The following is a 225,554-nucleotide window of genomic DNA, read 5'->3' as shown; positions in this document are numbered from 1 at the left end:
GTGAGGGGTGCTGGCCCGAGGGGTTATCCCCTCGCGCGTCGGCTGTGAGGGGTGCTGGCCCGAGGGGTTATCCCCTCGCGCGTCGGCTGTGAGGGGTGCTGGCCCGAGGGGTTATCCCCTCGCGCGTCGGCTGTGAGGGGGTGCTGGACACGGTGGGCATCTGACTCTGGCGACTCGGTCGGAGGTGATGCGTCTGCAGGTCGACAGGTAGTGCACCCGCGGGACGCCGTACGCACCGCTCGAGTCACGCTCGACCGCACTACCCCGGGGCACGACACCTGCTGTCGAGCTGCAGGCCCCGTCACCCTGAGGGGTGACGGGGCCTGAAGGACGGACTGGACTACAGCGGGTCGATGTCGGTGAGGCTTTCCGGAGTCAGCTCGAGCCAGCGAGTGATGCCGATCTCGCGGAGGAACGGTACGTCGTGACTCGCGATGATCAGCGCGCCGTTGTACGAGGCGAGCGCGTCCTTCAATTGGGCGACGCTGGCCAGGTCGAGGTTGTTGGTGGGCTCGTCCAGCATCAGCAACTGCGGTGGAGGCTCGGCCAGCAGCAGCGCCGCGAGCGTTGCCCGGAAGCGTTCACCACCGGACAGCGTGTGCACCAGCTGATCCGCGGCCCGCCCACGGAACAGGAACCGCGCCAGCCGCGCCCGCCGCTCCTGGTTCTCCGTGCTCGGCGCGAGCAGCGCCAGGTTGTCGACCACCGACAGGTCGTCCCGCAGCAGGTCGAGCCGCTGTGGCAGGTACCGGAACGGCACCAGCGGCGACTCCCCCGTCACGATCGACTGCAGCAGCGTCGTCTTGCCGGCGCCGTTCGGCCCGGTCAGCGCGATCCGCTCGGGACCCCTGATCTCCAGGTCGACGTGTGCCCCGGTCCGCAGTTCGTGATCCTCCAGCCGCAGCACCACACGACCGGCGGGTACGGCGGTCTTCGGCAGGTCGACCCGGATGGCATCGTCGTCGTGGACCTTCTCCTCCGCGTCGGCCAGCGCCTCCTGTGCCGACTCGAGCCGCTCCGACTGCATCCCGAGGTGCTTACCGGCCGACACCTGCGCCGACCGCTTCAGCCCGCCCGCGATGATCTTCGGGATCCCGCCCTGCTCGAACGCCCGCTGCCCGCGGGCCCGGCGCTGGTCCATCTTCATCCGCGCCTCGACCAGGTCCCGCTTCTGCTTGCGGACGTCCGCCTCCGCCGACCGCAGCATCCGCTCGGCCGCCTCCTGCTCGACCGCGACGGCCTCCTCGTACGCCGTCAGGTTGCCGCCGTACCAGGTGACCTCGCCCTTGCGCAGGTCCCCGATCTGGTCGACCCGATCGAGCAACTCCCGGTCGTGCGACACGATCAGCAACGCGCCACGGAACTGGTCGACGGCGTCGTACAGGTGCCGTCGCGCCCGCAGGTCGAGGTTGTTGGTCGGCTCGTCGAGCAGCAGTACGTCGGGACGCCGCAGCAGCTCGGCCGCGAGTCCGAGCAGGATCGTCTCGCCGCCGGACAGTTCACCGACGTTGCGGTCGAGACCGATCGCGCCCAGACCGAGTTTGCCGAGCAGGGCCTCGGCGCGTTCGTCGACGTCCCAGTCGTCGCCGACGATGCCGAAGTTCTCCTCGGAGGCGTCACCCGACTCGATCGCGACAACGGCCCGGCGTACCGCGTCGATGCCGAGGGCCTGGTCGACCCGCAGCGTGGTGTCGAGGGTCAGGTCCTGCGGCAGGTACCCGAGCTCGCCACTGACCCGGATCGCCCCGCGCTGCGGAGCGAGCCGGCCGGCGATCAGCTTGAGCAGCGTGGACTTACCCGCGCCGTTGCGGCCGACCAGGCCGGAACGCACCGGGCCGGCGACGAACGTCAGGCCGTCGAACAGCACCTCGCCGTCGGGCCAGGCGAAGAAGAGATCGGTACAGGACAGGGAAAAGCTCATGAGTTGTCACTCCAACTGAGGTCTCGGACGAGACCGCGCACCGCAACGGTGGCGATCGATCGATGAAGGCGAGAGCCTCAGTTCGACAACTCGAACCCCTGACGCCGGGAATGTGACAGCGCAAGCTTACGGACCCCGCAGAGCCTGATCAACCGTTTTCCGATCGTTTGCGCCGGGCAACGACCACCAGATCGACCAGAGCCACGACGGCACACAGCCCGAAGACGATCACCCATCCGGTGGGCAAGTCGTACCCGACCGCGAGCGCCGTACTCACGGCGAACAACACCACCCCGAACGCGGACAGCACGATTCGCAGCGTCAGCGCACTACGCGGCGGAGGCGGTTCGTACATACCTCCTCTGTACTCCCAGGAGGTGGGTCTAGGAAGCCTTGCGGAGCCAGGTCTCGACGCCGGCGATGTGAGCGGTCATCCAGGCGCGGGCCGCCTCGGCGTCGCCGCTCTCGATCGCGTCCAGGATCGCGGCGTGCTCGGCGAGGGTGCGCTCGACGGCCCCGGCCTGGGTGACGCCGCGCCAGATCCGGGCCCGTTGGGTCGCCCCGGAGACACCGTCGAGCAGCGAGCAGACGACCTGGTTACCGGTCGCCTCGGCGATGCCGCGATGGAACCGCAGGTCGTTCGCGACCAGTTCCTCGACCGAGGCGTCCGGCGCCAGGTCGCTGGTCAGCAGCCGCAGCTCGGTGACCCGTTCCCGGGTGATCCGCGTCGCCGCCAGCGCCGCGACGCCGGGCTCGAGCAGCCGCCGTACCTCGAAGAACTGCAGGACCGAGTCGTCGCGGTGCAGGTCGACCATGAAGCTCAGCGCGTCCAGCAGGTGCCCCGAGTCGAGGCTGGTGACGTACGTACCGTCGCCGTGCCGGACGTCGAGCACGTTCACCAGCGTGAGCGCCTTGACCGCTTCCCGCAGCGAGTTCCGCGACAGTCCCAGCCGGGCGGCGAGGTCTGCCTCCTTCGGCAGCCGATCCCCCGGCCCCAGTTCCCCCGAGGTGATCATCTCCTTGATCTTGACGATCGCCTCATCCGTCAGTGCCATCTCGTCAGTATGCCCGCCGAACGGACCGTGGACGCGGTGCTCGGTGTACCGGGACCGATGAAGGCCAATCATGCCCGAGTGGACTGATTTGTAGCGTGACGTTGACCACACACTTGTTCGATGGTGATCGTCACAAGGAGCGAGCGCGCAGCTGCATACAGTGCACATCCACGCTCACCGGGGCCCTCCGTGAGGACCAGCTGAGAACGCCGGAAGTCCACCACAGTAAGGCGTCCCGTAGCCGTGGCCGCCGCTGTCTCGTTGATCCGGCGGTGAGAGCCGGGCCTGTGGGCTGAAACACCTTTGTGGGCAGTGTTTCAGGCGCCGGCGGATCCGGCCGCCGGGGCCCGACCACTCGACACACTGGTCCGATGGTCCCGAGCTGTGGAAGTGGTCCGCGTGCTATTAGCCTTTGCTTGGGACACCACCCATAACATCAGGATTAGCACCCGCGGTACCGGACCGAAATCGGAAGAGGCGAACTGCCCAGTGGCCACCGAGCCATCAGACACAAATCCCCTAGCAGCCTTCGGTGCGAACGAATGGCTGGTCGACGAGCTGTACGAGAAGTACCTGCAGGACCCGAAGTCGGTGGATCCCGCGTGGTTGGACTTCTTCAAGACGTACAAGCCAGGTGACGCGACGCCGGTGAACACCACCCCGGCCGACGCTCCCCGGCCGGACGCGGTGTCCGACAACAAGACGCCCGAGGCGCCGAGCCGCGGTACGACGCCGTCCGCGCCCGCCGCGAGCGCTCCCGCCGCGGCCCAGGCCGCGCAGGCCCAGGCCTCCACGCCGGCTCCCGCGAAGGCCGCCGTACCCGCCACGCAGGCTCCCGCCGCGAAGGCGGCCGCTCCGACCGGAGGAACGGTGAACCAGCCGCCCAGCGCCCAGCCCAAGCCCGCGCCGGCAGCGGCCGCGGACGCCGAGCGGCAGATCCTCCGCGGCGCCCCGGCCCGGACCGCTCAGAACATGGAGACCAGCCTCACGGTCCCCACGGCGACGAGCGTCCGCGCGGTCCCGGTGAAGCTGCTGATCGACAACCGGATCGTCATCAACAACCACCTGAAGCGCGCCCGTGGCGGCAAGGTGTCCTTCACCCACCTGATCGGCTGGGCGCTGGTCAAGGCACTGAAGACGCTGCCGGACATGAACGCGTCGTACGACGAGACCGACGGCAAGCCGACCCTGGTCCACCCGGCGCACATCAACCTCGGCCTGGCCATCGACATGCAGAAGCCGGACGGCACCCGGCAGCTGCTGGTGCCGTCCATCAAGAGCGCCGAGGAGATGACCTTCGCCGACTTCTGGATGGCCTACGAGGACATCGTCCGCCGGGCCCGCGACAACAAGCTCGCGCTGCCGGACTTCCAGGGCACCACGATCAGCCTCACCAACCCGGGCACGATCGGCACCCAGCACTCGGTGCCGCGGCTGATGACCGGCCAGGGCTGCATCATCGGCGTCGGCGCGATGGACTACCCGCCGGAGTACCAGGGTGCGGCCGAGGAGACGATGGCCAAGCTCGCGGTCAGCAAGGTGATGACGCTGACCTCGACGTACGACCACCGGATCATCCAGGGCGCCCAGTCGGGCGAGTTCCTGCGCCGGATCCACCAGCTGCTGCTCGGCCAGGAGGGTTTCTACGACGAGATCTTCCAGAGCCTGCGGATCCCCTACGAGCCGATCCGCTGGGCCGCCGACCTCCCGCACAGCCACGAGGAGGACATCAGCAAGCAGGCCCGGATCCTGGAGCTGATCCACGCCTTCCGGGTGCGCGGCCACATCATGGCCGACACCGACCCGCTGGAGTACAAGCAGCGCAGTCACCCGGACCTGGACGTCGCCACCCACGGCCTGACGCTGTGGGACCTGGACCGCGAGTTCGCCACCGGGTCGTTCGGCGGCAGCGACCGGCGGTTCATGAAGCTCCGCGAGATCCTCGGCATCCTGCGCGACTCGTACTGCCGGACCACCGGTATCGAGTACATGCACATCCAGGACCCCGAGCAGCGCAAGTGGATCCAGGAGCGGGTCGAGCGCCCGCACACCAAGCCGCCCCGCGAGGAGCAGCTGCGGATCCTGGCCAAGCTGAACGAGGCCGAGGCCTTCGAGACCTTCCTGCAGACCAAGTACGTCGGTCAGCGCCGGTTCTCGCTGGAGGGCGCGGAGACCACCATCCCGCTGCTCGACGAGCTCTGCGAGGAGGCGGCCGGCGCCGGTCTCGACGAGGTCGCGATCGGGATGGCGCACCGCGGCCGGCTGAACGTGCTGGCGAACATCGTCGGCAAGTCCTACGGCCAGATCTTCCGCGAGTTCGAGGGCAACATCGACCCGCGGACCGTACAGGGCTCCGGTGACGTCAAGTACCACCTGGGCGCCGAGGGCGAGTTCGTCTCCGAGTTCGGCGACAAGATCAAGGTCTCGGTGGCGGCGAACCCGTCGCACCTGGAGACCGTCGACCCGGTGCTCGAGGGCATCGTCCGCGCCAAGCAGGACATCCTGGACCGCGGCGCCGCCTTCCCGGTGCTGCCGGTGCTGGTGCACGGTGACGCGGCGTTCGCCGGCCAGGGCGTGGTCGCGGAGACGCTGAACCTGTCCCAGCTGCGCGGCTACCGCACCGGCGGCACGATCCACGTGATCGTGAACAACCAGGTCGGCTTCACCACCTCGCCGGCCTCGTCCCGCTCGTCGATGTACTCCACCGACGTCGCGCGGATGGTGCAGGCGCCGATCTTCCACGTGAACGGCGACGACCCCGAGGCGTGCATCCGGGTCGCGGACCTGGCCTTCGAGTACCGCCAGGCGTTCAACAAGGACGTCGTCATCGACCTGGTCTGCTACCGCCGCCGCGGTCACAACGAGGGCGACGACCCGTCATTCACCCAGCCGCTGATGTACGACCTGATCGAGCAGAAGCGGTCGGTCCGCAAGCTCTACACCGAGGCCCTGATCGGTCGTGGCGACATCACGATCGAAGAGGCCGAGCAGGCCATGCAGGACTTCCAGCAGCGCCTCGAGCGGGTGTTCGCGGAGGTCCGGGAGGCGAAGAACGAGCCCGACACCCCGCCGCCGTACGTCACGGCTCCGGAGTACCCGAACAAGCCCGAGGGGCCGGACGCGACCGCGATCAGCCGCGAGGCACTGAAGAAGATCGCCGACGCGTACACCACGCTGCCGGAGGGCTTCACCGTGCACCCGAAGGTGCAGCCGCAGCTGCAGCGCCGGGCGCACGCGATCACCGAGGGCCCGCTGGACTGGGCCAGCGCGGAGATCACCGCGTTCGGCTCGCTGCTGCTCGACGGGCGGCCGGTCCGCCTCGCCGGCCAGGACAGCCGCCGCGGCACGTTCGTCCAGCGGTTCGCCGCGGTCATCGACCGGGTGAACGGCCAGGACTACGTCCCGCTGCAGCACCTCGACGAGGAGAACCAGGGCAACTTCTACGTCTACGACTCGCTGCTCAGCGAGTACGCCGCACTCGGCTTCGAGTACGGGTACTCCGTGGCGCGGCCGGAGGCGCTGACCCTGTGGGAGGCGCAGTTCGGCGACTTCGTGAACGGCGCCCAGTCGGTCATCGACGAGTACATCTCGTCCGGTGAGGCGAAGTGGGGCCAGAAGTCCGGTGTCGTGCTGCTGCTGCCGCACGGCTACGAGGGTCAGGGCCCGGACCACACCTCGGCCCGGATCGAGCGGTTCCTGCAGCTCTGCGCCGAGGACGCGATGACCGTCGCGCAGCCGTCGACGCCGGCGTCGTACTTCCACCTGCTGCGCCGCCACACGCTCGGCGAGGAGCACGTCCCGATGATCGTCTTCACGCCGAAGCAGCTGCTGCGGCGCAAGGAGGCGGTGTCGCAGCCGGAGGAGCTGACCCACGGCACCTTCCGGCCGGTCATCAACGACCCGGAGGCCGAGGCGAACCCGGGCGCCGTCGAGCGGGTGATCCTGGCTTCCGGCCGGATCGTGTACGACCTGCTCGCGGAGCGGAAGAAGGTCGAGCCGGACAAGATCAGCACCGCGATCCTCCGGGTCGAGCAGCTCTACCCGCTGCCCGCCGACGAGATCGTCGCCGAGCTGGCGAAGTACCCGAACGCGACCGAGATCCGGTGGGTCCAGGACGAGCCCGCGAACCAGGGCCCGTGGCCGTTCATGGCACTGAACCTGACCGAGCACCTGGGCGGCAAGCCGTTCTACCGGGTGTCCCGGCCCGCCATGTCCGCCCCGGCGGTCGGCTCGCACGGTGTCCACGGCACCGAGCAGGCGACGCTGCTGAAGCAGGCGTTCAGCTGACGTGTACTTCACCGACCGCGGGATCGAGGAGCTCGAGAAGCGACGCGGCGAGGAGGAAGTCTCCCTCGCCTTCGTCGCCGACCGGCTCCGCGAGTTCGTCGACCTGAACCCGGAGTTCGAGACGCCCATCGAGCGCTTCGCCACCTGGCTCGCCCGCCTGGACGACGAGGACGACTAGGCCGATACGCACTAGCCTGGGTGAATGCCCTTCGCCGATCAGCCCGTACGACGGGTTGCCGCGGCGGAGGGCATTCGTCTGTCCGGACACTGGCCACACACGATTCCCGCCGTCCGCCAACTCCTGACCGACGGGCTGGATCTCGACCCGGGCGTGACGTTCCTGGTCGGTGAGAACGGCGCCGGGAAGTCCACGCTGGTCGAGGCGATCGCCGTCGCCTTCGGCCTGTCCCCCGAAGGCGGCTCCACCGGCGCCCGGCTCACCACCCGCGCCACCGAGTCCTCCCTGGCCGACGACCTGCAACTGACCCGCGGGGTCGGCGGCAAGCGCTCCGGCTTCTTCCTCCGCGCCGAAACCATGCACGGCTTCTACACCTATCTGGAGCAGAACCCTCGCCCTTCCGGCCCTGCGGACGCGGCCTTCCACGAGATGAGCCACGGCGAGAGCTTCCTCACCCTCATCAGCGACCGCTTCACCCGCCGGGGCTTCTACTGCCTCGACGAACCCGAGTCAGCCCTCTCCTTCTCCAGCAGCCTCGCCGTGGTCGGCGTGATGAACCAACTCGCCGAATCCGGCTCCCAGGTCCTCTGCGCCACCCACTCCCCCGTGATCGCAGCCCTCCCCGGCGCCACCATCCTCGAGGTCGGCGACTGGGGAATCCGGCGCACCACCTGGGACAACCTGGAACTCGTCCAGAACTGGAAGGCCTACCTGCAGGCACCCGAGCGCTACCTGCGCCACGTGCTCTAGTCGGTGTGCGGCGGTCTGGTACGTCGTGGCGGGTCCGGGGCCAGGGAGCCGTCGGGGGCGATGTGTTCGAAGATCTGGTCGACGAGGTTGAGGACGTGGGGGTCGTCGACGGTGTAGATGTGGCGGCGGCCCTCGCGGCGGGCGGTGATGATGCCGGCGAGCCGGAGCTTGCCGAGGTGCTGGCTCGCGGTCGCGATACTCACGCCGACACGGTCCGCCAGGGTGCCGACGTCGTACTCCCCCTGCGCGGCCAGCGACACCAGGTGCAGCCGGACCGGAGCGGAGAGCATGGCGAAGGTGCCCGCGGCGGATTCGAGCTGCGCCTTCGTCGGTTCAGGGTTGGTCATCGCGCAGTCATTGTGACCGGTGGACCGGCCTCCGGACAGCGCGCCGGGCCGTGGTGACCACGGTCTCACACTTTCGCAATTGCGAAAGTATCAAAACGGTGACAGGCTGGAACCATGTTCCGAGCGCTCCGCCCCGTCGTACTGCTGCTCCTGGTGGCGATCCCCGCGGTCGTCCTCCGGTTGACCGGCACCCACCCCCCGGCGCTGGCGTCGATCCTGATCTTCGGCCTCGCCGTGGTCGCCGCGTCGTTCGTGCTGGCGTGGGCGGCGGAGGCCGCGGAGATGGACATCTCGGGTGGTCTGGCGATCGCGCTGCTGGCGGTCATCGCCGTCCTGCCGGAGTACGCGGTCGACCTGTACTTCGCGCACACCGCGGGCTCGAATCCCGACTACGTCCAGTACGCCGCCGCGAACATGACCGGCTCGAACCGGCTGCTCCTCGGCCTCGGCTGGTCCAGCGTCGTCCTGATCAGCCTGTACGTCGCCTCGCGGCGCAGCGGGCGTTCGGTGAAGTCCCTGGTGCTCGAGTCCGGGTACCGGCGCGAGCTCGGCTTCCTCGCGGTCGCCGGCGTGGTCGCGTTCGTGATCCCGGTCACCGGCCAGATCCACCTGGTGCTGGGCATCCTGCTGCTCGCGTTCTTCGCGTTCTACCTGTACCGGGCCGCCACGTCGGAGCACGACGAGGAGCCCGATCTGATCGGGCCCGCGGCAACCATCGGCGGACTGCCGAAGGTCGCCCGCCGGATCACCGTGACCGCCATGTTCCTGGTCTCGGCCGGTGTCATCCTGGCGGCCGCGGAGCCATTCGCGGACTCCCTCGTCGCCGGCGGCCGGTCGCTCGGAATCGATCAGTTCCTGCTCGTGCAGTGGCTGGCGCCGCTGGCGTCCGAGGCGCCGGAGTTCATCGTCGCGATCCTGTTCGCCTGGCGGGGCAAGGGCGCGGCCGCGCTCGGCCTGCTGATCTCCGCCAAGGTGAACCAGTGGACCCTGCTGATCGGCAGCCTGCCGATCGCGTACGGGATCGGTGGCGGCGGCGCCGCGCTGCACCTGGACGGGCGGCAGGTCGAGGAGTTCCTGCTGACCGCCACCCAGACGCTGCTGGGGATCGCGATCCTGCTGAACCTGCGCTTCCCCCGCTGGGCGGCGTGGACGCTGCTGGGGCTGTTCGCGGTGCAGTTCGCGGTGCCGGGCCAGACCGGGCGCTACGTGATCAGCGTGATCTACCTGGCGTTGGCGATCGGCGCGGCAATCCACAACCGCAAGCAGCTGATCCCCACACTCACGGCCCCGTTCCGGCGTACCCCACAACCCACCACCGCAGCACGCGAAGACGACCTCATCAAGCTCTAACCACCCCCACTCCCCGCACCCCCGCTGCGCCCACTCCCCCGCCGGCAAGTTCACCAGCACCTCGGCCTCGACGGCTCCCTCCACCCCACCGCACCCCGACCGCCACACCCGCAGCCGCGTCAATCGGCCGGACGAGCCGCTGACGCCGCGCGGACGACGCCGCCGGCGAGGAGCAGACGAGGCGCCGGCGGTTGCGGCGTGATCGACGCGTTTGAGGGGCCGACCCCTGAACTGGTGGGCTCGCACACTGCATGCGGGGCGCTAACCCACCGTTTGAGGGGTCAGCCCCTCAAACGGGCCCGGGGCGGCGGGTGCCGTAGCGGACGCGCCGACGGGGCGGGTGCCGTCGTGGGCGCGCCGGGCGGGCTGGGGCGCGGGCTGTGGGTGGGGTCAGCTGGCTTGCTGTTCCTCGATGACGGGGCGGGTACGGCGTTCCTGCGGGCCGGGGCGGCCGCGGCGGCGGCCGGAGAGGAACTTCTCCCCTGCCGCGGTCCCGGTGAACTTCGTCCGCCGGGCCCACTCCCGGCACTCGTCGATCACCGGGCAGGAGGTCAGGCACACGGCCTGAGCCTTCCGCTGTTCCCACTGGCTCGCCGTCTCGTCGTACGACGGCGCGTGTCCGACACACGCGGCCTTCGTCATCCAGCGGTCGGCCGGGTCAACGATCACCGTCAAAGTAGGCCTCATGGGCTCTGCGCTCCTCATCGATCGGGCGGATCGGTGAGTACAGCGTGCCTCGGCCCCGTTGCCTCAGTGCGACACCAATGTTTCAGCCATGAAACGTCACTGCGGACGGGTGTCACATCGGTGCCGGTGACACCAGCGTGGGCACTAGCTGCGAACGAGCCGGATCTCCCAGAGGCCGAAGTACGGGTCGTGCTTGCGGACGCCGTCCGGCGCGAACCCGTGGCGACGGTAGAACGCCAGCGCCCGCTCGTTGTCCTCGAAGACCCAGAGGAACGCCGGCTGCTTGCCGACGGCAACGTCGAACAGGCGGGTCCCCAGGCCGGTCTTCCAGAACGTCTGCCGGGTGTAGATCGCCTCGAGCTCGAATGGGACCGGCGAGTCCTCGTCCCGTCCCGGTCCGGTGCCGATGAACCCGGCGACGCGCTCCTCGACGGGTGCCGCCGGGTCCGGGTTCAGCGCGATCCAGCGTTGCCGGCCGTCCGCGAGGTTGGTCCGCCAACGATGGATCCGGCGTTCGATGTCGGACGTCCGCTCGACCAGCAGATCCGTCGGCACCAGACCGGCGTACGCCTCTCGCCAGCACAACAAGTGACACCACGCCCCGGCCTCGGCGTCCTCGACGGTGGCCGGCCTGATCTCTGGTTGCACTCAGACAGTAAAGACGATCTTGCCGAAGACGTCGCCTGCGTTCATCTTCTCGAAACCGGTCCGGGCGTCGGCGAGGGGCAGGACCGAGTCGATGTGCGGGGAGATGCCGGCGTTCGCCATGAACTGCACCAGTTCGGCGAGCTCGTTGCGGGTGCCCATCGTGGAGCCCTGGACGCGGAGCTGCAGGAAGAAGATCCGGTTCAGTTCGGCGGACTTCGGCGCCTGGCCGCTGGTCGCGCCGGAGATCACCAGCGTGCCGCCCTGCTTGAGCGACTTCAGCGAGTGCGACCACGTTGCCTGGCCGACCGTCTCCATCACGGCGTCGACCCGCTCCGGCAGCCGTGCGCCGGACTCGAACGCGTCGTGCGCGCCGATCTCCAGCGCCTTCGCGCGCTTGGCCTCGTCGCGGCTGGTCGCCCACACGCGGATGCCCGCGGCCCGTGCGAGCGTGATCAGCGCGGTCGCCACGCCACCACCGGCGCCTTGCACGAGCACGGTGTCGCCCGGCTTCAGCCCCGACTGCGTGAACAGCATCCGGTACGCCGTCAACCACGCCGTCGGCAAGCACGCAGCCTGCTCGAACGACATCCCAGCCGGCTTCGGTACGACGTTCCGCGCCGGCACCGCCACCTTCTGCGCCAGCGTGCCCTGGTACCGCTCGCTGAGCAGCGAGCGCTTCGGGTCGAGCGTCTCGTCGCCCTTCCACGCCGGGTCCGAGATCACGGCGTGTACGACGACCTCGTTCCCGTCCGGGTCGACGCCGGCCGCGTCACACCCGAGGATCATCGGCAGACTCTGCTCCGCCAGCCCGACGCCCTTCAACGACCACAGGTCGTGATGGTTGAGCGCAGTCGCCCGTACGTCGATCGTCACCCATCCCTCAGGCACGGCCGGTTCCGGCCGCTCCCCCACCTCGAGCGCGGCGATCGGGTTCTCGGCGTCGAACTTGGCAGCATAGGCAGCAAGCATGCAAGCCACCTTAGGCCCCACACCCCGACCCATCAGTAACCGAGATCACCGCGCGCCCCGCCGCCCGCCGTGTCAGGGGCGCGCGTCAGCCGGAGCGGGCGCGCGGCTCAGGCGCCACCGGACCGGGCAAGGCCGGAGCGCCCGCCCGCGCGGGACGAAGCTGGAGCGCCGCAGGGCGGGACGAGGCTCAGGCGCCCGCTGGGCGGGACGAGGCTCAGGCGTCGGCCGGGCGGGACGAGGCTCAGGCGCCCGCTGGGCGGCGGGCGCGTGACCAGAGGTCGTACAGCTCTCTCGCGTGGTCCGGGTGGGCGGCGAGGATGCCGCCGGACTCGGGCCAGACGGTTTCGGCGCCGCTGTCGTCGAGGAGGACGCCGCCGGCTTCACGGACCACGAGCGCGGCGGCGAGGTGGTCGATCGGGCTGAAGCGCTCGATCACCGCACCGACCCCGCGCCCCGCAGCAGGCCCAGCAAGAGTCAGGGTCCCGGACCCCATCACCCGCAGCGTGCAGTACCGGTCGCGGAGCCCGTCCATGAAGACGTCCATCCCGGGCCACGCCGAGTGGTTGAGCAGCTCGGTGCTGACGATCTTCCCCGCCAACCCATTGCCCGCCGAAGCCCTGCCCGCCGAAGCACTGCCCGCCGAAACACTGGTCGCCGGCGCCGCGGACGCGGGCGCGGTTGTCGTGCGGCCTTCCAAGCCCGTGCCGGCGGCGCTTGCGCGGAGGTTGAGGTGGTGGTCGCCCAGTTGGGCGCCTTGGCCGGCGGCGGCGGAGAAGACCTGGTTGCGCCAGACGTCGCCGACGACGGCGACGAGCGGCTCGCGATCGATGGCCAGCGCCAGCGAGAACGCCGTCCACGGCACGCCGTTCGCCAGGTTCGCGGTGCCGTCGACGGGGTCGACGTACCAGCAGGGGACGCCCGGTTCCGCCGTACCGCCGAGTTCCTCGCCGACCACGAGATGGCCGGGCAGCCGCTCGGCGATGACCTTGCGGACCTGCTCCTCGACGGCGACGTCGACAGCCGTCACATGATCCGCGGCATTCGCCTTGGTCCGGACGTCACCGAGATCGGCAGTCCGGGTGAACGCCCCCGCCCACTCCGCGAGCTCCCGCGCGACGGCGATCGCCGTCCGCAGCTCGTCACCGGTCAGCCTCGCGGGCCGGGGCGCCCGTTCCCAGGCTTCCGGCCCTTCCGCGACCACCTTCTGGAACACCCTCAGCCGGTTGGTCGTGACCGCATCAACGCCGAGCGCCAGGGCCCAGCGCATCGCGTCCTCGTCGTCGACCGTCCAGCACGTGACGGCGAGCCCGGCCTGATGGACAGCATCCACGAGCTCCCGGCTCAGGACGACATACTCCGAGTTCACGACCGCGGGCCGCAGACTCGCGAGCACGTCAGCAGGTGGTACGTCGCGGCGGTTCCACGGGAGCCAGATACTCGCCTCCGGGTCGAGACGCCGGACGGTCGTCATCGCGTCGAGGTCGCCGCACCAGGCGACCTGCGTGTCAGATCCCAGCACGGCCTGAACCGCGGCTTCGGCCACCGCCGGCGTCTCGACGTCGATCACGAGCGTCGACGGCGTTCCGGCCATGACGCTCAGGACGTCCGCGAGCAGCGGGACACGCTCCTCGCCTGCGCCAAGCGATGCGACCTCGGCCCAATCGACCGCGGCGACCTGCCGATCAAGCCCCCACAGCCGCTCGAGCGTGGCATCGTGCAGCAGTACGACGCGCCCGTCCCGAGTCACCCGTACGTCGATCTCGACGAAGTCGGCGCCCGCGTCGACGGCGGAACGCACCGCCGCGAGAGTGTTCTCGCGGTACCGCTCGACGTCGCCGCGGTGTGCGGTCGCCCGCGTGGTCCGGACCGGAGCTGTGCTCACGCCTGTCCTCCCTGACGAACGAGCCGCCCGTCCTCGAACTCCAGCCACTTCGCGATCCGCGCCGACCCCTGCGCACCAACGGCAGGCGGGGCCCCCGTCACGTACGACCGAAGTTCAACATCCGCACGCCGCAAGTGGAGCTCCGCGAAATGCCCCCGCGGAACGACCCGCTGCACACTCGCGGCCACGCCGCCCGCGTGTGGGTCCGGCGAGAAGACGACATCCTCAGGCCGAATCCCGATCACGCCCTCGCCGGCCACCACCCGGCCGTCCTCGATCAGGCCCTCGAGCCGGTTGAGGCTGCCGATGAACGTCGCCACGAACTCCGTGGCCGGGGCGCTGTACAGCTCGGCCGGCGTACTGAACTGCTCGATCTTGCCGTTGTTCATCACCGCGATCCGGTCCGAGACCGACATCGCCTCTTCCTGGTCGTGCGTCACGATCACGGTGGTGATCCCCAGCCGCTGCTGGATCTCGCGGATGTCCTCGCGGACCTTGACCCGCAGCTTGGCGTCGAGGTTGCTCAGCGGCTCGTCGAGCAGCAGCAGTTCCGGCTCCTGGACGAGCGCCCGAGCCAGCGCCGTACGTTGCTGCTCGCCGCCGGAGATGCGGGCCGGCCGGGAGTCCTTGTGGTGCATCAGGTTGACCAGTTCGAGCGCGGCGTCGACGCGTTCGGCGATCTCCGCCTTCGGCCGCTTGCGCAGCTTCAGCGGGAAGCCGACGTTCTTCGCCACCGTCATGTGCGGCCAGAGCGCGTAGTTCTGGAACACCATCGCACTCGGTCGCTGCTCGGGTCCGAGGTGCACGACCTCGCGGCCGCCGACCTTGATCGAGCCCGCGTCCGGGGTCAGGAAGCCCGCGATCATCCGCAGCGTCGTGGTCTTGCCGCAGCCGGAGGGGCCGAGCAGCGAGACCAGCTCGCCCGGGTGCACCACCATGTCGAGGCTCTCGATGATGGTGCGCCCGCCGAGCGCCTTGTGCAGGCCCCCGATGTCGAGGCCGCCCCCGGCGCGCTCGGCGCCGGAGCCGGCGGTCCGGGACTCGGTCGTATCGGTCGTCATGGTGCCCCTACTTGATCTGGAAGCCCTCGGCGAGGTGGCCGCCGACGATGTGCTTGTGCGCGGCCAGCAGCAGCGCGACGGACGGGATGGCGAGCAGGATCGAGAACACCGCAGCCACCTGGGTCGGGTAGTTGAGCACCAGGCTGTACATCTGGGTCGGCATCGTCATGTAGTCCGGTGCGCCGACCAGGTACGTACCCTGCGCCTCGTCGAAGGACGCGAGGAAGCTCATGATCGCGGCCACCAGGATGCCCGGCAGCGCCATCGGCAGCGTCACGCTGAAGAACGTCCGCAGCTTGGAGGCCCCGGCGTCCCGCGCCGCCTCCTCGAGACTGCGCGGTACGGCGGCGAACGCGGCCGCCGGGATCCACGTCATGAACACGACGGTGCCGAGCACGTGGACGACGAGGATGCCGAGGATCGTGTTCATCAGGTTGAGCGCGTAGAACAAGGCGGCGAGCGAGACGAACAGCCCCATCTTCGGGAACGCGTTGGCCGCGAACACCGAGATCAGGAAGAACCGCCGTCCCGGGAACTCGAAGCGCGCGAAGGCATAGGCCGCGGGCAGGCAGATCACCGCCGAGACCAGCACGGTGATCGGCGCGAAGAACAACGAGTTCTGTACGGCGACGCCGAGCGCCCGCTCGCTGAAGACGACGCTCCACCACCGCAACGTCCAGCCGTCCGGAAGCAGGTGTGGGTAGGTCCAGCTCGCGGCGAAGGCACGAACGGCCAGCCACGCGAGCGGCCCGATGATGAACAGCGCCAGTACGGCGGCGAACACGACCGTCAGCGCCCGCGAGACTGCCTTGGCCATCAGACCGCCCCGCTTTCCTTGGCGGACCGGAAGTTGGCCCACACGTACACCGCCGCGATCCCGGACGCGATCGCGAACACGATGAACGCGATCACCACGGCCTGCTGCGGCTGGTTGAACGAGGAGAAGTAGTTCGACATGTCGACCCCGAGCATGTTCGGCGAGTTCGGGCCGGTGAAGTACGGCACGGTGAACGAGCCGAGGACCCCGATCGCGGTGAACGTCGTCGCGATGATGATCGGTACGCCGGCCATCGGGACCACGATGCTCACCACCACCCGCCAGAAGGACGCACCGGCGTCCCGGGCGGCGTCGATCATTGCCTGCGGAACCGCCTGCAGGCCCGAGGCGACCAGCAGCGTCGCGAACGGCAGCGATGTCCACACCGAGCCGATGACGACCGTCGCCAGCGTGTACGACCACACCGGGAACCCGAGCCCGAACTGGGCCGCCACGCTGCGCAGGAAGCCGTTCGCGGAGTAGAAGCCGAGGATCGCCCAGGACGCGATGACGACAGGGATGAACAGCGGCACCACCGCGAGCGTGGAGAGCACCTTGCCGAGCAGCCCCGGCGAGAACTTGAGGTACAGCCCGATCCCGACCGCCAGGGCGATCACGAGCGTCGTACTGAGCAGCGTGACGAGCACCGTGACGACCAGGTCCCCGAGGAACCGGGCGTTGGTGAACATCTCGGCGTACGCCGCGAACGTCGGGACGACGCCGTGCGCGCTGTGCACGTTCTGGCCGATCAGCGCGACGGTGCGGTTGAGGCCGCCGGTGAAGCCGAGGCTGAAGCCGAACGCGAGCACCACCGGAAATCCGATGAACAGCGCGATCAGCACGATCGGCGGCAGCGCCATCAGGAACCCACGGGCCCGACCGGCCCGCGCGCGAACGGAGGCGGCGGGCCGGACGACCGCGGGTCGGCTTTCGGCCTCCGCTGTCACGTGCCCAGAACCTTCTGGTCCCAGCTACCCGCCGCACTCATTTGCCTGGCACCTTCTGGTCCCAGCTACACGCCACCGCCGTCATTTGCCTGGCACCTTCTGGTCCCGGCTACACGCCACCGCCGTCATTTGCCTGGCACCTTCTGGTCCCAGCTACACGCCACCGCCGTCATTTGCCTGACACCTTCTGGTCCCAGCTACCCGCCATCGCCGTCATTTGCCTGGCACCTTCTGGTCCCACAGGTTGTTGAGGTCCTTGGTCATCGAGTCGAAGTAGCCCTTGCGCAGGTTGTTCGTGTCGGCGTTCGCGAACTTGCTCTGCAGCTCCTGCGGCAGCTTGTCCAGCGAGATGGCCGGATAGCCCGAGATGTCCTTGACGATCAGGGCCTGCTGCTCGGGCTGCAGCACGAAGTTCGCGACCTTGAGGGCCGCGTCCTTGCTCGGGCTGCTGGCCGGTACGCCGAGATACGCCGCGCCACCGGTGAACGACGGGCCGGAGATCTGCGTGGCCTTCACCGTCGACGGAACCGCACCGTTGGCGACGGCGGTCGTGAACATGTCGGACCACACCGGAGCCATCGAGATCTGCCCGCTCGCCAGCAGGTCCAGCACCTGCTGGTTGCCGTTCGGGTAGACGCCCTTCTGGTACACGTACGGGTTCAGGCCGTGCAGCGTCGCGAAACCCTGGTCCCAGGTGGACTCGAGGCTCTTGTCGTAGCCGACCGTCATCTTCTGCCGCGCGTCGGCGGGCACGTACTTGTCGAGCACCGTCGCCACGAACGATCCACCGGAACCGCCGGACTTCGGCGAGTTGTAGGTGAACTTGCCCGGGTTCGCCTTGATCCAGGCGAGCAGCTCGTCGAGGGTCTTCGGCGGGGCCGGGACGGTCTTGGTGTCGTACGCGAGCAGTACCGAGGAGCCGCGGTACGGAATTCCGCCGGTTCCGCCGGCCTTCACGACATCGGCCGGGATGTCGGCCAGCGGGGCGACCTTCGCCGCGTCGACCGGTTCGAGGAAGTTCGCGGCCGACGCCTTCGGCACGAAGCCGCCGTCGACCAGGTCGAAGCCCGGGTCCTTCTTCTGGGCGACCGACGCGGACAGTTTCGCCATCGTCTGGGCGTCGTGCTCACCGTGCAGGTCGAGGGTGATCTGCACCTTGTAGCCGGGGTTGGCCTTCTCGAACGCCGGACCGAGGTCGTCGGTCCAGAGCTTCTGGATGTTCGTGTCGCCGCTGATGAAGACCCTGACCGTCTTCACATCGCCGGCGCCGCCGCCCTTCGCGGCCGTGCTGCTCTGCGGCGCGCACCCACTCAGCGCGAGGGCCGCGGCGGTGACTGCCGCGACCGCCGCGACTGCGGTCCTGAGCTTCATGGACGCCTCCCACCATCAGTCCGGGTGTGGAATGCCCGGCGGGCAAAACCACGCCAATGGTGGCTGCGGCAGTTTGTTAAGTCAATAGCTTTCCAGGAAGCGTTTGATAACTGGTGGAAAACAACCAAAGACCAGAAGAAGTTGCTCTCAGCAACGCATTGGCTCAGGCCGGGCGGGCGACGCCGTCCGCCTCGGCCGCCGCGGCGACGGCGGTCGCGACGGCCGGGGCGACGCGCTCGTCGAACGGGGACGGGATGATGTAGTCCGGCCGGAGGTCCGGCGCCGCGATCAGGCTCGCGAGGGCGTCGGCGGCGGCGAGCTTCATACCCTCGGTGATCCGGGACGCGTTCGCGTCGAACGCGCCGCGGAAGATGCCGGGGAACGCCAGCACGTTGTTGATCTGGTTCGGGAAGTCCGAGCGTCCGGTCGCGACCACCGCGGCGTGCCGGTGCGCGATGTCCGGGTGTACTTCGGGGTTCGGGTTCGCCAGCGCGAAGATCATCGCGTCGTCGGCCATCTGCGCCACGGCCTCCTCGGGCACCGTGCCGCCGGAGACGCCGAGGAACAGGTCCGCGCCCGCGAGCGCGTCGACCAGCCGGCCCGACCGGCCGCCGGTGTTGGTGTCACGGGCCAGCGACAGCTTCACCGGGTTCAGGTCCGGACGGTCCTCGTGCAGTACACCCTTGCTGTCGACAACCGCCAGGTCGCCGACACCGGCCTGCAGCAGGATCCGGGCACACGCGACCCCCGCCGCACCGGCGCCGGAGATCACCACGCGGATGTTCTCGATCGATTTCCCGGTCACCCGGAGCGCGTTCCGCAGCGCGGCCAGTACGACGACCGCCGTACCGTGCTGGTCGTCGTGGAAGACCGGGATGTCGAGCCGCTCCTTGAGCCGGCGCTCGATCTCGAAGCAGCGCGGCGCGGAGATGTCCTCCAGGTTGATGCCGCCGAACGTCGGTGCCATCCGCGCGACCGTCTCGACGAACTCGTCCACGTCGGTGCAGTCCAGCGCGATCGGCACCGAGTCGACGCCGCCGAACTCCTTGAACAGCAGCGCCTTGCCCTCCATCACCGGCAGCGACGCGGCCGGGCCGATGTCGCCGAGGCCGAGGACCGCGGTGCCGTCGGTGACGACCGCGACCACGTTCGACTTCCAGGTGTAGCGCCGGACCAGCGCCGGGTCCTCGGCGATCGCGGTGCAGACCCGGGCGACGCCGGGCGTGTACGCCTTGGACAGGTCGTCGGCATCGGTGACGTGGATCGAGGACGTGACCTCGATCTTGCCGCCGCGATGCAGCTCGAAGACGGCATCACCGGCGTACTGATCGGTGGCGGGAACGGCGGGCGAGAACGGCTCGGCAACCATGGGGGACCCTTCGGAAGGCATGCGGAAGTCAGGCGGAATGGAGAGTGGGCGTTCGATGAGGGTGCGTCGAACGGCGCCGTTGCCAGGGGGTCACCCGTCGCCCACGAGTAAACCACAGCGGCGACTGGTCTGCTGTGAGGGGTCCCACAGGAACCCGGGTGTGCCAGGATTCTCGGAATCCCAACCCCTGTCGAGGAGAACTCGCGATGAACATCGTCCCCACTCTCCGCACGACGCGCGTACGGGCGGCCTTCGCAGCGGCCGCCGTACTCGCGCTGACGCTGTCCGCCTGTGGTGGTGGATCGGACGGCGGTGGTTCCGACGACAAAGCCAAGGCGGCCGGCATCACGCTGGTGAAGCCCGGCAAGCTGACCATCTGCACCCACCTGCCGTACAAGCCCTTCCAGTACAAGGACGGCACCAAGGTCGTCGGGTTCGACGTGGATCTGCTCGACCTGGTCGCCCAGGACCTCGGCCTCGAGCAGGACGTGGTGAACATCGAGTGGTCCCAGGTCACCTCGGGTGCCGCGTTCCAGGCGAAGAAGTGCGACATGGGGATGGGCGCGATGACCATCACCCCCGAGCGCCAGGCCGCGATCAGCATCACCGCGCCGTACATGGACGCCACCCAGGTGCTGATGACCAAGAAGGACTCCGGCATCAAGACGCTGGCGGACCTGAAGGGCAAGAAGCTCGGCGCCCAGGCCGACACCACCGGCAAGAAGTACGCCGACCAGAACGCCGCCGCCAACGGGTACACGGTGATCCCGTTCAACGACCTCGCGCTGCAGGAGAACAACGTGAAGTCCGGCCGGGTGGATGCCGCGATCAACGACAACGGCGTGCTGTACCCGTATGTCAAGGACAACCCGGACATGGCCGTGGTGGCCGAGTTCAACACCGGCGAGCAGTACGGGTTCGGCGCGCTCAAGGACGGCAGCGGCCCGAAGCTGGTGGCCAAGTTCAACGACCTGCTGACCAAGGCGAAGTCGGACGGCAAGTACAACGAGATCTACAAGAAGTGGTTCGGGGTTGAGCCGAAGAAGTGAGTACCTCGACCGAGACCGAGACAGTTGAGCGGAAGGGGCTGAGCCCGCGGCAGCGGGCCCAGCGCTCCCGCTGGATCCAGTACGCGATTCTCGTCGTCCTGATCCTGGCCGCGGTGTTCAGTGCCAACTGGCACCAGATCGCCGACGTGTTCTTCCGGCCGGAGTTCATCAGGTCGACGTTCGAGAACGGCGTGCTGAAGGCGTTGCTGAAGACGCTCGAGTACACGGCCGGCGCGTTCGTCATCGGGCTGGCCGGCGGCACCCTGCTGGCACTGATGAAGCTCAGTCAGGTCGGCCCGTACCGGTGGATCGCGACGGCGTACATCGAGTTCTTCCGCGGGCTGCCGGCGATCGTGGTGTTCATCGCGTTCAGCCTGCTGCCGCTGGCGTTCCCCGGGATGACGATTCCCTGGGACCCGTACGGCGTCGTGTGGCTGGCGCTCGGGATCGTCGCGTCGGCGTACATGGCCGAGGTGATCCGGGCCGGCATCCAGGCGGTACCGCGCGGACAGGTCGAGGCGGCCCGCTCGCTCGGCATGCCGGCCGGACTGGCGATGCGGAAGATCGTGTTGCCGCAGGCGTTCCGGATCGTGCTGCCGCCGCTGACCAACGACCTGATCCTGCTGGTCAAGGACTCCTCGCTGGTGTTCATGATCGGCGTCGCCGCGGACGGCTACGAGCTCACCGGATTCGGCCGCGACCTGGCGAACACGGACTCGAACCTGACCCCGATCGTGGTCTGTGGCTTCTGCTACCTGGTGATCACCCTGCCGCTCGGCCTCCTGGCGCGCCGGCTCGAGGCCCGTACTGCGAGGACCCGCTGATGGCACTGGTAGAGATCAAGAACCTGCACAAGTCGTTCGGCAGCAACCACGTCCTGCGCGGTATCGACTTCACCGTCGAGCAGGGCGAGGTCGTCTGCGTGATCGGACCGTCCGGATCGGGCAAGTCCACGTTGCTACGGTGCGTCAACCTGCTCGAGCAACCGCAGGAGGGCCAGGTGATCGTCCGTGGCGAGGACCTCACCGATCCGGACTGCCACCTGGACTCCGCCCGGCAGCAGATCGGGATGGTCTTCCAGCAGTTCAACCTGTTCCCGCACCTGTCGGCGCTGGCGAACTGCACCGTTGCCCAGCGCACTGTCCTGAAGCGCGGAGAGGCGGACGCGACCCGGATCGCCCGCGCCAACCTGGAGCGGGTCGGGCTGAGCGACAAGATCGACGCCTACCCCGCGCAGCTGTCCGGTGGCCAGCAGCAACGGGTCGCGATCGCCCGGGCCCTGTCGATGGACCCGGCGCTGATGCTGTTCGACGAACCGACGTCGGCGCTCGACCCGGAGTTGGTCGGGGACGTCCTCACGGTGATGCGCAAGCTCGCCCTGGACGGTATGACGATGCTCGTCGTCACCCACGAGATGGCGTTCGCCCGCGAGGTCGCCGACCGGGTGGTCTTCATGGACGGCGGCGTGATCGTCGAGCAGGGCCCGCCCGCCGACGTGATCGGCAATCCCACCGAGGAACGCACCCGGACCTTCCTGCGCCGGGTGCTCGACCCGACGCACGTCGAACCGGAGTGATGCCGGACTGATTCTGGACTGATTCCAGGGGACGATCGTCACGCTGCGTGTCCGGATGGTCGACGGGACGCAGCGTGACGGCCACCAGACTACGAATAGGTCTCCATTCGCGGTTGGTCCGTGCGTTGCCCGCAGGTCGCTGTGTCAAGATGCGGACACATGGCACCGGGCCGACCGGTGCCCGGGTTTGGAGGACCTAGATGTCTGTCCTGAGTAGGACGCTGGTGCTGACCGGCGCCCTGGTTCTCGCCGCCACCGGCTGCGGTTCGAACTCTCTCGAAAGTGGTTCGTCCACCTCGCCGACGAGCGCCCCCTCCAGCGCCAAGGTGAGTGCCGATCCAGCTCTGGTGGCCGCGCTGCCGCCGAAGATCAAGTCCGCCGGCAAGATCGTCGTCGGCGTCGACGCGACGTACCGTCCGAACGAGTTCCTGCAGGGCGGCCAGACCGTCGTCGGCATGGACGTCGACCTGTTCAACGCGGTGGCGCAGAAGTTCGGCGTCACGGTCGAGTGGCAGCCGGCCACCTTCAGCACGATCATCACGGGCGTCCAGGGCGGCAAGTACGACGTCGGTGTCTCGTCGTTCACGATCAACGACCAGCGCAAGAAGCAGGTCAACATGGTCAGCTACTTCAGCGCCGGCACATTGTGGGCCGCCAAGAAGGGCAACCCCAAGGGCGTGAACCCCGACGACCCGTGTGGCAAGACCATCGGCGTGCAGACCGGTACGACGCAACAGCAGGACGACCTGCCCGTGCGTCTGAAGAAGTGCACGTCCGCAGGCAAGCCGGCGTTCAAGGAGCTGCCGCGCGACAAGCAGGACCAGGCCACCGCCGACCTGGTGTCCGGCAAGTCCGACGCGATGTTGGCCGACTCGCCCGTCGTGCTGGACGCGATCAAGCAGACCAACGGGCAACTGCAGCAGATCGGTCAGATCTACGACGCGGCGCCGTACGGCTATGTCGTCCCGAAGGCGGACACGCAGTTCGCACAGGCGATCGTCAAGGCACTGCAGGAGCTGAACGCCGACGGCAGCTACAAGTCGATCCTGCAGAAGTGGAACAACGACTCGGGCGCGATCTCCGACTTCGCCGTGAACCCGTGAGCTGAATCATGAGTACCGATGCGAAGACCCGGCCGACGGACGAACTGTCCGAGCGGCCGGGCGCGATCAACGCCGTACCTGTCCGGCATCCCGGTCGCTGGGTCGCGATCGCGATCATCGTGATCCTGGTCGGGATGCTGGTGCACCTGCTGGTCACCAACAAGGCGTTCGACTGGTCGTTCGTCTTCAAGGCGATGAACCAGCAGCCAGTGATCCGGGGCTTCCTCAAGGGCACCCTGCTGGTCACCGCGCTCTCGATGATCGTCGGTGTCGCGGGCGGCGTACTGCTGGCCGTGATGCGGCTGTCGGACAACCCGATCCTGTCCGCGGTGTCGTGGGTGTTCACCTGGTTCTTCCGGAGCATCCCGCGGTACATCCTGCTGTTCACGATGGGCACGCTGGGCATCTTGTTCCCGCAGGGCATCGACTTCGGGATCCCGTTCGACTGGAAGATCATCGACTGGCTGGGGCTGTCCGGTGACTGGCGGTTCTTCAACCTGAACGCGAACCAGGTGTTCACCGGGATCGCCGCCGGTGTGATCGGCCTGGGCCTGTCCGAGGCGGCCTACATGGCCGAGATCGCCCGGGCCGGGATCATGAGCGTCGACAAGGGCCAGGCCGAGGCGGCGGAGGCCCTCGGCATGAGCAGCGGCAAGGTGATGCGCCGGGTCGTGCTGCCGCAGGCGATGCGGGTGATCGTGCCGCCGACCGGCAACGAGACGATCGCGATGCTGAAGGACACCTCGCTGCTGCTGGCCGTGCCGGTGATCGGCGAGCTGTTCTACCAGTTGCAGTCGATCGGCAGCAACTTCTACAAGACCTTCCCGATCGCGGTCGCGGCGACGCTGTACTACCTGGCGGCGACGAGTGTGCTGATGGTCGGGCAGTACTTCCTCGAGCGGCACTTCGGCCGCGGCTTCGGGACCAAGGCCCCACGGGCCGCCCGGCCGGCCGGTGCAGGAGGCGCCTGATGCCTTTGGTCCACGCGGTGAACGTGAGCAAGTCCTTCCACCACAACGAGGTGCTGAAGGGCATCGACCTGGACGTCGAGCGCGGTCAGGTGGTGTGTCTGCTCGGGCCGTCCGGCTCCGGCAAGACGACCTTCCTGCGCTGCATCAACCAGCTCGAGACGATCGACGGCGGCCGGATCTGGGTCGACGACCAGCTGATGGGGTACGCCGACCGCAACGGGAAGCTGTACCGCCTGAAGAACAAGGAAATCGCGGCCCAGCGCCGCGAGATCGGGATGGTCTTCCAGCGGTTCAACCTGTTCCCGCACATGACTGCGATCGAGAACGTCGCGGAGGCGCCGGTCCAGGTCAAGCGTGAGGGGAAGAAACAGGCTCGGGCCCGGGCGCAGGAACTGCTCGAGCGCGTCGGGCTCGGCGACCGCTGCGCGGCGTACCCGGCGCAGCTGTCCGGTGGGCAGCAGCAGCGGGTGGCGATCGCGCGGGCGCTGGCGATGCAGCCGAAGCTGATGCTGTTCGACGAGCCGACGTCGGCGCTCGACCCGGAGCTCGTCGGTGAGGTGCTCGCGGTGATGCGGGAACTCGCCGCCGACGGCATGACGATGATCGTGGTCACCCACGAGATGGCCTTCGCCCGGGACGTCGCGGACACGGTCGTGTTCATGGACGGTGGCGTGGTCGTCGAGGCCGGCCCGCCGAAGAGCGTGATCGGCGACCCGCAGCACCAGCGCACCCGCACGTTCCTCACCCGCCTCCGTTCGGAGCACGAACACGCCTGAGTAAGGTCATGGGGCCTCCCGGTCCGGACTGAGGAGCGGAGAGAGCGCAGCGACCGGAGCGACGAGGGAAGACCGGGAGTCACAGCCCCATGACCACGCCGCGCCGAAGGCGCGGCCAAAAGTACTGTTGGATGATGTACGGCGTGGTGGTGGGCCGATACGAGGGAGATGACGTGAGCAGCACGGGACGAGCCGCGGAGGTCCGCCTGAGTATTCCGGCGGACAGTGCGTACATCGCCGTACCCCGATCCGTGGTCGGCAATCTCGCGGCTCGCAACGACTTCACCCTGGACGCGATCGACGATCTGCGGATCGCGGTCGACGAGGCGTGCGCGCTGCTGCTGCCGGAGGCGTCCGACGGCGTACTGGACTGCATCTTCGAGATCGCTCCGCCGCAGCTGACCGTGCGAGCGAGCGCGGTGGTACCGAGCGGCTGGACGCCGGACACCGACTCGTTCGGCTGGACGGTGCTGACCGCGCTGGTGGAGTCCGTCGCCGCCGAAACCGTCGACGGCCGCCTGACCATCACCGTCACGGCAACCGCCACCGCGACGGAGACCGCGTGACCGACGACACGTCCCTGGGCGAAGCCCAGGAGTCCAATCAGTTGCGGACGCGTACGGCCGAGCTGTTTCGCGGGATGGCGGCGGCGTCCGGACCGGGCGACCCGGCGTACGCCGCGGCCCGGGACGGCCTGGTGTCGCTGCACATGCCGCTGGTGGAGCACCTCGCCCGCCGGTTCCGCAACCGCGGCGAGCCGTACGACGACCTGGTCCAGGTCGCGACCATCGGACTGATCAAGGCGATCGACCGCTTCGACTCCGATCGCGGGGTCGAGTTCTCGACGTACGCGACGCCGACGATCCTCGGCGAGATCAAGCGGTACTTCCGGGACAAGGGCTGGGCCATCCGGGTGCCGCGCCGGCTGCAGGAGCTGCGGCTGTCGCTGACCGCCGCGACCGCCGAGCTGACCCAGGAGCTCGGCCGGGCACCGACGGTGGCCGAGCTGTCCGAGCGCCTCGGGCTCTCACCGGACCTGGTGATCGAGGGCCTGGAGTCCGCGAACGCGTACAACACCTTGTCCCTGGACGCTCCCGATCAGAACGAGACCGACACCACCACGGTCCTCGACGGGCTCGGTGGCGAGGACGAGGCGCTGGAGAGCGTCGAGTACCGGGAGTCGCTCAAACCGCTGCTCGCGCAGCTCGACACCCGCGAGAAGCGGATCCTGACGCTGCGGTTCTTCCGCGGCATGACGCAGTCCCAGATCGCCGAGGAGATCGGCATCTCGCAGATGCACGTTTCGCGGCTGCTCGCCCGGACGCTCACCGAGCTCCGGACGGGTCTGCTGAAGGAATAGGGCGGGAGCCGAACTCAGAGCACCGGGTGATCGTTGGACGCACCATCGGCCAGCGCGTCGGTGGACGCCTTCTGGAACACGCAGATCAGCACGACGAGGGCCAGCACCGCGAGCGCGACGGCGACGATCTTGGTCGATCCGCCCCAGAAACTGTACGAGACCAGTAACTGGATCAGCTGTGCGAAGACCGTCGGTCCACGGCTCCAGCGGGCCGCCTTCCACAGGCCGCGGGCGACGAGTCCGAGGCCGGCGCCGTACACGATGAAGAAGCCGGTGGTGGTCAGACCGAGCACCAACCGGGACCCGTGGATCGTGAAGGCTTCGGCAATTCCCAGAACGATGAGCGCGAGCCCTTCCACAGCGACCACTGCCGCGGCTAGCTTGAGCGGTCTCGGGACTGCGGCAACTGGGGAGTCGGTCGGCACTTCGCCAGCTTAGTGCCACAGGGTCCCGGGGCCTTTCGGGTACGTCCGACCTGTGCGCACCCGATGCGGTGCGCGGTCGCCCCGGCCCCACAGGGTTTTGAGGTTGTGCGTAACCAAAGAGTGGTTGGAACGGTTACCTGCAGTGAACGGGTGCTCGCAGATGGATCTCCTCGTCCGATAACCGGATAAAGAGAACCGCTGAGTGCCGGTTCGGAGTGTTAAGGAAGTGTTGTGATCTGATCGACAACTCCAGAACCCTTGTTTCACAACACTGAGATTGGGAACATGGAGTCGTTCGTGAACGCGTTCACAACACAGGCCACGAAGAGTGTTGAGATCCGCAGTTCGCACGCCAGCACCCCCGCCGTGCGAGACGAACCACGTGTAGCAGCACCGCTGATCGGGCACAGACCTACCCGTCAGCATACGTCAACTACTGAGAGAGATGGGATCCGCCATGGATTGGCGCCACCGGGCCGTATGCCTCGACGAGGACCCGGAACTGTTCTTCCCCATCGGCAACACCGGGCCCGCGATCATGCAGATCGAGGAGGCCAAGCAGGTGTGCCGACGCTGCGACGTACGCGAGCAGTGCCTCGCCTGGGCACTGGAAGCCGGCCAGGACCACGGTGTCTGGGGCGGCCTGAGCGAGGACGAGCGCCGCGCTCTGAAGCGCCGCAACGCCCGCCAGCGCATCCGTACCGCCTGAGCTAGCTAGTCCTCTCGAGGCCCCGCGGAGTGTCCGCGGGGCCTTTGTGTTTGCCCTGCTCCTCGACTACTCCTTGACAGGGATGTCGAGGGTGACTTGGGTACCGGAGCGCCCGTCGTGACGGTTGCCGAAGGCCAGGGTCCCGTCCAGCTCGCCGATCACCAGCGTGCGGACGATCGACAGCCCCAAGTTCCCGGACAGTTCGGTGTCGAAGTTCGTCGGCAACCCCTTGCCGTCGTCGATCACGTCGATGCGCAGCCGGCCCACCGACCGCTCGGCGATCAGCTCGATGGTCCCGCTGGCCTCGCCGCCGTCGCGGGTGCCGAACGCGTGCTCCACCGAGTTCTGCATCAGCTCGGTCAGCACCATCGCGAGCGGAGTCGCGACTTCGGAGTCCAGTACGCCGAACGTCCCGGTGCGCCGCGTCTCCACCGAGGTCGCGACCGTCGACACGTCCGCGACCATCGCGCTCACCCGGTCGGCCACGTCGTCGAAGTCCACGTGCTCGTCGAACGACTCCGACAGCGTCTCGTGCACGATCGCGATCGACCCGACGCGGCGGACCGCCTCGGCCAGCGCGGCCTGTCCTTCGCCGACCGTGATCCTTCGGGCCTGCATCCGGAGTAACGCGGCGACCGTCTGCAAGTTGTTCTTGACGCGATGATGAATCTCCCGGATGGTCGCCTCCTTGGTGACCAGCTCCCGTTCCCGGCTGCGCAGCTCTGTGACGTCGCGGAGCAGGATCAGTGCCCCGACGTGCGCGCCGTCCGCACGCAGCGGGATCGCCCGCAGGAACAGGGTCGCGTCGGAGTTCTCGATCTCGATCTCCTGGGCGGCCCGCCCGGTCACCACGGACGCGAGCACGTCGTCGACCTTGTGCCCGGAATGCAGCAGGTCGGCGGTGACGTCCTTCAAGCGGCTGCCGACCAGATCGGTGACCAGACCCATTCGCCGGTACGCCGACAACGCATTCGGGCTCGCGAACGTCACCATTCCGTGCCGATCGACCCGGATGCAGCCGTCGCCGACCCGCGGAGTGGTGGACAGCAGGCGTTCCCCGCCGTACGGGAAGATGCCGTCGGTGATCATCCGGGCCAGGTCGGTCGCGCTCTGCAGGTACGCGATCTCCAGCCGGGACGGTGTCCGGACGCCGAGCAGGTTGGTGTTCCGCGCGATCACCGCGATCACGCGGGAGCCTCGGCGTACCGGGATCGTCTCGACCCGGACGGGTACGTCGTCGCGCCACTCCGGGTCGCCCTCGCGGCAGATCCGGCCGCCGTCGTACGCCTGGTCCAGCAGGTGCCGGCGGCCGCGCGGGATGAAGCTGCCGACGATATCGTCCAGGTACGCCGTCGGGCCGGTCGTCGGCCGCATCTGCGCACCGGCCCAGAACCCGAGCCCCTCGGTGTCCGGGAGCCACAGGACGAGGTCGGCGAACGACAGGTCGGCCAGCATCTGCCAGTCCGAGACGAGCAGTTGCAAGCGGTCCAGGTCGGCCTGGTCGAGCGTGGTGTGGTTGCGCGCCACATCGGTCAAAGACGGCACCCTCCGATGCTACCGACGAGCTTGTACCAGCCCGTCTGCTGGTCCGCTCGACAAGTCGGTGCCCGAAGGTGTTGATTGAGCAGGGACCAGCAGGTGATGGTCCCGGACGACGTGAAAGGATGCCTCGGGTGGAGTCGACGTACTGGCAGGACGTGATGGCCGCGGACTACGCGGTACCGCACGACCGTACGCTGACCGAACTCACCGAGGAGCTCGTCCGTGGGCTCGCCAGCACCAACCCGCAGGTCCGGGACGCGCTCGCCTACCCGACGCTCGCCACCTGGCTGGAGCGCGGGGTGTACGACGACCTGCTGCCGGGCTTCGGCGACGGTCTGTGCGCCGGGCTGAACTACGGTCTCGGTGAGGACGGCACGGACACGGTCTTCCGTCGCTCGTTCACCGCGCTGACGCTCGCGGAGGTGATCCACCGCGACAACGCCGAATTCCTGGTGCACGACGAGGTGGTGATGCGCTGGGGCGACCGGCTGGCGACCTGGCTGCTGCGCGAACGCGACCTGCGCGGGTACGTCGCCGACTGCGGCTGGGCGCACGCGGTGGCGCACGGCGCGGACGCGATCGGGGCGCTGGCGAGGTCCCGGCACTGCGACGCCGGGGTGCTGCGCGCACTGCTCGACGTCCTCGCGGACCGGATCGTCAAGGACACGCCGTACCGCTGGGTGCACGAGGAACACGACCGCGTCGCGCACGCCGTGATGACGATCCTGCACCGGAACATGCTCACCAGTGACGAGCTCGAGCGTTGGCTGAAACCGATCGCGGCGACCGCCGGCCAGCAGCCGCTGATGCACGAGACGCTGCCGGAGTGGCCGTCGCCGCCGGTGTTCAACGCCCGCGGTGTCCTGCACGTCCTGCTCAGCCAGCTCGCGATCGGCGTGAAGGGCTTCCCGATCCCCGGCGACGACGAGCTCTTCGGCCGCCCGATCGAGGCCCGCGCCGACCTGCTGCTGATGCTCACCGAAGCGGTCCAGGCCTCCCAGCCGTACATCTACCGCCCGGCGACCACCACCTCCTAAGGAAGCAACGCCACTGTCGCCACGACGGCCCGGTGGTCGGTCCCCTGGACCGGGTACGTCGTGAACCGTCCCGGCTCGAACCGGCGCGAGACCACCACGTGGTCGATCTGCGTCCGCAGGACCACCGGCTGGTCGGCCGGCCAGGTGCCCTGCAGTCCGTCGCCGACGGACGGGCCGACGCTGCGGCAGTAACCGCCGAGCGCCTGCCGGAAGTCCGCGTGGTCGACGGTCGCGTTGAAGTCGCCCGCGACCACCGTCGGCGGCTCCTCCGTGCACCACTGCCGGACCTTCTGCAGATCGTGCTTCCAGGTGGTGACGGCATCCGGCAGTGGCGGGTAACCGTGGTACGCGATCAGCCGGATCGCACCGAGGTTCCCACCCGTCACGACGATGTTCCCGAACGTCGTCCCGGGCTCCGAGGCGAACGTCACGTCGCCGAGCGCCGCCGAGACCAGCACACTCGTCGCACTCGGCGCCGCCCGGCTCGGCTGTACCGTGAACCCCTTGTACTGCTGGTCCTGCAGCTGCGCCCGGATCTCCTCACGGACGTCGACCTGTGCCTCAGGCAACGAAACCAGGTCCGGCTTGCGGTCCCGGATCACCTGCGCGACGTCCGCGGCATGCGCCCCGCCGCCCAGCACGTTGGCGACCATCACGGTCAGCACCCGGGACCCGGCCGGCGCTTGACGCGCGTGCGAGAACTGGCGCGGCACGGTGAGCGCCGTACCGACCAGGGCGAGGGCGGCCAGCAGCGTGGCGGCGATCCGCCAGCCGCGGCGGACCAGCATCAGCAACGCGAGCACCAGGAGCACGACCAGGCCCTGCGGGCGGAACGCGGCGAGCTGCGTGAACGGTGTCACCTCGTCCAGACCGAACAGTTCCGGATACAGCGGCACAGCAACGAAGACGAGGAGCAGGACGGACAGCACGACGCGCCGGACGAACCATGCGCGTTCGTTATCCATGATCAATCCTGAAGGTCTGGTCGCGTGTCCGGACGAACGGTAGCGTGCTCGGTTGCGCCTGCTGTGTCCCGAGGAGGTTTGCAGTGTCCCGATTGTCCGCGGTGAGACCCGCGTACTGGATCTCCGGAGTGCTCCTGGTGGTGGCGGTCGTCGTACCCCTGCTGGTGCCGACGTACGCCAAGAAGGACCCGCACCTGTGGGGTTTCCCGTTCTTCTACTGGTACCAACTGCTCTGGGTGCTGCTTTCGGCGGTCCTGGTCAGTATCAGTTATCGCCTCGTCCGCGCCGAGGAGCGCAAGCGGCGGGCGGCCCAGGGACTCGGTGACCCCGAGAAGGAGGACGGCCGGTGAACACCAAGGTCGACTGGGTGCAGCTCACCATCGTCGTGGTGATCTTCGCCGTCGTCACCGCGATGGGCTTCCTGGCGGCACGCTGGCGGAGCGCCGGCCACCTCGACAACCTCGACGAGTGGGGTCTGGGCGGTCGCGGGTTCGGCACGTTCGTGACCTGGTTCCTGCTCGGTGGCGACCTCTACACGGCGTACACGTTCATCGCCGTACCGGCCGCGATGTACGCGACCGGGGCGATCAGCGGCTTCTTCGCGGTGCCCTACACGATCGTCGCGTACCCGATCGTGTTCGTCTTCATGGCCCGGCTGTGGTCGGTCTCGCACCGGCACGGCTACGTCACCCCGGCCGACTTCGTCGGCGGGCGGTACGGCAGCAAGCTGCTCACGCTGGCGGTGGCGGTGACGGGCATCCTGGCCCTGATGCCGTACATCGCGCTGCAGCTGGTCGGTATGCAGGCGGTCTTCGAGACCATGGGCCTGGGCGGCAACAACACACTCGCCAAGGACCTGCCGCTGCTGATCGCGTTCGCGGTGCTCGCGGCGTACACCTACTCCTCCGGGCTGCGGGCCCCGGCGATGATCGCGTTCGTCAAGGACTTCCTGATCTACGTCGTGATCCTGGTCGCGATCTTCTACCTGCCGCACGTGCTCGGCGGCTGGGACGGGATCTTCAACGCGGCGCAGGAGAAGATGGCCAAGCCGAACCCGGTCACCGGGAAGCCCACCGGTGCGTTCATCCCGGGCGAGGCCGGCTACGTGTCCTACTGGACGCTGGGTCTGGGCTCCGCGATGGCGCTGTTCATGTACCCGCACTCGGTGACCGCAGTGCTGTCGACGAAGACGCGCAACGTCGTACGGCGGAACGCGGCGATCCTGCCGGCCTACTCACTGCTGCTCGGTCTGCTCGCCCTGCTCGGCTTCATGGCGATCAAGGCGAACGTCAACGTGAAGGGCCTGGACGGCCTGGCCAACCCGCAGCTGGCGATCCCGCGGCTGTTCGACCAGGAGTTCCCGTCCTGGTTCGCCGGCATCGCGTTCGCGGCGATCGCGGTCGGCGCGCTGGTGCCCGCGGCGATCATGTCGATCGCGGCGGCCAACCTGTTCACCCGCAACATCTATCGGGCCTTCATCAAGCCCGAGGCGACACCGTCCGAAGAAGCCAAGGTCTCCAAGCTCGCGTCCCTCCTGGTGAAGGTCGGCGCGCTGGTGTTCGTGCTCGGGATGGACAAGACGATCGCGCTGAACCTGCAGCTGCTGGGTGGTATCTGGATCCTGCAGACGTTCCCCGCGATCGTGGTCGGCCTGTACACACGCTGGTTCCACCGGTACGCGCTGCTCGGCGGCTGGGCCGTCGCGATGGTGTTCGGCACCATCTCGGCGTACAACGTGGTGAACCCGGCGACCAAGAAGCACTTCGGTGGGTCGCTGGCGAACATCCCGTTCACCAACACACCGGCGTACATCGCGCTGACGGCGTTCGTGCTGAACGTGCTGGTCGTGATCGTGCTGACGTTCGTGTTCCGGGCGCTCAAGGTGCCGGACGGCCAGGACACCACGCACCCGGCGGACTACACCGCCGACCGTGGCGACCCGGGGGTCGAGGACCTGCCGGAGATCGTCGACGAGGGCGGGGCGGCGACCGCCAAGTCCTGAGTCATCGAGTGGCGGCGGTCCGGAACACCCGGGCCGCCGTCACTTTTTGCTGTTAAGTCGACACGCTGCGGGATCAGCTTGCCCGGTTTCGGGCTGCTGATTCGGCAGAATCTCACCCGTGCTGCTGGTCCTCCTCGTCATGGTGCTCGCTGCCGGGGCGGCCCTCGCGACCGGCGGCCGTTTCGCGCACCTCGCCGACAACACGCTGACCGGCGTGCACTGGCTGGCCGCGGCCGCGATCGGGCAACTGCTCGGATCGCTCTTCGGCGGGACGGCGTACCCGGTCGGGCTGATCGGATCGGCGGTCTGCATCGCGGTGTTCCTGCGGATGAACCTCCGGCATCCGGGCGTCGGTCTGCTGGCGCTGGGGTTCTTCAGCAACGCGATCGTGGTGGCGCTGAACGGCGCGATGCCCGTCTCGGTGCAGGCGCTGACGCGCGCCGGGGTCGGCGACGCGTCGGTCACCGACCCGCGGCATGAGCTCGCCGGCGCCGCGACACGGCTCCGATGGCTCGGGGACGTCGTACCTGTCGCGCTTCCCGGTCTGGGGCAGGCGGTCAGCCCTGGCGACGTCCTGATCGCTGCGGGCGCCGGGCTCCTCCTGTACGCCGGAATGGGCGCCTCGGGGCGGGTCTCGAGCACCACAGCACCCGTCTGGGACGCCCTGGAGCCTTGCGCCGGCACCCCGGCCCTCCTGTCCCTGTCCCCCAAAGCCAGCCGCGAACTCTCCAGCCCGGAGCCCTCGGAAACTCCAGGACCAGTGGCTTCAGAAGCGGAAGCCGCGGCCGACGATCCGGCGGAGTGACTCGACGACGACCGGGTCGTACTCGGCGCCGATCCCCAGCCCGATCGATTCCATCGCCTTGTCCGGCGACTGCCCCGACCCTTCCCCCACCAGCTGTTCGTAGGCGAGGGCAACGTTCACGATCCCACTCTCCACCGGGATGTCGGAGTTGTTCGCCCGCCCGTGCCGGTACGGATCGTTGGAGTGCCGAACGATCTCCGCCACATGATCCAGCACCCCCGACCGCTCGATCACCGAAGCCCCGATCTCCGCCGCCCGCTGCCGCTCCTCCCGGGTCCGCAACAACGAGGCCCCACCCGGACTGGGATCCGCCAACGCCAGTTGCCCCACCCCCGACAACAAAGCCGCGTACTCCAACGCCTCCATACGGTTCGGCGTCAGCCCCAGATCATGCCCGATCGCCACCGCCAGCTGCGCGGTTCGCAGGTTCTGTCCAGGCGTGCTGAACCCCGCGATCTCGGTACTACGCGCCATCGACCGGACCGTCGTCCGATAGGTCCGCTGCGCCGCCGCGAACCGCCGAAACGCGAACTGCGTCAGCAACAACGGCACAACCACCAGCGGCACGGCCCACAACCCGACCAGCGACGTTCCCGCGGCGAGCATCACGCCGCTCAGCCCCATCGCGATGCCGATCCGGCCCATCACCACCAGTTCGTCACGCAAGGCGGCGGGAAAGGGCACGTTCAGCTGTTCCGTCGCCTGCCCGGCGCCGACCACCGCATCCACCAGACCGGCGGCGAGAACGCCGAGGACCATGGCACCGACCAGCGGTACGCCGTGGCGCCACGTGCCGTCCCAGTCCAGGTCGCTCGGGGTCACCGCCTCGAAGACGACCGCCGCGCACCAGACCGAGATGATTCTCCGGCTGGAGACCACCAGGTCCCAACGCAGGCCCGCGATCGCGCGTGGCACGATACCGGCGAGTGTGGCCAGCCAGGTGACCGCGATGACCTGCGCGAGTTCCGGTGACTCGCTCAGCGCCGGACCACGCAGCATCACGTAGGCGAGCGCGGCACTCGTCGCGATCGGCGCCCGGTTCTTGGTGCCGTCGACCCGGAACTGCACCATCTCACCGACAGCGATCAGCAGCCCGAAGACGGCCGCGAACGCCCACTCGGTGACGCCGTGCCGGACCGTGAGCAGCAGCCCGGCGACACCGACGACCGAGCCCACGCAGAGCGCAACCGCACCGCTGCCGAGCTTTCTCGGGTCGAGGCCCTCGTCGATCTGACTCATGTGGGACCCGCTGCGGAGCCTGATGCGCCACCGCCGCTGCCGAGGCTGAGGTCGTCATGATCGATCCCGACCCGGACCGTGCCGTCCGGTGCCGGCTGCTCCTTGCGCGCGGCCCTCCAGCCGTGTGTCTTGATGACCTCGATGAAGGCGTCGACCAAGTCGGGGTCGAAGTGCGTCGTCCGGTCCTTCTCCAGGATCGCCAGGGTCTCCTCGACGCTCCGGGCCGGGCGGTAGGACCGGGTCGAGGTCAGCGAGTCGAAGGCGTCGACGATGCCGATGATGCGGGCGAAGTACGGAATGTTCGTGCCGCTGAGGCCGGCCGGGTACCCGGTTCCGTCGTACTTCTCGTGGTGATGGAGGACCGCGGACTTCACTTCCTCGAGAAAGGGAATGTTCCCGATCAACTCGACACCGCGCGCGGGGTGCAACCGGATCGCGTCCATCTCGGAGTCGTCCAGCCGCCCCGGTTTCCGGATGATGCTCGTCGGTACGCCGACCTTGCCGACGTCATGCAACAGACCGGCGTACTCCAGCGCCTGCTGGCGGTGTTCCCGCAACTTCAGGAACCGGCCGAGCATGCCGACACCGTCACTGACCCGTTCCGAATGCCCACGGGTGTACAGGTCCTTGGTCTCGATGACCTGGATGAACGCCCGCATCGCCGCCGCCTGCGCACGGCGCTCCGCCTCGTCCTGGTTGAACGCCCACCGAGCGACGATCAGCGGCACCATGATCAACAGACCGGCGACGATCTGCAGACCACCGATCCAGACCACCGCCATGAGTACCCCCAGAAGCCCGTAACCGAGCATCGGCAGTGCGGTCGATCCGACGACGTCACTGAAGAAGAACAGGACGACCTTCGCGCCGCGCTCGAGGCCGAGCACGGCGGCCATCATCACGGCGTTCGTTGCCTGGTGCAGAAGTCCGGCGACCACGACCGCGACAACGGCCTGGGGTGCATGCGTCAGGACCGCGTCACCTGTCGGCCCGTTGAGGAGGGTGAAGCCCGCGGCGCCGGCAGCAGCGGGCAGGATCCACTGCGAACTGTTGTAGACGCGCTTCATCAGGGGAACGTCGCGCGGCTGCATCAGCGAGCCGACACCAGCAACGACCACAGCGGACGCGGGACCGCAGATCACGTACACCGACATGACCACGATCGTCGCGAGGCTGGCTCCACGAGCCGGGCCGTGCGGAAAGCGAAGTGTGCTGGCGGCAAGAGCCACCACACATAGTTGAACGGTTGCCGAAACGTCGTCGACCCTGCGCAGGGCGGTCACCCAGACCACCAACGCGAGGATCGCGACAGCTGTCACCAGCAGGCGTAGCGCCGAACGGTGCAGCGTCGTCGTCATCACACGCCTTCAGATCAGAGTCACCACTCCCAGACGGCCGTGCCCATGATAAATCACCTCCGATCAGCGGCGTAGTCTTGAACTCGCCGGGAGGCGGGTCCAGGGGGGCAGACAGCGCACTGCTGACTCGTCTGAATTCTGCTCAAGCGTGTCGCGCCGAAACACTGTAAACCCAACCGTGACCCGCCGGAGAACATGAGCAATCCGGCATGGTATGAGAGACTGTGACTCTTTGCAGTTGTTTCAAGGAGGCTTAGAAATGGGCAAGACCGGCCGCAAGCGCCGCGCACGCAAGAAGAAGGGCGCAAACCACGGCAAGCGCCCGAACGCCTGAACTCAGGCGGCTACTGACAGCGAGGACCCCGGAGAAATCCGGGGTCTTTGCGATTTGGTCACAGCTTTACGCCAGACCAGCAATACGAGAGGTTCGTATTCGGAGAGTCTCCGAGCGCACACCGAATGCAATACTTTCAAACGATCGTTGGGCTACTGCGCCCGCTTCGTCTGGTCCCGGCACCTTCATCAGCGCCTCCGGGCCCTCGCTGTGGATAACGACCACCGGCATCCCGCGGATCATCCTAGAGTTGGGCCCGGACGTTTCCGGTACTGACCGAATCCAGCCGGTCGAGGAGCGAGGAGGTGGTTCACCTGTCGACGCCGAGCCTGAGCGAACTCCTTCGCACCCTGCGCACGCGTGCCGGGCTCACCCAGGCCGCCCTCGCCGAGAAGGCAGGGCTCAGCGAGCAGGCGATCAGCGTGCTCGAGCGCGGTACCCGCAGCCGGCCGCGAATGGACACCGTTCGGTCGCTCACAAAAGCGCTTGATCTCACGGTTCCGGAGGCCGAGCAATTTCTCACCGTTGCCCGCGGCAAGCGACAGAACGCGAAGGATACCGCTGGGGGAACCAATGCACAGCCCTCTGCGGAGCGGTATCCCATGCCATGGCAGCTTCCGCCCGCAGCTCCGGACTTCACCGGTCGCGGTGCGCAGATGGACGCCATACTTTCCGTTCTGCGCACTCCGGCCGGGACCGAGAGCAGTGCTGTGGGTCTCGTGGCCGTGACCGGGATGGGCGGCATCGGCAAGACCACGCTCGCCGTCCAGGCCGCGCACAGCTTGGCCTCCAGCTATCCCGACGGGCATCTCTACCTGAATCTGCGCGGGTACGGTCCGGGCGATCCGATGAGTACCGCGGACGCGCAGCGGCACCTGCTCCGGTCGCTCGGCGTCGACGTCCAGATCATTCCGGACGATGTCGCGGAATCCACCGCGCTGTTGCGATCCCAGCTCGCCGGCCGCCGGGTCTTGATAGTTCTCGACAACGCCGCTGACACCGCGCAGGTGCTGCCGCTGCTTCCGGGCCGGGCCGGTTCGGCGGCGATCGTCACCAGTCGCGGGTCGCTGGTCGATCTGGCGGGGGCTCGGCAGATTCGTCTCGATGCCCTGTCGAAGAACGAATCGCTGGAGTTGCTCACCGAGGTGATCGGCTCGGCGCGGGTGGCCGCTGAGCCTGCCGCAACCGAGGTGCTGGCAACGTTCTCGGGCCGACTGCCACTGGCGGTGCGGCTCATCGGCGGCCGGCTCGCAGCCCGGCCGACCTGGCCGATTCAGCACTTCGTGGATCTCCTGCAGGACGAGGAGAGGCGGCTCGACAGCCTCGGGTCCGACGAAACCGGCGTCCGCGCGAGCATCGCCAGCTCCGTTCGATTTCTGGAGGCCAGTGAGCGCGACCTGGACCGCCGGGCCGCGCGAGCCCTGCCCGTGCTGAGCATTCCGGACGGATCGGACCTGCTGACCGACGTCGCTGCGTCGCTGCTCGAGATTCCACTCCGGCAGGCGGATGCGATCCTGGAGCGTCTCGTCGATCTGAATCTCCTGGATTCCGTTGCCCCGGCGCGCTATCGGTTCCACGACCTGATCCGCGCGTACGGGCGGGAGACCGCCGACCAGACGATGACCCAGGACGAACGCGACCAGGTCCTTGCCCGCGGCCTCGAGTTCTACGTCGCGGCCGGTTGGGCCAGCCAGTCGCTCACGCACTCGACGAGCCCACGGCTGCCGTTGGCAACCGTCCGTGACGCCAACGTCCCGAAGTTCCGCAACCGGGAACAGGCTTTGCGCTGGCTGGACGCCGAGCAGCGGAACCTGATGGATCGCTTCCGGCAGGCCCAACGCTTGTCCCTGGCCGGGTCCAGGCTGCTCCCGGAGCTGGCGCTCGCGTTGTTCGGGTACCACGAATCGCGACGCCGGTGGCTCGAGATGCGAGAGCTCGGCGAGGGTGCGATCCAGCTCGCCGAGCAGCACGGCCTCAAGCAGGCCGCTGCCTGGCTTCAGCACGACCGGGCGATCCCGCATGCGGAGAACGGCGATGCGGCCGGCGCGGTGGAGTGGATCGTCGGAGCGCTCGCGATGTTCGGCGAGATCGGCGACCTGTTCGGCCAGGCCCGTTGCTGCTCGTCACTGGCGTACTTGCTCGGCCTGCTCGGACGGATCGACGAGGCCCTGGAGTACGGCCGCGAAGCGTTGGAGCTGAGCCGCAGGATCGGCGACGCAACGCTCGAAGGCGTATCCCTGACGGCCCTCGGAAGCCTTTACGACCGGGCCGGTGATTTCCGGCGGGCCGACGAGGCATTCGACGCCGGAATCGCCTTGGCCGAGCGCGCCGGCGATTCCCGTTCCGCCTTCAAGCGCTACCTCAACGCGGGCTTCGCCCACCTGCAGGCCGGGCGCTACCAGGAAGCCGTGGTCCTGGGCCGAAAAGGTCAGCGGATCGCCGAGCGGACCGGCGACGTGGTCTTCCGCGGCGAGAGCCACCACCTGCTGCTGGCGGCGCACGCGATCCAGGGCGACTACGACACGGCGCGTGCCCATATCGAGGCGGGGTTGCCGCTGGCGCAGGCTTCCCGGGACGCGCTTCGGGAAGGTCGGCTGTACCTCGAGCTCGCGAGAATCGATGCCGTGCGCGCCGAGCGACTCCTGGCCATCGAACACGTCACCACCGCTATTGCGCTGCTGCACAAAACATCAGGTGTTCATGAAGCCGAAGCTCAAGGTCTCCTCGAACGACTTGAACGCGGAGAGCTTCCCGGCTATGTCCTCACCCCGCACCCGATCTGATCGGATGCGTCATTCAATCCGTGGTGGTGATGGTTGTTTCTACCTGGATTTGGGTGAGGCGGAGGAGGATTTTCTGGCGGAGGGCGTCGGGGGCGTGGTCGGAGCCGCAGGAGCGGTGGACCAGTTTCTTGACGCAGCGTTCCAGGTCGTACTCGTCCAGGCAGGGGGCGCACTCTTCGAGGTGCTGCCGGATCTCGTCGGAACTGGCGTCCTCGAGTTCGTTGTCGATGAAGACGTAGACCCGCTGCAGGATCTCTCCGCAGTCGACGTCGTGGGGCTCGCCGCAGCTCACGACTCCTCCTTCTGCGCGGTCGCGTCGTCGTCCGACGGCGCCGCGTCCGTACTCTCGTCCGAGGCGGGGATCAGGCCACGGTCCCGGGCGTAGTCGCCGAGCAGGTCCCGGAGCTGGCGCCGGCCGCGGTGCAACCGCGACATGACGGTGCCGACCGGGGTGCCCATGATCTCGGCGATCTCCTTGTAGGCGAAACCCTCGACATCAGCCAGGTACACGGCCAGCCGGAAGTCCTCCGGGATGGCCTGCAGGGCGGACTTGATGTCGGAGTCCGGCAGGTGCTCCAGCGCGACCGCCTCGGCCGACTTCAGCCCGCCGGGAGTGTGCGACTCGGCGGCGGTGAGCTGCCAGTCCTCGATCTCCTCGGTGGGTGACTGCGTCGGCTGACGCTGCCGCTTGCGGTATCCGTTGATGAACGTGTTCGTCAGGATCCGGTACAGCCACGCCTTCAGGTTGGTGCCCGGCGTGAACTGGTGGAAGGAGCTGTACGCCTTCGCGAACGTGTCCTGCACCAGGTCTTCGGCGTCCGACGGATTACGGGTCATCCGCATCGCCGCGGCGTACATCTGGTCCAGGAAAGGCAGTGCTTCGCGCTCGAACCGCGCGGTGCGCTGCTCGGGTGTCTCTGTCGTGGTGGGAGTCGGCATCGTGATCGAGAATACCGGTGACTTCCCAGTACTCCGCTCCGGAGCCACTCTCGTCGCCATCATGTTCGTCACAACACGCCCGGTCGCGGGAGCATTCCCCCGGTCGGCACCGTTATCCGGACACCTCGCGGATCACCCATTCGAACACCGCTTCGATCAGCAGGTCGTACGTCTCCTGCTGGTCGAGCTCGGCCCGCTTCGGCACCTTGAAGGAGTGGTCGGCGTCCGGCACCACGGCCATCTCGGTGAGCGGCGGGAACTCCTCGGGCGTCCCGAACGGATCCCGCTCCCCCTGCACCACGAGCGTCGGCAGCCCGACACCCTGCAGCTCGCCGACCCGCGATTTCTCCGGTTTCCCCGGCGCGTGCAGCGGAAAAGCCAGCGCCAGTACGCCGGAAGCTCCCAGCCCGCCCGCCGTTCGGCAGGCCACCCGGGCGCCGGCGCTGCGGCCACCGATCACCAGCGGCGTACGCACCCGGAGCTGCCCGATGATCGAGATCCAGGCCTCGTCGAGCACCTTCGGCGCGGGCGCGAGCTTGCGGCCGGCCCGCCGCCAGGGCTGCTCGATCAGGAACACGTTGATGTCCTGCTTCGGCAACCGCGCCGCCAGCGCGGCCAGGTCACCGGACTCGATCCCGGCGCCGGCCCCATGACCGAGAGCCAGCGTCGCCACCGGCCGGCGGGCCCGGTGCGCCACGATCCGGGCCTCCCCGTGCGGCGTCCCCACAATCCGTTCGTCGGTCACCCGCCCCATCCTGTCATCACCCATCCCCCCATCCGCACCAAACCACGCTGCGCCGCCCCGCCTCTCCTCCCCACCCCCGTGTAAGCGGCCGGCGCTCAACCCTCCCGACCGTTTGAGGGGCCGACCCCTCACACGGTGGGGTGCGGAGCCGGAATTTGCGTCCGCATCCCACCACCTGAGGGGCCGACCCCTCAAACGTTCCCGCCGTGACAGGGACGAGGCAGCGCGAACGTGGAGGCGGCGCGGGGCCGGGGGCCGCGCGGGCAAGGACGGCGCGGGGCCGGGGGCCGCGCAGGGAAGGACGGCGCGGGGCCGGGGGCCGCGCGGGGAAGGACGGCGCGAAGCGGGGCCCGCGGGGTGGACTGGGCCAATCGTTGGAGGGGCCGGCTCCTCACTGCGTGGGGTGCGGAAGCGAATTTGACCTCCGCATCCCACCCGCTCAGGGGCCGGCCCCTCACTGCGTGGGGTGCGGAAGCGAATTTGACCTCCGCGCCCCACTCGCTCAGGGGCCGGCCCCTCAAACGGCGTGGGGTCGGCGCGGCGGGGGCGGGGCGGGGGCGGGGGTGGGGGTGGGGGTAGGTGAGGGGGTTAGAAGAGGGTGGTTGGGGTGTCTACCGGGTCCTCGCCGTCCGGGGGGAGCGGGTCGAGGAGGTGTGGGCCGTTGTTCTTCACCGAGCTGACGGCCTTCGACACCGCGTACGCCTCGAGGCGGCCCGGGGCGGCGGGGACCAGCAGGTCGAGGAGGTCGTCGGTGTTCGACGAGAGTGGGTCGAGCCAGGCGTCGTACCGCTCGCGCTCGACCAGGAGCGGCATCCGGTCGTGGATCCGGCCGAGGTCGTCGGTGGACGAGGTGGTGAGGATCGTGCAGGTCCACAGCCAGGCGTCGTCGGACTCGGCGTCCTCGACGGTACGGTCGCGCCAGATCTCGTACAGCCCGGCCATCGCCAGGACACTGCCGTCCGGCGGGTGGATGAAGTACGGCTGCTTGACCGGCTTGCCGTTCTTCTTCTCCTCGGCGGTGTACCACTCGTAGTACCCGTCGGCGGGCAGGATGCAGCGCCGGGTCTGGAAGGCCTTCTTGAAGGCGGGCTTCTCCGCGACGGTTTCCATCCTGGCGTTGATCAGCCGGTTGCCGATCGAGGTGTCCTTGGCCCAGGACGGCACCAGCCCCCACTTGACCGTGGTGAGCTTGCGGATCGTCGCGTCCGGTACGTCGCGATCCTTCCGCTCGACCACCGCGACGACCTGGTTGGTGGGCGCGACGTTGTAGTTCTCGCCGAGCTCCTCGACCGACTCGCGGACGTTGCCCGCCTCGATCTCGAACTCCGCGACGAGGTCGGACGGGTTCCGGCTGGAGGCATACCTACCGCACATGACGCCAGCCTAGACACCCGCACCGACAAGCAGCGGCGCACTTCCATAACCGCATCTATATAGACAGAGCTATACTTATGCCATGACCCCACGCAGTTCCGCGGTCGGCGAGGTGCTCTTCGGCCTGGCCGCCGTGGCGATCCGCAAGCGGCCGCGCACGCTGAGCCTGACCGCGACCTCGGTGCTGTCCACCCTGGAGCGGACCGGGCCGCGCCGGCTGACGGACCTGGCCGTCAGCGAGGAGGTCACCCAGCCGTCGATGACGGCGCTGGTCAAGCAACTCGCGGACCTCGGCCTCGCCGAGCGGCGCCGGGACCCCGCCGACGCCCGGGTGGTGCTGGTCGCGGTCACCGCGGCCGGGAGCCGGCAGCTGCGCGAGATCCGCAACGCCGGCGCCTCCACGCTGACCGGCCTGATCGACAAACTCGACGACCAGGACGCGGGCGCGCTCGACGCGGCGCTGCCGGCTCTCCTGCGTCTGATGGAGCTCGCGGGCGAGAGCCAGGACGAGCGCACTCCCGCACCGAAGAGGTGACCAGATGAACTACGACGCCGAAGAACGACGCGCCCGGATCTCGGCGGCGCGCGCCATCGGTACGCCGGCCATCGTCGTCGGGATCGACGGGTCGGACACCAGCTGGGACGCCTACGCCTGGGCCGCCGGCGAAGCGCTGCGCACCAACGGGCAGCTCGTCGCGGTGCACGTGATGCCGTACGCCGAGCCCGCCGCGCTCGGCGTCCCGTACGGGTACGCCGCCGCGCACAGTGCGCGGCAGGAGTTCGCCGCGGAGATCGAGGCCGAAGCGGTACGCCGGGCCGCCGAGGTCGGCGTACCGGTCAGCTTCGTCGGGGAGTACGGCGACGCGCTCGGTGCCCTCGCCGACATCGCCCGCTCGGTCGACGCGCATCTCGTCGTGGTCGGCCGCTCCGCGAAGCGCTGGCACCGCCTGACCGGTTCGCTCGGCCACCGCCTGACCTGCCGCAAGGACGCACCCGTCGTCGTGGTCGTCCCCTGATCCCCGGCCGCCGACAAAGAGCAGACAACGAGCAGACAAAGGCAAGCGGCGGCGGATCGCCCACCCCGTGTTAGGCGATCCGCCGCCGGACTGATGCGCCCGGCCGCCCCCCTGTTGGCGTCCGGACGCAGGTCTCAGGGTCTGGTCAGCTCGTCGAGCAGCCGGCCTGCCATCGCGTCACTGCCGGGCAGGCCTTCGATCCAGATCCGGGCCAGCTGGGGTACGTCGGTGTCCAGCCGCCACTGCGTGATCAGGGCTCGTACCGTCGCGACCTGCTCCGGCAGGTTCGGCTCGCGGCCGACGAGCGCCGCCGCGCGGTGTGAGCCGACGCGGCCCAGTACGTCACCGCCGCAGAAGACGATCCGCAGGCATTCCGCGACGTCGACGAGGCGGAGTTCGCGCTCGAACGGCGACGTGCCCGCGGGATTGAGCGGTTCGACAACCACCAGTGCATGGGTTTGCGGTACGGAAGTTCCACGGAACTCCGCCTCTCGGTAGAGCTCGCCGAGGCGGGACCGCAGGTGCGCCAGGCTGGACAGCCCGGTCAGCGGGTCCTCGCAGGACAGCGAGTGCAGGTAGACGAGCGAGGCCTCGGCCCAGCTGGAACTGAGTGCGCGTACCGCATCGAAAGCCGGCTCGCCCCCGGCGATCGAGCGGTACAACGCACTCAGCCCATCAAGTGCCTCCACCAGCGAGACGCCGTCCGTCGCCAGGCGACGTCCGACCTCGTCCGATGCAGGCACGACATCGGCTCCGTCCCGCAGCGCCTCGGCGATCGCGAGATAGGCGCTGTGGTCGGTGCCAGCTGTGCCGTGCGGCTCCCTCCGGCCGCGCGGTTGCTCGATTGGGTCCTGGGCGGACTCGGACGACGCTTCCGGCCGGATCCGGGCGGGCGACCCCGCCAGGTTCAGGGACTTGGCCGGACGCAGGTCGAACCGTCTGCGGATGTCCGCGAACAGCGACATGGCCCTCCTCGAATAGCCCCGTCAGTCTCCCGACCGGGCGGCCGGAAGCGTCGTACGCCGATGAGACAGAGCCGGTGACGCTTCATGACGCGGATTCGCAGAACTTTTTTTCGCGTAACTTCGGGGCTGGTGTTCTCGTCAGGAAAGCGGCACAGTTCCGCGTCAGGAAAGATGCGCTCGGCCGTCACATCTGGGAGCCTTGTCCTCGGCAACTAAGTGACGGACCGTCACTTTGCCGAACAGAGAGTTGTCACTCAGCCCACGGGGGAGATGGATGGAGACGCCGGAAGGCCTGCCGGACGGACCGAGCGACGCCGAACTGATCGCGCGGGTCCGCAACGGCGACCTGGAGGCGTACGGCGAGCTCTATGCGCGGCACCACCACGCCGCCGAGCGGATGGCCCGCCAACTGGTCCCGGCCAACGACGCCGACGACCTCGCCAGTGACGCGTTCGCGAAGGTCCTGGACGCGCTGCGGGCCGGCGGCGGTCCCGACATCTCGTTCCGCGCCTATCTCCTGACGACCGTACGGCGGGTGCACGTCGACCGGATCCGCGCCGGGAAGAAGGTGCAGTCCACCGACGACATCGCGGCGTACGAGCGGGAGCCGGAGAGCTTCGACGACCCGACCGTCACCGGCTTCGAGAGCGGTGCGGCGGCGAAGGCGTTCGCGAGTCTGCCCGAGCGCTGGCAGGCGGTGCTCTGGCACACCGAGGTCGAGGGTGAGAAGCCGGCCGCGATCGCTCCCCTGCTCGGCCTGACCGCGAACGGCGTGTCCGCGCTCGCCTACCGCGCCCGTGAGGGACTGCGGCAGGCGTACCTGCAGCAGCACCTGGCCGATGTCGCCGGCGACCGCTGCCGCTGGACGACCGAGCGCCTCGGTGCGTACGTCCGCGGCGGCCTGACCAAACGGGAGAACCGCAACGTCCGCGAGCACCTGGACGACTGCGCGAAGTGCACCGCGGTCTATCTGGAGCTCGTCGAGGTCAACAGCGCACTGCCGGCGCTGCTCGCCCCTGCCCTCCTGGGTACGGCGGGCCTCGGCTACCTGGCCGCTGCCTCGGGCGCCAAGATCGGCCTGGTCGGCTTCTTCGTCACGGGCTGGAAGAAGGTCACCGAGAACGGCACCCGGACCGCCGTCGCCGGCGGTGCCGTGGTGGTCGTCGCCATCGCCGCCGCGCTCGCCGCGATGGCGCTGACCGGCAACGACACTCCCCCGGCCGCGATCGACAAGCCGCCCGCGCAGCAGCCGACCCAGCCGCCGGCGCAGAAGCCCACGCAGCCGCCCGCCAAGCCGCCAACGGTGAAGCCCCCGGTCAAGCCGCCGGCGTCGCAGCCGACGAAGCCGCCGACGACTGCGCCCACGACTGCGCCGACCACCGCGCCGACGCAGCCGAGCGCGACGCCGACGCCGACCGCGACCACGTCGGTCCCGGCCACGCCGCCGCCGAGCAAGCCGACCCCGCCGAAGCCGACCCCGACCACACCGATCCGCTACCCCGGCATGGTGACGATCAGCATCCCGGCAGGCGGCGGTTCCCCGGCCTTTGACGGCAGCCCGACCGTCCAGACCAGGTCGGAGTCCGGCGCCGGGGTCCGGTTCGTGATCACGATCAAACCCCCGGCCGGCAACACGAACCCGGTGCAGATCACCTTCAAGTACGGCGCCGAGCTGACCTGGCCGATCACCAGCAACCCGCCCGGCTGGACCTGCAGCGAGGCGACCGCGACCTGTACGGCGTCCTCCGCAGCGAAGCCCGAGCCGATCGCGGTGACCTTCGACGCGCCGACCGGCGGCTCGGTCAGCGACCGCACCTTCATGGTCGACGCCAAGACCGGCCGCCTGTACGACTACGCCTCGCGCACCCTGGACGCCGCGCGGAGCACCGACGAGAACCTGCTGAAGATCGTCGACGGCAAGGCGGACCCGGATGTCCACCACCGGATCATCACCGTTGCCCCGCGCACCGGTCGGTCCAAGGTGACACTGAAGCTCAGCTACGGCTCGGCGCTGGAGTGGCCGATCGCGGCCAAGCCGGCCGGCTGGACGTGCTCCCGCAAGACCGCGACGTGTACGGCGGCGAACCCGGACAAGCCGGCCCAGTTGCCGGCCGACTTCGACGTACCCGACGACTCGTCGGTGGCGGCGCGGACGTTCACGGTGGCGGCGACGGCGGACCTGGTCAGCGACACCGACTCCGAGGTGCTGGCGCCGGTCCAGGACGACGAGTCGCTGCTGCAGATCCTGACGCCGACACCGCACGACGACCCGAACCCCTTCGTCTACAACCGGTTCCTGAAGGTCAACGGCGCGCAGGGCCGCAAGGTGACCTTGGACATCTCGTGGGGACGCAACCTGGTGTTCCTGCCGTCGTTCGACTTCGGCTGGACCTGTGAGCGGGCCAGCGACGTTCGGCGGGCGACCTGCTGGACGAACAGCTACAAGAAGCCGCTGAACTCGGAGTGGAATGCCTGGCCGCTCGGCAACGGGTCGAACAACGCGTTCTCCGTGCACGCCCGGGTCGGCGGGCGCCAGGACACCGACAGTGTGCAGATCCCGCCGTCGACGACGCGGCGGTGAAATGCGGTTGCCGGGTCCCCTATCCTGGTGATGTTCGCGCTGACGGAACCGAGTAGCGCCGTACACCACGTCCGAGAGAGCCGCCGGCAGCTGTGAAGGCGGCACGTGGAGCGGTGGCGAAGACACTCCCGAGCGACTGCAGTGCAAGAGGCCAGGCCCGTCGGGCCTGGTGAAGGTGTGGTGGCACCGCGAGATTCCCCTTCGCCCACACCTCCGGGGTTCGAGAAATGACCTGGAGGTGAAACAGCAATGCGCATTCTCAGCCATGAGATCCCCTCAGCAGTAGGCCAGTCCGTCACGGTGGCCGGCTGGGTGCACCGAAGACGTCGGCTCGCCGCCGTCAGTTTCCTGATCCTGCGGGACCGTTCCGGCCTGGCGCAGATCGTCGTCAAGGGCTCGCCGGAACAGCTCGACGAGCTGACCGAGGAGACCGTCGTCGAGGTGACCGGTACGGTCGCCGCGAACGCACAGGCTCCCGGTGGCGCCGAGATCGTCGACCCGGTGATCACGCCGCTGACCGAACCGGCCGCCACGCCGCCGATCGAGCTGTGGCGTCCGACCGTCGGCGCGGGGCTGCCCGTCGTCCTGGACAACGCACCGGTCGCGCTGCGGCATCCGATGGTGCGGGCCGGGTGGGAGATCGCCTCGGCCGCCATGTGCGGGTTCCGGGAGGCGCTGAGCAGTCAGGGCTTCACCGAGATCCAGACCCCGAAGATCGTCGGTACGGCGACCGAGTCCGGCGCCAACGTGTTCGCGCTGGACTACTTCGGCGAACCGGCTTATCTGGCGCAGTCGCCGCAGTTCTACAAGCAGCAGATGGTCGGCGTGTTCGAGCGGGTCTTCGAGGTCGGTCCGGTGTTCCGGGCCGAGCCGCACGACACCGTCCGGCACCTGGCCGAGTACGTGTCGCTGGACGCCGAGTTCGGGTTCGTCACGGACCATCGCGACGTGCTGGTGATGCTGCGGTCGGCGATCGCCGGGATGCTGTCGGCGGTCGGGGCACGGGCCGGCAGCGCGCTGGAACGGCTCGGCCTGGAGCTGCCGGAGATCCCGGTCGAGGTGCCCGTGCTGCACTTCAGTGAGGCGTTGAAGATCGCGGGCGCGGACCCGGACGAGCCGGACCTGGCACCCGCGGACGAACGGGCGATCGGCGAGTGGGCGCTTCGCGAGCACGGCAGCGACTTCGTCGCCGTCGAGGGCTACCCGATGGTGAAGCGGCCGTTCTACACGCATCCGCAGCCGTCGGACCCGCGCTGGTCGAACTCGTTCGACTTGCTGTTCCGCGGCATGGAGCTGGTCACCGGCGGGCAACGGTTGCACCGGTACTCCGACTATGTCGCGGCCCTCGAGGCGCGGGGCGAGTCGCCGGACGCACCGGCGTACAGCTCGTACCTGCAGGCGTTCAAGCACGGAATGCCGCCGCACGGCGGGTTCGCGATCGGCCTGGAGCGGTTCGTCGCCCGGCTGACCGGTGCGGAGAACATCCGCGAGGTCACGTTGTTCCCCCGCGACCTGCACCGCCTGACCCCCTGAGGACACTGTGACGGAGACCACCGCGTCGGTTGTCGCCGAGCTGAACGTTGCCCTGGGCACCAGCTATCGGCTCGTCCGGCAACTGACCGGTGGCCTGCAGACCACGGCGTACGAACTGACGGACGGCACCACCCGGGTGATCCTCAAGTGGAGCGAGGATCCCGGGTGGGCGCCGCGCGTCCGGCGAGCGGCCGGCCTCGTTCACCGGGCGCGCGCCGTCGGGTACCCGACACCTGCCTGGCTTGCAGTAGGTACGACGGCCTCCGGGGCGCCGTACGAGCTGCAGGAGTTCGTGACCGGCGCGCCCGCGCCTCTCGACAGGGAGCTCGCCCGGCAACTGATCGCGATCTGCGAACTGCAGCGGGACCTCGTCCCGGAAGCCGGTGTGAGCTGGTCGGGCTGGTCGCGCGGTGTCGTCTTCGAGGACTGGGACGGCGTCTGGCCCCGAGTGCGTGCGTACGGCGGTGCCACCGCAGAGCTGATGCGGCGGTTCGAGGTCCTGTGCGAGCCGTATCAAGGCGAGCAACTGCCGGAAGACGATCTGGTCCACGGTGACCTGAATGTCGGCAACCTGCTCGTCGACGACGGGCGGATCGCCGGGATCGTCGACATCGAGGCGGCCGGGTGTGGATCCCGTGCGTACGACCTGGTCACGCTGGCGATGTCAGCGGCACGGGACGGCGCCGCGACCGGCGTCGACGAGTTGTTCGTGGAGGCCGCGCTCCGAACGTGTGGCCGGGCCGCTGTCGCGGTGTGCGCGGCGGCGTCGTACGCGAGCTGCGCGGAGTTCGCGCACCAGCGCTCGACGTACTCGCTCAGCCGTGTGAACCACGGCGCCCGCCGCCTGCTAGAGCTGCTCGGCTAGCGGGGCCTGAGACAGGAAACGGTGCCCGGAGACGGGTTATTACCTGTCCCCGGGCACGGCTTCCGGTCTCAACCCACGGTGACTGGCACGGACTCGGTGGGCGCGGAGGGGTTGGCGACGTTGTCGGTGCTGATGGCGACAACCCGGTAGGCGCCGGCCGCGGGGCGCGAGCTCCAGGTCACCTGGTAGTTGGAGGCCGCACTGGTCGACGAACCGATCAGAGTCCCGTTGGCGCAGGTACCCGAGTAGCCGGCGCAGTAGTAGTACGCGACCGACTTCACGCCTGATCCGGAGTCCGAGGCCGGAGCTGTCAGCGTGCTGTTTCCGCTGACCAAGACAGTCACGGTGAAACTCGCCGACGTGACTGAGACACCGTTGGACGTTGACGCGATGAGGTTGACACCGAGCGCCGTCGAGCCGAACACCACGGAGGAGAAGGTCGCACGGCCGTTCGCGTCCGACGTCGCGGACAGGTTGATCCCACTCGGCGAGGAGGTCAGCGTGACCGGAGTGTTGGGCACGGGATTGCCGTACTGGTCCTGGACCTGCACCGTGATGGCCGGCGACAACGGGGTATTCACGAAGCCGTCGGCCGGCGCCTGGACGAACGCGAGCTTGCCGACCGCTCCTGCGGTCAGTGTGACCGCGTTGTCCGACTGCACCGCGTTCGTGTCGCTGGAGGTCGACAGCTTGAACGTGCTCGCCGGATAGGTCCCGCTCGGGGCGTTCGTGATACCGCGCAACGTGAGGGTGCCCTGGGTCTTGTTCGACAGCTTGCACCCTGCGCCCACCAGAGTGATCGTCACGACCGAGTTGCTGGTGCTCGCGGTCGCACTGCAGTTGCCGAACTCCGGCCCGAGAGTCACCGCAGGGCTCTGCGGCAGGCCGGTGAACGCGGCGTTGAAGGTGGCCGTGATCGTGCTGCCCGGGTTCAGTTGGCCGCCGGAGCCGTTGCTGGTCGTGAACTTGACGGTCCAGTCCGCGCTCGCGCCGCCCACGGCGGGCGACGGGCTGAAGCTGACGGCACTGACGCTGGTGGCGGCGGACGCCGGGCCGCCTCCGAAGAGGCCTGCGGCGAAGATGCCGACTCCGACCAGCACCGCGGCGGATGCTGCCGACAACGCACGTTTGAGATTCATCAGGAGAATCCGTTCACTTTCAGGGTGCCTGTGGTCGGCGGAGTGGCGTCGACGGTCACAGCGGTCGGCGCGCTCGGGGTGCTGAAGTTGCCGGCGGCATCGGTGGCCACGGCGACGATGCGGTAGCTGCCGTCCGTGGCGAACGGGGCCGCGGTGGTGAAGGCGAAACTGGTGGCCGTCGAGGATCCGATGGCTGTCCAGTTGGCTGCAGTGCAGGTGCCTGTTGCGCCGGTGCAGCGGTAATAGGTGACCGACGCGACGCCGGAGAGGTCGTCGGTGGCGGTGTCGGTCAAAGTGACGGCGGCGTTGCCTACGAAGGTGCCGTAGGTGAGTGATGCCGTGACGATCGGAGCAGCAGCCGTCGGTGCGGTTGCATCGTAGGTGACGGTGTTGTCGGTGGTAGTCGAGGCGGCATTGCCGGCGCCGCCGCTGTCGTGGACAGCGTTGGCCGGGATCGACACGGTGACGGCGCTGCTGCTCGCGAGACCGCTGACGGCGATGGTGTACGTCGGGCCGTTGCCGCTGACCGCGACCGTCGCGGACGCAGGTGAGACGGTGACTGCGGCGCTGGTGAAGTCGGTGACCGGCTCGCTGAAAACGGCGGTGAAGTTGAGGGGTGCTGTCCGGGCCGGGTCGGCCTGGCCGGCCGCTTGGTTGATCGTGACGGTCGGGCGGTCGTTGTACACGGTCACGTCAGCGCTCGACGCCGATGCGGTCCAACTGGCTGCGACGGCGGTGACAACGAAGCGGTACGTGCCGTCGGGGACACTGAGGCCGTTGCAGGACGTGGCGGTCGTCGTACTGCAGACAGCGGCGGTCGCACCGTCGCTGGTCCGTACGCGAGTCACGGTGTAGCCGGTGGCGCGGGCGGACGCGGTCCAGCTGACACTGGCCGTTCCAGCGCCCGCCGGTGCGGACACGGTGACCGGTGTCGGTGCGGCGAGTGTGCCGGTAGCGGCGGTTCCGGCACCGAAACCTGCGCCGGTCCAGAAGCCCCAGGCCGTGCCGGCGCCGGTCAGCGTCAGGACGACGAGTCCGAAGAGGAGCAGAGCGCGTCGAGTCATGTCAGCTCCCCTGCCCCGCGCCGGAGTACGCGAGGGTGACAGTGGCGCCCTTGCATCCGTCCTGGTTCACCGCGGTGTCGAGCATCGCGACCTGCGGTGCCGAGAAGCCCGAGACTGCGATGCTCCCGTTGGCCGGCACGGTCAGTGGATACGTTCCGGCGTACTGCGTGATGCGGTAGTCGCTCACGCCGCACGGGAGGTTGTGCGCGACGGCGTACGGCGTCCGCGTGACGGAGCTCAGGGCGACGGTCAGGTTCGTCACGGAGATCGGTTTCTTGTTCGGGTTGGTCAGCGTGAGATCGAGTGGTCGCGTGACTCCGGGCGCCAGCTGTCCGGTGAGGTTCCCGCTGATCGCGAACGCCCGGCCGCTGGTCTGGAGCACCAGAGTGACGTTCGCGTACGCCGAGCGCGTGGTGCCCGTGGTGTCTTTGCCGCCGGCCACCAGGGAGAGCGTGTAGGTGCCGTCGGTCGCACTGTCGGGTGTGGTGATCTGGACGTTCGCGGAGTTTCCATTGGCCGGGTTCGGTGTGAACGTGGCCGTTGCACCGGACGGCAGACCTCCGACGGTCGCGAACGTGACAGGTCCGGTGAGATTCGTCCGGGTCAACTGGACGGTGAACACCGCGATGCTGCCGGGTGCTTGCGTGACCGAGGCCGGTGCCGCGGTCATCGTCAACGCGCCGGAGAGCGGGGCGTTGACGGTCAGGCCGGCGTTGATGGTGTCGCTCACCTTGGTGCCGAGACCCTGCAGGGTGATGACGGCCGATCCGGTCGGTGTGGTCGCTGTGGTGCTGACGGTCAGTGTCGTGGTCGCCGTACCGCCGGACGTCAGGGTCACCGACACCGGGCTGTAGGACGCCGACGTACCGGACGGCAGCCCGGGGGCGCTGAACGTGATCGCGCCGGTGAAGCCTCCGGTGGAAGTCACGCTGACCGTGTACGTCGCCGACTGGCCGCGCGTCACCGACTGGCTGGTCGGTGACAGGCCGAGCGTGATGCCCGGCTTGGCCGGCTGGACCGCGTACGACAGGCCGGTGACGGCGAGCAGCAGGCACAGCCCGGCGACCAGGAACCTGATCATCCGGTACGGCGCTGTTCGCGTGCCTCGCATCTCCTGCTCACTCCCCCAAGACGTTGGTGCGTTCCCGGTCCGGACGGGGGTGCCCCGCCCGGACCTGGGAAACCGCGGCGACGAACTAGTTGCTGGCGTACGCGAGGTTGACCGTGGCGCCCTTGCAGGCGTCCTGGCTGGTCGCCTTGTTGTTGAACTTGATCGTCGCGCCGGTGAAGGTCTCGGTGGCGCCCGCGGCGAGGTCCTTGGCGATCGTCATGACCGGGGTGGCCAGCGTGTAGTCGGTGGCGTCGCAGGTGCCGGTCACGCCGTCGGCCTTGGTGACCGATGCGATGCTCACGGTCACGGTGTTGACGTACGCGCTGTTGGACGCGTTGTTCGTCACGGTGCCGGCGATGGTCTGCGCGGTGTCGCCCGGGAACATGTTCGTGATCGTGCTGGTCTGCGCGATCGCGAGGTTGCTCGCGCCGGCCGACGTCGTGGCGGAGCCGGCGCCGGTGCCGGTGGTGCTCCAGAAGGCGAAGGCAGTGCCGGTGCCGATGACCAGCGTGGCGGCGGTAGCGATGAGGATCTTCTTCTTGCGGTGCATGGCGGTTTCCCTTACCCCAGTGGCCCCGGTCGGGCCGTCCTCCGGAAGGTTGCCAGCAACGCTCGGGGTCCGTCTGTCGTCCGATCGGTCAGACCTTGTCGTCCGATCGGTGATAATCCTGAGCCGTGACCAACGAGATCGAGCAGTCCGTTCTGGCTGCCGTCGACAACGACCGGATCGTCGCCGACCTGCGGGACCTGGTGCGGATCCCGAGCATCGACGGGACCGCCGCCGAGAACGATGTCCAGGCATGGTGTGCGGCCCGGCTCGAGGGACTCGGGCTGGCGGTGGACCACTGGGAGCTCGACCTCCCGGCGTTGACCGCGGACCCGGAGTTCCCCGGCGCGGAGGTGGAGCGCGACGCAGCCTGGGGCTGTGTCGGCGTCCTCGGCGGTACGGCGACACCGGGGCTGATCCTCAACGGGCACGTGGATGTGGTGCCGGGTGACGCGTTCGACGCGCGGATCGAGCACGGCGTGATGTGGGGCCGCGGGACCTGCGACATGAAGGGCGGCGTCGCGGCCGTCCTCGGCGCGGTCGCGGCGATCGTTGCCGCGGGCGTCCCGTTGCGCAAGCCGCTCGCGGTGCACACGGTGATCGGCGAGGAGGACGGCGGCCTCGGGACGTTCGCGACCCTTCGCCGCGGTCATCGCGGTGAGGCGTGCCTGATCGCGGAGCCGACCGCCGGGACCGTGATCCCGGCGAACGCCGGCTCACTGACGTTCCGCCTGGAGGTGCCCGGTCTCGCGACGCACGGCTCGACGCGCAGCCGCGGCGTGAGCGCGATCGAGAAGTTCACCCACATCCAGACCGCGCTGCAGGAACTCGAGGCGGACCGCAACCGCGATCCGCACCCGCTCCTCGCCCACCTCGACCTCGCCAACCCGCTCTCCGTCGGCACCATCGCGTCCGGCGACTGGGCGAGCACCGTCCCCGACAACCTGATCGCCGAGGGCAGGTACGGCGTCCGCCTCGGTGAGCCGCTCGCGGCAGCACGAGCCGCCTTCGAGACGGCGATCGCCAACGCCTGCGCGAAGGACGACTGGCTGCGCGACCACCCGGTCGTGGTGACCTGGCCGGGTGGTGAGTTCGCGTCCGGCCTGCTCCCGGACGGCGACCCGCTGCTCGCCGACACCCTCCGAGCCGTGACCGACGCCGGCGGTACGACGCCCGCGGTGCTGGGCGCGCCGTACGGGTCGGATCTGCGCCAGTACGCCGCCGCGGACATCCCGACCGTGCAGTTCGGCCCGGGTGACGTCCGCTACGCACATGCCGCCGACGAGCACGTCGTACTCGACGACGTCCTCGCGGCGGCACGTGCCTACGCCCTGCTGGCCCTCAGGCGTTGTGCCTAGGCCGTGTCTGGCAATTCCGCGCCGTAGCGAGCAGGTGCTCGGTGCGGTGGCTCGGTGCGCGGGAGCGAAGGTCTCGATGCGGAGCATCGTGGCCTTTGCTCACGTGCAGCGAGGTGCCGTGCCGAGTGCCGCGCAGTAGGCGGGGAATTGCCAGACACGGCCTAGTCCTCCAGCGCCTGGTAGAGCGTGGTCCAGAAGTCGTTCATCAGGTGGATCGCGGACGGCACCGTCGCACCGACCTGGGTGAGCAGGACACCGGTGATCTTGTTGACCGGGTCCGCGTACGTCGACGTACCCGAGCCGCCGTCCCAGCCGAACTGACCGATCGGGGCGTAGTCGCCGCGGTACGTGCGGACCGCCATGCCGAAGCCCCAGCCGCCCTGCTGGCCCTGGCCGAACGAGATGTGCACGTTGTCGCGGGCAAGTGTCTCGCGGGCCGCCAGCTGCTCCGGCGTCAGGCTGTTGCTGGTCATCAGCTCGACGGCCGGCCGGGACAGGATCCGCTGCCGCTCGTGGACGCCGTTGTTCAGCAGCATCCGGAAGTAGGCGTGGTAGTCGTCGGCGGTGGAGTTCAAGCCGCCACCCCCACCCTGGAACGCCGGTGGGGTGCTGTGCCGGCCGCCCTCTGCCTCGTCCCAGATCTGGAACTCACCGGTCGCCGGGTCCGGCGCGTACAACGGAGGCAGCCGGTGGATCTGGTCGGCCGGCACCGAGAACCCGGTGTCCTTCATCCCGAGCGGCTCGAAGATCCGCTCCCGCAGGAACTGGTCGAACGACTGCCCGCTGACCCGGGAGACCAGCACGCCGAGCAGGTCGCTGCTGATCTGGTACTGCCAGCGCTCCCCCGGCTGGTACATCAGCGGCAGCGTGCCGAGGCGGCGCATCCACTCGTCCTGCTCCGGCATCGGCACCGGCAGGTTCGGCGTGATGCCCTGCTCGAACAGTGCGCCCATGATCGGCGTACCGATCATCGTCATGTCCATGCCGAGGCCGAACGTCGAGGTCAGGATGTCCCGGACGGTGATCGGGCGGCGGGCCGGCACGGTGTCGTCGACCGGGCTGTCGATCCGCTTCAGCACCTGCCGGTCGGCGAGCTCGGGCAGCCACTCCTCGACGGTGTCGTCCAGCCGCAGCTTGCACTCGTCGAGCAGCACCATCGCCGCCGACACCGAGACCGGCTTCGACGTCGACGCCATCCGGAAGATGGTGTCGCGCTGCATCGGCGCGCCGCCGTCGTGGCGCATGGTCCCATGCGCCTCGACGTGCGCCGCACCGTCGCCCCGGCTGACCAGCGCGACGACGCCGGGGATCTTCCCGGAGTCCACGGACCGGGCAAGTACGTCGTGCAGCCGGCTCAGCCCGGACTCGGTGAAACCGGACGGTGTGATTGCGCTGGTTGGCATGGTGATGGTTCTCCTTCTCCGGGTGGGGATGTGCGAGGTCAGAGGCTGCGGGCGACGATGTCGCCGACCGAGGTGGTCGCCTTGATGGCCAACTCGGCGCCGGCTCCGACGCTGTTCTTGAGCGAGTTGCTGATCCGGCCGGTCGCGGTGCCGGCGTCCAGCGAGGCCGAGACTCCGGCGGCCGCGCCGATCTCCACCTCTCCGGCGTCGGTGCGCAGTGTGACGTCGCCCTGCACGGCCTCGGCGATCCGGATGTCGCCCTTGCTGGTGCGGATCTGCGCCGGGCCGTTCAGCCGGGCGATGCTGACATCGCCGGCCGAGGTGGTGACCCGGGCGGTCGCGACGTCGTCGAGATCGATGTCGCCGTGCGAGCTCTCGACCGTGAAGTCGCCGAACCGGCCGACCGCCTTGAGGTCGGAGCTGGCGGTCTTCACCGTGACCTGGGAGCCGGCCGGCAGCTGGACCGTGACCGCGACGGAGCCCGTCGGCCCGAAGTACTGGTTCTTCGCGGTGACCGTGATCCGCAGGACACCGTCGGCGTACGAGACCTGCGCCTCCTCGGCGACTTTGACGTCACGGCTCTTCGCCGGGTCGGCCGGCCGCACCTCGACGGTGGTGTCGGTCCGGTCGGTGGCGACCAGCTCGATCGGGCCGGCCGGGAGGTCCAGGACTGCGGAGATCGGTGCGGGGGTGCTGAACGTCGTCATGGTGGTGCCTTTCGCTGTTTGCCGTTGTTGACGAGTACTACGATCCGAGGCCGCGCTGACACCGGGCCGCCGTCGCGCTGACACGGGTTCTGACACACGTACTGACACGGGTGCTGACACGGGGTTCAGCAGCCGAGGCGGTCGGCGATCACGGCCAGCACCCGGCCGAGATCCCGTGCCATCCGCGCCCGCAGGCCGAGCTCGGCGATGCCTGGTGCGAAGCCGGGATGGTGGGCGTCGACTCGATGCACGCGATGCGTCACCAGCGCGCCGGCAGGTGTGGCAGTCACCTCGTGTACGCCGGCGTACCAGCTCTGCACGGCCAGCGCGGTGCGGCCGACCTCGATCCGCACGGGCTCGACCTGACCGGCGAACTCGGCGCGGTAGCGGCCGGGACCGGGCCCGGCGACGACCGTCATCGCCCCGAGCCGGGCGGTCGACGCCCCCGCGAGGACCAGGAGGTTGTCGTCGCCGACCCGGCCCTCGCGGACCGCGAGCAGGAGCTCGGCGACCGCGTCGGTGGACGCCGGTACCGTCTCGTGGACCTCCCACTGGGCGGTTAGCGCGGCGAGCTCGGCGAGCAGCGACGTGTGCATACCGGAAGCCTCTTGGTCCCGGTGTCCCGGCACAATCCAGGGCGCGCCCGCCGGGACATGAGACAGGGCGCCGACCTGCGGTTTCATCGGGTTCGGCCGTGTGTCCCGGGACGGGACGGGACACCCTCAGGACGCGCGGTCGACGCCGTCCCGCGCCTGCGGAACGAGGTAGTCGAGGCCGTGCGTGCTGCTGACTTCCAAAGCTGTCCGGAAGACGCGTGCCGCACTGTCCCGGTCACCGGTGGCGAGGCACGCCTCGGCGTACGGGAGCAGGCAGCGCACCAGTCGGTGGCTCTCGCCCGCCCGCTCGAGGATCTCGACGGCCTCGGCCTGCCGGGAGGCCGCTTCCTCGGTCCGGCCGAGGTGCTGCAGCACCACCGCGACATCGGTGAGGCTAGCCGCCTCCAGGATCGCGTGACTGTTCGAACGGCTGACATCGACGGCCTGCTCGGAGAAGCCGAGCGCCGTTGGCAGGTCACCCAGCCCGAAGGCGGCCCGGCCGAGCACGTCCAGACACATCCGCTCCGTTTGCCGGTCGCCGGTCGGCCCGGTCGCGATCACGTCCGCCGCGAGCTCGCGCGCTTCGACGTACCGGCCGGCGCTCACCAAGGCCTGTGCGAGACCGCTGCGTAACCGGGCGTGGACGGCTTTCGCATCGGCGGGCAGGATCGCGGTCGCCCGTTCCAGAAGGTCGACGGCGTCGTCGGGCGCCAGCAGGTACTCACGGATCTCGCCGAGCTGCAGCAGTGCGAAGCCCTCGCTGACGGTGTCGCCCTCCGCGGCCATCAGTACCCGCGCGGCCTCCAGATCGGGGACCGCTTCGGCCAGCCGGCCCAGCCGGAGCAGCAGGGCACCCAGCAGGAACCGGTGCGAGGCGAGCACCCTGCGGTCACCGAGTCGTTCGGCACTGGGCAGGGTCGCCTCGAGCCCGCGACGCAACTCTGCCGAACCACCGCGCCGCGCGTAGGACATCGTGGCGAGCTGCCCGAGGCCTACCGCGGACGCGTCGATCCGCAGCCGTACGGCGAGCGCGAAGGTGGCCGTGACGTTGCTCTGCTCGACGTCCATCCAGTGCAGGACCCTTCCGTATTCGGACAGGTCGGGCAGTGCGGACGGCGGGTGGGACACGGTCACCGGCAGCGGGATCAGGATCTCGTTCAGCTTCTTCACGGCCAGCAGGCCGCTCAGGTAGTAGTCGCCGAGCCGGGTGATCGCCGGCACCGGGTCGGCGTCCGGATCGTCAGCGCGGGCAGCCTGCCGGAGGAGGTCGTGCATGCGGTAGCGACCCGCTGCCGGCTCCTGGACGAGGTGGACGTCCACCAGGTCCTCCAGCAGAGTCCGGGCGTTGGCGAGGGGGATCTCCGCCAGCGCGGCCGCGGCGTACGCGTCGATGTCCTCGCCCGGGACCAGACCGAGCAGCCGGAACATCCGGCGCTGTGCGGGGTCCAGCTGACGCAGTGACATCTCAAAGACGTCTGACACCGGCAACTCGCCTTCACGCAGTCGCTCGACCAGCGTGTCGAGCGTCCAGGCAGGCCGGTGCCGCAGTCGCGCCGCGGCGACCCGGATCGCAAGCGGCAGGTTCCCACAACGACGCAGTACTTCGTTGACGTCGCCAGGCCGCGTGCCGCCGACGGACCGGACGAACAACCGCGCAGCGTCTTCGGACGGGAGCACGTCCAGCGAGATCGGCAGTACGCCGTCCAGCTCGACCATCCGGCGCCGGCTCGTGATCACCACGAAGATCTGACCGGCACCGGGCAACAGGTCGCGCACGTGGGCGGCGTCCGTAGCGTTGTCGAGGACAACGATCGCCCGCCGCGTCGCCAGCTCCGACCGCCAGAGCGCTGCCCGTTCGGCGAGGCCCTCGGGGATCCGGCCGGGTGCCAGCCCCAGCGCGGTCAGCAGCACCCGGAGCGCCTCGACCGGTTCCACCCGCTCCCGGCCCGGAGTGAAACCGTGCAGGTCCAGGTACAGCTGCCCGTCCGGGAAGTCGGTGGTCAGCAGGTGTGCGGCATGCACGGCCAGCGCGGACTTCCCGACACCTGCCATACCGTCGATCGCCACCGCTGACATTGTCTGTGCGGCCGCCAGCAGGGCGTCCAGCTCAGCCTTCCGGCCGGTGAAGGCGGTGACGTCGTGCGGCAGGTCATTGCGTACCGGCGCGGCAGCCGACGGACCCGACTGCGCACCCTCCTTCGCCTGCTCCCACAACGGACGCAGTGGTCGCGGATCGCGACCAGCGGCTTTACAGAGCGCGACGATCGTCGGCCAGGGCGGAACGGCCTGACCGGAGAAGTACCGCGACAACGAGGAACTGCTGGTGTCGATGTCGCGAGCCAGATCGCGCAGGCTTCGACCGGTCAGATCGCGCAACTGCCGCAAGCGGTCAGCCAGTTCGTCCCGCACGCTCGCCCCTTCCCCAGAACCGCTGGCGATTGTAAAGGACGTTATGAAATCAGAAGCATGATGATCGACGACCGGCACCAGGCTGAAGACAGAGACCTACCAGATGAGTTGGTCCAGATGGTTATGGCCGGACAGCAGGCGGGCGATGCGGTACTGCGCCGCTTCGCGTAGGCCGGGCTGGGGGTGGTGTGCGTAGAGCGCGAGCTCCCCGTACATGTCGTAGAAGAGCAACCGTTCGCGCAGATGCTCGCGCTCGAACAACTCCGGATACGCGCCGTGCAGCCATCCGGGGACCTTCGTGAGTGTGGTCTCGTCAAGCCCTTGTTCGTCGGGTGTCGGTGGGTACTCCCGGGCCCTCGCGCACCAGCGCAGGATCGTGTCGAGCTCGACATCAGCCGGCTGGGCTACCGCCTCCGCGAAGTCGATCAGTCCGGTGACGCGTCCCTGGTCGACAATCACGTTGGATCCGTGCAGATCACCATGGACGAGGACGGGTTCGTCGGCGGCGAACAACACCAACCGCTCCTGGACCCAGTCAGTGACGTCGGTGAGCAGGCGCGAGTCGTGGCCGGGCAATCGCCGCGCATCCTCGACCAGCTGGAGCGCCACAGTCACCACAGGTGGATGAAACGCTGCCCACGGCTTCTTCCCGGCGATTGCGTGGGCCAGCCAAGGTGGCAGCAGGCCCGCCGGGACAGGTATCCGGTGCAGTGCACGCAACGCAGCGCCGAGGCTCTCGATCATTGCTTGGCGCGTGTGCGAGTCCGCCGCCGGCCACGCGTCGTACAGCGTTCGGCCGGGTAGGCGCTCGGAGACGTACCAGGGCCCGTCCGGGCCGTCGCCGTGGGCGACGTGCCGGGCGTGTGGGACCTCGCTGCCGGCGAGCAGGCTGACGACTGCAGCCTCGTGGCGATACGCGTCGCTATGCCGTTCGTCGGTATTCAGCCGTACGACGTATTCGTCGCCGACCCACGCGCGGCTGACCCAGCCTGCCTTGGGATGAAAGCGCCCGGTCGCCGGCAGACCAGCGGCCGCCAGCGTTCTCAGCAGGACCGGATCGGTAGCCGGCTCGTCGACGAAGCTGCGGGTCCGCATCAACCCATCGTCCTCGAACAGCTCGACTGACCAGCAAGGAGCCGCGCAAGCGCCGCGCGTCCGGCCGGGCCCCAGGCCGGTTTCCCGCCCGGTTTGCCGAGGTCCCCGTTGATCCCCATCGCGATCAGGAACATGGCCCGCTGCACGGCCCACCCGCGCGCTCGCCGTACCGTCGCCTCATCCACCGGGTAGCGCTCGAAGAACCGTTGCGCGCCGCCGTCCGGCAGCAGGATCCAGGCGGCCGCCAGATCGTTCGCCGGGTCGCCCGCGGACACCTCCTCGAAGTCGATGACGCCGGCCAGCGTGCCGTCGGCAACGACGACGTTGGCGGGGTGCAGGTCGCCGTGCAGCCAGACCGGCGCCCCCTCCCACGGCGGCGCCGCGACAGCGTCCTCCCAGATCGCGAGGACCTCGTCGAGCTGGTCGACATGCTCGTGGACGTCCGGGAATCCCAGGTCCGGCGGCAGCGTGCCGCGCTCGCTCACCGGAGCGTCGGCCGGCGCCTCGGTGTGCAGCGCCAGCAGGAAATCGGCCAGCAGATCGGCGGACTGCGCCGTACTGACCGGCATCCGGTCGGCGGGCTCGCCATGGACCCAGGTGGTGATCAGCCAGGTCTTCTGGAAGCGCTCCGACGGTACGCCGCGGCGCTGCGGGACCGGCACCGGCAGCGGAAGCCGGGCCGCGAGTTCAGGGACCCACCGGTGCTCCCGCTCGAGCAGCTCGACCGCCGGGTCGAAGCGCGGCATCCGGACCGCCAGGTCGTTGCCCAGCCGCCACATCTGGTTGCCCCAGCCGCCGATGACCTCCTTCAGCTCCAGCTCGGCGAGATCGGGGAACTGCTCTGCCATCAGGGTCCGCACGAGGTCCTGGTCCATGGAGCGTCAGACGCGTCACAGCAGGCCCAGGTTGGGAACAGTTTGGGAATAGGTCCAGCTAGGGGTCAGTTGCCGACAGTTATGCGTATTGATGTGTGGTCCGACGTCGTCTGCCCGTGGTGCTACATCGGGAAGCGCCGGCTCGAAGAGGCCCTGGAGGCCAGTGGTGACACCGCGGAGATCGTCTGGCACAGCTTCCAGCTCGATCCGTCGTCGACGAACGACGACCCGCGGGACCTGGCGACCCGGTTGGGCGAGAAGTACGGCCGTGGCCGCGAGTGGGGCCTGCAGGCCAACGCCCAGGTCACCGAGGTGGCGGCTGAGGTCGGCCTGGAGTACCACCTGGACCAGGCGAAGCCGGTCAACACCGTCGACGCACACCGGCTGCTGCACCTGGCCCGCGAGCTCGGCGAGGCCGGAGAGTTGCCGGCGGACACGCAGGGCCGCCTCAAGGAGCGTCTGCTCAAGGCCTACTTCACCGACGGCCTCCCGGTCGGTGACCACACCACGCTGACCGAGCTGGCGACCGAGGTCGGTCTGCCCGCCGATCGAGTACGTGAGGTCCTGAGCGGTACGGCGTACACGCAGGACGTCGAGGCGGACCAGGCGCAGGCACTGGCGTACGGCGCCAACGGCGTACCGTTCTTCGTCATCGACGAGAAGTACGGCGTCAGCGGCGCGCAGCCCGTGGAGGTCTTCGCCGAGGCACTGCGCCGGGCGAACGCGGACCGCAAGCCGGTGACCCTGATCACCGCCCCCGGCGCAACCACGGACGGTGACGCTGCCTGCGGACCGGACGGCTGCCCGATCTGATGATTTGCGTCAGCGGTGGGTACCGGACGTCGTACTGAACGTGGTGTATGAAGGAGGCATGACTGTCGTGCGCGCACTGGCCAGGCCGTTGCTGTCCGTCATTTTCGTCGTGCAGGGCGCGAACCAGATCCGTAACCCGGAGCCGCTGGTTCCCAAGGCGCAGCCGGTCACCGACCGGCTCGTCCCCGTCGTGAAGAAGGTCGCCCCGCCGCAGGTCGGCGAGCGGATCCCGGACACGACGGCCAACCTGGTCCGGCTGAACGGCGCGGCCCAGGTGGTCGGCGGTATCGCGCTGGCGACCGGCCGGGGCCGGCGTCTGGGCGCGGGTCTGCTGGCGGCTTCGCTGGTACCGACGACGCTCGCGGGCCACTCGTTCTGGCAGGAGAAGGACAAGGCGGTCCGGAAGCAGCAGCAGATCCAGTTCATGAAGAACCTGGGCATCCTCGGCGGTCTGCTGCTCGCCGCGGTCGACACCGAGGGCAAGCCGGGCGTCGCCTGGCGCGCCACCCACGGTGCGAAGGCGGCGAAGAAGGAGACCCGGCGCGGCACCAAGGCCGCGACGCGCGAGACCAAGCGCGCCGCGAAGGCCGCCCGGCGCGAGACCAAGCAGTTCGCCCGCGAGGCCAAGCAGGCCGCCCGACTCGCCAAGGCCGAACTGTCCTGAACTGACTCCTCGTTCCCGGACGGCTGAGACCTGTACCAGGCCGTCATGCCCTAGGCTCAGAGCCGAGATGACGAGCCTAGGGAGTGGTATGAGCGAGGATCAGGGCTGGCCGGCACCGCGGGTCGACGGAGCGGTCACCGGGACGGTCACGGTGCCCGGCTCGAAGTCGATCAGCAACCGCGCCCTCATCCTCGCCGCGCTCGCCGACGGCCCCTCGCAGCTGACCGGTCTGCTCGCGGCCCGCGACACCGCGCTGATGCGGTCCGCCCTGGTCTCGCTCGGCGTCGGCATCGCCGACAGCGGGACGACGGTCACGGTCACCCCCGGCTCGCTGAAGGGCCCGGCCGACGTCGACTGTGGCCTGGCCGGCACCGTGATGCGGTTCGTCCCGCCGGTCGCGGCGCTCGCCGACGGTGTGGTCGCGTTCGACGGCGACCCGTACGCGCGGGAGCGCCCGATGGGCGTCATCCTGGCCGCGCTGCGAGCGCTCGGCGTACAGATCGAGGACGGCGGCACCGGGCGGATGCCGTACACGGTGTCCGGGACCGGCGCGGTGCGGGGCGGCACGGTGACGCTGGACGCGTCCGGGTCGAGCCAGTTCGTGTCCGCGCTGCTGCTCGCCGGCGCCCGGTACGACGAGGGCGTCGACATCCGGCACGACGGGAAGCCGGTGCCCTCGCAGCCGCACCTGGACATGTCGGTCGCGATGCTGCGCGAGCGCGGCGTCCAGGTCGACGACGCGGAGCCGAACCGCTGGGTCGTTGCCCCCGGCCCCATTCGGGCACTGGACGCGGCGATCGAGCCGGACCTGTCGAACGCGGCGCCGTTCCTGGCCGCGGCCGTCATCACCGGCGGCTCCGTCACCGTGACCGGATGGCCGGCGCAGACCACGCAGCCAGGCGGTCAGCTGCCCGGGATCTTCACCCGTTTCGGCGCCGAGGTGACGCACACCGCCGAGGGACTCACGGTCCGCGGCACCGGCCGGATCGAGGGCTGCGACCTCGACCTCAGCGAGGTGGGTGAGCTGTCGCCGGTGATCGCCGCCGTCGCCGCGTTCGCCGACGGGCCGTCGTACCTGCGGGGAATCGCGCATCTGCGCTTCCACGAGACCGACCGGCTGGCCGCGCTGGAGACCGAGTTCAACGCGCTCGGTGGTGACGTGACGCAGCTCGAGGACGGTCTCGCGATCCGTCCGAAGCCCTTGCACGGCGGGCTTTTCCACACCTACGGCGACCACCGGATGGCGCACGCCGCCGCGGTCGTCGGCCTGCTCGTCGACGGCGTCGCGATCGAGAACATCGCCACCACGGCCAAGACACTGCCAGAATTCCCCGAACTCTGGACCGGGCTGAGCCGTGGGTGATGGTCCCGTGCCTACTGCGCGGCACTCGGCACGGCGCGGGACCATCACCCGCGGCTTGGCCGGCTGATGTCGCGGTACGACGAGGAGGCCAAGTTCGACCGGCCCAAGCGCCGCACCCGGCCACGGACCAAGGACCGCCCTTCGTACCACGACGCCGTCGAAGGCTTCGTGATCACCCGCGACCGCGGCCGCTACACCTGCTGGGTCGGCAGCAATGACACCGGCCGGGTCGTGACGGCGATGAAGGCCCGCCAGCTCGGCCGGAAGGGCGTGATCGTCGGCGACCGGGTCAAACTCGACGGCGACGCGAGCGGCGACGAGGGAACGCTGGCCCGGATCGTCGAGGTCGTGCCGCGGACGACGTTGCTGCTCCGCTCGGCCGATGACGACGACCCGATCGAGCGCCCCCTGGTGGCGAACGCGGACCAGCTGGTGATCGTCGTGGCGGTCGCGAACCCGGAGCCCCGTACCGGCCTCATCGACCGCTTCCTCGTCGCCGCGTACGACGCCGGCATGCGACCGCTGCTCTGCCTCACGAAGACCGACCTCGCCGACCCGGACCCACTGCTCTCGATCTACCGCCCGCTCGGCGTCGAATCGGTCGCGACCCACCAGGGCGGCGACCTCGCCGAGCTCCGCGAGCAGCTGCACGACCGGACCAGCGTCCTGGTCGGCCACTCCGGTGTCGGCAAGTCCACGCTGGTGAACGGGATCATCCCCGGCGCCGACCGCGCGACCGGCATCGTCAACGAGGTCACCGGGCGCGGGCGGCACACGTCGACGAACACCGTCGTACTGCGGCTGCCCGACGGCGGCTGGTTGATCGACACCCCGGGAATCCGCTCGTTCGGTCTGGCGCATGTCGATCCCGACAAGCTCATCCATGCGTTCCCCGACCTGGCCGATCTCGCGGAGAACTGCCCGCGTGGCTGCACCCATGCCGCCGACGCGCCGGACTGCGCGCTCGACGAGGCCGTCGCCGAGGGCCGGGCGGACGCCGACCGGGTCGCGTCGTTCCGCCGGCTGCTCGCCAGCCGAGCCAGCACCTAGTTGTGCCTGGCGGGCCGCCAGAGCTACTTCTTGGGGAGAATGTTGCCCCAGACCGCGCGGGCGCCCGCGTCGCCGGTCCGGATGGTCTGGTAGATCAGCACGACCGCCATCACCACCACGGCCGCCGTCACGACCAACTCGAGCGGACGGCTCTTGATTGCCCGCTCACCCTTTCCGCTCGTCGGCGCGCCCGGTCCGCCGAACAGCACGAACGCGAGCACCACGAGCACCGCGAACGCCAGCGCGAACCACAGCAACAGGTTCCCGCGCGAGCGGTGCACCTGGACCAGCTGCTGCAACTGGGGGATCGCCGCAACGAACGCGTCGCCGCTCTTCTTCGCCACGAACGCGCACAGCAGCGCGCCGACGCCGAGCACGAGCGCGGGCCAGCGGAGCAGCCACCGCCACTTCGGCACCACCGCGTAGACGATCGCGGTCAGCGCGCTCACCGGCAGCACCACCACCGCGAGGTGGATCACCAGCACGTGCAGCGGCAGGTCCCCGAAGCGCTCGAACATTGACGGCCTCCCGGCGGTCGTTAAGGGCGTGACAGACACTAATGGCACGTTCAACGACTGCGTTTGGTTCAATCGTCGCCGCAACCGATCCGCAACGTTTCGCCGGACAGCCGGGGCGTTCACCGGTCGTTCAGGTTAGCCTTCCGGCATGCCTTCGCACACGGATGACCTGCGGCTCGCCCACATCCTGGCCGACGACGCGGACTCGACCACGATGGACCGCTACAAGGCGCTCGACCTGCACGTGGCCACCAAGCCCGACCTCACCCCGGTGAGCGAGTCGGACAAGAAGGTCGAGGACGTGATGCGCAAGACGCTCGCCCGGGCCCGGCCGCGGGACGCGTTCGTGGGCGAGGAGGACGGCACCACCGGCTGGGGCGTGCGCCGCTGGGTGGTCGACCCGATCGACGGCACCAAGAACTACATCCGCGGCGTCCCGGTCTGGGCGACGCTGATCAGCCTGATGATCGAGGACCAGGTCGTCGTCGGCGTGGTCTCCGCTCCCGCGCTCGGCAAGCGCTGGTGGGCGTCGTACGGCGACGGCGCCTGGACCGGCCGCGCGCTGCACTCCTCGCAGCCGTGCCGGGTCAGCGACGTGAGCAAGATCGAGGACGCCTCGCTGTCGTACGCGTCGCTCAAGGGCTGGGAGAAGCTCGGCAAGAAGAACCAGTGGGCCGACCTGATGGACTCGGTCTGGCGGACCCGCGCGTACGGCGACTTCTGGTCGTACATGCTGGTCGCCGAGGGCGCGGTCGACATCGCCGCCGAACCCGAACTGAACCTCTACGACATGGCCGCGCTGGCGATCGTCGTCGAAGAGGCCGGCGGCACGTTCACCTCGGTCGACGGCACCCCGGGCCCGAACGGCCCGAACGCGGTAGCCACCAACGGCCGCCTGCACGACGAAGTACTCAAGCGCCTCGAATGATCCTGCTCTTCAGGAACTCGGCCTCGACCGGGTTGCTGGTGAACGCCAAGGCCTCCTGGTAGGCCACCCGTGCCTCCGCGCCGCGCCCACAACGCCACAGCAGCTCGCCGCGCGTCGACGCCAGATAGGGGTACGTCGCCAACGCGGGATCGTCCGGTAGTTGTTCGAGCGCGGCCTCCGGGCCGGTCACATAGCTGAGCGCGACAACGCGATTGAGCGCGATGACCGGAGACGGCCAGCGTTCGAGCAGGACGTCGTACAGGCCGAGGATCTCGGGCCAGTCGGTGTCCTCCCAGCGCGGAGCCCCGGCATGGACAGCGGCGATCGCGGCCAGCACTCCGAACCGACCGGCCGACCCGCGCAGCGCGTCCTCCACCAGGGCCAGGCCTTCGGCGATCAGCTCCTGATCCCACAGCGAACGGTCCTGGTCCTCCATCAATACCAACCGGCCGGCGTCGCCGATGCGTGCCGCCTCCCGCGACTGCGTCAGCAGCAGCAACGCGAGCAGCCCGGCCGCCTCCGCACTGTCCGGGAGGAGCAGGCGGATCATCCGCGCCAAGTCGATCCCTCGCCGGCTCAGGTCGGTCCGGGTCAGACTGTCGCCGTCGATCGCGGTGTGGCCGGCGGTGTAGACGAGATGCACCACGTCCAGGACCGCGTCGATCCGCTCGGGTAGTTCCGGCGTCCGCGGGATCCGGTAGGCGATCCCCGACCTCGAGATCTTCTGTTTCGCGCGGGTGATGCGGGCCTGCATCGTCGCGTCCTTGACCAGGAACGCCTTCGCGATCTCCGCCGACGACAACCCGCACACCAAACGCAGAGTCAAGGCGATCTGCGCCTCCTGCGCGAGCGCCGGGTGACAACACGTGAACACCAGCCGCAACCGGTCGTCGGGGAACGTCTCGTCGGTGACGTCGCCCTCCGGGATCAGCAACGGCAGCTTGCGTCGCGCGACATCGGCCCGCCGCCGGTGCTCGAGCGCCCGCCGTGTCGCCACCGTCGTCAGCCACGCACCCGGCCGCCGCGGCACGCCCTCATCCCGCCAGTGCACCAGCGCCTTCGCATACGCGTCCTGCACGCAGTCCTCGGCCAGGTCGAGATCCGCCGCGACCCGGGCGGTCGCGGCGAGCACGGCGGCCCATTCGGACACATGGGCCGCCGCCACCGCCTCGGCTACGAGATCAGCCACCGTTGACCAGCGGACGGACCTCGACACCACCCATCGGCGACGGGACCTGCTTCGCGATCGCCAGAGCCTCGTCCAGGTCAGCCGCCTCGATGATGTAGTAGCCGCCCATCACTTCCTTGGTCTCGGCGAACACGCCGTCCGTGACGACGTACCCGCCGCTGCCGTCGGAACGGATCGAGGTCGCGGTGGTGCTCCCGTCGAGCTGCCCGCCGCCACGCACCGCCGCCGCGTTGTTCTCCACGAACGCGCGGTGGTTCTTGTGGTTCTGCTCCATCACCGACGGGTCGGCCGCGTCCCACTTCGCCTCGTCGTCGTAGATCATCACCAGGTACTTGCCCACTGCGGGTCACACCCTTTCTCGTCCTGCACCGGTTCCAGCATTCACCATCCCGATGCGCGAGCAGGCTCCGAATCGACAACCACACCGCACGAGTTTCGCGACCACGTATGGTGGCCGGTATGCCCTTGACGTACCCCATCGCGGAGCAGACGCTCGACAACGGCCTCCGGGTCGTCGTCAGCTCGGACCGCGCGGTCCCGATCGTCGCCGTCAACCTCTGGTACGACGTCGGGTCGCGCCACGAGCCGGCGGGCCTGACCGGGTTCGCGCACCTCTTCGAGCACCTGATGTTCCAGGGTTCGCGCAACGTCGCCTCCGGCCAGCACTTCAGCCTGCTCGAGACCGCCGGCGCCAGTCTGAACGCGAGCACCTTCTTCGATCGCACCAACTACTTCGAGTCGCTGCCCAGCGGCGGCCTGGACCTCGCGCTCTGGCTCGAGGCGGACCGGATGGGTTACCTGCTCGACGCCGTCAACCAGGAGAACCTGGACAACCAGCGCGACGTGGTCAAGGAAGAGAAGCGGCAGAGCTACGACAACCGCCCGTACGGCGATTCGTACGAGCGGCTCGTGAAGCTCGCGTTCCCCGAGGGCCACCCGTACGCGCACATGACGATCGGCTCGATGGCCGACCTGGACGCGGCCTCGCTGGAGGACGTGCACGCGTTCTTCCGCAAGTACTACGGGCCCAACAACGCGGTCCTGACGATCGTCGGGGACGTCACCGAGGACGACGCGTTCGACGCCGCCAAGCGGTACTTCGGCCACCTGCCCGCGATCCCCACGCCGCCGCCGGCGCCGGACGGGACGATCGGGCCGATGACCGACGTCCGGCGGGACGACGTCGAGGACGACGTACCGTCCGACCTGGTGACGATGATGTTCCGGCTGCCGGTCGACGGGACGCCTGAGCTCGACGCGGCCGGGCTCGCGCTGGACATCCTCGCCGCCGGGCAGAGCGGCCGTTTGAATCGGCGGCTGGTCCGCGACGAGCAGATCGCGCAGTCGGTGTCCGGTGGCGCGCTGCCGCTGATCGGAGGGGTGTCGTTCGGGACGCTGACCGGGATCGCGTCGGACGGCGTCGACCTGCAGAAGGTCGAGGACGCGCTGCTCGAGGAGATCGAGAAGCTGGCCGAGGAGGGCGTCACCGCCGATGAGCTGGCCACCGTGCAAGCGCAGGCCGAGCGCGACTGGCTGGAGCAGCTCGCGACATGTGCCGGCCGGGCCGACGAGATCTCGCACCACGCCTTGCTGTTCGGCGACCCCGGACGGATCAACACCCGGATCGACCAGGTGCAGGCCGTGACTGTCGAGCAGGTGCAGGCCGCCGCGCGGACCTGGATCCGCGCCGCGGGCCGCGTCCAGGTGACTTACCGCCGCAAGGACCAGACGTCCTCGGGCGAGTCGGGAGAGCAGGAATGAACCAGGTTCTGACCACCCCACCGGCCGTCGGCGCGCCGCGCCCGTGGAAGTTCCCCGAGGCGGTCACCACCCGGACCAGCGTCGGTACGCCGGTGCACGTCTTCGACCGCCCGGGCCAGTACGTCGCCACTGTCCGGGTCACGATCGCGATGCCGCTGATCGCCGAGCCGCGGGAACTCGAAGGGGTCGCGACGATCATGTCGCGCACGCTCGACGAGGGCACCGAGTTGCACTCGGCCAACGACTTCGCCGCCGCGCTCGAGCGGCACGGAGCGGCGTACGGCGTGGATGTCAGCTCGGATGCCTTGCACGTGGAGATCTCGGTGCCGGTGTCACACCTCGCGCCGGCCGTCGAGCTGCTCGCCGAGGCGATCACCAAGCCGGCCTTCAACCAGGCCGACGTCGGCCGGCACGTGACGATCCGGCTCGGTGAGATCAACCAGGAGAAGGCGAACGCGGGCTACCGGGCCCGCGAGACGTTCGCGGCGTACCTGTTCGACGCGAAGACGCGGCGGTCCCGGCCGACCGCGGGCACGCCGGACACCATCCGGCCGCTGACCAACGTCGAGGTCGCCGACTTCTACCGGAACAACATCGGCCCGGAGCGCGCGGAGATCCTCTTCGCCGGCGACGCGACCGGCGTGGACGTCGCCGGGATCATCGACGCCGCCTTCGGTACCTGGACGTCGGCGGCCGGTTCGGCGCTGGAGACCCCGGAGCCGATCTACCTGACGGGCAACCGCCTCGTGCTGGTCGACCGGCCGGGCTCGGTGCAGAGCCAGCTGCTGATCGGCGGCCGCGGCCCCGACCGGCGGGACCCGGCGTGGGGCTCGGCCGCGGTCGCCAACCACGTCGTCGGAGGCACGATCACGTCCCGCGTGGATACGGTGCTGCGCGAGGAGAAGGGATACACGTACGGGACGCGGACCAGCTTCGCGGCGCCCCGCAAGGGCGGGACGTTCAGCCTCGGTGGCGCCGTACGGACCGAGGTGACCGGCGCCGCGATCGGTGACGCGTTGCGGATCCTGCGGGAGGCCCGCGACGGGCTGACCGAGCAGGAGGTCCAGGAGGCGAAGGACAGCCTGATCCGGACGGCTCCGCTGCGTTACGAGCAGGCCGACTCGGTGGCTCAGCAGGTGGGGAGCAACATCGCGAACGGCGTACCGGTGGACTTCGCCGACACGTATCTCGCGCAGATCGCCGCGACGACCGCCGCCGACGCGACCGAGGCCTACCGGCGGTACGTCGGAACCGACGGGCTGCTCGTGGTCGTCGTAGGGGAAGCGAAGGACGTGCGCCCGCAACTCGAGGGCCTCGACCTCGGGGACCTGATCGACCTGAGCTGATCAACCTGTGCTGCGCCCGAGCCGGTCGGGCGCAGCGCACCGGTCAGCTGCTGATGTAGTTGGAGAGTTGCTCCTTCTCGAACTCGAGCTCGCCGATCCGGGACTTGACCACGTCCCCGATGCTGACCAGGCCGGCGAGGTTGCCGTCGACAACGACCGGGACGTGCCGGATCCGGCGGTCCGTCATCAGTCGCATCAGGTTGTCGATCAGGTCGTCCGGTGTGCAGGTGTGCACCTCGGCCGTCATGATCGCGCTCACCCGCACGTCTCCCGCGTCCGGCGTACCGTTCCAGAGCCGGACGATGTCGCGCTCGGAGACGATCCCGGCCACCGTCGACCCGTCCGCGCTGACCACCACCGCGCCGATGTTGCGTTCGGCCAGCAGGGCGAGCAGTTCGGTGACAGTGGCTTCTGGGGAGATGGTGACGACCTGGTTGCCCTTGCCGCGCAGTACGTCGTTGATCTTCACGGAGCCTCCTGCAGATCGAAGGACCAATACCCCAAGGTAGCGGCATTCTTCCGGTCACCCCCAGTGACAACGATGGACAGCCGGTCACAGCTGCTCTCACCCGGCAGGCCGCCTCCCGGGCGTGCTGAGAGGATTCCTTTACGTACGCGTTACGCGCCAGGACGACCGCTGAAACCGCCCCGTCCTGAACTGGACAAGACCCGCCGGGACGGCGGGGCGCCCCTAGGGTTCCGCTGCCGGCCGAGTGCCGGCAGGACTGGTCCGAGAGGGGAGGCGGTGCCGCGACGGCACCGTTCCACGGCGGGACAAAAGCCCGGGAGGCCTTGAAGGCCCCGGGCTGCTCGCGCGCATTCCGGGCCGAACATCGGAGGCCGGAATGTCAGCCACTCCTGAAACACTGACCTCACCAAGCGCCGAGGACCTGGGCCGTTTCGGTTACGCCCAGCAACTCTCGCGCCGGGTCGGCAGCTACGCGTCGTTCGCCGCCGGCTTCTCGTTCGTCTCCATCCTCACCACGGTCTTCCAGCTCTTCGGCCTGGGCTTCGGCTTCGGCGGTACGGCGTTCTTCTGGACCTGGCCCGCGGTGCTGGCCGGGCAGCTGATGGTGGCGCTGTGCTTCGCCGAGCTCGCCGCGCGGTACCCGCTGTCCGGCGCGATCTACCAATGGGCCCGGCGGCTCGGCGGCGCCGTGATCGGCTGGTTCGCGGGCTGGACGATGGTGATCGCGCAGATCATCACGCTGGCCACCGCGGCGATCGCGCTGCAGGTCGTCCTGCCCGCGGTCTGGCCGGGCTTCCAGCTGGTCGGTACCGACACCGCCCTCGCGTCGAAGGACGGCGCCGCCAACGCCGTACTGCTCGGGTGCCTGCTGCTCGCCGCGACCACGCTGCTGAACGCGACCAGCGTGCGGATCACCGCGATCGTCAACTCGGTCGGGGTCACCTGCGAGCTGGTCGGCGTCGTCCTGATCGTCGTCCTGCTGACCAGTCGCGCCGAACGCGGTCCGTCCGTCGTCCTGCACACCACCAACCTGGACAGCTCCACCGGGTACGTCGTACCGCTGCTCATCTCGGCGCTGATGGCGGCGTACGTGCTGGTCGGGTTCGACAGCGCGGGCGAGTTGTCGGAGGAGACGCACAAGCCACGGGCGACGACGCCGCGGACGATCGTCCGGGCGGTCGTCGCGTCCGGGATCGGCGGTGCGTTCCTGATCGTCGCCGCACTGATGGCGGCGCCTTCGCTGACCGACGGGAACCTCGCCACCGAGGGTCTCCCCTATGTGCTGACCAGCAGGCTCGGTACGACGGCCGGCAAGTTGCTGCTGCTCGACGTTGCCCTCGCCGTCTGCGTGTGCACGCTGGCGATCCAGACCGCCGCGGCCCGGATGATCTTCTCGATGGCCCGCGACAACGTACTGCCGGCCTCGGCGCAACTGCGCAAGGTGTCCGCGCGGACCGGGACCCCGGTGGCCGCGACCGTGGTACCCGGTGTGCTGGCCGGCGTCTGCCTGGTCGTCAACGTGGGCAACGCGGGCCTGTTCCTCGGACTGGCCAGCGTCTGCATCATGCTCCTGTACGTCGCGTACCTGATGGTCACCACACCTCTGCTCGTACGGCGGCTGACCGGACACGGACTGCCTGCCGGAACGGACGAGAACGGCCGTCCGCTCTTCTCGCTCGGCCGATTCGGCCCGGCCGTCAACATCGTCGCGGTCGCCTACGGGCTCGCGATGGCGATCAATCTCGGCTGGCCCCGCGCGGAGGTGTACGACCCGGCCGGCGCCGGCTGGTACCTGCACTACCTGCCGCTGATCGTTCTCGCCGTCGTCGCGGCCGGTGGGGTCATCGCGTACGCCGGTCAGCGCTCGGCGTACCACGCGTCCATCGGACTGTCCGTCCGAACCGCCACGCCGGTCGTCGAGGCGGAAGGAGCCGGCGCATGAGCCCCTCCCACACGCATGACGTCCCGGGCGGCGCCGCGTGGTCCGCTCCGGTCCGTGCCGGCCGCACCGTCACCCTGACCGCACTCGCCGACGGCGCGAACGCGACAGTGCTGATCATCGGAGCCGACCGCCTCGACCGGCTGAACATCCCCGACACGTTGAAGTCGCAGATGTCGGCCCGCATCAAGCCTGGCATGGTGCTGATGTCAGATCGCGGTCTGGCGCTGGCCACCGTGCTCGGGTCGAGCCTGGACTGGCACGACTGCCTCACCGGGGCTGTTCAGGACCGGTTGCTGTGGCTCGAGCTCGTCAAGCACGGTCTCGGCGAGCCGGATCTGCACGGTTGCATCAACTTCTTCAGCAAGGTCGCGGTCGCCGACGACCCGCGCGCGTCCCTCGCCTTCGTCCCGGACCACGCCCACACGGGCGACACCGTCACGCTGCGAGCCGACCAGGACCTGTTGGTGTTCGTCTCGACGGCACCGCACGCACTGTCCGATCTGGCTCCCGCGGGCGTCACGGTCCAGATCGAAACACCGGATCGGACGACCGATCCCGAACTCCGCGAAGAAGCGGTCCGGGCCCTGCGACTGACCCGGGAGCTGATCGCATGATCATCACCGAAACCAGCACCGAAACCAGCACCGGACTCGACACTGTCGTGCCTGCGGGCGACGGCGCGCTGGTGACGGTCCCGGCCGGCGGGCGGCTGCGGATCGTCGACCTGCACGGCAACCAGGCCGTGGACACGCTGTTCTACGACGCGCACGACATCGCGAACCGGTACTCCGCCTTCGACACGATCCGCGAGCAACGCGCGGTCTTCCTCAGTACCGGATCGCGGTTGCTGTCGACCAGGCTCGACGAACTCGCGGTCGTCACCGACGACACCTGCGGCCGGCACGACACCGTGGGCGGCGCCTGCTCACAGGAGAGCAACGTCATCAGGTACGGCGATTTCACGCGCCACCAGCACGCCTGCCGGCAGACCTTCCTGCGCTACGGGGCAGCGGCCGGGATCGGGCAACGCGAGCTGACGCACAACGTCAACTTCTTCATGAACGTGCCGGTGACCCCGGACGGCGGGCTGACGTTCGAGGACGGCCTGTCCGCTCCGGGCAAGTACGTCGAGATCACCGCGAGCCGTGACCTGTTGGTGCTGCTCAGCAACTGCCCGCAGGTCAACAATCCCTGCAACGGCTGGAACCCGACGCCGGTCCGGCTGCTGGGCTGGTGGTGACAATGGCCGTCATCACAGTCGTTGCCCCGGGCATCCAGACGACGGTGCAGGATCTCGGCGGGCGGCCGGGCCTGTGGGATGTCGGCGTACCGCCGTCCGGAGCGGCCGACGAACTCACGTTCGCGCTGCTCACGGCCGGCGTCGGCAACCCGGACACCGCGGCCGGACTCGAATGTGTGGTCAAGGGACCGGTCCTGAGCTGCGACGAGGACCGACTGGTCTGCGTCGGCGGCGCGGCCCGGCAGGCCACCGTCGACGGCCGGCCCGTCCGGCCCGGCCTGGTGTTCCTGCTGCCGGTCGGAGCTGTGCTGGACGTCGGGCCGATCGACGGTCCGGGGATGCGTGGCTACGTGGCGATCCAGGGCGGACTCGACGTACCGCGGGTACTAGGTAGCCGATCGACGTTCGTCCTCGGTGGCTTCGGCGGTCAGGACGGCCGGCCGCTCGCGGCCGGCGACGAGATTCCGCTCGGCCGGCGCGAGAATCTGCTCGCGCCGTTGTCGGTCGAACTGCCGGCGATCACCGGCTCGTGGCGGATGCGAGTGATCCCGGGACCGCACGGAGCGCCGGAGCACCTCACCGCCGATGGTGTCGAGGCGCTCTTCGCGACCACGTGGGCCGTCGATCACCGGTCCGACCGGACCGGCGTCAGGTTGGTCGGCCCGACCCCCGGCTGGGCCCGGACCGACGGCGGCGAGGCCGGTCTGCATCCGTCGAACGTGCACGACTCGGCCTACCCGGTCGGCGGGATCATGCTGTCCGGTGACACCCCGGTGATCGTCGGCAAGGACGGCCCGTCGCTCGGCGGGTTCGTCGTCCCCGCGGTCGTCATCGAGGCTGATCGCTGGATGCTCGGGCAGCTGCGCGCCGGCGACACCGTCGACCTGGTCCCGGTGACGCCGGCGGTGGCGACCGAGGCGATCGAGCACCGCCGTCGCTGGCTGACCGACCTACGCCAGGAACCGGCTTCGGTCCCCGTTGCGATCGGTACGCCGGAACGCCCGGAGGTCCTGTACCGGGGCGGGCGCGCCGGCACCGCACCGCCGTACACGATCCGCTGTGCGGGCGAGCGGCACCTGCTGGTCGAGGCCGGCCCGGCCGAGCTCGACCTGACCGTCCGGGTCTGGATCCATCTGCTGGCACAGGCCCTGCGCGACGACCGGCCGGCCGGTGTCACGGAGATCGTCGAAGGCGTGCGGTCCCTGCTGGTCGCGATCGACTCGTCCCGGATCGCACTGACCGGGCTCGTCGAGCGGCTCGCGTTCCTGGCCGCGGGCGTGGGTGATCCCGAGACCGTGGTGCTGCCGGCCAGGGAGGTGGTGTTGCCGATCGCGTTCGACCACCCGGAGGCGCACGAGGCGATGCGCCGGTACGCGACCTCGGTGCGGCCGGACGCGCCGTGGTGCCCGGACAACGTCGAGTTCATCCGCCGCGTCAACGACCTCGGTACCCGGAACGAGGTCTTCGACATCGTCGAGGCCGCGACCTACCTGGTGGTCGGCCTCGGCGACGTCTACCTCGGTGCGCCGGTCGCGGTGCCGATCGACCCGCGGCACCGGCTGGTCACCACGAAGTACAACCCGGCCCGGACCTGGACGCCGCAGAACGCGGTCGGGATCGGCGGGATCTACCTGTGCGTGTACGGGATGGAAGGACCGGGCGGGTACCAGCTGGTCGGGCGGACGGTCCCAGTCTGGCGGCTGTCCCCCGCTGACGCGCGGCCGTGGCTGCTACGGCAGTTCGACCTGATCAGGTTCACGCCCGTGACCGCGGAGCAGCTCGCCCACGAGCGGGCCGAGATCGCCGCCGGACGGGCGGATCTGAAGACCACTCCGGCGACGTTCTCGATCGCCGACGTACGCCGGATCGAGCAGGAGGCACCTGTGGAGATTGCGACTGTGCGCGCCAGACGCCGCGCCGCGTTCGAGGCCGAGCGGGCCCGGTGGGGCGCATGAACAACGAGTGGATCACCCGGGTCGATCCGGTCGCGCCGCTACCCGGACCGCTGCACGGGCTACGGATGGCCCTCAAGGACAACATCGATCTCGCGGGCGTGCCGACGACGGCCGGCGATCCGCGGAACTCACGGCCCGCGGAGCAGAACGCCTTCGTCGTCGACCGGTTGATCGCGGCCGGCGCCGTACCGCTCGGGAAGACCAATCTGGATCAGTACGCGACCGGCCTGGTCGGCACCCGGTCGCCGTACGGGGCCTGCCATTCGGTCTTCTCCGAAGTGCACGTCTCGGGTGGATCGAGCTCGGGCAGTGCCGTCGCGGTGGCGAGTGGGCAGGTCGACTTCGCCCTTGGCACCGACACGGCCGGGAGCGGGCGGGTCCCCGCGGCGTTCAACCGGCTCGTCGGCATCAAACCGAGTCGTGGGCTGGTGTCGGCGCGCGGCGTCGTCCCGGCCTGCCGGTCGCTCGACTGCGTGACCGTGATGGCCCGGACGGTGGCGACCGCACGGGCGGCGTACGACGTGATGGTCGCGTACGACCCGGATGACGCCTGGTCGCGGTCCATGTCCTTGCAGCGTTCGGGTCGTGGCGCCGTGATCGGCGTACCGGACATGGATCTGGGGCTGGAGCCTCAGCACGAGAAGGCCTGGCAGGAGACGCTCGCCGAGGCGCATCGACTCGGTGACGTGGTCAAAGTCGACATCCGGCCGCTGCTCGAGGTTGCCGAGCTGCTGTACTCCGGGCCGTGGCTGGCCGAACGCTGGCTGGCCTTCGGGGACAAGCTCGACGACTCCCCCGCGGTCGACCCGACCGTCAGGACGATCGTGCACGGCGGGGCTGCGCTGACGGCGTCCGCCGCATTCGCCGGATTCGACCGGCTCGCGACGCTGCGGCGGGCCAGTGAGCAGCTGTGGACGCAGCTCGATGCACTGCTCCTGCCGGTGACGCCTGAGCATCCCACGCTGGCGGACGTCGCGGCGGACCCGATCGGTGTGAACAGCCGGCTCGGTCGGTTCACGAACATGGTCAACCTGCTCGACCTGTGCGCGGTCGCGTTCCCCGGAGCGGACCGGGCCGACGGGCTGCCCTTCGGCATCCAGCTCCTCGCGCCGGCCGGTCATGACCTCGAGCTCATCGACCTGGCCGCGGTCTGGCGTGGCGAATCCGTCCCACCGGCTGCCGTGGACAATACGGCGGACACCGATGTCCTACTGGCGGTTGCCGGCGCTCATCTCTCCGGTCAGCCGCTCAACCACCAGTTGGTGGCGCGTGGAGCCCGGTTCGCCTTCCCGGCCCGCACCGGACCGGCGTACCGGATGTTCCTGGTCGACGGCCCACGCCCCGGCCTCACCCGCACCTTGACCGGCGCGGACGGTCCCGGCATCGAGGTGGAGGTCTGGAGCCTGCCCGCGGCCGAGCTCGGCGGGTTCGCGGCCACCATCGCTCCGCCACTCGCGATCGGCCCGCTGGACCTGTCCGACGGCCGCCAGGTCCTCGGCTTCGTCTGCACCGCCGACGCCGCCGACCCCACCCAAGACATCACAGCCTCCGGCAGCTGGCGCACATACCTCTCCGGCCACTGACAGCCCGGCGGAGCGAGCGCACCGACCAGGACAGGGTCAGCAAACCGAGCACGAGAGTGACGACGGCCGGGCCGGCCACGAGTACGGGCTGTTCCGGCGCGTCCCCGGGGTCGGTCAGGTCGGGAGCGGTCCGGTACAGGACGAGATAGAGCGCGGCGCACCCGGCCATCACGCCTCCGGTCAGTACGCCGGAAACAGGTCCGACGCCGTCGTCCGGGATCCGTCCGCCGCGGGCCAGAGCTGCGATCGCGACGGCCGCGAGGCCGGGCCCGGCGACCAGGAGCAACGACGCGGTCTGCTCGATCCAGGCGCGTGGCTTGCCGAGGTCCGAGAGCGCACCCACCAGGTAGTACGTCAGCACGGTGCACAGCCCCACAACCACCACGACCAGGCCCTGCCGTAGCGCGGTGCGATCGAGGCGGATCCGGTCGAGCGCGAACGCCAGCAGCGCGAGCGGGATCATCAGCAACGGCCACGCCGCCAGGAGGTCCGCGGCCCACTGCAGGTTGTCCACGGCGAAGGTCGGCAGGTCGTTGAGCCACCGTCGCGTCATGGCCGAACTCTGTCAGCGCATCGGGTCGTTCAGACCCGGCCGCGCTCGGTGCCGAACCTGCCGGCGGGTAGGATCCCCGGGTTTGCTAAGGGGGCTTGGGGTGGGGTTTCGGCAGGACGTGGCCGTACTGCGGCATCGGGACGTGCGGGTGTTCCTGTCCGCGCGGTTCATCTCGATTCTCGGGTCTGCGATCGCGCCGGTGGCGTTGGTGTTCGCGGTGCTGGACGTGTCCGACTCGGCGAGTGCGGTCGGGACCGTGCTCGCGGCGCGGAGTATCCCGAACATCGTGTTCCTGCTGATCGGTGGCGTGATCGCCGACCGGCTCCCCCGGCACCTGGTGCTGGTCGTGGCGAACACGGTCAGTGGCCTCACCCAGGGCCTGGCCGCCGCGCTCGTGCTCTCCGGCCACGCGACCATCTGGCAGCTGGCGTCGATCGAAGCGGTGAACGGCATCGCCGCCGCGTTCGTGATGCCCGCCATGACCGGGATCCTGCCGGCGCTCGTGGACCGGGCCGAGCTTCCGCAGGCGAACGCGCTCGCCGGGTTCGCGCGCTCGGCCGCGATGATCGGCGGCGGCGCGGTCGCCGGTGTGATCGTCGGGCTGACCGGTCCGGGGATCGGGCTCGCGGTCGACGGGGTGACGTTCCTGATCGGCGCGGTGCTGCTGTCCCGGTTGCGGATGCCGCGGATCACCCGCGCGGCCGGCTCGGTGCTGACCGATCTGCGGGACGGCTGGAGCGAGTTCGTGTCCCGCCAGTGGGTCTGGGTGATCGTGCTGGCGTTCGCGTTGCTGAACCTGATCTACACGGCGTGCTTCCAGACCCTCGGCCCGGTGATCGCCGACCGGACGTTCGGCCGCGCCGGCTGGGGTGTGGTGAGCGCCTGCTTCGGCGCCGGTCTCGTTGCCAGCGGCATCATCATGCTGCGACTCAAACCACGCCACCCGCTGCGCACCGGGATGGTCGGCATGCTGCTCACGGTGCCGGTGATGCTGTGTCTGGCGCTGTTCCCGTACACCTGGGCGATGGCGATCGCGGCGTTCGTCCTCGGCGTCGGCTTCGACATCTTCGGGATCAGCTGGGAGACCGCGCTCGGCCAGCACGTCCCGATCGACAAGCTGTCCCGCGTGGCGTCGTACGACATGCTCGGCTCGTTCATCGCGGGGCCCGCCGGTCAGCTGACCGTCGGGTACGTCGCCGCGCTGGCCGGCGTCAAGGCGGTCGAACTGTACGGCGCCGCACTGTTCGTCCTGATCACCGTCATCACGCTCGTGGTTCCATCGGTGTGGAACCTGCGTAGGGTAGATCTGTGAGTTCTATTGTTCCGGGGCCGAAGCAGAAGCTCGAGCAGGACATCACCGCGGCGCGCGTCGGCGGCAAGGGGCTGGACGCGCGTGATCTCAGTCCGTCCGCACCCCCGCAGGAGGACCTGCAAGGGCTCGACGACTGGCCCGAGACGCTGCGGGCGACCGTCGAGGCCGAGCACGCCCGCGTGACCGCCTTGGCGAGCAACCGGCGCAAGACCGCCGACGGCATCGTCCCCGAGGAGGTCCGCGGACTCGACGGACTCCTCGACCAGGTCGCCGGCCGTCTGCACGCCGAGAAGCCGCCGCTGTTCGGCAAGCCCTCGGCGAGCCAGTCCGACGACCTGGATGATCTCGCCGAACGCCTCGGGATCCCCGACGACGCGCTGACCGTCCCCGGGCGCGGCGAACACCGTACGGCGCTCCGCACGATCAAGCAGCTCCGCTCGCAACTCAAAGAGCTCGAGACCGCCAACGACCACTCGAAGCTCACCCGCGTGGCGACCTTCGTGGTCCGCCTCGCCCTGATCACCGAGTGTGCCCCAGCGTCAACGGCGACCCTGGCGCCGATCGCCCTGGACCGCTACGCAAAGTCCCTACCGGACTACCAGTGGACCTTGACCTTCGACCAGAAACTCACCTTCTGGAAGCAAACCCACGAGAGGCTCACAACGGCGGAGTGACACGCTGGGCGAACTCCAGCAACCGGCCGTGACGCAGCAACGGCGCATCGAGATCGACCGAGTCTCCGGCCAGCCGAAAGGCGGACGGAGACACGCGGTACACGTCACGTAGCCGGTGCGACAGGTGGAACTGATCACTGAAGCCACACGACCGGGCAATCGCCACGAGCGCTAGATCGCTGCGGACCAACGCCGTCGCCGCACGCCTGAGCCTGATCAGCAGCAGGCCTCGCGAGGGACCACATCCGAACTCCTGCGAGAACACCCTCGACAGGTAACCCACCGACACACCAACAGCCGGCGCCGCGGCCCGCAGCGGAACGACGTCCGAGTGACCGGATCCCCAGCGCGTCACGACGTACTCGGCGAGAGCGTCGACGAGCGGGTTGAACGGCCGGCCGGTCGTCAGTTGCGGCCCGTTCACCATCAGGTCGAGGACCAGTCGGGCGAGGAGCGGCACCCGCTGCCGGGACGCTTCGGTGCCGGCCAGCGCGATCGCGCTCAAATGGTCGACAGTGGCCGCGAGCAGCGGTGACCCGGCCAGTGGAACGGTGAGCGGCCAGGCGAGTCGATCGGGGTGCAACTCGTCCAGGCTGAAGTGGAGATACGCATGCTTGGTCGTTGTCGTGGCCGACCAGCGGAAGCCGTCGACCATGCCGGCTTGTGCGAGGCACAGCACCCCCGGGCTCAAGGCGAACTCCTGCGGTCCCTCACCACGCAGGTCGTTGTCGATCCGCCACGTGGCCGTACCTTCGAGCAACCACACCAGTTCGTTGTCGCGAAGTTCGCGTGGACCGTACGTCGAGCCCGGCAGGTACTCCACCACGCTCACCGGAGTGACGGTCGCCAACTCGCTCGCCAGGAGGGTCACGTTCAGACATTAACGGGCCCGAACGGAGCATGGTGACCGACACCAACCGCGCGGCATGCTGTCGGCAGATCCCCGGAGCCAACGGAGGTAGCCCGATGACCATCGACGTACAGCCCGTCGAGACCCGCGCGGATTATCAGCGCGACGGCTTCGTGATTCTGCCTGATGCGCTCACGCCGGACGAGGTTCGTGCGCTCAACGACGACGCCGTACGGCTCTGTCGGGGCGAGCACGGCGCGATCGACTCCGACGTCGTCCGGACGTTCGACGGTGTGTCCGACGAGGATGTACTGCGGAGCTTCCTGTGTATCCATCAACCGCACAAGATCTCCCCGGTCGCGTTGAACGCGCTGCACCATCCGCGGATCGTCGACACCCTGACGACGGTGATCGGGCCGAACGTCAAGGCGATGCAGTCGATGCTGTTCGTGAAGAGCGAGGGACGTCCCGGACAGGCGTGGCACCAGGACGAGTACTTCATCCCCACCCGGGACCGTTCGCTGACCGGTGTGTGGATCGCGCTCGACGACGCGACGGTCGAGAACGGCTGCCTGTGGGTCCTGCCCGGGTCGCACCGGGCAGGCATCCTCTACCCGGCGCGTGAGCAGGACGACCCGCAGTTCGACTGCACCACCGAGGCGTTCGACTTCCCGTACGCCGACGCGGACGCCGTACCGGTCGAGCTGAAGGCCGGGTCCGCGCTGATCTTCAACGGGTACCTCCTGCACCGCTCGTTGCGGAACTCCGGCAAGCACGGCCTGCGTCGCGCCCTCGCCAACCACTACATGAGCGCGGAGTCCCTGCTCCCCTGGCGGCGCCCGGCCGACGACGAGCACATGGCGATCGCGGACTACCGCGATGTCGTGCTGGTCGCCGGCCGGGATCCCTATGCCTACAAGGGCCTGCAAGACCTTGCCGTTCCGCACACGCGTCCGGACAAGGACGGCGGCTGCGGACGCTGAGTCAGCCCTTGATGGCACCACCGAGCGCGAACGCGCCGCCGAGCTTGCGGCTCAGCAACAGGTACAGCAGCAGAACCGGCGTGGTGTAGATCAGCGAGTACGCCGCCAACTGTCCGTAGTTCGGCTCGCCGTACTGACCGAAGAACGTGAAGATGCTGACCGACGCCGGCAGCCGCTCCGGGGAGAGCAGCAGCATGAACGGGACGAAGAAGTTCCCCCACATGCCGATGAAGGTGAAGATCAGCACGACCGCGATCCCGGGCCACATCAATGGCAACACGATCGCCCGCAGCGCCCGCATGTTGCCGGCGCCGTCGACCCAGGCCGCCTCCTCCAGCGAGATCGGTACGCCGTCCATGAACGTCTTCGTCAGCCAGATCGCGAACGGCAGCGCACTGGTCGCCATGAACATGATCGTGCCGCCGATCGTGTCGACCAGGTTCAGCTGCACGAACAACCCGTACACCGGAACCATCACCGCGGTGATCGGCAACCCGGTGCAGAACAGCACGGTCAGCAGGAACGGCCGGTTGAACCGCGTCCGGAACCGCGACAGCGGGTACGCCGCGAGCACCGCGCACACCATCGTCAGCAGCGCGGCGCCACCGCACAAAATGATCCCGTTGAAGACGGGCCGGTACGTCGTGTCGGTGTTCAGCACCGCCTTGAAGTTCCCGAGCGTCGGATGCGTCGGAAACTCGACCCGCAATCCAGCGGTCCGATTGATCGACGCGAACAGCACCCACAACAAAGGCAGAACGAACAGGATGCCGATCGCGAGCAGCACCAGGTTCGACGCCAACTTGCTCATTCGGTCCCGGGGAATCATGCTGCCTCCGTGTTCAGGCCGCGCAGGTAGATCAGCGAGAAGATCGCGCCGATCGCCAGCATCACCAGCGCGATCGCCGTACCGTAGCCGATCTGGGAGAAGCTGAACGCCTGCTCGTACATGTACAGCGGCAACGTCTGACTCTTGGTCCCCGGGCCGCCCCGGGTCATCGCGTAGATCAGGCCGAAAACGCTCAGCGTCTGCAGCGTGATCAGCATCAGGTTGGTCATGATCGCGCGGGTGATCATCGGCACCGTCACGAACAGCAGTCGCCGCCAGCCGCCGGCGCCGTCCATCTCGGCGGACTCCTCGATCTCCTTGGGGATCTCGCTGAGCGCCGCGGAGTACACCAGCATCGAGAACGCCGTACCGCGCCAGATGTTGGCCAGCGACACCGCGATGATCGGTGCCCCGTACAACCAGTCCTGACCGGGCAGGCCGACCGCGTGCAGCATCACGTTCAGCGTGCCGTCGTCGTTGAAGAACGCGCTCAGCAGGTACGCCGCGACGACCTCGGGCAGCACCCACGCGCCGATCACCGCGGTGCCGACGAAGTTGCGCACGACCTTGGTGGACTTCCGCATCAGCAGCGCGAGCCCAAGCCCGAGGGTGTTCTGCCCGATGATCGCGGAGATCAGCGTGAACACCAGCGTCAGCCAGATCGCGTTCGTGAACGCGCCGCTGCTGAACGCCTTGCGGAAGTTCTCCAGCCCGACGAACTGCACGTTCGCCGCGCCGTTGCCGGTGAGCGCCATGTTCGTGAACGCGGCGTACACGCAGTAGATGATCGGGCCGGCCAGGAAGACCAGCATGAGTCCGATGGCCGGCGACAGCGGCAGCATCCGGACGAGTTTGGCCCCCCGCGGCCGCTTGCTGGGGCTTCCAGCAGCGGCCGCGGCGGTAGCGACAGTGGTCGTCACAGGGGAGATTCCTCCGTCAGGCCCGGTCTACTGCCCGGTGCTCTGCGTCGTCGTCTTGTCCTTGCCGCCGACGACTCCTTCGACGGCCTGGTCGTAGTTCTTCGCGGCGTCGTCCGGCGAGGACTGCTTGGTCATCACCGACTCCATCGCCGTGATGATCTCGTTGGAGACCTTCGGGTACTCCGGCAGCGCCGGCCGGTAGACCGTCACCGACACCAGGTCGGTGAAGAACTTGGTGCTCGCCGAGGAGGCCTTGTAGGCCGCGTCCGAGGCGACGTCCTTCCGGACGGCGATCTGCGCGCCGTCGGTGGCGTACTTCGCCGCGTTCTTCTGGGTCTGCAGCGTCTTGATGAAGTCCCAGGCCGCGTCCGGGTTCTTCGACTTCGCCGGGATCGCCCAGGTCCAGCCGCCCGAGAGGCTGACCTTGCCCTTGCCGCTGCCGTCCTGGGTCGGCATCGCGGTCTGGCCGAGCACCTGGCTCCACTGCGGCCACGGCTTGGCGCCGGACTTCAGCCAGTTGTTGTAGATCCAGGAGCCGTCCAGGTCGATCGCGAGCTTGCCCTGCGGCAGCAGTTCGGTGCCGACCTTGCTCCCCATGTTCGGGCTCAGCGCGTCCTTCGGCGACGGGGCCAGGCCCTCGTCGAAGACGGTCTTGACGAAGTTCAGCGAGTCCTTGAAGCCCTGGCTGCCCACGACCCACTTCTTCTGGTCGTAGTTGTACAGGGTGTCCTTGGTGCCGTAGAGCAGCATCTCGAAGCCCTGCATGGCCGAGGCCTCACCCATCGGCTTGCCCGAGTACATGTTGAACGGGATGACGCCGGGGACCTTCTGCTTGATCGTGCGCGCCGCGCTGAGCACGTCGTCCCACGACTTCGGCTGCCAGTCGGCGGGTAGGCCGGCCTTCGCGAAGATCTGGCGGTTATACCAGAGCGCCCGAGTGTCGGTGCCGTCCGGAACGCCGTACGTCTTGCCATCCTGGCCGCGCGCCGCACCCTTGGCGGTGTCCTCGAACTGGCTCCACTGGTCCCACTTGCCGACATAGTCGTCGAGCGGCTTCAGGTACCCCGCGGTGATGTCGGAGTTGATCAGGAAGGTGTCCTCGTAGACGATGTCCGGCGCCGTGTTCGGCGACCGCATCATCAGCTGGATCTTGGTGTAGTAGTCGTTCTCGCTGGCCACCACCGGAACGATCTCGACCTGGGATCCCGGGTGCGCGGCTTCGTACTCCGCCTTGACGCCGGTCAGGAACGTCTTCATGACGACGCCCGGACCCCACTGCTGGTACGCGATCTTGATGTGCGCGGGGCCGGAGCTCTGCGCACTGCCGGCGTCCGGCGTCTTGGTCGTCGAGCCCTGGCTACAGGCCGAGACCGCCAGCAGCAGCGCGCCGATGGCCGCTGCCGCCTTGAAACGTTTCCTAGTCACCATCAGGTCCACCTTCGGGCAATCGTTGTCATGCCGGTACCACGACCCAAACCCTGCGGGGTTTCCCGCGACGGTAGGAGTCCTCGACGACCGAAGTCAATGCTTGACAGACAACGTTGTCGCCGCGGTCACGCACGAACGCGGTGACCGGAACGTAACGATCCGGTCACCGCGTTGTCATAGCCTCACTTTGTCAGGCTGCGACGGCTGTGGCCTGATGGCGAGCCGGTTCGGCGCGTCCCCGGGTGCGTAGTGCGCCGAGCGCACACAGGAGCAGGCCGGCGACCAGCCAGCAGCTCAGGACGACGAGTGGTCGCGCCGCGCCCGCGCCATCGAAGAAGCTCACCGAGCGCAACGCCGTACCGGCCGCTCCCGGGGGCAGGAACTGACCGAGTGCGCTCCAGCCGTTCGGCAGCATCTCCGGTGCGCTCGTCATCCCGGACAACGGGTTGCCGAGCAGCATCATCACCGCGCCGCCGAGCGCGAGTCCCGCCGTACCGAGCAGCCACTCGAGGCCGAGCAGGGTCAGGCTGATCGCCGCGATCGACATCGCGATCACCCCCGAGTTACCGAGGTAGCTGCCCTCGAACGAGCCGAGCCAGTACTGCAGTACGGCGGCCAGCGCCAGCCCGCCCGTGACGGCGAAGGTGATCGCGCCGATCATCCGCCGCGAGCCGGACCGCACCAGTTGGGTCAGCGCACCGGCCGCGATGATCCCGCCGAGCACGAGCGGCAGCGCACCCGCGGCCAGTCCCGCACCCCGCGGATCGTCCGTGGGCAGCGGTACGACGTCGGTGACCTTCGCCGGGTTCTCGGGCGAGATCTTGGTCGCCAACTGGGTCAGGATCTGCGCGACCGCGGGCCCGCCGGCCGACGCGGTCAGCACCTCGGGCCGCGTGGCGTCGAGCACGATCGCGCCGTACGCATCCCGGTCCTTGATCCGCTGCACCGCCGCCTGCCGATCGGGTACGGCGGTGATCTCGAAGCCACCGGGCATCGCCTGCTCGAGCCCGGCCTGGACCTGTTCGACCGCGGGCGCCGGGCCGGACACCGCGAGCGGGACGTCCCGCGGCTCGGAGCGGGCGGCCGGCCAGGCGAACGCGATCAGCATCACGGTGAGGACCGCGGTCAGCAGCACGATCACGGCCACCAGCGGCGGCCGGCGACGTTCGGTCATGACATAACTCCTTAGCGCACCGAAACCGAATGTTCGTTCTTTATTCGGTTCGAGCGTGGCAAACGGCCGGTCGCCTTGTCAAGAACGGACATTCGTTTTATGTTGCGAGCGTGCCGAAGGTCACCGAGGAGCACCGCCTGGCCCGCCGCGCGCAGATCGTCGCCGCGGGGCGCGCCTGCGTGATCGAGCAGGGCTTCCACAAGACGACGATGGCCGACGTGATCCGCGAGTCCGGTCTGTCGGCCGGGGCCGTCTACGGCTACTTCAAGAGCAAGGAAGAGATCGTCGGCGCGATCGCGGAGGACGCGCTCGGCACGATCCACCAGCTCTTCGACAAGCTCCTCGCCACCGAGGAGCCACTCACCCCGCTGGCCGCGCTCGAGGCCACCATCGAGCATGTGGTCGAGATCGCCCAGGCGCCTGGCGGTGACGTCACCCGGGTCGCGGTCCAGGCCTGGGCCGAGGCGCTGCGCAACGACTCGATCCGCGACGTCGCGCGCGGCAAGTACTGCCAGCTCCGCGACCACTTCGTCGACATCGCCCGCCGCGCGCAGGCCGACGGCACGGTCGACCCGGACGTCCCGGCCGAGTACGTCGCCCAGGTGATGTTCGGGATGGTCCCCGGCTTCGTCCTGCAGCGGCTGATGATCGGCGACGTCTCCCCCGCCACCTACCGGGCCGGCCTGCGCGCGCTGCTTCGCGATTAGCCGGACTTCGACGGGGTGGACTTTCCCCCACCCCGAGCGGCGGTCCAGGACCATGGGGCGGTACGTCGCGGCTCCGTAGCGTCGGCGGCATGAAGAAGCGCTCGCAGGAACAGGTCGACGGGACCGGGTACTCGGTCGTCCTGCACGAGGTACGACGGGTCTACGGCCGCGGCGGCAACGCCGTCGCCGCCCTCAACGGGATCTCGATGAAGTTCGCCCCCGGCACGTTCACCGCGGTGATGGGTCCGTCCGGATCGGGCAAGAGCACGTTCCTGCACTGCGCGGCCGGCCTCGACCGGCCGACCTCCGGCAGCGTGCTGATCGACGGACAGCCACTGGCCGGTCTGAGCGAACGCAAGCTGACCGAGCTGCGCCGGGACCGGATCGGGTTCGTGTTCCAGTCGTTCAACCTGCTGCCCGCGTTGACGGTCTGGCAGAACGTCTGCCTGCCGCAGGAGCTCGACGGCCGGCGCCCGAACAAGGCCGCCGTACGCACCGTCCTGGAGCGCGTCGGTCTCGGCGACCGGCACAAGCACCGCCCGGGTGAGCTGTCCGGTGGTCAGCAGCAGCGCGTCGCGATCGCCCGCGCCCTGGTGGCCCGCCCCGCGGTCATCTTCGCCGACGAACCGACCGGTGCGCTCGATACCCAGACCGCGGCCGACGTCCTCGAACTCCTGCGGGAGCCGGTCCGGTCCCAGGGCCAGACGGTCGTCATGGTCACCCACGATCCGGTCGCGGCGTCGTACGCCGACCAGGTCGTCTTCCTCGCCGACGGAGTGCTGGCCGGCAGCCTGACCGCGCCGACGGCCGAGCAGGTCGCGGACCGGATGACCCACCTCGGCGCGCGGTCCAACCTGCGGGCGGTGGCCGGATGATGCGCCTCGCCGTCCGCACCTTGCGGCACCGCAAGAGCGGCTTCATCGCCACCTTCGTCGCGGTCGCCTTCGGTACGGCGATCGTGATGGCCTGTGGTGGCTTGATGGAAACCGGGATCCGGTCGAACGTCGCACCGGAACGCCTGGCCGGCACATCGTTGGTTGTCACCGGCAAGCAGTCGCACCTTCGGCCTGGCGCGGAAGACGCCACTCCGCTCCCGGAACGCGTCGGCGTTCCCGTCGACCTCCTGTCCAAGATCCGTTCCACAGAGGGCGTTTCATCCGCGGTCGGCGACTACACCTTCACTGCCGTCGGACGTGGCATCACCGAAGGACACAACTGGGCGTCGGCGGCGCTGGCGCCGTACAAACTGACGACCGGTCATGCGCCGCGCGCCGGACAGGTCGTGGTGACCAACGGGAAGGTCGGCGAACAGACCACGCTGCTGATCAACGGCGAGCCACGAACGCTGACCGTGAGCGGTGTGGCGAACGGTCCGGCCGGCCATGCGTTCTTCGCCGAGCGCGACGCGGCCCACCTCGTCAAGAACCCGTCGCGGTACGCCGACATCGGCGTACAAGTTGCCCCCGGCACTGATCTCGACGCGGTCCGGAAGCGGTTGGAGCAGGTCGACGGCAACCTCACCGTCCGCGCGGGCATCGACCGCGGACTCGCCGAGCACCCGGATGCCGAGGCGCAGCGGACCGCGCTGATCTCGATCGCCGGCTCGTTCGGCGGCATCGCGGCGATGACGATGATGTTCGTCGTCGCGTCGACCCTCGCGCTCGCCGCCCAGCACCGCGAACGCGAGTTCGCGTTGCTCCGCGGGATCGGTACGACGCCTGGTCAGGTACGGCGGATGATCCTCGGTGAGGCGCTGATGGTCGCCCTGCCCGCGGTCGCGCTCGGGTGTCTGCCGGGGATCTTCCTCGGCCGGTTCCTGTTCGACCAGCTCGGCTCGCACGGGGTCGCGTCACCGGTCGTCGAGTTCTCCCAGGGCTGGATCCCGTTCGCGGCCGGTGCGGGTGCCGCCGTGCTCGCGGCGATCGGTGCGGCGCTGATCGCGGCCCGCAAGTCGGCGAGGATCCGGCCGGTCGAGGCACTGGCCGAGGCGTCCTTGCAGCGCAAGTGGTTCGGCTGGATCCGGCTGCTGTTCGGTCTGCTGTTCCTCGGCGGTGGACTCGCGTTGCTGATCGTCACCGCGACCGTCATGACCGGCCCGCTCGCCGGCGCGACCGCTGGTCCGTCGATCCTCTGCTGGGCCATCGGTGTCGCGCTGCTCGGCCCGTTCTGGACGAAGTTGGTGCTGGCGTTCTGGCGCTGGCCGGTGCAGGCACTGACCCGGGTCAACGGCCGGCTCGCGATCCGCAACCTGTCGGCGCGGTCGGTGGCGATGTCGGCCGCGGTGATGCCGGTGATGCTGGCGGTCGGGATCTCGACCGCCAACCTGTACATGCAGACGACGCAGGTGCACGCCGCCTCCGAGGCGTTCACGCGCGACCTGCGAGCGGACGCCGTACTGGTGTCCGATGCAGGTCTGTCGCCGGAGTTGCTGTCGCAGGTTCGTTCGGTGCCTGGGGTGGCGAGCGCGTCGGCGTTCGTACGCAGCATGGCCGCGGTCGACGAGCCGCGCAACGCACCCTTCGACGAGGACGGCGCACCGGTGATCGGCGTGGACGCCCAAGGCGCGAACGGTACGGCGCCAGTTCGGTTGACCAGCGGTTCGCTCAGTGGGCTGACCGGCTCGACGGTCGCGTTGCCGGAGTACATGGCGACCAAGACCGGCCGCGGAGTCGGGTCGGACGTCACGCTGACGTTGGGCGACGGCACGCCGGTGAAGCTCCGGGTGGTCGCGACGTTCGCGGCCGAACGCGGCTACGAGACGCTCATCCTGCCCGCATCGCTGGTGGCCGCGCACACGACGGACGGTCTGACCAAGCAGATGCTGGTCCGCGCCGACCCCGGTGCCGACGTACGCGCGGGTCTGTCGAAGGTGGCTGCCGCGTATCCCGGGGTTCAGGTCGCGGACCGCAGTACCTTGGTCGCCGCGAACGCGGAAGACCTGCAGACGCAGGCGTGGGTCAACTACATGCTCGTCGGCATGCTGATCGCGTACACCGCGGTCTCGGTCGTCAACACCTTGGTGTCGACCACGCTGCGCCGCCGCCGCGAGTTCGCCCTCCAGCGTCTCACCGGCTCGACCCGCTTCCAGGTCCTCCGCATGCTCTGGACGGAAAGCACGCTGATCACCCTCACCGGCATCACCCTCGGTACGGCGGTGGCGATGGCCTGCCTGCTCCCGTTCTCCGCCAAGGTCTCCACCAGCGCGCTCCCCACCGGCCCGCTGTGGATCTACCTGGTCGTCATCGGAGCCGCCGCGCTCCTGACCTTCGGCTCAACCCTCATCCCCGCGACCACCACACTCCGCCACTCCCCCACCCAACCCACCCACACCGACTAACCCACCACCCCAACCACACCCCCGCCGCAGCCCCCACCCACTCCCTCCCGCAACCCGAAACAACAACTGGTGCCCGAACACCAGCTATTACCTATCCCCGGCGCCCATTACATGTCTCCACCCCCCGCAAACCCGCACGCGCGCTGCGGCGAACGGCAGGCACGGCGCGGACCGCACCCGAACCGGGGGGGGCAGAACAAGAACCGGTGACTGGACACCAGCTATTACCTATCCCCAGCGCCCATTACATGTCTCCACCCCCGCACACGCGACGCGGCGAACGGCGGGCACGGCGCCGACCGCACCCGAAGCGGCGGGCAGAACAAGAACCGGCGACCGGACACCAGCTATTACCTATCCCCAGCGCCCATTACATGTCTCCACCCCCGCAAACCCGCACGCGGCGGACGGAGGTACGGCGCATGCCGCCGGAGAGTTCGTGCGGGCGCTTGTCGGCGCGGGTCGCACTCGGCACCCGCCTCAGGAGGCGGGAAGCGGGAGGGTACTGCGTTCACCTGCGCCACCGAACTGCTCAGACGAGGGCGCCACACCAACGCACGCACGAACACCGAGGGCTGAGACAGGAACTGGGGACCGGGGACCTGTTATTGCCTGTCTCCACCAACCACAACGGGTCTGAACCCCCGGCGCGTGTCAAGGCGGACCACGCGTACGGCGCCGGCCGCGCTCGGCACCCGCGGCGAGGCGGGACGTGCCGCGCTCGGCACCCGCGGCGAGGCGGAACGTGCCGCGCTCGGCACCCGCGGCGGGGCGGAACGTGCTGCGCTCGCGCGCTGCCAGACCTGGGCAAGCGCGAGGCGCCACACCAACACACGCACGAACACCGGGGGCTGAGACAGGAACCGGGGACTGGAGACCTGTAATTGCCTGTCTCCACCAACCACTACGGGTCTCAAGCCCCGGCGCGTGTTACGGCGGACCACGCGTACGGCGTCGGCCGCGCTCGGCACCCGCGGCGGGGCGGCGGGGCGGGATGTGCTGCGCTCGCGCGCGCCGCGGGCCTGGGCTAGCGCGAGGCGCCACACCAATACACGCACGAAAACCGGGGGCTGAGACAGGAACTGGGGGCCGGGGGCCTGTTATTGCCTGTTTCCGGCACCCATTACATGTCTCCACACCCGCACGCCCGCACACCCCACACGCGCACACGCGCACACGCGCACACGCGCTGTGGCGGCGGTTACGGCGCGGCCGGGGCCGGGGTCCGCGGGGCCTCGGGTGGGCGGGTCAGCGGGCTGGGGTGGGTTCGGGGGTGGGTTGGAGGGCGATGGTGGTGGCTTGGACGATGGCGGCGTTGGTGCGCAGCCAGGTGGAGAGGACTACTTGGAGGTCTTCGAGGTCGCGTTCTTCGAGGATCACGCCGGGGACCGGGACGCTGGCGCCCAGCTCGGACAGGACGGGCCGGAGGTGCTGGTCGGCGAGGAGCTTGTGGCTGGGCGCGGCGGAGACCGTGACCGGTACGACGACCGCGCCGGCCAGCGCGGACGGGCGCAGTACGTCGAGGAAGCTCTTCAGAAGACCGGTGTAGCTGCCCTTGTACACCGGCGTGGCGACCACGATCACCGACGCCGACGAGACGAGGTCGACCGCGTTCTCCAGCGCTGCCCGCTCCTCGTCAGCGGCGTGGTCGCCCTGGAAGATCGCCGGTGCGAATGTCACCAGGTCGACCAGTTCGTCGATCCGGTACGGCGTACCGAGTTCGGAGGCGAGCAGTTCCGCGACGGACGCGGCCGCGGCGGCCGTCCGCGAGCCCGCGCGCGGGTTGCCGACGACCGTGACCACCGACTGCGGCCACACCGGTGGCTCCGGCACGACCTGCGATTCGAACCCGATTGACGGCATCTGACCCAACTCCTGAGGCTTCGGCAGTGATGCCTCGAGCGTAGTCAAAGTAGAGCGTGCTACTGGACTTTCTCAGTATCCGAACGTCCGTCCTCCGAGCGCCCGCCGCGCAGCTTGACGACGACGAACCACACCACGGCAGCCACCGCCCCCGCGATCACCAGCTTCTGGAACACCCCGACCGACGACTCGACCAGATGCCACCGCTCTCCGAGCTGGTAGCCGGCGACGATCAGCAACGAGTTCCACACCAGGCTCCCGACCGCGGTGAGCGGCAGGAACAGCGCGACCCGCATCCGCTCCACGCCGGCCGGCACCGAGATCAGACTGCGCACCACCGGGACCAGCCGCCCGATCAGCACCGCCTTCGGGCCGTGCCGCAGGAACCACTCCTCGGCCTTGTCGACGTCCCGCAGTTTCACCAGCGGCAGTTTCGCCGCGATCGCCCTGGTCCGATCGCGGCCGAGCACCGCGCCCACGCCGTACAGCGCGAGGGCGCCGACGACCGATCCGAGGGTGGTGAACAGGATCGCGCTGACCAGCCCGAGATCGCCGCGGGCGGCCGCGAACCCGGCCAGCGGCAGGATCACCTCGCTCGGCAGCGGCGGGAACAGGTTCTCCAGCGCGACCGCGAGACCCGCTCCGAGTGGACCCATCCGCTCCATCAACTCAATGGCCCAGCCGGCCACACCCTCGGTCGGCGGGTCGGTCGCCTGCACAGCGGTCATCATCACCTGATTCGTCGTCGTCAGCAGCCCGGTCAAAGATGCGGTTATCGGCGCAGTCGTCGGCATGGCGACGACGCTAGGTCCGCGCACACCACCCACACACTGGAGCCACCCACCGTACCGACCGGGGGAAAACCCCCGGTTGTGCGAGCCTTTCTCCCAAGCCACACGTCCCCAGGAGGGTCTATGACAGTCGAGCACGCGCCACGGACCAGCACGTACCCGTCCCGCGAGGACCTCGGCCGCGCCGCCGCGACCGCGGCCGCCGAGGCGATCCGGACGGCGATCGCGGAGACCGGACGGGCGCGCATCATGCTCGCCGCAGCCCCCAGCCAGAGCGCTACGCTGGCTGCGCTCGCGACCGCGCCGGACCTGGACTGGAGCCGGGTCGAGTGCTTCCACATGGACGAGTACGTCGGCCTCTCGCCGGAGGCATCGCAGTCGTTCCGGAACTGGTTGCACCGGAGCTTCCTCGACAAGGTGCCGCAGGCAACGTTTCACCCGCTGTCCCCGGAAGACGGACCGGACGCCTACGCGACGCTGATGGGCGACGAGCCGTTCGACCTCGTGCTGTTCGGTCTCGGCGTCAACGGCCACCTTGCGTTCAACGACCCGCCGGCCGATTTCGACGACCCGCAGGCGGCGAAGGTGGTCGCGCTGGACGAGACCAGCCGCCGTCAACAGGTCGACGAGGGCAACTTTCCCGAGCTGAGCGACGTACCCACGCATGCGGTGACCGTGACGATCCCGCGGCTCCTCAACGCCCGCGCGCTCATCGGCTCGGTCCCTGGCTCGGTCAAGCGCCAAGCCGTCTGCGACTCCCTGAACCAGCCGATCAGCCCCGACTACCCCGGTACGGCGCTCCGCACCCACCCGCACGTCCAGCTCTTCCTGGACACCGAATCGGCTCCCTAGGCAACCCCGAGGTACAACCCACCGGAGGCATCGACGACCTGCCCGGTGACCCACCGCGCCGCCGGCGAGGCGAGGAACGCGACCACGTCGGCGACGTCCTCGCCGCTGCCCAGCCGGCCGAGCGCGGTGTGTCCGGCGATCAATTCCGACAACCCGGGGGTCTCGAAGAACGCGGCGTTCGCCTCCGTCCGGGTCGCACCGGGCGCGACGGCGTTCACCGTGATCCCACGCGGCCCGAGTTCGAGCGCGAGCGTGCGCGTCATCGTCTCGAGCGCCCCCTTGGTCATCGCGAACGAGGTCTGCACCGGGTTCGCCATCCGGGTCGCAACCGACGAGATCGACACGATCCGGCCACCGTCGGACAACATCGGCAGCAGCCGCTGGATCAGGAAGTACGGCGCCCGCACGTTCACCGCCATCAGCCGGTCGAACGCTTCCTCGGTGTCCGTCGCGAGCGGACCCGCCGGTTGCGCCGCGGCGTTGTTCACCAGCACGTCCAACGCCCGCCCCTCCAGCGCGGCGTGCACCTGCCGCCGTACCTCGTCGGCATCCCCAGGTACGCCGAGCTCGGCACCGACAACGAATCCCCGGCCACCGATCCGCGCCAGCGTCTCCTCGGCCCCGGTCTTGTCCCGGTGGTAATGCACCACCACCTCCGCGCCCGCCGCGGCGAGCCGTTCCGCGACCGCCCGCCCGATGCCGCGCGAGGCACCGGTCACCAACGCCACCCTGCCATTCATGTTAGAAACTATCATGACGTTAGTATCTACCACATGAACCTGAGGGACCGCCAGCGCGCCGAGACCCGGCAGCGGATCCAGCGGCACGCGCTCCGCCTGTTCGCCGGCCGCGGGTACGACGCGACCACGGTCAACGAGGTCGCCGAGGCGGCCGGGGTCTCGGCGATGACCGTCTACCGGAACTTCCCGACCAAGGAAGACCTGGTCCTGTACGACGACTTCGACCAGCTCGCCGCGGCCACCCTCACGGAGCTCCCCGCGACCGGCTCACTCACCGACCGCATCGCCCGTACCGTCCTGGCCACTCTCGATCTGGCCGCCACGAACGACCACGACCTGCTCCTCGCGCGGCTCCAACTGATGATCTCGACGCCCGCACTGCAGGCCCGCCACCTGGACAGTCAGTTCCGCCTGCAGGAGGCGTTCGTCACCACGATCTGCGCCACCGACCGGTCTCTCGAGTACGCCGCCCGCGCCGCCGCGAGCGCCTGCCTCGGCGTGGCCCACGTCGCCCTGCTGCGCTGGGCCGGCGACAATGGCGAGCCGGATCTCGCGGAGCTCTTCCGCGAGGCGTTCGCGGCCACCTTCGGTCACGCGCTCTGACGCCACCTCCGGGCAGGCTTGAAAGCGGGGCGACCGGGTTATATTCCTGGTATGGCAACTACGTTCGAGGTGCTCGCGGAACCTCGGCGCCGGGACATCCTGGACCTGTTGCGCGCCGGGGAGCGGCCGGTCGGTGAGCTCGTCGAGGCGCTGTCGCTGAGCCAGCCCGCGGTGTCGAAACACCTGAAGGTCCTGCGTGACGCCGGCCTGGTCGAGGTGCGGCACGACGCCCAGCGCCGCTGGTACCGGCTCCGCCCCGCACCGCTCGCCGAGATCGACGCCTGGCTGGCGCCGTACCGCGACCTGTGGCGCGACCGCCTCGACGCCCTCGAGGCCCACCTCGACCAGATGGAATGATCTCGACCGGCCCGACATGAGCAGCGGCCCGGACTCGGATCCGGGCCGTGCTCGATCGGGACGCCGCGAGGTCAGGTGAGTTCAGGAACGCGCAGATGCGCGACGACGAGTTCGAACTCGCCGACGTCGAGCACCTGCGCACCGGCGTCCTTCGTGGTCGCGGCCCGCATCGACGCGGCGGCCTCACGGTTGCTGTCCATCGCCTCCTGGCTGTCGTACGTCACCGACGACACCCCGTGGCCCGAGCTCCGGTCGACGAGCAGACTGGCACTGCAGAAGCCGGCCAGGTCCTCGAGCCGCGGCAACGAGGCGACCTTGTAGACGTCGATCGCCCGGTCCATGTTCGCCGGGTCCATCTTCACCCAGGTCGCCCGGACGCAGGCGCCGGGCATCGAGCGGTGGTCACGGTGCAGGACGGCGATCTCCCACTCCCGCACGTCCGGGGTCCCGCCGCCGAGCGTCGCCGCGATCCGCTCCCGGATCGGCGCCAGCAGGTCGTCGGTGGCCCACATCGACTCCTCGGACCGCCAGGCGCTGGTGGCGATGCAGCGCCCCGACCCCCGGTCCGCGATCATCGACAGGCCGATACAGCCGTCCATGTCGACGATCATCGGCATCACTTCGTCGCGTACTTGCGCGATACCGGCATCGATCGCCGCCGGCATGGCACTGATCGTGGTGGAGCGCGCGTACACGATCCACCCCCTTACCCCTCGGGGCAGCGCCCCGCCGGCGCCGCCGGTCATCCCCCACGTTCCTCCGCGGACCGCACCCACGCAAGAGACCGCGGTCCCTCCCGCGCAGACGCGGTACGGCGGAGGTTCAGGCGTGCTCGGCGACGTCGAAGACGTTGCCCTCGGGATCGGCGAGCGTGATCCAGTGCGCTCCGTACTCGGTGTGCTCGTCCAGTCGCTTGGCGCCGAGCCCGACCAGCCGGTCGACCTCGGCCGCCCATTCGGACGCGGCCAGGTCGAGGTGCAGCCGGTTCTTGCCGTTCCGCGGCTCCGGGACCGCGATGAACATCAGCGCGGTCCCGGGCGCGTTCCGGTTCACGGACGCGAAGAATTGGTTGCCGTCAGCATCGACCTCGGTGGAGAGCACACCGGCCCAGAAGGTGGCCAGCGTGTGCGCGTCCGCGCAGTCGAACGTGACGGCCTCGAGAGAAACAGACATGGTTCAGCCTTTCAGCACTGGGATCTGCCGGATCGGCCAGCAGACCTCGATTCGGTAGGACTCCGGATCCTGCGCCTCGCCCGGACCGGCGACGTACAGCTCACGGATCGGGCCCGGCGCGACCTCGCAGTACTCCGCGACGTGGCTGCCGAGCGCAGCGTAGGTACGGTCGAAGCCGGTCATCGCGCCGGCATGGACGGCGATCGCGAAGTACCCGCCGGGGAGGTCGACGAGCTCGACGCCCGCGGCCGGCGCCTGGTCCGGCGGGACTGGCAGGAACGCCACCACCTCGCCGGCCTCCTCGGTGAAGAACTCGTCGCTGTACGTCGCACCCGACGTGGCGCGGATGTCGCCGGTGACAGCGTCGAGCTTGCCGAAGGCGTACTCGCACCACGGCCCGATACCGTCCCGCTCCACCCAGCCGCGCACCCCGTAGGCGCGGAAGGGCGGGATGAAGCGGTACTCGACCTCGACGACCGGATGGCCGGGAGTCAGCAGTTCACGCAGCGAAGTCACGACCTCGCGCGTGTGTGCGAGCTCCTGCTCCATCCGCTCCAGGTGCGCCCGCAACGTCTCCTCGCGCGCCGGTCCGTCGGACTCGACCACCGCGCGGACGTCCGCGAGCGGCATCCGCAGCTCACGCAGCCGCCGGATCAGCAACGCCGTGTCGACCTGATCCGTCCCGTACCGCCGGTATCCCGACGAGGCGTCGATCGCGACCGGCGCCAGCAGGCCGATGTCGTGGTAGTGGTGCAGCGTCTTCACCGTCAGATGTGTCAGGCGGGAGAACTCCCCCACCGTCACCGTCGCCGTCATGCGACAAGCTTCCACCCTCCGGTCACCGGAGGGTCAACTGCCGAACGCCCAGGCCATCACAATCACCGGCAAGCGGCGGGGCGCCGCGCAGACGCCCCGCCGCAGTCCGATTGTGATGGCCTGGAGAACCGCTACCCCCGGTACCGCCCGATCACCTTCGAGAAGTCCCACGGGTTCTGGGAGATGCCGGAGCAGCTGTCCGCACTGCCGCCGGTGCACGGACGGTCGCGGTTCGCCGACCAGAACGTGAAGCGAGCCAGGTGGTGCTCGGACGCGTACGACAGCATCGACTCGAAGTCCGACAGGTTGACGCGCTCACCGGCCACATCGGTGATCCCGTTCATCGACGAGATCCCGATCTTCCGGTACGCCGCGTCGTCGCTCAGCCCGTACGCGGCCTTCACCTGGTTCTTCAGCCCGTCGGCCGCCTGCCGGGTCAGCGTGCCCATGTTCGTCGACCCACCACCGAAGTCGAACGGCATGATCACCCAGCCGTCGAGATTCAGCCCCGACGCCGCGCCGCGGTTGATCAGGTCCTGCCCGTTGCCGTCCGGTCCCGAGGTCGTCGTACCGAACGTCAGGTACGTCGCGATGCCCGGGTTGTTCTGCTCGACGATCTTCAGCGCGTCGATCACCTTCTGCCGGACACCGGCCTGCGCGACCTCCTGGTCCTCGATGTCGATGTCGATCGCCTTCAGCGACAGTGCGTTGATCACCTTCTGGTACGCCGCCGCGAGCTCACTCGCCGTACCGCAGCTCTGCCCCAGCTTGTTGCCGGACCAGCCACCGATCGACACCACGACGTCGCCGCCGTTCGACCGGATCGTGTTGATCGCCTGCTGGTCGGCGCCGCCGGTCAGCGGCCGGCCGCCGTCCCACTGCGGGTTGCAGTACCCGTTGGACAGGATGAACGCCATCGTGAACCACTTCACCCCGGTCGCGTTCATCACGGTCGCCGGGTTCGGCGGGTCACCCCACCCTTCATACAGGTACGGCGCTGCCGCCATCGGTGCACCGTCCGCGGGCGGAGGTCCGTCGTCGCTCGCCGGAGCGTTCCACTTCTGGTTCGCCGCACCGGTACAGCTCCACAACTGCACCGGCGTGCTGTTGGCGGAGTTGTTGCCGGTGACATCGAGGCACTTGTTCGCCTGCGGGTTCACCAGATCCCGGCCGGACGTGTACGTCCACTTCTGCGCCGCGCTGCCGTTACACGTCCACAGTTGCACGCGCGCACCGTTCGCCACCGAACCGCCGGACACATCCAGGCACTTGCCCAGCGCACGCAGCGTCCCGTCGCTCGAGCGGGACCATTGCTGTGCACCTGACCCGTTGCAGTCGTACAGCTGTACAGCGGTCCCGTCCGCGGTTCCCGCCGCGGCGATGTCCAGGCACTTCCCGGCCAGACCGGTGATTGCACCGGTAGCTGCCTGCGCAGGAGTTGCCAGCGTCAGACCGAGGAGCAGGGCCGCACCCGCGACGAGCAGCCGCTTCACGAGACGGTCCACTTCTGGTTGGCGGCGCCGGTGCAGCTCCACAGTTGCAGCGGGGTGCTGTTCGCCGAGTTGTTGCCCGTGACATCGAGGCACTTGTTCGCCTGCGGATTCACCAGATCTCTCCCACTCGTGTAGGTCCATTGCTGGGCGGCGCTGCCATTGCACGAATAGAGCTGCACCCGGGCACCGTTCGCGACGGAGCCGGCGTTGACGTCGAGACATTTGCCCAGCGCGCGGATCGTCCCGTCGCCAGGACGGGTCCACTGCTGGGCCGTCGTACCGTTGCAGTCGTAGAGCTGGACCGCCGTACCGTCGGCTGCGCTCGCGCCTGCGACGTCCATGCACTTGCCGCCCAGGCCGGTGATCTGGCCACCGCCGCCACCGCCGCTCTGCGTTCCGCCCCAGGTGAAGGTCGCGGACGTCTTGGTCGGCAACGTGTACGTGAAGGACTGGGAGCCCCAGTTCACCCGGACCGACTGCGAGCTGCCGGTCGTGTTGAACGCGATCAGCGCCTTCGAGCCGTCCGGGTTCTTCCAGGCGACGTTCTTCACCGAGTTGTTCGCGGTCGAGTCGATCCGCAGTGCGCCCGGCTTCACGAACTTCGTCAGGTGCCCCATCGTGTAGTACTCGACGGTCTTGGTGACCTGACCGCGCTGGCTGTCGTTGCGGTGCACGGTGACGAGTCCGGTGCAGACGTTGCAGCCGGCGCCGACGTACGGCAGGTGGTTCTCGTCGAGGGCGATCCCCCACTTGACCCACGACTTGTCCCAGTTGCGGGTGTAGTCGATCAGGTTGTTCATGTCCTCGACCTGCTGGTTCGCGATCCACGTTCCGCCGGAGTGCTCGGTCATGTACGCGTTCACGCCCGGGTACTGGTTGTGCACCTGGGTCTGCAGGTTCACGTCACCGCCGTACCCGTGCCAGGCGATGCCGCCGAAGTTCGGGTCGTTGCGGAGTGCCGCATCCGCGATCGGGACCGACCCGAGGTCGTTGTAGTTGCCCCAGTTGTAGTCGAGGATCAGCACCTTCGTGGTCAGCCCGGCGGCGTGCAGCGCGGGCAGCAGGTTGTTCTTGGTGAACTCGAGCAGGCCGGAGCCGTTCCAGTTCATCGACGCGTAACCGGTGTTGTCGTTACCGCAGCAGGTCGGCTCGTTCTGCACCGAGATGTAGTCGATGTGGTTGCCCTGGGCCTCGTTCTGCTGCAGGTACTTGACGAAGTACTGCGCGTACATCGGGGCGTACTCCCACTTCAGCCAGCCGCGGTGCACGAAGTCGTTGTTGTCCTTCATCCAGGCCGGCGCGCTCCACGGCGAGCCCATCACCTTCACCGCCGGGTTGAGCTGCCGGGCCTGCTTCGTCAGTGGGACCACGTCGGCGAGGTCGTGCTGGATGCTGAAGTCGTTCAGGTCGCAGCAGGTGTCGTCGTAGGAGTAGTTGGACCGGGCCAGGTCGGACGCACCCATCGGATTCCGGATGAAGGCCAGCCCGATCCCGTTCACCGGGTCGAACAGGTCCTTCATCACCTGGTCGCGGGTCGCGGCCGAGATCACGTTGCTGCTGTTCAGCAGCCACGCGGAACTGTCGGCGAACGACGCGCCACCACCCTCGAAGGACTGGTACGTCGTGTTCTCGTTCACCGTGACGGTCTGGTCCGCCGAGCCGCCGGCCGGACCGAAGTTCACCGGCGTCTGCTGCTGCAGGCCCCGGGTGACGTTCTGGCCGGCGGAGTCGTTCGTGGTGGTCAGCCAGATGTTGACCTGTTCACCGGCGGCCTGGGCGGGTGGGGCGGTTCCGAAGCCGAGCCCGGCGGCGGCCACGCACAGCGCGGCGGCCAGAGCGGGCAGGAGTCGTTGTCCACGCATGGGGCGGTTCTCCCTTGTCGTAAAGGAGTGTGGGGCGGTTTCGTTGCCGGCGTCTGCCCGCGCCGCAACTGGTGGTCAGCACGAGGTAACCATCCGTGCACACCGCTGTCAACGCCGGGCGAGGGACTTTTTTCAGATCTTTTAATTAGTCCCCGGGTTGACGTGGGAGCGTTCTCACGGCACGCTACGGCGCACATCCACCCTCATTCAGACGCCCCCGAAATGAGGTACATCATGAAGCGTCCCCGCATGCTCGCGCTGCTCGCGATCGGTGCCGCACTCACCGGCACCGCCCTCCTCCAACCGGCGGCCACCGCGCACCAGCAGGCCGCCGCGGCCCAGACGGCAACGGTCTGGGAGGACAACTTCGACGGCCCGGCCGGCCAGGCCCCCGATCCCGCCAAGTGGCGGTACGACATCGGCGGCAACGGCTGGGGCAACGACGAACGCGAGTACTACACCGACAGCCGCAACAACTCCGCCCTGGACGGCAACGGCAACCTGGTGATCACCGCCCGGCAGGAGAACGGCGGCTACCAGTGCCACTACGGCCCCTGCCAGTACACGTCGGCACGGTTGCTCACGGCCCAGACCTTCACCCAGACGTACGGCCGGTTCGAGGCCCGCATCAAGATCCCCCGCGGCCAAGGGATCTGGCCGGCGTTCTGGATGCTCGGCGGCGGCAACTGGCCGAACGACGGCGAGATCGACATCATGGAGAACATCGGCAAGGAGCCGGCCACCGTGCACGGCACGATCCACGGTCCGGGGTACTCCGGCGCCGGCGGGATCGGTGCCGCGTACAACCACCCGAACGGCTGGTCGTTCGCCGACGACTTCCACACCTTCGCGGTGGACTGGGCCCCGGACTCGATCACCTGGTACGTCGACGGCGTGCAGTACCAGCGCCGTACGCCCGCCGACCTGAACGGCAACACCTGGGTCTTCAACCACCCGTTCTTCATGATCCTGAACCTCGCGGTCGGCGGCTACTGGCCGGGCTACCCGGACGGTACGACGCAGATGCCGCAGACGATGACCGTCGACTACGTGCGCGTCTCCACCCTCGGCAGCGCCGGAGGCGGCGGCTCACAGATCACCGGCCTGGCCGGCAAGTGCCTGGACGTCGCCGGAGCCAACGCAGCCGACGGTACGACGGTGCAGCTGTACGACTGCAACGGGACGAACGCCCAGAAGTGGACCCGCCCCGGTGACGGCACGATCCGGGCCCTGGGCAAATGTCTCGACGTGGCGAACGCCGGTATCACCGACGGCACCCGGGTCCAACTGGCGACGTGCAACGGAAACGCTGCCCAGCAATGGGTCTACAGCTCCGGCCACGACCTGGTGAACCCGAAGGCGAACAAGTGCCTCGATGTCACCGGCAACAATTCCGCCAACGCCACACCCACCCAAATCTGGACCTGCACCGGCGCCGCCAACCAGAAGTGGACCGTCTGACCCGCCCCCCACCCACTCCCGTTTGAGGGGCCGGCCCCTCAAACGGTGGGAGGCGGACCCGAACATTGCCTACGCACCCCACACTTTGAGGGGCCGGCCCCTCAAACGTGCCTGGCCGGCGGCGGAGGTCGCCGTGGGGGGCGGCGCCGGTCTGCCGGGACCTAACGAGCGGGTACGGCGCCTCCGTCGCGGAGCAAGCGCACCACCGGGAGGGTCGCGGCGCCGAGCGCCACCGCATCGCGACCCAGCTCGCACAGCACGATGGAGACCTGCGCGTACGGACGCCGGAGCGCATGCTTCCCGACCTCGACGCGCAGCTCGTCCAGATGCTTCTCGCCCAACAGCAGCCCGGCCCAGCCGCCGAGCACGATGCGCTCGGGGTTCACCAGGTTGACGAGGTTCGCGAAACCCGCGGCCAGGTAGCCGATGGTGTCGGCGACGATGGTCTTCGCGGGCTCGCTCGCCGACTCCAGCAGTTCGACGAAGGCGGCCTCCTCGTCAGCGCCGGCCTCGCCGCCGGCAGTCCGGTACCGGTCGAGGACGCCTTCCGCGCCGACGTACGCCTCCAGGCATCCGAGGGCGCCGCAGCGGCACTGGCGGCCGCCGTACGCGATCGTCATGTGACCCCACTCGCCCGCGCTGCTGCGGGCGCCGCGATAGCTGGATCCACCCGCGACCAGGGCCGATCCGACGCCCGAGCCGACCAGCGCGACGACCGCGTCGGTGGCGCCGCGACCGGCGCCGAACCACATCTCGGCCTGGCCGAGCATGTTCGCGCCGTTGTCCACGTGCACCGGAATGTCGGTGCCCTCGGCAAGCATCGCGGCGAGCGGCACGGCCTCCCAGCCGAGCGTCTGCGCGTCGACGATCGCGTTGTCCTCGACCACACCGGCGACCGCGACACCGAGCCCGAGGACCTGCGCGGGCTGGATTCCGGACGTCGCGACGACGCTCGAAAGCCCTTCCAGGACGTGCTTCACGACCTCTTCCGGGGTCGGCGAGCTGATCGGGTGGTCGGCGCGCGCGAGCACGTTCATCGCCAGGTCGAACAGTTCGACCCGGACCCGCGTCTCGCCGACCTCGGCGCCGGCGACGTACCGGAAGGTTGGTGCGACCCGCAGCAGGACGCGCGGCCGGCCGCCCTCGGACTCGACCGAGCCGGCCTCCTCGACGACGCCCTCGGTGATCAGCTCGGCGACCAGGTTGCTCACGCTGGCGGCACTGAGCGACGTCCGGACGGTCAGCTCCTGGCGGCTCAGCGGGCCGTCGCGGTAGATGCTGGTGAGGATCACCGAGCGGTTGGACCGGCGCATGTCGCGCACCGTGGTCCGGCGTACTTCCATCCCTCTACCTCACCCTGCGGCCCCGGGCAGGCCGCTCGCCCCGAGTTCATCATGCCGCCTCGCGCGGCGGAAGACTCCCCTTCCTCCAAGTCGTGAACTAAGCAACGATTCGTTACCGCTCCGTGATTGACGGTCCGTTGTGGTCTCCGCTTTGATCTACGGAACCGCTTCCGAAACCGGTTCCGTAGCGTCCGGACCCCGACCGCCCGAGGGGAGTCAGCGTGTCCATCACCATCGCCGATGTCGCGGCCCGTGCCGGCGTCAGCAAGACCACCGTGTCCCGCGTCCTCAACGGCAAGGGCGAGCTGGACCTGCGCACCGCCGAGCGCGTCCGCCAGGTGATCGAGGAGCTCGGGTACGTGCCGAGCGCCCGCGCCGTCGGCCTGGCCCGCGGCCGGACCCGGATCGTCGGGATGCTGGTCCCGTCACTCACCTGGCCCTGGATGGGCGAGGTGCTGCAGGGCGCGGTCGACGTGGTCGAGTCCGAGGGGTACGGCCTGCTGCTGTTCACCGTCAACCGCGGTGCGGAATCCATGCAGCAGTTCGCGTCCCAGGTCTCGTCGCAGTCGTTCGACGGCCTGCTGGTGATCGAGCCGGAGGGCACGCTCACCTACATCGAGCAACTCCACGCGCGCGGTCTGCCGGTGGTCCTGATCGACGACCGCGACCACCGCCCGCAGTTCCCGTCCGTTGCGACCACCAACTACGCCGGCGGCGAGTCCGCCGCCCGGCACCTGCTGGAGCTCGGCCGCCGCCGGCCACTGGTGATCACCGGCGTCGAACGCTTCGGCTGCACCCACGAACGCCTGGACGGCTTCCGCGACACCTACGCCGAGGCCGGCTTCGAGCTCGACCCGAGACTCGTGTTCGAGGGCGACTTCACCCACGAGAGCGGGCGCCTCGGCGTCCAGCACGCACTCGGCGAGCGGCTCGACTTCGACGCGGTCTTCGCGCACAACGACCTGTCCGCGGGCGGTGCCATCCAGGCCGTCCGGGAGACCGGGCGGAACGTACCGAACGACGTGTCGGTGGTCGGGTTCGACGACATCCCGTACGCCGAGCACACCGAGCCGCCGCTCACCACGGTGCATCAGCCGATGCGCCAGATGGGTCAGGCGGCCGCCCGGATGCTGATGGGGTACTTCGGCGGCACTCCACTGCCCGCAGACCCCCAGGTGCTGCCGACGACGCTGATCGTCCGCGGCTCAACCGCCCCGAAACCCACGACCCGGACCCGGCGCGCGCCGGCGCACCGGCCTCCGCAGTAGCACTCCGGTGGCGGGGCAGCTGCCCCTGTCCCGCCACCGGCGTACCCCTCTGAACGTCGAATACCGGGCGTGAGCTCTTCCCATGAGAGCGCTTTCACGTCACCATGCACTGGCCCACCGGCTCAGGGTGGGCCATCCGCCAACAGAAACACAGGAGGAACCGATGCGAGCACGACGCACAGTCGCGCTGGCCCTAGCGGGCCTGCTCGCGGCAGCCACTCTGGCTGCTTGCAGTAATGGGGACGGGAAGGCCGCCGGGAACGGCTCAGGCGGCGGCGCGACCGTTCTCAACATCGGCATGCCGAACGGACCGCAGACCGAGAACCACAACCCGTTCCTCGGCTCCTCCTCGGGCGCCTCGCTGGGCTACCGCTGGATGATCTTCGAGCCGCTGGTGATGATCAACGGGATCAAGCCGACAGACCCGGGCAAGCCCTGGCTGGCGACCGAGTGGAAGTGGGACGCCAACTTCACCAAGCTCTCGCTGACCATCCGGGACGGCGTGAAGTTCTCCGACGGCCAGCCGATGACCGCCGACGACGTCGCCTACTCGTTCCAGCTCCGCAAGGACAACGACGGGCTGAACCAGGACGCGATCCCGTACGGGACGATCACCGCGTCCGGCAACAAGGTCGACCTGACCTTCGCCCGATCGCAATTCACCAACCAGAACAAGATCCTGACCGTGTTCGTGGTGCCGAAGCACCAGTGGTCGACGATCAAGGACCCGAGCCAGGACACCCTGAAGAACCCGATCGGCACCGGCCCCTACACGGTCAAGTCGTTCACCCCGCAGACCACCACGCTGACGCTGCGCGACTCGTACTGGCAGGACCTCCCGAAGGTCAAGGAGCTGCGGTACACGTCGTACAACGACAACAACGCGCAGACCACCGCGCTGGCGAACGGCTCGTCGGAGTGGAGCTTCGTCTTCGTCCCGAACGTGAAGGCCGTCTACCAGGACAAGGACCCGAAGAACCACAAGCTCTGGTTCCCGGCGAACCTCGGCATCCACGGGCTGTGGATCAACACCACCCGCAAGCCCTTCGACAACCCGGCGCTGCGCCGCGCGATGAACCTGGTGGTCAACCGCGACGACATCTTCCAGCAGGGTGAGGCCGGGTACTTCTACCCGAAGGTCGAGTCGATGACCGGCATCCCCACGCCCGCGGGTGAGTCGTTCATCGCTCCGGAGTACAAGGACAAGAAGCACGCGGTCGATGTCGACGGCGCCAAGAAGGAGCTCTCCGACGCGGGCTTCAAGCTCGAGGGCGACGTACTGAAGGACCCGACCGGCAAGCCCGTGACGCTCACGCTCACCGACCCGGCCGGCTGGTCCGACTACCAGACCGACCTCGAGATCATCAAGGACAACCTGTCCACGATCGGGATCAAGGCGACCGTCGAGAAGGCCAACCAGGACGCCTGGTTCAAGAACATCGACACCGGCAACTTCGACGCCGCGATGCACTGGACCAACGGTGGCGCGACGCCGTTCGACATCTACCAGAACATCATGGACGGCAAGATCCTGAAGCCGGTCGGCAAGGGTGGCGTGAGCGGCAACTACGGCCGGTTCAACAGCCCGGAGGCGACCAAGGCGCTGGACCAGTACGCGAACGCCGCGGACGACGCGACCCGCACCAGCGCGCTGAACACGCTGCAGAAGATCATGGTCGAGCAGATGCCGATCATCCCCACCTCGGCGTCCAACGTCGGCGGTCTCTACAGCACCAAGAACTGGGTCGGCTGGCCCGACGAGCAGAACCAGTACGGGCCGGCGCAGCCGACCCAGCAGAACGCTCTGCAGATCATCCTCAACCTGAAGCCGGCCGGCAGCCAGTGATTCCGGGCCGCGGCGCCGGGGGCTCTCCCCGGCGCCGCGGTGCCGCGATGGGAGACACATGACGGTCACCGAGACCGAGGTTGTTCTGGAGGCCGAGGGCCTCACCAAGCACTTCCCGGTGCGCCGGGGTATCCGCGACCTGTTCAGCCGGGACCACAAGGTGGTGCACGCGGTCGACGGCGTCCGGATCACGTTGCGCCGCGGCCGGGTGACCGCGCTGGTCGGCGAGTCCGGCTCCGGCAAGTCGACGGTCGCGCGACTGCTCGCCCAGTTGTACGGGCGGACCTCCGGCGACATCCGCCTGCACGGCGAGTCCGTGACGGTGCGCGGCGGCCGGAAGTTCCGCGCGTACTGCCGCCAGGTGCAGATGATCTTCCAGGACCCGTTCGCCTCGCTGAACCCCACGCACACCGTGCGGTACCACCTGACCCGGTCGCTGCGGATCCACGGCCGGGACGGCGATCTCGAGCAGAACCTGCGCGCGTTGCTGGAGCAGGTACAGCTCACCCCGCCCGAGCGCTACCTGGACAAGTTCCCGCACGAGTTGTCCGGTGGCCAGCGGCAACGCGTCTCGATCGCCCGCGCGCTCGGCGCCGATCCCGAGGCGCTGCTCGCCGACGAGCCGGTGTCGATGCTCGACGTGTCGATCCGCCTCGGCGTACTGAACCTGCTGCGGGACCTGAAGGAGCGGCTGAACCTGGCCATCCTCTACATCACCCACGACATCGCGTCGGCCCGGTACTTCGCCGACGAGACCCTGGTGATGTACGCCGGACGCCTCGTCGAAGGCGGCGACTCCGAAACCGTCACGCAGAACCCCGCACACCCGTACACACGCCTGCTGATCGAGAGCGCGCCGGACCCCGACCGCCTCGGACAGCTCGGTGCGCCTGAGGACCAGGCCGGTGGCGAGCCGCCGAGCCTGATCGCACCGCCGAGCGGCTGCCGGTTCAACCCGCGCTGCGTGCACGCGATGCCGAAGTGCTCGACCGACCTGCCGCCGCGCTTCGACCTGCCGACTCCCGGTCACTGGGCCGCGTGCTGGCTCTACGAGGAAGGAACTGCGAAGTGAAGTTCCTCCTGCAGCGCGTGGCCTTCTATGTGTTCACCGCGTGGGCCGCGCTCACCATCAACTTCTTCATCCCCCGGTTGATCCCGGGCGACCCGGTCACCTCGCTGATGGCGAAGTACCAGGGTCAGCTGAGCACCGAGGCGATCCACTCGCTCTACGTGCTCTTCGGCCTGGACAAGAACGCGTCGGTGTGGAGTCAGTACGTCGACTACTGGGGCCAGGTGTTCCACGGCGACCTCGGGTTGTCGTTCACGTTCTTCCCGACCCCGGTGTCGGAGATCCTGAAGCAGAGCCTGCCGTGGACGATCGCGCTGGTCGGCATCACCACCTTCGCGAGCTTCATGATCGGTACGTCGCTCGGCGTGATCGCGGGCTGGCGGCGCGGCTCGCTCATGGACGGGCTGTTGCCGGTGACCACGTTCCTCTCGTCGATCCCGTACTTCTGGCTCGGCCTGCTGGCGATCACGCTGCTCGCCGGACCGGGCAGCTTCTTCCCGTCGTCCGGCGGGTACGAACCCGGCTTGGTCCCAGGCTGGGACGGGACGTTCATCGGCAGCGCGATCCAGCACAGCCTGCTGCCCGCGATCACGATCCTGATCTCGTCGGTCAGCGGCTGGATCCTCACCATGCGGAACATGATGGTGACGGTGTCCTCGGAGGACTACATCACCGTCGCGCACGCGAAGGGTCTGCCCGAGCGCCGGGTGATGGTCAGCTACGCGGCCCGCAACGCCCTGCTGCCGAACGTCTCCGGTTTCGCGCTGTCGCTCGGCTTCATCGTCGGCGGCACGCTGCTGGTGGAGATCGTCTTCTCCTACCCGGGCATCGGCTACAACCTGTTCCAGGCCGTCGGTGCCAAGGACTACCCGCTGATGCAGGGCGTCTTCCTGGTGATCACGCTGTCGGTCCTGGTGGCCAACCTGCTGGCCGACGTCGCCTACCTGCTCCTCGACCCGCGTACCCGGAAGGAGGGCTGATGACCGCCACCATCACCGCGGTGACGCCCGCGGAGACGACCGCACCGGCCAAGCGCCGCCGGTTGCGTTTCGTCGCGAACCCGAAGGCCGCGACCGGTCTGGTCGTGCTCGCGTTCTTCTGCCTGATCGCGATCATCGGCCCGTGGATCGCGCCGTACGACCCGGGCGCCCGGAGCAGCGACCTGATCCAGGCGCCGTCCGGCAAGCACTGGTTCGGTACGACGCACCTCGGGCAGGACATCTTCAGCCAGGTACTGGTCGGCACCCGCGGCGTGATGTTCGTCGGGCTGCTGGCCGGCCTGGTCGCGACCGCGCTGTCGATCCTGATCGGGGTCAGCGCGGGCTTCCTCGGCGGCGCCGCGGACGACAGCCTGTCCGCGCTCTCCAACGTCTTCCTGGTGATTCCGGCGCTCCCGCTGATCATCATCGTCGCCTCCACGATCCCGTCGGCCGGTGACCTGATGGTTGCCCTGGTCATCGGTTTGACCTCCTGGGCGTGGGGCGCGCGGGTCCTGCGGGCGCAAACGTTGTCCTTGCGCCGGCGGGACTACGTCGAGGCCGCCCGGGCGACCGGTGAGAGCACCTGGCGGCTGATCACCTTCGAGATCATGCCGAACCTGACCGCGATCATCGCCTCCGGTTTCGTCGGCACGGTGATCTTCGCGGTGATGTCCGAGATCACCCTGGCGTTCATCGGGATCTCGACGATCTCGGAGTGGAACTGGGGCACGATCCTGTTCTGGGCGCAGAGCCAGCAGGCGCTGGCGCAGGGCGCGTGGTGGTGGTTCGTTCCGGCCGGTCTGGCGATCGCCCTGCTCGGGACCGCGCTGTCACTGGTCAACTTCGGGATCGACGAGTTCGTCAGCCCACGGTTGCGGAGCAGCGGTCACACCCGGGTGAAGACAAAGGACGGCCACACCGTCCGGATGCGGGTCGGCTTCACCCCGGTGCTGTCGGCGAAAGACGTGCCCGCGACTCCCGTCGTACGCCGTCGTGAGGAGGAGGTCGCGTGAAGGAACCCGTGCTGGAGATCAAGAACTTCCACGTCGACTACGGCCTCGGGGACCAGGCGGTACAGGCGGTTCGCGACGTCACGCTGACGCTGCACCGCGGCGAGGTGCTCGGCCTGGCCGGCGAGAGCGGCAGCGGGAAGTCCACCCTCGCGTACGGCGTGACGCGGTTGCTGCCGCCGCCCGGGGTGATCAGCGGCGGGTCGGTGATCTACCACCCGCCGTCGGGCGACGCGTACGACGTGATGGCGCTGACCGACGCGGAACTGCGCGCGTTCCGCTGGGCGGAGACGTCGATCGTGTTCCAGGGCGCGATGAACTCGCTGAACCCGGTGCACAAGATCTCCACCCAGATGCTCGACGTGATCAAGGCGCACGAGCCGCAACTGTCGCCGCAGGCCCGGATCGCCAGGGCTCAGGAAATGCTGAAACTCGTCGGGATCTCCGCGGACCGGATGGACGCCTACCCGCACCAGCTGTCCGGCGGCATGCGGCAGCGGGTGATGATCGGGATGGCGCTCGTCCTCGAGCCGCAGATCGTGATCATGGACGAGCCGACCACCGCGCTGGACGTGGTGATGCAGCGGCAGATCCTCGCACAACTGGTCGAGCTCCGCGAACGGCTCGGGTTCTCGGTACTGTTCATCACCCACGACCTGTCGCTGCTGGTCGAGTTCTCCGACCGGATCGCGATCATGTACGGCGGCCGGATCGTCGAGGAGGCGCGGTCGAAGGACCTCTACACGGACTCGCTGCATCCCTACAGCGAAGGCCTGCTCAAGTCCTTCCCCGCACTCCGCGGCGAACGGCGGGAGCTGGCCGGGATTCCCGGTTCGCCACCCGATCTGCGGGGAATGCCCTCCGGTTGCTCGTTCCACCCGCGCTGCCCGCAGGCGTTCGACCGGTGCTCCACGGAGATCCCGCTGCTCGGTGTCCCGTCGGCACGCAACGACCCCGACCGATCCGTCGCGTGCTGGCTCCCCGGCCGCGTTCCCGTTGCCTAGTGTCCTGACTCGAAGGATGACCATGACCTCTGAAGACTTCCTCGCAGGCCTGCCCGCCGGATTCCGGTGGGGGGTGGCGACCTCGGCGTACCAGATCGAGGGCGCGATCGCCGAGGACGGCCGGACGCCGTCGATCTGGGACACGTTCTGCCGGGTGCCGGGCGCCATTGACAACGGTGATGTCGGTGACATCGCCTGCGACCACTATCACCGGATGCCGGCCGACGTCGCGCTGATCAAGGACCTCGGCCTGGACACCTACCGGTTCTCGGTGGCGTGGCCGCGAGTGCAGCCGCGCGGCAAGGGGCCGGTGAACCCGGCCGGGATCGGGTTCTACGACCGGCTGGTCGACGAGCTGCTTGCCCAGGGCATCGACCCGTGGGTGACCCTGTACCACTGGGACCTGCCGCAGGAGCTCGAGGACGCGGGTGGCTGGCCGGCGCGCGACACGGCGTACCGCTTCGCGGAGTACTCGATGCTGGTGTTCGACGCGCTGAAGGACCGGGTCGACACCTGGACGACGCTGAACGAGCCGTGGTGCTCGGCGATGCTCGGCTACGCGTACGGCGCGCACGCACCGGGCCGGCGCGAGTACCCGGAGGCGATCGCCGCCGTACACCACCTGCTGCTCGGGCATGGTCTCGCGACGCAGCAGATGCGCGCGGCCTCGCCCCGCAAGCTGGACATCGGCATCACGCTGAACGTCGCGACGGCGTACCCGGCCTCGGACGCCGAGCCCGACGTCGAGGCCGCCCGTCGCGCGGACGGGATGGGCCGGCGGATCTATCTCGACCCGCTCGTCCACGGGCGCTATCCCGCCGATGTCGTCGCGGATCTCGCGCGCGAGGGCGTCGATCTCCCGATCCAGGACGGCGACCTGGAGATCATCTCGGCGCCGATCGACGTGCTCGGGGTGAACTACTACTTCAGCCAGAAGTTCACCGGGTACGCCGAGGACGGCAGCACCGTCGACGCGGGCGGGCTGCCGATCAGCCGCGACGTACCGATCGGCAAGCCGCGGACCGCGATGGACTGGGAGATCGTGCCCGAGGGCTTCACCGACCTCCTGCTCAGCATCGCCCGCGACTACCCCGGTCTCCCGATGGTGATCACCGAGAACGGGTCGGCCTTCGACGACGTTCCCGACGAGACCGGCTACGTCAACGACACCGACCGAACGGCGTACTTCACCTCCCACCTCACCGCCGTAGCCAACGCCATCGCCCAGGGCGCCGACATCCGCGGCTACCTCGCCTGGTCCCTGATGGACAACTTCGAGTGGGCGTACGGCTACGTCAAGCGGTTCGGCATCATCCGCGTCGACTACGACACCCAGACGCGCACCCCCAAGGCCAGCGCCAACTACCTGAAGGACCTGGCCGCGCGGCACCGCGCGAAGTAGTCACCGTCTCTCCAGGCCATCACAATCCGCCGCTCCCCCACCCCACAGGCGGGACCACGCGCACCACCCACGATGGTGATGGCCTGGAGATCCGGCTTCGCGCCACTTGCCCGCTCCAAGGGCTATCTGTCGAGAGATCGGTCCGCGACGAGGCCGAGCAGCTGGGCTTGGGTGATTGCTCCGGCCGGAGGCTTCGGTCCGGGGTACAGGATTCGGACCGAGGCGAGGTCGCCGTCAGGTTGTTTGTAGGTGGCGCCCATGACGTACATCTCGCCGCCCTGGTACTTGCGGGCACCTTCGGCGTACTCGGCGGCGCCGCCGTTCGGGAGCTTGACCGAGGTGCAGTTCGGCATCGACAGCTGTGCGGGGCAGGTGCTGGCCAGTGGGGCCGCGTCCAGACCGATCTCGAGCGTGGCGGTCGCGGCCGACTTGGTCCACTGGTCCACGACGACGAGCTCGCCTGGTGCGTCCTCGACGTGGTCGCGCTGCAGCTTGCCACCGAGCGTCCTGGCGGCGAGGGCCTCGACCTGCGCGGGTGTCGGCGCGAAGTCTTGCAGTGCGGCCTCTTCGGCTTTCTGGGCGTTGGTGAGCGGGGGCAGCTTCAGCGCCGGATCGGTGACGAAGGCAAACAGTTGCGTGTCGGTGATCGCCACGTCCGGCACCGGGATCTCGGTGTTGTTGCGGAACACCGGATCGATCGCGACGTACGCGAACTCGCCGTCCGGTCGCAGGTAGTCGAGTTCGACCAGCTTGCCCTGCCGGCCGATAGTCGCCGGACGGCCGTTGGGCAGCGTCACCCGATGGCAGACGACCGGGTCGGCCTCGTTCGCGGAGTAGGAACCGCAGGTGTTGCCCGCACTCTGCGCCGAACGCGACAGGCCGATCAGCAGCATGCCCTCGCCCTTCTCCCCCGCGACCTTCCAGCCGACCTTGCGCATCGTGTCGTGGTGACCGATCTGCGTGCCGACCTGGAACGGTCCGGTGCTGAAATCCAGATGGTTGCCGCCGGGGTCGAAGTGCTTGGTCAGCAAGCCCTTCATCAACGTGTCGAAGCCCTGGATCTTCGCGACAGCGGCGGCGTCCTGTGCGGCCGCGGCGTCGACCGGGGTACGGCGACCCGCGGCCGGCGGCTCGCCCTGCGCGGCGTCGCGGACCGCACCGGTGACGCCGATGGTGGCGGCCGCGACGGCTCCGGCCGCGGCGAGCACGCCGGCGCCGGTCAGCAACCGGTGCCTGCGGAGGCGCCGGCGCCCACCGCTAATGTCGTCGGCCACCGGGCGCGGCAGCAGGTCGTCCTGTGCGGCGGCCGCTTCGGTGAGCCGGTCCTGCAGCACCTTCTCGTCGATCATCGGTTTCCTCCCACAGCCCGGAACTGGGCAGTCAGTAAGTCGTTGAGCCGGGCGAGGGCACGCGAGCTCTGGCTCTTCACGGTGCCGGCGCCGCAGTTGAGATCCGCGGCGGTCTCCTCGATCGTCAGACCGAGGAAGAACCGCAGGACGACCACGCGGCGCTGCCCGATCGGCAGCGTGGCGAGTGCCTCCAGAAGCGCCCGCCGGTCCTCCGGCGCCATCCCCTCGTCCGCCTGCGGGTCGAGTCCGTCGAGCCCGGCGTCCTCGCGACGCCAAGGCCGTCGGCTCTCGTCGATCCCTGAGTTCACCAGGATCCGCCGGGTATAGGCGTCGACGTTTCCGCCGCGCTGCACCCGGTGCCAGGCGACGTACAACTTCATCAGCGCCGTCTGGACGAGATCCTCGGCCTGGTGCACGTCGCCACAGAGCAGATACGCGATCCGCCGCAGCTGCGTACGCCGCTGGACGACGTACGCACTGAACTCCTCGTCCCGCGATGCTCTCGCCATTCCCCGGTCCCCTCACTCAGTCCGTCACCGATGAGTACGGAGCGCACCCCGAAACTGTTGTCACCAATTCTGATCCAGACATGAAAACTCACGGCCGCGCCGACGTTCCGCGTCGGCTCGAGTACCCCGGATGCCCTGTAGTGCCGCAAACTCGTCGCATGAGCCTTCCCGTGATCCCCGCGCCCGCGCAGACCGTCCCCGGCGACGGCATCGTCACCCGGACCGCGTCGGCCGGCATCGACGTGGGCTCCCCGGAGCTCGCCGGCGTCGCCGCCCGGTTCGTGGCGGACGTCGAGCTCGACACCGGCCTCGCACTCACCGGTGACTCCGGCATCACCGTGACGAGCGCCACGGTCTGGAGATCACGCCGGCGGGCATCCGGGTGTGGGGCCCGACACCCGAGGCGGTCCACCGCGGTCTGACCTCACTCCGGCAGCTCATCTCGACCCACCTCCAGGACGGTACGGCGGTCCTCCCGGCCACCCGGATCGCCGACGGACCGCGCTTCGCCTGGCGTGGTCTCTCGTTCGACGTGGTCCGCACGTTCCACGGCCCGGACGAGGTACGCCGGGTCATCGACATGCTGTCGCTGTACAAGCTGAACGTGCTGCATCTGCACCTGACCGACGACCAGGGCTGGCGGTTCGAAGTACCGTCGCGGCCCGCACTGACCAAGGCCGGCGCGGCCGGGGCGCTCGGGGATCGACCGGGTGGGTTCTATCCACAGGCCGAAGTGGCAGAGCTCGTGGCGTATGCGGCCGAGCGGTTCGTGACCGTCGTACCGGAGATCGACATGCCCGGGCACACGTCGGCGGTCTTCAAGGCCTACCCGGAGCTGGCGCCGGCGGAGCTGCGCACGATCGACTTCGGGAACGGGACGTCGATTCCGCTCAACGCGCTCGAGCCCGGTCGAGCGGAGACGTGGACGTTCGTCGAGGACGTGCTGGACGCCGTGGTCGCGCAGTTCCCACAGAGCGCCTACGTGCACATCGGTGGCGACGAGGCGTGGGGTATGTCGGACGAGGACCATGCCGCGTTCGTCGAGAAGGCGTCCGCGTTGGTGCGTGCCAGGGGCAAGCGGGTCGTCGGTTGGCAGGAGATCGCCCGGTCGGCGATCTCCTCCGACGACGTGGTGCAGTACTGGATCAGCATCGACATCGACTCGATGGAGCCCGGCAACGGGCCGGTCCCGCCGGAAGACCTGTTGCCGATCCTCGTCGAGCACTTCCAGAAGGCGAAGACCGACGCCCCGAAGGCGCTGGCCGCCGGAGCCCGCCTGATCTCCTCACCCACCACCTGGGTGTACTTCGACCGTCCGCACGGCGACTCCTCGTCCGACCCCGCGCAAGAAGAGGCACGCAAGCGGCTCGGCCTGGAGTTCTACGGACCGGCGACCCTGCGCGACGGGATCTCCTGGGACCCGGTCGGCAACACGCCCGGCGTTACGTCCGCCGACCAGCTGGCCGGGGTCGAGGCCGCCATCTGGTGCGAGACGATTCTCAGCTCCGACGACCTCGAACTCCTGTTGCTCCCGCGCCTCCCCGGCCTGGCCGAGAAGGCGTGGGCCCAACAGACCTCCACCGAATGGACCGAGTACGCCGGACGCCTCGGTCGGCAGTCCCGCGCGTGGCAGCGCCGTACCTGGACCTGGCTGCGATCGGTGGAGGTCGACTGGGTTTAGCTGTTCCAGCCGGAGCCCTGCGTGGTGCGGCTTCCGAGGCCGTTGGCCTTACCGGGATACGAATACATCTGGCCGGTGCTGTTGTTCACGGTGACCAGGTCCGGGATCTTGTCGCCGGTGATGTCGCCGACGCCGGCCAGCGAGCGGTACCCGTTCCAGCCGCCGGTGCCGATCTCGACGCGGGCGGTGCCGCCGGCGAAGTTCGGACCCTTGTAGAGCCAGAGCTTGCCGGTCTTCGGGTCGACGGTGACCAGGTCGGGCTTGCCGTCCCGGGACAGGTCCCCGACGGCGGCGAGCTTGGTCAGGTTGGTCCAGCCGTAGCCGATCTGCTTGCGGGTGCCGAGCCCGTTGGCGGTGCCCGGATAGGCCCAGAGCTTGCCGGTCGACTTCTCGATCGTGACCAGGTCCTGGTGCGAGTCGCCGAGGATGTTGCCGATCCCGATGATGTCGCGCATCCCGTTCCAGCCGCCGTTGCCGATCAACTTCCGGGTGGAGCCGGACGGCGTCGGGCCGGGGAACAGGTACAGCTTGCCGGTCGACTTCTCGACCGCGACCAGGTCCGCCTTGCCGTCCCCGGTCAGGTCGCCGACCGGTGCGATCTCGGTCATCGCGTTCCATCCGGTGCTCAGCTTCACCGCCGACGAACCGCCGGCGAAGCCGCCCTTGCCGTTGTTCGTGTACCGGTACAGGGTGCCGTCCTGGCGGTCTACCGCGACCAGGTCGTCCAGCCCGTCGCCGCTGAGGTCACCGGCGTTCGTCAGGTCCACGTCCGAGTGCGCCGACACGTAGGACAGCCCGTACTGCTGCATCGTCGCGTTCAGCGTCGCCGCGGACAGCGTGTGCGTACCGCCGGTCGACTTCCACGGATCCCAGACCGTCAGCGTCTTCTTGTTCAGGTCGTACCCGTAGATCATGATCGCGTGCCCGAAGTGGCCGCTCATGCCCTTGTTCCAGGGCAGCTTCTCCATCCAGACGCCGATCTTCGGGGCGCGCTTCAGGATGCCGATGTCGTGCGCGGCCCAGTTCAGCAGGTTGGTCGCGTTCCCGGTCGTGTCCGCGTCCCACACCGAGTAGCCGAGCGGGTTCACGTACCCGTTGATCACCGGCAGAGCGGTCTTGTCGTACGTCCCGGACGTGGTCGTCTTCATCTGCTTCGCGAGCGTCGTCTGGGTGACGTTGACCCCGAACGTCCCGAGGCTGACCGCACTCGACGCGGGCACGCAGTAGTAGTTGGTGCTCTGGTAGACACCCTTGATCGCGAGCTTCCCGGTCGCCGGTACCGTCGCGGTCGTCGCGGTCGTCGCGGTCGTCGCGGTCGTCGCGGCCTGCGGCTGGGCCATCGCGGTCTTGCGTTGTGCGGGCGCCTCGGCACCGGCCGGCTGCATCGTGCCGCTCGGCGTCAGCGGGGTCGCCGCCGCGATGTCCTCGGTGCTGAGGGCAACCGAACCGCTCTCCGGCGGAGTGTCCGCGCTCGTCTTGTCGTCGGCGGTCGCGACATGCACGACTCCACCCACCACGAGCCCGAGCCCCACGACCACCGCACTACCGAGCTTCAACCGCCGATGCTTCATCCAGTCCTCACTTGGTACGCCGATCAAACCAAAGAGGACCTAAGCACACCGAAGGGGGCAGAGCGAGGTCGGCAGCTCGACAGGACGTGTCGGGCAGGACGGGGCCGACCCCGTCCTGCCTACGCCTGCGCCGCGACGCAGTGGACGTATACGTACTGTCGAGCTGCCGACCTCCGTCAGCAGCTGGCGGTGTTAATTCGTAAATTATGAGCAAATTGCTTGACGGGATCGTGGCGTCACGGTCAACTGGTCCCTCGTTCGTCCCGTTGCGTGGGTCGGAACTGACTTGAGGAGGCGCGGGTGCGGCTGGCTGGGCGGGTGATCGTGGTGACCGGGGCCGCGTCGGGGATCGGCGCGGCGTGCGCCGAACGCGCGCTGACGGAGGGCGCGCAGGTCGTGCAGGTGGACATCCACCCCTGCAAGGTGCTGCCGGGCAAGGCGATCAGCGTGGTCGGTGACGTCGCGTCGCCGGACACCTGGGCCGAGGTCCGGGCTCGCGGCCGCGACGAGCTCGGGCCGGTCGACGGCCTGGTCAGCAACGCGGTCTTCGTCGACGTGAAACCGGCGCACGAGCTCGCACCACCGTCCTGGCAACGCCAGCTCGACGTCAACCTGACCGCCGCCTTCCTCGGCTTCCGGACCCTGTACGACGACCTGGTCGCGAACGCCGGCTCGGTCGTCCTCGTCTCCTCGGTGCACGCCATCGCGGGCCTGCCGGGACATCCGGCGTACGCCGCGACGAAGGGCGCACTCGTCTCACTCGGGCGTCAGCTGGCCGTCGAGTACGGTCGCTCGATCCGGGTGAACACGGTGCTGCCGGGCCCAATCGTGACGGCGATGTGGGACCGCGTCGACGCCGAGGGACGGGAACGCAGCGCCCAGGCGACGGCACTCAAGCGGCTCGGACAGCCGGACGAGGTCGCCCAGGCGGTGGCGTTCCTGCTGTCGTCCGAGGCGTCGTTCGTGACTGCCACCAGCCTGGTGGTCGACGGCGGATGGTCCGCGGTGAAGGACTCGGCGTGAAGGCGGGCAGAGTGACGGGGATGCAACGCGGCGTGACGCGAGGTCTGCACGGTCAGATCGTGGAGGAGATGGCGCAGCGCATCCTGTCCGGGCAGATCCCGGAGGGCGCGACCATCAACGTGACCGAACTGCAGGCCGACCTCGGCGTCAGCCTGACCGCGGTCCGCGAGGCGCTGAAGGTCCTGACCGCGAAGGGCCTGGTCGACGCGCGGCAGAAGCGCGGGACGTTCGTCCGTCCACGCTCGGACTGGAACCTCCTCGACGCGGACATGATCCGCTGGCACTTCCGCGACGCCGGCGCCCGGCCCGAGCTGCTCGAGGAGTTGCACGAGGTCCGCGGCATCGTCGAGCCGGCCGCCGCCCGCCTGGCCGCGATCCGCGGCGACGACGCGCACCTCGCCGCACTCGACGAGGCGCTCGCCGCGATGGCGTCGGCGAGTGACGACCTCGCGGCCGTGACCGCTGACCTCGCCTTCCACCGCGCGTTGCTCGCGGCAACGGGGAACGAGCTGCTGACCAAGATGGAAGTGATCATGGAGACCGGGCTCGTCGGCCGCGACCGCCTGGTGCACACCGTGAAGCCGTCCGCCGACCCGGTTCCGAGTCACCGGCTGGTCGTGGACGCGGTCCGCGCACACGACCCCGAAGGCGCCGAGCTCGCGATGCGGGAACTGCTGGCGAAGGCGGCCGAGGACCTGACCGAAGTACGGGGCGCGAAGGGCCGGGGGCGGCGCAAGTGAAGATCGAGAGAGTCGAGACGTTTCTCGTCCCGCCGCGCTGGTTGTTCTGCCGGATCGAGACCAGCGACGGCGTCGTCGGCTGGGGCGAACCGGTCGTCGAAGGACGCGCCGAGGTCGTCCGCGCCGCGATCGACGTCCTCGCGGAGTACCTGATCGGCCAGGATCCGTTGCAGGTCGAGCGGCACTGGCAGGTGCTGACCAAGGGCGGCTTCTACCGCGGCGGACCGGTGCTGAGCAGCGCGGTCGCCGGCCTCGACCACGCGCTCTGGGACATCGCCGGCAAGGTGTACGGCGCTCCGGTGGCAGCGCTGCTCGGTGGGCGGGTGCGCGACCGGGTGCGCGTGTACGCGTGGGTCGGGGGCGACGAACCGTCCTCGATCGGAGCGGCCGTCGCGGAACAGGTCGCGGCCGGGATGACCGCGGTGAAGATGAACGCCGGCGGGCAGATCCAGACGTCACCGTCCGTTGCCGAGCTCAACGACATCGTGACCCGGCTCGCCGCCGCTCGCGAGGTTCTGGGCGATTCACGCGACGTAGCGATCGACCTGCACGGGCGGGTCGGCGTGGCCGCGGCGCGACGGATCCTGCATGCGGTCGAGGATCTGCAGCCGATGTTCGTCGAGGAGCCGGTGCTGCCGGAGCAAATGGCACACCTGCCGGAAGTGGTGGCGACGTCGACGGTGCCGGTGGCGCTGGGCGAACGGCTCTACCACCGGTCCGATTTCCTGGCGCCGCTGAACGCCGGGGTCGCGGTCGTGCAGCCCGACGTCTCGCATGCCGGCGGGATCTCCGAGCTGCGGCGGATCGCCGTCCTCGCGGACGTGCACGGTGCGATGCTCGCGCCACACTGTCCGCTGGGCCCGATCTCGTTGGCGGCGTCGTTGCAGGTGTCGTTCGCGACGCCGAACTTCTTGATCCAGGAGCAGAGCCGCGGCATCCACTACAACCTGACGAGCGACCTCACGTCGTACGTCGTGGATCCGGCGCCGTTCACCTGGGTCGATGGTCATGCCGAATGGAATCCGCAGCCGGGCCTCGGGATCACGGTCGACGAGGACGCCGTCCGGGCGGCCGACCGGATCGGCCATGCGTGGCGCAACCCGGTGTGGACCCATCACGACGGCTCGTTCGCGGAATGGTGAGCACGGCCGGCCGCGTGGTCACGATCGACGCCGCCGACGGCGGGCGCTGGACCTCCCTGCACCTGGCCGGACGCGAGTGGCTCTGGGGTGGTCCGGGCTTGATCACCGGTTCGCGCGCCGGCCTCGCGACGTTCGTCGATGCCGGTGGTGTCGACGAGTGCTTCCCCACCATCCGCGGCGTGCCTGACCACGGCGGATTGTGGAACCAGCCGTGGGACGGTTCGGTGGTGTATGGGGATGCTGTGCTGACGCGGGCGTTCACTTCGGGCGCGGATACCGTCGCGGTCGACTACCACCTGGAAGCGCCACCCGGGTACCGCTTCGTCTGGGCGGCCCACGCACTGCTTGACTGCGCCCCCGGTGCAACCATCTCGGCTCCGCCGGGAACGGTGTGCCGCCTCTATCCCGAGGCGGCTCCTTGGTTGCCGTGGGCGTGGCCGGACGGTGCGCCCTGGGTGTCGGCGGGCTGGCCGACACCGCTCGAGCTCGGGGAGTTCGGCCCCACGGACGGATCGGCCGCCGGCGCGGTTCTCGTGGACTGTCCGACGATGTCGGTCCGGGACCGCGGCGCCGAGCTCACGCTGACCCTGAGTTGCCCGGGGCAACCAGTGTCCGCCGCCGTGTGGCGTAACCAGGGTGGCTTTCCGAGCGATGCGCCGTACCGGAGCCTCGGGGTGGAGCCGATGCTCGGGCGGGTGTTCGACCTCGCGGAGGCCGGTCCGGACGACGCCGCCGTGGTGCCGGAGAGTGGCGAACTGACCTGGCGGTTGACGGTCTCCGCCAGGCCAGTCTGATGTCACCCGAGCGGCAGATCGAGTACGGCGTTCGGCACCGCGGTGCTGTTGCTCGTGCGGATGCTGTTGAGCTCGGTCGCGGTCAGCGCTCGTTTGTAGAGGCGTACCTCGTCCAGCGAGCCGTCGAAGTGATGGGCGCCGTCGAGCCGCTGACCGACGTACATCTTGAAGGGGCGGCCGGGGCTGACCGATCCGGTGGGCGCGGTGACGCTCGCGATCTGGGTACCGTCGACCCAGATCGCGAGTGTGCCCGCCTTGCGTTGCAGCGCGACGTGGTGCCAGGTGTTGTCGTTGTAGGCCTTCGTCGTCTGGACCGACGCGGTGTTGCCCCCGGTGGTGATCAGGCCGCGGATGCGACTGTCGGCCGGTTCCGCGCGCAGCCAGAACTGCGAGAACTCGTTGATCCCGTAACCCCAGAAGATCGCCTGCGGGCCGGTGGACGCGCCGTACTTGATCCACGCCATCGCGGTGAAGTCGCCGGCGCCGACCGCGAGCGACTCGGCGTACGGCAACTGGATCGCATCGTCGACGCCGTCGAGATCCCGCGCCTGCCCGAACTTGCCGGCCACCGCGGTTGGGCCGCCGCGCAGATAACTGTTGTTGTTCAGCCCGGAGACGTCCGGCGTGGTCGTGCCGAGCGGCGCGTCCGGGTGGCCGATGTCGTTCTCGGTGAAGCGGGCGAAGCGGATCTGGTCGCGCGCGTCGACCGTGCCGCCCTCGTACAGCAGGCCGATCTCACCGGTGTCGAGGATCGTCATGTCGGAGTACCCGGACCAGTCACCGGTGATCCTGGTGCCCTCGTCGACGGTCTGCCAGGTCTTGCCCTCGTCGAAGCTCGACCGGATCGTCAGGTACCGGCGCCGATCCGGATCCGCGGGCGCGGCGAACAGCAGGCGGTTGTACTTGTCCCCCTGGTCCACCGCGCGCAACCGCTGCAGCGAGCCCTGAACGACGGGCGTTGTCAGGCCGGCGACCGTCGCGAACGGCGCCGCGAACGTCTGAGCACCGTCGTTGCTGACCGCGGCCATCCGGCTGGCACCCGACGTACCGGCGTTGTTGCGCGCACCGGCGTACACGCCGCCGTCGACCTTCTCGACGACGCTGATCTCCTGCGGAGTGGCGTCCGACCGCAGGTCCGTTGCGCCTTTGTGCCAGGTGTCGCCGTGGTCGTCGCTGTAGACGAGTTGACCGGCGTTCTGGCCGGCCCCGTTGTCGTAGTTGGTGCCGACGACCAGGCGACCGGCGTGCGCACCGCGGGTGAGTTGGATGCCGTGCACGGGCCCGGTCGCGTACCAGCCCCACGCCGGGTCGTCGATCTGGTCGCCGATGTTCTTCGCCTTGCTCCACGTCTTCCCGTCGTCCGCACTGAACTGGACGTACGGCGTGCGTGGGCGGCTCGACGTACCGGGGTCCATCGTGGTGAGCAGGACGATGCGGCCGGTCTGGTAGTCGACGATCGGGGCCGGATTGCCACGGGTGGCTACTGCGTTCGGGTCGGAGTCGGTGCCGGAGAGGACGGTTTGGGTGGCCGACCAGGTGCGGCCGTCGTCCTCGGAGCGGCGCATCACGAGATCGATCTCCTGGGAGTCCGCGCACCAGGCGCGGCGGGCTTCGGCGAAGGCGAGCAGCGTGCCCGCCTTGGTCTTCACGATCGCGGGGATGCGGTAGCAGCCGTAGCCGGCATCTCCCTTGTCGAACAGGACGGTTGTCGTGACGGCGGCTTGGGCGGACGGCGCCGGGATGGTCAGCGCAGCCAAGGACAGCGCGACCACCAGGGCTTTGAGCTCAGGCATGAGCGGATGCCTCCTGAAAGTAAACAACGGGGCGGTTGTTCACTAAGAAAGTTAGCCACAGATCAGGCGTCCACACCAGAGCTCATGGGACGTCCTATGTCTGGTCTGATCACCTAGGTTGGAGACCATGGACCTGCTTGCCGAACTCCGGAGCCGGAAACTGCTCGCGATCATCCGCGCGGATGGCGCCGACACCGCGCTCGCCTGCGTCGAGACGCTGGTCGAGGCCGGGATCACCGCGCTCGAGATCTCGCTGACCACGCCGGGCGGCGTCGAGGCGATCGCGAAGGCGCGCTCGCTGTACGACCCGCACATCCTGATCGGGGCCGGTACCGTCGTCTCCGCCGCCCAGGCCGACGAGGTCGCGGCCGCCCGCGCGGGCTTCGTCGTCACACCGGCGATCACTCGCGGCGCGCACCGCTCGATCGAGCTCGGCCTGCCGTTGCTGTGCGGCGCGCTCACCCCTACGGAGGTCGTCGCCGCCCTCGACCTGGGCGCCACCGCCGTCAAGATCTTCCCCGCCAAACTCCACGGCCCCGGCTACTTGTCCGAACTCCGCGCACCCCTGCCCGACGCCCCGCTGATCGCCGTCGGCGGCATCGATGCGGTCTCGGCGCCGCAGTACCTGGACGCCGGCGCCTTGGCCGTCGGCGTCGGGTCCCCCCTCCTCGGCGACGCCGCCACGGGAGGCAACCTCGCCGAACTGACCCTCCGAGCCCAAACCTTCCGCACCACCCTCGACGTCTGACCCGCCTGCTCACGTTTCGGAGTGCTTGATGACTGATCTGTTGACGTTCGGCGAGACGATGGTCTCGGTGCGGACCGCCCGACCGATGCGCCTCGGCGGCGACGCACACCTGTCGATCGCCGGCTCCGAGAGCAACGTCGCGATCGGCCTCGCCCGGCTCGGTCACCACGCCGCCTGGCTGAGCGCGGTCGGCAACGACGAACCCGGCCGCCTGATCCAGCGCACCCTGCGCGCCGAAGGCGTCGACACCAGCCACCTGCGGTACGCCGACGACGCGTTCACCGGTTTCATCGCGTTCGACCAGCCCTCGCACGACATCACCCGCGTCAGCTACCACCGCCGTGGCTCGGCCGCCGCCACCCTCACCGCCGACGAAACCACGGCCGCCGTCACCACGGTCCGCCCCACCCTCCTCCACGTCACCGGCATCACCCCCGCCCTTTCCGAAACCACGCGCGCCGCGACCCTGGCCGCCGTACAAACGGGTTTTGAAGCTGGTGTGCAGGTTTCGCTCGACGTGAACTTCCGCGCCCGCCTCTGGACCCGCCCCGAAGCCGCCGGCGCACTGCGCGAACTCCTGCCGTATGTCGGCACCGTGTTCGCCTCCGACGACGAACTCGACCTCCTCACCGACGCCTCCGACCCCGTCGCCGACCTCCTCGGTACCGTCGACCACGTCATCGTCACCGCCGGCAGCAAAGGCGCCTGGGCGCACTCGGCCGCGGGCACCATCCACCAGTCCGCCCTCCCCGTGACCGTCGCGGACAGCATCGGCGCCGGCGACGCGTTCGTCTCCGGCTACCTCTCCGCCACGCTCGAGGGCCTCTCCCCCGAGTCCCGCCTCGAACGCGCCACGACCTCCGGCGCGTTCTGCGTCTCGGCGTACGGCGACTGGGAATCCCTCCCCACCCGCACCGACCTCACCCTCCTCAGCCACTCCCAGGGCACCGCCCTCCGCTAACACCGCTGGCGGGTTGTGTGATCGGTCGCGTGCTGCAGCATGCCACCGATCACATAACCCGCCACTCGTGTCACCCGGGAGGCGGCTGGCTCGTCTTACTGACTGACGACTGAGGAGGCGGGTTGTGGTGGGTGCTTGGGAGGAACTTCCGGAGGTACGAAGCGTCGCCGAGCTCGAGAGTTTCGGTACTCCGGAACCGATCGTCCGCGACAAGGTGGAGTCGCGACTGAGCGACGTACACCGGGAATGGATCGGCGGCTCGCCGCTGGTGTTCGTCGCCACCTCGTCCCTCGCCGGCACCTGCGACGTGTCCCCGAAGGGCGACCCACCCGGCTTCGTGAAGGTCCTCGACTCCGGCACGCTCGCGGTCCCGGAACGGTCGGGCAACCGCCGGATGGACGGCTTCCGCAACATCCTCGAGAACCCGCAGGCCGGCCTGCTCTTCGTGATCCCCGGCCGCCCCGAGACCCTCCGCGTGAACGGCCGCGCCCGCATCGTCACCGACGGCCCGTTCTTCGGCGACATGATCGTCCGCTCCCACCGCCCGCGACTGGCACTCCTGCTGCACGTCGAGGAAACGTTCTTCCACTGCCCGAAGTCCTTCGCCCGGGCCCGCACCTGGAAACCCGAAACCTGGACCCCCAAGGCGGTCCGCCCCTACTCGGAAATAGCCCAGGCTCTCTGGCGCCGCGGCGAACCTCTCGAGTCCATCGAGGCCCGCAACCACCCCACCCTGCTGGAATCCCAGCTCTACCCCACTACCCCAGCCTGAGCCCAGGACGCCCACCGCCCCGCAGCCCCAGCCCGTAGCGGGCCCCAGCCCCGCGACCTGAGCCACGACACCCGGCCCGCCCCGCCCAAGCGCCCGCGCCAACGCCCCGTCCCCGACCTCACACGCCGAGGCAGGGTTATCCCCTGCTGTTGGGGGTTCTCCGTTGGTATACGACGCCATAACCCCCAACACGAGCCGACAACCCTCCGTAGCGCTGGCAGCGTGGGCCGGGCGGGGTGGTTTGGGGAGCGTGATGCACCGGAAACGACCAGCTGGACTCCCCAGTCCCCGCCTCGGCGGCGAACAGCGCGCGGGGTCACCTGTCCCCGGTCCGCGGGTTAAGGGGCGGTCGGCTCGGTGGGGAAGAGGATGGGGCTGAGGAGGTAGCGGCGGCGGTCGGGGGTTGCTTCGTTGGTGAGCGCCGGGAGGATGGCGGTCCGGAGGCCCTCGATCAGCTCGTGGAGTTCCGGCTCCGACAGCCAGATGCCGTGTTGGCGGTAGCCGACCAGGTCGGCGATGGGGTCGGCGCCGGGACGATCGACGTACGCCGTGAACTCGGCAAGCAGCGCCGCCATCGCGATCGCGAAAGCGCGGCGGTGATCGTCGGTCGTGAGCTGCTCGAGCTGTTCCGGCGTGATCGACGCGCGCTCGGCACGCAGGCGGAAGCGCCGCTCGACGGCACCACGCACCCGCCGCTCCTCGGCGACCTCGAGGATCCCGCCCTCCGCGAGCAGCTCGACGTGCCGGTAGAGCGTCGCCTTCGAGACGTCGGCGATCCGCTCGCCCAGCTCGCCGGTCGTCAACTCGCGGCCGCCACGCAACGCGTGCACGATCCGCAACCGGACCGGGTTCCCCAGCAGCTCCAACGGATCCATAGCGCAACAATCTCATGGCATGCTACCTTTCGCAAAGATTGAGAAAGGTAAGCCGATGACTCCCTGGACTCCCCCGCCGTACGCCGACCCGACCGCGTTCACCGAGCGGGACATCACCCTCGACGCCGCCGGCCGCACCGTCCCCGGCACGCTGACACTGCCCGCGCGGCCGACCGGCCGAGGTGTCGTGCTGCTCGCCGGCGGTGGCCCGTTCGACCGCGACGGGACCAGCGGGCCGAACAAGCCGTTGAAGGATCTCGCGTGGGGTCTCGCCACGCAGGGCGTCGCCGTACTGCGGTTCGACAAGGTGACCGCGAACCGGCCCGAGGCGATGACCGAGCCCGGGTACACGATGACGTCGGAGTACGTCCCGCACGGCATCGCCGCCGTCCGCGCTCTCGCCGAGCACGTCGACCGGGTCTTCCTCGTCGGTCACAGCATGGGCGCGAAGGTCGCGCCGAAGATCGCCGCCGCGGAGCCGCTCGTCGCCGGCCTGGTCATCATGGCCGGCGACACCCAGCCGATGCACCACGCCGCCGTCCGCGTCATGCGCTATCTCGCGGACACCGGCGCGGTCCCGCCGGAGAGCGTCGAACTCTTCCAGCGCCAGGCGGCCGCCGTCGACAGCCCCGACCTCGCACCCGAAACACCCGGGTCACCGGAGACGCCCGGGACACCTGGCCTCCCCTTCGGTCTGCCGGGATCGTTCTGGCTGGACCTTCGCGGCTACGACCCGGTCGCGACCGCGGCGAAACTCGACGTACCGATCCTTGTCCTGCAAGGCGGTCGCGACTATCAGGTGACCGTCGCCGACGACCTCCCGGCGTGGCGCGACGAGTTGCCCGACGCAACGATCACGGTGCTGGACGCGGACAACCACCAGTTCTTCGCAGGCAGCGGTCCGTCGACGATCACGGAGTACCAGGCCCCGGGGCACGTGGACCCCGAGGCCGTCTCGACCATCCTCACCTGGTTGCCCTAAGCAACTTCAGGGCAACTTCAGGGCGACCTCAGGCGAGCAGCGCCGGGTCGGACTCCAGCTCGCGCTCGGGATCGAGCGGCAGGACGATCTTGAAGACCGTGCGACCCGGCTCGGACTCGACGCGAAGGTCGCCGTGGTGCTTCTTCACCACGATCCGCCAGGAGATGTCGAGGCCGAGGCCCGTCCCCTCGCCGATCGGCTTCGTCGTGAAGAACGGCTCGAAGATCCGGCGCCGGATCTCCTCCGGGATCCCCGGTCCGGTGTCGCCGATCTCGACCACCGCATAGGCGCCGTCCCGCCGGGTCCGGAGCGTCAGGGTGCCGGAGCCGCCCATCGCGCTGACCGCGTTGTCGATGATGTTCGTCCACACCTGGTTCAGCTCGGCGGCGTATGCCGGGATCGCCGGCAGGTCGGGATCGAAGTCCTTCACCACCTCGTACCCCTGCAACTTCCCCGACATCATCACCAGCGTCGACTTCAGCAACTCCCGCAGGTCGACGGTCTGGTACGGCGCCCGGTCGATCTGCGAGTACTGCTTGGCGGCACCAACGAGTGTCGAGATCCGGGTCACCGAGTCGTCGATCTCGTTCATCAGCGACTCGGTGTCGATCGTGTACATCAACCACCGCACCGCGCCCTCGAGGTACTTCGGGCCGACCGCCGTCAGCACCTCCTCCATCCACGGCACGTCGAGACCGGCCTGGGCCAGCACCGGCGCCACGTCCCAGCTCGCCTGGACGTCGTGGTCGTCGAGCCAGTCGGTGAGCGTGTCCTCGCGATCGGACAGCTCCATCGGCGGGACGTCCTTGTCCTTGTTCTTCTCCAGGCGCTCGACCGCGTCGTCCTGCAGCGCGACGATCTGGTGCAGCTTGGTCGCGTCGAGCGTCCCGTCGGCCAGCATCGCCAGCTTCGACCGCATGCCGGAGACCCGCTGCCGCAGGGACGCCGCCGCGCGGACCGCCGCCGCGGCCGGGTTGTTCAGCTCGTGGGTCAGACCCGCGGACAACGAACCGAGGGCGAGCAGCCGCTCCCGCTCGCCCAGCGTCTCGTTGGTCCGCCGCATGCCCATCACGAAGCCCTCGATCAGGTGCACCGCCATCGGGAACCAGGTGTTCATCATCGACGCCATCGTCTCGGCGCTGATCACGAAGAACTCCGACGGCTGCGTCACCTGCATCGTCGCGGTGTACGACTTGTGGTCGTTGGCACCGAAGAACGCGTTGAACGCACCGGAGTACACACCGCGCTGGCTGGTGCGGTTGATCTCCACCAGCTCGCCGTGCGACAGCTTGCAGAGCCGGATCTCACCCGACAGCAGGACGTAGCAGCAGGACGCCTCGTCCCCCTCGTTGAACACGATCCCGTCGTGCACGGACTCGACGTACCCGGCCTCGGACAGCCAGCCCAGCTGCTCCTCGGTGAGGCTCTCGAAGAGAAACAGCGTGCGCAGCTCGTCCGGGGTCAGCCGCCGCGGCTCCACGGTCTGGTCAGTCATCAGAGCATCTCCAGGTATCGGTGCACCAGTGTCACGGCCATCGCCCCGTCGCCGACCGCCGACGCGACTCGCTTCACCGACTCGGCCCGGACGTCGCCCGCGGCGAACACGCCCGGCATGCTCGTCTCGAGGTGGTACGGCTCCCGCTCCAGCGGCCAGCCCGGCGGTCGGCCGTGCAGGTCCGGTCCGGTGAGGACGAAACCGCGCTCGTCGCGGAGCAGGTCACCGGGCAGCCAGTCCGTCCGCGGAGCCGCGCCGATGAACACGAACATCCATTCCGTGTCCACCTCGCGCTTCTCCCCGGTCTCGCTGTTCAGCAGGGTGAGGTGTTCCAGGTGCTCCGAGCCGATACAGGAAACGACCTGCGTGCAGGTGTGCACCTCGATGTTGCCGATCTCGGCGATCTGGTCGATCAGGTACGACGACATCGTCGCGGTGAGCGATGGTCCTCTGACCAGCATATGCACGCGCTCGGCATGCCTCGAGAAATAGACCGCGGCCTGACCGGCGGAGTTCGCCCCGCCGATGATGTAGACCTCCGAGCCGGCACACGCCGGGCCCTCGGTGGTCGCCGAGCCGTAGTAGATCCCGCGGCCGCACAGCTCGTCGACGCCGGGCGCCTGGAGCGTACGGTACGAGACGCCGGTCGCCAGGATCACCGAGTGCGCCGAGATCTCGCTGCCGTCGGCGAACCGCAGCCGTCGCGCGTTCCCGAGCGTCTCCAGCCCGACCACCTGCCGGGTCGTCAGCAGCTCGGCCCCGAACCGCACCGCCTGCCGGCGCGCCCGGTCCGTCAGCTGGGCCCCCGAGACACCGTCGGGGAAGCCCAGATAGTTCTCGATCCGGCTCGACTGGCCGGCCTGGCCGCCCGTCGCCAACTGCTCGACCAGGACGGTCCGCAGGCCCTCGCTGGCGCCGTACACCGCCGCGCCGAGGCCGGCCGGCCCGCCACCGACCACGACCAGGTCGTAGAAATCGTTCGCCGGCGCCGTGGTCAGGCCCACCTTGGTGGCCAGCTCGACCTCGGAGGGGGCGACCATCACCGTGGCGTCGGGGGTGATCACCACCGGCAGCGTCGCGCCGTCGACCCCGGCGGCGTCGAGGAGTCGCTTGGCCTCGTCGTCGTCGACGTTCAGCCAGCGGTACGGCACCGCGTTGCGGGCGAGGAAGTCGCGGGCCGCGAACGACGGCGCCGACCAGCGGTGCCCGATCACCCGGGTCTCGTCACCGGACGGCTCCGGGGTCGACCTCCACAGGTCGAGCATCGCGTCGACCACCGGGTACAGCTTCTCCTCCGGCGGGTTCCACGGCTTCAGCAGATAGTGGTCGAGGTCGACCACGTTGATGGCCTGGATCGCCGCGTCGGTGTCGGCGTACGCCGTCAGCAGCACGCGGCGGGCGAGCGGGAACAGGTCCATCGCGGCCTCGAGGAACTCGATACCGGACATCTGGGGCATCCGGTAGTCGGCCAGCAGCAGTGCGACGGGCTCGCCGCGGAGCTTCAGCTCCTTCAGCGCGTCGAGCGCCTGCGCCGGATTCTCCGCCCGGACGATGCGGTTCTCCTCGCCGTACCGGCGGCGGAGGTCACGGGCTATCGACCGGGAAACGCCGGGGTCGTCGTCCACGGTGAGGATCACCGCGCGGGTCGTTGACGCTGTCATGCGTCCTTCATACCAGCGAGAACGCACAAACCGGGACCGGTAATCCACAGGCCCGTGCCCGGTTCGCGAGGGGCTGATTCGCGAACCGGGCCCGAGGGGCGGCCTACGGGAGGGCGTCGAGGTACGGCGCGTGGCTGTTCCGGAACTCCCAGTTGTAGTAACGGTCCCAGTTGATCGACCACGTCATCAGCCCGCGCAGGCCCGGCGAAGTGCCGCCGCGGAGGCTGTAGCCGCCACAGTTCTGGCCCTTCGCCAAGCAGTCGAGCGCCTCGTGCACGGCTGCCGGGGCGGTGTAGCCGTTGCCTGCGCCGACTGCCGCCGGGAGCCCGAAACCGATCTGGTCGTCGCGCAGTCCCGGGAACGTCCGGTCGGTGTTCGCCACCGGGAAGCCGGCCTTCACCATGTCGGTCATCGCGATGTGGAAGTCCGCGCCGCCCATGGTGTGGTACTGGTTGTCCAGGCCCATGACAGGACCTGAGTTGTAGTCCTGGACGTGCAGGACGGTCAGGAAGTCCCGCACCGCGTGGATGACCGGCAGGTACGACCCGGTGCGGCTGTCGCCGCCGTTCGAGCCGCCGTAGAACTGGTACCCGACCTGCACGAAGAACGTCTCCGGCGCCATCGTCAGCACGAACTTGTCGCCGTACTTCTCCTTGAGGCTCTTCAGCGCCGCGATCAGGTTCACGATCACCGGTGTGGTCGGGTTGCGGAAGTCGGTGTCGCCGGAGTCCAGGTAGAGCGAGTGCCCTTCGAAGTCGATGTCGAGCCCGTCCAGCCCGTACTTGTCGATGATCGCGCTGACCGAGCTGACGAACGCGTCCCGCGCGGCGGCGGTGGTGAGCTGGACCTGCCCGTTCTGGCCGCCGATCGAGATCAGCACCTTCTTCCCGGCCGCCTGCTTCGCCTTGACCGCCGCGGTGAAGTCCGCGTCGCTCTCCACGTTCGGGCACTCACTCGCCGGGCACCGAGTGAACCGGATGTCCCCCGAGGTCACCGAGGTCGGCTCCCCGAAGGCAAGGTCGATGATGTCCCACTCGTCCGGTACGTCGGCCAGCGGCACGTACCCGGACCCGTTCGCGAAACTCGCGTGCAGGTACCCGACCAGCGCGTGCTTCGCCGGGTCCGGCGCCGCCTGGGCCGGAACCGTCGAGCTGGTGAGCAGAACCCCGAGAACCACCGCGAGCCATCGCATAGTCATTTAGTAGAGATGCTCCATAACTATCGGTCAATGCATCGGCAGGGGCGGGTATCCGACGCTGTCGGATACCCGCTGGCAGGTTTCCGCCAGCGGCAATTTGAAGCCAATCCCGTGTAGTCGGCGCGACGGATTGGCAGGCTCTTCGGCGTCCGTGCTCGGGGCGGGCGGCCGGGGCTACAGCCTCGGCCAGGACTACTGCCGTGGAGGCATCACGTGAACAGTCCCAACCTGCGCCGCCGCGCCGCATTGCTGGCGGGCGCTGCGCTGATAACCACCGCCTTGGTGGCTCCACCAGGCTCCGCGACACCGGGACCCGCTCCTGAGTCGGCCAACCGCTTCGGCTTCGCACCGGGCCGGTACGTCGTCACGCTGGCCGACAAGCCGCTCGCGACGTACCAAGGTGGCGTGACCGGGCTGAAGGCAACCAAACCGGCAGCTGGTCGCAAGGTGGACGTCAACAGCACCAGCGGGAAGGCGTACCGCGCTTACCTCAACGACAAGCACGCACAGGTCGCCGGCAAGGTCGGGGCGAAGGTAGACCACGACTACTCGACCACGCTGAACGGTTTCGCGGCCGCACTGAGCTCCCAGCAGGTCAACGAGCTCAACAAGACCCCTGGCGTCGTGTCCGTCGTACCTGACCAGCTGCACCACGCCCTGGACGACCGCAACCCGACCGACTTCCTCAAGCTGTCCGGCTCCAACGGCGTCTGGAACAAGCTCGGCGGTACGGCGTCAGCAGGCAAGGGTGTCGTCGTAGGTGTGGTCGACACCGGCATCTGGCCCGAGAGCGAGTCGCTGTCCGGCCCAAAGCTCGGCACCGAGCCGCCGACCGCCGCGGACCCGTACCGTCCCTACCTCGACGGCTCCACGACCGTCATGGAGAAGGCCGACGGCAGCACCTTCACCGGCAGCTGCCAGACCGGTCAGGACTTCACCGCCGACCTGTGCAACACCAAGCTGATCAGCGCGAAGTACTTCGGTGACGGGTGGCTGAGCATCGTTCCGCCGGAGCGGCGTGCCGACTACGTGTCGCCGCGCGACGGCGAGGGCCACGGAACCCACACGGCAACCACTGCGGCCGGGAAGGCCAACGTGGACGTCGTACTGGGCGGGCGCGACCTCGGAAAGGTCACCGGCGTCGCACCGGCCGCCAAGATCGCCGTGTACAAAGCGCTCTGGGAGGGCAAGGCCGCCAACGACTCCGGCGGTCTCACCTCCGACATCGTGTCCGCCATCGACCAGGCAGTGGCCGACGGCGTCGACGTGATCAACTACTCGGTCGGCTCGACGATCGAGTCCGCAGCCACCGACCCGATCCAGTTGGCGTTCCTGTCCGCCGCGTCCGCAGGTGTGTTCGTCTCCGCAGCCGGTGGCAACTCCGGTCCGGACGCATCGACGCTCGACAACACCTCGCCGTGGGTCACCACCGTTGGCGCCACCACAGTCGCGCCGTGGAACGGCACCGTCGTGCTGGGCAACGGCCAGAAGTACGCCGGTGTCAGTACTACTGTCTCGTCCGCGACCGGCAGCAAGCCGCTCGTCACCGGTGTCGCCGTCAAGAAGGCAGGCGTCAGCGATGCGGACGCACTGATCTGTCTGGCCAACACGCTCGACCCGGCCAAGACCGCCGGCAAGATCGTCGCCTGTGATCGCGGTATCAGTGCCCGCGTCGACAAGTCCGCCGAGGTACAGCGGGCTGGTGGCGTCGGCATGGTGCTCTTGAACCTCTTCGACCAGGACGTGGTCGGCGACTCCCACGCCGTACCGACTGTGCATCTCAACACGCCAGGTGCGTTGACGGTGCGTTCGTACGCGGCCCAGGCCGGCGCGACGGTTGAACTCGTACCGGGCAACACGACCACCAGTACGACGCCGTACCCGCAGATGGCCGACTTCTCGTCGCGTGGACCCTCGCTGTCGAGCAACGGCAACCTGCTGAAGCCTGACCTCGCTGCGCCTGGTGTGAATGTGCTGGCCGCAGTTGCGCCGCCGACCAACGGCGGACAGAACTACGCGTTCCTTTCGGGTACGTCGATGGCCGCACCGCACATCGCGGGTCTGGCGGCGCTCTACCTGTCGCTGCACCCGGACTGGTCACCGATGGCGGTCAAGTCGGCTCTGATGACGACGGCCGGCGACGTGCTGACCTCCACCGGCGCGGTCGACACCAACCCGTTCGACGCCGGCGCCGGTGAGGTGCAGCCGTCCAAGATGCTGGACCCTGGCCTCGTCTACGACTCGGGCGACACGGACTGGCTGGGCTACCTGGAAGGTACGGGCGTCAAGACAGGCACCGGCGTACCTGCGATCAACCCGAGTGACTACAACGCTCCGTCGATTTCTGTGGGACAACTGCTCGGTACGCAGACGATCACCCGCCGCGTGACCGCTGTGACTCCGGGCCTGTACCGGGCGACCGTGTCGGTGCCGGGCATGAAGGCAGTGGTGACGCCGTCGATCCTGAACTTCAGCAAGGCTGGTCAGACCAAGTCCTTCACGGTGCGGCTCACTCTCGACACCGGTGACTCCGGCGCGACGACCAACGGCTGGCTGACCTGGCAGGGCGCTGGCAAGACGGTCCGCAGCCCAATCGTCGTCGTACCGACGTCTGTGCTCGCACCGACCGCTGTGTCCGGCACTGGCGCCTCCGGCTCCACGTCGTTCACCGCTACCGTCGGCAAGGCCGGTGTGCCGATCCGCTCGTACGGCGTCGTCTCGGCACCTCTCGTACCGGGTGCGGTCCCCGCTGGTGCTGCTGACGCGGACCTGCCCGACTACCCGGTCACTGTGACCTCACAGACCAAGGCGGTGCAGTGGAACATCAAGACCGTCGACCCGGCCGGCAGCATCTGGCTGGTGCTCTACAAGGTCGTGAACGGCCAGATGCAGGCGCTGTCCTTCGTCGGTGACGGCTCCAACCAGGCGTCGGCCAGCCTGGCCGGTCCGACCCCGGGCGTGTGGGGCGTACTCGCCATCACCCTGTCCAACCCGCCGGGCGCCAGCACGACGGAGTACACGATGCAGACCAACGTCGTGACTGGCGGCGGCTCGCTCAAGGTGACGCCGTCGTCCGCACCGGGCGCCTTCAAGCCCTTCCAAGTCACCGCGTCGTGGTCCGGTCTCCCGACCGACAAGCGCTCCACCGGCTTCGTCGAGTTCCCGAACCGCGCCGGCACGGTCGTGACGATCAACTAGCGACATGAGTACGGCGGGCCCGCTACAACGGGTCCGCCGTACGTCAACGCCAGGTACTGCGATCTGCGGGGCCCCCGGGGACCGGCTCGAAGACCACATCCTCCTGCGGAACCTGCGCACCGTCCTTGTCCACGAAACCGACGTCGACAAGGCCATTGGTCCGTGTGTCGCGCCGGAGCACCGTCGGCCCGTCCGCACGCGGTACGTGCACATCACCCCACTGCTGCAAGGCCGCCAGCACGAGCTTCAGATCCTCACCCGCAGGCGTCAGGTGGTACGACGACCGCGCCCGCTCGCCTTCCTCGCGGTACTCATGCTTCTCCAGCAGACCGGCGTCGACCATCGCGTTCAACCGGTTCGTCAGGATGTTCGGCGCGATCCGGAGGTAGTCGCGGAAGTCCGCGAAGCGGGTGGTCCCGAGATGCGCCTCGCGCAGGATCAGGAAGGTCCAGCGGTCGCTGACCAGCTCGAGTGCCCGAGCGATCGAGCAGTTCGGCCGGGTCGCCGTACGCGTCGTCATCACACCTCCTCGACCTGCTTCGCCATCAGGGCACCGGCAGCGAGGACGGCGAGCAACGCCAGGCTACCGATCACGATCACGCCCAGGACCAACGCCGTACCGAGTCCCGACGCGGTCGCCACCAGCCCGAGTGCCAGGGCGATCGCTCCCTGCAGGATGTAGGCGACGAGATACACGGCAGCTACCGTGCCGCCGCGGTGGTGAGCCGGCGCGTGCGCGGTGATCAGACCGAGACCGCCCGAGAAGAGCAGGCCGTAGCTGATGCCGCCCAGCACGGTGGCGGTCATGAACAGCGGCAGCGAGTGCAGCTGCGCCGACGTCTCGAGCACCGCGAGGTCCACCAGCGTCGCGACCGCCCCGACCAGGACCAGACGGCCGGCTGCGAAACGACGTCCGGCGACCGCCGTGACCCCGATCGTGACAGACATGATCGCGAGCACCAGACCGATGACGAAGATGTTCGCGGTCCCGATCAGCTGGCGGGCGACCTGAGCGCCGAGTGCGAGGAAGACCGAGCCGAACGCATAGGCAGTCGTCACGGCGACGGCGGATGCGACGTACAGGGTCCGGATCTCCTTGGCGACGGAGATCGGACGCGGCCGCCAAGGGCCTCGGCTCTCGTCCTTCGTGTGCCGCGGGAGTCGCCAGACGAGGCCGAAGACGACCCCGACCACGGCGAGCAACACCCAGAAATCGAGGTGCAGCGGCAGCGGCGCGTACTCGATCAGGCCACCGCCGACGATCGTCGCCAGCGCGAGCCCGGCCGCCGTCGCCGCGGTCGTCACGGACGAGGCGCGGGCTGCCTTGCCGAGCGGACTGAACTCGACCACGGCGGCCGTCGCGGGCGTAAGCGCGAGGCCGACGCCGGCTCCCATCAGCGCTCGACCGGCGTACACCCACGCGACCGACGGTGCGATCGCGAAGAGCAGGACACCGGCGAGCAGTGCGCCGACGCCGTACAGCATCGCCGCCCTTCGCCCGATGTAGTCGGACAGTTGGCCGAAGACGAGGAGGAAGGCAACCAGCACGACCGGGTAGACGGCGAAGATCGCGGTGGTCGCAGTGGGGGTGAGATGCCAGGCCGAGGCATAGAGCGGGTACGTCGTTGTTGGGGCGGCGCTGGTCCAGAGGCTGATGCCCGCTACTGAAGCGGCCGTCCAGAAGCCGGCGCGCCGGCTCAGCGTGCGCGGTGACCGCGCGGTGGTCAATTCGAGAGTGCTAGTGGTCACGCCGGGTTCCTCTTCCTGAGTTGCTCGATGAAACTCAGAACACCTGAGTTGCTCGACGCAATCCAGATCGGCAAGTGATCCGGGTCACACTCAGATCCAGCGCCGCCGCGCGGCCTGAACACCCGCCTGGAATCGGGTCTGCGCGCCGAGAGCATCCATCAGCGCGCGGACCCGGCGCTGCGTCGTCCGCGGACTGATCCGGAGCCGCCGGCTGATCATGTCGTCCGTCGCCCCACCCGCCAGCAGCATCAGGATGTCGCGATCCGGCGCCCGCAACTCCGCCACCTCGCCCGTCGCCTCGAGCTCGGGCATCGGGACGGCCAACCCCCAGAACATCTCGAACGTCGCGATCAGCCCGTCCAGCAAACCGGTCGACCTGATCAGCAGATGACACTCCGCCGGCGCCCGCTTCGTCAGCGCGACCAGCGCCATGTTGTCGTCTCCCAGCACCATCTTCATCGGCATCTGCGGCAGCACCCGGCTCTCCTCACCGGCCGCCCGCAGCTCCGGCAGCACTGTCATCACCTCTTCGGACTCGAACACCTCGAACCCGTAGATCGCGCGATACGCCAACCCGTCGGCCAGCCGCTCCAACTCGAGCTTCTGCTGCGACGCCGGCGGCGCCGAGTACGGCCCCCGATCCAACGCCCGGATCTGCTCGTGACAGCTCCGCTGCATCTCCTCGTACGCCGCGAGCAACGTCGGCCCGTCCTCAACCAGCTCAACCTGCTCCCCCCGCAACACCGGCTTCCCCCGAGCGGCCAGCAACTCATCCGCCACCACCCGCAACCGAGCCACCTGAGCATCAAGCTCATCCAACGGATCAATCACCCCCGCACACTAAACCGCGTCAAGTAAGTCGAACAGCTCCATCTCAGCAGCAGCACCCCACCGCCCGATCGGGCCGTTCACGGGCCGCACCTGAGACACGGCCAGGCCTGGCCACAGCGGATGCAGAGCCCGTCGGGAGTCCCGGCGGGCAGCCAAATGGTGGGAGCTGGGGCGGTGCGGGCGCTTGCAGCGGTGCGAGTGGTCTGGGTGGTTGGGTTGCTTGGGTTCGTGCGAGCGACCGGCGTGGGGGCTTGGGTCCAGTGGAGTTGGGTGCGGGGATCGGGGGCGTGGGCGGCCAGGAGGGCTTCTACGCCGGCGTCCCAGGTCGACGTACCTGGGTGGGGGCCGCGCCAGCGGACGGTGACTGCGCCGTCGGACCACTCCACGCCTTCGGCGAGGATCGCGGTGGGAGTGGGGTGGCGCACCAGACGGAAGAGACGAGCCTGTCGCTGCAGCGTGTTCACCTCGCCAACAGTGCCCGGAACGCACTGCGGACAACAGGTGTGGGCTGTGGGCTGTAGGAACAGCCCACAGCCCACATGTCCTTGTTTTGAACGGTTTTTGTCGGCGAGGGCTTGTAGCTTGGCCGGCACGCACCACATGAGCTCGAAGCACGAACGGGGTGGTCCTGTGATCGAGACAGCAGCCTTCGGTCCCCTGCTGCGGCAGTGCCGGCAGGCAGTCGGTCTGAGCTTGCGGCAACTCGCGGCACGCGTCGGGTACGACTACAGCTACCTGTCCCAGGTGGAGCGCGGCCAGCGGCCCGGCTCTGCCGACTTGGCCCGCCTCTGCGACCGGGAGCTCGGCACCGGCGCCCAGCTGACGACCAGCTTCGAGCGAAGGCCCGCGCGCACGAGTCAGCAACAACCAGAGCCCGCCAACGGGTTGGAGACGGCCTGGCGTGGGCTTGTCGCGACAGCCGGCGAGGCGGACCGGCGTGAGTTGCTTGGTGACGTCCATGCTGTTCCGCCGACGGTGCTCCTTCCGGAGCTGGTGAGCCTGCTGCGCGCACGGAGCAACCAGACAGCCGAGTTGAGCATGCTCATCGCCGAGACTCTGACAAGACTCGGTGACACCTACACAGCAAGGCGTTGGTGGTGGGCTGCGCGAGCGGCCGCCGACGGTGCTGGCGAGACGTCGGCGCTGGTGCGTGCGAGGGAGGCGATCAGCGGTCTGGCCGAGCGACGTCCTGCGGAAGCGCTGCTCCAACTGGCTGATGACGCGGTAACGCTGGACCGGCAGAGGCCTGGTCCGGCCGGGTGCTTCCCACGCGCGGCCCGAGCCTTGGTCCTCGCCGAACTCGGGCAGACGAGCGAGATACACGCGGCGTTGCAGGAGTTGATCGGCGTCGGTGACGAGCTGCTGCAAACAGGTGCGGTCTACGAGCTGCACTGGGCAGAGGGCCGGGTCTGCGCACAGCTCGGGTACGGCGTGGCGGGCTGTGTGTTGTTGGAGCGAGCCAGAGAGCTCTGCCCGGACACCTGGATCGGTGAGCGCGCCCGACTCGACCTGACGCTTTCCGAGTGCCTGGTCGTCGCAGGTGAGGTCGCCGCGGGACTCGCCTTGGCGCTGCGCGCGCTGATCGAGTTGCCCGACGAGTGGCATGACCTCTGGGTGTACGACGCTGCGCACCGGGTCCTCCGCGTCGTACCGGATGGTCAGCTTGGAGGCACCGAGTTGCGGGCGCTGCTGGCGCACTCGGCGTACCGCAGTGGTCGGAGTGTGGGCGGTGGGTCGAGGTGGACATGAGGGCAGGGGTAGCGTGCGGTGAGTGACAGGTGAACAGCGGGGAACGGTAGTGACAGACGCGTGGGACTTCGCGGTCGAGCTGCGGAGCGACCCGGCCACTGCGGCGGCTCGTGCGGCCGTATTGGCGGAGCCGGTGTTCGGCCAGTCGTTCACGGACCACATGGTGATCGCCAACTGGTCGGCGGACCGCGGCTGGCACGACTCCAAGGTGACGGCGTACGCACCGCTCAAGCTGAGCCCGGCGGCGGCTGTCTTCCACTACTCGCAGGAGATCTTCGAGGGCCTCAAGGCGTACCGGCACCCGGACGGCTCGGTGTGGGCCTTCCGCCCCGATCGGAACGCGGCCCGGTTCACCGCGAGCGCGGAGCGGCTCGCGCTGCCTCACGTTCCGGAGGAGGAGTTCGTCGCGGCCCTGCGTGCACTGGTGACCGTCGACGAGGCTTGGGTGCCTTCAGCGAAGGACGGCGAGACCAGTCTGTATCTCCGGCCGTACATGATGGCCACCGAAGCCGCTCTGAGCGTCCGGCCGGCTCACGAGGTGCTCTTCGGCGTCATCGCCTCTCCCGCCGGCCCGTACTTCAACACCGGCCCCAAACCGGTCTCCATCTGGCTGACCACGTCGACCATCCGGGCAACCCCGGGCGGCACCGGCGCGGCCAAGTGCGGTGGCAACTACGCCGCCAGCCTGGCCGGCCTCGCCGAAGCGGTGGCGAACGGCTGTGACCAGGTCGCGTTCGTCGACGCCGTCGAGCACAAGTGGCTCGAGGAGATCGGCAGCATGAACATGTTCTTCGTGTACGCCGACGGCCGGATCGCGACCCCCGAACTGTCCGGATCGATCCTCGAGGGCGTCACCCGCGCGTCAGTGATCGAGCTCGCCGCCGACCTCGGCCACCCGGTCGAGGAGCGCCGGATCTCCGCCGACGAGTGGAAGAACGGCGTACGCGACGGGGAGATCACCGAGGTGTTCGCGTCCGGCACCGCCGCGGTCATCACCCCGATCGGCCGCGTCGCCTGGCCCGACGGCGACCTGACCATCGGCGACCACTCGGTCGACCACGGCGTCGGCCCGGTGACCGCGAAGATCCGCAGCTCGCTGCTCGACCTGCAGTACGGGCGTACTCCGGACACGCGCGGCTGGCTCACCCGCTTGGCCTGATGCCGTTTGTCCCCGGGGCCGGTTAGGTTGGCGTCATGGCCGCGTCCAAGGGGAAGTCTCCGGCGATCGAGCTCGAGGTCGGCGAGCGGACGGTCCGGATCTCGAATCCGGACCGCGTGTACTTCCCTGCCCGTGGCGAGACCAAGCTGGACCTGGTCAAGTACTACCTGTCCGTCGGGGACGGCATCGTCAACGCGCTGCGCGAGCGGCCGTGCATGCTGCACCGGTTCCCCGAAGGCGTCGCGGGCGAGAAGGTGCACCAGAAGCGGCTGCCGCACGGTGCGCCGCCGTGGATGGAGACGGTCCGGGTCAAGTTCCCGCGGTACAACCGGACCGCCGACGAGCTGTGCGTCACCGAGATCGCGCATGTCGCGTGGGCGGTTCAGATGTCGACCGTCGAGTTCCACCCGTGGAACTCGCGCCGCGCCGACACCGAGAAGCCGGACGAGTGGCGCATCGACCTCGACCCGATGCCCGACTGCCCCTTCGATCGGGTACGCCGGGTCGCGCACACGGTCCATGAAGTACTCGACGAGCTCGGCGCGGTCGGCTACCCGAAGACGTCCGGCGGCAGCGGCATCCACGTGTACGTCCGCGTGAAACCCGAGTACGGGTTCTCCGACGTACGGCGGGCCGCCCTCGCCTTCGCCCGTGAGGTGGAGCGACGCGCGCCCGATGACGTGACGACAACCTGGTGGCGCAAGGATCGTGATCCACGACTGGTCTTCGTCGACTTCAACCAGAACGCGCGCGACCACACGATCGCGGCGGCGTACTCCGTCCGCGGCAACCCCGAAGGGACCGTGTCGACCCCCATCCACTGGGACGAGATCGACGACGTGAACCCGAAGGACTTCACGATCGCCACGGTCCCCCAGCGGTACGCCGAACTCGGCGACCTGCACGCCACGATCGACGAGAACGTCTACTCCCTCGAGACGCTGATGGAGTGGGCCGAGCGCGACGAACGCGAAGGCGCCGAAGAACCACCACCGCCGGAGGAGTAGGCCGCGGACCCGCACCACTCACCAACCCTCACCGTCGCGGCTACCTCGCTTAGGATTCAGCAGTGCAGACCCTGGACTCAGCCGCCGCCTACGAGCGTGCCGTCGCGCTGGCGACACGAGGGCGGCGGCAGATCCTGGGCATCACCGGGGCGCCGGCGTCCGGAAAGTCGACGTACGCCGAGCAGCTCGCCGCGAAACTGGCCGCGGACGGACACAAGGTCGCCCTGGTCCCGATGGACGGCTATCACCTCGCACAGTCGGTTCTCGACGAGATCGGGCTCGCGGATGTGAAGGGTGCGCCACAGACCTTCGACGGCTTCGGCTTCGTCGCGTTGCTGCGCAGGGTGAAGGAGTCACCGGACGAGCAGATCTGGGCGCCGCGCTTCGACCGCAGCATCGAGGATTCGATCGCCGCGAGCATCGGCGTAGCACCCGAGGTCACGCTGGTCCTCACCGAGGGCAATTACCTGCTCCTCGACGAAGCCCCCTGGTCAGCGCTCCGCGCACTGCTCGACCAATGCTGGTACGTCGAAGTTCCCGAAGAACTGCGTCACCAGCGGCTCGAGGCCCGGCACCGCCTGTTCGGCAGGTCCCCCGAGGAAGCGCACGCGCGCACCTACGGATCCGACGAGCGCAACGCGCACCTGATCGCCGCCACCGCGTCAGCGGCCGACGCGATCATTCACCCTTGACGGACACCCGTTCGATGAACGCGGCCACGCCGTCCAGGTACAGCTGCAGGCCGAAGTCGAAGTCGGCCTCGTTGTCCTCCTCGAAGCTGCCGACCTCGTCGAACACGCCGGCCTCCACGGTGCGCGCGACGGCCGGATAGACGCGCGGGTCCGCGACCCGGCGCAGCGTCGAACCGAACCGCTGAAAGGCATCCGGATTGTCCGCGTAGCCGGCGGCGAGGTCGAACGCCATCCGGATCTCCCCCTGCACGTAGGTGATGAGCCCCATCACCACGCCGACCTTCGCCTCCTCCGGCAGGCCGGTGTCCTTCAGCACGCCGAGCGCGGAGTCGAACCAGGCGAGGTTGTTCGGTCCCGCGGGCGGTCCCGAGATCGGCACCCGGGCGTACCAGGTATGCCGGCGGATCGCCGCGATCACGCCGTCCGCCCAGAACGTCAGCCCGGTGCGCCAGTCGACTCCCTCCGGCATCGGGTCCGGGCGCTCGAGCGCGGCGTCGGACATGATCACGAGGAGCTCGTCCTTGTTTTTCACGTGCCGGTAGAGCGCCATCGTCGAGTTGCCGAGCCGCTCGGCGACCCGGGCCATCGAGACGGCCGCGAGATCCTCGGCGTCGGCGATCTCGATCGCGGCCCGGACGATGTCGTCGAGCGTCAGCGACGGCTTCGGCCCGCGCCGCGGGGTCTCCCGCAAGCGCCACATCGCCGCGACGTCGGCCGGCAACTCCTCGTTCTCCACCGGGTCAGTTTAGGGCTTGCCGAGCCCTATTGCGTACCTGCTACGCTATTTAGCGTATCTAATACGCAGTAAGGAGGGGACGATGATCGTCGAGGCGACCGGACTCCGGAAGTCGTACGGCCCGACCGACGTACTGGCCGGGGTCGACCTGAGCATCGAGGAGGGGTCGGTGCTCGCCCTGCTCGGCCCGAACGGTGCCGGCAAGACCACCACCGTGCGGGTCCTGACCACACTGACCCGACCGGACTCCGGTACGGCGAGCATCGCGGGGTACGACGTCCTTCGCGAGCCGGCCCGGGTTCGCGGGGTGATCAGCCTGACCGGGCAGTACGCCGCGGTCGACGAGAACCAGACGGGCCGGGAGAACCTGGTGATGGTCGGCCGGTTGATGCATCTCGGTCGAGGTGCCGCGCGGCGGCGTACGTCCGAGCTGCTCGAGCAGTTCGGACTCACGGCCGCGATGGATCGGCGCGTGAAGACCTACTCGGGAGGCATGCGCCGGAAGCTCGATCTGGCGATGAGCCTGATCGCCCGGCCACGCGTGATCTTCCTGGACGAGCCGACGACCGGTCTCGACCCAGCCAGTCGGTCAGCGATGTGGGACGCGATCGTCGACCTGGTCCGCGACGGCACGACGATCCTGCTCACCACGCAGTACCTGGAAGAGGCGGACCGGCTGGCTGACCGCGTGGTGCTACTCGACGAGGGGCGCATCGTTGCCAGCGGTACCGCGGACGCCCTCAAGACCCAGATCGGCGGCGAGCGGATCGAATTGCGGTTCGCTGACGAACTGCAGCTGCTCAAAGCGAGCGGCGTACTGAACGGTGTCGCGGACGGACTCGTACTGAACGTCCCGTCCGACGGTACGGCGATGCACCTGCACCACGTCCTCGACGTACTGCGGGACAACGGACTGGAGCCGGAGCGCGTGTCGTCGCACCGGCCGACGCTCGACGACGTGTTCCTCGCTCTGACCGCGTGAGAGGTTACTGATGACACACCAGGGAGTTGTCGCCGCGTGCTCGGACGCGGCGACGATGATCGACCGCAGCGTCCGGCTGGCCCGGCGCAACGTCGACACGATGTTCGCCGCGGTGCTGATGCCGCTGCTGATGATGGCGCTGTTCGTGTACGTGTTCGGCGGTGCGATCGACACGGGGACGGAGTACGTGAACTACGTCGTACCGGGGATCCTGCTGCTCACCACTGGGTACGGCGCCGCGTCGACCGCGATGGTGGTCGCGGACGACATGAACAGCGGCATGATCGACCGTCTGCGCTCACTGCCGATCCACAGCTTCGCAGTGCTGACCGGACACGTGGTTGCGAGCGTGGCGCGCAACGCCACCTCGACAGCGATCGTCATCCTCGCGTCACTGGCCATGGGGTTCCGGCCGGCCGGCGGAGTAATCGACTGGCTCGGGGTGATCGGTCTACTGCTCCTGTACGTCGTTGCGCTGTCCTGGCTCGCGGCGGGACTGGGGGTGATCGCCAGGTCGGTGGAGTCGGCCAGCACGCTCAGCTTCTTCATGCTGTTCCTGCCGTACCTCAGTAGTGCCTTCGTCCAGCCGGAGTCGATGCCTGCGTGGCTACGGCCGGTCAGCGAGCACCAGCCGATCACGCCGGTGATCGAAACCGTCCGTAGTCTGCTGCTCGGGACGCCGCTGGGAGACAACGGCCGGCTGGCGCTGGCGTGGTGTTCTGGTCTGCTCCTGTTCTCGATTCTGCTCGCGACCTCGCTGTACCGGAGACGGACGAACCGCTGAGCGGACGACGTTGTCAGACTCGCCCGAAAATGACCGGGTGTGACCCCTTGGTCGGGTTAACGTCAAAGTCCCCCCCAACGTGTGGTGGTCCCACTCCCCCCGGGACCCACACGGACAAGCGCCCCGATCATCGATCGGGGCGCCTTGTTTTCTGCGGATTGTTCTTCCTCCGGTGTCGAACCCGGGCCCTCTGGTTCGACGTACCGGTAAGAGCGACCAAGAGGAGAGGGTCAGAATGAACATCAGCACCGACACCCGGACCATGATCGTCACCATGCTGGCCGAGGGGAGCCCGGTCTGGTACGTGGCCGGCATGGTCAACATGCGAAGCCACGACGTGTACCTGATCGGCCGCGAGGCCGGTTACCCGGACAAGGCCAGCCTGCGCCGCGCCGTCTGGGCCGCCCGGAACCGCGTACCGCAAGCCGCCTGACACCTCGTCCAGGTCGCTCGCGCCGCTGTCTGCCCCGTGGAACCGGGGCGGGCAGCGGTTTTGGTTTGTCTAAGGTGCTTTCCGTGGACGATGTGCGTGTTGTGGACTACCACACTGCGGGCGAGCCGTTCCGGATCGTCACGTCGGTCGAAGTTCCGGGTTCGTCCGTGGCAGACCGGCGCGTCACGGCGCAGTCGTCCGAGGCGGTCGACGCCGTACGGCGGTTGCTCGTCAACGAGCCGCGCGGTCACGCGGACATGTACGGCGGGTTCGTCGTACCGGGTGATGACGACGGAGCCGACTTCGGGGTGGTGTTCTGGCACAAGGACGGGTACTCGACGGCGTGTGGACACGGCACGATCGCGTTGGCGACCTGGGCGGTCGAGACCGGACTGGTCCAGGTTCCGCGGGACGGCGCGAGCGATGTCGTGATCGACGTACCGTCCGGGCGGGTCGTCGCTCGGGTGAGCTGTGTCGGTGGAGTGGTGTCGAGCGTTGCCTTTCGCAACGTTCCGGCGTACGTGCTGCGCCGCGGCGTACCGGTGTCCACCGCGCGCGGTGAGGTGCTGGCGGACATCAGCTACGGCGGCGCCTTCTACGCCTCCGTCCTCGCATCGTCCCTCGGTCTGTCGTTGAACTCCGCGTGCTATGCGGACCTGATCGCGATCGGCCGGGAGATCAAGTGGGCCCTCGACCCGGTCGCCGTCCACCCGGCCGACCCCCGCCTGAGCGGTCTCTACGGCACGATCCTGTACGACGATCTCGGGGACGGACCGTCCGGTCCGCATCAGCGCAACCTCGCGGTCTTCGCCGACGGCGAGGCCGACCGCTCCCCCTGCGGCTCCGGTACGTCGGCACGCCTCGCCCTCCTGCACGACGAGGGCCGGCTGCGGCTCGATCAGGCGCTCCAGCACGACTCGATCGTCGGCACCACGTTCCTCGGCCGGGTCGTCGACGAGACACCCGCCGGCGTCATCACCGAGGTCACCGGCAGCGCCTTCCGCACGGGGACTGCGACGTTCACGCTGGATCCACGTGACAATCTGGGCACTGGCTTCACGCTCCGCTGATTCTCGTTTCGAGCCTGGAACCTGGCGGCTGTCGGGATAGCTTGGTGCCCATGATCTTCATTACCGCGAAGTTCCGTGTGAAGCCCGAGCACGCCGACGACTGGCCGTCCATCACCGCCGACTTCACCACCGCGACCCGCGCCGAACCGGGCTGCCTCTGGTTCGACTGGTCCCGATCGCTCGACGACGCGAACGAATACGTCCTGGTCGAAGCCTTCGCCGACGACGACGCCGCGACCCACCACGTCACCTCGGACCACTTCAAGGCGGCCCAGCAGCACCTGCCGCCGCACCTGGTGGAGACGCCGCGCATCGTGAACTTCAAGGTGCCCCAGGACGGCTGGTCGGAGCTCGGCGAGCTCGCGGTCAAGTAGCCCTCCCGCCGCGTAGGGTGATCAAGTCGTGACTGATTGATCACCCAGCGTGGAGGGGTCTTGCTGAGGACTGCCATCGCCGCCGCAGGCTGCGCGGCCCTCGTACTCGCCGGCGTCTCCGCCGGGGCGGTCACGGCAACGCCTCAGGCGGGCTCCCTGAGCATCCAGGTGTGGCTGAAGCCTGACTGGGACAGCGCCTCGCGATTCGCTGCCGCGGTCTCTAGGCCGGGCAGTCCCGAGTTCCACCACTACCTGGGCCCTGACGCGTACACAGCCCGCTTCGGCCCGTCCACCGCGACAGCCCAGGCCGTCTCCGACTGGCTGACGGCCGGCGGTCTCGAGGCCGAGGTCAGCGCGGGCCGTGACTACGTGGCGGCGTCCGGGCCGGCTTCGACCGTTCAATCGGTCGTCGGCGTTCAGGGCGACACGCGCCCGGCGTCGCTCGCTCAGGCCATCATGGGGGTCACGGGGCTCGGCACCTCCCACGCCTCCGCAGCGCAGACGTCACGCCCTGCGCAGCCGACTTGCTCGTCTTATTGGGCGCAACATGTGGTTCCCGTCCACCCGTCGTACCGCGGTCTGACCAGGGCCTCGCTGCCGATCTGTGGATACTCGGCCCGGCAACTGCGTGCTGCTTACGGGGCTTCGTGGGCCTTCACGGGCAAGGGCCAGACTGTTGCGCTGACCGAGAGCGCGGCGCCGACCGCGATGTTCCAGACGCTGACCGAGTACGCGAAGCGGAATCACCTTCCGGCGCCGACGCCCAGCCAGTACCGCGAGACGCAGGCCGGCGGCGACGCCAACTGCGGCCCTCGCGCGCGCAGCGCCGACCGGTACAACGACGAAGCCGAGATGGACTCCGAAGCCGTCTACGCGATGGCGCCCCATGCGGATCAGCTGATGGTCGTCGGAATCGGTTGCGACGAGGACCAAGCCCTCCTGAACGCCACGCTCTCCGTCCTCATCGGCGACGGTCACCGCCCGAGCGCCTCGATCATCTCCAACTCGTGGCAGATCCCGATCGGCGACGTCACCCCGCAGACCATCCACGCGATCACCGTCCGCGCGGCTGCGGAAGGCGTCGGCCTGTACTTCGCTTCCGGTGACACACCCGGCCTGACAACGACGGCTTCGGATCCGCTCGTGACGGCAGTCGGCGGTACGACGCTGGGCCTCGGCGCAGGGAACACCCGGGTGTTCGAGACGAGTTGGTCGAACGACACCGCGGTCCTCGAGGACGGCGAGTGGAGTGACCTGGGCGTCAGTGGCGCGGGCGGTGGGACGAGCCTGACTTATCCACAGCCCGCGTATCAGAAGGGCGTCGTACCGGCGTCGATGTCACACGTGAAGGTCGGCGGCCGGACGGCGGTGAATCGTGCGGTGCCGGACATCGCCGCCGTCGGCAATCTCAGCACCGGCATGCTGACGGGCTACACGGCCTCGGACAACACGTACCGAACGATGGTGAACGCCGGCACCAGCCTGTCCGCGCCACTCGTCGCGGCACTGGTCGCCGACGCGCAGCAGGGCCGGCGCTCGACCTTCGGTTTCATCAATCCTCTGATCTACCGCCTGCACGGCACCCCGGCGTTCCACGACATCCTCCCGGTCACCGCGACGACGCCCAAACAGAACCGCGCGACCTACACCCCCGCCAGCAACACGGACAGCGCAAGTATCGACGTCTTCGACTCCCAGAACCCCACCGACACCAACCAGATCACCGCCAAGGGCTACGACACCATCACCGGCGTAGGCACCCCCAACGGCCTCCCCTTCATCCTGGGACTACGCCTGGCCGCCGGCTGAGCCTGATGCGATGTCAGCGGCACACGCACCGGCCGTCGCTCAGAGACGCAGGAGCCCGTCGGCGAGCGACTCGCGCAATCCAGCGGGCGGCTCCTCGTAGCCCGCGTCCCACAGTGCGCCGGGAAATCCGCCGGCCGCGAACGCCGTGTTGAGATCGTCGACGAACCAGATCGCAGGCCCCACCTTCCCGTCGATTCCGGGGCCGGGAAGGTCGATGCCGTACGGCGCGTCGCCGCTGATGTTCGCCTTGTGGAGCTCGTCGGGCGCGTAGTCGAGTTGAAACGCGATGCCGGCGTCCCGGCGCACGGTGTCCGTGAGGTACGCCGCGTGCTCGGCCTCGTAGTACGAGCGCGAACCGCCCTGCTCGGCCCACTCCAGCTGCACCACCAGCGGATCCGCGAGCACGCTGGCCGGCCAGCCCGGCAAGTCCCCGACGAGCCACACGTCGCCCACCTGCCGGATCCACGCACTGACCGTCATCGGGAACGGCGCGAACGTCTCCTCCAGCCAATCAGCCAGCGCAGGCGCACCCGGCGACGGCGGAACGTGAGCGCGACACGGCGTCCCCTCGTCGTCGTTCACCTCCGCACGGAAGCCCTGCGCCTGCAGCCGCTCGACGAGCGTCTCGACGTTCCTGCGGGCACGGTCGGCGAACTCGCGCGCCACCGCCTCGGCGTCCTCGCGGTACGGGTCGTCGAAGACCCGTACGCCAAGGTCACGCAGGTCGCGCCATACGTCGTCGGGATCACCGGACACGTACCGCGCGTGAAAGCTCGCCATGCTCACCATCCTGGTAGGGACCGACCAGCGTCAGCCGCTGAACACTACGCGAAACCCTCAGCGAATGGCGCCGACTCGGCAAACCGCAGGTCAGCCCCACAGAGCAAAGCGAAGGCCCGGACCTGATGGTCCGGGCCTTCTTCCGTAGCGGGGGCAGGATTTGAACCTGCGACCTCTGGGTTATGAGCCCAGCGAGCTACCGAGCTGCTCCACCCCGCGTCGTTGTGTCTTTAGTTTAGAGGATCTGGGCCGAGCAACCAAATCGGCTCCCGGTGGGGTCAAAACCCGTGTTCGCCGGGCGCTCCGCGGCGTACCGTCCGGGTATGTCCCGACACGTCATCCGGCCGTTCGAGGAGGCGGATCTGCCGGCCGCGGCCGGTCTGCTCGCCGAGCGGCATCAGGAACACCGCAAGCGCCACCCACTGCTTCCTGCGGACTACGAGGACGACCGCCTCGCACTCGTCGAGGTGACGGCGGCCTGGGAGAGCGAGGGCGCGTCCGGAGCGGTGATGGTCGAGGGTGGCGAGCTCACGGGTTATGTCTTGGCAGCTCCCAAACCGTCCTCGGTCTGGGGTCCGAACATCTGGATCGAGGCCGCCGGTCACGCCGTCCGTGAGCCGGAACACATCCGCGACCTGTACGGCGCTGCCGCGGCCCGGTGGGTCGACGACGGCCGGACCGCGCACTACGTCCTGGTGCCCGACGATCCTGAACTGATCGACGCGTGGTTCCGCCTCGCCTTCGGCTCGCAGCACGCGCACGCGGTCCGTCCGGTCCCCGACACACCGATCCCGGCACCCCGAGATCTCGTCGTACGCCGGGCCGCGCGCGGGGACATCCCGGTACTCGCGGAGCTCGACCTCGCACTGCCTCGACATCAAGCGCTCTCACCGGTCTTCTCGGCCGGCGAGCTGCCCACTTTCGAGGAGGCGCTCGCGGACTGGGAGGAGTCGATCGACGACCAGGACTACGCGACCTTCGTTGCCGAGTACAACGGTCAGGTGATCGGGTCGTCGGTCGGGTGCTCGCTGGACAAGTCGAGTTCACACAACGGGCTTGCCAAGCCGGACAACGCCGGGTTCCTCGGGTTCGCCGCCGTACTGCCGCCGGCTCGTGGACTCGGCGCCGGCCGCGCGCTGGGCGAGGCGGTGCTGCAGTGGTCGGCCGAGACCGGCTACACGTCGGTCGTGACGGACTGGCGGGTGACGAACCTGCTGTCGTCGCGGGCCTGGCCGCGGCTCGGGTTCCGGCAGACGTTCCATCGGCTGCACCGGCTGATCGGGTACTGACGGCCCGGTTGTCCACAGGTTCGAAACCGCCTGTCCGGACGAGGGGTGATCGCTGCACCTTCTTGGACACGAAAGGCGTCTCGCAGCGGGCGAGGCGCCGCCGTACCCAGGAGGCAGCAATGTCGCGTTCAACGCTTCGTTCCCGAGTCGTGCCGTCCACCCGTCGTATCGTGATCGGGAGCGCAGTAGTCCTGGCCACCCTCGGGCTCACGACGACCGTCCCTGCCTCAGCAACCGCGTTCGCACCGTCAGCGACGTACTCCGCCGCACCTCCATCGACCGAGCAAAGGGCTGACACCTTGGACGGCTTCGTGATCGAGAACCTTCCCGACGGCATCGGCACGCCGAGCGACTTCGAGTACGAGTGGGAGGACGTGTCCTTCAGGAGCCGGGTCTGGGAGACCGGGCCCGACGACGAGGGCGCGTTCAAGGTCGACCTGACGCTGAAAACGCTGCGCGGCGAGAAACTCACCGATCTCGAAGCCGTGAAGGACTTCCTCGTCGAGTACGAGGAGAAAGAGCCGGGGTCCTGGCAGCTCACGCCGGTGAAGGTCGGAGGGTACGACGGTCTGTTCGCCGGCGACGAGGTGTTCTACTTCATCGAGCCGGGTGTGGCGGCCGAGGTGACGATCGATCACGACCGCTTCACCGACGAGGACGTGCTCGACACCGCGGCCGGGTTCCACCCGGAGAGCACCAACTGATGCCGTAGGCAACCAGCTTGGTCGGCCACAACGGGACGGGGCGGCGACGCCGACTGCTGTCGGTGTCGCCGCCCCGGGAAGCACCCTGTGGCTCAGCCTGTCGGTGAGCTCGGTGGCGTCGTGGACGGCGCCGGTGGACTCGCGGGTGTCGACGGACTGCCGGACGGTGTTGGCGTCGGCGTCGGGGTGGGTGTCACTACGGCACCTGCAGCTATCGCCTTGTCGACTGCCGTCTTCATCTCGTTGACGGCCTTCTGGTAGCCGGCGAGGTCGCCCTTCTTGAGGGCGTCCTGTGCCCGAGCATAAGCGGCCTGCGCGTCGGCCAGTGCCTGCTTGATCGTTGCGCTTGGCTGCTGCGTCGGCGGCGTCTTCGTCCCCGGCGGTTCCTCGCCGGTGTCGACGCTGGTGTTGAAGACCTTCGTCAGCGCCTCCTGCAGCGTCGAGCCGTAGGCGACACGATCACCGAAGGACACCAGGACATACCTCAGAACCGGATAACTGCCGGGCCCGCTGGTCCGCACCGAGTACACCGGCTGGACATAGAGCAGACCGCCACCCAGCGGCAACGTCAGCAGGTTGCCGTACTGCGCTCTTGCTCCGCTGTTCGGCTGGTTGATCGGAAGCAGTGCCTGTCTGATGCCTTCGTCGGTCTGGAACTTGTTGTAGACCTGCCCCGGACCAGGTATCTGCAGGTTGCCGGGTAGTCGCAGTATTCGGAACTTGCCGTAGTCCGGGGAGGTCGCCTCGGAATCCACGGCCATGAACGCAGTGAGGTTCTCGCGTTCACCGTTCGGTACGTACACCGACGTCAGCGAGAACTTCGGGTCGGTCTGACCCGGCATCCGCAACGACAGGTAGAAGGGAGGCTGGCTGATATGCGTCGACGAGTCACCACCGGACGACGACACCGCGGTCGGGTCGTCCGGAACACGCCACAGGTCGCTGTTCTGGTACCAGGTGCCCGCGTCCTGGACGTGGTACTTGGCCAGCAGGTCGCGCTGCACCTTGAACATGTCCTCGGGGTAGCGCAGGTGCGACATCAGCGCCGGGGAGATCGCCGACTTGGGCTTCACGGTGCCGGGGAAGGCCTTCATCCAGGTCTTCAGCACCGGGTCGCTCTCGTCCCAGGCGTACAGCTCGACGGAGCCGTCGTAGGCGTTGACCACGGCCTTGACAGAGTTGCGGATGTAGTTGATCTTCTCGCTCGGCTGCTGCGCGATCGTCCCGCGGCCGGTGGTGGTGTCCCGGGTGCTGACGTCCAGCGCGACCTTCTCGGAGTACGGGTAGTTGTCCGAGGTGGTGTAGCCGTCGACGATCCAGACGACCTGGCCGTCGACGATCGCCGGGTACGGGTCACCGTCGGGCGTCAGCCACGGAGCGACCTTCTCGACCCGCTCGCGGGGCGTGCGGTCGTAGAGGATCTTCGAATCGGCGTTCACCCGGCTGGACAGCAGGATGTTCGCATCGCGGAACTTGGTTGCGTAGAGCAATCGGTTGAAGAAGGATCCGACCTGGACGCCGCCCTTGCCCTCGTAGGTGTTCAGCGTCGGGTCGCCGCCGCTCTTGCCCTCCGGGGTGTCGAGTTCGACCGGCGAGGACCCCTTCGGTCCGCCGACGATCGAGTAGTCCGGCGACTGCTCACCGAAGTAGATCCGCGGCTCGTAGTCACCGAGCTGGCCGGTCGGCGGCAGGTCTTTCTCGGTCCAGACCGGCGTACCGTCCGCGGCGCGCTGGTTACCGTTCGCGGCGACGACACCGTAGCCGTGGGTGTAGACGGTGTGGTCGTTGTTCCAGTTGCGCTGACCGGCCGGCAGCCGGTCGACCTGGACCTCGCGTACGCCGATGACGGTGTCGTTGACCTTCTGACCGATCTTGTACCGGTCGACGTCGAGATCCGTCGGGAACGAGTAGAAGCCACGCACCTGCTGCAGCTGCTCGAAGGTCGGCCCGATCACCGTCGGGTCGATCAGCCGGATACCTGGGAGGACCTCGGCGTCCGCCGTCAGCTCGCTCGGCTTGGCCGTCGTGGCCGCCGTGTACTCGGTGATGTCGCTGTTCTCGAGCCCATAGGCCTGCCGCGTGGCCTGGATGTTCTTGGTGATGTACGGCCCTTCCTTCACCGGCTCGCTGGGCCGCACCCGCAACTGCTGGAGCGCGGCCGGCCAGAGTGCACCGAGAAGAATCGCCGACAGGATCAGGACAACCGTGCCGACGCCGGGGAGCAGCCAGGTCCGGCGCACCACGTTCGCGAAGAACAACAGTGCACAGAGCACCGCGATGACGGCCAGGATCTCCTTGCTCGGCAAGATCGCGTTGTCACCGGTGTAGGAGATACCCGTGAAGAGTCTTCCGTCCGAGGTCGTGAGGCCGAAGCGGTCCAGCCAGTAGCTGAACGCCTTGAGCAGGACGAGCAGACCAAGCAGGATCGAGAACTGCACCTGCGCCGCACCCGAGGCCTTCTGGCCCTTCGCGGACGGGCGGAAGCCGCCGTACAGGTAGTGAGTGATGATCGCCGCGACCAGCGAGAGCAGGACGATCGAGTAGCCGAAGCCGAGCAGGACGCGCAGCCACGGGTAGTCGAAGACGAAGAACGAGATGTCCTTGTTGAAGTGCTTGTCGGTGACGCCGAACGGGGTGCGGTTCTTCCAGGCGAGGAAGACCTTCCACTCTCCCGACGCTGCCGAGCCACCGAAGATCAGCATCAGGCCGGCGACGACGCCGACGGCGATCCGGCCGTGCTGCTGCAGCAGATCGCCGTACCTCTCGAAGCCGGGGCTCGGCGACGGGGCGAGCGCGACGCGCGGGCGGGTGCGGAACGCGACGATGATGTTCGCGACGACTGCCGCTGCCATCAGTACGCCGACGACCACGAACAGCAGCACCCGGGTCCCGAGAACGGTGCTGAAGACCGAACCGAAGTCGACGGAGCGGTACCAGAGCCGCTGGGTCCAGACGTCGGTGAAGACGCTGAAGAGGATCAGCAGGACGATCAGCGTGGCGATCGTCGGCAGCAGCGCGCGCGGACGGCCGCCCGTCCGCCGCGTTCTGCGGGGCGGCTCGTCCGGCATGTCGTAGACGCCGTCGCTCATGGTCGCTTCTCCTCGTCGTCACCCTCGACCGCAACCCCTCCGCCCGGCCGGCTGCCGGACGAAGGTTCGAATGTCAATGACAGTACTTCGCACAGCGTGGGGACCAAGTCGACACCGGTCAGCACCGCGCTGTCCTCGTCGTGGGCGCGCAGCCGGACGGCGCCGAACCGGTCACCCTCCCGGAGTACCGCGGCGACCATCCGGACCTCGTGCCGGTGCGGGTCGCTGCCGGCCAACTGGGCCAGCTCGGCATCGGATTCCACGCTGGAGAGACCGGACTCGGCCGCGGCCGGCAACACGATCCGTTCGATGGCCAGCGCGCAGCCTGCGACACCGTCGGGCCACTCGATCCGGCCGAGCGCGTCGGCCAGGTTGTCGTCCTCGAGGCCGCCGGGCAGTTCCCCCTGGGCGACCGGGGTGAGGGGCTGCGAGGCGTCCTCGGCGCCGAGCTGCGCGGCCAGGTTCGGCTCGGCGCGCAGCAGCTCGGCGGTCGGGACCAGGGCGAACAACTGCGCGGGCTGGTCCCAGCCCGCGCTGCTCACGTGCTTCTCGATCTCGACCACCGCGCGACTGAGTGCGTCAGGAGGCAGCGTGCCTACGAAATCCATGCCGGCAGATCATCCCTTCGGTTCGCCGGTACGTACGGGTGGCTCACTGGCTGCACGACGGAACAGCTCCCTTGCCGCTGGTGACCGCCTGCAACGCGCTGATCGCGTCCGTCAGCGTGCTGATCTTCACCAACTGGATGCCGTTCACATCCGCGTGCAGCGCGGCTTCACAGTTCGGCGCCGGGACCAGGAACACCGTGGCGCCGTCGTTCCGGGCGCCGGCGATCTTCTGCTGGATGCCGCCGATCGCGCCGACCTGGCCGAGCGCGTCGATCGTGCCTGTGCCGGCCACGTGCTTCCCGTTGAGGAGCGGGCCCGGCGTGAGCTTGTCGTAGATGGCGAGCGCGAAGGCCGTGCCGGCGCTCGGGCCGCCGATGTCCTGACCGAGATTGACGGTCACCTTCACCTGCGAGTCGACGCCGATCGTGATCCCGACCATCGGCCGGGTCTCCTCGCCGGGCGTCGCGGCGGTCTTCAGCTGGACGGTCTGCTCGGCAGTGCCGCGGCGGATCAGGAAGACGACGTTCTCGCCGACCTTGTGCTTACGGACGAACTCACCGACCTGCGGGACCTGGGTGACGGTCTGGCCGTCGACGGCCAGCACGATGTCGCCGGGCTTGAGCTTGCCCTGGGCCGGCGAGTTGTCGGCGACCGTCGACACCTTCGTGTGGAACGGGACCTTCGCGGCCTGCAGCGCGGCCGCGACCGCGCTGTCCTGCGAACCGGTCATCTCCGCGGTGTTCTGCTGCTCGACCTGGTCGGCGCTCTGGTCCGGCGGATAGATGATGTCGCGCGGAAACAGGTCGTGGTGCGGGTCGAGCCAGTTACGCATCGCCTGCGGGAGCGTCAACTGCCGGTCCGGGGAGGTCACCGACACGGTCGTCAGATCGAGCTGACCCGAGGTCGGGAAGGTTTCGTGGCCGGAGATCTCGATGACCGGCTTGTTCTTGGACGACCCCAGGGTGTCCTTCACGGGCCCAGGACTGAACGAGACGAACGGCACGGGGAACGCGGTCACCAGCCCGAGCGAGATGACAAGCACGACGATCGAGGTGACCAATGTGGCGGTACGACGTGTCACGAACCCTGCCCTGCGATCTCGGAGGCGGCTGCCTGGTTACCAGCCTCGGTGGAGGCCGTCCGGCCGCGGTTCTCGGTGGCGGCCGCCTGATGATTACGACGACCGAAGCCCCGGCGACGTTCCGGGGTGGCCCGCGGGCCGGGCGCCGCGAGAACGGCGTTGAACCGGCGGAACTCGTCGACCGAGGCGAAGGGGCCGCCGGACCGGCGCGGCTCGCGGCTGCGCCAGCCGCGCCACGCCGCCCAGCACATCGCCAGCAGCGTGGCGATCAGCGGGAACGCCAGCCACGCCAAAACCTTCACAGGGCCACCTTCATGGGCCCAGCGTACGGGTCAGTGAGCGCCGACCCACTCGCTGCCACCGTCGCTGAAGTGCTGGTGTTTCCAAATCGGGACCTCGGCCTTGAGATCGTCGATCAGCCGCCGGCACGCCGCGAACGCGACATCGCGGTGCGATGCGGCCACCGCGACGATCACCGCGGCGTCCCCGATCTTCAGGTCCCCGGTCCGGTGGACGGCGGCCAGCGCGGTCACATCCGGGTCGTCGCAAACACGCTGCGCAACCTTCCGCAGGTGCTCCAGCGCGTCCGGATGCGCCTCGTAGCTCAGCCGGTCGACGGGCTTGTCGTGATCGTGGTTGCGCACGCTGCCGATGAAAAGGGCAATTCCGCCCGCCGTCGGATCCGCGACAGCGGCCAGCACCTCGTCGCTGGACAGCGCGTTGTCACGAATGTCCAGCAGCCTGATCGCGTCGCTCATCGGTTCCTCATTCCGGCCGTTCCCCCGCCTTCACAGCACACACCATCCCATCTCCCACCATCCAATTCTCCCTCCCACCCTCCGTTTCCCGCACATCCCCTCCGTCCCGGCCGGGGGCGGCGCGGCATCTCGGCGTACCCGAGGGCTGCTGTGCGTGGCGTTCCGTGCACCAGGAGAGACTGTTGCCTTCCTCACCTACCTGGGTACTTCGCCGGTTCGTCGCTCTGCCTGCGGCGAACACGGGCGGTGATGCGTTCACCGATCGCGGAACTGATCGACGGAACCAGTACGTTGGAGTTGTACGCCCCACCCGCACAGGAAGGCCCTCCGATGAGCGACGAACCGGACAACCCGGACAACCCGTTCAAGGGAACGCCGTTCGAGGCCATGTTCCAGCAGTTCTCGGGTGCGGCCGGAGCGGGCGGCACCCCCGACCTGAACGCGATCTTCGCGCAGGTCCAGCAGTTGCTGAGCGGCTCCACCGACGGCAAGCCCGTCAACTGGGACCTGGCCAAGGACATTGCCCGCAAGACCGTCTCGGCCGCCGGGGACCGGTCCATGACGCCCGCCGACGGCGACCGGATCGCGGACGCGGTCCGCCTCGCTGAGCACTGGCTGGACCAGGCGACCACGCTGCCCGAGGTCTCTGCGACGTCCGCGGCCTGGAGCCGCGCGGAGTGGGTGGAGAACACGCTTCCGGTGTGGCAGACGATCGTCGACCCGGTCGCGGAGCACGTCGCCGGCGCGATGGGCAACGCCCTGCCCGCTGAGGCTCAGCAGTTCGCCGGCCCGATGGCCGGGATGCTGCGCCAGCTGGGTGGCTCGGTCTTCGGTGCCCAGGTCGGTCAGGGGCTCGGCGAGCTCGCCGGCGAGGTCGTGAGCTCCTCGGACATCGGACTCCCGCTCGGACCGACCGGCCAGGCGATCCTGCTCCCCGACAACGTGGCCAAGTTCGCCGAGGGCCTCGGGCTGGCCGACGAGGACGTCCGGCTGTACCTGGCGCTGCGCGAGGTGGCGCACCAGCGGCTCTACGCCGGGGTGCCGTGGCTGCGGCAGCACCTGCTCGCCGCGGTCGCCGACTACGCGGCCGGGATCGAGGTCGACACCGGCAAGATCGAGCGTGCGATGGCCGACATCGACCCGCAGAACCCGGAGGCCATGCAGGAGGCACTCGCGGGCGGCCTGTTCGAGCCCGAGGACTCCGAGCAGCAGAAGGCGGCGCTGGTCCGCCTCGAGACCACGCTCGCGCTCGTCGAGGGTTGGGTCGACGACGTCGTCCGCGAGGCCACGAAGGACCGGATGCCCGCCGCGGTCCAGCTCGCCGAGACGGTACGCCGCCGCCGCGCGGCCGGTGGCCCCGCCGAGCAGACGTTCGCGACGCTCGTGGGCCTTCAGCTCCGCCCGCGCCGCCTCCGCGACGCCGCCAACCTCTGGGCCGCCGTACGCGACGCCCGTGGCGTGGACGGCCGCGACAACCTCTGGTCCCACCCCGACCTGATGCCGAGCACCAGCGATCTCGACGACCCCATCGGCTTCGCCCAGCACGCCGGCGAGCTCACCAACATCGACATCACCGACTTCCTCCCCAAGGACGACGCCCCCGAAGAGCCGTCCCCCAAGGACGAAGACGGCAACAACCCAGACAAGAACAACCCAGACAGGTAGTCGTCACCACGCCAGGCGCTCTGGACCCGGGGCGAGTACCCGGTCCCAGGCGCTTGGCCCGCAGCGTGTACCCCCCATCCGAGTCTTCGGCTCGGGTTGTGGAGACTTGCGGGGTGCTTCATAGAGATGCGGTGGTGGTTCTGCAGGGGTGGCGTGCGCCTGACGCCGAACAGGAAGAGCTCCGTCAGCATTACCTGAACCACCTTGCGGCTCACCCCGACGGCATGTGGCGAAGCTGCCGCCCCGAGCACGTGACCGCGAGCGCACTGCTGGTCGACGGCGCCGGCCAGAACACTCTCCTGACGCTCCACAAGACCGTCGGCCGTTGGCTCCAGCTAGGCGGCCACTGCGAACCTGCCGACGCCACACTCGCCGGCGCCGCCCTCCGCGAAGCGACAGAAGAGTCTGGCCTAACGGATCTAACGGTCAGCGCCGAGCCACTACAACTGTCCCGCCACCTGATCGAGGCCGGCGGCTGCGCGGGCGCGTACCACCTGGACGTCCAGTTCCTGGTAACCGCGAGCACCAACACGGCGTACGTAGTCTCGGAAGAATCCCACGACCTCGCATGGTTCCCCCTGGACGCGCTCCCCGCAGGCACGGACCCCTCCGTCCAAGCCCTAGCCGTCCGCGCCCAAGAACACCTAGCAACCCGCTGACACCCTCCACCCCACCAAACTCATCACCACTCACGCACGAGGCCACCGCCCCATGAGGCGACCGCTCGCCCGACCGACCCACCTCCCCACAACAGACCACGCAGCAGTCCCCCTCACCCCAACTGCCCGCTAGTCCTCGTCCCAGCCTCCCCACGCGCCGCCATCCCCGGGCGTCAGCGCATGCCCCAAATCCCCGCCTGCGCCGCAATCCCCCCGCTTGCACTGCGTCCCACGCCGGCACCCGCCCCTCGCCACTGCGCACCTCGCCACTGCGCCCCGCAGCTGCGCAGACCCCCGTGGTGCCGAGTCTCCGCCGTGGTGCGTGTCCGCCGTGCTGGTCCCGCGTTGCCTTGCGGCCCTCCCGTTCTCACCCCGGCTTCCCCACCACGGCCGACGTACAGTCCGAATCAGCTGCCATCGTCCCCATCCGCTAACCCCACCCCCGCCCCTCACCCGACGAGGGCGGATGGCCCCGGGCGCTCGCACAGGCACCGGGGACTGCGAACAGGTCCTGGTGGGTGGGGAGAGGTTATTGCTTGTGTTTGGTAACCGGCAGGTGTTCAGAGTCCCGATTGGCGGCGGGGAGCGGGCGGGGGTGTTGGTGCAGTCCCCCGACTGCGTCACCCCGCGGTGTGGTGGTCCCCCGTGGTCCCCCGTTGCGGTGTTACACCGTGGGGTGGCCGCATCCCCCCGGGTGCGGCCGGTGCGGGGAGCTGAGGTCGGGTGCCGCCCCTGAACGGCATCGGCGATCAGCTGGGTCCCCGGATTTCCCGCTGCATGGTGAACGAGCCGGGGTGGAGAAGGTGACGGGTCAGGAGTGACGAAGAAGGGATCTTGTCGCGTTCCATCCTTCGAGGCCGGGATCCAGTCGCGCTATGTCAGCGTTCGAACGCAGACGGTGCCAACCAGGGCCGGTCGCGACCGCGTGGCGGCGGGGTTTGTGGGTCTCGAGGATGGACAGGGGTGTGTCGAAGGTCGGGGCGAGGTCGGCGATCCAGTTCGGGACGGGGTGCTTGAGGCCGATGGCGGCCAGGGAACCGTCTTCGGCGGGGGTGACGGCGATGTCGGCGTGGCTCAGGGCGCGGAAGAGCTTGCCGATGAGCAGTCCGGGCAGATCGGGTACGTCGTGCGAAACCGCGACGACCGCCGCGGCGGGACCGACGATCTCCACCGCATGCAGGATCGGCCGGTCGCTGTCGACGGCGTACGTCGGCGTTCCCGGCCAGGTCAGCGCGCTGACCTCGGCCACCGCGGACTCGTCCCCGCCGACGACCGCGACCGCTGTCTCGACGCGGTCGAGCGCGGCGAGCACCTCGTATGTGTCCTCCGCCAGCGCCAGTCGCCAAGCCTCGGGATCCCGCCCCGGCGGAGCCCACGTCCCCGTCGCCGGCACGACAACCACCACGACCCGGCGATCCTGAGCGGATGCGTCGGCGGCTGTCATGCGGGGGTGCTCACGTGGTCGTAGGTGGTGCGGGCGGCGTTGACTTGCGGCATGTGCGTTTCCGCCCAGGTCTTGATGGCAGCGATCAGCGGCACCAAGGTGCGGCCGAGTGGCGTGAGTTCGTAGTCGACGCGGACCGGTACCGACGGGGTGACCGAACGGGTCAGTAGGCCGTCGCGTTCCAAGGAGCGCAGGGTCTGCGTGAGCATTTTCTGGCTGACGCCTGCGATCCGGCGGGACAGGTCGGAGTACCGCTGTGGGCCGTCGGCGAGCGCTGCGAGGATGAGGGTGACCCACTTGTCGCTGATGCGGTCGAGGAGTTGGCGCGCGGGGCAGGTGGCCAGGAACGCGTCGTACTCGCGGGCCGCCTCATCGCGGCGCTGCGCTGCGGTGCGGGTGGGCATGGCTCTCCTCGTCGCGCGGTACGCACTCCGAAGCGCGTACTTCCCAGAAGAGAGTAGCTCTCCGAGAGTGGGTTCAAATCCAGGACAAGGAGAGAACCCCATGCGCGCAGCGGCGTACGCCGGCCGTCTGGTTCTGCTGCCTTAGGCCGGGATGCCGAGTTCCGGCGTGATCAGTCCCAACCGCATCGCGGCCATGATGGCGTTGGCACGGTTGGTCGCACCCAGCTTCTCGTACACGCGGGAGACGTAGGTCTTCGCGGTCGACAGGCTGACGAACAGCGTGGCAGCCATCGCCGGGACCGGGAGACCGGTGGCGAGCAGCGACAGCACCTCGAGCTCACGCGGGCTGAGGGCCGGACCCGTGGGTTCGATCACGGCCGGCGCCGGATCGGCGACGCGTCCGCGGCGAGCCAGTGCGCGGCCGAGACCGGTGGCGGTGAACGAGGCGGCCGCGACCGCGGCGTGCCGGATCGCCGCGAGTACCTCAGCGTTCGGAGCGGTCTTCTCGACAAAGGCGGAGACGCCGGTCTCGAGTGCTCGGAAGAGTATGTCGTCGCCGGCCTCTGCGGTGAGTACGACGATGCCCAGCTCGGCGTGCCGATCGCGGAGCTGTCGGGCCAACTGGAGACCGTCGGCGTCCGGGAGCGCCACGTCGAGGACGACGACGTCCGGCTGCGCGGAGGCGACGAGTGCCAGCGCCTCGGACGCGAGTCCGCACTCGCCGACGATGGTGATGCCGGCACCGGCGCCAACGAGTCGCGTCAGTCCGTACCTGGTCAGTGTGTGGCCGTCGACAACGACGACAGTGATCGAGTCTTCCATGACTGCCCCCAGAGAAATCCCGCCGTGACTCCCCAATCCAAGAGGTTCGAAGTCACCTTCTGTCACGATGATCGGCCGAGTCCTACAGTCCGTTACGGAATTCCCGAAGGTGCTTTCCACCGGAATAGTTGAGCGCTTGGTCATCGAGTTTCGTCGCCCGCTGCCGGTCACAGGAAAGCCGGCAGGTCCTGGCTGATCAGGCCGCGCTGCAACCCGAGCATCAGCGCCTGCGACCGATTGGTCGCGCCAAGCTTCTCGTACACCCGCGAGACGTAGGTCTTCGCGGTCGAGTGACTCACGTGCAGCGTGGCGCCGATCGCGACCACGGACACTCCCCGCCCGAGCATCTCGAGCACCTGGGCCTCTCGTGGACTCAACGGCGAGCCGCCACCGAGGGGCAAAGACCTGGGAGCCGAGACGCTCATTGATGCCCGGCGACGGGCGATGGCCGAACCCAGGCCGCTGGCGATGAACGAGCCGGCGGCCACAGCCGAGTGCCGGATCGCGACCAGGACCTCGGCAGCCGGGGCGACCTTCGGGACGAACGCCGAGACGCCGATCTCCAGGGCCCGGAACAGTACGTCGTCCTCGCCGTCGGACGTCAGCAAGACGATGCCGAGCTCCGGATGCCGGTCGCGCAGCTCCCGCGCGAGCGCCAGCCCGTCACCGTCCGGCAGCTTGCTGTCGAGTACGACGACATCGGCACGCTCGGCGGTGACAGCCGCGACCGCTTCGGCAACGAAGGCCGTTTCCCGAACGACCGACATGTCGGGCTGCGCAGACACCAGGTTGCGCAGGCCGTCGCGCGACAGCGTATGGCTGTCGACCACAACGATGTGGATGTGATTACTCATAGTCAACCTCCCCGTGACGCAGTTACCCTAGGTAACAGATAGAGAGTTCAACCAGGGACTTAGGACCCTAATCGAGCGCTCGCCGGGTCCCGTGCGCCCAGGCCGCCGGTGCTCACGACGAGGCGAGAACGGCGAGGAGGGCTCCGCCGAGCATGAAGGGGCCGAAGCTGATCGCCTCCTGCAGTGCGACCCGACGGGCCAGTACCAGCGCGACGCCGACCGTCCCCATGATCACGAAACCCAGGGCTGCCCCGGCCAGTACGGTCGGCCAGCCCAGCCAACCGAGCGCGATCCCGAGCCCGCCGGCGAGTTTGACGTCCCCGCCACCGAGCCGCCCGCGGCTCAGCACCGCCAGCGCGAAGTAGCACCCGCCGAGAACCAGACCACCGAGCAGCGCACGCGCAAGTTGCCCCGGACGACCATCGACCACGGCAGCGATGCCGAACAAGGCGATCAGCCCCGGGTACATCGGCAGCGTCAGCACATTCGGCAGCCGCTGCACGGCGATGTCGATGGCTGCCAACGCGACCCCGACAACCCCGATGAAGATGTACGGCGCCGCGTCGGGAAGCCCGCCGAATCGCCACACCAGCAGCTCCAGCACCGCCGCTGTCGTCACCTCGAGTCCGAGCGGAACGCCGTACCAGCTGCGGCATTGTGCGCACCGGATCGCGAGCCGTCCACCGACCGGTGCGGTGCACCGGAAGCACAGCGTGCGGTCGGGTTCGCCGGGCCGCACGGACAGCCGGAAAACGGTACCCCGCAGGAACAATCCGGCGGTGAAACCAACGATGCCTACGGCAACTGTCGTGGGAATGTCCATGGCGGCCAAGGTAAGGGGGGCGTCACACGGGCGGAACGGCCTGCTGGCAGGACTGTCCGATCGGTAGCGAAAGATCGGCTGTCCGGCCGACCGTGTCGTCCGAACGACCGACAAGCCGCGCTCGCTGTCGGCCGACGGTCGGGGCCGTCCGTCGATCGGGCAGCACGGTTCTGGCCGGATGACCGATGCCGGGACGGGGATCCGGGCGCGCACTGTTTCGGTACCGATCGACAGGTCGTCGTTCGGATGACCGGCGGGTCCCGCGATCCGCCACAGCAGAAGGAGTTCCCATGTCCGACAACCTGCTCACCCACGTGCAGAACGCCATCGAGCTGACCCGGCGCGACGAGCGCGGCGCGACGATGATCGAGTACGGCCTGCTGGTGGCCCTCATCTCCGTCGCGGCGATCCCGGTCCTGGTGCTGCTCGGCCCGCGCGTGCACGACATGTTCCAGGCCGTCCTCAACGCCCTGCCCTGATCGAGCCGGCGATCCGCCGAAACAACGGGGAGGACTCATGTATCCGAGACGAGGGCAGCGCGGCGGGGAAACTCACCACGGCCGAACTCGCATCCGGCTCGCGGCACGGGTACGCCGCAGGCTGCCCTCGTCGGTGCATGGGGGCAGCAGCGCGGACCGCGGCGCGACCGCCGTCGAGTTCGCGCTCCTGCTTCCCCTGCTCCTGCTGGTCGTGATGGGAATCGTCGACTTCGGCAGGATGCTCAACGCGCAGGAAAGCCTCACCCAGGCGGCCCGGGAAGGCGCCCGGCTGGTCGCACTGGGGCAGGACCCGACCGCTCGCACACAGGCGGCCGCAGGCGCCTTGAGCCCGGTCGGTGTATCGACCCTGACCACCTGTCCCAAAGGCGCCGGCGGCGACGGCAGCGTCAGAGTCACCTACAGCTTCGCTTTCACACCTGGATTCGGTTCCATCGCAAGCCTCTTCGGTGGAAACGGTCTCGGCGGCCAGGTGACCTTGACCGCGCGGGGAGTCATGCCATGCGAAACCTAGTCCCGTCGTTCATCCGGCCGATGCTGCGCATGGTCGGCCCGGACGACCGCGGAGCCGTCGGAGTCCTGGTCGGCGTCCTGTTCGCGACCGGTGTGGTGCTCGGCATGGCCGCCCTGACCGTCGACGCCGGCTCGCTGTACGTCGAACGCGCCGAACTCCAGAACGGAGCCGACGCAGGAGCACTCGCGGTCGCAAAGTCGTGCGCCTCGAGCTCAGGCTGCCTGCCGGTCAACGCGGCGACCTATGCGAACCAGAACTCCAAGGACGGCACATCGACCGTCAGCTCGGTGTGCGGGAACGCGGCAAGCGGTGGGCTGCCGAGCTGTGGGTCCGCCACTGGCAAAGGCGCCTGCCCGACCGCCAAGACGCCGAACTACGTCAACGTCAGCACGGCCACGAGAACCACCGGCGGTTCCTCGTTGCTGCCTCCGGTGTTCGCCCGCGCGCTGGCCGGGAACGGCGGCTACCAAGGTACGGCGGTCCACGCCTGCGCGCAGGCCGCGTGGGGGCCGCCCGCCCAGAGCTCCAATTCACTCGCGATGACTCTCTCGCTCTGTGCATGGACCCAGGCCACCGGCGGGATGACGCCTCCGACCTTCGGGACCGATGTCCGGATCTTCGTCCGGGACACGCCCAGCGCGCCGAAGTGTGACGGTTCGAGTCCGCCCGGCGAGTTCGGCTGGCTGGCCGACGGCGGTAGCTGCTCGGCCTCGATCGACCTCACCCAGAGCGGCTACGTCGCCGGCAGCGATCCGGGCAAGAACATCTCCAAACCGTGCCAGGACGCGCTGACGTCGTACGTCGCGAGCAAGTCCCCGATCTTCATCCCGATCTTCGACACCACGACCGGCTCGGGCAGCGGGGCGCAGTACCACCTGGTCGGTCTGGCCGCGTTCGTGCTGACCGGTTACGCGAACATGAATCCGCTCAAGGACGCCGTTCCGTCGGGAATGTCGTGTCCCAAGGGGTCGACCACGCCCTCCTGCATCTTCGGGCACTTCACGCAGGCCCTGATGCCTGTTTCGTCCACCATCGGCACCGGCCCGAGCTTCGGCCTGGCCGTGATCAAGCTTGCCGGATAGTTCCGCCAGCGGAAGAGAGAGACCAATGAAACGTCGAGTTGTGACCATCGTGCTGGCGGTGGCGCTGGCTGTGCTCGGGACGGGTGCCGTGCTGGTGTACGTCAACCGTGCCGACGCCCGCGCGGTCGCCGGTCAGCAGGCCGTCACCGTTCTGGTGGCGAGCAAGTCGATCCCGTCGGGGACGACAGCGCAGGACGCGAAAGCCCTGCTGCGTAAGGAAACGTTGCCCGCCTCGTCGGTGCCGTCGGACGCCGTCGCCGAGATCACGCCCGCGCAGCAGTCGCTCGTCACGTCGACCGATCTCAGCCCGGGCCAGCTGCTCCGCGACTCGGTGCTCGTCACCGCCGCGCAGGCAGCGGGAGGGCTGAAGATCCCGGAGGGCAAGGTGGCTGTGACGATCACGGTGTGCAGCGCGGAGTCCGTCGCCAACAACGTGCGGGCCGGGTCGGATGTCGCGGTGTTCGGCACTCTGGTGACCGGAAGCAGCGACGCCGGCGCCCAGCCGAACTGCACCGGTCAGCACAAGCAGCAGATCGGCAAGGGCATCGGCAACACCCGGGTCGTCATCCCGAAGGTGCGCGTGATCGCCATCGGCCCGTCCACCACCAACGACTCGGTCGACACCGCGACGACCAACGGAGTCGGACAGCCGTCGGCATCCGCGCAGAACGACATGACCTTGGTGACCTTCGCGGTCAACCAGGACGACGCCGAGCGGCTGATCCTGGTCACCCAGACCGGCCTGCCGTACCTGGCCCTGCTCGGCCCGTCCACACAGGTCACGCCTGACGACCACGTCGTACCGCAGTTCCCGCCGGCGAAGAAGAAGTAAGGACGAGTGCGATGACCATCTACTGCCAGCCGGCCGCGTCGCCGGGAGACCTGACCACCAGCGTCGGCGGAACCGTCCGCGTCGTCGACGACCTCGATGCCGCGCTGCGGGCGCTGGGTGAGGACCCCAGCGAAGACCTCGTCCTCGTGGGTCCGTCCACAGACCTCGGTACGGCGCTGCGCTTCACCGAACGTCTGCGGCTCGAACGACCCGCCGTCGGCGTGATCCTGATCCGCGACCAGGTCGACGTCGCGCTGCTCACCCAGGCCTTGCGGGCCGGCGTCCGTGAAGTGGTCGCGGCGGACGACCAGCCCGCATTGTCCGACGCCTGCGAGCGCTCGCGGGCCTTGTCGGGTCAACGGGTCACTGCGGAGCGCGACGAAACGAAGGGCAAGGTCGTCACCGTGTTCGCCGCGAAGGGCGGCTGCGGCAAGACGACGATCACGATCAACCTGGCCGCGGCGCTGGCGGCCGGTGGTACGCATCGCGTCTGTGTCGTCGACCTCGATCTGTCGTTCGGTGACGTGGCGATCAGTGTCCAGCTCGACCCGCTGCGCACGATCAGCGACGCGTTGCCGATGTCCGGTCATCTCGACACCACTGGTGCGGCGTCGTTGCTGACGGCGTACGGGCCGGGGTTGGACATGTTGCTCGCGCCGGTCACTCCTGGCGATGCCGAGAAGATTCCGGCCGCGCTCGTCGGCGAGCTGCTCGCGGTGCTGCGCGGCATGTACGACTTCGTGGTGGTCGACACGCCGGCCCAGTTCAGCGAGCACGTCCTGACCGCCATGGACGTGTCGGACCACCACGTGCTGCTGACCACGCCCGATACCCCGGCGTTGAAGAACCTGCGGATCGCGCTGGACATGCTCGACCTGCTGTCCTACTCGCGCGACATCCGCTCGGTGCTGGTGAACCGCTCCGACTCGAAGGTCGGGCTGTCGACGAGCGATGTCGAGCACGTGGTGCACAGTCCCGTCAGCGCTCAGGTCCCGTCGAGTCGCAACGTCCCGGTCTCGATCAACAAGGGCACGCCGATCGTGATCGCGACGCCGGCGCATCCGGTGAGCCAGGCGATCACCCGGTTCGCCCGCGAGCGGCTGCTGAACCAGCCCTTCGCCCCGAAGGCCAAGGCGTTCGCCCGGCGGGCCGAAGGGCGGCGATGATGAACCTGTCCGAACGGCTCGCCCAGCGGCAGGCCAACCCCGGCGGCAAGCTCCATGTCGTGCAGTCCGGCGCGTCGGCGGTGCCGGCCGCGTCCGACGTACCCCGTCGTGCGGCGCGGAACGCGGACCCGTTCGCCGGTGTGAAGCGCAGCGTGCACCAAGGACTCCTGGAGAGCCTTGGGCCGAAGCTGTACGACGCCCACCTCGACCAGCGTGAACTCGAGCAGCGGGTCACCCAGACGCTGCAGGCCGTCCTGCAACGGGACGACACCCCGATGACCGTCGCCGACCGGGCGCGGGTCGCGCAGGAGGTCGCCGACGAGATCCTCGGTCACGGCCCGCTCGAGCCGTACCTGCGTGATCCCGGAGTCTCCGAGATCATGGTCAACGGCCACGACCAGATCTACGTCGAGCGCGAGGGCCGGCTGGTGCCGGTCGACGCGGCGTTCAGCGACGAGAGTCATCTGCGCCGCACCATCGACAAGATCGTGTCCCGGGTCGGCCGGCGCGTCGACGACGCCAGCCCGATGGTGGACGCGCGGTTGCCCGACGGCAGCCGGGTGAATGCCGTCGTACCGCCGATCGCGCTGGACGGGTCGTTGCTGACGATCCGGAAGTTCGCCGCGGATCCGTTCACGGTCGACGACCTGGTCTCGTTCGGCACCCTGACCGGGCCGGTCGCGGACCTGTTGCGCGCCTGCGTCCGGGGCCGGCTGAACATCTTGATCGGCGGCGGCACCGGCTCGGGCAAGACGACGACGCTGAACGTGCTGTCGTCGTTCCTGCCCGACGACGAGCGGATCGTCACGATCGAGGACGCGGCCGAACTGCAGCTCCGCCAGGAGCACGTCCTGCGGCTGGAGTCCCGGCCTGCCAACGTGGAGCAACGCGGCGAGATCGCGATCCGCGAACTGGTCCGCAACTCGCTGCGCATGCGCCCCGACCGCATCATCATCGGTGAGGTCCGGGACGGCGCGGCGCTGGACATGCTGCAGGCGATGAACACCGGCCACGACGGGTCGATCACCACCGTGCACTCGAACGCGCCACGCGACTCGCTGTCCCGGCTCGAGACCATGGTGCTGATGGCCGGCGTCGACCTGCCGCAGCGCGCGATCCGGGAGCAGATGGCGGCCGCGATCGACCTCGTCGTCCACCAGTCGCGGTTGAAGGACGGGACCCGCCGGATCACCCACATCACGGAGGTCACCGGGATGGAGGGCGATGTCGTCACGCTGCAGGACCTGTTCCTGTTCGACTTCCACGCCGGCGTCGACGAGAGTGGCTGGTTCCGCGGCACGCTGCGGTCCACCGGTCTGCGTCCTGGCTTCCTCGATCGGCTCTCCGACCGGGGGATCCACCTGCCGGCGCGGATGTTCGGTGCGGAAGAGGCGGGTCGATGAGGAGCCTCCGGCGGACCGTCCTCGCGGTAGTCGTCCTGGGGCTTGCGGGCCTCGTGCCGGGGGTCGCCAGCGCGGACGACGTACCCTCGGCGCGGATCGATTCGGTCGAGGTCGGCCCGGGTACGGCGGGCTTCGTGCTCAGCACTGCCAACGTGTCCGGGAAGCTGGACGCGCAGACCGTACACGTCGTTGCCGGCCGCACCGTTCTTCCGGCACGCGTCACACCGGTCAGCAGTGCTGCGGTCAGTGCAGCGCCGCCGCGCGCGGTCATGATCACGCTGGACACGAGCGGCTCGATGGCCGGCTCGGGGATCGTCGCGGCACGTCAGGCCGCGCTGAGCTACCTGGCCGACCTGCCGAGCGACGTACAGGCCGGACTGCTCACGTTCTCGGACCGGCCGCATCTGGTCGTCGCTCCGACCACGAACCGCGCCCTGATCCGCAAGGCGCTCACCGGCGTCACAGCCTCCGGCGCCACGACCTTGTACGACGCTGTTGACGCAGCTGCCGCGGCTCTCGACTCTGCTCGGCTCGGACTGTCGGCTCAGCGCCGGCTGGTCGTGTTGTCGGACGGCGTCGACACCTCCAGCGCGGCGACGGTCTCGTCGGTGACGCGCAGGCTCGCCGCCGATCACATCACGGCGGACGTAGTGGCCTTCCGCTACGGCAAGGGTGACGCTTCGGCGGCCCGCCAGATCGCATCTGCTGCGGGCGGTCGCGTCCTGGCCGCACAGAACGCGAAAGACCTGACGGCGGCCTTCGCCGCTGTGGCGCGCAACTTCACTGCGCGCGCCAAGGTGGACGTCACCGTTCCGAACACGCTGGCGGGTCAGCGGACCACGCTCCGAGTGACTGTCGGTTCGGTCAGCGCGACGACGTCTGTTGTCTTTGCCGCGGTCACGCCACCGCCTAAGACCGCACCACCGGCACCGGTCCGTCAGACCGTCTGGTCCTGGCAACTCATCGTGCTGCTCGCGCTGGTCTTCGTCGCGGTCCTGCTGGCGGTCGTGCTGCTGCGCTGGCAGGGCGCGTTAGGCGACAACGCACGGCGGTTGGCTGAGCAGTTCAAGCACTACGGTCCTCGTCACGACGAGGAGGCGGCGAGCCCGTCCGACGGTCCCGCCGCACGTACGGCGGTCGGCATGGTCGAGCAGGTCCTGCGTGCCACCGGCGCCGAGACCGGACTGGCCAAACACCTCGACCTGGCTGACGTGAAACGCAGCGCCGCGGAGTGGACTCTCCTGACGCTGTCCGCCTGCGCGGTCCTCGCGACCGGACTGGTGCTCGTCGGCGTCGCAGCGATCGCGGCAATCCCGATCGGACTCGCTACCGGCTGGCTCGGTCAGTTCGTCTACTTGCGCATCCGCACCAGCCGTCGTCGGGCAGCGTTCGGCGAGCAACTGCCGGACGTACTCCAGCTGATCGTCGGATCTCTGCGGTCCGGATTCTCGCTGGCCCAGGCAGCCGACGCGGTCGTCCGCGACGGCACGCAGCCGGCTGCCGGCGAGTTCTCCCGGGCACTCGCCGAGACCCGGATCGGCGTCGAACTCGAGGACGGACTGAACCGCGTGGCCGCCCGGATGGAGTGTGAAGACCTCCGCTGGGTCGTGATGGCCACCAGGATCCAGCGCGAGGTCGGCGGCAACCTGGCCGAGGTACTGCGGAACACGATCGACACGATGCGCGAACGGGCCAAGATCCGCCGCCACATCCGTGCCGTCAGCGCCGAAGGGCGACTGTCCGGGTACATCATCGTCGCGCTGCCGATCGCCCTCGGCACCTGGCTGACGATCACCAAACCGCAGTACATGAGTCCGTTGTTCACCAGCCCGATCGGCGTGCTGCTGGTCGCCGGGGGCGCCGTACTCATCGTCGTGGGCGCGCTCTGGATCCGCGCCCTGATCAAGGTGGAGGCGTGAGATGTCCGCAACCGTGTTCCTGATCGGCGGCCTGGCCGCGCTGGGTCTCGCGATCGTGCTCGCGATTCTCGGCGTCACCGCGCGGCCGGCCGAGGACGGTGTCGCCAAAGCATTGGCGACCATTGACAGTCACTACACGCAGCACGCGTCGAGCCAGGCCGAGCCCACCCGGGTTCCGTTCGCGGCGCTGCCCAGCTGGCTGCGCGGCCTCGCCGAACGCTTGTCCCCTGGCGGCATGGTGACGACGCTGCAGCGCCGGCTCGACCTGGCGGGCAATCCGTCGGGCTGGACGCCGGACCGGATCCTGGCGGTGAAGGGGCTCGGCCTGTTCGTGCTCGGTGGGCTCGGGGCGCTGTACGGCGTCCGCACGATCGGCCTGGTCGTCGTCGGAGCCGCCGTCGCCGGGACCGCGGGCTTCTTCGTGCCGGACATCCTGCTGTACAACGCGGGGAGTAAGCGGCAGGCGAAGATCCAGCAGGCCCTGCCGGACGCGCTCGACATGCTCACGGTCTGCGTCGAGGCCGGCCTCGGGTTCGACGCCGCACTCGCCCAGGTCGCACGCAACACCCGCGGACCGCTGGCGGCGGAGTTCTCGCGGGTTCTGCAGGAGATCCAGATCGGCAAGTCACGCTCACTGGCGCTGCGGGCGCTGGCAGACCGGACGACGGTGCCCGAGCTCCGGTCGTTCGTGTCGGCACTCGTGCAGGCCGGCGAACTCGGCATCACCATTGCCAACGTCCTACGGGAGCAGGCGAAGGAGATGCGTCTGCGCCGTCAGCAGCGTGCCGAGGAGAAGGCTCAGAAGGTTCCGGTGAAGATCCTGTTCCCGCTGGTGTTCTGCCTGTTTCCGTCGCTGTTCATCGTCATCATCGGACCGGGCGCGATCAACATCATGCACGCGATCTTCGGCAAGTAGCGGCCGTCAGCCCAGGGCAGCGAGGAGGCGGAGGGCTACCTGGATGTCGAGGGTGCGGTCCGGGGACTGCCAGCCGTCGTCGAGGAGGGCTGTGACGCGATCCAGTCGCTGCTGGACCGTGTTGGGGTGGATGTGCAGCGAGGTGGCGGCGCGGGTGGGGCTCTGGCCGGCGGCGAAGTACGCGTGCAGGGTGCCGATCAGATCGGTACCGCGCTGCTCGTCGTAGTCGAGAACCTTGCCGAGTATGTGCTGCACGTGGGTACGCACATCGACGTCGGATGCCCCGACCAGACCGGCCACACCGAGGTCGTCAGGGGTGGCGGACTCGCTGGTGCGTCCCAGACGAAGCATCGTGGCGACCAGGCGGGCAGCCTGTCGGTGTGCCTCGACGAGCGGCTCACCCCACGTCGCAGGGCCGGTGACTGCGATGGTGACCCCAGTGCGCTTCGCCAGCTCAGACAGGTCGCGTGCTGCGGCCACCGGGGTCGTGCGAGCGAACAGGAGCACCAGATCGCCGCCGTACGGACCAGACAGCACCAGCCGGTCCTCCAGCGGAGCAGACAGGCGAGCACGTACGGCGGAGTGTTCGCCACGGCACACTGCGAGGACTAGGCGATCGTGACGGTGGTTTGGTGCGAGCAAGCGGAGTCGATCGGTCAGTGTGCGCGGATCGGCGCTCCCGCTCAGTACGTCGGCCAGAAGGTCCGCCTGCGCTCGCTGCGACTGCTCCGCGGCCTGGCGCCGGAACAGCAGGACCAGTGCGGTCACCACTGCTGCTCTTTCGACGATGCGTTGGTCCGCACCGGTCAGGTCGTCGACACCACCGATGACCAAGGCACCGAGCCGTTCGCCCTTGGCAGTCGCGGCGACGATCCAACAGTCACCAATCCGGGTCAGCCGTCCGGACTCCGACTCCTGCCAAGGCACCGCCGTATCGGGTGGACTTCCAGCCACTGCCAGTTCGTTGCCGCCGGCGTCGACCAGTACGACCCAGACATCGAGCAGCTCTGCCAACGCGGCCGCGACCGCGTCCACATCTCCACCAGACAACACGATTCCGGCGAAGCGGTCGTGCGCTGCTGCAGCGTGCTCGACACCGGCATGCGCTGCGGACAGCTGATCCAGCGCCGCCGCAGTCTCAGCCGCGGCGCGCACTTGTACCAAGGTGACCGCGGCCAGAGCGGCGAGCGACCCTAGTAGTGACACCTCGTCATGGCTGAACGGCCGCATGGTCCGATTGGACGCGAACAGTACGCCGACAAACGCGCCGTCGACGATCAACGGCGTACCGCAGATCGCGACCAGGCCCTCGTCCCCCACCGCGTGGTCGATGGTCACGGTGTGCCGGAAACGCCCGTCCGACGGGTAGTCGGCGGTCCAGTACGGCTTGTGGGTCTTCGCGACCAGACCGCCGAGTCCGGCACCCAGCGGCAGCCGGACCTGCTGGAACTCCGCCGACACCGACCCGTCCGTGGCCCGCATGTACGTGTCGCCGCGCGCGTCGTCGTACAGCGTCAGGTAGGCGACGTCGACGCCGAGCAGGCTGCGGGTCCGATGCACGATCGTGTCGAGCACGCCGCCCGGGTCGCGCGCCGAGGCGAGCTCCCGGGCGACGTCGACCAGGGTGGAGAGCTCTGCTTCGCGCTTCTTGCTGGCGTCGATGCCGGCCCGGATACGCAGGGCGAGGTCACGGGCCACCGCGTCCTCGCCCGCCGCCCGGGCCAGCTCGCTCCCGGACGCGTCCTCGGCCAGCAGCCGCAGCAGCTCCTCCATCCTGGGGATGATGCCACCTAAAGGCTGGTCAGGTCCCGCTTGTGCGTTTCGGAGTACGACGTCACCGCGACGATCGAGATGACCGCACAGACCGCCACGTAGATCGCGATGGCGTACCCGGAGTCGTACGCCTTGAGCAGTGCGACCGCGATGAACGGCGCCAGACCGCCCGCGATGATCGACGCGAGCTGGTAGCCCACCGAGACACCGGAGTACCGCACCCGCGTCCCGAACAGCTCGGTGAAGAAGGACGCCTGCGGACCGTACATCGCACCGTGCAGCACCAGTCCGACCGTCACGGCAAGTGTCGCCAGCGCGAAGTTCTTCGTGTCCACCAGGGCGACGAAGACGAACGCCCACACACCGACGCCGACCGCACCGATGAGGTACACCGGCCGCCGGCCGACCCGGTCCGACAGCGCGCCCCACAGCGGGATGGCGAAGAAGTGCACCGCGGCACCGATCAGTACGGCGTTCAGCGCGAAGGACTTCCCCATCCCGAGGTGCTCCTTCGCGTACGTCGCGATGACGATCGTGAAGATGTAGTAGCTGACGTTCTCCGCCATCCGAGCACCCATCGCGGTCAGCACCTCACGGGGATACTTCGTCAGCACCTCCATCAGCGGCAGCTTGTCCTCGGGCTGCTGCTTCGCCCGCGCCTCCTGGAACACCGGCGACTCCTCGATCCGCAACCGCACCCACAGTCCCACCAGGACCAGCACTGCGGACAGCAGGAACGGAATGCGCCAGCCCCACGAGTTGAACGCGGCATCCGACTGGAAAGCAGCCAGACCGGCCAGTACGCCGTTCGCGATCAGCTGACCCGCCGGAGCACCGGCCTGCGGCCACGACGCCCAGAAACCACGCCGCGCCGGGTCACCGTGCTCCGACACGATCAGTACGGCGCCACCCCACTCACCACCGAGCGCGAAGCCCTGGATGAGCCGCAGTACGGTGAGCAAAATCGGGGCGAGCGCACCGACCTGCGCGTACGTCGGCAGCAGGCCGATCGCGAACGTGGCGAGCCCCATCATCAGTAGCGACAACACGAGCAGCTGCTTGCGGCCGAGCCGGTCACCGAAGTGGCCGAAGACGACTCCGCCGATCGGACGGGCGAAGAAGCCCACCGCGAAGGTGGCGAAGCTCAGCAGGGTCCCGGTGAGCTGTTCGCCCTTCGGGAAGAAGAGGTCGCCGAACACCACCGACGCGGCGACCCCGTAGAGGAAGAAGTCGTACCACTCGACCGTCGTACCGACGAGACTCGCGCCCACCACCCGAACGATCGACGTACGGGTGCGGACCGGTTCTGTAGCTGTCATTGGGCGGGCTCCTGAATTAGTGGGCGGTCCAGCCGCCGTCGAGTACGAACGAGCTCCCCGTGATGGAGGCGGACGCCGGGCCGCACAGCACGGCCACGAGCTCCGCCACTTCGGCCGGTTCGATCAGTCGCTTCACAGCGACCGGCTCGAGCAGGACCTTGTCCAGCACCTCTGACTCGGACAGGCCGTGCGTGGCGGCCTGGTCCGCCAGTTGCGCCGTGACCAGCGGAGTCCGGACGTACGCCGGGTTCACGCAGTTGCTGGTCACTCCGTGCGCCGCACCCTCCAGTGCGACCACCTTGCTGAGTCCCTCGAGCCCGTGCTTCGCAGCGACGTACGCCGCCTTGAACGGACTCGCTCGGAGGCCGTGGACCGAGCTGATGTTCACCACGCGACCCCAGCCGGCGCCGTACATGTGTGGCAGTGTCTGGCGGATCAGCCGGAACGGCGCCTCCAGCATCAGCCGGAGCAGGTAGCTGAACCGCTCCGGCGGGAACTGCTCGACCGGTGCGACCTGCTGGACGCCGGCGTTGTTCACCAGGATGTCGACGTCGACGGGCAGGTCCGCCAGCGCTTCCAGGTCGGACAGGTCGGCCACCACTGTCTCGACGCCGTCCAGCGCGTCCAGACCGGCCTGGTCGAGGTCGACGGCCACGACGTGTACGCCGTCGGCTGCCAGGCGTTGAGCGCACGCGGCGCCGATACCGGACGCGGCGCCGGTGACGAGGGCTCGACGGGTCTCCATGGCCGACGACTGTAGGAATCCGGCCGAGTCGGCACTATGGGATGGGGGCACACATCCAGGCGCCCGACTGTAGTCCGGAACGCCACCTAGGCGCGGTCGTGTCTATCGAACCAGCAGATAGTCATAGATCGAACTATTGTTGAATCATGGTCGATATCGAGCAGCCGAAGAAGAAGGCCGCCGGAGTCCCCGCGGTGCTGTCGTCGTTCAAGTTCGGCTTTCGTGAGATGGGCCCGGCGCGCACCGGCAAGGTGTTCCTGAAGATGAACCAGGACGGCGGGTTCGACTGCCCGTCCTGCGCCTGGCCGGATCCCGACCACAAGCGCAAGCACGCCGCCGAGTTCTGCGAGAACGGCGCGAAGGCGGTCGCCTGGGAGGCCACCCGCAAGCGGGTGCCCCGGGCGTTCTTCGCCGAGCACTCGGTCCAGGAGATGGACCGGATCTCCGAGTTCGACCTCGGCAAGCTCGGCCGGATCACCGAACCGATGCTGCTCCGGGCCGGCGCCACGCACTACGAGCCGGTCGGCTGGGACGAGGCCTTCCAGGTCGTCGCCCGGCACCTGAAGGCCCTCGTCGACCCGAACGACGCCGTCTTCTACACCTCCGGCCGGACCAGCAACGAGGCCGCGTTCCTGTATCAGCTGTTCGTCCGCGCGTACGGCACCAACAACCTGCCGGACTGCTCGAACATGTGCCACGAGTCGTCCGGAACCGCGCTGTCGAAGGTGATCGGCAGCGGCAAGGGCGCCGTCACCCTCGAGATGCTCGAGGAGTCCGAGCTGATCGTGATCGTCGGGCAGAACCCGGGCACCAACGCGCCCCGGATGCTCAGCCACCTGGAGATCGCCAAGCGCAACGGCGGCGAGATCGTCTCGGTGAACCCGCTGCCCGAACCGGGGCTGATGAAGTTCATGAACCCGCAGCGCCCGCGCGGCTGGGTGGGGAAGGGGACCGAACTCGCCGACCAGCACCTGCAGATCCGCATCGGTGGCGACCAGGCGCTCTTCCTCGCCCTCGGCCACCTGCTGCTCGAGGCCGAGGCCGCCGCCCCCGGGACCGTCCTGGACAAGGCGTTCGTCGACTCGCACACCAGCGGGTTCGAGCTGTACGCGAAGCACAACGCCGAGCTCGACTGGGACGCGGTCGAGCTGGCCACCGGACTGCGCCGGGCCGAGATCGAGGAGCTCGCGCAGCGGTTCATCAAGTCCAAGGCGACCGTGATCTGCTGGGCGATGGGTCTGACGCAGCACCGCGAGGCGGTCGCGACGATCAGCGAGATCGTCAACGTGCTGCTCCTGCAGGGCAACATCGGCAAGCCGGGCGCCGGGCCGTGCCCCGTCCGCGGCCACTCGAACGTCCAGGGCGACCGCAGCATGGGCATCTGGGAGAAGATGCCGGACGCCTTCCTGGACCGGCTCGACCGCGAGTTCGCATTCACCGCGCCGCGTGCGCACGGCATCGACGCGGCAGCGACCGTGAAGCGGCTGCGCGACGGCGACGTCCGGGTGTTCTTCGCGATGGGCGGCAACTTCGCCATGGCGACTCCGGACACCGAGGTCGTGCATCGGGGGCTGCGCGAGTGCGACCTCACCGTGCACGTCTCGACGAAACTGAACCGGTCCCACACCGTCACCGGGCGCGAAGCACTGATCCTGCCCACACTCGGTCGCACCGATCACGACCAGACGCCCGCCGGTCCGCAGTCAGTCACGGTTGAGGACTCGCAGGGCGCCGTACACCTGTCCACCGGCAACCTGACACCGCCGGCGCCGGAGCTGAAGTCCGAGGTCGGCATCGTGTGCGCGCTGGCGCAGCACGTCGTACCCGGCATCGGGCAGATCCCGTGGGCCGACTTCGCCGACGACTACAGCCTGATCCGGCAGCGGATCGGGCGGGTGGCCGACGGGTACGAGGACTTCGAGAACCGGCTCCGGGCGAACGGCGGCGGCTTCCTGCTCGCGCACGCGGCGCGGGACAAGCGCGAGTTCCGGACGTCGGATGCGCGAGCGCAGTTCACCGCGAACGAGCTCACCTGGCTGCCGACGTCGCCTGGCCGGTTGCTGCTGCAGACGCTGCGCAGCCACGACCAGTTCAACACCACGATCTACGGCCTGCAAGACCGCTACCGCGGCATCGAAGGCACCCGCGAGGTCGTGTTCGTGAACCCTGACGATCTGGCCGAGCTCGGTCTCGAGGACGGCGGGTACGTCGACATCGTCAGCGAGTTCCAGGGTGTCGAGCGACGCGCGTCGCACTTCCGGCTGATCTCGTACCCGACGGCGCGCGGCTGCGTCGCGGCGTACTACCCGGAGACGAACGTGCTGATGTCGGCCGACGACCTGGCGAAGGGCAGCAACACGCCGGTCGCGAAGGGTCTGACGGTCAGGCTGGAGCCAGTCGCTTCCTGAACCACGGCTGCAGCAGGGCGAGTACTGCGGCGGCCGCTGCGGTCGTCAGCCACAACCCGGTCGGGCCCGTGGTCTTGAGCAGTTGAGTGACGGTGAGCGGGGCGATCGTGGTCGCGATGCCCCAGCTCAGACCGAAGACGGCGAGGTACCGGCCGCGTGCTTCGTCGGGCGCGAGGCCTGACGCCTGCGTGAGGTAGCGGGTGAGCAGGAACAGGTCGCCGAGGCTCCAGAAGATCGAGGCGCCGACGAAGAGCACCAGGTTGTGGGCGAACGCGGTGACGACCAGGCCGGCAGCGACCAGGACGTAGCCGATCGCGATCGCCCGGAAGTCGTCCAGGTGCTGCACCCGCAGCAGGCGCTGCGCGGCGATCAGGGTGACCGCGGAGATGGCGAGGATGATGCCCGTGCCGGACTTCGGGAGTCCTTGCTCGAGCAGGGTGAGCGGCAGTCCGATGATCAACTGCATGTAGATCGTCGCGAACATCGTGCCGCCGGCGAGCAGCAGGAGCAGCCGGCGATCACGCCAGACCGAGCCCGTAGTAACGGGTTCCGCTGGGCGCTCCCGGCGTACGTCGGCCGGTAGCGCGAGCGCGACCAGGACGGCGCAGGACAGACAGGTGACCGCGTCGGCGACGAACAGCCAGCGCAGGTCCCAGTGACTGATCGCAGCGGCGAGCAGGCCGGCGAGAACGCCGGCCGCGGCGAGCGCCGCGCTGTAGAGGCCGTAGGCGGCCGGGCGATCGGCGGGCTCGGTGACGTCGGCGATCATCGCCTGACTCGGCGGCTCGTAGATCTCGAAGGCCAGACCGAGCAGGATCGTGGCCGGTACGGCGGACCACAGCGCGTGACTCAGAGCGATCCAGAGTTGGGCGACCGCGCAACCGGTGAGGCCGAGGACGATCGTCAGGCGGCGGCCGAGGCGGTCGGCGAGCTGGCCGCCGAGCAGGCGGGACGGGATCGTCGCCGCGCCGAAGACCGCGAGGATCACGCCGGTCTCGGCGAGGGACGCGCCGAACTCGACCGCGAGAACCACGCCCAGGAACGGCAGCGTGAACGCGCCGATCCGGTTGACCGCGCGGGCGACGACCAGGACCCACACGGTCCGCGACACCCCGCGCCAGGGCGTGGTGACGGTGGCGGCAGCACTCACGACGTACCTCCATGACTGTCTAAGTGGCTATGATCGGTCACGCGAGCTCGAGCCTACGGAGGTATTGAGTGACTGGTCAAGTGTCTTTTGATAGTCATGCCCGCAGTGTGCTGGCCGCGTCGGTCGAGTACGTGAACCGGCTGACGGCCGGATACTCGGGCGGCGCCGCTGTTGAGGCGCCGGCCGATACGCCCGAGGCGGTGACGGAGGCGGTCGCAGAGGCGTTGACCGCGATCGGGTATCCCCCGCACTCGGTGCCGGTCGACGACGCGCGGCGGCTGGTGCGGCTGGCGGGCCGGATGCGGATCGTCTTCGAGGCCGCGAGCTCCGGCGATCTGGATGCGGCCGCGTCTGAGATCAACTCACTGCTGCTCGACACCAACGCGCGCCCGCAGCTCGACCGTGGCCGGGACCGCCCGTGGAGCCTGCACTTCCACGGGCCGGACGAGCAGCTCGCCAACGGCTGGGCCGCCGGCTGCGCGGCAGGTCTCGCGCTCGCGGTCGGTAGTGATCTAGCCGGACGCCTGGGTGTGTGCGCGGCGCCCCAGTGCGACCGGGTTTTCGTCGACGTGTCGAAGAACGGTCAGCGCCGCTTCTGCTCGCCGCAGTGCCAGAGCCGGGTCAAGGCCGCTGCGCACCGAGCCCGCCAGCAGGCGTCTACGGTCGAATGAGTTCCGGGTTGGCGGGGTCCTCGTTGATGACGACGAGCTGGGCGCGATCGGCCGGGCGGACCTGGTCGACGTACCTGCTCTCCCCCGGGATATACCTGTTGCGGTAGCGCTCTTCGGCGGCCGCGAGTGACGCCATCCACGCCTCATCACGCGCGGCGCCACGCCGCAGTACCGTCTCGAAGCTGACGTGCACGTAGATCCGCAGATCCCAGAAGTCGTCCAGCTCCGGTCGTTGCAGGAAGCAACCGTCAACGATCACGACCGCTTGTGGTGTGGCCGTTCTGATCGGCGAGTCCACTACGTTCTTGGCGTTCGGCTCCCGAATCGCTGCCGTATAACGCCGATCGCCACCCGGCCCGAGCGGCGCCAGCAGCCGTTCCCGAATCGCGTCGTTGTCGTACATCTCGAAGTAGTAGCTCTCCGGCGAATCAATCGGGTACTTCGTCCGCAACTCCGGCGCCCGCTTGAAGTAGTCCAGACCGGCCCGAATCACCTCCCGATCGGTCCGCTGACGCAGTACGCCGGCCAACTCGTCCCCGAGCGACGTCTTCCCCGCCGCCGAACACCCATCAACCCCAACCCGCACCGGATGCCCCCGCGCCACCCCCAGGATCTCCCCAGCCAACTCCCCCAGAACCACACAACGCTCACCCATAACGGTCATCCTTCACCTCCGGCAGTGTCCGTAGTGCCGCAGCCAGCAGATCAGGAAGGGGCGAAGAGCGCCCGTGTCGCGGCGGAGTAGACGTCGTCCGCTCGAGTTTGGGTTTCTTCACCAGTCGCGCGTTGGGGAGCGCTCGCATGCTTGGGCGGCAGGAACTCGACCAACGGCGGCTCGACGTACTCCAGTGGGCCTCGGAGCGCGTGCAACCTGGGAACGCAGGTGAGCGTGATCCTGCGGCCCGCCGCAACGGCGGCGTGCAGGGTCCAGGTTGCGGTCACTCGGTCGGCGATTGTGCCGCGGCGCGCGACCCCACCGATCCGCTCCCCGCCGCTTCCGCGGGCCGACATGATCTGCGCCGCCTCGAAGATCCTCTGGTCCAGCGTCAAGCGCACCCGAGACTCGGCCGGTACGACGCCCGGCCCGACCGAGCGGATCGTAACGAGCGACGGATACCACGCGTAGTAACCGTCGCCCCACGTCGCCTGGTGCCAGCCTGTACCGACCTGGGCTCCCCAGGGAAGACCCTGTGGGCTAGACCGCTCGCTCAGCACCTGCGCTGTCAGTACCCCGGTCGAGTCGCTCACCTTCACCTCCGTCGGCAACGGATCGGCGACCAGATCCAACGGGAAGCGCGTGGGCGTCGGGCCGCCCGCGTGCAGCGCGTACGTCCCAGGCGCCAAGTCGGGCAGCTCGAACTCGACCATCCGCCCGTGCACTGTCCCTCTTCCCACCGATCGGGCAGCCAACGGAATCAGTTGCCGGCCGCGCACGAGTACCGGCCGCGACGCCATGGTGTACAGACGATCGTCGTACATCAGAGCGACCCGGCTCCGCGCGCCTCCGGGACCGACGGTCAACTCGGCCCCGAGGTCAGCGGGTACCCGCGCGATCTGACCAGCCGGACCGTTGACGACCCGGACGGCGTCCGGGCCGGTCGGCGTCACACCGGTCCGCGCGTCGACCCCGGTCGGCGCCGCCGCGTGCGCTTGATTGCTGCCAGCAACAAACGTTGCAGCCACCACCGCCCCGGCCACGCTCCCCTGCAGTACTGTTCGTCGCTTCATCCGCCCCACACACCCCTCGTCATCGCGGTGGTCCTTGGAAGATCGGCAGCAGGGTCGTGTCCCAGATCCCGTACTGCAGCGAGAGAAGAACTAGCCATGCCCCGGCCGGGACGACGGCTCGGATCCACCAGGGCCAGCGATCGACCAGAAGGGCCATCGCTATCAGGGCCAGGCCGACGGCCAGTGCGGGGACGAGCAGGGCAATCGCCTGCGGCCGCTCAGGCCAGCAGGACGTAGAGATGCAGGGGGTATCCGAGCCACCGAAGGTGTACGGGCGGCTCAGGAAATATCCGAGCAGCGACCCACCGATCACGATCGCGCCGCCCAGACCTTGGACAACCGCCGCGCCAGCGCCACCCCGCGCCCGGCGCCACGAGTGCTCTCCAGCTTCCGCTCCCTCGCGACGGCGCGGCAGTCCAGTTGTCGCGACCAGCGTCGCTGCCATCCACAGGACGAGGGCGGCCCAGGTCAGGTCCAGTGCCTTCCCGGGATCGGTGCCGCCTCGTGGGTCGACGGTCGTTACGTAAAAGCTCAGGCCGGCCGTAACCCAACCGAACACAAGTAGGCCGATCACGGCGCCCATCAGCACAATCGCTTGAACCGCGAGAAACCCTCCACGGCGGTACGCCGCGCCCCGGTCCGCGCGCGAGCTTGCCCTCCCGCCGAGTTGGTCGTTGGGATCTTGCTCGTCTCCAGCCATCAACGTGCCATGCCCCTCGCTGCTCGGATCGCTCATCCCTGGGCGTCCATCATCCTCGCGAACACCTGAGCACAGGTCTGCGCCTCGGCGACGCTTGGCATCCGGTCAGCGTGGGCCATCTGCATCAGCGCCTCGGCTGTCAACGGCACGTTGTCCCATGGGCCGATCTCGAGCCCGTCACGCAACGCGCTGAAGGCGGCGACGACGTTCCCCTCGGACCCACCGAAGCGGTCCGCGTAGAACTTCGCGATGCGCTGCCCACTGGTGAGCTTCAGCAACCCGCGCAGCGTGGCCGACATCATGTCGGTGTTTCCCTGAGCAGCCCGGCAGAGGTTGTACGCGTCGGCATCCGCTAGGACGTCAGCCAAGTCGAAGCCTCCATCCGCGCCGACAACGCCGAGGCGCGCGGTCAGGTACCCCGTCAGGTCCAACGCAGGATTCTGCTGCCGGGCCGTGTCGAACGAGCCCCAGATCTGCAGCAGGTCGAGCGCCCATCCGCCGAGGTCACCGATGTTGTACTTCGCCTGATCGTTCGGAAGGCCCCAGATCGTATAGCCGCGGACAGTGGCGGCGAAGTGGGCGATGTCCCGGGTACTTACCGGTTTGGTCGGCTCGAGGACCGCGATCCCTTGTTGGGCGACGTTACGAGCCAGCGCGATGTCGCCAGTGCCCGGCGCCGGGGTGTAGACCTGCCAGGGCGGATCCCAGTACTTCGGCTGCTGTAGGTAGTTCGCAATGAAGTCAGGGACGGAAATCACGAACGGGCGCAGATCCTTGAAGACGTTGCTCGCCTCGCACAGCGCGCGCTCGGCCGCGACCTCGGCGCGGACGAGCCACTCGAAGAACGCGTCGAACCCGGTGGCGCTCGGGGAACCGTCACGTTCCACCGGCGGGGAATCGACCTGTCCGAGATCAACCGGCGTTGATTTCGAGGAGACGATGTCCTTGTCGATCCCCGGGGCGCCCGGGTACGAGCCGGCGGCCAGCTCGACGATCTGGCTGTAGTGCCAGCCGACCGGCATCGGGAAACCCATGTTGCCCGAGTACCCGGTCGACATCCCGGCGACGAACGCCGCGTCCGCGAGGTCCTTGTCGAGCATGGTGCCGCAGACGTTGCGCGTGCCGTACACGCCGACCTTGTAGTCGCCGTTGATCGTGGTGTCCATCGACGCCTTGACCCCACGGAAGTAGTCCGCGACCGGCCCGTCGATGGTTTCCCCGAGCGCATCGAAGTCGACCGAGAAGAAGACCACGCTCCCCGCCGGCAGGCCGAGCGTACGACAACGTTCGACGGCCTCGATCCCGTGCGTACGACCGTTCGCCTCGGTCATCTCCGCGGGCGAGTCGTTGAACCGCTGGTGAATCGGGAACAGCTTCAGGCCGGCCACCCGCAGCGCGTCCAGCTCCGGCGCGGTGATGAACTTCCCCGAACCGACCGTGTAGCGGCCGACGTGCGTGTACCCGGCCGCGACGGCTCCCTGAGCCTGCGCGAGGGTCAGCTGCTTGTTGGTGTCGAAACCCTTGGTCGCGATCGTCGTGTCACCGGAGGAAACCAGCAGCGCACACCAGGTGCTGTAGTTGCCGACACCGTCGACCGGGAGTTCCATGAACCCCTGGAAGTCACGCGTCAGCTGCGCGGTCTCGCCATCGAAGTTCCCACTGAACGGGCTGTCGTACCGGTTGAAACGCAGTACCGCTTGATACAACCGGACGAACCGCTTCGCGCCGTCCGTCATCCCCTCCGAGACGGTCGCCTGGGTCCGGATCCCGTCCCGCGTCCCCGGACCGAAGTTGCCGTTGGCCGTGCCGTCGGCCATGCCGATCTCGTACTGGAGCCCGAACGTCGTCGCGGTCTGCACCGCGCGCGAGTAGATCCCGTCGCACGGAACGAGCGCGAAGTCCCGGCGCCCGATGTACGTCGCATTCAGCCAGCGCTGCACATCGCGCACCTGCGTCGTACCCGGCCCGAGCTTGACGTAGGCGTCCATCGTCAGCAGCGAGGCCATCAGCTTCACGTCGACGTACGGGTCCGCGGAACCCAGGCCGAGGTCGTCGCGGACGCTGCCGACCGAGGCGCTGAGGTTCGCGAAACTGACCGCGGCGCCGGCCCACAGGCCCGGATACCCCTTGCACCACAGTGCAGCGCTGAGGATCTTCAGCAGATTCACCGACGTCGTCGCGTCGTCGATCCGCCCGATCTGCGCGATGTACGCCGCCGTCGTGGCCGGGCCGAACCCCGAGGTGACCGGCGAGATCCCCAGCTCGGCCTGCAAGCCACGCCGCAGCCCATACATCACGGACCATCCGGTGATGCCGTCTTCCTCCAGAGGAACCCACCCGGCCACGCGGCCGTACGTCGCGTTCAACCACTGCTGTGCAGCCAGTACCTGCGCATCCACGGAACATTTCCCCCAGACTTGAACCGGACTGCGAAGATCTTTTCGCACCGCGCTCACCGCAGGCAAGCAACCTGCAACAACCTGCAACCGGCTGCACAGCGGCAGAACGCCCCACCCGGTGGGTTCGGGTGGGGCGCCTGTGGTGAGTTAGCCGACTGGGGTCAGTTCGCGCTTCTCCTCCGGGGACGGCGGGAGGGTGGTGTGCTTCGGGCGGTTGGGGCGGAGCCACTTGGGGGCCCACCAGTTGGCGTCGCCGAGGAGGGTCATGACGGCGGGGAGTACGACGGCTCGGATGATCGTGGCGTCGATCAGGATCGCTACCGCGAGGCCGACTCCGAGTTGCTTCATGTCCAGGGTGCTCAAGGTGGCGAAGACCGCGAACACCCCGATCATCACCGCGGCCGCGCTGGTGACCACGCCGGCCGAGCCCGTGATGCCTTCGGCGACGGCTTGCCGGGTCGGCACACCGCGCAGTACCGCCTCGCGGATCCGGCTGACGACGAAGACGTGGTAGTCCATCGACAGACCGAACAGCACCACGAAGAGGAACAGTGGCAGCCAACTGACCACCGCGCCGTTCGAGCGGAAGTGCAGCAGCCCTTCGGCCCAGGTGTTCTGGAAGACCGCGGTGACGACGCCGTACGCCGCTCCGGCGCTCAGCAGGTTCAGCCCGATCGCGGTCACCGCGACCACCACCGACCGGAGCGTCACCATCATCACGATCAGCGTCAGCAGCAGCACGAACCCGATCACGAGCGGCAGCTTGTCCCGCGTGTGTGCCGCATAGTCGACGTCCGCGGCCACGAACCCGCCGACGGCGTACTCGACTCCCGGCACCTTGCCGACGGTCTGCGGCATCAGATCCTTGCGGAGCTTGGCCAACGAGTCGCGCGCCTGCCGGCTGCCACCCTCGTACGGCGTGGCGACCTCGAGCGTCGCGACGGTGCCGTCCTTGGAGAACCGCGGCTCCTCGAGACCGTCCGATGCGAAGAGCTTGTCGTCCTTCGTCTTCTGCATCAGGTCGGCCAGCGCAGCCTTCACCGCGGGCTGCTGGTTGGCCGGAGCCCGTACGGCGACCTCGTGGCTGGTCCCGGTGCTCGGGAACGCAGCGGTCAGCCGGTCGTACGCCTTCATCACCGACGTCGTGCGCGGCAGGTCCTCGGTGCCCGGGAACTTCAGCGTCATCCCGAGCGCCGGCGAGGCGACCGCGAGCAGCGCGGTGACGGCGACCAGCAGCGTCGCGACCGGGTGCTTCAGAGCCGGCTTCAGCACCGTCGGCCAGAACCGCGGCTGCCCCTTGCCTGCCGTCAGCCGCCAGAGCAGCGGGATCCGCGGCCGGTCCACCCAGCGCCCGAGCTTCGCCAGTACGGCGGGAAGCACGGTCAGCGAACCGACGACAGCCACCGCGACGACCAGGATCGAACCGACCGCGAAGGACGAGAACACCGCGTCACGGGCGAGGAACAGCCCGCCCATCGAGATGATCACCGCCGTACCGGAGACGACGACCGCGTGACCCGAGGTGGCCGCGGCGATCTCGACCGCGTCGACGTGACCGCGACCCTTGGCGCGTTCCTCACGTTCGCGGCGTAGGTAGAAGAGCGAGTAGTCGACGCCGACCGCCATACCGATCAGGAGGATGACGCTGTTGACCGCGTCGACCGCGGGCACGAGCTGCGACGCGGCAGCCGACAAGCCGATCGCGGCGGCGACGGCGGACAGCGCGAGCAGCACCGGCACCGAGGCGGCGATCAGCGCGCCGAACGCGATCAGCAGGATCGCCAGCGTCACCGGCAGGCTGAACATCTCGGCCCGCTTGAAGTCCTTGCCCAGGGTCTCGGTGAGCGCCTTGTCGATCGAGAGGCCACCGACCTCCTCGATCCGGAGGTCCGGGTACTGCTTCTGCGCCTGCGCGGTGGCGTCGAGCAGCGGCTGCACGCGGGCATCCTTGTCCGCGCCCTCGGCCGCGTCCTTCAGGGTGACCCGGACGATCACCGCATCCTTCTTCGGCGACGGCATGGGTTGAGCGACCTCCGCGACCCCACCGAGGCCGCGCATCCGCTGGATCACCGTGCCGGCGGCCTTCGTCGCCGCTGCCTGGTCGAGCTGCCCGGACGGTGCCGTGATCAGCACGCTCTCCACGTCCGGGTCGTCGAAGTTGCCGGACTTGACGATGTTGTCCGCCCGGGTCACCTCGCCGATGTCCCCCTCGTTCTTCGACTCCTTCGTCCCGGTCACCGAACCGAGCGCGAAACAGGCGACCACGACGACAACCCACATCGCGATCGCCCGCCACGGATGGGTGGCGCTCCAGCGCGCCGCCCGCACCGTGATCTGTCCCCTGGCCATACCGTCCCTGCCCCTCTGCGCCCCCTCGGCGCCGCACTCAGCGCTCCTGGCGTGGCGCTGGCTACGGGACAAAAGCCTGGCTGGCAGGGACAGCTCACGACCATGCAGGAGACCCCCGAGCGCACCCTGGGGGAAGCCCCACCCCACCCTTTCTCGTACGCCGTACGCACCCGGTCATCGGATGTCCCTCAGAACTCCTCGAGGTCCAGCGACGCGGCCGCGGAGACGCCCTCGAGGTACCCCTCGGCGCGCTCGGCCTTCGGGTAGCGGTGCACCAGGTCCCAGAAGGTGGCGTTGTGGGTCGGCTCGATCAGATGGGCGAGCTCGTGCACCAGGACGTAGTCCACGACCCACGCCGGCATCGACTGCAGCCGGGTCGACAACCGGATCGACCGGTCCGCCGGAGTGCAGGATCCCCACCGTCTGTTTTGGTTCGAAACCCACCTCACCGACGCAGGTTCGGGCACTTCGGGGAGATGGCGACACGCGAGTTCGTGTGCTCTGGCCAACAATTTTTCGTCCGACACGCGGGATCGGCTGCGCTGCTTCTCCAGCCGCGCCAGCATGGTCTCGACCCAGCGCGCCTCCTCGGTGGCGGACAGCCGGTCGGGCATCAGCACGACCACTCGCTCGCCGTCCCGATAGGCGCTGACTGTGCGCTTGCGGCGCTTGCTGCGACGGATGTCCACGTACGGCGGGATCGGGCGCGGTGGAGAGTCGGCCATGGCTCAAAAATGTACCCCCAGAATCCGACAAGTTTCTTCGGTGCACAGCCTGTGAATACCTGTTTCCGCAGGTCAGATGCCAGATCTTGAGCCCTCCGCCCCTTGTTGTTCACATCGTGTTCCCCCGCCCGTCCACAGTGCCCGACGGCGCGTCCCACAGGTTGCGCACAGAGTTATCCACAGGCGTGGACAACGCGGTCTTGCCACCGGCGCCACCGCCTCCTAGCGTCGTCTGCAACAGGCTCCCGGACCGCCGCCGGGGCCGCTCGGAGGGGAAGCCGAGCGGTTCCGGCGGTGGATCACCGGGAGCCTGTTCCGTACCGGCGAAAGTTTCGGTAAGGGTTTTCCTCGGGGGATTCAGGCGGCGCGCGGACCGCTAGGTGCGCTTGAGCCTGCGCCAGAAGGCCGTAGGGTGAATCCCGACTGGGCCGAACGGCCTACGGCAGGACGGTCTGCCGTTAGCATCCAACGACCGCCCGGGGCGAGACCCCCGGGCTGTAATTCAGAGCAAGGAGAGGGCCCTCATGGCAGAGACCTGGAGCGGCGAGTTCTACTGCGTCAAGTGCAAGGCCAAGCGCACCGCCGACGGCGAGGTCAAGGTCAACGACAAGGGCACGCGCATGGCGAAGGCCAAGTGCCCCGAGTGCGGTACGAACCTGAACCGGATCCTCGGCAAGGCCTGACGCACCACGTCGTAAAGGCGGTGCCCGGCACGTTGCGCGTGCCGGGCACCGCCTTTGTCATGCCCGGCCACGACCCGCTGCGACCGGCTGCGGGAATCCCGCCGGCGACACACGGCCACCCCGCGGCGGCCGGGTTTGCGTGACCGGACAGAATGGGAGGGTGTCGGACCTTCCTCGAAAGGCGCTGAGCCGGACCGCGAAACTCGCCAGCCTGCCGCTCGGCGCCGCCGGGCGTGCGACGGTCGGCCTCGGCAAGCGCATCGGTGGCGCGCCCGCGGAGGCGGTGCTGGCCGAGTTCCAGCGCCGGACCGCCGACCAGCTGTTCGCCGTTCTGGGCGAGCTCAAGGGCGGCGCGATGAAGGTCGGGCAGATGCTCAGCCTGATGGAGACCGCGATGCCGGAGGAGCTCGCGGCGCCGTACCGGGCGACCCTGACCAAGCTGCAGGACTCCGCCCCGCCGATGCCGGCCTCGACCGTGCACACGATCCTGTCCCGCGAGCTCGGGAAGCGCTGGCGGGACCGCTTCGACGAGTTCGACGACCTGCCCGCGGCGGCCGCGTCGATCGGCCAGGTGCACCGCGGCCGGCTCAAGGACGGCCGCGAGGTCGCGGTGAAACTCCAGTACCCGGGGGCCGCCGAGGCGCTCCGGTCCGACCTCCGCCAACTCGGCCGCTTCGGCCGCACGATCGGCACGCTGGTCCCCGGCCTGGACGTGAAGCCGCTGGTTGCCGAGCTCCAGGAGCGGATCGGCGAGGAGCTCGACTACGACCGCGAGGCCCAGGCCCAGCAGCAGTACGCCGACGCGTTCAAGGACCACCCGGAGTTCGTCGTCCCGCGGGTGGTGAAGCACTCCCCCACGGTGATCGTGTCCGAGTGGATCGAGGGCCGCCCGCTCTCGTCGTACATCACCGAGGGCACCAAGGAGGAGCGGGACGCGATCGGGCTGAAGTACGTCCGGTTCATGTTCAGCGGGCCGAAGTACGCCGGCCTGCTGCACTCGGACCCGCACCCGGGGAACTTCCGCGTGATGGCGGACGGACGGCTCGGCGTCGTCGACTTCGGCCTCTGCGCCCGGCTTCCTGACGGCCTGCCGCCGGCGATCGGGCGGCTGCTCCGGATCTCGCTGCGTGGTGACGGGACCGCCGTCCGGGACGGTCTCAAGGCCGAGGGCTTCATCAAGCCGCGGATGGAGATCGACCCGGACCAGCTGATGGACTACCTGGCGCCGTTCGCGGAGCCGGCCAGGGAGGAGACGTTCCAGTTCAGCCGGGCGTGGATGCGCGCGCAGGCGAACCGGACCGGCGATTTCCGCTCGCCGAACGCGTCGCTGGCCCTGCGCCTCAACCTGCCACCGTCGTACCTGCTGATCCATCGCGTGTGGATCGGCGGCATCGCCGTACTGTCACAACTCGAGGCCGAGGCACCGTTCCGGGCGGTACTCGAGGAGCTCCTCCCGGGCTTCACAGAGGACTGACTTTTCTGCGCATTAGTGCACTCAAGCCTTGACGTCTGCGCATTTACAGCCGCTTAATGTAGCGACCTTTCCTTTCCCGGAAGGACCGCCCAATGCGCCGATTCCTGGCCCTCACCCTCCCTCTCGCCCTGCTGGCGACCGCCGCTCCCAGTGCCCTGGCAGGCCCACCGCAGCCCTGGGACACCACATCGGTCGGAGCCCTGATCAAGCGTCTCGTCCCCGCTCAGGCCGACCAGGTCGAGCTCCACGCCCTACCGCCGGCCGGTGAGTCGTACGACGTCGACCGGCACGGCCGGAACGTGCGGATCTCGGCCACCACGCCGAGCGCGATGCTGGCCGGCTTCAACGCGTACCTCGAGCAGGTCGCGCGCGTCGACGTCTCCTGGAACGGCGACTCGCTCGCCCGTCTCCCGCGCATCCTGCCTACCCCGAACCACCCGCTGCACCAGGCGGCAACGGTCGCCAACCGCTTCGCGCTCAACGACACCGACGACGGCTACACCGGCGCGTACCGCACGTGGGCCGAGTGGGAGCACGAGATCGACGTCCTCGCGCTGCACGGGATCAACGAGGTCTTCGTCCCGGTCGGGGCGGAGGCCGTGTACGTCGACACGTTCCAGCAGTTCGGGTACTCCGAGAGCGAGCTGCTGAACTGGGTCCCGCAGCCAAGCCACCAACCGTGGTGGCTGCTGCAGAACATGTCCAGCTTCCCGGCCGCGATGACCGCCGGTCAGGTCCGTCAGCGCGCCGACCTGGGCCGCAAGATCATCGACAGACTTCGCGATCTCGGCATCACCCCAGTCCTCCCCGGGTACTTCGGCACCGTCCCGCCTGGCTTCGCAGCCAAGGCCCCCGGCGCGCGTACCGTCCCACAGGGCAACTGGGTGGGCTTCCAGCGACCGGACTGGCTCGACCCGACGAGCACTCCGTTCGCCGACGTGGCCAGGGCGTTCTACGCCAGCTCGGAGCGGCTGTTCGGTCGCAGTACGCACTACAAGATGGACCTGTTGCACGAGGGAGGCCAGCCCGGTCCGGTGCCGGTCGGTGCGGCCAGCAAGGCAGTCCAGGACGCACTGCAGGCTGCACGCCCCGGAGCCACTTGGGTGTTCCTCGGCTGGCAGAGCAACCCGCGACCGGACACACTGGCGGGCATCGACCGCTCACGCATCCTGATCGTCGACGGCCTCTCCGACCGGACTGACCAGAACCGCAACAAGACCTGGCCGGACTCGACGTACGCCTTTGGCTCGATCTGGAACTTCGGCGGTCACACCACGATCGGCGCGGCCACGACGACCTGGGAGGACCGCTTCTGGCGCTGGCGCTCAGAAACCGGCGGCACGCTCGACGGCATCGCGGTGATGCCCGAAGCGAGTGACAACAATCCAGCGGCCTTCGAGTACCTCACCGGTCTCGCGTGGCGCAGCGGACCGATCGAGCGGGACAGTTGGTTCAAGGACTGGTCCCAGCGGCGGTACGGCGGTTCCGACCCGGCATCCGCGACGGCGTGGGCCGCGATCGGCAAAACGGCGTACTCGCTCGCCGGGAGCAGTGAGGCGCAGGACGGTCTGTACGCCGCCACTCCGTCGCTGACCGCCGACTCCGCGGCAACGTGGTCACCCGGCTCGATGCAGTACGACGCAACGGACTTCGCAACCGCCCTACCGGCGCTGCTCTCGGTCGATCGACGGCTGCGCGGTAATGCGGCATACCGCTATGACCTGATGGACGTGACGCGGCAGGTGTTGTCGAACCGGAGTCGGACGCTGCTCCCGCGGCTCAAGGCGGCGTACGACGCCAAGGACCTGACGACGTTCGACAAGCTCAAGGCGCAGTGGCTGGACCAGATGGCGCTGCTGGAACAGGTGACGGCGACCAACCGGCAGACGATGCTCGGACCATGGCTGGCGAACGCCGGCGACCCGTCACTTCAGAAGAGCGCCCGCACCATCCTCACCATCTGGGGTACGCGGGCCGGATTCAACGCCGGTCTCAGTGACTACGCCAACCGTGAGTGGTCCGGTCTGATCAGCACGTACTACGCGCCGCGCTGGAAGGCGTACCTGGACGACCTGTCCGCAGCGTTGCGCGACAACCGGGCCCCGTCCACCTTCGACTGGTACCAGCGCGGCGCCGACTGGACCGCGTCCACGACGCCACTGCCCCAGAAGCCTGCCGGTGACATCCACCAGGTCGCACAGCAGGTCGTCAGCTACCTGACCGCACACCCCGAGCCGATCACGCTGACAGCCACCGCAACGCCGGCCAGCGTGCCGGACGGCGCCAAAACGACTGTGACGGCCAGTCTGCGCAATGTCGACCCGTTCCAGACCGCCTCCGACGTCAACGTGACGCTGACTGCTCCAGCCGACAGCGGCCTCACAGTGGAACCAGCGTCCGTCGCCGTCCCCCGACTGGCGCCTGGTGAACGCACCACCGCTTCCTTCACGGTGACAGCGACAGGATCCGCAGCACACCTGACCGCCACGCTAACTGCCCGCACTGACCAGTCGGCAGCGTCTGTCCGCGTTCTGCGCGCTGGGCCAGTGCAAGAGCCGAACCGCACACTCACGACCAACAACGCTGTATTCGCTCAGTCCGGTGACTCCTACCTCATCGAAGGCGCCGGAAACGACATGTGGGGTACGACGAAGCAGTACGGCACCATCTACCGCCAGAACGCGCTGGTGGCAGGTGGATCGCTCACCACTCGCGTAGTCACCCAGGACCGCACCGGCCCCTGGGCACGAGCCGGTCTGGTCATCAGCCCCGACCTGACCACGACCAGCAGCGCCGGACTGGCCAACGTAGCGATCACTCCGGACAACGGTTGCGTCTACTCGTGGGACTCCGACGGCAACGGCTCGCTGGACCAGTACCGCAACGTCACCGGACGGACTGCTCCACAGTGGTTGCGCCTGACGCGAGACGGCGACACCGTGACCGCAGCGTGCAGTCCGGACGGTACGACGTGGACCACGATCGCGAGCTCCGTCGTACCGGCGGGGTCCGTGCTTGATGGCGGCCTGTTCATGTCGGCTGCGAACGGCGGCGCCGGGACTCGCGGCGCCGCCGAATTCACTGGCTTCAGTTCTTCCGGCTCAGCGCGGGCACTGAGCGGAGGGTGACCGCCAGGAGAATCGCCATACCGGCGAGTGCCACGGCAGTGATACCCGCGGCCAGGTGAAGGCCTGAGGTGAAGGCGTGGCGGGCGGCGTCCAGTACGTCGCTCGGCACGCCTTGGTCGATGGCCTCGCCGAGCGAGTTGCCACCACGCCCGTCCATGTGGCCGCGGTACACCGCAGTGACCACGCTGCCGAGGACGGCGATGCCGAGCGAGTAACCGAACTCGTTGCCGGTCTGGGTCAGCGCACCGGCCGAGCCTGCCTGCTCCGGCGGGACCGAACCGATGACCAGGTTCGTGCCGAGGATGACCAGCGCGCCGGGCCCGAAGCACTCCACCGCGAACGCGACGACCAGCACCGCTGTCGACGTCGTCAGGCTGACCACGATCATCCCGGCGACCGTGAATGCGACACCGGCCGGGATCAGAATGCCTGGGCGGATCCGGCGCGCGAGCCGCGGCGCGAGCTGGAAGCCGATCGTCGACGTGATCATGCCCGGCACCAGCGCGAGCCCGGCCGCCAGCGGGGTCATCCCCTTCACCAGCTGGAAGTACTGCGCGACGAACACCATCACGCCTCCGGAGAGCATCGAGTACGCCGTCATGCTGCCGAGCGTCACGCTGAAAGTCCGCCGCGTGAACAGCCGCACGTCGACCAGCGGTTCGGCCAGGCGCAGCTGCCGCCGTACGAAGACCCACCCGAAGACGGCCCCGATCACCAGCGCTCCGATGGACTGCGCGCCGGCCCCGTGCGCCGCCAGGTGCTTGAGCCCGTGAATGGCCGGCAGAATCGCCGCCAGCGACAGGACGACACTCAGTACGTCGATCCGCCCAGCCTTCTCGTTCCGGTACTCGGGGAGCAGGAACGGCCCCACCGCCAGCAGCGCCACCATCGCCGGGACACCGATCAGGAACGCGGAACCCCACCAGAAGTGGTTCAGCAGCACGCCGCCGACGATCGGACCTACCACGGCGCCGACGGTGAAGCAGCCGCCCCAGACACCCAGCGCGGTCGCCCGCTGCCGCTCGTCCGGGAACAGCGTGGAGATCAGCGCCAGCGTGCACGGCGCGATCGCCGCACCCGCGATCCCCAGCACCGCCCGAGCCCCGATCAGCATCGCGGGGCTCACGGAGTACGCCGCCACGATCGAGGCGACCCCGAACACGGCGGCCGCGATCAGCAGCAGGCGCCGCCGGCCGAGCCGGTCACCGAGGCTGCCCATCGTGATCATCAGGCCGGCCACCATGAACCCGTACACGTCCAGGATCCAGAGCTGCTGGCTACTGGTGGCGCCGAGCGCCTCGGTGACGGCCGGAACGGCGAGCAGCATCACGAACAGGTCCAGCGACACCAGCAGCGTTGCCAGGCACAGCACGCCCAGCGCGATCCACTGCCGCCTGCCGGTCGCCACGGGGTCGGCCGCGAGGGTGAGGGTCATGATTCCGGTCCTTCCGCAGGAGTGTCTTCACCTCTGCGTCGACCGGGTCGACCCGGAATCGACATACGGTCGGAAGAAGTCCACCGACGAGATCGGCAACCTGCGGCAGCTGCACGTCCGCCCGGCGATGCGGGTACCGGATCAGTACTGAGTCACCAGTGGACCGAGTCCATCTTTCCCTCGATACTGCGCACGTTCTCCCGGGCGCAACGATCGCAGAACAGCAACTTCCGGCCGCCCTCGATCGACGTCGCCCAGGTCAGCGGAACGTCCTCCGACTCACCCTGCTGACCACACAACGCACACGCGGCAACTCCCATACGACTAGTCTGCACCGCGTGCGATGGACCGTTCACAGCGAGGGCGAAGTCTGGGGCAATCGGTGGCTGAGCGTCCGGCGGTTGGACGTCGAGCAACCCGACGGCGAGCGGTTCGACTACCACGCGGTCCGGCTCAAGGACATCGCCGCGGCGGTTGTCCTCCGCGACGAGCACGTGCTGCTGATGTGGCGGCACCGGTTCCTGACCGACACCTGGGCGTGGGAGATCCCGATGGGGATCATCGAGCCCGGTGAGACCCCGATGGCCGCAGCCGCGCGGGAACTCGAGGAGGAGACCGGGTGGCGGGCGGGTGCGCTCACCGAGTTGATCCGCTCCGAGCCGGCCGCCGGGATCATGGACTCGCGGCATTTCGTGTACTCCGCGACTGACGCCGTACGGGCCGGTGAGCCGACGGAGCGGAACGAGTCGGACCGGATCGAGTGGATCCCGTTGGCCGACGTACCCGGGATGATCGCGCGGCACGAGATCGTCAGTGGGATCACGCTGATCGGACTCCAGCAGGCACTGCTCCGAAGGCGTGGCTGAGGGGCGGCTCCCCCGGTGGGAGCCGCCCCTCAGTGATTCAGCTGGTCAGGCTGTACTACGGGTGTTTCAGACGAGGCGGGCGAGTGCGAGGCGCGCGCGTGCGCTGGCCCTCTCAGCTCGCCGGCCGGCCCGCTCGGCCTGCTTCTGCGCCTTCTCGATCTGGTGAGCGAGGCGGAAGCGCCGGTTCTGCTCTGCGTCGTTCAATTTGAAACGACAATGAGCACGGGCGAGATCTTCATTGAGTAAATGCATTTCGGTGCTCCTGTTAAAAGTCTGTGTGGTCATCGTTCGGACTCGATTCGGATGGTTGGAGGTCGTTCAGGCCGCGGTTACGGTGTCGCTCTTGCGAGGGCGTCCGCGGGGCCGCTTGCGCGGAACCACCACACCCTGGACGAACAGCTCGCCGCCCCACACTCCCCACGGCTCGGAACGCTCGAGCGCTCCGGCCAGGCACTCGGCCTTCAGCGGGCAGGTCGTGCAGAGAGACTTCGCGTACTCGACGTCCGCCGGCGATTCGGCGAAGAAGAGTTCTGGCGCGTAGGACCGACAGGGCAGGTCCTGCGACGTTGCCACCTCGGTGAAGACATCGAGGAAGCTCACGCTCATTCCGGTCACCTCCCAGTGACTTTGGTGCTGATCTCTTGTCGTCCGTGACGACTACCGGTTGGTAGTCACCAAAACTGTGCTGACAAACAAAAGGGCCGCGGGACCCTTTTCGGGTTCCGCGGCCTTGGAGGTGCCGGCGCTGACGTCTGTCAGACCGGTGGACTCCATGCTCGAGAACCCGAACCGCCGTGCTTCACATCGCCGACAGCTCCGCCCTTGAACTGGGCAGCGCCGGAAGCCATGAGCACAACGGTCGCGACGTGCAGGCGCGGCGAGGCACCCTGAATCGGGGCGCACGGCAGCGCGGCAGCGTCGCTGAACGGCTTCTTAACCGTGTTGGTGATCATTTCCAGGGCACCTCCTCTCGTTGTGGCGAAGCGGGCGGTTAGCTCGATCGCTATGGTGGTTTGAAGTTTTCGGCCAGGCTTCGACCGCAGAAAGAACAGTACGCCGCCGGGGTCGGAGCCTGCAAACTATTTATCGCCAGTTCGCCAAGTTGGCCGGAAGTTGCCGCTCCGGCGGCCGAATCTGGCTGCCGTTGCAGGATTCCGGCACGCTCCGGGGCGCCGTCCGCACGCTCCGAGATCGTTGCCTCTGTCACCTAACTGCCACGTCTGCCAGGAGCAGAACACGGCCTGTCGTCCAGGGTGCACCCGGGTTCCCGGGCCTGGCAACACATTTGCCGCCGGGGCGGGCGGCTCAGCGCGTGCAGAGGTTGAGGATGTGTTCGCCGTACTTCGCCAGTTTGGTGTGACCGATCCCCGGGATCTGCCGGAGCGCCTGGGGATCGCTCGGCCTGGTCTCGGCGATCGCGGTCAGCGTCGCGTCGGTGAGGATCACGAACGCCGGCATCCGCTCGGACTCCGCCTGCTCGGTCCGCCACTCGACCAGGGCGTCGTACAGCTTCTGGTCGATCGTGGACGGGCAGCTCTCGCAGCGGCCGAGCTTGCGCGCGCCGGGGTCGAGCAGTCCGCGCCCGCAGACCCGGCACTTCGGGATCGGCCGGCCGGACTTCGACGAGCTCGAGGACGACGGCCGCTCCCAGCCGACCGAGGACGACGGGGTCCACTCGGTCCGCGCGCTGCGGACACCGATCGGGTCCAGGAAGCGGGTCGGTCCACGCGTGCCCCGCCCGCCCGGCGAGCGAGAGGTGGACCAACTGACGAACAACTGCTGTTTGGCCCGCGTCACGCCGACATAAAACAGCCGCCGCTCTTCCTCGACCTGCGCCGGTGTCTGGGCGTAGCTGATCGGCAGGGTCCCCTCGTGGGCCCCGACGATGAAGACGCAGTCCCACTCCAGACCCTTCGCGGCGTGCAGCGTCGCCAGCGTGACACCCTCCGCCAGCGGCGCGTGCTGGATCGACGCCCGCCGGTCGAGCTCGGCCATCAGCTCCGGCAACCGGGCCTCCGGATGCTCCGACGCGAAGTCCGACGTCATCGTCACCAGCGCGCTCAGCGACTCCCACCGGTCCCGCACCGCGCCGGTCCCGGTCGGCGGCTCCGGCGACCACCCGGCCCCCGCGAGTACGCCGGTCACCGTGGTCACCAGGTCGTCGGACAGGTCCCCTGCCTTCGCCTGACCGCGCAGCAGTACGGCGGCCTGCCGGATCTCCGCCCGCTCGAAGAACCGCTCCGCCCCCTTGAGCACGGTCGGGATCTTCCGCTCGGCCAGCGCCTGCTCGAAGTTCTCCGACTGCGCGTTGGTCCGGAACAGTACGGCGATGTCCCGCAGCGCGACGCCCTCGTCCCGCAGTCGCACCACCGCCCGCGCCACCGCGTCCGCCTCCGCGACCTCATCGGAGTACTCGCGGTAGACCGGACTCGGACCGGCCTCCTTCTGCGACCGCAGGGTCACCCGGCCGGGCAGGCCGGTCGGACCGGCGGCGTCCAGGATCTTGTTCGCCACGTCGACGATCTGCGGGGTCGACCGGTAGTCACGGACCAGCTTGATCACCGTGGCTTCCGGGTGCCGGGACGCGAAGCGCACCAGGTTCTCCGGCTCGGCGCCCGCCCAGGAGTAGATGGTCTGCGCCGGGTCGCCGACCACACACACGTCCTCGCGCCCGCCGAGCCAGAGGTCCAGCAGGCTCTGCTGCAGCGGCGAGACGTCCTGGTACTCGTCCACGACGAACGTCCGGTACTGCCGGCGGATCTCCGCGGCGACTCGCTCGTCCTCCGCGAGCAGTGCGACCGCGCAGAGCAGCACGTCCTCCAGGTCGATCCGCCCGCGCTCCAGCTTGACGTCCTCGTACGCCGCGAAGATCCGGGCGATCGTGGCCGGGTCGAAGGCCGCCAGCGTGCGCCCCGACTTCGGCGCCAGCCGCGCGTAGTCGTCGGGCCGGACGTTGCTCACCTTGGCCCACTCCACCTCACCGGCCAGGTCGCGGAGCGCGGGCGTGTCCACCCGGACGCGGCAGCGCGACGCCGCCTCGGTGAGCAATGGGAACTTGCGGTCCGCGATCGGCGGCAGCTCACCGCCGTACACCTTCGGCCAGAAGAAGCGGGCCTGGCGGAGCGCGGCGGAGTGGAAGGTCCGCGCCTGCACGCCCTGGACGCCGAGCTGCGCGAGCCGTCCGCGCATCTCGCCGGCCGCCCGCTGGGTGAACGTCACCGCGAGCACCCGGACCGGGTCGAAGGTGCCGGTGCGGACGCCGTACGCGATCCGGTGGGTGATCGCCCGGGTCTTGCCGGTCCCCGCGCCCGCCATCACCGCGACCGCCCCGTGCAACGAGGTCGCGACCGCCCGCTGCTCCGGGTCGAGGGCCTCGAGGAGACTCTCGGCGGACGCCGGACGTGTGAAGTCGCTCACGGGTTGAGACATGCGGGAACAGCACCACCTGCACCATGGTTCGAATACGTCGAAGGCAACCCTAGACGGGCGGCCCGACAAAACCCCTCCCACTCCCACATAGGAGTCCGCCGATGTCGGCATTCACGATGTACTCCACGCCTTGGTGCGGCTACTGCCACCGGCTCAAGGGCCAGCTCAAGCGGGCCGGTATCGAGTTCACCGAGATCGACATCGAGCAGGTCCCGGGGGCCGCCGAGATCGTCGAGAAGATCAACAACGGCAACCAGACGGTGCCGACGGTGGTCTTCCCGGACGGCACCGCGATGACCAACCCGTCGCTGGCCCAGGTCGCGGACAAGCTCGCCGCCTGAGCCTTTCCGGAACCCGGGCGGGTCATATCGCCTGAGTTATGGACATTACGGTCATGACCGTTATACCTTGCGATGAACTACGTCGCAGGGAGTCCGCCCATGTTCTCGCGCCGTCCTGTCGGTCATGTCCTGATCACTCTCGCCGCCGTCCTCGGCCTGCTCGCGACGGGCGGGCTGCCCGCCGGCGCCGCGCCACCGGGCGGCCGGCCCGATCCCTTCCCGTCGGAGAACTGGCCGCTCGGCACCCCGACGAAACCGTTCGCACCGGCCGCCGACGCCATCAAGGACCTCGGCTCGCCGATCAGCTCGCTGACGATCATGGAAGGCGCGATCGGCCACACCCCGGACGGCCGCGACGTCGTGTACGCCGTACCGGCCGGCGAGAACGCCCGTTTGAACGTCGTCGACCTGCACTCGCGCGAACTGATCCGCACCGTGCCGCTGCCGGGCGCCGCCGGCGGCTGGGCGATCGTCGTGACGCCGAACGGCGACGTCTACCTCGGCACCTACGCGAACGCGCACCTCTACCGCTACAGCCCCGTCACCGGTGCGGTGACCGACCTGGGCCAGCCCATTCCGGGCGAGTCGCAGATCTACGGACTCACCACCGACCAGGCCGGCAATGTGTACGCCGGGACGTACCCGACCGCGCACGCGTTCAAGTACGACGCCGGCACCGGTCAGGTCACTGACTACGGCTCACTCGACCCGGTGCAGCAGTACGCCCGGTCCACGGTCTACGACCCCGACCACAACAAGCTGTTCGTCGGCGTCTCCACTCCGAACGCCAGACTGCTCCGCATCGACGTCGCCACCAAGGCCGTCGAGGACATCACTCCCCCGGGCACGACGGCGAAGGACTTCATCGACCTGGACTACGCCGGCGGCAAGGTGTTCGCGAACGCCAGCAGCCGGCTGGTGGTGGTCGACGCGGTCACCGGTGAGCAGATCAAGTACACCGACGCCACGACCGGCCAGCAGGTGATGGACTACCCGATCGCCGCGCGCGGTGTCTCCGCAGCCGGACCGGGTGGCGTCTACTTCACCAACAACACCCTGGCTCTCACTCACTACGACCTGGACACCAACACGGTCGGTCCGGTCTCACCGCCGCGCACTCTGACCCGTGGCGCCTCGATCGGATACGGCTGGGTGACCGAGAACGGCGTACCTGTTCTGTACGGTCTGGCCGGTAACTACTCCGGTGGGACGTTCCGCTACAACCCCGCGGACGGGACGCTGGCGCAGTGGAGCTCACCGTTCCAGTACGTGCCGTCGCCGCTCATGCACGAGCTGGCCGACCCCAGCACGGGCAAGGTGTTCGTCAACGTCTATCTGAACGGCACCACCGGCATCTACGACCCTGTGACCGGCAAGACCGCCACTACTACCCGGCAGGGACAGGTGGAGGGCTGGGCCTGGGACGGCAACGGCAAGATGTACGTCGGCATCTACCCGTACGGGCGTCTTTCGCTGTGGGACCCGACCGCGCCGGAGAGCCCGACCAACCCGAAGGAACTGTTCAGTTTGGTCGACAGTGACCACCAGAACAGGCCAGTCTCGGTAGTCCCCGACGGCAACCACGTGTACGTCGGCACCACACCGGCGTACGGCGAGTACGGCGGCGCGCTGACCGTGTACGACGTACCGACCGGGACTCACACGGTCTACCGCAACCTGGTGACCGACCAGACCATCGCCTCGATCCTCCCGGCCGGAGCGAATGTCTGGGCCGGCTCCAGCATCGAGGGCGGTCAAGGCACCGACCCGCGGGCCACCGAAGCGCACCTGGTCAAGGTCGACCCGGCAACGGGACAGGTGCTCACCGATGTCGTACCGGTGCCGGGTGCGGCGAGCATCAACGAGCTGACGACCGGACCGGACGGCAACATCTGGGGTCTGGCCGACGGCATCGTCTTCGCCGCCGACCCGTCGACCGGTGCGGTACTGCGTCTGCTGCCCGTCTTCAGCGGAGCCACCGGCTCACAGGACGGCGCACTGTCCTGGCGAGACGGCTACCTGTACGGCGTGACCGGCGGGCGACTGTTCGAGGTGGACAGCCTCAGCGGCCACACGACGATCCTGCACAGCCGTGGCCTCAACCGCCTCACGCAGACGCCGGACGGCACCTACTACTCGCTGCTGCGTCCGGACGGCTACGTCAACCCGACCAATCTGGCCTCGTACACCCCGCCGACAGACGGCTGCGCACAGTCGGACCTCAGGCCGACGGTCTGGACGGGCAACATCGACAGCCACGTCCAGAACCGGTTCCTGACCTACGGCTGCACACTGACCGACACCCTGCCCAGCGCCAAGGCCAACTGGCCGAGCCACGCGGCCTACATCCTCGCGGTCGACCGGAAGCTCCGGGAGCTCGAGGCGAACGGCAGTGTCCAGAAGTGGGAGGGCGTCCTCATCCGAGTCGCCGCGGCGCGCTCGGACGTGGGCAGCTAGTCACCAGCTCCCGGTGAGGCTCTCGCCGTACCAGCCTTCGATCAGGCGGCGGGAGATGGAGATCGCACCCGGGAGGGCCATCGTGCCGGCTTCGACCAGCACGCGGACGTCCTCCCGGGTGAACCACTTCGCCTCGGCGATCTCGTCCTCGTCCACCTCGATGTCGAACTCCGTCGCCTTCGCGTAGAACCCGAGCATCAGGCTCGCGGGCAGCGGCCACGGCTGGCTCCCGGCGTACTCGATCTCCGGGCCGACGATCACGCCGGTCTCCTCGAGCACCTCACGCCGTACGGCGGCCTCCAGCGACTCGCCCGGCTCCACGAACCCGGCGAGCGTGGAGTACCGCCCGGGCGGCCACGCCTCGTTACGCCCGAGCAGCGCGCGGTCCTGGTCGTCGGTGACGAGCACGATGATCGCCGGATCGCTGCGCGGGAAGTGCGACAGGCCGCACACCGGGCAGCGCCGGACGTGCCCGGCCTCGACCACTTCGGTGTGGGCGCCACAGTTCGCGCAGTGCGTGTGGACGCCGTGCCAGTTGGACAGTCCGATCACGTGCACGGCGATTCCGGCCTCGCGGTCGTCCAGTACGGCGCCGAGTTCGCGCAGGCCGCCGTACGACTCGTCGGCCTCGCCCTCGACCAGGATGCCGAACACGGCCCGCCCCTCGGCGGTCATGCCGGCCCCCGACTCACGGTCGATGCCGAGGAAGATCCGCGTCCCCTCAGGCGCCTCGGACGGCGGCACGAACCGCAGCGCGGCGCGGTCCTCGGTCACCTGGATCTGGTCGCCGATCACCGCGACCACCTGGGTGTCGGAGGAGGCCCACGCCTTCTCCAGCCAGTCGTCGTCACGGCGGCGGTCGGCGGCGCGGTCGAGGACGGACCGGGACAGGGCTAGCGAACCGGAAGCGATGGAGTAGGCCACGTGCCTCAACCTACCCCGGGGGCGTGAGAGCATCCCCGCATGAGTATTCACATCGCCGCCGAGAAGGGGCAGATCGCGCCGCGGGTGCTGTTCCCCGGCGACCCGCTGCGGGCCAAGTGGATCGCGGAGACGTACCTCGAGGACGTGATCTGCTACACCGAGGTCCGGAACATGTTCGGGTTCACCGGCACCTACAAGGGCGAGCGCATCTCCGTGCAGGGCTCCGGTATGGGCCAGCCGTCCGCGTCGATCTACGCGCACGAGCTGTTCGCGGAGTACGACGTCCAGACCCTGATCCGGGTCGGCACCTGTGGCGCGCTCACCGAGGCGATCCGGGTCCGCGACGTGATCGTGGCGATGTCCGCGAGTACCGACTCGCAGATGAACCGGCTGCGCTTCCACGGCATCGACTACGCGCCGACCGCGGACTACCAGCTGCTCCGCGCGGCTGTGGACGCGGCCGAGGCCGCCGGGCTGAACGTGCACGTCGGCCAGGTGTTCTCCGGCGACCTGTTCTACAACGACCGCCCGGACCTGGTGTCGCGGACGGCGGAGTACGGCGTCCTCGGGATCGAGATGGAGGCCGCGGCGCTGTACACGCTGGCGGCGAAGTTCGGTCGCCGGGCGCTCGGCATCATGACGGTGTCGGACCACCTGATCACCAAGGAGGAGACCAGCGCCGAGGAGCGCCAGACGACCTTCTCCGAGATGATCACCATCGCGTTGGACGCTGCGATCGAGGTGCCGGTCTGAACCGCCGGCTCGGCGCTGCCGTGCTGGTGTGCGCGACGGTCCTGACCGCCTGCTCGGGCAAGTCCGACGAGCCCAAGGCGGACAACGCATCGACCAGCACGTCCGCCACGCCGACAGGTGGCAGCAGCAGCACGCCGACAGGTCCGGAAGAGACCCTTCCGGACCTTACGGCTGCACAGGTCGTTGCGGCGTTCGCAGGTCAGAAGTACCAGTGCAGCACCGACGAGGCGTACGAGACCTGCAGCAAAGGCACCACCTCGGTGCAGGTCCTCCTCGGCAAGCAGCCACGCCCTGCGGTGCTCTCACTGCAGGCGACCGGTGTAGCGGCAGAGGCGGCCGCCGCACTGACCGAGTTCGCACCGCAGGCGCTGGAGCTGGCGCACGTCAATCCGCGCGGTCAGATCGTCGACTGGGTCAAGCAGCACGCCAGCAAGCCGTCCGGCCAGACGACGGCCGGCAACTGGACAGTCGAGTACTCGACCGAGGTCGACTCCGACCAGCCAGGCGTGATCCTGACTCTCACCGACAAGCTCTGCAAGGCCGACTGCGGAGCCGAGTAGCACCAGCGGCTACGCCGCGACCAGCTTCGGAAGCACCTGCATGATCCGGTCGGCCAGCAGGGCGGGGGTCTTCTCCGGGTTCGCGGCGTAGCCCACCACGGCCTGCTCGAACAGGCCGTCGACGAGCGCGTACGCCGTGGGCGCGTCGACCGCCGGCGTGTTGCCGGTGAGGTCGGCGTACCGGGTCAGGATCCGCCAGATCATCTCTTCGAGCAGCTTGTCGATCGCCTCGACGTCCGGGCGGAGCTGGTCCTCGAACATGCTCTGCGCGCGCAGGTCGTACCAGAGCTTGTGCATCGGGGTCTCCTCGACCAGCGTCTGGGTCATCTTGCCCAGGAAGCCCGTCGCGAGCTCGTCCCCCGAGGTGGCGGTCTCGACCACTTCGTCGTACCGTCGGGCGCACTTGGTCTTGTAGTAGCGCACGCAGTAGCTGATCAGGTCGATCTTGTCGCGGAAGTAGTAGTGCACGACTCCGTGGGTGAACTCGGAGTTGTTCGCGATCTCGCGCAGGCTGGTGCGCGCGTACCCGAGCTCGCCGAGGGTCTTCAGCGCCGACTCGGCCAGCGCGACCCGGCGGCGCTCGATCTTGTCGATGCCGGAGACGCGGGCCGGCCGCTCTTCGGCGGCGCTGGCGGACGCCATCGAGACCACCCACCCTCCTGATCGATGCGGTACTGGATTCGGTGCTGATGGATGCGTTGCGTCAGAGTACCCCGCCCCGGGCCAGGCGCGTCCCGGGTCGGGGTGTTTTCTTGACAACTGTCAAACAAACTCTTGACGACTGTCAAACAGATGGCCAGAGTGTGAAACACCCGGCGGGTCCGCTGTCAGCAAAGGAGCAACAGATGGGTTCACTCGATCTCTCCGGCCGCAAGGCCTTGGTCACCGGTGGCGCGCAGGGGCTGGGTGAGGGCATGGCCAGAGCCCTCGCGGCAGCCGGCGCGAAAGTCGTGATCAGCGACATCCAGAAGGACGCCGGCGCGGCGGTCGCCGACGCGCTCGACCAGGAGTACGGCGCCGGCAACGGCTTCGTCGCGCACGACATCACCGACGACGGCGACTGGGAGAACGCGGTCGTCGCCGCCAACGACATCCTCGGTGGCCTCGACATCCTGGTGAACAACGCGGGGGTGGAGATCACCAGCCTGCTCACCGAGGTCACCGCCGAGCAGATCCGCAAGATGCTCGAGGTGAACGTCCTCGGCACCACGCTCGGCGTCAAGTGGGGTCTGCGGACGATGCGGCCCGAGGGCCTGGCCGGTCAGGGCGGCGCGATCATCAACGTCGCCTCGGTCGCCGCCACCATCGCCTTCCCCGGCATCGCGGTGTACTCCGCGACCAAGTCCGCGGTCGACCGTCTTACCCGGGTCGCCGCGATGGAGTCCGGCAAGCTCGGGTACGGCGTCCGCGTCAACTGCATCTACCCCGGACTGGTCCCGACCGCGATGGGTGCCGGCCTGGCGAACGACGTGGCGCAACTCGGACTGTTCGAGTCGCCGGAGGCAGCGGTCGCCGCAGTGGTCGGACTGACACCGGCCGGACGGCTCGGTGAGGTCTCGGACATGGCCGACGCGGTCGTCTTCCTCGCGTCGGACGAGTCCCGGTTCATCACCGGCATCGGACTGCCTGTCGACGGCGGAATGGGGATGTGATGGCGACCAAACCGGTAGTTGTCTACGGCGCCTCCGGCTACACGGGCCGCCTGGTCTGTGAGTACCTGCGTCAGTACCACGTCCCGTTTGTGGCCGCCGGACGTGACGAGGCGAAGCTCAAGGCGTCCATGGACGCACATGTCCCTGGCATCGAGACAGCCGATTACGAGATCGCCACGGTCGACCATGACGTGGCTGCGCTGACAGATCTCTTCAAGGGCGCATCCGTCGTCCTGAACACGGTCGGGCCGTTCAGTGAGCTCGGTCCGGCAGCAGTGGAGGCCGCACTGGCCGCCGGTGCGCACTACACCGACACGACCGGTGAGCAAGACTGGCTGATGACCTGCGACGAGAAGTACGGCGCACAGTTCGCCGAGGCCAACCTGGTGCTGGCCCCGGGGATCGCGCAGATGTACACCACCAGCGAGATCGCTGCGCAGCTCTGCCTCGAGCAGCCCGGCCTCGACTCGCTCGACATCGCCGTGTTCTGGGGCGGCAGCCCGACCATCGCCTCGACCCGCACGATCCTGGTGAACGCTGCGACGTCGAAGGCGCACTTCCTGGAGAACAACCAGTACGTCGAGTTCCCCGAGCAGGGTCTGGTGCCACTGGTGGTGCCAGGGCAGCACGAGCTCGCGCTGTCCCTCCCGTGGGGCGGCATGTCGCACCCGGTCTGGTTCAAACGCGATCCGCGCGTTGCGAACTGCAAGGCGCAGGGCGGCGTGTTCAACGCCGCGCTGATGAACGGGGTCCCGCAGATCGTCGCCGCGGCGCTCGAAGCCACCAAGGACATGGCTCCGGACGACCGGAACGCAGCACTGACCGAGACCGCTCGCCAGGTGATGAACGAGATGCCGCCCCGGGAGAACCCGCGGGTCAACAAGACGCTGGACTCCGTGCACGCCTCCGGCCCACTGGGACGCGCGCACTGCGTCATCCACGGCAACAACAACTACCAGCAGACCGGTCTGATGCAGGCGTACGCGGCGTACTCGTTGCTGCAGACGCCACCCAAGCGGGTCGGATTCGCGAGCGGTTGCCAGGCGTTCGGCCACCACGAGCTGCTCGGCGTACTGCGCAGCTTCGGTCTGGTGTCCGAGCCACAGCTGACGGTTCAGCACTAGGGAGCCGGCTGTGCGACTGGTCGATTACCTCGACAAGGGAGCCTCGCTCGGCCCGGACACGGTCTGCCTGACCACGGACGGCGAGTCCCTCTCGTACGCCGAGGTTCAGCGGCTCTCGTACCGGATCGCGGGCGCGCTGGCGGCGACCGGCGTCCGGCCGGGCGGCAAGGTCGCGATCCTGTCCGCGAACGACCCGGTGGCGTTCAGCTGCGTCTTCGGGATCAGCCGGGCCGGCGCGATCTGGTGCCCGATCAACCCGCGCAACGAAGCCGCCGAGAACCGTGAGCTGCTCGACCAGTTCGACTGTGAAGTACTGATCTACCAGGCGGCGTTCGCGCCGCTGGTGGACCGCATCCGCGACGCGCTGCCGAAGGTGCACACCTTCGTCTGTCTCGACGCGGAGCCCGAGACCTCCGGCCTCACCCCCCACCCTGTTGGCCGGAGAATCGTCGGCTGGGACGCGTTCTGCGGGGGCGCGTCCCAGCCGGCCCCTGATCTGACCGATCCCGGCGACCTGGCGATGATCGTGGGGACCGGCGGGACGACCGGGCGGCCGAAGGGGGTGATGCTGACCAACGCCAACCTCGAGACGATGACCGCGCTGACCTTGATGGGGTACCCGTTCGGCGACCGGCCGGTCTATCTCGCGCTCGCGCCGTTGACCCATGCGGCCGGCGTGCTGTGCTTCCCGGTGCTCGCGTCCGGCGGCGAGATCGTGATCATGCGAGCTCCCGACGTCCACGCGTTCCTCGAGCTGATCCCCCGCCACCGGGTCACCCACACGTTCCTGCCGCCGACGCTGATCTACATGGTGCTGGCAGCGCCCGAGCTGGACTCCACGAACCTGTCGTCGCTGCGCTGCTTCTGGTACGGCGCCGCGCCGATGTCGGTCGCCCGGCTCGAGGAGGCGCTGCAGCGGATCGGCCCGGTGATGGCCCAGCTGTTCGGCCAGACCGAGGCCCCGATGATGATCTCGATGTTGCCGCCCGCCGCACACTTCGATCCCGGCGGCAACATCGCCCGGGGACGGCTGTCTTCCGCGGGACGGCCGTCCCCCCTCGTCACGGTGGCGATCATGGGCGCGGACGGCGCCTTGCTGCCGCACGGTGAACGCGGCGAGATCGTGGTCCGCGGATCGCTGGTGATGAAGGGGTACTACGAGAACGCCGAGGCCACCGCGGCGGCTTCGGCGCACGGCTGGCACCACACCGGCGACATCGGGTACCTCGACGACGAGAACTACCTCTACATCGTCGACCGGGCGAAGGACATGATCATCACCGGCGGCTTCAACGTGTACTCCACCGAGGTCGAGCAGGCCCTGATGGCACATGTCGCGGTCCAGGACTGCGCGGTGATCGGGCAGCCGGACGAGAAGTGGGGCGAGCGGGTCGTCGCCGTCGTCCAGCTCCAGCCGGGGATCGCCGTCGATCCGGGCGAGCTGATCGCGTTCGCCAAGGCCCGGATCGGCAGTGTGAAGGCACCGAAGGACGTCCTGATCTGGCCCGACCTGCCGCGCTCGAAGGTCGGCAAGGTGGTCAAGCCGGAGATCAAGGCCCGGCTAGCCGCCGGATGACGCACCCGCGGACGCCGCCACCACGATCGCCGCGGTGATCGCCGCCTGCATCTCGGTGACAGCCTTCTTCACCGCGGCGGCCGCCCAGTCGGACTCCGCGATCTCCTTCGCCCGCTGCTTCAGCGCCCGCTTGTCCACAGCATCGGTGACGACCTTCGGTACGACGTTCAGCGCGCTCAGCAGTGCGATCAGCGCACCGGTGCGCTCGTCCGGCGTCGTACCGACCTTGAGGACGCTCTCGAGCTTGGCGCGCACCTCTTCCTCGTGGCGCGCGTCCTTGGCCGGCCAACGCTTCACGGGGAAGAGTCCGAGCACCTTGCCCTGATCCGCCTCGAGCACCCCACGGTCGGCGAGCCGCGCCAGCAACTGGTCACGGAGCCGCTTCGACAGCGCACCGACCTGGTCCTTCGGCTTCTTACCCGGCTTGCTGGCGACATACGACAGCCGTTCGTCCAAAATCGGGTCTCCCGTCGGGGCGCCGTCGAGAACCTCCAGGCGGCCGCGGTCATTGATGTCGAGCTTGCGGCTCAGCGTCAGCTCGATCAGCACCGCGCCGGCCAGCGCGTAGTCCAGGCCGGGCGAGCCCGCGATCGGCTTGCCGGTCTCGTCGTCGTACAGCAGCAGCAACAGGTCCTCGGCGATCAACATGACACCAACGTAGGCAGGACCGGTGCCTGGATGCATCCACCCCGCGGGCGACCCGGAGTGTCAGCCTACGGACCCATCTCTTCGGGCCGGCAAGCCTTTAGTAAGGTAAGCCTTAGCTAACAGGATCGCCCACCTCGACAGCGGAGTCCGCCATGACCAGAGCACTGCCCGAGCCGACGTACCGGCGGCTCGTCCCCGGCCTCGGCACCCTCAGCCTGCGGCCGTTCGACGTCGCCGAGGACGTGAGCACGCTGCACAACTGGGTCACCCAGCCGTACGCGCAGTACTGGGGGCTGCTGGCCGCCTCCGTCGCCGACGTGCACGCGGAGTACCTGCGCATCGAGCGGAGTACGCACCACCACGCGTTCCTCGGCGAGCACGACGGGCGGCCGGCGTTCCTGATGGAGCGGTACGAGCCGGCGTACGACGCCGTCGGCCAGGTGTACGACGTGGCGCCGGGCGACATCGGGATGCACGTGCTGGTCGGACCGCCCGTCACACCGATCGCCGGGTTCACCGCGACCGTGTTCGAGACGATCATGGACAGCCTCTTCAGCGATCCGCTGGTCGATCGGGTCGTGGTCGAGCCCGACGTACGGAACGGGAAGATCCAGGCGCTGAACGAACGGATGGGGTTCCGCAAGCACAGCGTCGTACACCTGCCGGACAAGCAGGCCTGGCTGAGCTTCTGCACGCGCGACCAGTACGCGGACGCGCTCCGGATGAACGAGGCAGGCTGATGATCGAGCACCTGAACCCCGAGCACTTGAATCCGGAGCACCTGAATCCCGAAGCCTGGGCCGTCGTGAACCACGCGCTGGTTCGGAAGGCGCTGGCCGAGTTCACCCACGAGCGTATCCTCGAACCTGTTGCCGAGGGCGACGAGTACGTCGTCGGGCGGTACCGGTTCAGCGCGCGGCGTTATCCGTTGAACCACTGGGACATCGGCGACATCTCCCGCGCCGACGGTGGTCCGATCGACGCGCTGGAATTCATCACCGAGTTCCACGAGCAGCTCGGGATCGGGCGCGAGATGCTGCCGGTGTACCTCGAGGAGATCAGTAGCACGCTGGCGTCGGCGGCGTACAAGCTTTCGAGGCCGGATCTTACCGCGGGCGATCTGGTCACCGCGGACTTCCAGACCATCGAGGCCGCGATGACCGAGGGGCACCCGTGCTTCGTCGCCAACAACGGGCGGCTCGGGTTCGGGGTCGCCGACTATCGGGCCTTTGCACCGGAGACGGGGGCCGGAGTCGCGCTGACCTGGATCGCGACGCGGCGGGACCGGACCACCGTGGCTCACAGTTCTACGGTGGATTTCGCCGAGTTGCTCCGGGCCGAGCTCGGTGACGAGGTGCTGGAGCGCTTCGCCGCCGAGATTGTTGCCGTGGGCGCCGATCCGGCGGATTACGTCTACTTGCCCGTGCATCCGTGGCAGTGGGAGAACAAGACGTCGATCACGTTCGCGGCGGACATCGCGCAGCGGCACATCATCCTCGTCGGCTCGACGGCTGACGTGTATCAGCCGCAGCAGTCGATCCGGACGTTCTTCAACCGCTCGACGCCGTCGCGCTGCTACGTGAAGACGGCGTTGTCGGTGCTGAACATGGGGTTCATGCGCGGCCTGTCGCCGTCGTACATGGCCGCGACGCCGGCGATCAACGACTGGGTGCACTCGATCGTCGAGAACGACGTGGTGCTGAAGCGGTACGGGTTCGCGGTCCTGCGCGAGATCGCGGCGGCCGGGTATCACAATCACTATTACGAGAGCGCGACGGACAAAGCCTCGCCGTACCGGAAGATGCTCTCGGCGCTCTGGCGAGAGAGCCCGGTTCCCCATTTGGAGCACGGTGAGCGGCTGGCAACGATGGCGTCGCTGCTGCACGTCGACCGGCATGGCGATTCACTCGCTGCAGCCTTGATCCGCGCGTCCGGCCTGGCACCGGCCGACTGGCTGCGCGCGTACGTCGACGCGTACCTGATCCCGTTGCTGCACAGCTTCTACGCCTACGAGCTGGTGTACATGCCGCACGGCGAGAACCTGATCCTGGTACTGCGGGACGCCATCCCGATCCGGGTGATCATGAAGGACATCGCCGAGGAGATCGCCGTACTGAGCCCGTCGACACCGATCCCGGCGGAGGCCGAGCGGGTGCGCGCAGAGGTTCCGGACGACGAGAAGCTGTTGTCGATCTTCACCGATGTCTTCGACTGCATCTTCCGGTTCCTGTCGCCGCTGCTCGATCGCGAGGGTCTGCTGACGCCGGAGGAGTTCTGGTCGGTGGTCGCGTCGTCAATCCGCGACTATCAGTCGGCGACACCAGAGCTCGCTGAGGCGTTCGCGAAATACGACGTCTTCGCGCCGTCGTTCGCACTGTCCTGCCTGAATCGGCTGCAGTTGCGGAACAACCAGCAGATGGTCGACCTGAGCGACGTTGCCGGCTCGCTGCAGTTCGTCGGCACCCTGCAGAACCCGCTGGCCTGTGGATAACTAAACCCGCCGTCCGCGGCTTTCCGTCACGCTGGTGCGGTGACAACTCTCGAAGCCACTCGCGACGGGCGAAGATACGAGGTGATCGACGGCCGTCTACTCATCACCGGCGTCCAACCACCAGCCCATCACGCGGCCGTCGTAGCGCTGATGGTGCTCCTGAAACACGCCTGCCCACCCGACCTGATGGTCGCCGTGGGCTCGATCTCCTTCCGCCCCACACCGCACACGACCCTCCGCCCTGACCTCCTCGTCCGCCACCGCGACGCCCCCGTCACCCAGCCGCCCCTGTTAGCGGTCGAGGTCCTCTCCCCCGCCACCCGAACCACCGACGTGGTCCACAAACGAGCCCTGTTCGAGACCCACCAGATCCCTTCGTACTGGCTTCTCGACCCAGAGAACCGGGAACTCACCATCCTCGAACTCACCCCGACCGGCTACACCTGCCAAGCCGTGATTCAGGCAGAGGAGACCTTCCACACCACCAGCCCGTTCCCCATCACCCTCACCCCGGCGGCGCTGACCTAGCCGAGATTCGCTGGATTTGAGTTAAAGCGAACACATGTTCTAATATCGTCACATGACGACAGTCGCGGTGGTGTCACGATCTCCGGAAGCGCAGAGCTTCTCCGGCAACGCAGCCACGCCTGCGAATCGTCACCTCGCAGCAACGCCGCCTCAGATGCCCAACTTGGAGCCGCCTGGCGACCTCTACGATCCCGACAACGCCGACGGTCCGGCGCTGCTCTCCGAGGAGGATCTGTACGCCGTCTTTCCACCGATGTCAGCTGTCGACGATCTCGAGTGGGAGTTGTGGGCGGGTGCCGATCAGGACGAGGCGGAGCGGCTGATGCTGCGCCGCAAGGCGCCGAACTGGGCTTTCCTGCCACCAGGCGCCCGCCTCGCCGCTGCTCTTGAGCCAGTGCGCCCGCAGGAAGAATCACCGGTCGCGCTCATCGAGTTGATGAAGGCCGCCGCGCGGATGGCTGCGTGGGCGGAGTCGATCAAGGCGGCCGCGATCGCCTCGTTCTACCGGCAGCGCAAAGCTCAGGTCGCGGAGTGCCCGAGACCCGATCAGATGACGTCCACGGGAAGGCCGATTGACCCCGAACGCTCCTGGGCAGCCGAGATCGGTGCCGCGTTGCGGTTGTCGACGGACACCGCATCGCGGCACATCGACACCGCTCTGCGGCTGACCGGACCGTTGACCTCGACGCATACGGCCTTGAAGACCGGCGCGCTGACGTGGTCCAAGGCGCTGTCGATCTCGGACGCGACCCGCTCGTTGCCGGACGCATCCGCCCAGGCAGTCGAGTCTCATGTACTCCGTCGCGCCGCCTCCCAGACCCACGCGAACCTCCGCAGATCCCTGCGAACCCAGGTCGCCAAGCACGCAGCCGAAACCGAGGCCGCCGAACACACGGACGCGGTCAAGGACCGCACCTGCAAGATCGTGCCGCTCTCGGGCGGCATGGCGGGACTGTGGATCGTCCACACCGCCGACAAGATCCAGCAGATGTGGATCGCCGTACAGGCCATCGCCGATCTGGCCAAGCGAGACGAGCCATCAAAGACCCCAGACGCCCCGGACGCGCCGGCTGCCTCGGCCGCCCCGGATGCCCCGGACGCCCCGAATGCGCCGGACGCCCCAGACGCGCCGGCTGCCTCGGCTGCCTCGAATGCCTCGAATGCCTCGGATGTGTCAGTCGCTCCGCGTGCTTCAGTCCCACCGGAGGTGTCCGGCATCCCGGACAAGCGGTCCGCGGAGCAGCGGCGGGCCGACGTGGTCGCGGATCTCTTCGAGCATGTTCTGCACAACGGGCTCGACTGGCTCGGTCGTCGGCTTCCCGACCGGCATCGCCGCCGACCGCACATCGAAGTGGTCGTAGCGGCCGGCACCCTGCTCGGCCTCGACGACGACCCCGCCGAACTGACCGGATACGGCCCGATTCCGGCGGAGGTGGCGCGCCGGATAGCCGCCGACGGTACCTGGCGAAGACTGTTGACCGACCCGATGAACGGTGCGGTGCTCGAAGCGTCCACCACGCGTCATGATCCTGGCGCCCTGGTGAGCGAGACACTCCTCGCGCGCCATCCAACGTGCGCCTGGCCAGGGTGCAACCGATCCGCACGCGAGTGCGACCGAGACCACGGCACGCCTTTTGCTCGGTCCGGCCGGACCAGCCTGTCGGGGCTCGCGCCCTACTGCGAGTACCACCATGTCATCAAGGACACCCCCGAGTGGGGCTGGTCAACCACCAATCATCCCGACGGCTCCGTCACTCTCGTGTCCCCCACCGGTCACCGTTACACCACCGTCCCACCGGCACGCGGTCCGATCACCGGACAGGTGCCAACGCCACCCGACCCAACGCGGCACGACCCAACGCCACACGACCCGACGCCACGCGACGCGCCCCCACCGCCCTTCTGAACCTCCCGTCTACCCGTTCAGGATTCTCGTCAGCTGTTGTTTGTCGGGGAGGTTGTCCGGGCGGACTATGTCGCCGGTGCGGACGTAGTAGAAGCCGGCGGTGATGTGGGTGAGGGGGATGTTGAGGAGTTCCGACCAGGCGACGCGGTAGATCGCCAACTGGAGCGGATCTGCGGTTTCGCCGCGGGTGGTTTTCCAGTCGATGACGTCGTAGCCGCGGGAACCGTCCGGGCGCACCACCTGGTAGACCGCGTCGATGCGGCCGCGGATGACCCTGCCCTCGAGTGAGAGGGCGAACGGCGCCTCGATCTCGTACGGCGTGGTTTCGCCGAACGGGCCGTCGCGGAACGCATCCATCAGGTCCGTCAGGTCCGTGTCGTCGACGATGTCCTCGTCGGCCGCCCCCGGGAGATCGTCCGGATCGAGCAGCAATTGCTGACCGAAATAGCTCTCCACCCAGGCGTGGAAGCGCGTGCCGAAGCGCGCGGCCCGGTTGGGTTTGCGCGGCATCGGACGGGCAAGCTCAGCGGCGAGACCGTCGGGATCCTTCGCGAGCCGCATCACCTGCGTCGCGGACAGTGCCGCCGGCAGCGTCACGTCGTACGCCTTCCGGCTGCGACTTTCCCTTGCCTCGGACAACAAACGCTCGATCTCGGAGTCCCAGCGCGCGACCGTTGCCTGCTCGTCGAGCAGCAATGACTCCTCGGCCTCGACCGACGGGCCCTCCGTACGCGACAGTTGCACCAGCGCTGCCGAGTCCAGCCGCCGCTGGTACGACTCCATGTCGTACGGCGTCGGCCACGCCGCCTGCGTCTGCTCGGCGAGCTCCGGGTTCTCCGCGGTCAGCTCCGGTTGCTCGGCCCAGGCGATCACGCGCTCCCCGGCGTGCTTCTTCAACGTCTCGAGGTACGACGACGGGCCGCGCGGGCGCTTCTGCGTCGGGCCCCACCAATGTCCGGTCGCGACCAGCAAGTCCTTCGCGCGAGTGAAAGCGACGTACCCGAGGCGGCGTTCCTCGAGCGCGTTCATGTCCTTGCACTCGTCGGCGAAGACCTTCAGGCCTGCGTTCGACAGGTCGTGGATGTCGGGCAGCGTGTCGGCGTCGCCGCGCAGCGGCCAGGGCAGGACCTTGGCGTTCGTCGTCCACTTGTCCCGCCCGCGATCGGACGGGAACACCTTCGACACCAGCGTCGGCACGAACACGACCGGCCACTCCAGACCCTTCGACCGGTGCGTGGTGAGCAGCTTCACCGAGTCCGCCTCACTCGGTACGGCGAGGTCGAGGCCGGCGGCGTACTCCTCCTCGGCCGCAAGATACGCGAGCAGGCCGTCGAGCGACCCGTCCGACTCGGTCGAGACGAAGTTGCCCACGGCATCGAGGAACGCTGCCAGGTGATCGCGGCGGCCGGCGTCGACGTGGTCGGGGGTCGCGGTCAGCTCGACGTCCAGACCGATCGTGCTGATCACCCGGCGGACCAGATCGAGCAGCGGCTCCCCCGCATGCCCGCGCAGCTCACGAAGCTCGACCGACAGCTCCTTGAAGCGCACCAGGGCTTCCGGCGCGTATGCCGCAACTCCCGGGTCGTCGACGGCCTCGGCGAGCGAGATCACCTCGGTCGAGTCCATCCCCGCCACGGCGGCGTCCAGCGCGGCGACCAGGTCGTCGGCGGCCGGGCGCTCCCCCGCGTCGGCCAGCGCGCGGGCTCGGTTGGCGAGCAGTGCGAGGTCGCGGTGACCGATCCGGTACCGCGGGCCGGTGAGGATCCGCAGCATCGCCGCGTTCGCGGTCAGGTCGTTGACGGCCTGCAGGGTCGCGACCACGTCGACGACCTCGGGCAGCGCGAGCAGCCCACCGAGACCGACGACCTCGACCGGGACCTTCCGCGCGATCAGCGCCTCGTGGACCGCGCTGAGGTCGACGTTGGTCCGCATCAGGATGCCGATGTCCTTCCACCGGCGGTTCCGGGTCTGGTGCGCGGCGACGATCGCGTCGGCGACCCACTCGATCTCCTCCGACCGCGTCTCGAACAGGCCGACCGTGATCGCGCCCTCGGGAGCGTTCGCAGGGGCCTCGAGCGGGATCACGCCGGGGTGCTGTTCGTACAACTCCGCCGCGTGCTGGTTGGCGGCCGCGAGGATGCGGCTTCCACAGCGGCGGTTGACACTGAGCACGTACCGCTGCGCCGGAGCGCCGTCGGCCTGCGGGAAGTGTTCCGGGAACTCGTCGAGGTTCGCGACCGATGCACCGCGCCAGCCGTAGATCGCCTGGCACGGGTCGCCGACCGCGGTGACCGGATGGCCGCGACCGTCACCCGCGGCGAAGAGCGCGGTCAGCATCCGGCGCTGCGACACCGACGTGTCCTGGTACTCGTCGAGCAGCACGACCTTGTACCGCGCGCGCTCGACCGCGGCGACTTCCGGGCACTCCTCCGCGAGCCGCGCGCCGAGCGCCATCTGGTCCGCGAAGTCGACGACGCCGCGCTCCCCCTTGTACGCCTGGTACTCCTCGACGAGCTGCAGGATCTCGCCGCGCTTCAACGAGGTCTCCGCGAGCTTGCGGACCTCCACGGTCTGCTTGCGCGCCGCGGCGACCTCCTGCCGTACGGCGTCGTCGTGGTCGCGGATGTCGTCCGGGCGGAGCAGGTGGTCGGCGAGCTCACCGTCGAGCGCGAGCAGACTGTTGACGAGCGTCGGCACGTGGTGCGAGGCGAAGCGGATCGGGCCCGCGGAACGGCGTACCACTCGGCCTGCGAGCTGGAAGCGGGTCGCGTCGGCGAGCACTCGCGAGTCGGGCTCGAGACCGAGTCGGAGGCCGTGCTCGGCGATCAACGTGCCGGCGAACGCGTGGTACGTCGAGACGACGGGCTCGCCCGGCTCCTCGGGCTCCCAGTTCGGGACGTTGCTGCGCAGGTGGGCCGCGAGGATCGGGTGCTGGTCCGTCGGCAGCGTCGACCCGAGTACGCCGGCCTTCGTCAGGTCCTCGCGGATTCGCACGTCGAGCTCGTTGGCCGCCTTCTTCGTGAACGTCAGCCCGAGCACTTCCTCCGGCTTCACCTGCCCGGTGCAGATCAGCCACACCACCCGGGCAGCCATCGCGGTGGTCTTCCCGGAGCCGGCGCCCGCGACGATCACGCCAGGAGCCAACGGCGCCGTGATGGCGGCCAGCTGCTGATCGGAGAACGGGATTCCCAGCAGATCGCACAGGTCAGCAGTGGATCTCAACTGTGCAGGCATCAGACGATTTCCCGCCCCTCGGGCTGGATGGGACACAGGGCCCGCGCCTCGCAGCGGCCGCAGCCGTCGTTTCGCTGGGCGGTGATGTTCTCGCTGCGGATCATCGACTCGGCATCGTCGACCGCCTCGTCCAGCCACGTGCGGCCTTCGTCGTCCGTCTCCAGCGGCCCCTGGTGCTGCACCTTCGGGAACCCGCCGTTGTCGTCATGACGGAGCTGCACCAGCTCGGCGCCACCGGCGACCGCGTCCTCACCGAGCTTCTTCATCTGCCGCGAGGCGATCGCGCGTTGATAGATCGCGAGCTGCACGTGCCGCTCCAGCGCCGGCTTCGTCGGGATCGTCCGGCCGGTCTTCAGGTCGACCACCCGGATCGTCCCCTCGGGATCCTTCTCCACCCGGTCCATCCGGCCCTTGACCCGCACCGCGGGGTTCTCCTCGTCCGGCAGCAGTACGTCGAAGTCGACCTCGGTCCCGACCAGCGTGCGATCCGGCCGTCCCTGGTGCCACGCGACGAACCGGCGCAACGCCTGCTCGGCCTCGCCGCGCTCCCGGTCCGAGATCCAGGCGGATTCGAACTCGAGTTGCGTCCACACCTTGTCCAGCCAGCCGTTCAGCTCGTCGACCGACGGCGGCAGCGTCCCGGTCGCGACCGCGTCCGCCAACGTGTGCAGCACCATGCCGAACCCGATCGCCGACGTACTCGGGGTCTCGCCGCCGGCCCGGCGGGTCAGGAACCAGCGCAGCGGGCAGTCGACGATGGTCGTCAACGCACTCCCGGACAGCGGCACGGGCTGCTCGGGATCCGCGATGGGTTTCACGGACTCGGTCCGCTCGCGCACACCCCACCAGCGGGACGGGTCGGCTGTGGGCACGAGTGGATACTCGCGGTCGTCGACGGCATCGGCCAGCAATGCCAACCGGTCCGCCGCCGCTCGCTTCAGCGCCGGGGACGAGGCGGGATCGGCCAGCACGCAGCGCAGATCGGCCACCAGACCGGGCAGCGACAACGGCCGTCGCGGTCGCCCGGCGACCAGTTTCAAAGGAATGTCGAGCTCGGCGAGGAATCGGGACGGTTGGTCACCGTCGGCCTCGGGCGCCTGGACGGCGGTCACGATCAGCCGTTCCCGGGCCCGGGTGATCGCGACGTAGAACAACCGTCTCTCCTCGGCCAGCAACGCACCGGCCGACAACGGATCGATCAGCCCGTCCGGACCCAACCGGTCCGGCTCCAGCAACGAGCCGCGGCGCCGTAAGTCGGGCCACTGTCCTTCCTGAACCGACGCCACGACGACGAGCCGCCACTGCAGCCCTTTCGACCGGTGCGCCGTCATCAGCTGTACGCCGGCCTCGCGGTACGTCCCGTCGAAGCGGTTGTCGGCCGCGATGTCGAGCGATTCCAGCTCCGACAGGAACGCCGACACGCCCTTGAACCCGACCTGCTCCTCGGCCCGGCCCGCCGCATCGAACAACGCGCAGAGCGAATCCAGGTCCCGGTTCGCCGCGCGGGCCGGCTCGCCTCCGGAGTGCGCCTGGCCGCGCAACCGCCGTAACCACGGCGAATCCGACCACAGCGACCACATCACCTCGTCCGGCGCCGCGCCCGCGGTCACGATGTTCCTTGCCTTGAGCAACCGCTCGCCGAGCGCAGCGAACCGTGCCTCGGCCGGCGACGCCTGCTCGTCGAGCAGCAACGGGTTCATCAGCGCTTCCCGCAGCAGCTCGTCCGACGACCGCGGCAACCGTTGACCGCCTGCCGCGTCCCGGTCCCGCCGCCGCAGCACCCGGGCAAGCCGCCGCAACTGCCCCGCATCCATCGCTCCGAGCGGCGACAACGCCAACGCCCGGACCACCTCAACGGTCAACGTCTCCGGATCGGCCACCGCCCGCAACGCCAGCAACATCGGCCGTACAGCGGGCTCCCGCGACAACGGCAACTCGTCACCGGCGACGTCCACCGGGATGCCGGCCGCGGCCAGCGCCCGTCGCAGCGGCGGGATCGAGCGGCTGCCGGACCGAACCAGGACCGCCATCTCGTTCCACCCGATGCCGTCCTGGACATGCGCCCGCCGCAGCAGGTCCGCGATGTGCTCGAGTTCGGCGCCACTGGTCGAGTAGAGGTTCGCCTCGACCTTCCCGGGACCGAACACACACGAGGACGCATCGGGGTTCCGGAAGCGGTCGAACGTGTCCCGGTCCAGCGTTCCGGGGACGCCGAGGCGGTTGACCACGTTGCGTGAGACGCGTTGCAGCGTGCTGCCGAAGCGTCGCGTCGTACCCAGGGCGATCTGGGCCGCCTCGGAGCCGTCGGATGCCTTGAATTCCTCGGTGAAGCGGAGCAGGCCGCGGACGTCGGCGCCGCGGAATGTGTAGATCGACTGGTCCGGGTCGCCGACCACGACCAGGTCGCGGCCGTCGCCGGCGATCGCCTGCAGCAGTTTCGTCTGCCCTGGATCGGTGTCCTGGTACTCGTCCACGAACACCGCTTTGAACTCGGCCCGCAGCTTGTCCTGGACCGCCGGCTGCTGCGCCAGGATCACCGCGCGATGGATCAGCTCGGAGTAGTCCAGCACCTGCTCGGCATCGAGCACCTGCAGGTACTCCTCGAAGAAGTCGCCGACCGCGACCCACTCGGCCCGGTCCGCCGACCGGCCGATCGCGGACAGGTCCTCCGGGTCGAGTCCCAACTGCCGCGCCTTGCCGATCACCGCCTGCACCTCATCGGTGAACCCGCGTGTCTTCAGCGCCGGATGCAGACTGCCCGGCCAGTGCACCGCACCGACCTCACGGCTCCCGGACAACGCCTCGCTCAACCGCAGCGACTGCTCCGGCCCGGACGGCAACCGCAGTGGTACGTCGAACGCGTCCGCCGGCGTGAATCGGCGCAACAACGCGTAGCAGAAGGAATGGAAGGTCATCGACGGCATCACCCGGGTCGTCCGCCCGAGCCGGCCGGTGATGCGGTCCCGGAGCTCGGTCGCCGCCTTCCGGCCGAACGTCAGCACCAGCACCTGGTCCGGGCTCAGGCCGCGGTGGCGAACCCGGTCGACGACGGCTTCCACCAACGTCGTCGTCTTGCCCGTCCCCGGCCCGGCGAGGACCAGCAGCGGCCCGCCGGGATGGTTGACGACCGCCTGCTGATCGGTGTCCAGGACCGGTGCTTCCGCCGCTCTCCCCGTCTCCCGGACCAACCGGTACCGGGATCCCTGTCTGCCGACCATCGCATCATCCCAGCAGACTCCACCGACAAACTCCGAACGCCCACCCCGAGTACGGCCTCCGATAGCCGGAAAGCGGACGGTTCAGTCCTGCGGATCCCACCGAGAGTCACGAAGGTTCACCCGTCCGTTCGTGACCCGGACGCCGTCCGACCGGAGCCGGTGCAGTTGCTCGTCGCCGACCTCGTCAGCGGGTACGCCGGACGCGCGGATCACCCGCCACCACGGCACGCTCGCGCCGTACTCGCGCATGATCGCGCCGACCTGCCGCGGTCCGCCCTGGCCGACGTACTCGGCGATGTCCCCGTACGTCGCGACGCTGCCCTCCGGGATCGACTCCACGGCCCGCAGGACAGCCTCGATGTACTCCTCCCGATCCACGGGCCAAATCTAGGCGAGCGGCGCGAGTGCCTTCGCCAACGGCTCCAGGACCGACGGCGGCGCGTCCAGCGGGAGGTTCATCACGACCAGGTCGACACCTGCCTCGCCGTACGCCGCGGCCTCGGCGACCGCCTTGTCGAGCGGGCTGTCGGGGTCGATGCGGACGTTGACCGAGCAGGTGATCTCGTCGACGTTCCGGCCGACCTCCTCGCAGCGCTGGACCAGGAGGTCCTTGAGCGGCTTCCACTCCTGCGGGTCCGGGACGATCACGTTCCAGTGCTGGGCCCACTTGGCGACCGCGCGCAGCGTCCGTTTCGGGCCCTTGCCGCCGATCGTGATCGGCGGGTGCGGGGTCTGCACCGGCTTCGGGTTGCAGTAGGCGTCGGTGAGCTTGACGTACTTCCCGTCGTAGTTCGCGACCGGCTCGGTGAGCAGCGCGATGATCGCCTCGGTGCCCTCGTCGAAGCGGTCGAAGCGCTCCTTCAACGGATACAGCTCGATGCCGTACGCCGCGGTCTCCATCTCGTTCCACCCGGCGCCGATGCCGAGCTCGAGACGGCCACCGGAGATGATGTCCGTGGTCGCGGCCATGTTCGCGAGCACGGCGGGATGCCGGTAGATCATGCCGGTCACCTGGCAGCCGACCCGGATCCGCGACGTCGCCTGCGCGAGCGCGGCCAGGGTGGTCCAGGCCTCCAGGTTCGGGCCCTGCATGTCACCGGTCAGCGGGTAGAAGTGGTCCCAGTGCCAGGCGGATTCGAAGATCTCGAACTGGTCCGCCGCGACCCACACGTCCCGCATCTGCTGCCAGGTGGTGTGTTCCGGCCTGGTCTTGATCGCGAACCGCATCCCGCGCCTCCCTCAGGGCAAAGGTCATCGTTCCCGGGAGACAGTACTCCGGTTGGCGCTCCTCCGGCTGGCGCTCCTCCGGCTGGCGCTCCTCCGGTTGGCGCTCAGTCGAGACCGAGCCGGGCGCGGACTTCCGGACGGCGCAGCGGCGGCACTGTCTGCGGCGGTGTCCGCCGGGCCGGCATCTCTTCGAGCAACTGCTCGGTGATCCGCGCGACCTCGGTGGCGGCGCGCTCGATCGGGCCGCGCGTGGTCGCGCTCAGCGAGCCGACTCCGGTCACTTTCCGCACGTACTGCAACGCCGCCGCATAGATCTCCTCGGAGGTCGCGGACGGCTCGAGACCCCGGAGCACGGTGATGTTTCTGCACATGCCTTAGAACAGTACGCGCCGCCGGGGACAATCTACGAGGTATTGACATCCCTAATGGCGTTAGGTTTTCCTCATGATATGAGCACTGCCGCGCCGGACCGCCGTACCCGCCGTCGTCAGGAGACGATCGGAGAGATCCTCGACGTCGCCATCGAGTTGATGGCGACCGAGGGCGTCGCGGCGCTCAGCCTGTCCGCGGTGGCCCGGCGGCTCGGCATGCAGCCGCCGTCGCTGTACCAGTACTTCCCGTCGAAGATGGCGATCTACGACGCGTTGTTCCAGCGCGGCAGTGAGCTGCAGCGGGACGCTTACCGGGAGGCGCTGGCCGGCGCGACGACGGACGATCCACGCGAGCTCAGCCTGGTCGCGGCGACGGCGTTCTGTCGATGGTGCCTCGACAACCAGGTGTACACGCAGCTGATGTTCTGGCGGACGGTGCCCGGATTCGAGCCGAGCCAGGCGGCGTACGCGCCGGCGCAGGAAACGCTGCAGGACCTCCGGGAGCACCTCCAGGCCACGGCCGACGCCGGTCACCTGCGTCCGGACGCGGCGTCCGACGAGGGGGTCGCGCTGTACACGTCACTCACGGCCGGTCTGCTCTCGCAGCAGATGGCCAACGAGCCTGATGTCTCGTTCGACGACGGGCGCTTCATCCGGATGCTGCCGACCGTACTCGACATGTTCTACCAGCACTACGCACCGGCCAGGGGGAAGAAATGAGCGCAGTACTCGCGGAACAGATCGGGCGGGCCGATCGGGCAACATGCCGGATCCACCGGGACGCGGAGCTCCAGGCGTGGCACGAGGTGCTCGCGTCGATCGAGGGCGACGAGTGGAAACGCCGTACCGTCTGCGAAGAGTGGGACGTCGCGGACATCGCCGGACACCTGATCGGGCAGGCGGAGGACGTGACCCGGCCGCTCTCGTTCCCGCGGCGCTACCGGAAGGCGAAGCGGGTCTATCCCGGCGTACTGCGGATCGACGCGCACATGATGGTCCAGGCCGACGAGCACCGGGGTACGCCGCCTGCGGAACTGCGCACCACCTTCGACCAGGTGTGGGCGAAGGCGACGCGGAAGATCTCGACCGAGCCGGAGCTGATGCGGCGGATGGCGATGACCTTCAACGGGGTCCGGATGAACCTCGGCTACATCCACGACATCCTGCTGGCGCGGGACCTGTGGATGCACCGCGACGACGTCTGCCAGGCCCTCGGCCGCGGGTTCGATCCGGGGCCTCATGCGGAGGAGATCGTCGCCCAGGTGATGTACGACGTGATCGACGGGCCGTGGTGGGGCGAACGGCCCGCTGTCGAGGTGGAGCTCACCGGGGCGGGAGGTGGGACCTACCAGCTCGGGAGGGGTGCGCCGGTGGGTTGCGCCGCGGTAGATGCGGTCGGCTACCTGCGGACGCTCTCCGGACGTGACGACGCCCCGGCGGTGACGGGTGATCCCGCCGCCGCCGAGGCGGTCACGTCTTGCAGAATGCCGTTCTAGTACGAAGGCTGGCTCGGGTCGATCTGGTCGACCCAGGCAACCACGCCGCCGCCGACGTGGACCGCGTCGGAGAAGCCAGCGCCCTTGGCGATCGCGAGCACCTCGGCGGAGCGGACGCCGGACTTGCAGTGGAAGACCAGCTGCTTGTCCTGCGGCAGCTTCTCCAGCGCCACACCGGTCTGGAAGTCCGCCTTCGGGATCAGCACCGAGCCTGGGATCTTGTTGATCTCGTACTCGTTCGGCTCCCGGACGTCGATCAGGACGAAGTCCTTCTCGCCGTTGTCCTTCAGCTTGATCCACTCGCTGAGCTGCTTGACGGAGATCGTCGAGCCGGCGGCCGCGTCGGCCGCCTCCTCGGTGATCGCGCCGCAGAAGCTCTCGTAGTCGATCAGCTCGGTGACGGTCGGGTTCTCGCCGCAGATGGCGCAGTTCGGGTCCTTGCGGACCTTCAGCGAACGCCAGTTCAGGTCGAGCGCCTCGTAGATGTTCAGCCGGCCGAGCGACGGGTCGCCGATGCCGGTGAGCAGCTTGATCGCCTCGGTGACCTGCGCGGCGCCGACCGACGCGCAGAGCACGCCGAGCACGCCGCCCTCGGCGCAGGACGGAACCATGCCGGGTGGCGGCGGCTCCGGGTAGAGGCAGCGGTAGCAGGGACCGTTGTCGGCCCAGAACACGCTGACCTGGCCGTCGAAACGGAAGATCGAACCCCACACGTACGGCTTGTGGAGCAGCACCGCGGCGTCGTTCACCAGGTACCTGGTGGCGAAGTTGTCGGTGCCGTCGACGATCAGGTCGTACGGCTCGAAGATCTCGAACACGTTGTCGTTGTCCAGCCGGGTCTCGTGCAGGACGACGTTCGTGTACGGGTTGACCTCGAGGATGGACTCCTTGGCGGACTGCGCCTTGGACTTGCCCACGTCGGACTGACCGTGGATCACCTGGCGCTGCAGGTTGGACTCGTCGACGGTGTCGAACTCGACGATGCCGAGCGTGCCGACCCCGGCCGCGGCCAGGTAGAGCAGCGCCGGGCTGCCCAGACCGCCGGCGCCGATCACCAGCACCTTGGCGTTCTTCAGCCGCTTCTGTCCGGCCATCCCGACCTCGGGGATGATCAGGTGCCGCGAGTACCGGCGCACCTCGTCAATCGTCAGCTCGTCAGCCGGTTCGACCAGCGGTGGCAGTGACACGTTGTCGGCTCCTCAGGAAGACGTCGTACGGAATCTGTTGGTTTTCAACCATCCGTCCCTTCTCCATGTTCCCGCACTCTGCCAAGCACCCTCTCCGGAGTCCACATCCCGGTACCCCCGTCTCAGTCCGTATCAGTCATTGTCGGTGATGGTGGCGGTCAGGGTGGTCGGGACCTTCAGGGTGGCG

At 68.8% G+C, this 225,554-nt stretch carries 208 protein-coding genes, 1 tRNA gene and 1 riboswitch (1 of these 210 cut by a window edge); of the genes, 107 read left to right on the top strand and 102 right to left on the bottom strand.

Annotated features, from left to right (window positions below):
- Positions 1-340 precede the first annotated feature (340 nt).
- The 3 genes from ACFYRH_RS29890 to ACFYRH_RS29880 all read right to left on the bottom strand — a co-directional run bounded on the left by ACFYRH_RS29890 (position 341) and on the right by ACFYRH_RS29880 (position 2,976).
- Entirely contained in the window at positions 341-1,921 is a 1,581-nt protein-coding gene (locus ACFYRH_RS29890) for an ABC-F family ATP-binding cassette domain-containing protein (RefSeq protein ID WP_387782300.1), read from the bottom strand.
- A gap of 148 nt (positions 1,922-2,069) precedes the next feature.
- Complete coding sequence (locus tag ACFYRH_RS29885) at positions 2,070-2,276, bottom strand: DUF6343 family protein (protein ID WP_387782298.1); 207 nt, start codon at positions 2,274-2,276, stop codon at positions 2,070-2,072.
- Between the two features lie 28 nt (positions 2,277-2,304).
- The gene (locus ACFYRH_RS29880; RefSeq protein ID WP_387782296.1) at positions 2,305-2,976 is read right to left on the bottom strand and encodes a FadR/GntR family transcriptional regulator; all 672 of its coding nucleotides are present in this window, start codon (positions 2,974-2,976) and stop codon (positions 2,305-2,307) included.
- Positions 2,977-3,465: 489 nt separating this feature from the next.
- On the opposite strand from ACFYRH_RS29880, the gene ACFYRH_RS29875 reads away from it, so the two are divergent.
- From ACFYRH_RS29875 to ACFYRH_RS29865, 3 genes are read left to right on the top strand one after another with little or no spacing between them, the layout of a single operon-like run.
- Positions 3,466-7,263 (top strand): multifunctional oxoglutarate decarboxylase/oxoglutarate dehydrogenase thiamine pyrophosphate-binding subunit/dihydrolipoyllysine-residue succinyltransferase subunit, encoded by a 3,798-nt coding sequence (locus tag ACFYRH_RS29875; protein ID WP_387782294.1) that lies wholly within the window; start codon positions 3,466-3,468, stop codon positions 7,261-7,263.
- 1 nt (position 7,264) lies between these two features.
- Positions 7,265-7,441 (top strand): DUF6104 family protein, encoded by a 177-nt coding sequence (locus ACFYRH_RS29870; protein ID WP_350274116.1) that lies wholly within the window; start codon positions 7,265-7,267, stop codon positions 7,439-7,441.
- A 24-nt stretch (positions 7,442-7,465) separates the two neighbouring features.
- The gene (locus ACFYRH_RS29865) at positions 7,466-8,191 is read left to right on the top strand and encodes an AAA family ATPase (protein WP_387782292.1); all 726 of its coding nucleotides are present in this window, start codon (positions 7,466-7,468) and stop codon (positions 8,189-8,191) included.
- On the opposite strand, the gene ACFYRH_RS29860 is transcribed toward ACFYRH_RS29865, so the two are convergent.
- Entirely contained in the window at positions 8,188-8,538 is a 351-nt protein-coding gene (locus tag ACFYRH_RS29860) for an ArsR/SmtB family transcription factor (protein WP_387782290.1), read from the bottom strand. The genes ACFYRH_RS29865 and ACFYRH_RS29860 overlap by 4 nt on opposite strands.
- A 114-nt stretch (positions 8,539-8,652) precedes the next feature.
- On the opposite strand from ACFYRH_RS29860, the gene ACFYRH_RS29855 reads away from it, so the two are divergent.
- The gene (locus ACFYRH_RS29855; RefSeq protein ID WP_387782288.1) at positions 8,653-9,888 is read left to right on the top strand and encodes a sodium:proton exchanger; all 1,236 of its coding nucleotides are present in this window, start codon (positions 8,653-8,655) and stop codon (positions 9,886-9,888) included.
- Between the two features lie 390 nt (positions 9,889-10,278).
- On the opposite strand, the gene ACFYRH_RS29850 is transcribed toward ACFYRH_RS29855, so the two are convergent.
- From ACFYRH_RS29850 to ACFYRH_RS29810, 9 genes are all read right to left on the bottom strand, one after another.
- Positions 10,279-10,575 (bottom strand): WhiB family transcriptional regulator, encoded by a 297-nt coding sequence (locus ACFYRH_RS29850; RefSeq protein ID WP_387782286.1) that lies wholly within the window; start codon positions 10,573-10,575, stop codon positions 10,279-10,281.
- Positions 10,576-10,719: 144 nt separating this feature from the next.
- Positions 10,720-11,223 carry a GNAT family N-acetyltransferase gene (locus tag ACFYRH_RS29845; RefSeq protein WP_387782284.1) on the bottom strand — a complete coding sequence of 168 codons (504 nt, stop codon included), beginning with the start codon at positions 11,221-11,223 and terminating at the stop codon, positions 10,720-10,722.
- A complete protein-coding gene (locus ACFYRH_RS29840) occupies positions 11,224-12,192 on the bottom strand; it encodes a zinc-binding dehydrogenase (protein WP_387782282.1) in 969 nt (322 codons plus the stop codon). It lies immediately after the preceding gene.
- Between the two features lie 241 nt (positions 12,193-12,433).
- Positions 12,434-14,074 (bottom strand): inositol monophosphatase family protein, encoded by a 1,641-nt coding sequence (locus ACFYRH_RS29835; protein WP_387782280.1) that lies wholly within the window; start codon positions 14,072-14,074, stop codon positions 12,434-12,436.
- Positions 14,071-15,135, bottom strand: a complete 1,065-nt coding sequence (locus ACFYRH_RS29830) for an ABC transporter ATP-binding protein (protein ID WP_387782278.1) — start codon at positions 15,133-15,135, stop codon at positions 14,071-14,073. The genes ACFYRH_RS29835 and ACFYRH_RS29830 overlap by 4 nt, the downstream gene beginning before the upstream one ends.
- Positions 15,136-15,142: 7 nt before the next feature.
- Positions 15,143-15,952, bottom strand: coding sequence for an ABC transporter permease (locus tag ACFYRH_RS29825; protein WP_387782277.1), 810 nt, complete (start codon positions 15,950-15,952; stop codon positions 15,143-15,145).
- Positions 15,952-16,899, bottom strand: coding sequence for an ABC transporter permease (locus tag ACFYRH_RS29820; protein ID WP_387782275.1), 948 nt, complete (start codon positions 16,897-16,899; stop codon positions 15,952-15,954). Before ACFYRH_RS29820 ends, ACFYRH_RS29825 begins: the two co-directional genes overlap by 1 nt.
- Before the next feature lie 213 nt (positions 16,900-17,112).
- Positions 17,113-18,270 carry an extracellular solute-binding protein gene (locus ACFYRH_RS29815; RefSeq protein WP_387782273.1) on the bottom strand — a complete coding sequence of 386 codons (1,158 nt, stop codon included), beginning with the start codon at positions 18,268-18,270 and terminating at the stop codon, positions 17,113-17,115.
- Between the two features lie 163 nt (positions 18,271-18,433).
- Positions 18,434-19,639: an NADP-dependent malic enzyme gene (locus tag ACFYRH_RS29810; RefSeq protein WP_387782272.1), complete on the bottom strand. Its 1,206-nt coding sequence runs from the start codon at positions 19,637-19,639 to the stop codon at positions 18,434-18,436.
- 206 nt (positions 19,640-19,845) lie between these two features.
- Between ACFYRH_RS29810 and ACFYRH_RS29805 the strand changes: the two genes are divergently transcribed.
- The 8 genes from ACFYRH_RS29805 (at position 19,846) to ACFYRH_RS29770 (ending at position 26,474) form a co-directional block, all read left to right on the top strand.
- Positions 19,846-20,688 (top strand): ABC transporter substrate-binding protein, encoded by an 843-nt coding sequence (locus ACFYRH_RS29805; protein WP_387782270.1) that lies wholly within the window; start codon positions 19,846-19,848, stop codon positions 20,686-20,688.
- Complete coding sequence (locus ACFYRH_RS29800; RefSeq protein WP_387782268.1) at positions 20,685-21,512, top strand: amino acid ABC transporter permease; 828 nt, start codon at positions 20,685-20,687, stop codon at positions 21,510-21,512. The genes ACFYRH_RS29805 and ACFYRH_RS29800 overlap by 4 nt, the downstream gene beginning before the upstream one ends.
- On the top strand, positions 21,512-22,264 hold the full coding sequence (locus ACFYRH_RS29795) for an amino acid ABC transporter ATP-binding protein (protein ID WP_387782266.1): 753 nt from the start codon (positions 21,512-21,514) through the stop codon (positions 22,262-22,264). The genes ACFYRH_RS29800 and ACFYRH_RS29795 overlap by 1 nt, the downstream gene beginning before the upstream one ends.
- 200 nt (positions 22,265-22,464) lie before the next feature.
- A complete protein-coding gene (locus ACFYRH_RS29790) occupies positions 22,465-23,367 on the top strand; it encodes an ABC transporter substrate-binding protein (RefSeq protein ID WP_387782264.1) in 903 nt (300 codons plus the stop codon).
- Positions 23,368-23,375: 8 nt separating this feature from the next.
- Positions 23,376-24,338, top strand: a complete 963-nt coding sequence (locus tag ACFYRH_RS29785; RefSeq protein WP_387782262.1) for an amino acid ABC transporter permease — start codon at positions 23,376-23,378, stop codon at positions 24,336-24,338.
- Entirely contained in the window at positions 24,338-25,114 is a 777-nt protein-coding gene (locus tag ACFYRH_RS29780) for an amino acid ABC transporter ATP-binding protein (RefSeq protein WP_387782260.1), read from the top strand. The genes ACFYRH_RS29785 and ACFYRH_RS29780 overlap by 1 nt, the downstream gene beginning before the upstream one ends.
- Positions 25,115-25,287: 173 nt before the next feature.
- Positions 25,288-25,680, top strand: coding sequence for an ATP-binding protein (locus tag ACFYRH_RS29775; RefSeq protein ID WP_387782258.1), 393 nt, complete (start codon positions 25,288-25,290; stop codon positions 25,678-25,680).
- Positions 25,677-26,474: an RNA polymerase sigma factor SigF gene (locus ACFYRH_RS29770; RefSeq protein ID WP_387782256.1), complete on the top strand. Its 798-nt coding sequence runs from the start codon at positions 25,677-25,679 to the stop codon at positions 26,472-26,474. Before ACFYRH_RS29775 ends, ACFYRH_RS29770 begins: the two co-directional genes overlap by 4 nt.
- Before the next feature lie 14 nt (positions 26,475-26,488).
- Here ACFYRH_RS29770 and ACFYRH_RS29765 read toward each other — a convergent pair whose 3' ends face one another.
- Positions 26,489-26,899 carry a hypothetical protein gene (locus ACFYRH_RS29765; protein ID WP_387782254.1) on the bottom strand — a complete coding sequence of 137 codons (411 nt, stop codon included), beginning with the start codon at positions 26,897-26,899 and terminating at the stop codon, positions 26,489-26,491.
- 457 nt (positions 26,900-27,356) lie between these two features.
- On the opposite strand from ACFYRH_RS29765, the gene ACFYRH_RS29760 reads away from it, so the two are divergent.
- On the top strand, positions 27,357-27,608 hold the full coding sequence (locus ACFYRH_RS29760; RefSeq protein ID WP_130383822.1) for a WhiB family transcriptional regulator: 252 nt from the start codon (positions 27,357-27,359) through the stop codon (positions 27,606-27,608).
- 66 nt (positions 27,609-27,674) lie between these two features.
- On the opposite strand, the gene ACFYRH_RS29755 is transcribed toward ACFYRH_RS29760, so the two are convergent.
- Entirely contained in the window at positions 27,675-29,153 is a 1,479-nt protein-coding gene (locus tag ACFYRH_RS29755; RefSeq protein WP_387782252.1) for a sensor histidine kinase, read from the bottom strand.
- A gap of 128 nt (positions 29,154-29,281) precedes the next feature.
- Here ACFYRH_RS29755 and ACFYRH_RS29750 point away from each other — a divergent pair, with 128 nt between their 5' ends.
- On the top strand, positions 29,282-30,187 hold the full coding sequence (locus ACFYRH_RS29750; protein ID WP_387782250.1) for a DUF2785 domain-containing protein: 906 nt from the start codon (positions 29,282-29,284) through the stop codon (positions 30,185-30,187).
- On the opposite strand, the gene ACFYRH_RS29745 is transcribed toward ACFYRH_RS29750, so the two are convergent.
- A complete protein-coding gene (locus tag ACFYRH_RS29745; protein ID WP_387782248.1) occupies positions 30,184-31,152 on the bottom strand; it encodes an endonuclease/exonuclease/phosphatase family protein in 969 nt (322 codons plus the stop codon). The two genes, ACFYRH_RS29750 and ACFYRH_RS29745, sit on opposite strands and share 4 nt — an antisense overlap.
- 83 nt (positions 31,153-31,235) lie before the next feature.
- On the opposite strand from ACFYRH_RS29745, the gene ACFYRH_RS29740 reads away from it, so the two are divergent.
- The 3 genes from ACFYRH_RS29740 to ACFYRH_RS29730 all read left to right on the top strand — a co-directional run bounded on the left by ACFYRH_RS29740 (position 31,236) and on the right by ACFYRH_RS29730 (position 33,959).
- The gene (locus tag ACFYRH_RS29740) at positions 31,236-31,502 is read left to right on the top strand and encodes a DUF3311 domain-containing protein (protein WP_387782246.1); all 267 of its coding nucleotides are present in this window, start codon (positions 31,236-31,238) and stop codon (positions 31,500-31,502) included.
- Positions 31,503-31,564: 62 nt separating this feature from the next.
- Entirely contained in the window at positions 31,565-33,154 is a 1,590-nt protein-coding gene (gene mctP, locus ACFYRH_RS29735; RefSeq protein ID WP_387782552.1) for a monocarboxylate uptake permease MctP, read from the top strand.
- A gap of 118 nt (positions 33,155-33,272) precedes the next feature.
- Positions 33,273-33,959 (top strand): DUF5317 domain-containing protein, encoded by a 687-nt coding sequence (locus tag ACFYRH_RS29730; protein WP_387782244.1) that lies wholly within the window; start codon positions 33,273-33,275, stop codon positions 33,957-33,959.
- Here ACFYRH_RS29730 and ACFYRH_RS29725 read toward each other — a convergent pair.
- Positions 33,921-35,198 (bottom strand): HD-GYP domain-containing protein, encoded by a 1,278-nt coding sequence (locus ACFYRH_RS29725; protein ID WP_387782242.1) that lies wholly within the window; start codon positions 35,196-35,198, stop codon positions 33,921-33,923. The genes ACFYRH_RS29730 and ACFYRH_RS29725 overlap by 39 nt on opposite strands.
- Positions 35,195-36,556 carry an HD-GYP domain-containing protein gene (locus ACFYRH_RS29720; RefSeq protein WP_387782240.1) on the bottom strand — a complete coding sequence of 454 codons (1,362 nt, stop codon included), beginning with the start codon at positions 36,554-36,556 and terminating at the stop codon, positions 35,195-35,197. Before ACFYRH_RS29720 ends, ACFYRH_RS29725 begins: the two co-directional genes overlap by 4 nt.
- 259 nt (positions 36,557-36,815) lie before the next feature.
- On the opposite strand from ACFYRH_RS29720, the gene ACFYRH_RS29715 reads away from it, so the two are divergent.
- Positions 36,816-36,890: a 50S ribosomal protein bL37 gene (locus ACFYRH_RS29715; protein ID WP_369759046.1), complete on the top strand. Its 75-nt coding sequence runs from the start codon at positions 36,816-36,818 to the stop codon at positions 36,888-36,890.
- Positions 36,891-37,195: 305 nt separating this feature from the next.
- The gene (locus ACFYRH_RS29710; protein ID WP_387782238.1) at positions 37,196-39,673 is read left to right on the top strand and encodes an NB-ARC domain-containing protein; all 2,478 of its coding nucleotides are present in this window, start codon (positions 37,196-37,198) and stop codon (positions 39,671-39,673) included.
- A gap of 13 nt (positions 39,674-39,686) precedes the next feature.
- On the opposite strand, the gene rsrA is transcribed toward ACFYRH_RS29710, so the two are convergent.
- The 4 genes from rsrA to ACFYRH_RS29690 all read right to left on the bottom strand — a co-directional run bounded on the left by rsrA (position 39,687) and on the right by ACFYRH_RS29690 (position 42,731).
- Complete coding sequence (gene rsrA, locus ACFYRH_RS29705; RefSeq protein ID WP_355476190.1) at positions 39,687-39,965, bottom strand: mycothiol system anti-sigma-R factor; 279 nt, start codon at positions 39,963-39,965, stop codon at positions 39,687-39,689.
- A complete protein-coding gene (locus tag ACFYRH_RS29700; RefSeq protein ID WP_387782236.1) occupies positions 39,962-40,612 on the bottom strand; it encodes a sigma-70 family RNA polymerase sigma factor in 651 nt (216 codons plus the stop codon). Before ACFYRH_RS29700 ends, rsrA begins: the two co-directional genes overlap by 4 nt.
- Positions 40,613-40,724: 112 nt before the next feature.
- Entirely contained in the window at positions 40,725-41,366 is a 642-nt protein-coding gene (locus tag ACFYRH_RS29695) for an alpha/beta family hydrolase (RefSeq protein WP_387782550.1), read from the bottom strand.
- A gap of 579 nt (positions 41,367-41,945) precedes the next feature.
- Positions 41,946-42,731 carry an SOS response-associated peptidase gene (locus ACFYRH_RS29690; protein WP_387782234.1) on the bottom strand — a complete coding sequence of 262 codons (786 nt, stop codon included), beginning with the start codon at positions 42,729-42,731 and terminating at the stop codon, positions 41,946-41,948.
- 82 nt (positions 42,732-42,813) lie between these two features.
- Between ACFYRH_RS29690 and ACFYRH_RS29685 the strand changes: the two genes are divergently transcribed.
- Together ACFYRH_RS29685 and ACFYRH_RS29680 are read left to right on the top strand one after the other, a co-directional pair.
- Complete coding sequence (locus ACFYRH_RS29685; RefSeq protein ID WP_387782232.1) at positions 42,814-43,266, top strand: MarR family winged helix-turn-helix transcriptional regulator; 453 nt, start codon at positions 42,814-42,816, stop codon at positions 43,264-43,266.
- A 4-nt stretch (positions 43,267-43,270) separates the two neighbouring features.
- Positions 43,271-43,747 (top strand): universal stress protein, encoded by a 477-nt coding sequence (locus tag ACFYRH_RS29680; RefSeq protein WP_387782230.1) that lies wholly within the window; start codon positions 43,271-43,273, stop codon positions 43,745-43,747.
- 134 nt (positions 43,748-43,881) lie between these two features.
- Here the strand turns inward: ACFYRH_RS29680 and ACFYRH_RS29675 are convergent, their stop codons facing one another.
- A complete protein-coding gene (locus tag ACFYRH_RS29675; RefSeq protein WP_387782229.1) occupies positions 43,882-44,712 on the bottom strand; it encodes a hypothetical protein in 831 nt (276 codons plus the stop codon).
- Positions 44,713-44,986: 274 nt separating this feature from the next.
- On the opposite strand from ACFYRH_RS29675, the gene ACFYRH_RS29670 reads away from it, so the two are divergent.
- The 3 genes from ACFYRH_RS29670 (at position 44,987) to ACFYRH_RS29660 (ending at position 49,691) form a co-directional block, all read left to right on the top strand.
- Positions 44,987-47,293, top strand: coding sequence for a sigma-70 family RNA polymerase sigma factor (locus tag ACFYRH_RS29670; RefSeq protein WP_387782227.1), 2,307 nt, complete (start codon positions 44,987-44,989; stop codon positions 47,291-47,293).
- Between the two features lie 249 nt (positions 47,294-47,542).
- Positions 47,543-48,826 (top strand): aspartate--tRNA(Asn) ligase, encoded by a 1,284-nt coding sequence (gene aspS, locus ACFYRH_RS29665; RefSeq protein ID WP_387782226.1) that lies wholly within the window; start codon positions 47,543-47,545, stop codon positions 48,824-48,826.
- Between the two features lie 7 nt (positions 48,827-48,833).
- Entirely contained in the window at positions 48,834-49,691 is an 858-nt protein-coding gene (locus ACFYRH_RS29660) for a phosphotransferase family protein (RefSeq protein ID WP_387782224.1), read from the top strand.
- A gap of 68 nt (positions 49,692-49,759) precedes the next feature.
- On the opposite strand, the gene ACFYRH_RS29655 is transcribed toward ACFYRH_RS29660, so the two are convergent.
- From ACFYRH_RS29655 to ACFYRH_RS29640, 4 genes are all read right to left on the bottom strand, one after another.
- Positions 49,760-50,830 carry a carboxypeptidase-like regulatory domain-containing protein gene (locus tag ACFYRH_RS29655; RefSeq protein WP_387782222.1) on the bottom strand — a complete coding sequence of 357 codons (1,071 nt, stop codon included), beginning with the start codon at positions 50,828-50,830 and terminating at the stop codon, positions 49,760-49,762.
- A complete protein-coding gene (locus ACFYRH_RS29650) occupies positions 50,830-51,894 on the bottom strand; it encodes a hypothetical protein (protein WP_387782220.1) in 1,065 nt (354 codons plus the stop codon). Before ACFYRH_RS29650 ends, ACFYRH_RS29655 begins: the two co-directional genes overlap by 1 nt.
- Before the next feature lies 1 nt (position 51,895).
- Positions 51,896-53,005, bottom strand: a complete 1,110-nt coding sequence (locus ACFYRH_RS29645) for a hypothetical protein (protein WP_387782219.1) — start codon at positions 53,003-53,005, stop codon at positions 51,896-51,898.
- 85 nt (positions 53,006-53,090) lie between these two features.
- Positions 53,091-53,555, bottom strand: coding sequence for a hypothetical protein (locus ACFYRH_RS29640; protein ID WP_387782217.1), 465 nt, complete (start codon positions 53,553-53,555; stop codon positions 53,091-53,093).
- 125 nt (positions 53,556-53,680) lie between these two features.
- On the opposite strand from ACFYRH_RS29640, the gene ACFYRH_RS29635 reads away from it, so the two are divergent.
- On the top strand, positions 53,681-54,910 hold the full coding sequence (locus ACFYRH_RS29635) for a M20/M25/M40 family metallo-hydrolase (protein WP_387782215.1): 1,230 nt from the start codon (positions 53,681-53,683) through the stop codon (positions 54,908-54,910).
- A gap of 161 nt (positions 54,911-55,071) precedes the next feature.
- On the opposite strand, the gene ACFYRH_RS29630 is transcribed toward ACFYRH_RS29635, so the two are convergent.
- From ACFYRH_RS29630 to ACFYRH_RS29605, 6 genes are all read right to left on the bottom strand, one after another.
- The gene (locus ACFYRH_RS29630) at positions 55,072-56,313 is read right to left on the bottom strand and encodes a serine hydrolase domain-containing protein (RefSeq protein ID WP_387782213.1); all 1,242 of its coding nucleotides are present in this window, start codon (positions 56,311-56,313) and stop codon (positions 55,072-55,074) included.
- Positions 56,314-56,351: 38 nt separating this feature from the next.
- On the bottom strand, positions 56,352-57,020 hold the full coding sequence (locus ACFYRH_RS29625) for a DUF4097 family beta strand repeat-containing protein (protein ID WP_387782211.1): 669 nt from the start codon (positions 57,018-57,020) through the stop codon (positions 56,352-56,354).
- Positions 57,021-57,145: 125 nt separating this feature from the next.
- Entirely contained in the window at positions 57,146-57,616 is a 471-nt protein-coding gene (locus ACFYRH_RS29620; protein WP_387782209.1) for a hypothetical protein, read from the bottom strand.
- Positions 57,617-57,742: 126 nt separating this feature from the next.
- Positions 57,743-60,025 (bottom strand): tetratricopeptide repeat protein, encoded by a 2,283-nt coding sequence (locus tag ACFYRH_RS29615; protein ID WP_387782207.1) that lies wholly within the window; start codon positions 60,023-60,025, stop codon positions 57,743-57,745.
- A 96-nt stretch (positions 60,026-60,121) separates the two neighbouring features.
- On the bottom strand, positions 60,122-61,120 hold the full coding sequence (locus ACFYRH_RS29610; protein ID WP_387782205.1) for a phosphotransferase family protein: 999 nt from the start codon (positions 61,118-61,120) through the stop codon (positions 60,122-60,124).
- Complete coding sequence (locus ACFYRH_RS29605) at positions 61,120-61,995, bottom strand: aminoglycoside phosphotransferase family protein (protein ID WP_387782203.1); 876 nt, start codon at positions 61,993-61,995, stop codon at positions 61,120-61,122. The genes ACFYRH_RS29610 and ACFYRH_RS29605 overlap by 1 nt, the downstream gene beginning before the upstream one ends.
- Before the next feature lie 81 nt (positions 61,996-62,076).
- On the opposite strand from ACFYRH_RS29605, the gene ACFYRH_RS29600 reads away from it, so the two are divergent.
- The 4 genes from ACFYRH_RS29600 (at position 62,077) to rsgA (ending at position 65,885) form a co-directional block, all read left to right on the top strand.
- Entirely contained in the window at positions 62,077-62,808 is a 732-nt protein-coding gene (locus tag ACFYRH_RS29600) for a DsbA family protein (RefSeq protein WP_387782201.1), read from the top strand.
- A 58-nt stretch (positions 62,809-62,866) separates the two neighbouring features.
- A complete protein-coding gene (locus tag ACFYRH_RS29595) occupies positions 62,867-63,472 on the top strand; it encodes a DoxX family protein (protein WP_387782199.1) in 606 nt (201 codons plus the stop codon).
- 88 nt (positions 63,473-63,560) lie between these two features.
- A complete protein-coding gene (aroA, locus tag ACFYRH_RS29590) occupies positions 63,561-64,835 on the top strand; it encodes a 3-phosphoshikimate 1-carboxyvinyltransferase (protein WP_387782197.1) in 1,275 nt (424 codons plus the stop codon).
- Between the two features lie 66 nt (positions 64,836-64,901).
- Positions 64,902-65,885, top strand: coding sequence for a ribosome small subunit-dependent GTPase A (gene rsgA, locus ACFYRH_RS29585; protein WP_387782195.1), 984 nt, complete (start codon positions 64,902-64,904; stop codon positions 65,883-65,885).
- Between the two features lie 23 nt (positions 65,886-65,908).
- Here the strand turns inward: rsgA and ACFYRH_RS29580 are convergent, their stop codons facing one another.
- Complete coding sequence (locus ACFYRH_RS29580; RefSeq protein ID WP_387782193.1) at positions 65,909-66,403, bottom strand: DUF2231 domain-containing protein; 495 nt, start codon at positions 66,401-66,403, stop codon at positions 65,909-65,911.
- Between the two features lie 148 nt (positions 66,404-66,551).
- Between ACFYRH_RS29580 and hisN the strand changes: the two genes are divergently transcribed.
- Positions 66,552-67,331, top strand: coding sequence for a histidinol-phosphatase (gene hisN, locus ACFYRH_RS29575; protein ID WP_387782191.1), 780 nt, complete (start codon positions 66,552-66,554; stop codon positions 67,329-67,331).
- Here hisN and ACFYRH_RS29570 read toward each other — a convergent pair.
- Together ACFYRH_RS29570 and ACFYRH_RS29565 are read right to left on the bottom strand one after the other, a co-directional pair.
- Entirely contained in the window at positions 67,315-68,520 is a 1,206-nt protein-coding gene (locus ACFYRH_RS29570) for an RNA polymerase sigma factor (protein ID WP_387782189.1), read from the bottom strand. The genes hisN and ACFYRH_RS29570 overlap by 17 nt on opposite strands.
- Positions 68,513-68,860, bottom strand: a complete 348-nt coding sequence (locus ACFYRH_RS29565; protein ID WP_387782187.1) for a YciI family protein — start codon at positions 68,858-68,860, stop codon at positions 68,513-68,515. The genes ACFYRH_RS29570 and ACFYRH_RS29565 overlap by 8 nt, the downstream gene beginning before the upstream one ends.
- 119 nt (positions 68,861-68,979) lie before the next feature.
- Here ACFYRH_RS29565 and ACFYRH_RS29560 point away from each other — a divergent pair, with 119 nt between their 5' ends.
- Positions 68,980-70,281, top strand: a complete 1,302-nt coding sequence (locus ACFYRH_RS29560) for a M16 family metallopeptidase (RefSeq protein ID WP_387782186.1) — start codon at positions 68,980-68,982, stop codon at positions 70,279-70,281.
- Positions 70,278-71,627 carry a M16 family metallopeptidase gene (locus tag ACFYRH_RS29555; RefSeq protein WP_387782184.1) on the top strand — a complete coding sequence of 450 codons (1,350 nt, stop codon included), beginning with the start codon at positions 70,278-70,280 and terminating at the stop codon, positions 71,625-71,627. The genes ACFYRH_RS29560 and ACFYRH_RS29555 overlap by 4 nt, the downstream gene beginning before the upstream one ends.
- Positions 71,628-71,670: 43 nt before the next feature.
- Here the strand turns inward: ACFYRH_RS29555 and ACFYRH_RS29550 are convergent, their stop codons facing one another.
- Entirely contained in the window at positions 71,671-72,096 is a 426-nt protein-coding gene (locus tag ACFYRH_RS29550) for a CBS domain-containing protein (protein ID WP_387782182.1), read from the bottom strand.
- Positions 72,097-72,307: 211 nt separating this feature from the next.
- Positions 72,308-72,418, top strand: a riboswitch (guanidine-I (ykkC/yxkD leader).
- 54 nt (positions 72,419-72,472) lie between these two features.
- Here ACFYRH_RS29550 and ACFYRH_RS29545 point away from each other — a divergent pair.
- The 5 genes from ACFYRH_RS29545 to atzF are packed head-to-tail and all read left to right on the top strand — an operon-like array spanning position 72,473 to position 78,816.
- Positions 72,473-74,038 (top strand): amino acid permease, encoded by a 1,566-nt coding sequence (locus ACFYRH_RS29545; RefSeq protein ID WP_387782180.1) that lies wholly within the window; start codon positions 72,473-72,475, stop codon positions 74,036-74,038.
- Positions 74,035-74,652, top strand: a complete 618-nt coding sequence (locus ACFYRH_RS29540; RefSeq protein WP_387782178.1) for a DUF1989 domain-containing protein — start codon at positions 74,035-74,037, stop codon at positions 74,650-74,652. Before ACFYRH_RS29545 ends, ACFYRH_RS29540 begins: the two co-directional genes overlap by 4 nt.
- Entirely contained in the window at positions 74,649-75,278 is a 630-nt protein-coding gene (locus ACFYRH_RS29535) for an urea amidolyase associated protein UAAP2 (RefSeq protein WP_387782176.1), read from the top strand. The genes ACFYRH_RS29540 and ACFYRH_RS29535 overlap by 4 nt, the downstream gene beginning before the upstream one ends.
- Before the next feature lie 2 nt (positions 75,279-75,280).
- Positions 75,281-77,233: a 5-oxoprolinase/urea amidolyase family protein gene (locus ACFYRH_RS29530; RefSeq protein WP_387782174.1), complete on the top strand. Its 1,953-nt coding sequence runs from the start codon at positions 75,281-75,283 to the stop codon at positions 77,231-77,233.
- Positions 77,230-78,816 (top strand): allophanate hydrolase, encoded by a 1,587-nt coding sequence (atzF, locus tag ACFYRH_RS29525; RefSeq protein ID WP_387782172.1) that lies wholly within the window; start codon positions 77,230-77,232, stop codon positions 78,814-78,816. Before ACFYRH_RS29530 ends, atzF begins: the two co-directional genes overlap by 4 nt.
- On the opposite strand, the gene ACFYRH_RS29520 is transcribed toward atzF, so the two are convergent.
- Positions 78,773-79,369, bottom strand: a complete 597-nt coding sequence (locus tag ACFYRH_RS29520) for a hypothetical protein (protein WP_387782170.1) — start codon at positions 79,367-79,369, stop codon at positions 78,773-78,775. The two genes, atzF and ACFYRH_RS29520, sit on opposite strands and share 44 nt — an antisense overlap.
- A 100-nt stretch (positions 79,370-79,469) precedes the next feature.
- Between ACFYRH_RS29520 and ACFYRH_RS29515 the strand changes: the two genes are divergently transcribed.
- Positions 79,470-80,681, top strand: a complete 1,212-nt coding sequence (locus ACFYRH_RS29515; protein ID WP_387782168.1) for an MFS transporter — start codon at positions 79,470-79,472, stop codon at positions 80,679-80,681.
- Positions 80,678-81,355 (top strand): hypothetical protein, encoded by a 678-nt coding sequence (locus ACFYRH_RS29510; protein WP_387782167.1) that lies wholly within the window; start codon positions 80,678-80,680, stop codon positions 81,353-81,355. Before ACFYRH_RS29515 ends, ACFYRH_RS29510 begins: the two co-directional genes overlap by 4 nt.
- On the opposite strand, the gene ACFYRH_RS29505 is transcribed toward ACFYRH_RS29510, so the two are convergent.
- The gene (locus tag ACFYRH_RS29505; protein ID WP_387782165.1) at positions 81,339-82,226 is read right to left on the bottom strand and encodes a helix-turn-helix domain-containing protein; all 888 of its coding nucleotides are present in this window, start codon (positions 82,224-82,226) and stop codon (positions 81,339-81,341) included. The two genes, ACFYRH_RS29510 and ACFYRH_RS29505, sit on opposite strands and share 17 nt — an antisense overlap.
- Positions 82,227-82,321: 95 nt before the next feature.
- Between ACFYRH_RS29505 and ACFYRH_RS29500 the strand changes: the two genes are divergently transcribed.
- Positions 82,322-83,188 carry a phytanoyl-CoA dioxygenase family protein gene (locus ACFYRH_RS29500; RefSeq protein WP_387782163.1) on the top strand — a complete coding sequence of 289 codons (867 nt, stop codon included), beginning with the start codon at positions 82,322-82,324 and terminating at the stop codon, positions 83,186-83,188.
- A 1-nt stretch (position 83,189) separates the two neighbouring features.
- Here the strand turns inward: ACFYRH_RS29500 and ACFYRH_RS29495 are convergent, their stop codons facing one another.
- The 4 genes from ACFYRH_RS29495 to ACFYRH_RS29480 form a co-directional block, all read right to left on the bottom strand.
- Positions 83,190-84,017: a carbohydrate ABC transporter permease gene (locus ACFYRH_RS29495; RefSeq protein ID WP_387782161.1), complete on the bottom strand. Its 828-nt coding sequence runs from the start codon at positions 84,015-84,017 to the stop codon at positions 83,190-83,192.
- Positions 84,014-84,937 carry a carbohydrate ABC transporter permease gene (locus ACFYRH_RS29490; RefSeq protein ID WP_387782159.1) on the bottom strand — a complete coding sequence of 308 codons (924 nt, stop codon included), beginning with the start codon at positions 84,935-84,937 and terminating at the stop codon, positions 84,014-84,016. Before ACFYRH_RS29490 ends, ACFYRH_RS29495 begins: the two co-directional genes overlap by 4 nt.
- Before the next feature lie 27 nt (positions 84,938-84,964).
- A complete protein-coding gene (locus ACFYRH_RS29485) occupies positions 84,965-86,365 on the bottom strand; it encodes an extracellular solute-binding protein (RefSeq protein WP_387782157.1) in 1,401 nt (466 codons plus the stop codon).
- Positions 86,366-86,555: 190 nt separating this feature from the next.
- Positions 86,556-87,539 (bottom strand): hypothetical protein, encoded by a 984-nt coding sequence (locus ACFYRH_RS29480; protein WP_387782155.1) that lies wholly within the window; start codon positions 87,537-87,539, stop codon positions 86,556-86,558.
- A gap of 110 nt (positions 87,540-87,649) precedes the next feature.
- On the opposite strand from ACFYRH_RS29480, the gene ACFYRH_RS29475 reads away from it, so the two are divergent.
- From ACFYRH_RS29475 to ACFYRH_RS29465, 3 genes are all read left to right on the top strand, one after another.
- Positions 87,650-88,246, top strand: a complete 597-nt coding sequence (locus ACFYRH_RS29475) for a TetR/AcrR family transcriptional regulator (RefSeq protein WP_387782154.1) — start codon at positions 87,650-87,652, stop codon at positions 88,244-88,246.
- Positions 88,247-88,335: 89 nt separating this feature from the next.
- A complete protein-coding gene (locus ACFYRH_RS29470; RefSeq protein WP_387782152.1) occupies positions 88,336-89,121 on the top strand; it encodes an ABC transporter ATP-binding protein in 786 nt (261 codons plus the stop codon).
- On the top strand, positions 89,118-91,583 hold the full coding sequence (locus ACFYRH_RS29465) for an ABC transporter permease (RefSeq protein ID WP_387782150.1): 2,466 nt from the start codon (positions 89,118-89,120) through the stop codon (positions 91,581-91,583). Before ACFYRH_RS29470 ends, ACFYRH_RS29465 begins: the two co-directional genes overlap by 4 nt.
- Before the next feature lie 1,248 nt (positions 91,584-92,831).
- On the opposite strand, the gene ACFYRH_RS29460 is transcribed toward ACFYRH_RS29465, so the two are convergent.
- The gene (locus ACFYRH_RS29460; RefSeq protein WP_387782148.1) at positions 92,832-93,446 is read right to left on the bottom strand and encodes an NADPH-dependent FMN reductase; all 615 of its coding nucleotides are present in this window, start codon (positions 93,444-93,446) and stop codon (positions 92,832-92,834) included.
- 59 nt (positions 93,447-93,505) lie between these two features.
- On the bottom strand, positions 93,506-94,240 hold the full coding sequence (locus tag ACFYRH_RS29455; protein ID WP_387782146.1) for a DedA family protein: 735 nt from the start codon (positions 94,238-94,240) through the stop codon (positions 93,506-93,508).
- Positions 94,241-94,360: 120 nt separating this feature from the next.
- Here ACFYRH_RS29455 and ACFYRH_RS29450 point away from each other — a divergent pair, with 120 nt between their 5' ends.
- On the top strand, positions 94,361-95,089 hold the full coding sequence (locus tag ACFYRH_RS29450; protein ID WP_387782144.1) for a 6-phosphogluconolactonase: 729 nt from the start codon (positions 94,361-94,363) through the stop codon (positions 95,087-95,089).
- On the opposite strand, the gene ACFYRH_RS29445 is transcribed toward ACFYRH_RS29450, so the two are convergent.
- Positions 95,086-95,829, bottom strand: coding sequence for an SDR family NAD(P)-dependent oxidoreductase (locus ACFYRH_RS29445; RefSeq protein WP_387782142.1), 744 nt, complete (start codon positions 95,827-95,829; stop codon positions 95,086-95,088). The genes ACFYRH_RS29450 and ACFYRH_RS29445 overlap by 4 nt on opposite strands.
- 33 nt (positions 95,830-95,862) lie before the next feature.
- Here ACFYRH_RS29445 and ACFYRH_RS29440 point away from each other — a divergent pair, with 33 nt between their 5' ends.
- A complete protein-coding gene (locus ACFYRH_RS29440) occupies positions 95,863-96,432 on the top strand; it encodes a TetR/AcrR family transcriptional regulator (RefSeq protein WP_387782140.1) in 570 nt (189 codons plus the stop codon).
- A gap of 51 nt (positions 96,433-96,483) precedes the next feature.
- A complete protein-coding gene (locus ACFYRH_RS29435) occupies positions 96,484-96,789 on the top strand; it encodes an ArsR/SmtB family transcription factor (protein ID WP_387782138.1) in 306 nt (101 codons plus the stop codon).
- Positions 96,790-96,860: 71 nt separating this feature from the next.
- Here ACFYRH_RS29435 and ACFYRH_RS29430 read toward each other — a convergent pair whose 3' ends face one another.
- The 5 genes from ACFYRH_RS29430 to ACFYRH_RS29410 form a co-directional block, all read right to left on the bottom strand.
- Complete coding sequence (locus ACFYRH_RS29430; RefSeq protein WP_387782137.1) at positions 96,861-97,484, bottom strand: hypothetical protein; 624 nt, start codon at positions 97,482-97,484, stop codon at positions 96,861-96,863.
- 127 nt (positions 97,485-97,611) lie between these two features.
- Positions 97,612-97,962: a VOC family protein gene (locus ACFYRH_RS29425; protein ID WP_387782135.1), complete on the bottom strand. Its 351-nt coding sequence runs from the start codon at positions 97,960-97,962 to the stop codon at positions 97,612-97,614.
- Positions 97,963-97,965: 3 nt separating this feature from the next.
- Positions 97,966-98,778: a MerR family transcriptional regulator gene (locus ACFYRH_RS29420; protein ID WP_387782133.1), complete on the bottom strand. Its 813-nt coding sequence runs from the start codon at positions 98,776-98,778 to the stop codon at positions 97,966-97,968.
- A 131-nt stretch (positions 98,779-98,909) separates the two neighbouring features.
- The gene (locus ACFYRH_RS29415; protein WP_387782131.1) at positions 98,910-100,271 is read right to left on the bottom strand and encodes a lectin; all 1,362 of its coding nucleotides are present in this window, start codon (positions 100,269-100,271) and stop codon (positions 98,910-98,912) included.
- Complete coding sequence (locus ACFYRH_RS29410; protein ID WP_387782129.1) at positions 100,268-102,133, bottom strand: lectin; 1,866 nt, start codon at positions 102,131-102,133, stop codon at positions 100,268-100,270. The genes ACFYRH_RS29415 and ACFYRH_RS29410 overlap by 4 nt, the downstream gene beginning before the upstream one ends.
- Positions 102,134-102,367: 234 nt before the next feature.
- On the opposite strand from ACFYRH_RS29410, the gene ACFYRH_RS29405 reads away from it, so the two are divergent.
- Positions 102,368-103,594, top strand: coding sequence for a family 16 glycosylhydrolase (locus tag ACFYRH_RS29405; RefSeq protein ID WP_387782127.1), 1,227 nt, complete (start codon positions 102,368-102,370; stop codon positions 103,592-103,594).
- A 161-nt stretch (positions 103,595-103,755) separates the two neighbouring features.
- On the opposite strand, the gene ACFYRH_RS29400 is transcribed toward ACFYRH_RS29405, so the two are convergent.
- Complete coding sequence (locus ACFYRH_RS29400; protein ID WP_387782126.1) at positions 103,756-104,937, bottom strand: ROK family protein; 1,182 nt, start codon at positions 104,935-104,937, stop codon at positions 103,756-103,758.
- Positions 104,938-105,158: 221 nt separating this feature from the next.
- Here ACFYRH_RS29400 and ACFYRH_RS29395 point away from each other — a divergent pair, with 221 nt between their 5' ends.
- From ACFYRH_RS29395 to ACFYRH_RS29365, 7 genes are all read left to right on the top strand, one after another.
- A complete protein-coding gene (locus tag ACFYRH_RS29395) occupies positions 105,159-106,205 on the top strand; it encodes a LacI family DNA-binding transcriptional regulator (protein WP_387782125.1) in 1,047 nt (348 codons plus the stop codon).
- A gap of 163 nt (positions 106,206-106,368) precedes the next feature.
- The gene (locus tag ACFYRH_RS29390) at positions 106,369-108,051 is read left to right on the top strand and encodes an ABC transporter substrate-binding protein (RefSeq protein ID WP_387782123.1); all 1,683 of its coding nucleotides are present in this window, start codon (positions 106,369-106,371) and stop codon (positions 108,049-108,051) included.
- 58 nt (positions 108,052-108,109) lie between these two features.
- A complete protein-coding gene (locus ACFYRH_RS29385) occupies positions 108,110-109,123 on the top strand; it encodes an ABC transporter ATP-binding protein (protein WP_387782121.1) in 1,014 nt (337 codons plus the stop codon).
- Positions 109,120-110,100 carry an ABC transporter permease gene (locus tag ACFYRH_RS29380; RefSeq protein WP_387782119.1) on the top strand — a complete coding sequence of 327 codons (981 nt, stop codon included), beginning with the start codon at positions 109,120-109,122 and terminating at the stop codon, positions 110,098-110,100. Before ACFYRH_RS29385 ends, ACFYRH_RS29380 begins: the two co-directional genes overlap by 4 nt.
- Positions 110,100-111,113, top strand: coding sequence for an ABC transporter permease (locus ACFYRH_RS29375; protein ID WP_387782117.1), 1,014 nt, complete (start codon positions 110,100-110,102; stop codon positions 111,111-111,113). Before ACFYRH_RS29380 ends, ACFYRH_RS29375 begins: the two co-directional genes overlap by 1 nt.
- Positions 111,110-112,114, top strand: coding sequence for an ABC transporter ATP-binding protein (locus ACFYRH_RS29370; RefSeq protein ID WP_387782115.1), 1,005 nt, complete (start codon positions 111,110-111,112; stop codon positions 112,112-112,114). Before ACFYRH_RS29375 ends, ACFYRH_RS29370 begins: the two co-directional genes overlap by 4 nt.
- 22 nt (positions 112,115-112,136) lie before the next feature.
- Positions 112,137-113,516 carry a GH1 family beta-glucosidase gene (locus ACFYRH_RS29365; RefSeq protein WP_387782113.1) on the top strand — a complete coding sequence of 460 codons (1,380 nt, stop codon included), beginning with the start codon at positions 112,137-112,139 and terminating at the stop codon, positions 113,514-113,516.
- A gap of 122 nt (positions 113,517-113,638) precedes the next feature.
- Here ACFYRH_RS29365 and ACFYRH_RS29360 read toward each other — a convergent pair whose 3' ends face one another.
- Positions 113,639-114,865, bottom strand: a complete 1,227-nt coding sequence (locus ACFYRH_RS29360) for a hypothetical protein (RefSeq protein WP_387782111.1) — start codon at positions 114,863-114,865, stop codon at positions 113,639-113,641.
- A complete protein-coding gene (locus ACFYRH_RS29355; protein ID WP_387782109.1) occupies positions 114,862-115,374 on the bottom strand; it encodes a SigE family RNA polymerase sigma factor in 513 nt (170 codons plus the stop codon). The genes ACFYRH_RS29360 and ACFYRH_RS29355 overlap by 4 nt, the downstream gene beginning before the upstream one ends.
- 158 nt (positions 115,375-115,532) lie before the next feature.
- On the opposite strand from ACFYRH_RS29355, the gene ACFYRH_RS29350 reads away from it, so the two are divergent.
- Entirely contained in the window at positions 115,533-115,796 is a 264-nt protein-coding gene (locus ACFYRH_RS29350) for a hypothetical protein (protein ID WP_387782107.1), read from the top strand.
- Positions 115,757-117,055 carry a family 20 glycosylhydrolase gene (locus tag ACFYRH_RS29345; RefSeq protein WP_387782105.1) on the top strand — a complete coding sequence of 433 codons (1,299 nt, stop codon included), beginning with the start codon at positions 115,757-115,759 and terminating at the stop codon, positions 117,053-117,055. The genes ACFYRH_RS29350 and ACFYRH_RS29345 overlap by 40 nt, the downstream gene beginning before the upstream one ends.
- Here the strand turns inward: ACFYRH_RS29345 and ACFYRH_RS29340 are convergent.
- Positions 117,052-118,626 carry an FG-GAP-like repeat-containing protein gene (locus tag ACFYRH_RS29340; RefSeq protein ID WP_387782103.1) on the bottom strand — a complete coding sequence of 525 codons (1,575 nt, stop codon included), beginning with the start codon at positions 118,624-118,626 and terminating at the stop codon, positions 117,052-117,054. The two genes, ACFYRH_RS29345 and ACFYRH_RS29340, sit on opposite strands and share 4 nt — an antisense overlap.
- A gap of 300 nt (positions 118,627-118,926) precedes the next feature.
- Between ACFYRH_RS29340 and ACFYRH_RS29335 the strand changes: the two genes are divergently transcribed.
- Genes ACFYRH_RS29335 through ACFYRH_RS29320 form a run of 4 tightly spaced genes read left to right on the top strand, consistent with a single transcriptional unit; the run spans position 118,927 to position 122,325 of the window.
- Complete coding sequence (locus ACFYRH_RS29335; protein ID WP_387782101.1) at positions 118,927-119,649, top strand: SDR family NAD(P)-dependent oxidoreductase; 723 nt, start codon at positions 118,927-118,929, stop codon at positions 119,647-119,649.
- The gene (locus tag ACFYRH_RS29330; RefSeq protein WP_387782099.1) at positions 119,646-120,389 is read left to right on the top strand and encodes a FadR/GntR family transcriptional regulator; all 744 of its coding nucleotides are present in this window, start codon (positions 119,646-119,648) and stop codon (positions 120,387-120,389) included. Before ACFYRH_RS29335 ends, ACFYRH_RS29330 begins: the two co-directional genes overlap by 4 nt.
- Complete coding sequence (gene dgoD / locus ACFYRH_RS29325) at positions 120,386-121,531, top strand: galactonate dehydratase (RefSeq protein WP_387782097.1); 1,146 nt, start codon at positions 120,386-120,388, stop codon at positions 121,529-121,531. The genes ACFYRH_RS29330 and dgoD overlap by 4 nt, the downstream gene beginning before the upstream one ends.
- Positions 121,525-122,325, top strand: coding sequence for a hypothetical protein (locus tag ACFYRH_RS29320; RefSeq protein ID WP_387782095.1), 801 nt, complete (start codon positions 121,525-121,527; stop codon positions 122,323-122,325). Before dgoD ends, ACFYRH_RS29320 begins: the two co-directional genes overlap by 7 nt.
- Positions 122,326-122,327: 2 nt before the next feature.
- Here the strand turns inward: ACFYRH_RS29320 and ACFYRH_RS29315 are convergent, their stop codons facing one another.
- The gene (locus ACFYRH_RS29315; protein WP_387782093.1) at positions 122,328-124,118 is read right to left on the bottom strand and encodes an exo-alpha-sialidase; all 1,791 of its coding nucleotides are present in this window, start codon (positions 124,116-124,118) and stop codon (positions 122,328-122,330) included.
- Between the two features lie 127 nt (positions 124,119-124,245).
- On the opposite strand from ACFYRH_RS29315, the gene ACFYRH_RS29310 reads away from it, so the two are divergent.
- The 3 genes from ACFYRH_RS29310 to ACFYRH_RS29300 all read left to right on the top strand — a co-directional run bounded on the left by ACFYRH_RS29310 (position 124,246) and on the right by ACFYRH_RS29300 (position 126,599).
- Positions 124,246-124,866: a bifunctional 4-hydroxy-2-oxoglutarate aldolase/2-dehydro-3-deoxy-phosphogluconate aldolase gene (locus tag ACFYRH_RS29310; protein WP_387782091.1), complete on the top strand. Its 621-nt coding sequence runs from the start codon at positions 124,246-124,248 to the stop codon at positions 124,864-124,866.
- Positions 124,867-124,894: 28 nt separating this feature from the next.
- A complete protein-coding gene (locus ACFYRH_RS29305) occupies positions 124,895-125,827 on the top strand; it encodes a sugar kinase (RefSeq protein WP_387782089.1) in 933 nt (310 codons plus the stop codon).
- Positions 125,828-125,954: 127 nt separating this feature from the next.
- Positions 125,955-126,599: an MSMEG_1061 family FMN-dependent PPOX-type flavoprotein gene (locus ACFYRH_RS29300; protein WP_387782087.1), complete on the top strand. Its 645-nt coding sequence runs from the start codon at positions 125,955-125,957 to the stop codon at positions 126,597-126,599.
- Positions 126,600-126,937: 338 nt separating this feature from the next.
- On the opposite strand, the gene ACFYRH_RS29295 is transcribed toward ACFYRH_RS29300, so the two are convergent.
- Positions 126,938-127,474, bottom strand: coding sequence for a helix-turn-helix domain-containing protein (locus ACFYRH_RS29295; protein ID WP_387782085.1), 537 nt, complete (start codon positions 127,472-127,474; stop codon positions 126,938-126,940).
- Positions 127,475-127,529: 55 nt separating this feature from the next.
- On the opposite strand from ACFYRH_RS29295, the gene ACFYRH_RS29290 reads away from it, so the two are divergent.
- A complete protein-coding gene (locus ACFYRH_RS29290) occupies positions 127,530-128,456 on the top strand; it encodes an alpha/beta hydrolase family protein (protein ID WP_387782083.1) in 927 nt (308 codons plus the stop codon).
- A gap of 28 nt (positions 128,457-128,484) precedes the next feature.
- Here the strand turns inward: ACFYRH_RS29290 and ACFYRH_RS29285 are convergent, their stop codons facing one another.
- The 3 genes from ACFYRH_RS29285 to ACFYRH_RS29275 form a co-directional block, all read right to left on the bottom strand.
- Positions 128,485-129,951, bottom strand: a complete 1,467-nt coding sequence (locus ACFYRH_RS29285) for an ATP-binding protein (protein WP_387782081.1) — start codon at positions 129,949-129,951, stop codon at positions 128,485-128,487.
- Positions 129,951-131,612, bottom strand: a complete 1,662-nt coding sequence (locus tag ACFYRH_RS29280; protein ID WP_387782079.1) for an FAD-dependent oxidoreductase — start codon at positions 131,610-131,612, stop codon at positions 129,951-129,953. The genes ACFYRH_RS29285 and ACFYRH_RS29280 overlap by 1 nt, the downstream gene beginning before the upstream one ends.
- A gap of 103 nt (positions 131,613-131,715) precedes the next feature.
- On the bottom strand, positions 131,716-132,804 hold the full coding sequence (locus tag ACFYRH_RS29275) for a chitinase (protein WP_387782077.1): 1,089 nt from the start codon (positions 132,802-132,804) through the stop codon (positions 131,716-131,718).
- 219 nt (positions 132,805-133,023) lie between these two features.
- On the opposite strand from ACFYRH_RS29275, the gene ACFYRH_RS29270 reads away from it, so the two are divergent.
- Positions 133,024-136,008 (top strand): S8 family peptidase, encoded by a 2,985-nt coding sequence (locus tag ACFYRH_RS29270; protein ID WP_387782075.1) that lies wholly within the window; start codon positions 133,024-133,026, stop codon positions 136,006-136,008.
- A gap of 43 nt (positions 136,009-136,051) precedes the next feature.
- Here the strand turns inward: ACFYRH_RS29270 and ACFYRH_RS29265 are convergent, their stop codons facing one another.
- The 3 genes from ACFYRH_RS29265 to ACFYRH_RS29255 all read right to left on the bottom strand — a co-directional run bounded on the left by ACFYRH_RS29265 (position 136,052) and on the right by ACFYRH_RS29255 (position 138,588).
- Positions 136,052-136,528: a winged helix-turn-helix transcriptional regulator gene (locus ACFYRH_RS29265; RefSeq protein WP_387782073.1), complete on the bottom strand. Its 477-nt coding sequence runs from the start codon at positions 136,526-136,528 to the stop codon at positions 136,052-136,054.
- The gene (locus ACFYRH_RS29260; protein ID WP_387782071.1) at positions 136,528-137,757 is read right to left on the bottom strand and encodes an MFS transporter; all 1,230 of its coding nucleotides are present in this window, start codon (positions 137,755-137,757) and stop codon (positions 136,528-136,530) included. Before ACFYRH_RS29260 ends, ACFYRH_RS29265 begins: the two co-directional genes overlap by 1 nt.
- A gap of 90 nt (positions 137,758-137,847) precedes the next feature.
- A complete protein-coding gene (locus ACFYRH_RS29255) occupies positions 137,848-138,588 on the bottom strand; it encodes a hypothetical protein (RefSeq protein ID WP_387782069.1) in 741 nt (246 codons plus the stop codon).
- 630 nt (positions 138,589-139,218) lie between these two features.
- Here ACFYRH_RS29255 and ACFYRH_RS29250 point away from each other — a divergent pair.
- From ACFYRH_RS29250 to ACFYRH_RS29235, 4 genes are all read left to right on the top strand, one after another.
- Positions 139,219-140,337, top strand: a complete 1,119-nt coding sequence (locus ACFYRH_RS29250) for a helix-turn-helix domain-containing protein (protein ID WP_387782067.1) — start codon at positions 139,219-139,221, stop codon at positions 140,335-140,337.
- A 49-nt stretch (positions 140,338-140,386) separates the two neighbouring features.
- A complete protein-coding gene (locus ACFYRH_RS29245) occupies positions 140,387-141,496 on the top strand; it encodes a branched-chain amino acid aminotransferase (RefSeq protein ID WP_387782065.1) in 1,110 nt (369 codons plus the stop codon).
- Positions 141,497-141,531: 35 nt separating this feature from the next.
- On the top strand, positions 141,532-142,503 hold the full coding sequence (gene ligD, locus ACFYRH_RS29240; RefSeq protein ID WP_387782064.1) for a non-homologous end-joining DNA ligase: 972 nt from the start codon (positions 141,532-141,534) through the stop codon (positions 142,501-142,503).
- Positions 142,504-142,565: 62 nt separating this feature from the next.
- Complete coding sequence (locus tag ACFYRH_RS29235) at positions 142,566-143,195, top strand: nucleoside/nucleotide kinase family protein (protein ID WP_387782062.1); 630 nt, start codon at positions 142,566-142,568, stop codon at positions 143,193-143,195.
- On the opposite strand, the gene ACFYRH_RS29230 is transcribed toward ACFYRH_RS29235, so the two are convergent.
- Positions 143,182-143,931, bottom strand: a complete 750-nt coding sequence (locus ACFYRH_RS29230; RefSeq protein ID WP_387782060.1) for a TetR/AcrR family transcriptional regulator — start codon at positions 143,929-143,931, stop codon at positions 143,182-143,184. The two genes, ACFYRH_RS29235 and ACFYRH_RS29230, sit on opposite strands and share 14 nt — an antisense overlap.
- Before the next feature lie 82 nt (positions 143,932-144,013).
- On the opposite strand from ACFYRH_RS29230, the gene ACFYRH_RS29225 reads away from it, so the two are divergent.
- The 6 genes from ACFYRH_RS29225 (at position 144,014) to ACFYRH_RS29200 (ending at position 149,383) form a co-directional block, all read left to right on the top strand.
- Complete coding sequence (locus ACFYRH_RS29225) at positions 144,014-144,913, top strand: ATP-binding cassette domain-containing protein (RefSeq protein WP_387782058.1); 900 nt, start codon at positions 144,014-144,016, stop codon at positions 144,911-144,913.
- Positions 144,914-144,923: 10 nt separating this feature from the next.
- Positions 144,924-145,697 (top strand): ABC transporter permease, encoded by a 774-nt coding sequence (locus ACFYRH_RS29220; RefSeq protein ID WP_387782056.1) that lies wholly within the window; start codon positions 144,924-144,926, stop codon positions 145,695-145,697.
- Positions 145,698-145,932: 235 nt separating this feature from the next.
- Complete coding sequence (locus ACFYRH_RS29215) at positions 145,933-146,130, top strand: hypothetical protein (RefSeq protein ID WP_387782054.1); 198 nt, start codon at positions 145,933-145,935, stop codon at positions 146,128-146,130.
- 83 nt (positions 146,131-146,213) lie between these two features.
- Positions 146,214-147,200, top strand: a complete 987-nt coding sequence (locus ACFYRH_RS29210; RefSeq protein ID WP_387782052.1) for a proline racemase family protein — start codon at positions 146,214-146,216, stop codon at positions 147,198-147,200.
- Positions 147,201-147,250: 50 nt separating this feature from the next.
- Positions 147,251-147,574 carry a putative quinol monooxygenase gene (locus tag ACFYRH_RS29205; protein ID WP_387782050.1) on the top strand — a complete coding sequence of 108 codons (324 nt, stop codon included), beginning with the start codon at positions 147,251-147,253 and terminating at the stop codon, positions 147,572-147,574.
- A 60-nt stretch (positions 147,575-147,634) separates the two neighbouring features.
- Entirely contained in the window at positions 147,635-149,383 is a 1,749-nt protein-coding gene (locus tag ACFYRH_RS29200) for a protease pro-enzyme activation domain-containing protein (protein WP_387782048.1), read from the top strand.
- 39 nt (positions 149,384-149,422) lie between these two features.
- On the opposite strand, the gene ACFYRH_RS29195 is transcribed toward ACFYRH_RS29200, so the two are convergent.
- On the bottom strand, positions 149,423-150,163 hold the full coding sequence (locus ACFYRH_RS29195; protein WP_387782046.1) for a hypothetical protein: 741 nt from the start codon (positions 150,161-150,163) through the stop codon (positions 149,423-149,425).
- A 145-nt stretch (positions 150,164-150,308) separates the two neighbouring features.
- Positions 150,309-150,382: transfer RNA gene (locus ACFYRH_RS29190), tRNA-Met, on the bottom strand.
- Between the two features lie 104 nt (positions 150,383-150,486).
- On the opposite strand from ACFYRH_RS29190, the gene ACFYRH_RS29185 reads away from it, so the two are divergent.
- Together ACFYRH_RS29185 and ACFYRH_RS29180 are read left to right on the top strand one after the other, a co-directional pair.
- Positions 150,487-151,452 carry a GNAT family N-acetyltransferase gene (locus tag ACFYRH_RS29185; RefSeq protein ID WP_387782044.1) on the top strand — a complete coding sequence of 322 codons (966 nt, stop codon included), beginning with the start codon at positions 150,487-150,489 and terminating at the stop codon, positions 151,450-151,452.
- Positions 151,453-151,571: 119 nt separating this feature from the next.
- Positions 151,572-152,156: a hypothetical protein gene (locus tag ACFYRH_RS29180; RefSeq protein WP_387782042.1), complete on the top strand. Its 585-nt coding sequence runs from the start codon at positions 151,572-151,574 to the stop codon at positions 152,154-152,156.
- Between the two features lie 92 nt (positions 152,157-152,248).
- Here ACFYRH_RS29180 and ACFYRH_RS29175 read toward each other — a convergent pair whose 3' ends face one another.
- Genes ACFYRH_RS29175 through ACFYRH_RS29155 form a run of 5 tightly spaced genes read right to left on the bottom strand, consistent with a single transcriptional unit; the run spans position 152,249 to position 157,692 of the window.
- Complete coding sequence (locus ACFYRH_RS29175; protein WP_387782040.1) at positions 152,249-155,245, bottom strand: UPF0182 family protein; 2,997 nt, start codon at positions 155,243-155,245, stop codon at positions 152,249-152,251.
- Positions 155,242-155,853, bottom strand: coding sequence for a PPA1309 family protein (locus tag ACFYRH_RS29170; protein WP_387782038.1), 612 nt, complete (start codon positions 155,851-155,853; stop codon positions 155,242-155,244). Before ACFYRH_RS29170 ends, ACFYRH_RS29175 begins: the two co-directional genes overlap by 4 nt.
- Before the next feature lie 43 nt (positions 155,854-155,896).
- Complete coding sequence (locus ACFYRH_RS29165; protein WP_387782036.1) at positions 155,897-156,934, bottom strand: PDZ domain-containing protein; 1,038 nt, start codon at positions 156,932-156,934, stop codon at positions 155,897-155,899.
- Complete coding sequence (locus ACFYRH_RS29160; RefSeq protein ID WP_387782034.1) at positions 156,931-157,236, bottom strand: hypothetical protein; 306 nt, start codon at positions 157,234-157,236, stop codon at positions 156,931-156,933. The genes ACFYRH_RS29165 and ACFYRH_RS29160 overlap by 4 nt, the downstream gene beginning before the upstream one ends.
- Positions 157,237-157,266: 30 nt before the next feature.
- Positions 157,267-157,692, bottom strand: coding sequence for a molybdenum cofactor biosynthesis protein MoaE (locus tag ACFYRH_RS29155; protein ID WP_387782032.1), 426 nt, complete (start codon positions 157,690-157,692; stop codon positions 157,267-157,269).
- Positions 157,693-158,022: 330 nt separating this feature from the next.
- Here ACFYRH_RS29155 and ACFYRH_RS29150 point away from each other — a divergent pair, with 330 nt between their 5' ends.
- Positions 158,023-159,357, top strand: a complete 1,335-nt coding sequence (locus tag ACFYRH_RS29150) for a zinc-dependent metalloprotease (RefSeq protein WP_387782030.1) — start codon at positions 158,023-158,025, stop codon at positions 159,355-159,357.
- A gap of 131 nt (positions 159,358-159,488) precedes the next feature.
- On the top strand, positions 159,489-160,016 hold the full coding sequence (locus tag ACFYRH_RS29145; RefSeq protein WP_387782028.1) for an NUDIX hydrolase: 528 nt from the start codon (positions 159,489-159,491) through the stop codon (positions 160,014-160,016).
- Positions 160,017-160,827: 811 nt separating this feature from the next.
- On the opposite strand, the gene ACFYRH_RS29140 is transcribed toward ACFYRH_RS29145, so the two are convergent.
- The 5 genes from ACFYRH_RS29140 to ACFYRH_RS29120 form a co-directional block, all read right to left on the bottom strand.
- The gene (locus ACFYRH_RS29140; RefSeq protein WP_387782027.1) at positions 160,828-161,460 is read right to left on the bottom strand and encodes a DUF2064 domain-containing protein; all 633 of its coding nucleotides are present in this window, start codon (positions 161,458-161,460) and stop codon (positions 160,828-160,830) included.
- The gene (locus ACFYRH_RS29135; protein WP_387782025.1) at positions 161,457-161,864 is read right to left on the bottom strand and encodes a winged helix-turn-helix transcriptional regulator; all 408 of its coding nucleotides are present in this window, start codon (positions 161,862-161,864) and stop codon (positions 161,457-161,459) included. Before ACFYRH_RS29135 ends, ACFYRH_RS29140 begins: the two co-directional genes overlap by 4 nt.
- 141 nt (positions 161,865-162,005) lie before the next feature.
- A complete protein-coding gene (locus ACFYRH_RS29130) occupies positions 162,006-162,686 on the bottom strand; it encodes a response regulator (protein ID WP_387782023.1) in 681 nt (226 codons plus the stop codon).
- 167 nt (positions 162,687-162,853) lie between these two features.
- Positions 162,854-163,540 carry a response regulator gene (locus ACFYRH_RS29125; protein ID WP_387782021.1) on the bottom strand — a complete coding sequence of 229 codons (687 nt, stop codon included), beginning with the start codon at positions 163,538-163,540 and terminating at the stop codon, positions 162,854-162,856.
- A gap of 112 nt (positions 163,541-163,652) precedes the next feature.
- A complete protein-coding gene (locus ACFYRH_RS29120; protein ID WP_387782019.1) occupies positions 163,653-164,363 on the bottom strand; it encodes a prepilin peptidase in 711 nt (236 codons plus the stop codon).
- A 290-nt stretch (positions 164,364-164,653) separates the two neighbouring features.
- Here ACFYRH_RS29120 and ACFYRH_RS29115 point away from each other — a divergent pair, with 290 nt between their 5' ends.
- Genes ACFYRH_RS29115 through ACFYRH_RS29080 form a run of 8 tightly spaced genes read left to right on the top strand, consistent with a single transcriptional unit; the run spans position 164,654 to position 172,692 of the window.
- Entirely contained in the window at positions 164,654-164,842 is a 189-nt protein-coding gene (locus ACFYRH_RS29115; RefSeq protein WP_387782017.1) for a Flp family type IVb pilin, read from the top strand.
- Between the two features lie 37 nt (positions 164,843-164,879).
- Positions 164,880-165,374: a TadE/TadG family type IV pilus assembly protein gene (locus ACFYRH_RS29110; RefSeq protein ID WP_387782015.1), complete on the top strand. Its 495-nt coding sequence runs from the start codon at positions 164,880-164,882 to the stop codon at positions 165,372-165,374.
- Positions 165,362-166,456 (top strand): pilus assembly protein TadG-related protein, encoded by a 1,095-nt coding sequence (locus tag ACFYRH_RS29105; protein WP_387782013.1) that lies wholly within the window; start codon positions 165,362-165,364, stop codon positions 166,454-166,456. The genes ACFYRH_RS29110 and ACFYRH_RS29105 overlap by 13 nt, the downstream gene beginning before the upstream one ends.
- Positions 166,457-166,481: 25 nt before the next feature.
- On the top strand, positions 166,482-167,288 hold the full coding sequence (gene cpaB / locus ACFYRH_RS29100) for a Flp pilus assembly protein CpaB (protein ID WP_387782012.1): 807 nt from the start codon (positions 166,482-166,484) through the stop codon (positions 167,286-167,288).
- A gap of 11 nt (positions 167,289-167,299) precedes the next feature.
- Entirely contained in the window at positions 167,300-168,454 is a 1,155-nt protein-coding gene (locus ACFYRH_RS29095; RefSeq protein ID WP_387782011.1) for a CpaE family protein, read from the top strand.
- Positions 168,454-169,857: a CpaF family protein gene (locus tag ACFYRH_RS29090; RefSeq protein ID WP_387782009.1), complete on the top strand. Its 1,404-nt coding sequence runs from the start codon at positions 168,454-168,456 to the stop codon at positions 169,855-169,857. The genes ACFYRH_RS29095 and ACFYRH_RS29090 overlap by 1 nt, the downstream gene beginning before the upstream one ends.
- On the top strand, positions 169,854-171,776 hold the full coding sequence (locus ACFYRH_RS29085; protein WP_387782007.1) for a VWA domain-containing protein: 1,923 nt from the start codon (positions 169,854-169,856) through the stop codon (positions 171,774-171,776). Before ACFYRH_RS29090 ends, ACFYRH_RS29085 begins: the two co-directional genes overlap by 4 nt.
- A gap of 1 nt (position 171,777) precedes the next feature.
- Positions 171,778-172,692: a type II secretion system F family protein gene (locus ACFYRH_RS29080; RefSeq protein ID WP_387782005.1), complete on the top strand. Its 915-nt coding sequence runs from the start codon at positions 171,778-171,780 to the stop codon at positions 172,690-172,692.
- A gap of 6 nt (positions 172,693-172,698) precedes the next feature.
- Here the strand turns inward: ACFYRH_RS29080 and ACFYRH_RS29075 are convergent, their stop codons facing one another.
- From ACFYRH_RS29075 to ACFYRH_RS29065, 3 genes are read right to left on the bottom strand one after another with little or no spacing between them, the layout of a single operon-like run.
- Positions 172,699-174,465, bottom strand: a complete 1,767-nt coding sequence (locus tag ACFYRH_RS29075; RefSeq protein ID WP_387782003.1) for a helix-turn-helix domain-containing protein — start codon at positions 174,463-174,465, stop codon at positions 172,699-172,701.
- 17 nt (positions 174,466-174,482) lie between these two features.
- Positions 174,483-175,784 (bottom strand): MFS transporter, encoded by a 1,302-nt coding sequence (locus tag ACFYRH_RS29070; protein ID WP_387782001.1) that lies wholly within the window; start codon positions 175,782-175,784, stop codon positions 174,483-174,485.
- 16 nt (positions 175,785-175,800) lie between these two features.
- Complete coding sequence (locus ACFYRH_RS29065; protein ID WP_387781999.1) at positions 175,801-176,529, bottom strand: 3-hydroxybutyrate dehydrogenase; 729 nt, start codon at positions 176,527-176,529, stop codon at positions 175,801-175,803.
- Between the two features lie 146 nt (positions 176,530-176,675).
- On the opposite strand from ACFYRH_RS29065, the gene ACFYRH_RS29060 reads away from it, so the two are divergent.
- Entirely contained in the window at positions 176,676-178,937 is a 2,262-nt protein-coding gene (locus ACFYRH_RS29060; protein ID WP_387781998.1) for an FdhF/YdeP family oxidoreductase, read from the top strand.
- On the opposite strand, the gene ACFYRH_RS29055 is transcribed toward ACFYRH_RS29060, so the two are convergent.
- Positions 178,912-180,087: an MFS transporter gene (locus ACFYRH_RS29055; protein ID WP_387781996.1), complete on the bottom strand. Its 1,176-nt coding sequence runs from the start codon at positions 180,085-180,087 to the stop codon at positions 178,912-178,914. The two genes, ACFYRH_RS29060 and ACFYRH_RS29055, sit on opposite strands and share 26 nt — an antisense overlap.
- A 68-nt stretch (positions 180,088-180,155) precedes the next feature.
- Between ACFYRH_RS29055 and ACFYRH_RS29050 the strand changes: the two genes are divergently transcribed.
- On the top strand, positions 180,156-180,758 hold the full coding sequence (locus tag ACFYRH_RS29050; protein WP_387781994.1) for a CGNR zinc finger domain-containing protein: 603 nt from the start codon (positions 180,156-180,158) through the stop codon (positions 180,756-180,758).
- Here ACFYRH_RS29050 and ACFYRH_RS29045 read toward each other — a convergent pair.
- The 6 genes from ACFYRH_RS29045 to ACFYRH_RS29020 all read right to left on the bottom strand — a co-directional run bounded on the left by ACFYRH_RS29045 (position 180,745) and on the right by ACFYRH_RS29020 (position 188,659).
- Positions 180,745-181,413 (bottom strand): uridine kinase, encoded by a 669-nt coding sequence (locus tag ACFYRH_RS29045; protein ID WP_387781992.1) that lies wholly within the window; start codon positions 181,411-181,413, stop codon positions 180,745-180,747. The two genes, ACFYRH_RS29050 and ACFYRH_RS29045, sit on opposite strands and share 14 nt — an antisense overlap.
- Positions 181,414-181,463: 50 nt before the next feature.
- The gene (locus ACFYRH_RS29040; RefSeq protein WP_387781990.1) at positions 181,464-182,486 is read right to left on the bottom strand and encodes a hypothetical protein; all 1,023 of its coding nucleotides are present in this window, start codon (positions 182,484-182,486) and stop codon (positions 181,464-181,466) included.
- Positions 182,487-182,505: 19 nt separating this feature from the next.
- The gene (locus ACFYRH_RS29035; protein ID WP_387781988.1) at positions 182,506-183,222 is read right to left on the bottom strand and encodes a hypothetical protein; all 717 of its coding nucleotides are present in this window, start codon (positions 183,220-183,222) and stop codon (positions 182,506-182,508) included.
- On the bottom strand, positions 183,219-185,585 hold the full coding sequence (locus ACFYRH_RS29030; RefSeq protein WP_387781986.1) for a glycoside hydrolase domain-containing protein: 2,367 nt from the start codon (positions 185,583-185,585) through the stop codon (positions 183,219-183,221). Before ACFYRH_RS29030 ends, ACFYRH_RS29035 begins: the two co-directional genes overlap by 4 nt.
- Before the next feature lie 147 nt (positions 185,586-185,732).
- The gene (locus ACFYRH_RS29025) at positions 185,733-187,934 is read right to left on the bottom strand and encodes an MMPL family transporter (protein WP_387781984.1); all 2,202 of its coding nucleotides are present in this window, start codon (positions 187,932-187,934) and stop codon (positions 185,733-185,735) included.
- A gap of 188 nt (positions 187,935-188,122) precedes the next feature.
- Positions 188,123-188,659, bottom strand: coding sequence for a YgjP-like metallopeptidase domain-containing protein (locus ACFYRH_RS29020; protein WP_387781982.1), 537 nt, complete (start codon positions 188,657-188,659; stop codon positions 188,123-188,125).
- 524 nt (positions 188,660-189,183) lie between these two features.
- On the opposite strand from ACFYRH_RS29020, the gene ACFYRH_RS29015 reads away from it, so the two are divergent.
- From ACFYRH_RS29015 to ACFYRH_RS29005, 3 genes are all read left to right on the top strand, one after another.
- Positions 189,184-189,342: a DUF5679 domain-containing protein gene (locus ACFYRH_RS29015; RefSeq protein WP_012922897.1), complete on the top strand. Its 159-nt coding sequence runs from the start codon at positions 189,184-189,186 to the stop codon at positions 189,340-189,342.
- Positions 189,343-189,502: 160 nt separating this feature from the next.
- Positions 189,503-190,816: an ABC1 kinase family protein gene (locus ACFYRH_RS29010; RefSeq protein ID WP_387781980.1), complete on the top strand. Its 1,314-nt coding sequence runs from the start codon at positions 189,503-189,505 to the stop codon at positions 190,814-190,816.
- 92 nt (positions 190,817-190,908) lie between these two features.
- A complete protein-coding gene (locus tag ACFYRH_RS29005; protein ID WP_387781978.1) occupies positions 190,909-193,944 on the top strand; it encodes an alpha-N-acetylglucosaminidase TIM-barrel domain-containing protein in 3,036 nt (1,011 codons plus the stop codon).
- Here ACFYRH_RS29005 and ACFYRH_RS29000 read toward each other — a convergent pair.
- On the bottom strand, positions 193,904-195,379 hold the full coding sequence (locus ACFYRH_RS29000; RefSeq protein WP_387781976.1) for an MFS transporter: 1,476 nt from the start codon (positions 195,377-195,379) through the stop codon (positions 193,904-193,906). The two genes, ACFYRH_RS29005 and ACFYRH_RS29000, sit on opposite strands and share 41 nt — an antisense overlap.
- Here ACFYRH_RS29000 and ACFYRH_RS28995 point away from each other — a divergent pair.
- Positions 195,378-195,530: a hypothetical protein gene (locus tag ACFYRH_RS28995; RefSeq protein WP_387781974.1), complete on the top strand. Its 153-nt coding sequence runs from the start codon at positions 195,378-195,380 to the stop codon at positions 195,528-195,530. The two genes, ACFYRH_RS29000 and ACFYRH_RS28995, sit on opposite strands and share 2 nt — an antisense overlap.
- A 1-nt stretch (position 195,531) precedes the next feature.
- Here ACFYRH_RS28995 and ACFYRH_RS28990 read toward each other — a convergent pair whose 3' ends face one another.
- Entirely contained in the window at positions 195,532-195,699 is a 168-nt protein-coding gene (locus ACFYRH_RS28990; protein ID WP_387781972.1) for a hypothetical protein, read from the bottom strand.
- A gap of 18 nt (positions 195,700-195,717) precedes the next feature.
- Between ACFYRH_RS28990 and ACFYRH_RS28985 the strand changes: the two genes are divergently transcribed.
- The gene (locus ACFYRH_RS28985) at positions 195,718-196,245 is read left to right on the top strand and encodes an NUDIX domain-containing protein (protein ID WP_387781970.1); all 528 of its coding nucleotides are present in this window, start codon (positions 195,718-195,720) and stop codon (positions 196,243-196,245) included.
- A gap of 66 nt (positions 196,246-196,311) precedes the next feature.
- Here the strand turns inward: ACFYRH_RS28985 and ACFYRH_RS28980 are convergent, their stop codons facing one another.
- The 4 genes from ACFYRH_RS28980 to ACFYRH_RS28965 form a co-directional block, all read right to left on the bottom strand.
- On the bottom strand, positions 196,312-196,530 hold the full coding sequence (locus ACFYRH_RS28980) for a hypothetical protein (protein ID WP_387781968.1): 219 nt from the start codon (positions 196,528-196,530) through the stop codon (positions 196,312-196,314).
- 33 nt (positions 196,531-196,563) lie between these two features.
- Positions 196,564-196,851 (bottom strand): WhiB family transcriptional regulator, encoded by a 288-nt coding sequence (locus ACFYRH_RS28975; RefSeq protein ID WP_131285495.1) that lies wholly within the window; start codon positions 196,849-196,851, stop codon positions 196,564-196,566.
- Positions 196,852-197,000: 149 nt separating this feature from the next.
- The gene (locus tag ACFYRH_RS28970) at positions 197,001-197,198 is read right to left on the bottom strand and encodes a hypothetical protein (RefSeq protein WP_387781966.1); all 198 of its coding nucleotides are present in this window, start codon (positions 197,196-197,198) and stop codon (positions 197,001-197,003) included.
- A gap of 352 nt (positions 197,199-197,550) precedes the next feature.
- Complete coding sequence (locus tag ACFYRH_RS28965) at positions 197,551-199,674, bottom strand: ATP-dependent DNA helicase UvrD2 (protein WP_387781964.1); 2,124 nt, start codon at positions 199,672-199,674, stop codon at positions 197,551-197,553.
- Positions 199,675-199,775: 101 nt separating this feature from the next.
- Here ACFYRH_RS28965 and ACFYRH_RS28960 point away from each other — a divergent pair, with 101 nt between their 5' ends.
- On the top strand, positions 199,776-200,015 hold the full coding sequence (locus ACFYRH_RS28960) for a mycoredoxin (RefSeq protein WP_387781962.1): 240 nt from the start codon (positions 199,776-199,778) through the stop codon (positions 200,013-200,015).
- A 99-nt stretch (positions 200,016-200,114) separates the two neighbouring features.
- The gene (locus ACFYRH_RS28955; protein ID WP_387781960.1) at positions 200,115-202,472 is read left to right on the top strand and encodes a hypothetical protein; all 2,358 of its coding nucleotides are present in this window, start codon (positions 200,115-200,117) and stop codon (positions 202,470-202,472) included.
- Here ACFYRH_RS28955 and nudC read toward each other — a convergent pair whose 3' ends face one another.
- Complete coding sequence (gene nudC / locus ACFYRH_RS28950; RefSeq protein WP_387781958.1) at positions 202,473-203,396, bottom strand: NAD(+) diphosphatase; 924 nt, start codon at positions 203,394-203,396, stop codon at positions 202,473-202,475.
- Positions 203,397-203,435: 39 nt separating this feature from the next.
- Here nudC and deoD point away from each other — a divergent pair, with 39 nt between their 5' ends.
- Both deoD and ACFYRH_RS28940 read left to right on the top strand, forming a co-directional pair.
- Positions 203,436-204,149: a purine-nucleoside phosphorylase gene (gene deoD / locus ACFYRH_RS28945; protein ID WP_387781956.1), complete on the top strand. Its 714-nt coding sequence runs from the start codon at positions 203,436-203,438 to the stop codon at positions 204,147-204,149.
- 26 nt (positions 204,150-204,175) lie between these two features.
- Entirely contained in the window at positions 204,176-204,709 is a 534-nt protein-coding gene (locus ACFYRH_RS28940) for a hypothetical protein (RefSeq protein ID WP_387781954.1), read from the top strand.
- Between the two features lie 9 nt (positions 204,710-204,718).
- Here ACFYRH_RS28940 and ACFYRH_RS28935 read toward each other — a convergent pair whose 3' ends face one another.
- On the bottom strand, positions 204,719-205,351 hold the full coding sequence (locus tag ACFYRH_RS28935) for a TetR/AcrR family transcriptional regulator (protein ID WP_387781952.1): 633 nt from the start codon (positions 205,349-205,351) through the stop codon (positions 204,719-204,721).
- A gap of 203 nt (positions 205,352-205,554) precedes the next feature.
- Between ACFYRH_RS28935 and ACFYRH_RS28930 the strand changes: the two genes are divergently transcribed.
- The 3 genes from ACFYRH_RS28930 to ACFYRH_RS28920 are packed head-to-tail and all read left to right on the top strand — an operon-like array spanning position 205,555 to position 209,061.
- Positions 205,555-206,361, top strand: a complete 807-nt coding sequence (locus ACFYRH_RS28930) for an SDR family NAD(P)-dependent oxidoreductase (RefSeq protein ID WP_387781950.1) — start codon at positions 205,555-205,557, stop codon at positions 206,359-206,361.
- On the top strand, positions 206,361-207,485 hold the full coding sequence (locus ACFYRH_RS28925) for a DUF5938 domain-containing protein (protein WP_387781948.1): 1,125 nt from the start codon (positions 206,361-206,363) through the stop codon (positions 207,483-207,485). The genes ACFYRH_RS28930 and ACFYRH_RS28925 overlap by 1 nt, the downstream gene beginning before the upstream one ends.
- A gap of 10 nt (positions 207,486-207,495) precedes the next feature.
- Positions 207,496-209,061 (top strand): AMP-binding protein, encoded by a 1,566-nt coding sequence (locus ACFYRH_RS28920; protein WP_387781946.1) that lies wholly within the window; start codon positions 207,496-207,498, stop codon positions 209,059-209,061.
- On the opposite strand, the gene ACFYRH_RS28915 is transcribed toward ACFYRH_RS28920, so the two are convergent.
- On the bottom strand, positions 209,047-209,709 hold the full coding sequence (locus ACFYRH_RS28915) for a GPP34 family phosphoprotein (RefSeq protein WP_387781944.1): 663 nt from the start codon (positions 209,707-209,709) through the stop codon (positions 209,047-209,049). The two genes, ACFYRH_RS28920 and ACFYRH_RS28915, sit on opposite strands and share 15 nt — an antisense overlap.
- A 152-nt stretch (positions 209,710-209,861) precedes the next feature.
- Here ACFYRH_RS28915 and ACFYRH_RS28910 point away from each other — a divergent pair, with 152 nt between their 5' ends.
- The 4 genes from ACFYRH_RS28910 to ACFYRH_RS28895 all read left to right on the top strand — a co-directional run bounded on the left by ACFYRH_RS28910 (position 209,862) and on the right by ACFYRH_RS28895 (position 214,634).
- The gene (locus tag ACFYRH_RS28910; RefSeq protein ID WP_387781942.1) at positions 209,862-210,449 is read left to right on the top strand and encodes a GNAT family N-acetyltransferase; all 588 of its coding nucleotides are present in this window, start codon (positions 209,862-209,864) and stop codon (positions 210,447-210,449) included.
- Positions 210,449-212,200, top strand: a complete 1,752-nt coding sequence (locus tag ACFYRH_RS28905) for an IucA/IucC family protein (protein ID WP_387781940.1) — start codon at positions 210,449-210,451, stop codon at positions 212,198-212,200. The genes ACFYRH_RS28910 and ACFYRH_RS28905 overlap by 1 nt, the downstream gene beginning before the upstream one ends.
- A 39-nt stretch (positions 212,201-212,239) precedes the next feature.
- Positions 212,240-212,728, top strand: coding sequence for a Uma2 family endonuclease (locus tag ACFYRH_RS28900; RefSeq protein ID WP_387781938.1), 489 nt, complete (start codon positions 212,240-212,242; stop codon positions 212,726-212,728).
- A 154-nt stretch (positions 212,729-212,882) separates the two neighbouring features.
- Positions 212,883-214,634 (top strand): DUF222 domain-containing protein, encoded by a 1,752-nt coding sequence (locus ACFYRH_RS28895; protein ID WP_387781936.1) that lies wholly within the window; start codon positions 212,883-212,885, stop codon positions 214,632-214,634.
- Between the two features lie 9 nt (positions 214,635-214,643).
- Here the strand turns inward: ACFYRH_RS28895 and ACFYRH_RS28890 are convergent, their stop codons facing one another.
- The 5 genes from ACFYRH_RS28890 to ACFYRH_RS28870 form a co-directional block, all read right to left on the bottom strand.
- Positions 214,644-217,868, bottom strand: coding sequence for a UvrD-helicase domain-containing protein (locus ACFYRH_RS28890; protein ID WP_387781934.1), 3,225 nt, complete (start codon positions 217,866-217,868; stop codon positions 214,644-214,646).
- Positions 217,868-221,086 carry an ATP-dependent helicase gene (locus tag ACFYRH_RS28885; protein WP_387781932.1) on the bottom strand — a complete coding sequence of 1,073 codons (3,219 nt, stop codon included), beginning with the start codon at positions 221,084-221,086 and terminating at the stop codon, positions 217,868-217,870. The genes ACFYRH_RS28890 and ACFYRH_RS28885 overlap by 1 nt, the downstream gene beginning before the upstream one ends.
- Positions 221,087-221,167: 81 nt before the next feature.
- Positions 221,168-221,464: an MGMT family protein gene (locus tag ACFYRH_RS28880; protein WP_387781930.1), complete on the bottom strand. Its 297-nt coding sequence runs from the start codon at positions 221,462-221,464 to the stop codon at positions 221,168-221,170.
- A gap of 9 nt (positions 221,465-221,473) precedes the next feature.
- The gene (locus tag ACFYRH_RS28875) at positions 221,474-222,313 is read right to left on the bottom strand and encodes a TIGR03560 family F420-dependent LLM class oxidoreductase (protein WP_387781928.1); all 840 of its coding nucleotides are present in this window, start codon (positions 222,311-222,313) and stop codon (positions 221,474-221,476) included.
- Between the two features lie 104 nt (positions 222,314-222,417).
- Entirely contained in the window at positions 222,418-222,684 is a 267-nt protein-coding gene (locus ACFYRH_RS28870) for a DUF2277 domain-containing protein (protein ID WP_130439916.1), read from the bottom strand.
- Positions 222,685-222,762: 78 nt separating this feature from the next.
- On the opposite strand from ACFYRH_RS28870, the gene ACFYRH_RS28865 reads away from it, so the two are divergent.
- Positions 222,763-223,404 (top strand): TetR/AcrR family transcriptional regulator, encoded by a 642-nt coding sequence (locus ACFYRH_RS28865; protein WP_387781926.1) that lies wholly within the window; start codon positions 222,763-222,765, stop codon positions 223,402-223,404.
- Positions 223,401-224,180, top strand: coding sequence for a maleylpyruvate isomerase family mycothiol-dependent enzyme (locus ACFYRH_RS28860; RefSeq protein WP_387781924.1), 780 nt, complete (start codon positions 223,401-223,403; stop codon positions 224,178-224,180). Before ACFYRH_RS28865 ends, ACFYRH_RS28860 begins: the two co-directional genes overlap by 4 nt.
- Here ACFYRH_RS28860 and moeZ read toward each other — a convergent pair.
- Both moeZ and ACFYRH_RS28850 read right to left on the bottom strand, forming a co-directional pair.
- Entirely contained in the window at positions 224,177-225,367 is a 1,191-nt protein-coding gene (moeZ, locus tag ACFYRH_RS28855; protein ID WP_387781922.1) for an adenylyltransferase/sulfurtransferase MoeZ, read from the bottom strand. The genes ACFYRH_RS28860 and moeZ overlap by 4 nt on opposite strands.
- Before the next feature lie 132 nt (positions 225,368-225,499).
- Positions 225,500-225,554 carry the end of a Calx-beta domain-containing protein gene (locus ACFYRH_RS28850; RefSeq protein ID WP_387781920.1) on the bottom strand. 2,591 nt of this gene lie beyond the right edge of the window, so 55 of the gene's 2,646 nt are visible here — the last part of the coding sequence; the start codon falls outside the window, past its right edge; the stop codon is at positions 225,500-225,502.

This window comes from Kribbella sp. NPDC004875, assembly GCF_042873375.1.
Taxonomy (GTDB): Bacteria; Actinomycetota; Actinomycetes; order Propionibacteriales; family Kribbellaceae; genus Kribbella.
Note: the sequence above shows the minus strand (reverse complement) of the source record. Positions and strands in the feature narration are given on the sequence as shown.

Bases quoted from the DNA above. Each gene is read 5' to 3' on its own strand.
- ACFYRH_RS29890 (WP_387782300.1), bottom strand. From the start codon at position 1,921: ATGAGCTTTTCCCTGTCCTGTACCGATCTCTTCTTCGCCTGGCCCGAC.
- ACFYRH_RS29885 (WP_387782298.1), bottom strand. From the start codon at position 2,276: ATGTACGAACCGCCTCCGCCGCGTAGTGCGCTGACGCTGCGAATCGTG.
- ACFYRH_RS29880 (WP_387782296.1), bottom strand. From the start codon at position 2,976: ATGGCACTGACGGATGAGGCGATCGTCAAGATCAAGGAGATGATCACC.
- ACFYRH_RS29865 (WP_387782292.1), top strand. From the start codon at position 7,466: ATGCCCTTCGCCGATCAGCCCGTACGACGGGTTGCCGCGGCGGAGGGC.
- ACFYRH_RS29860 (WP_387782290.1), bottom strand. From the start codon at position 8,538: ATGACCAACCCTGAACCGACGAAGGCGCAGCTCGAATCCGCCGCGGGC.
- ACFYRH_RS29855 (WP_387782288.1), top strand. From the start codon at position 8,653: ATGTTCCGAGCGCTCCGCCCCGTCGTACTGCTGCTCCTGGTGGCGATC.
- ACFYRH_RS29850 (WP_387782286.1), bottom strand. From the start codon at position 10,575: ATGAGGCCTACTTTGACGGTGATCGTTGACCCGGCCGACCGCTGGATG.
- ACFYRH_RS29840 (WP_387782282.1), bottom strand. From the start codon at position 12,192: ATGCTTGCTGCCTATGCTGCCAAGTTCGACGCCGAGAACCCGATCGCC.
- ACFYRH_RS29830 (WP_387782278.1), bottom strand. From the start codon at position 15,135: ATGACGACCGATACGACCGAGTCCCGGACCGCCGGCTCCGGCGCCGAG.
- ACFYRH_RS29825 (WP_387782277.1), bottom strand. From the start codon at position 15,952: ATGGCCAAGGCAGTCTCGCGGGCGCTGACGGTCGTGTTCGCCGCCGTA.
- ACFYRH_RS29815 (WP_387782273.1), bottom strand. From the start codon at position 18,270: ATGAAGCTCAGGACCGCAGTCGCGGCGGTCGCGGCAGTCACCGCCGCG.
- ACFYRH_RS29810 (WP_387782272.1), bottom strand. From the start codon at position 19,639: ATGGTTGCCGAGCCGTTCTCGCCCGCCGTTCCCGCCACCGATCAGTAC.
- ACFYRH_RS29805 (WP_387782270.1), top strand. From the start codon at position 19,846: ATGAACATCGTCCCCACTCTCCGCACGACGCGCGTACGGGCGGCCTTC.
- ACFYRH_RS29795 (WP_387782266.1), top strand. From the start codon at position 21,512: ATGGCACTGGTAGAGATCAAGAACCTGCACAAGTCGTTCGGCAGCAAC.
- ACFYRH_RS29790 (WP_387782264.1), top strand. From the start codon at position 22,465: ATGTCTGTCCTGAGTAGGACGCTGGTGCTGACCGGCGCCCTGGTTCTC.
- ACFYRH_RS29785 (WP_387782262.1), top strand. From the start codon at position 23,376: ATGAGTACCGATGCGAAGACCCGGCCGACGGACGAACTGTCCGAGCGG.
- ACFYRH_RS29780 (WP_387782260.1), top strand. From the start codon at position 24,338: ATGCCTTTGGTCCACGCGGTGAACGTGAGCAAGTCCTTCCACCACAAC.
- ACFYRH_RS29760 (WP_130383822.1), top strand. From the start codon at position 27,357: ATGGATTGGCGCCACCGGGCCGTATGCCTCGACGAGGACCCGGAACTG.
- ACFYRH_RS29745 (WP_387782248.1), bottom strand. From the start codon at position 31,152: ATGGATAACGAACGCGCATGGTTCGTCCGGCGCGTCGTGCTGTCCGTC.
- mctP (WP_387782552.1), top strand. From the start codon at position 31,565: ATGGGCTTCCTGGCGGCACGCTGGCGGAGCGCCGGCCACCTCGACAAC.
- ACFYRH_RS29725 (WP_387782242.1), bottom strand. From the start codon at position 35,198: ATGAGTCAGATCGACGAGGGCCTCGACCCGAGAAAGCTCGGCAGCGGT.
- ACFYRH_RS29720 (WP_387782240.1), bottom strand. From the start codon at position 36,556: ATGACGACGACGCTGCACCGTTCGGCGCTACGCCTGCTGGTGACAGCT.
- ACFYRH_RS29700 (WP_387782236.1), bottom strand. From the start codon at position 40,612: ATGCCGACTCCCACCACGACAGAGACACCCGAGCAGCGCACCGCGCGG.
- ACFYRH_RS29695 (WP_387782550.1), bottom strand. From the start codon at position 41,366: ATGGGGCGGGTGACCGACGAACGGATTGTGGGGACGCCGCACGGGGAG.
- ACFYRH_RS29690 (WP_387782234.1), bottom strand. From the start codon at position 42,731: ATGTGCGGTAGGTATGCCTCCAGCCGGAACCCGTCCGACCTCGTCGCG.
- ACFYRH_RS29685 (WP_387782232.1), top strand. From the start codon at position 42,814: ATGACCCCACGCAGTTCCGCGGTCGGCGAGGTGCTCTTCGGCCTGGCC.
- ACFYRH_RS29680 (WP_387782230.1), top strand. From the start codon at position 43,271: ATGAACTACGACGCCGAAGAACGACGCGCCCGGATCTCGGCGGCGCGC.
- ACFYRH_RS29675 (WP_387782229.1), bottom strand. From the start codon at position 44,712: ATGTCGCTGTTCGCGGACATCCGCAGACGGTTCGACCTGCGTCCGGCC.
- ACFYRH_RS29670 (WP_387782227.1), top strand. From the start codon at position 44,987: ATGGAGACGCCGGAAGGCCTGCCGGACGGACCGAGCGACGCCGAACTG.
- aspS (WP_387782226.1), top strand. From the start codon at position 47,543: ATGCGCATTCTCAGCCATGAGATCCCCTCAGCAGTAGGCCAGTCCGTC.
- ACFYRH_RS29655 (WP_387782222.1), bottom strand. From the start codon at position 50,830: ATGAATCTCAAACGTGCGTTGTCGGCAGCATCCGCCGCGGTGCTGGTC.
- ACFYRH_RS29650 (WP_387782220.1), bottom strand. From the start codon at position 51,894: ATGACTCGACGCGCTCTGCTCCTCTTCGGACTCGTCGTCCTGACGCTG.
- ACFYRH_RS29645 (WP_387782219.1), bottom strand. From the start codon at position 53,005: ATGCGAGGCACGCGAACAGCGCCGTACCGGATGATCAGGTTCCTGGTC.
- ACFYRH_RS29640 (WP_387782217.1), bottom strand. From the start codon at position 53,555: ATGCACCGCAAGAAGAAGATCCTCATCGCTACCGCCGCCACGCTGGTC.
- ACFYRH_RS29630 (WP_387782213.1), bottom strand. From the start codon at position 56,313: ATGCCAACCAGCGCAATCACACCGTCCGGTTTCACCGAGTCCGGGCTG.
- ACFYRH_RS29625 (WP_387782211.1), bottom strand. From the start codon at position 57,020: ATGACGACGTTCAGCACCCCCGCACCGATCTCCGCAGTCCTGGACCTC.
- ACFYRH_RS29620 (WP_387782209.1), bottom strand. From the start codon at position 57,616: ATGCACACGTCGCTGCTCGCCGAGCTCGCCGCGCTAACCGCCCAGTGG.
- ACFYRH_RS29610 (WP_387782205.1), bottom strand. From the start codon at position 61,120: ATGCGGACCCGCAGCTTCGTCGACGAGCCGGCTACCGATCCGGTCCTG.
- ACFYRH_RS29605 (WP_387782203.1), bottom strand. From the start codon at position 61,995: ATGGACCAGGACCTCGTGCGGACCCTGATGGCAGAGCAGTTCCCCGAT.
- ACFYRH_RS29600 (WP_387782201.1), top strand. From the start codon at position 62,077: ATGCGTATTGATGTGTGGTCCGACGTCGTCTGCCCGTGGTGCTACATC.
- ACFYRH_RS29595 (WP_387782199.1), top strand. From the start codon at position 62,867: ATGACTGTCGTGCGCGCACTGGCCAGGCCGTTGCTGTCCGTCATTTTC.
- aroA (WP_387782197.1), top strand. From the start codon at position 63,561: ATGAGCGAGGATCAGGGCTGGCCGGCACCGCGGGTCGACGGAGCGGTC.
- rsgA (WP_387782195.1), top strand. From the start codon at position 64,902: ATGTCGCGGTACGACGAGGAGGCCAAGTTCGACCGGCCCAAGCGCCGC.
- ACFYRH_RS29580 (WP_387782193.1), bottom strand. From the start codon at position 66,403: ATGTTCGAGCGCTTCGGGGACCTGCCGCTGCACGTGCTGGTGATCCAC.
- hisN (WP_387782191.1), top strand. From the start codon at position 66,552: ATGCCTTCGCACACGGATGACCTGCGGCTCGCCCACATCCTGGCCGAC.
- ACFYRH_RS29560 (WP_387782186.1), top strand. From the start codon at position 68,980: ATGCCCTTGACGTACCCCATCGCGGAGCAGACGCTCGACAACGGCCTC.
- ACFYRH_RS29555 (WP_387782184.1), top strand. From the start codon at position 70,278: ATGAACCAGGTTCTGACCACCCCACCGGCCGTCGGCGCGCCGCGCCCG.
- ACFYRH_RS29545 (WP_387782180.1), top strand. From the start codon at position 72,473: ATGTCAGCCACTCCTGAAACACTGACCTCACCAAGCGCCGAGGACCTG.
- ACFYRH_RS29540 (WP_387782178.1), top strand. From the start codon at position 74,035: ATGAGCCCCTCCCACACGCATGACGTCCCGGGCGGCGCCGCGTGGTCC.
- ACFYRH_RS29535 (WP_387782176.1), top strand. From the start codon at position 74,649: ATGATCATCACCGAAACCAGCACCGAAACCAGCACCGGACTCGACACT.
- ACFYRH_RS29530 (WP_387782174.1), top strand. From the start codon at position 75,281: ATGGCCGTCATCACAGTCGTTGCCCCGGGCATCCAGACGACGGTGCAG.
- atzF (WP_387782172.1), top strand. From the start codon at position 77,230: ATGAACAACGAGTGGATCACCCGGGTCGATCCGGTCGCGCCGCTACCC.
- ACFYRH_RS29520 (WP_387782170.1), bottom strand. From the start codon at position 79,369: ATGACGCGACGGTGGCTCAACGACCTGCCGACCTTCGCCGTGGACAAC.
- ACFYRH_RS29500 (WP_387782163.1), top strand. From the start codon at position 82,322: ATGACCATCGACGTACAGCCCGTCGAGACCCGCGCGGATTATCAGCGC.
- ACFYRH_RS29495 (WP_387782161.1), bottom strand. From the start codon at position 84,017: ATGATTCCCCGGGACCGAATGAGCAAGTTGGCGTCGAACCTGGTGCTG.
- ACFYRH_RS29485 (WP_387782157.1), bottom strand. From the start codon at position 86,365: ATGGTGACTAGGAAACGTTTCAAGGCGGCAGCGGCCATCGGCGCGCTG.
- ACFYRH_RS29480 (WP_387782155.1), bottom strand. From the start codon at position 87,539: ATGACCGAACGTCGCCGGCCGCCGCTGGTGGCCGTGATCGTGCTGCTG.
- ACFYRH_RS29470 (WP_387782152.1), top strand. From the start codon at position 88,336: ATGAAGAAGCGCTCGCAGGAACAGGTCGACGGGACCGGGTACTCGGTC.
- ACFYRH_RS29465 (WP_387782150.1), top strand. From the start codon at position 89,118: ATGATGCGCCTCGCCGTCCGCACCTTGCGGCACCGCAAGAGCGGCTTC.
- ACFYRH_RS29460 (WP_387782148.1), bottom strand. From the start codon at position 93,446: ATGCCGTCAATCGGGTTCGAATCGCAGGTCGTGCCGGAGCCACCGGTG.
- ACFYRH_RS29455 (WP_387782146.1), bottom strand. From the start codon at position 94,240: ATGCCGACGACTGCGCCGATAACCGCATCTTTGACCGGGCTGCTGACG.
- ACFYRH_RS29450 (WP_387782144.1), top strand. From the start codon at position 94,361: ATGACAGTCGAGCACGCGCCACGGACCAGCACGTACCCGTCCCGCGAG.
- ACFYRH_RS29445 (WP_387782142.1), bottom strand. From the start codon at position 95,829: ATGAATGGCAGGGTGGCGTTGGTGACCGGTGCCTCGCGCGGCATCGGG.
- ACFYRH_RS29440 (WP_387782140.1), top strand. From the start codon at position 95,863: ATGAACCTGAGGGACCGCCAGCGCGCCGAGACCCGGCAGCGGATCCAG.
- ACFYRH_RS29435 (WP_387782138.1), top strand. From the start codon at position 96,484: ATGGCAACTACGTTCGAGGTGCTCGCGGAACCTCGGCGCCGGGACATC.
- ACFYRH_RS29425 (WP_387782135.1), bottom strand. From the start codon at position 97,962: ATGTCTGTTTCTCTCGAGGCCGTCACGTTCGACTGCGCGGACGCGCAC.
- ACFYRH_RS29420 (WP_387782133.1), bottom strand. From the start codon at position 98,778: ATGACGGCGACGGTGACGGTGGGGGAGTTCTCCCGCCTGACACATCTG.
- ACFYRH_RS29410 (WP_387782129.1), bottom strand. From the start codon at position 102,133: ATGCGTGGACAACGACTCCTGCCCGCTCTGGCCGCCGCGCTGTGCGTG.
- ACFYRH_RS29405 (WP_387782127.1), top strand. From the start codon at position 102,368: ATGAAGCGTCCCCGCATGCTCGCGCTGCTCGCGATCGGTGCCGCACTC.
- ACFYRH_RS29400 (WP_387782126.1), bottom strand. From the start codon at position 104,937: ATGGAAGTACGCCGGACCACGGTGCGCGACATGCGCCGGTCCAACCGC.
- ACFYRH_RS29390 (WP_387782123.1), top strand. From the start codon at position 106,369: ATGCGAGCACGACGCACAGTCGCGCTGGCCCTAGCGGGCCTGCTCGCG.
- ACFYRH_RS29385 (WP_387782121.1), top strand. From the start codon at position 108,110: ATGACGGTCACCGAGACCGAGGTTGTTCTGGAGGCCGAGGGCCTCACC.
- ACFYRH_RS29375 (WP_387782117.1), top strand. From the start codon at position 110,100: ATGACCGCCACCATCACCGCGGTGACGCCCGCGGAGACGACCGCACCG.
- ACFYRH_RS29365 (WP_387782113.1), top strand. From the start codon at position 112,137: ATGACCTCTGAAGACTTCCTCGCAGGCCTGCCCGCCGGATTCCGGTGG.
- ACFYRH_RS29360 (WP_387782111.1), bottom strand. From the start codon at position 114,865: ATGATCGACGAGAAGGTGCTGCAGGACCGGCTCACCGAAGCGGCCGCC.
- ACFYRH_RS29355 (WP_387782109.1), bottom strand. From the start codon at position 115,374: ATGGCGAGAGCATCGCGGGACGAGGAGTTCAGTGCGTACGTCGTCCAG.
- ACFYRH_RS29350 (WP_387782107.1), top strand. From the start codon at position 115,533: ATGAGCCTTCCCGTGATCCCCGCGCCCGCGCAGACCGTCCCCGGCGAC.
- ACFYRH_RS29340 (WP_387782103.1), bottom strand. From the start codon at position 118,626: ATGAAGCATCGGCGGTTGAAGCTCGGTAGTGCGGTGGTCGTGGGGCTC.
- ACFYRH_RS29320 (WP_387782095.1), top strand. From the start codon at position 121,525: ATGGTGAGCACGGCCGGCCGCGTGGTCACGATCGACGCCGCCGACGGC.
- ACFYRH_RS29315 (WP_387782093.1), bottom strand. From the start codon at position 124,118: ATGCCTGAGCTCAAAGCCCTGGTGGTCGCGCTGTCCTTGGCTGCGCTG.
- ACFYRH_RS29310 (WP_387782091.1), top strand. From the start codon at position 124,246: ATGGACCTGCTTGCCGAACTCCGGAGCCGGAAACTGCTCGCGATCATC.
- ACFYRH_RS29305 (WP_387782089.1), top strand. From the start codon at position 124,895: ATGACTGATCTGTTGACGTTCGGCGAGACGATGGTCTCGGTGCGGACC.
- ACFYRH_RS29295 (WP_387782085.1), bottom strand. From the start codon at position 127,474: ATGGATCCGTTGGAGCTGCTGGGGAACCCGGTCCGGTTGCGGATCGTG.
- ACFYRH_RS29290 (WP_387782083.1), top strand. From the start codon at position 127,530: ATGACTCCCTGGACTCCCCCGCCGTACGCCGACCCGACCGCGTTCACC.
- ACFYRH_RS29285 (WP_387782081.1), bottom strand. From the start codon at position 129,951: ATGACTGACCAGACCGTGGAGCCGCGGCGGCTGACCCCGGACGAGCTG.
- ACFYRH_RS29280 (WP_387782079.1), bottom strand. From the start codon at position 131,612: ATGACAGCGTCAACGACCCGCGCGGTGATCCTCACCGTGGACGACGAC.
- ACFYRH_RS29275 (WP_387782077.1), bottom strand. From the start codon at position 132,804: ATGCGATGGCTCGCGGTGGTTCTCGGGGTTCTGCTCACCAGCTCGACG.
- ACFYRH_RS29265 (WP_387782073.1), bottom strand. From the start codon at position 136,528: ATGACGACGCGTACGGCGACCCGGCCGAACTGCTCGATCGCTCGGGCA.
- ligD (WP_387782064.1), top strand. From the start codon at position 141,532: ATGGCCGCGTCCAAGGGGAAGTCTCCGGCGATCGAGCTCGAGGTCGGC.
- ACFYRH_RS29225 (WP_387782058.1), top strand. From the start codon at position 144,014: ATGATCGTCGAGGCGACCGGACTCCGGAAGTCGTACGGCCCGACCGAC.
- ACFYRH_RS29220 (WP_387782056.1), top strand. From the start codon at position 144,924: ATGACACACCAGGGAGTTGTCGCCGCGTGCTCGGACGCGGCGACGATG.
- ACFYRH_RS29215 (WP_387782054.1), top strand. From the start codon at position 145,933: ATGAACATCAGCACCGACACCCGGACCATGATCGTCACCATGCTGGCC.
- ACFYRH_RS29205 (WP_387782050.1), top strand. From the start codon at position 147,251: ATGATCTTCATTACCGCGAAGTTCCGTGTGAAGCCCGAGCACGCCGAC.
- ACFYRH_RS29195 (WP_387782046.1), bottom strand. From the start codon at position 150,163: ATGGCGAGCTTTCACGCGCGGTACGTGTCCGGTGATCCCGACGACGTA.
- ACFYRH_RS29185 (WP_387782044.1), top strand. From the start codon at position 150,487: ATGTCCCGACACGTCATCCGGCCGTTCGAGGAGGCGGATCTGCCGGCC.
- ACFYRH_RS29180 (WP_387782042.1), top strand. From the start codon at position 151,572: ATGTCGCGTTCAACGCTTCGTTCCCGAGTCGTGCCGTCCACCCGTCGT.
- ACFYRH_RS29175 (WP_387782040.1), bottom strand. From the start codon at position 155,245: ATGAGCGACGGCGTCTACGACATGCCGGACGAGCCGCCCCGCAGAACG.
- ACFYRH_RS29170 (WP_387782038.1), bottom strand. From the start codon at position 155,853: ATGGATTTCGTAGGCACGCTGCCTCCTGACGCACTCAGTCGCGCGGTG.
- ACFYRH_RS29155 (WP_387782032.1), bottom strand. From the start codon at position 157,692: ATGAGCGACGCGATCAGGCTGCTGGACATTCGTGACAACGCGCTGTCC.
- ACFYRH_RS29150 (WP_387782030.1), top strand. From the start codon at position 158,023: ATGAGCGACGAACCGGACAACCCGGACAACCCGTTCAAGGGAACGCCG.
- ACFYRH_RS29140 (WP_387782027.1), bottom strand. From the start codon at position 161,460: ATGACAGCCGCCGACGCATCCGCTCAGGATCGCCGGGTCGTGGTGGTT.
- ACFYRH_RS29135 (WP_387782025.1), bottom strand. From the start codon at position 161,864: ATGCCCACCCGCACCGCAGCGCAGCGCCGCGATGAGGCGGCCCGCGAG.
- ACFYRH_RS29130 (WP_387782023.1), bottom strand. From the start codon at position 162,686: ATGGAAGACTCGATCACTGTCGTCGTTGTCGACGGCCACACACTGACC.
- ACFYRH_RS29125 (WP_387782021.1), bottom strand. From the start codon at position 163,540: ATGAGTAATCACATCCACATCGTTGTGGTCGACAGCCATACGCTGTCG.
- ACFYRH_RS29120 (WP_387782019.1), bottom strand. From the start codon at position 164,363: ATGGACATTCCCACGACAGTTGCCGTAGGCATCGTTGGTTTCACCGCC.
- ACFYRH_RS29115 (WP_387782017.1), top strand. From the start codon at position 164,654: ATGTCCGACAACCTGCTCACCCACGTGCAGAACGCCATCGAGCTGACC.
- ACFYRH_RS29110 (WP_387782015.1), top strand. From the start codon at position 164,880: ATGTATCCGAGACGAGGGCAGCGCGGCGGGGAAACTCACCACGGCCGA.
- ACFYRH_RS29105 (WP_387782013.1), top strand. From the start codon at position 165,362: ATGCGAAACCTAGTCCCGTCGTTCATCCGGCCGATGCTGCGCATGGTC.
- cpaB (WP_387782012.1), top strand. From the start codon at position 166,482: ATGAAACGTCGAGTTGTGACCATCGTGCTGGCGGTGGCGCTGGCTGTG.
- ACFYRH_RS29095 (WP_387782011.1), top strand. From the start codon at position 167,300: ATGACCATCTACTGCCAGCCGGCCGCGTCGCCGGGAGACCTGACCACC.
- ACFYRH_RS29090 (WP_387782009.1), top strand. From the start codon at position 168,454: ATGAACCTGTCCGAACGGCTCGCCCAGCGGCAGGCCAACCCCGGCGGC.
- ACFYRH_RS29085 (WP_387782007.1), top strand. From the start codon at position 169,854: ATGAGGAGCCTCCGGCGGACCGTCCTCGCGGTAGTCGTCCTGGGGCTT.
- ACFYRH_RS29080 (WP_387782005.1), top strand. From the start codon at position 171,778: ATGTCCGCAACCGTGTTCCTGATCGGCGGCCTGGCCGCGCTGGGTCTC.
- ACFYRH_RS29075 (WP_387782003.1), bottom strand. From the start codon at position 174,465: ATGGAGGAGCTGCTGCGGCTGCTGGCCGAGGACGCGTCCGGGAGCGAG.
- ACFYRH_RS29070 (WP_387782001.1), bottom strand. From the start codon at position 175,784: ATGACAGCTACAGAACCGGTCCGCACCCGTACGTCGATCGTTCGGGTG.
- ACFYRH_RS29065 (WP_387781999.1), bottom strand. From the start codon at position 176,529: ATGGAGACCCGTCGAGCCCTCGTCACCGGCGCCGCGTCCGGTATCGGC.
- ACFYRH_RS29060 (WP_387781998.1), top strand. From the start codon at position 176,676: ATGGTCGATATCGAGCAGCCGAAGAAGAAGGCCGCCGGAGTCCCCGCG.
- ACFYRH_RS29045 (WP_387781992.1), bottom strand. From the start codon at position 181,413: ATGGGTGAGCGTTGTGTGGTTCTGGGGGAGTTGGCTGGGGAGATCCTG.
- ACFYRH_RS29040 (WP_387781990.1), bottom strand. From the start codon at position 182,486: ATGAAGCGACGAACAGTACTGCAGGGGAGCGTGGCCGGGGCGGTGGTG.
- ACFYRH_RS29035 (WP_387781988.1), bottom strand. From the start codon at position 183,222: ATGAGCGATCCGAGCAGCGAGGGGCATGGCACGTTGATGGCTGGAGAC.
- ACFYRH_RS29025 (WP_387781984.1), bottom strand. From the start codon at position 187,934: ATGGCCAGGGGACAGATCACGGTGCGGGCGGCGCGCTGGAGCGCCACC.
- ACFYRH_RS29020 (WP_387781982.1), bottom strand. From the start codon at position 188,659: ATGGCCGACTCTCCACCGCGCCCGATCCCGCCGTACGTGGACATCCGT.
- ACFYRH_RS29015 (WP_012922897.1), top strand. From the start codon at position 189,184: ATGGCAGAGACCTGGAGCGGCGAGTTCTACTGCGTCAAGTGCAAGGCC.
- ACFYRH_RS29005 (WP_387781978.1), top strand. From the start codon at position 190,909: ATGCGCCGATTCCTGGCCCTCACCCTCCCTCTCGCCCTGCTGGCGACC.
- ACFYRH_RS28995 (WP_387781974.1), top strand. From the start codon at position 195,378: ATGATTCCGGTCCTTCCGCAGGAGTGTCTTCACCTCTGCGTCGACCGG.
- ACFYRH_RS29000 (WP_387781976.1), bottom strand. From the start codon at position 195,379: ATGACCCTCACCCTCGCGGCCGACCCCGTGGCGACCGGCAGGCGGCAG.
- ACFYRH_RS28990 (WP_387781972.1), bottom strand. From the start codon at position 195,699: ATGGGAGTTGCCGCGTGTGCGTTGTGTGGTCAGCAGGGTGAGTCGGAG.
- ACFYRH_RS28980 (WP_387781968.1), bottom strand. From the start codon at position 196,530: ATGACCACACAGACTTTTAACAGGAGCACCGAAATGCATTTACTCAAT.
- ACFYRH_RS28975 (WP_131285495.1), bottom strand. From the start codon at position 196,851: ATGAGCGTGAGCTTCCTCGATGTCTTCACCGAGGTGGCAACGTCGCAG.
- ACFYRH_RS28970 (WP_387781966.1), bottom strand. From the start codon at position 197,198: ATGATCACCAACACGGTTAAGAAGCCGTTCAGCGACGCTGCCGCGCTG.
- ACFYRH_RS28965 (WP_387781964.1), bottom strand. From the start codon at position 199,674: ATGTCTCAACCCGTGAGCGACTTCACACGTCCGGCGTCCGCCGAGAGT.
- ACFYRH_RS28960 (WP_387781962.1), top strand. From the start codon at position 199,776: ATGTCGGCATTCACGATGTACTCCACGCCTTGGTGCGGCTACTGCCAC.
- ACFYRH_RS28955 (WP_387781960.1), top strand. From the start codon at position 200,115: ATGTTCTCGCGCCGTCCTGTCGGTCATGTCCTGATCACTCTCGCCGCC.
- deoD (WP_387781956.1), top strand. From the start codon at position 203,436: ATGAGTATTCACATCGCCGCCGAGAAGGGGCAGATCGCGCCGCGGGTG.
- ACFYRH_RS28935 (WP_387781952.1), bottom strand. From the start codon at position 205,351: ATGGCGTCCGCCAGCGCCGCCGAAGAGCGGCCGGCCCGCGTCTCCGGC.
- ACFYRH_RS28930 (WP_387781950.1), top strand. From the start codon at position 205,555: ATGGGTTCACTCGATCTCTCCGGCCGCAAGGCCTTGGTCACCGGTGGC.
- ACFYRH_RS28925 (WP_387781948.1), top strand. From the start codon at position 206,361: ATGGCGACCAAACCGGTAGTTGTCTACGGCGCCTCCGGCTACACGGGC.
- ACFYRH_RS28915 (WP_387781944.1), bottom strand. From the start codon at position 209,709: ATGTTGATCGCCGAGGACCTGTTGCTGCTGCTGTACGACGACGAGACC.
- ACFYRH_RS28910 (WP_387781942.1), top strand. From the start codon at position 209,862: ATGACCAGAGCACTGCCCGAGCCGACGTACCGGCGGCTCGTCCCCGGC.
- ACFYRH_RS28905 (WP_387781940.1), top strand. From the start codon at position 210,449: ATGATCGAGCACCTGAACCCCGAGCACTTGAATCCGGAGCACCTGAAT.
- ACFYRH_RS28895 (WP_387781936.1), top strand. From the start codon at position 212,883: ATGCCCAACTTGGAGCCGCCTGGCGACCTCTACGATCCCGACAACGCC.
- ACFYRH_RS28890 (WP_387781934.1), bottom strand. From the start codon at position 217,868: ATGCCTGCACAGTTGAGATCCACTGCTGACCTGTGCGATCTGCTGGGA.
- ACFYRH_RS28885 (WP_387781932.1), bottom strand. From the start codon at position 221,086: ATGGTCGGCAGACAGGGATCCCGGTACCGGTTGGTCCGGGAGACGGGG.
- ACFYRH_RS28875 (WP_387781928.1), bottom strand. From the start codon at position 222,313: ATGCGGTTCGCGATCAAGACCAGGCCGGAACACACCACCTGGCAGCAG.
- ACFYRH_RS28870 (WP_130439916.1), bottom strand. From the start codon at position 222,684: ATGTGCAGAAACATCACCGTGCTCCGGGGTCTCGAGCCGTCCGCGACC.
- ACFYRH_RS28865 (WP_387781926.1), top strand. From the start codon at position 222,763: ATGAGCACTGCCGCGCCGGACCGCCGTACCCGCCGTCGTCAGGAGACG.
- ACFYRH_RS28860 (WP_387781924.1), top strand. From the start codon at position 223,401: ATGAGCGCAGTACTCGCGGAACAGATCGGGCGGGCCGATCGGGCAACA.